At 64.3% G+C, this 219,898-nt stretch carries 238 protein-coding genes, 6 tRNA genes and 3 pseudogenes (1 of these 247 running past the window's edge); 113 read left to right on the forward strand and 134 right to left on the reverse strand.

What is annotated here, in order from left to right:
- The first annotated feature begins 102 nt into the window (after positions 1-102).
- Positions 103-429: a NifU family protein gene (locus SG26_RS05160; RefSeq protein ID WP_014041215.1), complete on the forward strand. Its 327-nt coding sequence runs from the start codon at positions 103-105 to the stop codon at positions 427-429.
- A 174-nt stretch (positions 430-603) separates the two neighbouring features.
- On the opposite strand, the gene SG26_RS05165 is transcribed toward SG26_RS05160, so the two are convergent.
- A complete protein-coding gene (locus SG26_RS05165; RefSeq protein ID WP_050037032.1) occupies positions 604-2,265 on the reverse strand; it encodes an aldehyde ferredoxin oxidoreductase family protein in 1,662 nt (553 codons plus the stop codon).
- A 210-nt stretch (positions 2,266-2,475) separates the two neighbouring features.
- On the opposite strand from SG26_RS05165, the gene SG26_RS21910 reads away from it, so the two are divergent.
- From SG26_RS21910 to SG26_RS05195, 7 genes are read left to right on the forward strand one after another with little or no spacing between them, the layout of a single operon-like run.
- Positions 2,476-3,069 (forward strand): hypothetical protein, encoded by a 594-nt coding sequence (locus SG26_RS21910; RefSeq protein ID WP_255355544.1) that lies wholly within the window; start codon positions 2,476-2,478, stop codon positions 3,067-3,069.
- Complete coding sequence (locus SG26_RS05170; protein ID WP_255355545.1) at positions 3,066-4,424, forward strand: ABC transporter substrate-binding protein; 1,359 nt, start codon at positions 3,066-3,068, stop codon at positions 4,422-4,424. The genes SG26_RS21910 and SG26_RS05170 overlap by 4 nt, the downstream gene beginning before the upstream one ends.
- A 3-nt stretch (positions 4,425-4,427) precedes the next feature.
- Positions 4,428-5,381, forward strand: a complete 954-nt coding sequence (locus SG26_RS05175) for an ABC transporter permease (protein WP_008308066.1) — start codon at positions 4,428-4,430, stop codon at positions 5,379-5,381.
- Positions 5,382-5,384: 3 nt separating this feature from the next.
- The gene (locus SG26_RS05180) at positions 5,385-6,422 is read left to right on the forward strand and encodes an ABC transporter permease (RefSeq protein WP_008308064.1); all 1,038 of its coding nucleotides are present in this window, start codon (positions 5,385-5,387) and stop codon (positions 6,420-6,422) included.
- Complete coding sequence (locus SG26_RS05185; protein WP_008308063.1) at positions 6,422-7,600, forward strand: ABC transporter ATP-binding protein; 1,179 nt, start codon at positions 6,422-6,424, stop codon at positions 7,598-7,600. Before SG26_RS05180 ends, SG26_RS05185 begins: the two co-directional genes overlap by 1 nt.
- A complete protein-coding gene (locus SG26_RS05190) occupies positions 7,593-8,909 on the forward strand; it encodes an ABC transporter ATP-binding protein (protein WP_044952024.1) in 1,317 nt (438 codons plus the stop codon). Before SG26_RS05185 ends, SG26_RS05190 begins: the two co-directional genes overlap by 8 nt.
- 42 nt (positions 8,910-8,951) lie before the next feature.
- Positions 8,952-9,482, forward strand: coding sequence for a hypothetical protein (locus tag SG26_RS05195; RefSeq protein ID WP_050037033.1), 531 nt, complete (start codon positions 8,952-8,954; stop codon positions 9,480-9,482).
- A gap of 33 nt (positions 9,483-9,515) precedes the next feature.
- Here the strand turns inward: SG26_RS05195 and SG26_RS05200 are convergent, their stop codons facing one another.
- Positions 9,516-10,559 (reverse strand): DUF4350 domain-containing protein, encoded by a 1,044-nt coding sequence (locus SG26_RS05200; RefSeq protein ID WP_050037034.1) that lies wholly within the window; start codon positions 10,557-10,559, stop codon positions 9,516-9,518.
- On the reverse strand, positions 10,552-11,511 hold the full coding sequence (locus SG26_RS05205) for a S49 family peptidase (protein ID WP_014041222.1): 960 nt from the start codon (positions 11,509-11,511) through the stop codon (positions 10,552-10,554). Before SG26_RS05205 ends, SG26_RS05200 begins: the two co-directional genes overlap by 8 nt.
- 127 nt (positions 11,512-11,638) lie before the next feature.
- Here SG26_RS05205 and SG26_RS05210 point away from each other — a divergent pair, with 127 nt between their 5' ends.
- From SG26_RS05210 to SG26_RS05225, 4 genes are all read left to right on the forward strand, one after another.
- On the forward strand, positions 11,639-12,523 hold the full coding sequence (locus tag SG26_RS05210) for an aldo/keto reductase (RefSeq protein ID WP_050037035.1): 885 nt from the start codon (positions 11,639-11,641) through the stop codon (positions 12,521-12,523).
- On the forward strand, positions 12,520-13,248 hold the full coding sequence (locus SG26_RS05215; protein WP_175055164.1) for a class I SAM-dependent methyltransferase: 729 nt from the start codon (positions 12,520-12,522) through the stop codon (positions 13,246-13,248). The genes SG26_RS05210 and SG26_RS05215 overlap by 4 nt, the downstream gene beginning before the upstream one ends.
- Before the next feature lie 441 nt (positions 13,249-13,689).
- Positions 13,690-14,016: a cupin domain-containing protein gene (locus tag SG26_RS05220; protein WP_014041225.1), complete on the forward strand. Its 327-nt coding sequence runs from the start codon at positions 13,690-13,692 to the stop codon at positions 14,014-14,016.
- A 78-nt stretch (positions 14,017-14,094) separates the two neighbouring features.
- On the forward strand, positions 14,095-14,889 hold the full coding sequence (locus SG26_RS05225; RefSeq protein ID WP_050037037.1) for an HpcH/HpaI aldolase/citrate lyase family protein: 795 nt from the start codon (positions 14,095-14,097) through the stop codon (positions 14,887-14,889).
- Between the two features lie 24 nt (positions 14,890-14,913).
- Here the strand turns inward: SG26_RS05225 and SG26_RS05230 are convergent, their stop codons facing one another.
- On the reverse strand, positions 14,914-15,933 hold the full coding sequence (locus SG26_RS05230; RefSeq protein WP_050037038.1) for a transcription initiation factor IIB family protein: 1,020 nt from the start codon (positions 15,931-15,933) through the stop codon (positions 14,914-14,916).
- 229 nt (positions 15,934-16,162) lie between these two features.
- A complete protein-coding gene (locus tag SG26_RS05235; RefSeq protein ID WP_050037039.1) occupies positions 16,163-16,948 on the reverse strand; it encodes a helix-turn-helix domain-containing protein in 786 nt (261 codons plus the stop codon).
- A 95-nt stretch (positions 16,949-17,043) separates the two neighbouring features.
- Here SG26_RS05235 and SG26_RS05240 point away from each other — a divergent pair, with 95 nt between their 5' ends.
- A complete protein-coding gene (locus tag SG26_RS05240) occupies positions 17,044-17,445 on the forward strand; it encodes a hypothetical protein (RefSeq protein ID WP_014041228.1) in 402 nt (133 codons plus the stop codon).
- Between the two features lie 64 nt (positions 17,446-17,509).
- Here the strand turns inward: SG26_RS05240 and SG26_RS05245 are convergent, their stop codons facing one another.
- A complete protein-coding gene (locus SG26_RS05245) occupies positions 17,510-18,472 on the reverse strand; it encodes a C-terminal binding protein (RefSeq protein WP_050037040.1) in 963 nt (320 codons plus the stop codon).
- A gap of 164 nt (positions 18,473-18,636) precedes the next feature.
- Here SG26_RS05245 and SG26_RS05250 point away from each other — a divergent pair, with 164 nt between their 5' ends.
- Entirely contained in the window at positions 18,637-18,909 is a 273-nt protein-coding gene (locus SG26_RS05250) for a ubiquitin-like small modifier protein 1 (RefSeq protein ID WP_014041230.1), read from the forward strand.
- 30 nt (positions 18,910-18,939) lie between these two features.
- On the opposite strand, the gene SG26_RS05255 is transcribed toward SG26_RS05250, so the two are convergent.
- The gene (locus SG26_RS05255; protein ID WP_014041231.1) at positions 18,940-19,341 is read right to left on the reverse strand and encodes a MoaD/ThiS family protein; all 402 of its coding nucleotides are present in this window, start codon (positions 19,339-19,341) and stop codon (positions 18,940-18,942) included.
- 91 nt (positions 19,342-19,432) lie between these two features.
- Between SG26_RS05255 and SG26_RS05260 the strand changes: the two genes are divergently transcribed.
- The 3 genes from SG26_RS05260 to SG26_RS05270 all read left to right on the forward strand — a co-directional run bounded on the left by SG26_RS05260 (position 19,433) and on the right by SG26_RS05270 (position 20,562).
- Positions 19,433-19,801: a hypothetical protein gene (locus SG26_RS05260; protein ID WP_014041232.1), complete on the forward strand. Its 369-nt coding sequence runs from the start codon at positions 19,433-19,435 to the stop codon at positions 19,799-19,801.
- Positions 19,802-19,928: 127 nt separating this feature from the next.
- Complete coding sequence (locus SG26_RS05265) at positions 19,929-20,183, forward strand: hypothetical protein (protein ID WP_014041233.1); 255 nt, start codon at positions 19,929-19,931, stop codon at positions 20,181-20,183.
- Between the two features lie 10 nt (positions 20,184-20,193).
- Positions 20,194-20,562: a hypothetical protein gene (locus SG26_RS05270; protein WP_014041234.1), complete on the forward strand. Its 369-nt coding sequence runs from the start codon at positions 20,194-20,196 to the stop codon at positions 20,560-20,562.
- Here the strand turns inward: SG26_RS05270 and SG26_RS05275 are convergent.
- Entirely contained in the window at positions 20,546-20,911 is a 366-nt protein-coding gene (locus tag SG26_RS05275) for a hypothetical protein (RefSeq protein ID WP_014041235.1), read from the reverse strand. The genes SG26_RS05270 and SG26_RS05275 overlap by 17 nt on opposite strands.
- Positions 20,912-20,947: 36 nt before the next feature.
- Positions 20,948-22,894 carry an aldehyde ferredoxin oxidoreductase family protein gene (locus SG26_RS05280; RefSeq protein ID WP_050037041.1) on the reverse strand — a complete coding sequence of 649 codons (1,947 nt, stop codon included), beginning with the start codon at positions 22,892-22,894 and terminating at the stop codon, positions 20,948-20,950.
- Positions 22,895-23,152: 258 nt separating this feature from the next.
- Here SG26_RS05280 and SG26_RS05285 point away from each other — a divergent pair, with 258 nt between their 5' ends.
- On the forward strand, positions 23,153-23,743 hold the full coding sequence (locus tag SG26_RS05285) for a 50S ribosomal protein L15e (RefSeq protein WP_008308034.1): 591 nt from the start codon (positions 23,153-23,155) through the stop codon (positions 23,741-23,743).
- A 276-nt stretch (positions 23,744-24,019) separates the two neighbouring features.
- Here the strand turns inward: SG26_RS05285 and SG26_RS05290 are convergent, their stop codons facing one another.
- The 4 genes from SG26_RS05290 to SG26_RS05305 form a co-directional block, all read right to left on the reverse strand.
- Complete coding sequence (locus tag SG26_RS05290) at positions 24,020-25,045, reverse strand: Brp/Blh family beta-carotene 15,15'-dioxygenase (protein WP_175055144.1); 1,026 nt, start codon at positions 25,043-25,045, stop codon at positions 24,020-24,022.
- Entirely contained in the window at positions 25,042-25,767 is a 726-nt protein-coding gene (locus SG26_RS05295) for a lycopene cyclase domain-containing protein (protein ID WP_050037043.1), read from the reverse strand. Before SG26_RS05295 ends, SG26_RS05290 begins: the two co-directional genes overlap by 4 nt.
- A 48-nt stretch (positions 25,768-25,815) precedes the next feature.
- On the reverse strand, positions 25,816-26,787 hold the full coding sequence (locus SG26_RS05300) for a phytoene/squalene synthase family protein (RefSeq protein WP_008308030.1): 972 nt from the start codon (positions 26,785-26,787) through the stop codon (positions 25,816-25,818).
- 256 nt (positions 26,788-27,043) lie between these two features.
- A complete protein-coding gene (locus tag SG26_RS05305) occupies positions 27,044-28,624 on the reverse strand; it encodes a bacterio-opsin activator domain-containing protein (protein WP_050037044.1) in 1,581 nt (526 codons plus the stop codon).
- A gap of 128 nt (positions 28,625-28,752) precedes the next feature.
- On the opposite strand from SG26_RS05305, the gene SG26_RS05310 reads away from it, so the two are divergent.
- From SG26_RS05310 to SG26_RS05325, 4 genes are all read left to right on the forward strand, one after another.
- The gene (locus SG26_RS05310) at positions 28,753-29,037 is read left to right on the forward strand and encodes a hypothetical protein (RefSeq protein WP_014041243.1); all 285 of its coding nucleotides are present in this window, start codon (positions 28,753-28,755) and stop codon (positions 29,035-29,037) included.
- Positions 29,038-29,103: 66 nt separating this feature from the next.
- The gene (locus SG26_RS05315) at positions 29,104-30,477 is read left to right on the forward strand and encodes a ribonuclease R family protein (protein ID WP_014041244.1); all 1,374 of its coding nucleotides are present in this window, start codon (positions 29,104-29,106) and stop codon (positions 30,475-30,477) included.
- A gap of 283 nt (positions 30,478-30,760) precedes the next feature.
- Complete coding sequence (locus SG26_RS05320; RefSeq protein ID WP_014041245.1) at positions 30,761-31,501, forward strand: ABC transporter ATP-binding protein; 741 nt, start codon at positions 30,761-30,763, stop codon at positions 31,499-31,501.
- Positions 31,498-33,108, forward strand: a complete 1,611-nt coding sequence (locus SG26_RS05325; RefSeq protein ID WP_050037045.1) for a hypothetical protein — start codon at positions 31,498-31,500, stop codon at positions 33,106-33,108. The genes SG26_RS05320 and SG26_RS05325 overlap by 4 nt, the downstream gene beginning before the upstream one ends.
- On the opposite strand, the gene SG26_RS05330 is transcribed toward SG26_RS05325, so the two are convergent.
- The gene (locus SG26_RS05330) at positions 33,105-33,707 is read right to left on the reverse strand and encodes a hypothetical protein (protein WP_050037046.1); all 603 of its coding nucleotides are present in this window, start codon (positions 33,705-33,707) and stop codon (positions 33,105-33,107) included. The genes SG26_RS05325 and SG26_RS05330 overlap by 4 nt on opposite strands.
- Before the next feature lie 70 nt (positions 33,708-33,777).
- Between SG26_RS05330 and SG26_RS05335 the strand changes: the two genes are divergently transcribed.
- The gene (locus tag SG26_RS05335) at positions 33,778-34,956 is read left to right on the forward strand and encodes an MBL fold metallo-hydrolase (RefSeq protein WP_050037047.1); all 1,179 of its coding nucleotides are present in this window, start codon (positions 33,778-33,780) and stop codon (positions 34,954-34,956) included.
- Between the two features lie 22 nt (positions 34,957-34,978).
- Here SG26_RS05335 and SG26_RS05340 read toward each other — a convergent pair whose 3' ends face one another.
- From SG26_RS05340 to SG26_RS05350, 3 genes are all read right to left on the reverse strand, one after another.
- The gene (locus SG26_RS05340) at positions 34,979-35,272 is read right to left on the reverse strand and encodes a DUF6432 family protein (protein ID WP_004958397.1); all 294 of its coding nucleotides are present in this window, start codon (positions 35,270-35,272) and stop codon (positions 34,979-34,981) included.
- 166 nt (positions 35,273-35,438) lie between these two features.
- Positions 35,439-36,119: a hypothetical protein gene (locus SG26_RS05345; protein ID WP_044952029.1), complete on the reverse strand. Its 681-nt coding sequence runs from the start codon at positions 36,117-36,119 to the stop codon at positions 35,439-35,441.
- A 455-nt stretch (positions 36,120-36,574) separates the two neighbouring features.
- Positions 36,575-37,879 carry a PKD domain-containing protein gene (locus SG26_RS05350; RefSeq protein WP_050037048.1) on the reverse strand — a complete coding sequence of 435 codons (1,305 nt, stop codon included), beginning with the start codon at positions 37,877-37,879 and terminating at the stop codon, positions 36,575-36,577.
- A 149-nt stretch (positions 37,880-38,028) separates the two neighbouring features.
- On the opposite strand from SG26_RS05350, the gene SG26_RS05355 reads away from it, so the two are divergent.
- Positions 38,029-38,886, forward strand: a complete 858-nt coding sequence (locus SG26_RS05355) for a hypothetical protein (RefSeq protein WP_014041251.1) — start codon at positions 38,029-38,031, stop codon at positions 38,884-38,886.
- A 38-nt stretch (positions 38,887-38,924) separates the two neighbouring features.
- Positions 38,925-39,317: a DUF5611 family protein gene (locus SG26_RS05360; RefSeq protein ID WP_008308010.1), complete on the forward strand. Its 393-nt coding sequence runs from the start codon at positions 38,925-38,927 to the stop codon at positions 39,315-39,317.
- A 407-nt stretch (positions 39,318-39,724) separates the two neighbouring features.
- Here the strand turns inward: SG26_RS05360 and SG26_RS05365 are convergent, their stop codons facing one another.
- The 3 genes from SG26_RS05365 to sepF all read right to left on the reverse strand — a co-directional run bounded on the left by SG26_RS05365 (position 39,725) and on the right by sepF (position 41,916).
- A complete protein-coding gene (locus tag SG26_RS05365) occupies positions 39,725-40,492 on the reverse strand; it encodes an ABC transporter permease (protein WP_014041252.1) in 768 nt (255 codons plus the stop codon).
- On the reverse strand, positions 40,489-41,433 hold the full coding sequence (locus tag SG26_RS05370; RefSeq protein WP_050037049.1) for an ABC transporter ATP-binding protein: 945 nt from the start codon (positions 41,431-41,433) through the stop codon (positions 40,489-40,491). Before SG26_RS05370 ends, SG26_RS05365 begins: the two co-directional genes overlap by 4 nt.
- Positions 41,434-41,556: 123 nt before the next feature.
- Complete coding sequence (gene sepF, locus SG26_RS05375; RefSeq protein ID WP_014041254.1) at positions 41,557-41,916, reverse strand: cell division protein SepF; 360 nt, start codon at positions 41,914-41,916, stop codon at positions 41,557-41,559.
- A gap of 143 nt (positions 41,917-42,059) precedes the next feature.
- On the opposite strand from sepF, the gene SG26_RS05380 reads away from it, so the two are divergent.
- Positions 42,060-42,479 (forward strand): hypothetical protein, encoded by a 420-nt coding sequence (locus tag SG26_RS05380; protein ID WP_014041255.1) that lies wholly within the window; start codon positions 42,060-42,062, stop codon positions 42,477-42,479.
- Between the two features lie 26 nt (positions 42,480-42,505).
- On the opposite strand, the gene SG26_RS05385 is transcribed toward SG26_RS05380, so the two are convergent.
- A complete protein-coding gene (locus SG26_RS05385) occupies positions 42,506-42,985 on the reverse strand; it encodes an RNA-binding protein (protein WP_004591044.1) in 480 nt (159 codons plus the stop codon).
- 95 nt (positions 42,986-43,080) lie between these two features.
- Here SG26_RS05385 and SG26_RS05390 point away from each other — a divergent pair, with 95 nt between their 5' ends.
- Positions 43,081-43,992 (forward strand): cobalamin-binding protein, encoded by a 912-nt coding sequence (locus SG26_RS05390; RefSeq protein WP_050037050.1) that lies wholly within the window; start codon positions 43,081-43,083, stop codon positions 43,990-43,992.
- A 24-nt stretch (positions 43,993-44,016) separates the two neighbouring features.
- On the opposite strand, the gene SG26_RS05395 is transcribed toward SG26_RS05390, so the two are convergent.
- From SG26_RS05395 to SG26_RS05420, 6 genes are all read right to left on the reverse strand, one after another.
- Positions 44,017-44,775: an alpha/beta fold hydrolase gene (locus SG26_RS05395; RefSeq protein ID WP_050037051.1), complete on the reverse strand. Its 759-nt coding sequence runs from the start codon at positions 44,773-44,775 to the stop codon at positions 44,017-44,019.
- Between the two features lie 67 nt (positions 44,776-44,842).
- Entirely contained in the window at positions 44,843-45,214 is a 372-nt protein-coding gene (locus tag SG26_RS05400) for a DUF5658 family protein (protein ID WP_050007092.1), read from the reverse strand.
- Positions 45,215-45,327: 113 nt separating this feature from the next.
- On the reverse strand, positions 45,328-46,143 hold the full coding sequence (locus SG26_RS05405; protein WP_014041259.1) for a molybdopterin-synthase adenylyltransferase MoeB: 816 nt from the start codon (positions 46,141-46,143) through the stop codon (positions 45,328-45,330).
- Positions 46,144-46,241: 98 nt separating this feature from the next.
- Positions 46,242-47,216, reverse strand: a complete 975-nt coding sequence (locus tag SG26_RS05410) for a methyl-accepting chemotaxis protein (RefSeq protein ID WP_014041260.1) — start codon at positions 47,214-47,216, stop codon at positions 46,242-46,244.
- A gap of 89 nt (positions 47,217-47,305) precedes the next feature.
- Positions 47,306-48,808: a carboxypeptidase M32 gene (locus tag SG26_RS05415; protein ID WP_050037052.1), complete on the reverse strand. Its 1,503-nt coding sequence runs from the start codon at positions 48,806-48,808 to the stop codon at positions 47,306-47,308.
- A gap of 98 nt (positions 48,809-48,906) precedes the next feature.
- Entirely contained in the window at positions 48,907-49,989 is a 1,083-nt protein-coding gene (locus tag SG26_RS05420) for a M20 family metallopeptidase (RefSeq protein WP_050037053.1), read from the reverse strand.
- A gap of 119 nt (positions 49,990-50,108) precedes the next feature.
- Here SG26_RS05420 and SG26_RS05425 point away from each other — a divergent pair, with 119 nt between their 5' ends.
- From SG26_RS05425 to SG26_RS05435, 3 genes are all read left to right on the forward strand, one after another.
- Positions 50,109-51,986, forward strand: coding sequence for a PINc/VapC family ATPase (locus SG26_RS05425; protein ID WP_050037054.1), 1,878 nt, complete (start codon positions 50,109-50,111; stop codon positions 51,984-51,986).
- Positions 51,987-52,084: 98 nt separating this feature from the next.
- Complete coding sequence (locus SG26_RS05430) at positions 52,085-52,906, forward strand: YqcI/YcgG family protein (RefSeq protein WP_050037055.1); 822 nt, start codon at positions 52,085-52,087, stop codon at positions 52,904-52,906.
- Position 52,907: 1 nt separating this feature from the next.
- The gene (locus tag SG26_RS05435; RefSeq protein ID WP_014041265.1) at positions 52,908-53,465 is read left to right on the forward strand and encodes a cysteine hydrolase family protein; all 558 of its coding nucleotides are present in this window, start codon (positions 52,908-52,910) and stop codon (positions 53,463-53,465) included.
- A gap of 48 nt (positions 53,466-53,513) precedes the next feature.
- Here SG26_RS05435 and SG26_RS05440 read toward each other — a convergent pair whose 3' ends face one another.
- Positions 53,514-53,777 carry a winged helix-turn-helix domain-containing protein gene (locus SG26_RS05440; protein WP_004514919.1) on the reverse strand — a complete coding sequence of 88 codons (264 nt, stop codon included), beginning with the start codon at positions 53,775-53,777 and terminating at the stop codon, positions 53,514-53,516.
- Positions 53,778-53,902: 125 nt separating this feature from the next.
- On the opposite strand from SG26_RS05440, the gene SG26_RS05445 reads away from it, so the two are divergent.
- Both SG26_RS05445 and SG26_RS05450 read left to right on the forward strand, forming a co-directional pair.
- The gene (locus SG26_RS05445) at positions 53,903-54,199 is read left to right on the forward strand and encodes a hypothetical protein (RefSeq protein ID WP_023843411.1); all 297 of its coding nucleotides are present in this window, start codon (positions 53,903-53,905) and stop codon (positions 54,197-54,199) included.
- A gap of 2 nt (positions 54,200-54,201) precedes the next feature.
- Positions 54,202-56,031, forward strand: coding sequence for a ribosome biogenesis/translation initiation ATPase RLI (locus tag SG26_RS05450; RefSeq protein ID WP_050037056.1), 1,830 nt, complete (start codon positions 54,202-54,204; stop codon positions 56,029-56,031).
- 277 nt (positions 56,032-56,308) lie between these two features.
- Here SG26_RS05450 and SG26_RS05455 read toward each other — a convergent pair whose 3' ends face one another.
- The gene (locus tag SG26_RS05455; RefSeq protein ID WP_050007097.1) at positions 56,309-56,524 is read right to left on the reverse strand and encodes a hypothetical protein; all 216 of its coding nucleotides are present in this window, start codon (positions 56,522-56,524) and stop codon (positions 56,309-56,311) included.
- A 68-nt stretch (positions 56,525-56,592) separates the two neighbouring features.
- On the reverse strand, positions 56,593-57,114 hold the full coding sequence (locus SG26_RS05460; protein WP_004514915.1) for an archaemetzincin family Zn-dependent metalloprotease: 522 nt from the start codon (positions 57,112-57,114) through the stop codon (positions 56,593-56,595).
- A 30-nt stretch (positions 57,115-57,144) separates the two neighbouring features.
- Between SG26_RS05460 and SG26_RS05465 the strand changes: the two genes are divergently transcribed.
- The 5 genes from SG26_RS05465 (at position 57,145) to SG26_RS05485 (ending at position 60,799) form a co-directional block, all read left to right on the forward strand.
- Positions 57,145-57,558, forward strand: coding sequence for a UPF0146 family protein (locus SG26_RS05465; protein WP_014041268.1), 414 nt, complete (start codon positions 57,145-57,147; stop codon positions 57,556-57,558).
- A gap of 19 nt (positions 57,559-57,577) precedes the next feature.
- The gene (locus SG26_RS05470; protein WP_050007095.1) at positions 57,578-58,450 is read left to right on the forward strand and encodes a TIGR01548 family HAD-type hydrolase; all 873 of its coding nucleotides are present in this window, start codon (positions 57,578-57,580) and stop codon (positions 58,448-58,450) included.
- A 78-nt stretch (positions 58,451-58,528) separates the two neighbouring features.
- Positions 58,529-58,918: a hypothetical protein gene (locus SG26_RS05475; protein WP_050037057.1), complete on the forward strand. Its 390-nt coding sequence runs from the start codon at positions 58,529-58,531 to the stop codon at positions 58,916-58,918.
- A gap of 129 nt (positions 58,919-59,047) precedes the next feature.
- A complete protein-coding gene (gene npdG / locus SG26_RS05480) occupies positions 59,048-59,716 on the forward strand; it encodes an NADPH-dependent F420 reductase (RefSeq protein WP_014041271.1) in 669 nt (222 codons plus the stop codon).
- Positions 59,717-60,046: 330 nt separating this feature from the next.
- On the forward strand, positions 60,047-60,799 hold the full coding sequence (locus SG26_RS05485; protein ID WP_050037058.1) for a response regulator: 753 nt from the start codon (positions 60,047-60,049) through the stop codon (positions 60,797-60,799).
- 48 nt (positions 60,800-60,847) lie between these two features.
- On the opposite strand, the gene SG26_RS05490 is transcribed toward SG26_RS05485, so the two are convergent.
- The gene (locus SG26_RS05490; protein WP_008307970.1) at positions 60,848-61,114 is read right to left on the reverse strand and encodes a co-chaperone YbbN; all 267 of its coding nucleotides are present in this window, start codon (positions 61,112-61,114) and stop codon (positions 60,848-60,850) included.
- Positions 61,115-61,229: 115 nt separating this feature from the next.
- On the opposite strand from SG26_RS05490, the gene SG26_RS05495 reads away from it, so the two are divergent.
- From SG26_RS05495 to SG26_RS05505, 3 genes are read left to right on the forward strand one after another with little or no spacing between them, the layout of a single operon-like run.
- Positions 61,230-61,391, forward strand: a complete 162-nt coding sequence (locus tag SG26_RS05495; RefSeq protein WP_004514908.1) for a preprotein translocase subunit Sec61beta — start codon at positions 61,230-61,232, stop codon at positions 61,389-61,391.
- Between the two features lie 44 nt (positions 61,392-61,435).
- Positions 61,436-61,810 carry a hypothetical protein gene (locus SG26_RS05500; protein WP_014041273.1) on the forward strand — a complete coding sequence of 125 codons (375 nt, stop codon included), beginning with the start codon at positions 61,436-61,438 and terminating at the stop codon, positions 61,808-61,810.
- Positions 61,807-63,207: a DUF402 domain-containing protein gene (locus tag SG26_RS05505; protein WP_050037059.1), complete on the forward strand. Its 1,401-nt coding sequence runs from the start codon at positions 61,807-61,809 to the stop codon at positions 63,205-63,207. The genes SG26_RS05500 and SG26_RS05505 overlap by 4 nt, the downstream gene beginning before the upstream one ends.
- Positions 63,208-63,236: 29 nt before the next feature.
- On the opposite strand, the pseudogene SG26_RS05510 reads toward SG26_RS05505, so the two are convergent.
- Together SG26_RS05510 and SG26_RS05515 are read right to left on the reverse strand one after the other, a co-directional pair.
- Positions 63,237-64,654: pseudogene (locus SG26_RS05510) on the reverse strand (LVIVD repeat-containing protein).
- 45 nt (positions 64,655-64,699) lie between these two features.
- The gene (locus SG26_RS05515) at positions 64,700-65,278 is read right to left on the reverse strand and encodes an LURP-one-related/scramblase family protein (protein WP_050037060.1); all 579 of its coding nucleotides are present in this window, start codon (positions 65,276-65,278) and stop codon (positions 64,700-64,702) included.
- Between the two features lie 134 nt (positions 65,279-65,412).
- On the opposite strand from SG26_RS05515, the gene uvrA reads away from it, so the two are divergent.
- Positions 65,413-68,394, forward strand: a complete 2,982-nt coding sequence (uvrA, locus tag SG26_RS05520; RefSeq protein ID WP_050037061.1) for an excinuclease ABC subunit UvrA — start codon at positions 65,413-65,415, stop codon at positions 68,392-68,394.
- Here uvrA and SG26_RS20700 read toward each other — a convergent pair.
- Both SG26_RS20700 and SG26_RS05530 read right to left on the reverse strand, forming a co-directional pair.
- Complete coding sequence (locus SG26_RS20700) at positions 68,391-68,972, reverse strand: DUF3368 domain-containing protein (RefSeq protein ID WP_064288737.1); 582 nt, start codon at positions 68,970-68,972, stop codon at positions 68,391-68,393. The genes uvrA and SG26_RS20700 overlap by 4 nt on opposite strands.
- Complete coding sequence (locus SG26_RS05530; protein WP_050007252.1) at positions 68,969-69,265, reverse strand: UPF0175 family protein; 297 nt, start codon at positions 69,263-69,265, stop codon at positions 68,969-68,971. The genes SG26_RS20700 and SG26_RS05530 overlap by 4 nt, the downstream gene beginning before the upstream one ends.
- 127 nt (positions 69,266-69,392) lie before the next feature.
- Between SG26_RS05530 and SG26_RS05535 the strand changes: the two genes are divergently transcribed.
- The 3 genes from SG26_RS05535 to SG26_RS05545 all read left to right on the forward strand — a co-directional run bounded on the left by SG26_RS05535 (position 69,393) and on the right by SG26_RS05545 (position 73,249).
- Positions 69,393-70,160, forward strand: coding sequence for a hypothetical protein (locus SG26_RS05535; protein WP_050037063.1), 768 nt, complete (start codon positions 69,393-69,395; stop codon positions 70,158-70,160).
- Between the two features lie 105 nt (positions 70,161-70,265).
- Positions 70,266-72,173 carry a prolyl oligopeptidase family serine peptidase gene (locus SG26_RS05540; RefSeq protein WP_050037064.1) on the forward strand — a complete coding sequence of 636 codons (1,908 nt, stop codon included), beginning with the start codon at positions 70,266-70,268 and terminating at the stop codon, positions 72,171-72,173.
- Between the two features lie 101 nt (positions 72,174-72,274).
- A complete protein-coding gene (locus SG26_RS05545) occupies positions 72,275-73,249 on the forward strand; it encodes a hypothetical protein (protein WP_050037065.1) in 975 nt (324 codons plus the stop codon).
- A 42-nt stretch (positions 73,250-73,291) separates the two neighbouring features.
- On the opposite strand, the gene SG26_RS05550 is transcribed toward SG26_RS05545, so the two are convergent.
- Positions 73,292-73,678, reverse strand: coding sequence for a hypothetical protein (locus SG26_RS05550; protein WP_050007253.1), 387 nt, complete (start codon positions 73,676-73,678; stop codon positions 73,292-73,294).
- A 199-nt stretch (positions 73,679-73,877) separates the two neighbouring features.
- Between SG26_RS05550 and SG26_RS05555 the strand changes: the two genes are divergently transcribed.
- Positions 73,878-74,960: a geranylgeranyl reductase family protein gene (locus SG26_RS05555; RefSeq protein ID WP_050037066.1), complete on the forward strand. Its 1,083-nt coding sequence runs from the start codon at positions 73,878-73,880 to the stop codon at positions 74,958-74,960.
- A 64-nt stretch (positions 74,961-75,024) separates the two neighbouring features.
- Positions 75,025-76,029, forward strand: a complete 1,005-nt coding sequence (locus tag SG26_RS05560; RefSeq protein WP_014041283.1) for an AI-2E family transporter — start codon at positions 75,025-75,027, stop codon at positions 76,027-76,029.
- Positions 76,030-76,049: 20 nt separating this feature from the next.
- On the opposite strand, the gene SG26_RS05565 is transcribed toward SG26_RS05560, so the two are convergent.
- The gene (locus SG26_RS05565; protein WP_014041284.1) at positions 76,050-76,850 is read right to left on the reverse strand and encodes a sulfurtransferase; all 801 of its coding nucleotides are present in this window, start codon (positions 76,848-76,850) and stop codon (positions 76,050-76,052) included.
- Positions 76,851-77,113: 263 nt separating this feature from the next.
- Here SG26_RS05565 and SG26_RS05570 point away from each other — a divergent pair, with 263 nt between their 5' ends.
- The 3 genes from SG26_RS05570 to SG26_RS05580 all read left to right on the forward strand — a co-directional run bounded on the left by SG26_RS05570 (position 77,114) and on the right by SG26_RS05580 (position 80,223).
- On the forward strand, positions 77,114-77,974 hold the full coding sequence (locus SG26_RS05570; protein WP_014041285.1) for a sulfurtransferase: 861 nt from the start codon (positions 77,114-77,116) through the stop codon (positions 77,972-77,974).
- Between the two features lie 294 nt (positions 77,975-78,268).
- A complete protein-coding gene (locus tag SG26_RS05575; protein WP_008307932.1) occupies positions 78,269-78,574 on the forward strand; it encodes a hypothetical protein in 306 nt (101 codons plus the stop codon).
- Positions 78,575-78,987: 413 nt separating this feature from the next.
- Complete coding sequence (locus tag SG26_RS05580; protein ID WP_050037067.1) at positions 78,988-80,223, forward strand: MBL fold metallo-hydrolase; 1,236 nt, start codon at positions 78,988-78,990, stop codon at positions 80,221-80,223.
- Positions 80,224-80,251: 28 nt separating this feature from the next.
- Here the strand turns inward: SG26_RS05580 and SG26_RS05585 are convergent, their stop codons facing one another.
- Positions 80,252-80,431, reverse strand: a complete 180-nt coding sequence (locus SG26_RS05585; RefSeq protein WP_050037068.1) for a ribbon-helix-helix protein, CopG family — start codon at positions 80,429-80,431, stop codon at positions 80,252-80,254.
- 154 nt (positions 80,432-80,585) lie between these two features.
- On the opposite strand from SG26_RS05585, the gene SG26_RS05590 reads away from it, so the two are divergent.
- Positions 80,586-81,818 carry a hypothetical protein gene (locus SG26_RS05590; RefSeq protein WP_050037069.1) on the forward strand — a complete coding sequence of 411 codons (1,233 nt, stop codon included), beginning with the start codon at positions 80,586-80,588 and terminating at the stop codon, positions 81,816-81,818.
- Positions 81,819-81,875: 57 nt separating this feature from the next.
- A complete protein-coding gene (locus tag SG26_RS05595) occupies positions 81,876-82,178 on the forward strand; it encodes a cupin domain-containing protein (protein ID WP_014041290.1) in 303 nt (100 codons plus the stop codon).
- Positions 82,179-82,183: 5 nt separating this feature from the next.
- Here the strand turns inward: SG26_RS05595 and SG26_RS05600 are convergent, their stop codons facing one another.
- The 3 genes from SG26_RS05600 to SG26_RS05610 all read right to left on the reverse strand — a co-directional run bounded on the left by SG26_RS05600 (position 82,184) and on the right by SG26_RS05610 (position 85,110).
- A complete protein-coding gene (locus SG26_RS05600) occupies positions 82,184-82,969 on the reverse strand; it encodes a hypothetical protein (protein ID WP_050037070.1) in 786 nt (261 codons plus the stop codon).
- A 39-nt stretch (positions 82,970-83,008) separates the two neighbouring features.
- Entirely contained in the window at positions 83,009-84,085 is a 1,077-nt protein-coding gene (locus SG26_RS05605; RefSeq protein ID WP_014041292.1) for a hemolysin family protein, read from the reverse strand.
- Between the two features lie 83 nt (positions 84,086-84,168).
- Positions 84,169-85,110 (reverse strand): oxidoreductase, encoded by a 942-nt coding sequence (locus tag SG26_RS05610; protein ID WP_050037071.1) that lies wholly within the window; start codon positions 85,108-85,110, stop codon positions 84,169-84,171.
- 85 nt (positions 85,111-85,195) lie between these two features.
- Here SG26_RS05610 and SG26_RS05615 point away from each other — a divergent pair, with 85 nt between their 5' ends.
- Positions 85,196-85,450 (forward strand): glutaredoxin family protein, encoded by a 255-nt coding sequence (locus tag SG26_RS05615; RefSeq protein ID WP_050007255.1) that lies wholly within the window; start codon positions 85,196-85,198, stop codon positions 85,448-85,450.
- Positions 85,451-85,556: 106 nt separating this feature from the next.
- Positions 85,557-85,853 carry a hypothetical protein gene (locus tag SG26_RS05620; RefSeq protein ID WP_050037072.1) on the forward strand — a complete coding sequence of 99 codons (297 nt, stop codon included), beginning with the start codon at positions 85,557-85,559 and terminating at the stop codon, positions 85,851-85,853.
- 84 nt (positions 85,854-85,937) lie between these two features.
- Here SG26_RS05620 and thiE read toward each other — a convergent pair whose 3' ends face one another.
- Genes thiE through SG26_RS05655 form a run of 7 tightly spaced genes read right to left on the reverse strand, consistent with a single transcriptional unit; the run spans position 85,938 to position 94,278 of the window.
- A complete protein-coding gene (gene thiE, locus SG26_RS05625) occupies positions 85,938-86,573 on the reverse strand; it encodes a thiamine phosphate synthase (protein ID WP_014041296.1) in 636 nt (211 codons plus the stop codon).
- Between the two features lie 42 nt (positions 86,574-86,615).
- Positions 86,616-87,677: a phosphate uptake regulator PhoU gene (locus SG26_RS05630; RefSeq protein ID WP_050037073.1), complete on the reverse strand. Its 1,062-nt coding sequence runs from the start codon at positions 87,675-87,677 to the stop codon at positions 86,616-86,618.
- Between the two features lie 2 nt (positions 87,678-87,679).
- Positions 87,680-88,357 carry a phosphate signaling complex protein PhoU gene (gene phoU / locus SG26_RS05635; protein ID WP_050037074.1) on the reverse strand — a complete coding sequence of 226 codons (678 nt, stop codon included), beginning with the start codon at positions 88,355-88,357 and terminating at the stop codon, positions 87,680-87,682.
- Positions 88,358-88,360: 3 nt separating this feature from the next.
- Positions 88,361-89,302, reverse strand: coding sequence for a phosphate ABC transporter ATP-binding protein PstB (gene pstB / locus SG26_RS05640; RefSeq protein ID WP_050037075.1), 942 nt, complete (start codon positions 89,300-89,302; stop codon positions 88,361-88,363).
- Positions 89,295-91,949, reverse strand: a complete 2,655-nt coding sequence (gene pstA, locus SG26_RS05645) for a phosphate ABC transporter permease PstA (protein WP_050037076.1) — start codon at positions 91,947-91,949, stop codon at positions 89,295-89,297. Before pstA ends, pstB begins: the two co-directional genes overlap by 8 nt.
- Positions 91,946-93,067, reverse strand: coding sequence for a phosphate ABC transporter permease subunit PstC (pstC, locus tag SG26_RS05650; protein WP_050037077.1), 1,122 nt, complete (start codon positions 93,065-93,067; stop codon positions 91,946-91,948). Before pstC ends, pstA begins: the two co-directional genes overlap by 4 nt.
- Positions 93,068-93,126: 59 nt before the next feature.
- A complete protein-coding gene (locus SG26_RS05655) occupies positions 93,127-94,278 on the reverse strand; it encodes a substrate-binding domain-containing protein (RefSeq protein WP_014041302.1) in 1,152 nt (383 codons plus the stop codon).
- Between the two features lie 330 nt (positions 94,279-94,608).
- Between SG26_RS05655 and SG26_RS05660 the strand changes: the two genes are divergently transcribed.
- Positions 94,609-95,613, forward strand: a complete 1,005-nt coding sequence (locus tag SG26_RS05660; RefSeq protein WP_050037078.1) for a phosphate uptake regulator PhoU — start codon at positions 94,609-94,611, stop codon at positions 95,611-95,613.
- A gap of 42 nt (positions 95,614-95,655) precedes the next feature.
- Here the strand turns inward: SG26_RS05660 and SG26_RS05665 are convergent, their stop codons facing one another.
- From SG26_RS05665 to SG26_RS05700, 8 genes and pseudogenes are all read right to left on the reverse strand, one after another.
- Positions 95,656-96,441, reverse strand: a complete 786-nt coding sequence (locus SG26_RS05665) for a hypothetical protein (RefSeq protein ID WP_014041304.1) — start codon at positions 96,439-96,441, stop codon at positions 95,656-95,658.
- Positions 96,442-96,784: 343 nt separating this feature from the next.
- Entirely contained in the window at positions 96,785-97,171 is a 387-nt protein-coding gene (locus tag SG26_RS05670; protein ID WP_050037079.1) for a rhodanese-like domain-containing protein, read from the reverse strand.
- Between the two features lie 38 nt (positions 97,172-97,209).
- Positions 97,210-97,752, reverse strand: coding sequence for an NUDIX hydrolase (locus tag SG26_RS05675; RefSeq protein WP_050037080.1), 543 nt, complete (start codon positions 97,750-97,752; stop codon positions 97,210-97,212).
- Positions 97,749-98,162 (reverse strand): hypothetical protein, encoded by a 414-nt coding sequence (locus tag SG26_RS05680; RefSeq protein WP_050037081.1) that lies wholly within the window; start codon positions 98,160-98,162, stop codon positions 97,749-97,751. The genes SG26_RS05675 and SG26_RS05680 overlap by 4 nt, the downstream gene beginning before the upstream one ends.
- Positions 98,162-98,575, reverse strand: a complete 414-nt coding sequence (locus SG26_RS05685; protein WP_050037082.1) for a DUF5809 family protein — start codon at positions 98,573-98,575, stop codon at positions 98,162-98,164. The genes SG26_RS05680 and SG26_RS05685 overlap by 1 nt, the downstream gene beginning before the upstream one ends.
- 23 nt (positions 98,576-98,598) lie before the next feature.
- Positions 98,599-99,053: pseudogene (locus SG26_RS05690) on the reverse strand (DUF5810 domain-containing protein).
- Between the two features lie 132 nt (positions 99,054-99,185).
- Positions 99,186-99,683, reverse strand: a complete 498-nt coding sequence (gene rimI / locus SG26_RS05695; protein ID WP_014041310.1) for a ribosomal protein S18-alanine N-acetyltransferase — start codon at positions 99,681-99,683, stop codon at positions 99,186-99,188.
- Positions 99,684-100,327: 644 nt separating this feature from the next.
- A complete protein-coding gene (locus SG26_RS05700; RefSeq protein ID WP_014041311.1) occupies positions 100,328-102,301 on the reverse strand; it encodes an aconitate hydratase in 1,974 nt (657 codons plus the stop codon).
- Between the two features lie 15 nt (positions 102,302-102,316).
- Between SG26_RS05700 and SG26_RS05705 the strand changes: the two genes are divergently transcribed.
- The 4 genes from SG26_RS05705 (at position 102,317) to SG26_RS05720 (ending at position 104,743) form a co-directional block, all read left to right on the forward strand.
- Complete coding sequence (locus SG26_RS05705) at positions 102,317-102,925, forward strand: deoxyuridine 5'-triphosphate nucleotidohydrolase (protein ID WP_079891625.1); 609 nt, start codon at positions 102,317-102,319, stop codon at positions 102,923-102,925.
- A gap of 222 nt (positions 102,926-103,147) precedes the next feature.
- On the forward strand, positions 103,148-103,807 hold the full coding sequence (locus SG26_RS05710) for a helix-turn-helix domain-containing protein (protein ID WP_005537411.1): 660 nt from the start codon (positions 103,148-103,150) through the stop codon (positions 103,805-103,807).
- A 223-nt stretch (positions 103,808-104,030) separates the two neighbouring features.
- A complete protein-coding gene (locus tag SG26_RS05715; protein WP_014041313.1) occupies positions 104,031-104,309 on the forward strand; it encodes a HalOD1 output domain-containing protein in 279 nt (92 codons plus the stop codon).
- A 50-nt stretch (positions 104,310-104,359) separates the two neighbouring features.
- The gene (locus tag SG26_RS05720) at positions 104,360-104,743 is read left to right on the forward strand and encodes a methylglyoxal synthase (RefSeq protein ID WP_050007260.1); all 384 of its coding nucleotides are present in this window, start codon (positions 104,360-104,362) and stop codon (positions 104,741-104,743) included.
- 35 nt (positions 104,744-104,778) lie between these two features.
- On the opposite strand, the gene queC is transcribed toward SG26_RS05720, so the two are convergent.
- The 4 genes from queC to SG26_RS05740 form a co-directional block, all read right to left on the reverse strand.
- Positions 104,779-105,477, reverse strand: a complete 699-nt coding sequence (queC, locus tag SG26_RS05725; protein ID WP_014041315.1) for a 7-cyano-7-deazaguanine synthase QueC — start codon at positions 105,475-105,477, stop codon at positions 104,779-104,781.
- A 24-nt stretch (positions 105,478-105,501) separates the two neighbouring features.
- A complete protein-coding gene (locus SG26_RS05730; RefSeq protein ID WP_050037083.1) occupies positions 105,502-106,284 on the reverse strand; it encodes a 7-carboxy-7-deazaguanine synthase QueE in 783 nt (260 codons plus the stop codon).
- On the reverse strand, positions 106,284-106,733 hold the full coding sequence (locus tag SG26_RS05735) for a 6-pyruvoyl tetrahydropterin synthase family protein (protein WP_050037084.1): 450 nt from the start codon (positions 106,731-106,733) through the stop codon (positions 106,284-106,286). The genes SG26_RS05730 and SG26_RS05735 overlap by 1 nt, the downstream gene beginning before the upstream one ends.
- A gap of 94 nt (positions 106,734-106,827) precedes the next feature.
- Positions 106,828-107,106: a hypothetical protein gene (locus SG26_RS05740; protein WP_014041318.1), complete on the reverse strand. Its 279-nt coding sequence runs from the start codon at positions 107,104-107,106 to the stop codon at positions 106,828-106,830.
- A gap of 134 nt (positions 107,107-107,240) precedes the next feature.
- Here SG26_RS05740 and SG26_RS05745 point away from each other — a divergent pair, with 134 nt between their 5' ends.
- Positions 107,241-107,930, forward strand: a complete 690-nt coding sequence (locus SG26_RS05745) for a hypothetical protein (protein ID WP_050038248.1) — start codon at positions 107,241-107,243, stop codon at positions 107,928-107,930.
- A 466-nt stretch (positions 107,931-108,396) separates the two neighbouring features.
- Here SG26_RS05745 and SG26_RS05750 read toward each other — a convergent pair whose 3' ends face one another.
- Both SG26_RS05750 and SG26_RS05755 read right to left on the reverse strand, forming a co-directional pair.
- Positions 108,397-109,725 carry a M28 family peptidase gene (locus tag SG26_RS05750; protein ID WP_050037085.1) on the reverse strand — a complete coding sequence of 443 codons (1,329 nt, stop codon included), beginning with the start codon at positions 109,723-109,725 and terminating at the stop codon, positions 108,397-108,399.
- 61 nt (positions 109,726-109,786) lie between these two features.
- A complete protein-coding gene (locus tag SG26_RS05755; RefSeq protein ID WP_014041321.1) occupies positions 109,787-110,119 on the reverse strand; it encodes a hypothetical protein in 333 nt (110 codons plus the stop codon).
- Positions 110,120-110,334: 215 nt separating this feature from the next.
- Between SG26_RS05755 and SG26_RS05760 the strand changes: the two genes are divergently transcribed.
- Positions 110,335-110,559, forward strand: coding sequence for a hypothetical protein (locus tag SG26_RS05760; protein WP_050007275.1), 225 nt, complete (start codon positions 110,335-110,337; stop codon positions 110,557-110,559).
- Positions 110,560-110,575: 16 nt separating this feature from the next.
- On the opposite strand, the gene SG26_RS05765 is transcribed toward SG26_RS05760, so the two are convergent.
- The 6 genes from SG26_RS05765 to SG26_RS22120 all read right to left on the reverse strand — a co-directional run bounded on the left by SG26_RS05765 (position 110,576) and on the right by SG26_RS22120 (position 115,195).
- The gene (locus SG26_RS05765) at positions 110,576-110,893 is read right to left on the reverse strand and encodes a 2Fe-2S iron-sulfur cluster-binding protein (RefSeq protein ID WP_014041323.1); all 318 of its coding nucleotides are present in this window, start codon (positions 110,891-110,893) and stop codon (positions 110,576-110,578) included.
- Between the two features lie 22 nt (positions 110,894-110,915).
- Positions 110,916-112,313: a selenium-binding family protein gene (locus tag SG26_RS05770; protein ID WP_050037086.1), complete on the reverse strand. Its 1,398-nt coding sequence runs from the start codon at positions 112,311-112,313 to the stop codon at positions 110,916-110,918.
- A 112-nt stretch (positions 112,314-112,425) separates the two neighbouring features.
- Positions 112,426-113,328, reverse strand: a complete 903-nt coding sequence (locus SG26_RS05775; RefSeq protein ID WP_050037087.1) for an NAD(P)-dependent oxidoreductase — start codon at positions 113,326-113,328, stop codon at positions 112,426-112,428.
- A gap of 43 nt (positions 113,329-113,371) precedes the next feature.
- Positions 113,372-114,256: an NAD(P)H-binding protein gene (locus SG26_RS05780; protein WP_050037088.1), complete on the reverse strand. Its 885-nt coding sequence runs from the start codon at positions 114,254-114,256 to the stop codon at positions 113,372-113,374.
- A 232-nt stretch (positions 114,257-114,488) separates the two neighbouring features.
- Positions 114,489-114,561: transfer RNA gene (locus tag SG26_RS05785), tRNA-Arg, on the reverse strand.
- 49 nt (positions 114,562-114,610) lie between these two features.
- Complete coding sequence (locus tag SG26_RS22120) at positions 114,611-115,195, reverse strand: 2Fe-2S iron-sulfur cluster-binding protein (RefSeq protein WP_014041327.1); 585 nt, start codon at positions 115,193-115,195, stop codon at positions 114,611-114,613.
- Positions 115,196-115,340: 145 nt separating this feature from the next.
- Here SG26_RS22120 and SG26_RS05795 point away from each other — a divergent pair, with 145 nt between their 5' ends.
- Entirely contained in the window at positions 115,341-115,790 is a 450-nt protein-coding gene (locus SG26_RS05795) for a type IV pilin (protein ID WP_050037089.1), read from the forward strand.
- An 18-nt stretch (positions 115,791-115,808) separates the two neighbouring features.
- Here SG26_RS05795 and gnd read toward each other — a convergent pair whose 3' ends face one another.
- Complete coding sequence (gene gnd / locus SG26_RS05800) at positions 115,809-116,732, reverse strand: phosphogluconate dehydrogenase (NAD(+)-dependent, decarboxylating) (RefSeq protein WP_225308129.1); 924 nt, start codon at positions 116,730-116,732, stop codon at positions 115,809-115,811.
- A 244-nt stretch (positions 116,733-116,976) separates the two neighbouring features.
- On the opposite strand from gnd, the gene SG26_RS05805 reads away from it, so the two are divergent.
- A complete protein-coding gene (locus tag SG26_RS05805; protein ID WP_050037091.1) occupies positions 116,977-118,074 on the forward strand; it encodes an aminopeptidase in 1,098 nt (365 codons plus the stop codon).
- Between the two features lie 290 nt (positions 118,075-118,364).
- On the opposite strand, the gene flaJ is transcribed toward SG26_RS05805, so the two are convergent.
- From flaJ to SG26_RS05895, 18 genes are all read right to left on the reverse strand, one after another.
- Positions 118,365-120,113 (reverse strand): archaellar assembly protein FlaJ, encoded by a 1,749-nt coding sequence (gene flaJ, locus SG26_RS05810; RefSeq protein WP_050037092.1) that lies wholly within the window; start codon positions 120,111-120,113, stop codon positions 118,365-118,367.
- A gap of 2 nt (positions 120,114-120,115) precedes the next feature.
- Positions 120,116-121,789 carry a type II/IV secretion system ATPase subunit gene (locus tag SG26_RS05815; RefSeq protein WP_008307847.1) on the reverse strand — a complete coding sequence of 558 codons (1,674 nt, stop codon included), beginning with the start codon at positions 121,787-121,789 and terminating at the stop codon, positions 120,116-120,118.
- 14 nt (positions 121,790-121,803) lie between these two features.
- Positions 121,804-122,565 (reverse strand): ATPase domain-containing protein, encoded by a 762-nt coding sequence (locus SG26_RS05820; protein ID WP_014041333.1) that lies wholly within the window; start codon positions 122,563-122,565, stop codon positions 121,804-121,806.
- Positions 122,562-123,014, reverse strand: a complete 453-nt coding sequence (locus SG26_RS05825) for a CARDB domain-containing protein (RefSeq protein WP_014041334.1) — start codon at positions 123,012-123,014, stop codon at positions 122,562-122,564. The genes SG26_RS05820 and SG26_RS05825 overlap by 4 nt, the downstream gene beginning before the upstream one ends.
- A 1-nt stretch (position 123,015) precedes the next feature.
- Positions 123,016-123,453: a flagellar protein F gene (locus tag SG26_RS05830; protein WP_014041335.1), complete on the reverse strand. Its 438-nt coding sequence runs from the start codon at positions 123,451-123,453 to the stop codon at positions 123,016-123,018.
- Complete coding sequence (locus SG26_RS05835) at positions 123,437-125,110, reverse strand: FlaD/FlaE family flagellar protein (RefSeq protein ID WP_050037093.1); 1,674 nt, start codon at positions 125,108-125,110, stop codon at positions 123,437-123,439. Before SG26_RS05835 ends, SG26_RS05830 begins: the two co-directional genes overlap by 17 nt.
- Before the next feature lie 242 nt (positions 125,111-125,352).
- Positions 125,353-125,874, reverse strand: a complete 522-nt coding sequence (locus SG26_RS05840; protein ID WP_014041337.1) for a chemotaxis protein CheD — start codon at positions 125,872-125,874, stop codon at positions 125,353-125,355.
- Positions 125,874-127,091: a chemotaxis protein CheC gene (locus SG26_RS05845; protein ID WP_014041338.1), complete on the reverse strand. Its 1,218-nt coding sequence runs from the start codon at positions 127,089-127,091 to the stop codon at positions 125,874-125,876. The genes SG26_RS05840 and SG26_RS05845 overlap by 1 nt, the downstream gene beginning before the upstream one ends.
- Positions 127,092-127,451, reverse strand: a complete 360-nt coding sequence (gene cheY, locus SG26_RS05850) for a chemotaxis protein CheY (RefSeq protein ID WP_004515265.1) — start codon at positions 127,449-127,451, stop codon at positions 127,092-127,094.
- Between the two features lie 86 nt (positions 127,452-127,537).
- Positions 127,538-129,565 carry a hypothetical protein gene (locus SG26_RS05855; RefSeq protein WP_050037094.1) on the reverse strand — a complete coding sequence of 676 codons (2,028 nt, stop codon included), beginning with the start codon at positions 129,563-129,565 and terminating at the stop codon, positions 127,538-127,540.
- Entirely contained in the window at positions 129,562-130,044 is a 483-nt protein-coding gene (locus SG26_RS05860; RefSeq protein WP_050037095.1) for a hypothetical protein, read from the reverse strand. The genes SG26_RS05855 and SG26_RS05860 overlap by 4 nt, the downstream gene beginning before the upstream one ends.
- Positions 130,045-130,173: 129 nt before the next feature.
- Positions 130,174-130,749: a hypothetical protein gene (locus tag SG26_RS05865; protein WP_014041342.1), complete on the reverse strand. Its 576-nt coding sequence runs from the start codon at positions 130,747-130,749 to the stop codon at positions 130,174-130,176.
- A 90-nt stretch (positions 130,750-130,839) separates the two neighbouring features.
- Positions 130,840-131,466, reverse strand: coding sequence for an archaellin/type IV pilin N-terminal domain-containing protein (locus SG26_RS05870; RefSeq protein ID WP_050037096.1), 627 nt, complete (start codon positions 131,464-131,466; stop codon positions 130,840-130,842).
- Positions 131,467-131,796: 330 nt separating this feature from the next.
- Entirely contained in the window at positions 131,797-132,417 is a 621-nt protein-coding gene (locus SG26_RS05875) for an archaellin/type IV pilin N-terminal domain-containing protein (RefSeq protein ID WP_050037097.1), read from the reverse strand.
- Between the two features lie 373 nt (positions 132,418-132,790).
- Complete coding sequence (locus SG26_RS05880) at positions 132,791-133,066, reverse strand: hypothetical protein (protein ID WP_008307830.1); 276 nt, start codon at positions 133,064-133,066, stop codon at positions 132,791-132,793.
- An 83-nt stretch (positions 133,067-133,149) separates the two neighbouring features.
- Positions 133,150-133,485, reverse strand: coding sequence for a helix-turn-helix domain-containing protein (locus SG26_RS05885; RefSeq protein WP_004515272.1), 336 nt, complete (start codon positions 133,483-133,485; stop codon positions 133,150-133,152).
- Between the two features lie 155 nt (positions 133,486-133,640).
- Entirely contained in the window at positions 133,641-134,366 is a 726-nt protein-coding gene (locus SG26_RS05890; protein WP_050037098.1) for an ATPase domain-containing protein, read from the reverse strand.
- An 88-nt stretch (positions 134,367-134,454) separates the two neighbouring features.
- Positions 134,455-134,889, reverse strand: coding sequence for a chemotaxis protein CheW (locus SG26_RS05895; RefSeq protein ID WP_008307828.1), 435 nt, complete (start codon positions 134,887-134,889; stop codon positions 134,455-134,457).
- A 170-nt stretch (positions 134,890-135,059) separates the two neighbouring features.
- Between SG26_RS05895 and cheB the strand changes: the two genes are divergently transcribed.
- From cheB to SG26_RS05935, 8 genes are all read left to right on the forward strand, one after another.
- On the forward strand, positions 135,060-136,169 hold the full coding sequence (gene cheB / locus SG26_RS05900; protein ID WP_050037099.1) for a chemotaxis-specific protein-glutamate methyltransferase CheB: 1,110 nt from the start codon (positions 135,060-135,062) through the stop codon (positions 136,167-136,169).
- Positions 136,170-136,171: 2 nt separating this feature from the next.
- Entirely contained in the window at positions 136,172-138,154 is a 1,983-nt protein-coding gene (gene cheA, locus SG26_RS05905; RefSeq protein ID WP_050037100.1) for a chemotaxis protein CheA, read from the forward strand.
- Positions 138,151-138,960 carry a protein-glutamate O-methyltransferase CheR gene (locus SG26_RS05910; protein WP_050037101.1) on the forward strand — a complete coding sequence of 270 codons (810 nt, stop codon included), beginning with the start codon at positions 138,151-138,153 and terminating at the stop codon, positions 138,958-138,960. The genes cheA and SG26_RS05910 overlap by 4 nt, the downstream gene beginning before the upstream one ends.
- 6 nt (positions 138,961-138,966) lie before the next feature.
- Positions 138,967-140,199: a HEAT repeat domain-containing protein gene (locus tag SG26_RS05915; protein WP_050037102.1), complete on the forward strand. Its 1,233-nt coding sequence runs from the start codon at positions 138,967-138,969 to the stop codon at positions 140,197-140,199.
- A gap of 59 nt (positions 140,200-140,258) precedes the next feature.
- A complete protein-coding gene (locus tag SG26_RS05920) occupies positions 140,259-141,122 on the forward strand; it encodes a CheF family chemotaxis protein (RefSeq protein ID WP_050037103.1) in 864 nt (287 codons plus the stop codon).
- 74 nt (positions 141,123-141,196) lie between these two features.
- Positions 141,197-141,586 carry a 30S ribosomal protein S6e gene (locus SG26_RS05925; protein ID WP_014041350.1) on the forward strand — a complete coding sequence of 130 codons (390 nt, stop codon included), beginning with the start codon at positions 141,197-141,199 and terminating at the stop codon, positions 141,584-141,586.
- 4 nt (positions 141,587-141,590) lie between these two features.
- A complete protein-coding gene (locus SG26_RS05930; protein ID WP_014041351.1) occupies positions 141,591-142,019 on the forward strand; it encodes a hypothetical protein in 429 nt (142 codons plus the stop codon).
- A gap of 100 nt (positions 142,020-142,119) precedes the next feature.
- Entirely contained in the window at positions 142,120-142,998 is an 879-nt protein-coding gene (locus SG26_RS05935; protein ID WP_014041352.1) for a CheF family chemotaxis protein, read from the forward strand.
- A 101-nt stretch (positions 142,999-143,099) separates the two neighbouring features.
- Here SG26_RS05935 and SG26_RS05940 read toward each other — a convergent pair whose 3' ends face one another.
- On the reverse strand, positions 143,100-143,522 hold the full coding sequence (locus tag SG26_RS05940; RefSeq protein ID WP_050007268.1) for a dCTP deaminase: 423 nt from the start codon (positions 143,520-143,522) through the stop codon (positions 143,100-143,102).
- Between the two features lie 117 nt (positions 143,523-143,639).
- Between SG26_RS05940 and SG26_RS05945 the strand changes: the two genes are divergently transcribed.
- Positions 143,640-144,071, forward strand: a complete 432-nt coding sequence (locus SG26_RS05945; protein ID WP_014041354.1) for a DUF5807 family protein — start codon at positions 143,640-143,642, stop codon at positions 144,069-144,071.
- A 9-nt stretch (positions 144,072-144,080) separates the two neighbouring features.
- On the opposite strand, the gene SG26_RS05950 is transcribed toward SG26_RS05945, so the two are convergent.
- The 3 genes from SG26_RS05950 to SG26_RS05960 all read right to left on the reverse strand — a co-directional run bounded on the left by SG26_RS05950 (position 144,081) and on the right by SG26_RS05960 (position 146,197).
- Positions 144,081-144,518 (reverse strand): hypothetical protein, encoded by a 438-nt coding sequence (locus SG26_RS05950; RefSeq protein ID WP_050037104.1) that lies wholly within the window; start codon positions 144,516-144,518, stop codon positions 144,081-144,083.
- Between the two features lie 79 nt (positions 144,519-144,597).
- Entirely contained in the window at positions 144,598-145,689 is a 1,092-nt protein-coding gene (locus tag SG26_RS05955; protein WP_050007269.1) for a DHH family phosphoesterase, read from the reverse strand.
- A gap of 43 nt (positions 145,690-145,732) precedes the next feature.
- On the reverse strand, positions 145,733-146,197 hold the full coding sequence (locus SG26_RS05960; RefSeq protein WP_014041357.1) for a universal stress protein: 465 nt from the start codon (positions 146,195-146,197) through the stop codon (positions 145,733-145,735).
- Positions 146,198-146,321: 124 nt separating this feature from the next.
- Between SG26_RS05960 and SG26_RS05965 the strand changes: the two genes are divergently transcribed.
- The gene (locus tag SG26_RS05965; RefSeq protein WP_008307802.1) at positions 146,322-146,762 is read left to right on the forward strand and encodes a universal stress protein; all 441 of its coding nucleotides are present in this window, start codon (positions 146,322-146,324) and stop codon (positions 146,760-146,762) included.
- Here SG26_RS05965 and SG26_RS05970 read toward each other — a convergent pair.
- Complete coding sequence (locus SG26_RS05970; RefSeq protein WP_050037105.1) at positions 146,759-147,280, reverse strand: GNAT family N-acetyltransferase; 522 nt, start codon at positions 147,278-147,280, stop codon at positions 146,759-146,761. The genes SG26_RS05965 and SG26_RS05970 overlap by 4 nt on opposite strands.
- Positions 147,277-147,648, reverse strand: a complete 372-nt coding sequence (locus SG26_RS05975) for a universal stress protein (RefSeq protein ID WP_050037106.1) — start codon at positions 147,646-147,648, stop codon at positions 147,277-147,279. Before SG26_RS05975 ends, SG26_RS05970 begins: the two co-directional genes overlap by 4 nt.
- 115 nt (positions 147,649-147,763) lie before the next feature.
- Here SG26_RS05975 and SG26_RS05980 point away from each other — a divergent pair.
- Positions 147,764-148,494, forward strand: a pseudogene (locus SG26_RS05980) (DUF5806 family protein).
- A gap of 11 nt (positions 148,495-148,505) precedes the next feature.
- Positions 148,506-148,931: a hypothetical protein gene (locus SG26_RS05985; protein WP_050037107.1), complete on the forward strand. Its 426-nt coding sequence runs from the start codon at positions 148,506-148,508 to the stop codon at positions 148,929-148,931.
- A 33-nt stretch (positions 148,932-148,964) separates the two neighbouring features.
- Here the strand turns inward: SG26_RS05985 and SG26_RS05990 are convergent, their stop codons facing one another.
- Positions 148,965-149,483, reverse strand: a complete 519-nt coding sequence (locus SG26_RS05990; protein WP_008307796.1) for a hypothetical protein — start codon at positions 149,481-149,483, stop codon at positions 148,965-148,967.
- Positions 149,484-149,569: 86 nt separating this feature from the next.
- Between SG26_RS05990 and SG26_RS05995 the strand changes: the two genes are divergently transcribed.
- The 5 genes from SG26_RS05995 to SG26_RS06015 all read left to right on the forward strand — a co-directional run bounded on the left by SG26_RS05995 (position 149,570) and on the right by SG26_RS06015 (position 156,461).
- Entirely contained in the window at positions 149,570-152,242 is a 2,673-nt protein-coding gene (locus SG26_RS05995; protein WP_050037108.1) for an ABC transporter ATP-binding protein, read from the forward strand.
- Between the two features lie 97 nt (positions 152,243-152,339).
- Positions 152,340-154,067, forward strand: a complete 1,728-nt coding sequence (locus SG26_RS06000; RefSeq protein ID WP_050037109.1) for an ABC transporter substrate-binding protein — start codon at positions 152,340-152,342, stop codon at positions 154,065-154,067.
- Positions 154,068-154,087: 20 nt separating this feature from the next.
- Positions 154,088-155,170 (forward strand): ABC transporter permease, encoded by a 1,083-nt coding sequence (locus tag SG26_RS06005; protein ID WP_014041363.1) that lies wholly within the window; start codon positions 154,088-154,090, stop codon positions 155,168-155,170.
- On the forward strand, positions 155,167-156,096 hold the full coding sequence (locus SG26_RS06010) for an ABC transporter permease (RefSeq protein WP_014041364.1): 930 nt from the start codon (positions 155,167-155,169) through the stop codon (positions 156,094-156,096). The genes SG26_RS06005 and SG26_RS06010 overlap by 4 nt, the downstream gene beginning before the upstream one ends.
- Entirely contained in the window at positions 156,096-156,461 is a 366-nt protein-coding gene (locus SG26_RS06015) for a hypothetical protein (RefSeq protein WP_050037110.1), read from the forward strand. The genes SG26_RS06010 and SG26_RS06015 overlap by 1 nt, the downstream gene beginning before the upstream one ends.
- Here SG26_RS06015 and SG26_RS06020 read toward each other — a convergent pair.
- On the reverse strand, positions 156,453-157,781 hold the full coding sequence (locus tag SG26_RS06020) for a dihydroorotase (RefSeq protein ID WP_050037111.1): 1,329 nt from the start codon (positions 157,779-157,781) through the stop codon (positions 156,453-156,455). The genes SG26_RS06015 and SG26_RS06020 overlap by 9 nt on opposite strands.
- 24 nt (positions 157,782-157,805) lie before the next feature.
- Positions 157,806-158,489, reverse strand: a complete 684-nt coding sequence (locus SG26_RS06025) for a lipoate--protein ligase family protein (protein ID WP_050037112.1) — start codon at positions 158,487-158,489, stop codon at positions 157,806-157,808.
- 223 nt (positions 158,490-158,712) lie between these two features.
- Here SG26_RS06025 and SG26_RS06030 point away from each other — a divergent pair, with 223 nt between their 5' ends.
- Complete coding sequence (locus SG26_RS06030) at positions 158,713-159,570, forward strand: hypothetical protein (RefSeq protein WP_050037113.1); 858 nt, start codon at positions 158,713-158,715, stop codon at positions 159,568-159,570.
- A gap of 102 nt (positions 159,571-159,672) precedes the next feature.
- On the opposite strand, the gene SG26_RS06035 is transcribed toward SG26_RS06030, so the two are convergent.
- Complete coding sequence (locus tag SG26_RS06035) at positions 159,673-160,245, reverse strand: cysteine hydrolase family protein (protein ID WP_050037114.1); 573 nt, start codon at positions 160,243-160,245, stop codon at positions 159,673-159,675.
- A 147-nt stretch (positions 160,246-160,392) separates the two neighbouring features.
- On the opposite strand from SG26_RS06035, the gene SG26_RS06040 reads away from it, so the two are divergent.
- From SG26_RS06040 to SG26_RS06060, 5 genes are all read left to right on the forward strand, one after another.
- Positions 160,393-161,850 (forward strand): Hvo_1808 family surface protein, encoded by a 1,458-nt coding sequence (locus SG26_RS06040; protein WP_050037115.1) that lies wholly within the window; start codon positions 160,393-160,395, stop codon positions 161,848-161,850.
- Complete coding sequence (locus SG26_RS06045) at positions 161,843-163,204, forward strand: Hvo_1808 family surface protein (RefSeq protein WP_050037116.1); 1,362 nt, start codon at positions 161,843-161,845, stop codon at positions 163,202-163,204. The genes SG26_RS06040 and SG26_RS06045 overlap by 8 nt, the downstream gene beginning before the upstream one ends.
- A gap of 52 nt (positions 163,205-163,256) precedes the next feature.
- Positions 163,257-164,420 (forward strand): nicotinate phosphoribosyltransferase, encoded by a 1,164-nt coding sequence (locus SG26_RS06050; RefSeq protein WP_014041372.1) that lies wholly within the window; start codon positions 163,257-163,259, stop codon positions 164,418-164,420.
- Positions 164,421-164,454: 34 nt separating this feature from the next.
- Entirely contained in the window at positions 164,455-164,739 is a 285-nt protein-coding gene (locus SG26_RS06055; protein WP_050037117.1) for a DUF6360 family protein, read from the forward strand.
- Between the two features lie 75 nt (positions 164,740-164,814).
- Complete coding sequence (locus SG26_RS06060; protein WP_014041373.1) at positions 164,815-165,114, forward strand: CPCC family cysteine-rich protein; 300 nt, start codon at positions 164,815-164,817, stop codon at positions 165,112-165,114.
- Between the two features lie 17 nt (positions 165,115-165,131).
- On the opposite strand, the gene SG26_RS06065 is transcribed toward SG26_RS06060, so the two are convergent.
- Together SG26_RS06065 and SG26_RS06070 are read right to left on the reverse strand one after the other, a co-directional pair.
- Positions 165,132-165,986, reverse strand: a complete 855-nt coding sequence (locus tag SG26_RS06065) for a ZIP family metal transporter (RefSeq protein WP_014041374.1) — start codon at positions 165,984-165,986, stop codon at positions 165,132-165,134.
- 179 nt (positions 165,987-166,165) lie between these two features.
- The gene (locus tag SG26_RS06070) at positions 166,166-167,302 is read right to left on the reverse strand and encodes a site-2 protease family protein (RefSeq protein WP_050037118.1); all 1,137 of its coding nucleotides are present in this window, start codon (positions 167,300-167,302) and stop codon (positions 166,166-166,168) included.
- Between the two features lie 96 nt (positions 167,303-167,398).
- Here SG26_RS06070 and SG26_RS06075 point away from each other — a divergent pair, with 96 nt between their 5' ends.
- Complete coding sequence (locus tag SG26_RS06075; RefSeq protein ID WP_050037119.1) at positions 167,399-168,145, forward strand: MBL fold metallo-hydrolase; 747 nt, start codon at positions 167,399-167,401, stop codon at positions 168,143-168,145.
- Between the two features lie 18 nt (positions 168,146-168,163).
- Here the strand turns inward: SG26_RS06075 and SG26_RS06080 are convergent, their stop codons facing one another.
- The 4 genes from SG26_RS06080 to SG26_RS06095 all read right to left on the reverse strand — a co-directional run bounded on the left by SG26_RS06080 (position 168,164) and on the right by SG26_RS06095 (position 173,481).
- Complete coding sequence (locus SG26_RS06080) at positions 168,164-169,459, reverse strand: NUDIX domain-containing protein (protein WP_050037120.1); 1,296 nt, start codon at positions 169,457-169,459, stop codon at positions 168,164-168,166.
- A gap of 78 nt (positions 169,460-169,537) precedes the next feature.
- Positions 169,538-170,641 (reverse strand): aminotransferase class V-fold PLP-dependent enzyme, encoded by a 1,104-nt coding sequence (locus SG26_RS06085; RefSeq protein WP_050037121.1) that lies wholly within the window; start codon positions 170,639-170,641, stop codon positions 169,538-169,540.
- A gap of 216 nt (positions 170,642-170,857) precedes the next feature.
- Positions 170,858-171,475, reverse strand: a complete 618-nt coding sequence (gene rdfA / locus SG26_RS06090) for a rod-determining factor RdfA (protein ID WP_008307760.1) — start codon at positions 171,473-171,475, stop codon at positions 170,858-170,860.
- Between the two features lie 44 nt (positions 171,476-171,519).
- Positions 171,520-173,481, reverse strand: coding sequence for an archaea-specific SMC-related protein (locus SG26_RS06095; RefSeq protein ID WP_050007466.1), 1,962 nt, complete (start codon positions 173,479-173,481; stop codon positions 171,520-171,522).
- A 309-nt stretch (positions 173,482-173,790) separates the two neighbouring features.
- On the opposite strand from SG26_RS06095, the gene SG26_RS06100 reads away from it, so the two are divergent.
- From SG26_RS06100 to crcB, 3 genes are read left to right on the forward strand one after another with little or no spacing between them, the layout of a single operon-like run.
- Entirely contained in the window at positions 173,791-174,138 is a 348-nt protein-coding gene (locus SG26_RS06100) for a hypothetical protein (protein ID WP_008307758.1), read from the forward strand.
- Positions 174,139-174,140: 2 nt separating this feature from the next.
- Positions 174,141-174,524 carry a CrcB family protein gene (locus SG26_RS06105; protein ID WP_023843421.1) on the forward strand — a complete coding sequence of 128 codons (384 nt, stop codon included), beginning with the start codon at positions 174,141-174,143 and terminating at the stop codon, positions 174,522-174,524.
- Positions 174,524-174,883 carry a fluoride efflux transporter CrcB gene (gene crcB / locus SG26_RS06110; protein ID WP_014041381.1) on the forward strand — a complete coding sequence of 120 codons (360 nt, stop codon included), beginning with the start codon at positions 174,524-174,526 and terminating at the stop codon, positions 174,881-174,883. The genes SG26_RS06105 and crcB overlap by 1 nt, the downstream gene beginning before the upstream one ends.
- Positions 174,884-174,897: 14 nt before the next feature.
- On the opposite strand, the gene SG26_RS06115 is transcribed toward crcB, so the two are convergent.
- The gene (locus tag SG26_RS06115) at positions 174,898-175,962 is read right to left on the reverse strand and encodes an ATP-binding protein (RefSeq protein ID WP_050037122.1); all 1,065 of its coding nucleotides are present in this window, start codon (positions 175,960-175,962) and stop codon (positions 174,898-174,900) included.
- 75 nt (positions 175,963-176,037) lie between these two features.
- On the opposite strand from SG26_RS06115, the gene SG26_RS06120 reads away from it, so the two are divergent.
- Positions 176,038-176,484, forward strand: a complete 447-nt coding sequence (locus tag SG26_RS06120) for a hypothetical protein (protein ID WP_008307753.1) — start codon at positions 176,038-176,040, stop codon at positions 176,482-176,484.
- Here the strand turns inward: SG26_RS06120 and SG26_RS06125 are convergent.
- The 3 genes from SG26_RS06125 to SG26_RS06135 all read right to left on the reverse strand — a co-directional run bounded on the left by SG26_RS06125 (position 176,481) and on the right by SG26_RS06135 (position 178,553).
- The gene (locus tag SG26_RS06125; protein ID WP_050007464.1) at positions 176,481-177,212 is read right to left on the reverse strand and encodes a protein-L-isoaspartate O-methyltransferase; all 732 of its coding nucleotides are present in this window, start codon (positions 177,210-177,212) and stop codon (positions 176,481-176,483) included. The two genes, SG26_RS06120 and SG26_RS06125, sit on opposite strands and share 4 nt — an antisense overlap.
- Before the next feature lie 62 nt (positions 177,213-177,274).
- Positions 177,275-177,898 (reverse strand): protein-L-isoaspartate(D-aspartate) O-methyltransferase, encoded by a 624-nt coding sequence (locus tag SG26_RS06130; protein ID WP_014041385.1) that lies wholly within the window; start codon positions 177,896-177,898, stop codon positions 177,275-177,277.
- Position 177,899: 1 nt separating this feature from the next.
- On the reverse strand, positions 177,900-178,553 hold the full coding sequence (locus SG26_RS06135; RefSeq protein ID WP_008307750.1) for an HVO_0476 family zinc finger protein: 654 nt from the start codon (positions 178,551-178,553) through the stop codon (positions 177,900-177,902).
- A gap of 110 nt (positions 178,554-178,663) precedes the next feature.
- On the opposite strand from SG26_RS06135, the gene SG26_RS06140 reads away from it, so the two are divergent.
- Positions 178,664-179,077, forward strand: a complete 414-nt coding sequence (locus tag SG26_RS06140) for a DUF1648 domain-containing protein (RefSeq protein ID WP_014041386.1) — start codon at positions 178,664-178,666, stop codon at positions 179,075-179,077.
- 67 nt (positions 179,078-179,144) lie between these two features.
- Here the strand turns inward: SG26_RS06140 and SG26_RS06145 are convergent, their stop codons facing one another.
- Entirely contained in the window at positions 179,145-180,098 is a 954-nt protein-coding gene (locus tag SG26_RS06145; protein ID WP_014041387.1) for an aminopeptidase, read from the reverse strand.
- A gap of 191 nt (positions 180,099-180,289) precedes the next feature.
- Between SG26_RS06145 and SG26_RS06150 the strand changes: the two genes are divergently transcribed.
- Positions 180,290-181,354, forward strand: coding sequence for a type II glyceraldehyde-3-phosphate dehydrogenase (locus SG26_RS06150; protein ID WP_008307747.1), 1,065 nt, complete (start codon positions 180,290-180,292; stop codon positions 181,352-181,354).
- Between the two features lie 3 nt (positions 181,355-181,357).
- On the opposite strand, the gene SG26_RS06155 is transcribed toward SG26_RS06150, so the two are convergent.
- Positions 181,358-181,849 carry a metallophosphoesterase gene (locus tag SG26_RS06155; protein ID WP_050037123.1) on the reverse strand — a complete coding sequence of 164 codons (492 nt, stop codon included), beginning with the start codon at positions 181,847-181,849 and terminating at the stop codon, positions 181,358-181,360.
- 111 nt (positions 181,850-181,960) lie between these two features.
- Here SG26_RS06155 and SG26_RS06160 point away from each other — a divergent pair, with 111 nt between their 5' ends.
- Positions 181,961-182,215, forward strand: coding sequence for a hypothetical protein (locus tag SG26_RS06160; RefSeq protein WP_050007461.1), 255 nt, complete (start codon positions 181,961-181,963; stop codon positions 182,213-182,215).
- 198 nt (positions 182,216-182,413) lie between these two features.
- On the opposite strand, the gene SG26_RS06165 is transcribed toward SG26_RS06160, so the two are convergent.
- From SG26_RS06165 to SG26_RS06175, 3 genes are all read right to left on the reverse strand, one after another.
- Complete coding sequence (locus SG26_RS06165) at positions 182,414-184,255, reverse strand: UvrD-helicase domain-containing protein (protein ID WP_014041390.1); 1,842 nt, start codon at positions 184,253-184,255, stop codon at positions 182,414-182,416.
- An 81-nt stretch (positions 184,256-184,336) separates the two neighbouring features.
- Positions 184,337-184,636, reverse strand: coding sequence for a hypothetical protein (locus tag SG26_RS06170; RefSeq protein ID WP_014041391.1), 300 nt, complete (start codon positions 184,634-184,636; stop codon positions 184,337-184,339).
- A gap of 28 nt (positions 184,637-184,664) precedes the next feature.
- Complete coding sequence (locus SG26_RS06175) at positions 184,665-185,015, reverse strand: helix-turn-helix domain-containing protein (RefSeq protein WP_004515333.1); 351 nt, start codon at positions 185,013-185,015, stop codon at positions 184,665-184,667.
- Positions 185,016-185,147: 132 nt separating this feature from the next.
- On the opposite strand from SG26_RS06175, the gene SG26_RS06180 reads away from it, so the two are divergent.
- Positions 185,148-185,642: a PadR family transcriptional regulator gene (locus tag SG26_RS06180; protein ID WP_050037124.1), complete on the forward strand. Its 495-nt coding sequence runs from the start codon at positions 185,148-185,150 to the stop codon at positions 185,640-185,642.
- Positions 185,643-185,918: 276 nt separating this feature from the next.
- Here the strand turns inward: SG26_RS06180 and SG26_RS06185 are convergent, their stop codons facing one another.
- Both SG26_RS06185 and SG26_RS06190 read right to left on the reverse strand, forming a co-directional pair.
- Positions 185,919-186,098 (reverse strand): HVO_0416 family zinc finger protein, encoded by a 180-nt coding sequence (locus SG26_RS06185; RefSeq protein WP_004515335.1) that lies wholly within the window; start codon positions 186,096-186,098, stop codon positions 185,919-185,921.
- Between the two features lie 197 nt (positions 186,099-186,295).
- The gene (locus tag SG26_RS06190) at positions 186,296-186,868 is read right to left on the reverse strand and encodes a YbhB/YbcL family Raf kinase inhibitor-like protein (protein ID WP_014041393.1); all 573 of its coding nucleotides are present in this window, start codon (positions 186,866-186,868) and stop codon (positions 186,296-186,298) included.
- A 175-nt stretch (positions 186,869-187,043) separates the two neighbouring features.
- On the opposite strand from SG26_RS06190, the gene SG26_RS06195 reads away from it, so the two are divergent.
- Positions 187,044-189,326 (forward strand): nitric-oxide reductase large subunit, encoded by a 2,283-nt coding sequence (locus tag SG26_RS06195; protein WP_014041394.1) that lies wholly within the window; start codon positions 187,044-187,046, stop codon positions 189,324-189,326.
- 82 nt (positions 189,327-189,408) lie between these two features.
- Here the strand turns inward: SG26_RS06195 and SG26_RS06200 are convergent, their stop codons facing one another.
- The 3 genes from SG26_RS06200 to SG26_RS06210 all read right to left on the reverse strand — a co-directional run bounded on the left by SG26_RS06200 (position 189,409) and on the right by SG26_RS06210 (position 192,873).
- Positions 189,409-191,169, reverse strand: coding sequence for an alpha/beta fold hydrolase (locus SG26_RS06200; RefSeq protein ID WP_014041395.1), 1,761 nt, complete (start codon positions 191,167-191,169; stop codon positions 189,409-189,411).
- A gap of 260 nt (positions 191,170-191,429) precedes the next feature.
- Positions 191,430-191,801: a hypothetical protein gene (locus tag SG26_RS06205; RefSeq protein WP_050007460.1), complete on the reverse strand. Its 372-nt coding sequence runs from the start codon at positions 191,799-191,801 to the stop codon at positions 191,430-191,432.
- An 82-nt stretch (positions 191,802-191,883) separates the two neighbouring features.
- The gene (locus SG26_RS06210; protein ID WP_050037125.1) at positions 191,884-192,873 is read right to left on the reverse strand and encodes a ring-cleaving dioxygenase; all 990 of its coding nucleotides are present in this window, start codon (positions 192,871-192,873) and stop codon (positions 191,884-191,886) included.
- 137 nt (positions 192,874-193,010) lie between these two features.
- Between SG26_RS06210 and SG26_RS06215 the strand changes: the two genes are divergently transcribed.
- The gene (locus tag SG26_RS06215; RefSeq protein ID WP_050007467.1) at positions 193,011-193,538 is read left to right on the forward strand and encodes a phosphopantetheine adenylyltransferase; all 528 of its coding nucleotides are present in this window, start codon (positions 193,011-193,013) and stop codon (positions 193,536-193,538) included.
- A gap of 41 nt (positions 193,539-193,579) precedes the next feature.
- Here SG26_RS06215 and SG26_RS06220 read toward each other — a convergent pair whose 3' ends face one another.
- From SG26_RS06220 to SG26_RS06235, 4 genes are read right to left on the reverse strand one after another with little or no spacing between them, the layout of a single operon-like run.
- Positions 193,580-194,392 (reverse strand): energy-coupling factor ABC transporter ATP-binding protein, encoded by an 813-nt coding sequence (locus SG26_RS06220; protein ID WP_050037126.1) that lies wholly within the window; start codon positions 194,390-194,392, stop codon positions 193,580-193,582.
- Positions 194,389-195,180: a cobalt ECF transporter T component CbiQ gene (gene cbiQ / locus SG26_RS06225; RefSeq protein ID WP_014041400.1), complete on the reverse strand. Its 792-nt coding sequence runs from the start codon at positions 195,178-195,180 to the stop codon at positions 194,389-194,391. The genes SG26_RS06220 and cbiQ overlap by 4 nt, the downstream gene beginning before the upstream one ends.
- Before the next feature lie 3 nt (positions 195,181-195,183).
- Positions 195,184-195,498 (reverse strand): PDGLE domain-containing protein, encoded by a 315-nt coding sequence (locus SG26_RS06230; RefSeq protein WP_014041401.1) that lies wholly within the window; start codon positions 195,496-195,498, stop codon positions 195,184-195,186.
- Positions 195,498-196,136, reverse strand: a complete 639-nt coding sequence (locus SG26_RS06235; protein ID WP_050037127.1) for an energy-coupling factor ABC transporter permease — start codon at positions 196,134-196,136, stop codon at positions 195,498-195,500. Before SG26_RS06235 ends, SG26_RS06230 begins: the two co-directional genes overlap by 1 nt.
- A gap of 120 nt (positions 196,137-196,256) precedes the next feature.
- Between SG26_RS06235 and nikR the strand changes: the two genes are divergently transcribed.
- Positions 196,257-196,667 (forward strand): nickel-responsive transcriptional regulator NikR, encoded by a 411-nt coding sequence (nikR, locus tag SG26_RS06240; protein ID WP_008307710.1) that lies wholly within the window; start codon positions 196,257-196,259, stop codon positions 196,665-196,667.
- 80 nt (positions 196,668-196,747) lie between these two features.
- Here the strand turns inward: nikR and SG26_RS06245 are convergent.
- Both SG26_RS06245 and SG26_RS06250 read right to left on the reverse strand, forming a co-directional pair.
- Positions 196,748-196,822 (reverse strand) — tRNA-Ile (locus tag SG26_RS06245).
- A gap of 182 nt (positions 196,823-197,004) precedes the next feature.
- Positions 197,005-197,077 (reverse strand) — tRNA-Asn (locus SG26_RS06250).
- Positions 197,078-197,172: 95 nt separating this feature from the next.
- On the opposite strand from SG26_RS06250, the gene cca reads away from it, so the two are divergent.
- Positions 197,173-198,609, forward strand: coding sequence for a CCA tRNA nucleotidyltransferase (gene cca, locus SG26_RS06255; RefSeq protein ID WP_050037128.1), 1,437 nt, complete (start codon positions 197,173-197,175; stop codon positions 198,607-198,609).
- Here the strand turns inward: cca and SG26_RS06260 are convergent.
- The 4 genes from SG26_RS06260 to SG26_RS06275 form a co-directional block, all read right to left on the reverse strand.
- A complete protein-coding gene (locus SG26_RS06260; protein WP_050037129.1) occupies positions 198,588-199,595 on the reverse strand; it encodes a histone deacetylase in 1,008 nt (335 codons plus the stop codon). The genes cca and SG26_RS06260 overlap by 22 nt on opposite strands.
- Positions 199,596-200,033, reverse strand: a complete 438-nt coding sequence (locus SG26_RS06265; RefSeq protein WP_005537260.1) for a histone — start codon at positions 200,031-200,033, stop codon at positions 199,596-199,598.
- A 55-nt stretch (positions 200,034-200,088) separates the two neighbouring features.
- Positions 200,089-201,555, reverse strand: coding sequence for a single-stranded DNA binding protein (locus SG26_RS06270; RefSeq protein WP_050037130.1), 1,467 nt, complete (start codon positions 201,553-201,555; stop codon positions 200,089-200,091).
- A 192-nt stretch (positions 201,556-201,747) separates the two neighbouring features.
- Entirely contained in the window at positions 201,748-202,095 is a 348-nt protein-coding gene (locus tag SG26_RS06275; protein WP_023843424.1) for a hypothetical protein, read from the reverse strand.
- A 258-nt stretch (positions 202,096-202,353) separates the two neighbouring features.
- Here SG26_RS06275 and SG26_RS06280 point away from each other — a divergent pair.
- The 3 genes from SG26_RS06280 to SG26_RS06290 all read left to right on the forward strand — a co-directional run bounded on the left by SG26_RS06280 (position 202,354) and on the right by SG26_RS06290 (position 203,857).
- A tRNA-Arg gene (locus SG26_RS06280) sits at positions 202,354-202,426 on the forward strand.
- Positions 202,427-202,584: 158 nt separating this feature from the next.
- Positions 202,585-203,193 carry a DUF309 domain-containing protein gene (locus SG26_RS06285; RefSeq protein ID WP_050037131.1) on the forward strand — a complete coding sequence of 203 codons (609 nt, stop codon included), beginning with the start codon at positions 202,585-202,587 and terminating at the stop codon, positions 203,191-203,193.
- 103 nt (positions 203,194-203,296) lie between these two features.
- Complete coding sequence (locus SG26_RS06290; RefSeq protein WP_079980843.1) at positions 203,297-203,857, forward strand: diadenylate cyclase; 561 nt, start codon at positions 203,297-203,299, stop codon at positions 203,855-203,857.
- 449 nt (positions 203,858-204,306) lie between these two features.
- Here SG26_RS06290 and azf read toward each other — a convergent pair whose 3' ends face one another.
- Complete coding sequence (azf, locus tag SG26_RS06295) at positions 204,307-205,080, reverse strand: NAD-dependent glucose-6-phosphate dehydrogenase Azf (protein WP_008307667.1); 774 nt, start codon at positions 205,078-205,080, stop codon at positions 204,307-204,309.
- A gap of 74 nt (positions 205,081-205,154) precedes the next feature.
- Here azf and SG26_RS06300 point away from each other — a divergent pair, with 74 nt between their 5' ends.
- From SG26_RS06300 to SG26_RS06315, 4 genes are all read left to right on the forward strand, one after another.
- Positions 205,155-205,502: a dihydroneopterin aldolase family protein gene (locus SG26_RS06300; protein ID WP_008307666.1), complete on the forward strand. Its 348-nt coding sequence runs from the start codon at positions 205,155-205,157 to the stop codon at positions 205,500-205,502.
- Positions 205,503-205,575: 73 nt separating this feature from the next.
- A complete protein-coding gene (locus SG26_RS06305) occupies positions 205,576-206,682 on the forward strand; it encodes a hypothetical protein (protein WP_050037132.1) in 1,107 nt (368 codons plus the stop codon).
- 105 nt (positions 206,683-206,787) lie between these two features.
- Positions 206,788-207,234: a DUF5790 family protein gene (locus SG26_RS06310; protein WP_014041411.1), complete on the forward strand. Its 447-nt coding sequence runs from the start codon at positions 206,788-206,790 to the stop codon at positions 207,232-207,234.
- A gap of 231 nt (positions 207,235-207,465) precedes the next feature.
- The gene (locus SG26_RS06315) at positions 207,466-208,353 is read left to right on the forward strand and encodes a DUF4399 domain-containing protein (RefSeq protein ID WP_050038250.1); all 888 of its coding nucleotides are present in this window, start codon (positions 207,466-207,468) and stop codon (positions 208,351-208,353) included.
- A gap of 27 nt (positions 208,354-208,380) precedes the next feature.
- Here SG26_RS06315 and SG26_RS06320 read toward each other — a convergent pair whose 3' ends face one another.
- Positions 208,381-208,905 (reverse strand): DUF6789 family protein, encoded by a 525-nt coding sequence (locus tag SG26_RS06320; protein WP_014041413.1) that lies wholly within the window; start codon positions 208,903-208,905, stop codon positions 208,381-208,383.
- Between the two features lie 144 nt (positions 208,906-209,049).
- On the opposite strand from SG26_RS06320, the gene coxB reads away from it, so the two are divergent.
- From coxB to SG26_RS06335, 3 genes are read left to right on the forward strand one after another with little or no spacing between them, the layout of a single operon-like run.
- Positions 209,050-209,802 carry a cytochrome c oxidase subunit II gene (coxB, locus tag SG26_RS06325; RefSeq protein WP_014041414.1) on the forward strand — a complete coding sequence of 251 codons (753 nt, stop codon included), beginning with the start codon at positions 209,050-209,052 and terminating at the stop codon, positions 209,800-209,802.
- On the forward strand, positions 209,799-212,369 hold the full coding sequence (locus SG26_RS06330; protein ID WP_050037133.1) for a cbb3-type cytochrome c oxidase subunit I: 2,571 nt from the start codon (positions 209,799-209,801) through the stop codon (positions 212,367-212,369). Before coxB ends, SG26_RS06330 begins: the two co-directional genes overlap by 4 nt.
- A gap of 4 nt (positions 212,370-212,373) precedes the next feature.
- On the forward strand, positions 212,374-212,640 hold the full coding sequence (locus SG26_RS06335; RefSeq protein ID WP_014041416.1) for a cytochrome C oxidase subunit IV family protein: 267 nt from the start codon (positions 212,374-212,376) through the stop codon (positions 212,638-212,640).
- A 20-nt stretch (positions 212,641-212,660) separates the two neighbouring features.
- On the opposite strand, the gene SG26_RS06340 is transcribed toward SG26_RS06335, so the two are convergent.
- Positions 212,661-213,101 (reverse strand): hypothetical protein, encoded by a 441-nt coding sequence (locus SG26_RS06340; protein WP_050037134.1) that lies wholly within the window; start codon positions 213,099-213,101, stop codon positions 212,661-212,663.
- Positions 213,102-213,280: 179 nt separating this feature from the next.
- Here SG26_RS06340 and SG26_RS06345 point away from each other — a divergent pair, with 179 nt between their 5' ends.
- Complete coding sequence (locus tag SG26_RS06345) at positions 213,281-213,712, forward strand: hypothetical protein (protein ID WP_225306785.1); 432 nt, start codon at positions 213,281-213,283, stop codon at positions 213,710-213,712.
- Between the two features lie 237 nt (positions 213,713-213,949).
- Here SG26_RS06345 and SG26_RS06350 read toward each other — a convergent pair whose 3' ends face one another.
- Positions 213,950-215,872 (reverse strand): ABC transporter ATP-binding protein, encoded by a 1,923-nt coding sequence (locus SG26_RS06350; protein ID WP_050037135.1) that lies wholly within the window; start codon positions 215,870-215,872, stop codon positions 213,950-213,952.
- Between the two features lie 39 nt (positions 215,873-215,911).
- On the reverse strand, positions 215,912-216,499 hold the full coding sequence (locus tag SG26_RS06355) for a DUF192 domain-containing protein (protein WP_050037136.1): 588 nt from the start codon (positions 216,497-216,499) through the stop codon (positions 215,912-215,914).
- Between the two features lie 97 nt (positions 216,500-216,596).
- On the opposite strand from SG26_RS06355, the gene SG26_RS06360 reads away from it, so the two are divergent.
- The 4 genes from SG26_RS06360 to SG26_RS06375 all read left to right on the forward strand — a co-directional run bounded on the left by SG26_RS06360 (position 216,597) and on the right by SG26_RS06375 (position 218,589).
- A tRNA-Val gene (locus SG26_RS06360) sits at positions 216,597-216,670 on the forward strand.
- Between the two features lie 635 nt (positions 216,671-217,305).
- Positions 217,306-217,379, forward strand: a tRNA-Phe gene (locus tag SG26_RS06365).
- Positions 217,380-217,677: 298 nt separating this feature from the next.
- The gene (locus SG26_RS06370; protein ID WP_079980845.1) at positions 217,678-218,247 is read left to right on the forward strand and encodes a hypothetical protein; all 570 of its coding nucleotides are present in this window, start codon (positions 217,678-217,680) and stop codon (positions 218,245-218,247) included.
- A gap of 96 nt (positions 218,248-218,343) precedes the next feature.
- Positions 218,344-218,589, forward strand: coding sequence for a hypothetical protein (locus tag SG26_RS06375; protein ID WP_014041423.1), 246 nt, complete (start codon positions 218,344-218,346; stop codon positions 218,587-218,589).
- 119 nt (positions 218,590-218,708) lie between these two features.
- On the opposite strand, the gene SG26_RS06380 is transcribed toward SG26_RS06375, so the two are convergent.
- Positions 218,709-219,263, reverse strand: coding sequence for a class I SAM-dependent methyltransferase (locus tag SG26_RS06380; protein ID WP_255355552.1), 555 nt, complete (start codon positions 219,261-219,263; stop codon positions 218,709-218,711).
- Positions 219,264-219,421: 158 nt separating this feature from the next.
- Positions 219,422-219,898: the 3' portion of an Hsp20/alpha crystallin family protein gene (locus tag SG26_RS06385; RefSeq protein ID WP_014041425.1), read on the reverse strand. Its footprint extends 48 nt past the window's final position; 477 of the gene's 525 nt are visible here — the last part of the coding sequence; its start codon lies beyond the right edge, outside the window — the gene reads right to left on this strand; its stop codon occupies positions 219,422-219,424.

Below are 219,898 nucleotides of genomic sequence, written 5' to 3' on the forward strand. Positions count from 1 at the left end.
TCGGCCTGCCAAGATTCTGGGTTTTGGCGGCCTAAAAGATGATATTTTAGGCCCCCCAAAAACACCAGTTTTATGATATGTTGGTGCGTAGGTAGAGCTGTCATGAGCGCAGAAGGACTCGAACGACAGACGCGTAACTACTTGAGCAACAACGTCCCGCAGATCCAGCAACACGGCGGCAACTTCGAGGTCCGCGAGGTCGACGAAAGCGCAGGCACAGCCACCGTCGCTATCGGCGGCGCGTGTTCGGGGTGTGGCATCGCTCCGATGACGATGAAGGCAATCGAACAGCGACTCCCCAAGAGCGTCGACGGGCTCGAAGACGTCGAAGTCGTCCGCTCTGGCGGACCGCGCGCCGCGGTCATGCCCTCGAAGACCGACGACATGGAGGAGATGGACGAGTACGAGGATTACAGCCCGCCGTTCTGAGCGCCCGCTCGTATCCGGATCGCAACTGTCGACATTTGCCCGGTACTGACCGGGACTGGGTTTTATTCACACCGGACAGCGTTCGCCGTCGAGGAGAGATCGGTTGACCGGTCGGGCTGCCGTCAGTGTGTGGACGGAGTCAGGTAGCTATCTGCGAGGATTCCGGGGCGAGAATTAGACCGGCAGCGTATTCTCGGGGACCGTGCCGTCGTCGGACCAGCCGCGTGCGTCGTAGTACTCGTCGAGCGCTGCTTCGAACGACGGGATTTCGTAGGGGAGCGCGTCGTCTGTCCGGTCGAAGCCGCGCTGGTTGTTGAAGTGGCGTTCGAGGGTCACGGTGCGAGCGCCAACGGACATCAGGTCCTCGAAGTCGGCATCGAAGAGCTGTTCGTAGCGCTCGGGAGTCATGAAGTCCCGCGAGAACTTGCAGACGACGCCGCTGTCGTTCAGCGCCATCAGGTTCTCCCGCTCGACCAGCACGTCGGCTTTCCCGAGCGTCCCCTCCGGAGCCACCGCCTGTTCGTCGGGGACGAGCGGGTACTCGACGGAGTAGAACGTCGCATACATGTGGTCCGCGCCGCGGTTGGCGACGGCGTAGGAGAGCCCCTGGCCGTGAAGGACACGGCCCTCGTGAGCCGAGAAGTCCATCCCCTTGACCGTCCAGTTCTCAACACCGAGGTCGTCGTAACAGCGGTCGATGCCCTCCGCGAGGGTGTCGCCGATTCCGTCGCGATGGGCGATTTTCTCGACAGTCTCGTGAATCAGGTCGGTGTCGCCGAAGGCGTCCTCACTGGCGAGATACGCGGCGACGGTGTTGCCGGCGGAGATGGCGTCCATCCCGAGGCGGTCACAGAGTTCGTTGGACTGCATCACGTCCACGATGTCGTCGACGCCGGAGTTCGACCCGAACGCCATCGCCACCTCGAACTCGGGGCCTTCGGTCTCGACGCCGCGCTCCTCGTCCCGCGTCGGGAGCTTGCAGGCGAACGCGCACGCTGAGCAGGTCCCCTTCTTGTACTTCTTCGATTCGACGGCGTCGCCGTTGATGCCCTCCACGCCCGCGAAGGACTGCTCGGAGAAGTAGTAGGACGGGAGCCCGTCGACCTCGTTGGCGAGGTCCATCACCGAGACGGTTCCCTGCCGTTTCATGATGTGGTCCGCTGTGGCGGCTTCCCGGTGAATGTCCGTCTGTATCGGCGGAACCTCGATGTCCGGTGGGGAGTCGCCCGCGAACGTGAGTCCCTTGACGTTTTTCGCGCCCATGACCGCGCCGAGGCCGCCGCGACCGAACGCCCGCTCCCCGCTCGTCATGATGGACGCGAACCGGACCCGGTTCTCGCCGGCCGGGCCGATAACGGCCGTCTGGTCGGCCTCGATACCGTGTTCGGCGTCGAGGTACTCCAGCGTCTCGGGAACGGTCGCGCCGGCGAGGTCGGGGACGGCCTCGAACTCGACGCCGTCGTCCCGAACGTGGAGGATGACGAGTTCGTCGCTCTCGCCGGTGAGTTCGACAGCGCTGTACCCGGTATCGGCGAAGTTCCTGGACATGAACCCGCCGGCGTTCGAGGAGAGCAGTCCGTCAGTCAGCGGCGAGACGCCGGTGCAGTTCATCCGGCCGGTGAAGCTCATCTGGGCGGCCTGCATCGGCCCCGTCGAGAACACCAGTCGGTTCTCCGATCCGAACGGGTCAACGTCGAACGGGATCCGCTCGTGGGCGAGCCGCGTCCCGACGCCGCGACCACCGAGGTACTGTTCGAGGATGCCGTCTATCTCCTCCGTGTTTCTCTCACCCGCTGACAGGTCGACTGTCAGCAGCGGCCCCGTTGAGTATATCATGATTGTTGCTTGACTATCCATGATCTTATCGATTGTGCCATGGGCGACTGTTCAACTGAAGCCGTTCCCACCTCCATCAGGAGGCACTAATAAACCCATAATCGGTGTAATAGCGTTTTACTGTGGTTTCGGCCGCAGTTCATGATATCATGTTTACACTATAAGTATGATCAACAATAACACATATCTTACCCTCCGAGGGATGTGTTCATGTCTCAAGATGCAGATGCCAGCGGAACGCCGACAGTATCGCGACGACGGATGCTTCAGACTACGGGTGCCGCCACACTGGCCGCACTCGCCGGCTGTAACACCGGTACCAACGACGGAGCCAGTAGCGGAGGCGGCGGTGGGGCTCCCGACCCGGTCCGTGAGCGCGTCGACGTCGATGTCGACGAGATTCAGGACGGGGGGACCCTCCGGTTCGGCCTCGGTGCCGGAATCGACTCCTTTGACCCGTCCTACAGCACCAATGCGCCGTCCGGGAACGTCCACGGCCTCGTCTACGAGAGTATCATCACACAGGACGCCGCAGGCACCGTCTATCCCTGGCTAGCGAAGTCCTGGGAACGGGTGGACGTACAGGAAGTCGAGGACGGAGCCTACGAACCGTACATGGTGTCGGCTGATACGGACGACGACGGGAACCTCGTCGACGACGACCAGATACTCATCCGGAATCAGGAGGCCGGTGAAGTTCTGACTGTCAACGAGGCCCCGACGCCGTCGAAGACGGTACCTACGGCATCAAGTACCAGGCCAAACTCCACGAGGGCGTCAAATTCCACAACGGCGAGGAGATGACCGCCGAGAACGTCGCCCGGTCCTACGAGGTCGTCGAGAACTCCTCGATTTCGGCCCAGACGTTCGACTCGTTCCTCTACGCCGAGGTTGTTGATGACTATACGGTCAACATCTACGGGCAAGAGCCCGATGCGGAAGCCGACAACCAGCTCCCGGTCGACGTGTACCCGATGGAGCACATCGAGGAGTACCCAGACACGGGCGCGGACCCGCGCAACGACCACACCCCCATCGGGACGGGACCGTACCAGTTCGAATCCTACGAGACCGAGGAACGCGCCGAGTTCAGTTCCTTCGACGACTACTGGCTCGACGACCTCGGCCTCGACGCGCTGGAGTGGTGGGACGGCCCGGACGGCTTCCCGACGAGTCCGGTCGTCGACGAAGTCGTGGTCGCCATCGTGCAGGACAACGCGACCCGTGCCGCGGCGCTCAACAACGGCGAGATCGACCTCACCTACGGGCTCAACACCGGCACGTACGGCGAGTACCGGAGTGCCGAGGACTTCCGGCTCAGCGTGACTAATGCCGGCGCGTACAACTTCCTCCAGTACCCCGTCACCCAGTCACCGTGGGACGACCCGCGCATCCGCCGGGGCGTCAATCAGCTGATTCCCCGTGCCCAGATCGCCGAGAACATCTACAACGGGTATCGGAATCCGGCCTACACGCCGCTACCTGAAATGGCCGCCAAAGCGGGGACGGTGGACTACGAGGCACTCACCGAGGAACTGCGCCCACAGACCGAGCAGAACACCGAGGCGGCGACCGAACTGCTGCAGGAGGCCGTCGACGACCTCGGCGTCGAGACGCCAATCGAGGCCACAATCGAGACGAACGCGACGGACGACCGCCTGCGCGAGGCCGAACTCATCGCGCAGGTGCTGAGCAACACGGAGTTTTTCGACATCAGCGTCGAGGACTTCGAGTTCACAACATTCATCCAGCGCATCCTCGGCTCCGAGTACTACCAGCAGGGCAACATCGTCCTCATCGGCCTCTCGGGGACGTTCAACCCCGGCAGTTTCTACGACGCCGTCAACTCCATCGACAACTTCGGCCAGTGCTGTAACTTCAACCGGATTGACACGCCGGAACTGGACGAAATCGCGACGGAGGCACGGTTCTCCGTCGAGGCCGTCGAAGACTCACAGTTCCGGGGCGAGCAGTACGACAAGGTGTGGCAGGGACTTATCGAGCAGGCCCCGAACAGCTACACTGTCTTCGGGACAAACGTGACGGCGCTGTCGACGGAGTACGTCGGCTACAACACGTACACGTTCTCCAGCAGCATCCTGCCCTACGGCCTCCACGCCCCAGAAGACCAGCAGGTCGCCTATCTGAACCGGGAGTAACCCATGGGCCTCAGACGCTTCATCGCAGTCCGGGTGCTCACGACCATCCCGATACTGTTCGGAGTCTCGGTGTTCACCTTCGCGATGGTCCACCTGACGCCAGGGGACCCGATCGACCAGTTAGTGGCGCTAAACCCCCAGATTTCGGCCGCCGAGGAGGCGGCGATACGCGCCAGATACGGGCTCGACGGCCCGGTGTGGCAGCAGTACTTCACCTGGATAACCAACGTCCTCCAGGGCGATTTCGGGACGGTCATCAACGTCGACCAGCCGGTCGGTCCGTACATTATGGACCGGTTACCACAGACTATCGCACTGGGCCTGTTCGGCTGGGTTATTGCCCTGCTCATCGCGATTCCGACCGGCATCTACGCCGCCGTGAACAAGGACACGCTGGGCGACGACCTCTCGCGGGTGTTCGCGCTGTCGGGCATCTCGCTGCCGAACTTCTGGCTCGGCCTGATGCTCATCCTCGTGTTCGCGCTCTGGCTCGACCTCTGGCCGGTGCTGGCTCCGAACAAACCGCTGTTCTCGCCGGCAATGCTGAAGTATCTCGTCCTCCCGGGCGTCACCATCGGGACGGCGTCGTCGGCCACGCTGATGCGGGTGATGCGGTCGTCGATGGCCGAGGAGATGAACAAGGAGTACGTCACGGCGGCCCGGGCGAAGGGGCTGCCCGAGCGGACGGTCGTGTTGAAACACGTCCTGCGGAACTCGCTCATCTCGGTGACCACTATCGCCGCGTTCCTGACGGCGAGTATCTTCGCCGGCGCTGTCGTCGTCGAATCGGTGTTCGCCTGGCCCGGTCTGGGGCGAGCCTTCGTCAAGGCGATCTCCGGCCGCGAAGTCGACCTCATCATGGCGATCACGCTGTTTACCGGTGTGACGATCATCCTGGCGAACCTGCTCGCAGACATTGTGTACGCGCTGTTAGACCCACGAATTCGCTACGACTGACCAATGAGTACTGAACGAGGACGCATACGCATAACGGGGTTCGACGCCGACCGCGTCGAGTCCCGCGAACCGCTATCCGACTGGACAGAGGAACGAGACACCGAAACCGAGAGTCGCTGGGAGCGCGCCTGGGGCGAGTTCCGTGACAACCGAAGCGCGATGCTCGGGCTCTATATTGTTGCCCTGATGGGAATCCTGGCTGTATTCGCACGCCCAGTGACAATCGCGGGCGTGACAGTCCAGCCCTTCTCGCTGGCCCCCTACGACCCGAGCGCGATTCTGTACGTGCAGGGTCTCGACGTGAGCGCGTACGAGGCCCCGTCGCTGGCCCATCCGTTCGGCACCGACGGCTCCGCCCGGGACGTGTTCTCCCGCGTGCTGTACGGCGGTCGGTTCAGCCTCTCGATTGGCTTCATCGTGGTCTCGATTACCGCCGCCATCGGGCTGGTGTACGGTGCCATTGCGGGCTACTACGGCGGCCGGATCGACGAAGTGATGATGCGGCTGCTCGACCTCATCTTCGCGTTCCCCGGCCTCCTGTTGGCGTTGATTATCGTCGCCGTGCTCGGCAAGGGGTACTGGGAGCTGGTGCTCGCGTTCACCGTGTTCGGCTGGGCCGGCTACGCCCGACTGATACGCGGTGAGATACTGAAGGTCAAGGAAAACGAGTACGTCATGGCCGCGAAGGCGCTGGGCGCGCGTGACCGTCGCGTCATCTTCAGACACGTCGTCCCCAACGCTATCGCGCCGCTGGTCGTTCAGGCCTCGCTCTCCATCGGGACGGTCGTCATCGGCGTGGCGGCGCTTGGCTTCCTCGGCCTCGGCCTCCCGCCCGGGTCCGCCGAGTGGGGGACGATGCTGGACGCAACCCGCGAGACCATCGTCCAGGGACCCGGCGGGACGATTCCCTGGTGGGTCACCGTGTTCCCCGGCGGCGCGATCTTCCTGTTCGTGATGTCGATGAACCTCATCGGTGACGGCATCAACGACGCGCTCAACGCGCAGGAAGGTACTGACGTAGCCACTGGAGGCGAGGTCTGATGTCACTGCTGGAAGTCGAAGACCTCACGGTGAACTTCTACACCGAGGAAGGCGTCGTCACCGCCGTCGACGACCTCTCCTTTCGCATCGACCGCGGCGAGAAGTTCGGCGTCGTCGGCGAGAGCGGCGCGGGCAAGAGCGTCACCGCGCTGTCAGTGATGCGCCTCATCGAGGAACCGGGCCGTATCGAGAGCGGGACGATCCGCTTTGACGGCCAGGACCTCATGGAACTGTCCGACTCAGCGGTGCGGGACGTGCGGGGCAACGACATCGCGATGATATTCCAGGACGCCCAGACCGCGCTGAACCCGGTGTACACCGTCGGTGAGCAGATTTCCGAGGCCATCCGGCACCACCTCGACTACAGCGACGCGGAGGCCCGGGACCGCACGATCCGGCTGCTCGACGACGTTGGCATCCCGGAGCCGGAAGCCAGATACGACGACTACCCCCACGAGTTCTCCGGCGGGATGCAACAGCGGGCCATCATCGCGATGGCGCTGTCCTGTGACCCCGAACTCCTCATCGCCGACGAGCCGACGACGGCGCTGGACGTGACCATCGAGGCGAAGATCCTGGACCGCCTCGACCGCCTCGCCGACGAATACGACACGGCCATTCAGCTCATCACCCACGACCTCGGCGTCATCGCGGAGATGTGCGACCGGGTGATGGTGATGTACGCCGGCCGCGCTGTCGAGAACGCCCCTGTCGAGGAGCTGTACTACGACCCGAAACACCCCTACACCGTCGGGCTGATGAGCGCCATCCCACGCATCGGCGACCGGCAGGACCGGCTCCAGACGATTCCCGGGACGATGCCGGACCTCGTTGAGGTCCCCTCTGGCTGTAGCTTCCACCCGCGCTGTCCCTTCGCCGAGGAAGCCTGTACGCGCAAACAGCCGCCGCTCGTCGACCCCGAAACCGGCGACGGTGTCGGTCTGTCCGACCGCTCGGCGGCCTGTCTGGCCTACACCGGGGACCTCGATAGCGAACTGGACTACGAAGTCGAAGTGAAAGGGGGCCGGGGGAGTCCGCCCGACGATACCCAGCCCGACCCCCGCGGCGGGCGCACGGACACGGAACCACTCCAGGCCGACTCCGACCCGGTCGGTCTCGACACCGACCTGTTAGACCGCGATGGCCCAGACGACTCGGGAGGGCAACAGGATGGCTAAGACGGCCGATAGCCCGATCCTGGAGGTCGAGAACCTCACGAAATACTACGAGTCTGGCGGGACCATCGTTGACACCCTGCTGGGCCGGAGTCAGGAGGTGAAAGCCCTGGACGGCGTCGACCTGGAACTCTACCCCGGTGAGACGCTAGGTATCGTCGGCGAGTCCGGCTGTGGCAAGACGACGCTCGCCCAGACGCTGCTGCGGCTCATCGAACCCACGGCCGGCTCAGTCCGCTACAAGGGCGAGGACTTGACGGGGGCTTCTGACGACCGCCTGCGGGCGCTCCGGAAGGACATCCAGTACATCTTCCAAGACCCTTTCGCCAGCCTCAATCCGCGGCTGACGGTCGGCGACATCGTCGGCGAACCGCTGGACATCCACGGGATCGCGGACGGCGAGGAGCGAACCGAGCGTGTCAAAGAGTTGCTTGAGACCGTCGGGCTGAGCCCGCGTCACACACACCGCTACCCCCACGAGTTCTCGGGCGGTCAGCGCCAGCGCATCGGTATCGCCCGCGCGCTCGCCGTCGACCCCGAGGTCATCGTCTGTGACGAACCCGTCTCGGCGCTGGACGTGAGCGTGCAGGCCCAGATTCTGAACCTGCTGGAGGACTTGCAGGACGAATTCGGCCTCTCCTACATCGTCATCGCCCACGACCTCTCTGTCGTCGAGCACATCTCCGACCGCGTGGGCGTCCTGTATCTCGGGGAGTTCGCCGAAGTCGGCCCGACCGAGGACGTGTTCCAGCCGCCGTATCACCCCTACGCCGAGGCGCTGCTGTCGGCCATTCCGGAGCCGGACCCCGGCTGGGAGGGGGACCGTATTTTCCTCTCCGGCGATGTTCCGTCGCCGCTGAACCCCCCGTCGGGCTGTCGGTTCCACACCCGCTGTCCGAAGGTCATCCAGCCCGAAGGCACCGACATGGCCCAGTCCGAGTGGCGGTCACTGATGGACCTGAAACAGCGGCTCCGCAAAGCCGACTCGCTTGAGGCCGTCACCGCCGTGCAAGAGGGCGTCGAGGACGAAGACCTGAGTCAGCTCTCGCGGTCCGCACTCGAAACCCGGGTCCGCGCCGAGTTCGGCCTCCCGGACACGGTCGGCGACCGGGAGGCCGAGGACGTGCTCGCGGCGGCGCTCGACCACCTGCACGACGAGGCCTTCGAGGACGCGCTGGCGGCGATGAACGACGCCTTCAGCTCCCCCTGCGAGCGAACCGACCCCGCGCTGTTCGACGTCGGTGACGACCACCGCATCGCCTGCCTGTTGCACGACGACGAGCGACCGGACACGCCGACGCGGACGGGGTAGCCCCGAGCAACGCTTTTGCGCACGCCAGTCCACAATCCGACAATGCGTCGCATCTACGACTCGGGGGCGCTCCACCGCGACGACGATGAGCCACAGGCACCCACTGAGCGCGGGGCACGGCCACAGGCCGCACGCAGTATCGACGGCGGGGCCTGGAGCGACCGTCTGGTACCGACGTGGCTCCGCTACCGCGCCGTCTCGGTCGACATCGAGGTGCCACAGCGGACGTATCCGGCGGGAACCGAGGTGGCGTTCGTCGTGACGATGCAGAACGCGCTTCCGGTGCCGATAACGCTACCGACGGACTCGCCGCGGCCGTGGACGTGGTACGTCGATGGAGTGCCCGAGGCGTCCCACGTCGATAGCGTGCCCAGCGAGGACGGTAGCCTCCAGTTCGACCGCGACGAACAAAAGCGGTTCAGGCGACAGTGGGACCGGATGTTCCGGGTCAGCGACGACGAGTGGGAGCCCGCACCGGCCGGGGAGTACACCATCGGCGCAGGGCTGAACGTGACCGACGCTGCCGAGCGTGGCCTGTACAGCGAGACGACAGTCAGCATCAGCGATCAGTAGAGACGCGAGCAATCGCGCACCGGGCGATGCGGATCAGGATCCGGGAGGGGTCGGTGCAGGTGTGGGAGTCGGCTCTGCTGGTGTTTCAGTCGGGGTTACAGCTTCCTCGTCCGTCCCGAAGCCGCCATCGAAGGTCTCACCGGCATCCGGGTCGGGTGCTTCACCGTCGAGCAGGAACGAAAGCAGGTTCCCGATGAACACCTCGTTGTCGGCGTCGTATATCTCGGAACTGCGTATGAACGTCGAGTCAGTGACGAACACCATGTTGTCGTTGCGGACGACTGTCGCGTACGTGCCGGTGCGACGCGTCTCCAGCGTCCGGGTGCCATCGGCAGCGGTGAACTTCGTCTCGGCATCGCCGTTTACCACCGCGTAGCCGGCGGTGTCGAAGGTGATCGTCTCGACACCGTTGGTCAGTTCGCCGTCGTCGCTTGGCGACGCATAGATGGCCTTGAAGTTGTTGTCGTTGGCCGAATCATCGACATTGTACAGCTGTTCGGCCCCCATCCGAACGCCGTAGCGCTCGGTGGCGTTGTTGGCGCCGAACGACACCGTCGTCGTCGACTGGGTGAAGCCGGTCGAGAGCCGGGTCTGTGTCGGTTCGGCGAGGACGACGACACGGCCACCGTCGTCCGTGTACTCCTGTAGCGCTTCGCGTTCTTCTTGCGAGTAGCTGCCGAGCGGCTGGACGATGAGCACACCGTCGTACTGGCCCAGTGAATCGGCGAACGAGGCGGTGTCGGACGTGCCGTACTCGACGGTGTGGCCCGCCTCGAACACCGCCTCGGTGATCGGTTCGAGTTCCGATTCGGACACCTGATTGCCGTGGCTCGTGTCGACGAGTATCCGCTTGTCACTCGCCTCGGAGTCGACCGATATCTCCCCTTCTTCGGGGTCGACAGGGGCATTGACGGCGTCGGGCTGGTACTGCGACGGAGACTGGCCGTCGATCGACTGGCCGTCCGGCGGGCCGGATGACCCCGGATTAACGACTGCGAGGAGGAACGTGCCGCCCAGTATCGCCACGAGAACGACGATAAACACGGCGAGCGGCTTGACGATACGGCCCTCAGTCATTGCGGATCACCGTTGCGTTGTTGTCCTCGGCGGGGATTCCCCAGACGGCGTAGTACTTCACCGGTTCCCGGAACATCGTCTCGCTGTCGTCGGGATGGACGAGATAGGTCACGTTGTTCGCGCCCTGCACGGTTTCAGCGCCGGCAGGGACGATGATGGCGTTGAATTGGGCACCGCCGCTTCCCAGATATGTCACGTCGTACCCGTCGCCCTCGATGTCGCCTGAGAGTGCGGCGGCCCGCTCGATGGCCAGTTCGGAGTCACCGATGCGGTCGGCGAAACCGTTCTGGGTTGCCTGTGCGCCGAGGTACGTGCCGCCGTTGGCGACTTCCTCGCGGGAGACGGTCAGTTGCTCGCCCCGGTGACGCATGACCGTCCCGACGAAGGAGCGCTGGAGCACCTCGATATCCTCTCGGAGGCCGTCCTTGCTTATCTGGGCCTTGTCCGGCCCCGAGCGGACGAACGTCTCGCCCTGCTGTTCGGCCTGCTCGATGAGGCTCAGCGGGGCCTGGACGATGACGCCGATACTCCCGACGTTCGAACTCGGCTTGACCACGATCTCGTCGGCCGGAGCGATGCCGTAATAGCCGCCCGAGGCGGCCGTGCCCTCGACGTAGGCGACGACGGGCATCTCGCTGGCGGTCCGGTTCACGGCGAGGTAGAACTCCTCGCTTGAGTCGACCGGCCCGCCGGGGCTGTCGACCCGGAGGACGACTGCCTCGATTGAGCCGTTGTTCCGTGCTTCGCGGAGGTCCTGCTTGACGGCGTTGACGTTAGCGTCGGTTGTGCCGCCGCGAAGGGTGACGACGGCGACGCTCGGATCGTCGTCGCCACCGCTTGGCACGCCGTTCCAGATGACCGGCGCGAATATCGCGGCGACGACGAGGGCGAGCGTGACTGCGATCACGTACGACGCCGTCATCGCCGAGAACAGTTGTTCTCTCCCAAACATCTATACATCCCGTTCGGACTGCGGGAGTAATAAACCCCGGTCGGCGTCCCCTGTTGCGGTCTGCCGCACTGGACAGGCTGAGAGAGCAGCGACCAACGGTTATTGGGCTCCGGGTCGTGCAACCGGTATGGAAACCCGAGCACTGGGCGACACTGGGCAGGAGAGCACGGTGCTGACGTTCGGCTCGATAGCACTCAACTGGCTCGAACAGGAAGGGGCGAACCAGCTGGTCGAACTCGTGCTGGACCACGGCGTCAACCACTTCGACGTCGCGCCGACCTACGGCGACGCGGAGCTGAAACTGGGGCCGAAGCTCCGCCAGCACCGCGAGGAGATTTTCCTGGGCTGCAAGACCCAGGAGCGCGGGTACGAGGACGCGGCCCGGAAAATCGACCGGTCGCTGGACCGCCTGGGCATCGACACTATCGACCTCTACCAGATTCACGGCCTGGAGTACGAGGACGAACTGGACACCATCACCGCCGACGACGGCGCGCTGGCGGCGATACGCGAGGCAAAAGCGGACGGGAAAATCAACCATATCGGGCTGACGAGCCACGGTAATCCCGAACTCATCCTCGACGCCATCGACCGCATCGACGACCTGGAGACGGTGATGTTCCCACTGAACCCCGTCGTCGCCGGGAAAGATGACGACGAGTACGACTACGAGGCCGTCCTGGACCGCTGCGAGGCGGAGGGCATCGGCACGCTGGGAATCAAGGCCTTCGCGAAGGGGTCGTGGCCGCCGACCGACGAACTGGCCGAGGCCGACCGCCCGTACGCGAACTGGTACGAGCCGGTCGACACGCCGGAAGTCATCCGTGAACGGTTCGACTTCGCCGCCGCCCAGGGGCTCGATACCGTCGTCAGCCCCGGCGACCCGAAGCTCGTGGCGATGGTGCTCGACGCCGCCAGCCGCTCGGAGGGAATGGACGGGGCCCGCCAGCGTGCGCTCGTCGAGGAAGCGCGCCACGACGACAGCCCGGTGCCCGAGCAACTGCACCACTGAGCGTGGACGGCGTTCCGGAGACGGTGACGGCCGCCCTCGCCGACCGGCAGGTCGAAGGCCAGGTCTGTCTTGAGGCGGGGGCCGGCGTCGGGAACACGACGGCCGGACTGCTGGCCGCGGGCGCGAAGCGGGTGTACGCGGTGACGAACGACGCCGATCACGCCGCGACGGTCCGCGAGCGCGTCGGCGACGGGAACGCCGACCGGCTTGTCGTCGTCGAGGCCGACCTCCGGGCGACGCCACTCGTGACGGATAGCGTCGACCTCGTCACCGCCCACGGACTCTGTAACGTCCTGCCACCGACTGCACTGGACGCCGTCGCGGCCGAACTGACGCGGGTCGCAAAACCCGGTGGCCACCTCGTTGTCGACGACTACGCGGTGCCGCCCGCCGATGCGTCTGTCAACCGACTGTTCGCGCTGGAAAACGCCGCTGCCAGAGCCGTCGACGGCCGGCCGGCGCTGACGTTCTACCCGCCCGCTGTGCTGGCCGCGGTGTTCGCCGACCACGGTTGGACTGTCGAGCGAAAGAAGACCTTGCTGGACCCGGTACCCTGGACCGAGGCGCATTTGGACGCCCACGCGGAGGTGGTGCGTGGGTACGCTGACGACCTTCCAGACGTAGTTGGGGGACCGCTGGCCGCGATGGCCGACGACATAGCTGCTGCTATCGGCTCCGAGCGAACCGGGACGATGTACAGTCTCGCGTTCCGGCTAGCGGAGTGATGAGTTGCTTGTATATTTCGTGACGAGAGTTCGAACAGCCAGAAAGCCCCGAGACGCTGGGCTACTGTGACTCGCTGCGCTCCTCACTACGTTGCGGTGCTTCCGTCGTCTCGTACGCCCAGCGTCTCGCCCCTTTCAGTCCCACCTGTGGCCGGTTGGTCAATCCAGGCTGGGTGGGACTGAAAGGGGCGGCTGGCTGAACGACGGCGGACGACGCAAGCACTGCAACGAACGTAGTGAGTGAAGCGCGCAGCGAGGTCGTTCGAGAGAGCTTTGCTCTCTCGTGATGACGAAAGACGCGACGCGTCTTTCGAACCACCCCCAAGTTCAGCCAGCCGGGGCTTTCTGGCTGTTAGATAATACACTCACTCAAGAAACGAAAAGAGACACAGATTTTCCTAGCAACCGAACGGCTAAGGAAGCGCCGGCCCACGGACAAATATGACGCTCAACCGCCTGTCCGAGTTCGACGCCGAACCGGAAGAGGGTGAAGTCATCGACGGGGAACTGGCAGTGACCGACGACGTGCTGGTGAAGGCGTTCGCGCTGGGGCCGGACGCGACAATCGACCCGCACGAACACGACGACGCGACGAACGTGTTCCACGTCGTCCGTGGCGAGGTGACGGTCCAGCAGGAGGATAGAGAGGAAGCCATCGCCGCGCCGGGGGTCGTGCTGAACGAGCGGGGGCAGGCCCACGGCGCGCACAATCACACCGATGGCGTCGTCGTGCTGACCGCGAGCCTCTGTCCCTTGCCGGGACAGTAAGGGGCTGCCGTCGGAATAACAGAACTGACCGGCCGTTTCCGCACCACGCTTATCGGTGTTGTAGTTCACTGACAAGACATGGCCGAACCACTGCCGACGAACGGACTCCGCAAAACGGTCGATAGCGGCGGCGTCGCGCTGGGCGTCCTCGACAACACATACAGCCCGACGCTGGTAGAGTTCTACGGGGACCTCGGCGTCGACTTCGTCTGGCTCGACTTCGAACACGGCGGGCCGGACCCGTGGGACGCGGCGACCGTCGAGAATCTGCTGCGGGCGGCCGACGGCACCGGGACGGAGCTACTGGTCCGCCTGCCGGATACGGCTCCGACGCTGGTGCGGAAGGCGCTGGACCTTGGGGTCAAGAACGTCTTCCTGCCGCGGGTCGAAACCGCCGACGAAGTCAGGGAAGCCGTCAAATCAGGGCGGTTCCGGTACGACGGCGACCCGGGCGACAGGGGACTGGCCGCGCCCCGAGCGCGTCGCTGGGGCCTGGGCGAGAACTACATCGAGGCCTCGGACGCGGAGACGCTGGTCGGAACCACAATCGAGACGAAGGCGGCGGTGGAGAACATCGACGCGATTCTGGACGTGCCCGATCTCGGCTTCGTGTTCATCGGCCCGTTCGACCTCTCGGTGTCGCTCGGTCATCCGGGCGAAATCGAGCATCCGGAGGTACAGGAGGCGGTGGAGACGGTCCGCTCGGCGGCGGTGGAAGCGGACGTCACCGTCGGCGGCCTCGGGTTCGGGATGGACGACGTGAACGAGAAGGCCCAGTCGGGGTACCAGATACTGCACGTCGGGAGTACGACCGGCGCGGTACAGAACGCTGTGCGCGGATGGCTGGACGATTTCGAAGGGGACCGAAGCTAGGAGAACAAAGGGATAGCGGCCGAATCAGGCGCTCGCACCGGATTCAGCGCCGCTCGTCGCGTCGACGGCGCTGTCGTCGAGTTCCGCTTCGGCTTCCAGCAGTTCGCGGTAGCGCTCGCGGATGGTCACAGTGCTGATGTCCGTGGCCTCGCTGACGGTCTCCTGGGTCATCTCCTCGCCGAGCAGCAGGCCGGCGGCGTAGATGGCCGCGGCGGCGAGGCCGACGGGGCTCTTGCCGCTGTGGACGTTCGCTTCCTTCCCCGCCTCGATGAGGGCGCGGGCCTGGCGTTCGAGGGCGTCGTCGGCGTCGAGTTCCGAGATGAACTTGCTGAGGTAGGTCGCGGGGTCCGGCGGGCCGACCTGCAGCGAGAGTTCGCGGTTGAGATAGCGGTACGCGCGGGTGAACTCCATCTCGTCGACGCGGCTGACGACGGCCATGTCGTCGAGCGTTTGCGGGAGGTTCGACTGTCTGATTGCGGCGTACAGCGCGGCAGTCGCCATCCCTTCGATGGAGCGACCGGGCAACATTCCCTCGTCGAGGGCACGGCGGTAGATGACGCTGGCCGTCTCGCGGGCGCTCTCGGGGACGCCGAGAGCGCTCCCCATCCGGTCGATCTCGCCCAGCGCCTGCTTGAGGTTGCGCTCGGCGTGGTCGCGGGTGCGGAACCGCTCGTCCCAGGTCCGCAGGCGCTGCATCTTCTCGCGCTGGCGCGTCGACAGAGAATTGCCGTAGGCGTCCTTGTTCTGCCAGCCGATGTTGGTCGAGAGGCCCTTGTCGTGTTTCATCTCCGTCGTCGGGGCACCGACGCGGCGCTTGTTGTCGCGCTCCTGGCTGTCGAAGGCGCGCCACTCCGGGCCGTGGTCGATCTCGTCCTCGTCGACGACGAGGCCGCAGGATTCACAGACCGTCTCGCCGCGACTGTCGTCGGTGACGAGGCTTCCGCCACAGTCCGGGCAGGCGTGGCCAGTGCTCGCCTCGGACTCGGCCTGTTCGTCCGCACTTTCATCGCGTTCGTCGGGGGAATAGATGCTGCGTGTCGTCATAGTGTGCCTCTGCGAGCGCGTGGGACGCCCGCGGTCGTACCCAATTATAGGGGTGCATCCCCCATGACGACTCGTTTGGCATATGCCGAAATCCCGATAAGCGATAGATAACTGTCACGTTCGCGCGCCACAGCGCACGACGCCCCTCCGCTGTCATCCTGTGCTGACCTGCGACGCGGCAGTATTCAGGTAGTGCAGTTCGGCCCGGTTCCGGATACGATATCGCCGTTTACACGCCCGAGCGGCCGATGCGGAGGCGTCCGCCCTCGGCGACATCTTCGTCGGCCTGAACTGGCCCCATCGACCGCGTGACGAACGACCGGACGATCCACGCTTCGGCCCGCTGGAGGCGGTACTGGAGCGTCGACCGCGACACGTCGAGCGTCTCGGCGAGTTCGGTGAGCGAAGTATCCCGGGGCGTCCGGTAGTAGCCGTGTTCGACGGCGGCCTCGACGGCGGCCTGTTGCTCCGGCGGGAGCTCCGCCAGCGTCACGGCCTCGTCGACCCAGTACGAGGGCGAGCTAAGCTGCCGGAACTCGACGGTGAGCCCCTCGCGGAGCTCGGATTCCATCTCCTCGAACAGTCCGTCGACGCCGGCGTCGCTGCACAGGAGCAGCCGCCACTCACACCGGCTCCCGCGGCGTTCGGTCTCGACGAGGACACCGCGGCCGACGTGGTCGATGGCCAGCCGCGGAATCGAGTGACAGTCACCGGCTTCGGACCGGTAGCTGTACACCGTCCGGACCCCGGGGTCCGACCCGATGACCTCGTACGTCCAGTCGGTCTTGCAGTTCCGCGTCCCGATGCACTCGGTACATTGGACTGGGTTGTCGTACACGTCGTCAAGCTGTTCGAGGGCGGTCTCCGGGCCGGCGACCCGTTCGAGCCGCCACATCCCGTCTCGTGTGACGTTACACGCGATAGTCCGGGAGTGCGTCTCCGGGTAGTCGATGAACACGTCCATCACAGGGTCGACGTTCCGCTCGTAGTCGATAGTGAAGATGAACTCTCGCATATACCTCCCGTTGCGTGCCAAGCCGTTTATACGCACTGTCTCATTCGGCGTATGCCAAACAAGCTGTAATTGGTACGGGAGGCCACCGATAGAGTATGTCGTGTCCTGTCTCCGCATCTACTGGCGAATCGTCCGGCGGACCGGCCGCCGGCGGCACGCCGGACGAGCCCTCATCGCGTATTCGCAGATATGAACTGCCGACGCACAACTGGCGACACACCGTCATCTACGGAGTCGTGTTCTGGGCGGTCGTGGCCGCTGCGTGGCTCGCCGTCCCGGCCGGCCACCCCTTCCAGTTGGGCGTCACGCTTTCGGGACTGTTTGCGGCCCCGCTGTTGCCGGTCGCGCTCTGCTGTGATTACCGGCAGGCCAGGCGCGTCGGCACATGTGACCCCGGGCTTCGCGCGTATCTCTCGAATCTCGTCAGAGATATCAAGACAGCAGTCACGGGTCAGAGCGCCCTCGGCGACCAGCGTCGGGAGTTCATCCGCTGCTGAGCGCGGTCACACCACTCGCCGACAACCGTTTCGACGGTCTTAGCGGTCAACCACGGCCGTATATTTACAGCCAGTCCGTCTCGGGGTCGATCCGGTTCGGTGGCGTCTCACCGGCCAGCGCGGCCTCGACGTTCGCGGCGACGGCGGCGTTGAGATCGTCGCGGGCTTCCTCGGAGTACCAGGCCGCGTGAGGCGTAACGATGCAGTTGTCAAGGCCGACCAGCGGGTGGTCCGCCGTCGGCGGTTCCTCGGCCAGCACGTCAAGGCCGGCGGCCGCAATCGTCCCGTCGTCCAGCGCCGCCCGAAGCGCTCCCTCGTCGACGAGGCCGCCGCGGCCGGTGTTGACGAGGACGGCGTGGTCGCGCATTGCCGCGAGCGCGTCAGCGTCTATCATCTCCGCCGTGCTCTCGGTCAACGGCGCGTGGAGGGAGACGTAGTCGGCCCGCTCGTACAGCGTCTCAAGCGTGACCTTCTCGACATCGGCTTCAGCCATCTCCTCGGCGTCGACGTACGGGTCGTAGGCGATGACGTCGATGTCGAACCCCCGCAGTTGGTCGCGCACTCGTCTCGCGATGGGGCCGAAGGAAACGAGACCGAGCGTCTGGTCGCGGACGCGGTGTACCGGTCGGGTCCGCTCCCAGCCCCACCCGCCGTCGCGAACGTCGCGGTCGTAGGCCGTGAGTGTCCGAACGCAGTCGAGCAGGAGCGTCACCGTGTGGGTCGCGACCTCATCCGTGCAGTACTCGGGGACGTTCGTGACGGCTACGCCGTTGTCCGCTGCCGCGGACACGTCGATGTTGTCGATACCGACGCCCGCTCGCGCGACGATCTGGAGGTCGTCCAGCGCGTCGAGCACCGCGGCGGTGACCGGCGTGTTCACGTCCACAACGAGCGCCGCTGCACCGGCGGCAGCGTCCCGGACCGCGTCCTCGTCGTCTGTCTCCGCGACAACGACATCGGCGTCGAGTGCCGCCCGCAGTCGGTCGACAGCTATCATCGGGTCATCGCTTGCGACCACACGTTCCATACGCGGAGTCATGGACTGGGACGCTAAAACGGGTCGAAGTCGTTCCCATCGAATAGGAATTCGAGGTCCATAATCGATTGAATACAACGAATAAATCAGTTGCTCGTTCGATTCACGCGGTCCGAGCGCTGTGATTTAAGCCACTCGACCGCCAACCCAGCGGTATGCAAATCGAGCTGCGGTTTTTCGCTAACTTCCGGGAAGCCGTCGGACAGAAGACGGTTCAGCGCGAGTACGAGAACGGCCTCCTGGCGGGTGACGTGCTCCGACAGCTCTCCGAGGAGTTCACCGAGATGGACCTGTTCGAGGACGGCGAACTGCGGGAGTACCTGACGATTCTCCGGAACGGAACGGATATTGCCCATCTCGACGGGCTAGAGACCGCGCTGGAGGACGGGGACGAACTCAGCGTGTTCCCGCCAGTCGCCGGGGGGTAGAACGGCCCGGCGGAGCAGGCGGGACTCGAATCAGCAGCAGAAGATGAACGGGAACATCAGCCCGACACGGTCGCCGGCTTCCAGTTCAGTGTCCAGTCCATCGAGGTGTTCGTTGAACTCGCCGTTGACCGCCACTCGCGCGTAGCATCTGGTCTGCTCGCCTTCGGGGTTTTTCGCCCAGTCGCCCGGCAAGTCCGCCATCTCCGGGGCCCAACCCTCGGTGGTGGCGTCGGCTTCGGTCTCCGCGATGAGCATATCGCCCACGTCGTACTCCTGAAAGAACGCGTCGAGGAAGTCACGTAGCGTGTTCCCTTCGAACGTGTATGACAGCGCCGGTTCGCCGACGACCCGGCGGACGTGGCCGGTACACCTGACCTCGACAGTGGTCAGGTCCGGTGCCGACGACTGTCGCTCTACTGTCTCACTGCTCATACGTGTGTTATGACCCGCCGACACAAATCAGTAGAGACGAACATGTTCGCCCATCGCTGGGGTTTATTGGCCGCGAACTCTGTGTGGCGATATGGACGACATCGAACTGGGGATTCCGGCCGGAATCGTCGACTCGCTACCGCCGGACAGCGAGGACACGAAACGCGACATGGAACAGGCCGTCGGTGGCTGGGAGCGGGAGCTCAACGCCGCGCTCAATACCGAAGAGCCGGCCAGCGCCGTCGTCGACCACATCGAGCAGTTCGAGAGCCGGTGGGAGGCCTACGACGAGTACGTTGTCGAACTTCGGGCATGGGGTCAGTCACCCATCTACGCGATGGCCTGGCGCGACCTCCACGCCGCCGTCATCGCCCAGATTTACGACCACGAGGACTTAGACGAGCGAATCAATCGCGAGCGCAACGCCCGCATCGTCGACGACGGTATCCGGCCGGGATAGAGTGTATCCGTCCGGGGTAGGCCGTCGCCGTCCGGGAGAGGTGGAGCCATCCGGGATAGCGCGGGTGTGGCAAACGAGCGCCGGACCGCCGATAAGTTTAGACGACCGCACCCGTAACGACCACGTAATGGAGCGTGAACGGAGTTTTCGCGGCATCTCGGCACGGGCTGCTATCGGCTATCTGGAGAACCTGGGCGGCGAGCAACGCGGCGACGCGACCGTCGAAGGTGACGGCTGGGCAGCAACGCTCTCCGAGGAAAAAGTCGCTATCGGGCCGAGCCTCCAGCTCAACGAGGTGACAATCCAGTTCGACGGCGAGCCGGAGACGCTGGAGCCGCTCATCGAGAAGTTCGCACAGAAAGCGATGCGGGCGGGCGGCTGACCGGGGCGCGATGGCCGACCCGTCGTACCCCATCGAGGGGCAGATTGTCCTGCTGGCCGGCACACAGGCCAGCGTGCCGCTCGACCAGCTCCCTGACCTGCTCGGACGGGTCCAGACGTATCTCCGGGCGAACCGTGCGAGCTACGACAGGAAGTACGAGCGCATCAGCGGCCCCAGAGAGGCCGATTACGTCTGCGCCGAGTCGGGCCGCTGGGACAGTATCGGTACAGAACTCGGGCTGAGCGACCGCGAGCGGGACGCGGTTCGGCGGGCTCACGCCGCCCAGTTCGAGCGCGACGGCCGGCGGCTGGACAGAAGCGAGGAGTTCGAGACGACGCTCGAAATCAGGGACGTGCTGGCGGTCAGCTCCGAACCGTAATCGTCTCCAGCACGCGCTGGGAGAAGTCCGTCTCCGAGAGATCGCCGTTTTCGAGGGCATCGATCCACTCGCTGTCGACTGACCATTCGCCGAGTTCGGTGTCTTCGAGGTCCGTCACCGTCGCCTCGATGTCGACCCCGGACCAGTCATCGGCGTGCAGGTCCCGGAAGACGTTGATGACGCGGCCGATTTCCCGGTGGGGAATAACGGCCGCCTCGTCGGCCGAAATCGACTCGTAGGTGAGCCGGTACGTCTCGCCCTCGTCGTCGAACTCGGTGACGTAAACGCCGTGGCTGGTCAGTCGGGACTCTACCTGGAATTCGAAGTCGTCGATATCTTCCTTGCGCATTAGAGAACTGAAGTGTGTTCGGCTGCCGGGGCTGTCTCAGTCGTCGCTCGGTGCCGCTGCGCCACCGGAGCTGACGCCGGTTCCGGGACCGATGTCGATGCCAAGTTCATCGAGTTTCTCGTCGGGAACGACACCGTTCTCCCAGTCACGCACCTCGTAGTACTCGTCTTTCATCTTCGAGAGTTCCGCGAGTTCGCCCTCGGAACCGCCCTGTGCCGGCATCGCGTGCTCGTCGCCCTCCACGAACCGGTTTGGCAGGTCGTCGTCGGACCCGTCGAAGCCCGCGAGGTTGTTGTAGTACCGTTCGAGGTTGTAGACGCGCTCGCCGGCCTCCATCAGTTCCTCCTCGCTCACGTCCAGCCCAGTCATGCCGTTGTACTGCAGGACGTACTCCTCGATGCCTTCGGCGAAGGCGTTGAACTTGCAGATGTCGAAGGAGTCGCTGATAGCGTGCAGGTCCTGGAAGGTGGCACACAGCTCGCCTTTGCCCTCCCACTCTCGCGGGTCGACCTTCTCCGGGATGCCGAGAATCTCAGCCGCCGGCGTGTAGCCGCGCAGGTGACACGCGCCGCGGTTCGAGGTCGCGTACCCGATTGCCATCCCCTTCATACAGCGCGGGTCGTAAGCCGCCATCGTCTGGCCCTTGACCGCCAGCGAGTTGGTGTGGGCATCGAACTCCTCTGCGAGGTGGTCCGGCCCCTCAGCGAGATGGTCCGCGAGTTCCGTCTCGCGGTGGGCGATCATCTCGATCATGTCGATCATCGTCTCGGCGTCGCCCCAGTCCAGGCCGTCGCCGAGCTCGTCGAACTTGCCCTCCTCGGTCATCTCCATCGCCATCGCCATGGTGTTGCCAACGTCGATGGTGTCGACGCCGACGTCGTTACACCGGTCGAGCATCACGGCGATCTTGTCGCGTTCGACGTGGCCGGAGTTCGGGCCGAGCGCCCACGCGGACTCGTACTCGTAGGACTCCGTGCGGACGTTCATCTCCTCGCCCTTGTGCATCGCCTGCACCTCGACTTCCTTCTTGCAGGCGACCGGACAGGAGTGACAGGTCGGCTCGTCGACCAGGATGTTCTCCCGGACGTTCTCGCCGGAGACGTTCTCCGAATCCATAATGCGCTCGCCGTCGCCTTCGGCGTCCGAGTACGAGCGCGTCGAAGAGTACTTCGCGTTCTTCGTCGGGAGGCCGTCCATCTCTTCGGTGAGGTTCATCAGGACGTTCGTGCCGTACATCGAGAGTCCGCCCTCGTTGGGTGCGGTCACGTCGGACTCCTGGATGACCTGCATCGCCTGCTTGTGACCCTCCTGGAACGTCTCCTGATCCTTCGGCTTGGGCATCCGGGTGCTGGACTTGACGACGACGGCTTTGAGGTTCTTGTTGCCCATCACGCAGCCGGTGCCGCCGCGGCCCGACGCGCGGTCGTCCTCGTTGATGATACAGGCGTACTTGACCTCGTTTTCACCGCCCTGTCCGATGGCCATCACCGAGAGGTTCTTGCCCAGCGAGCCGCCCTCGATCTCGCCTTCGAGGTCGTCGATGGTGTCGTGGACGCCCTGCCCCCAGAGGTGCGAGGCGTCGCGCAGTTCCACTTCGCCGTCTTCAACGAGCGCATACACCGGCTCGTCGGCCTGGCCCTCGAACAGCAGTCCGTCGAAGCCCGACCATTTCAGCCGCGCTCCGGACCAGCCGCCGTGGTGGGAATCAGTGACCGTCCCCGTCAGCGGCGATTTCGTACAGATGGCGATACGGCCGCTCATCGTCACCTGTGTCCCCGTCAGCGGCCCGTTCATGAACGCCAGCAGGTTGTCCGGACCCAGCGGGTCCACGTCCGGTCCCTGATCGAAGACGTACTTCACGCCGAGCCCGCGTGCACCGATGTACTTTTTCGCGTCTTCCTCGTCGATACCTTCGTAGGCTACGTCCCCGTCCCCGAGGTCGATTCGCGCCACATGGTCCTGAAAGCCACCAAGGTCTGTCATGGTAATACATGACCCTCCGGCTGGGAACAACTTAACGGTTTGTGTTGCTAAACCACAGATATCCGACGTTTTCAGCGGTCGCGTCCCTGCGTGAGCGGGTCACATCCGCGAGTCTGGTCCGAACCGTTTAAGACTCCGAACGGCAAACTCCGGGTAACTCGCTGGACGACGGGCACCAGCGGGCACCTGCGTGTGCAGGTCGGGATGTGAGTCGCGCCGAGCGCGACTTGAACCACGCAACGCCCGTGGTGAATACATATGGCACGAAGCGCATATTCGTACATTCGAGACGCCTGGAAGAACCCGGGCGACGGACAGCTCGCAGAACTACAGTGGCAGCGCCAGCAGGAGTGGCGCGACGAAGGGGCCGTCGAGCGCATCGAGCGCCCGACCCGCCTCGACAAGGCCCGCTCGCAGGGCTACAAGGCGAAACAGGGCGTCGTCGTCGCCCGCGTCTCCGTCCGCAAGGGCGGCGCACGCAAGCGCCGACACAAGGCCGGTCGCCGGTCCAAGCGCCAGGGCGTCACGCGCATCACCCGCCGGAAGGACATCCAGCGCGTCGCCGAGGAACGCGCCTCCCGCACCTTCCCGAACCTGCGCGTGCTCAACAGCTACTCCGTCGGTCAGGACGGCCGACAGAAGTGGCACGAAGTCATCCTCATCGACCCGAACCACCCGGCCATCCAGAACGACGACGACCTGTCGTGGATCTGTGCCGACGACCAGGCCGACCGCGTCTTCCGCGGTCTGACCGGTGCCGGCCGCCGCAACCGCGGCCTCAGCGGTAAGGGCAAAGGGAGCGAGAAGACCCGCCCGTCGCTGCGCAGCAACCGCGGCAAGGGCAAGTAACCCACCTTTTTCGGCCTCGGGTACGGAGGTGCACCACTCGGCGCAAAAACGTGGTCCTCGTGAGCGAAGCGAGCGAGGTGGTTCGAGACGGCATTGCCGTCTCGTCATGCCGGAAATCTTCGATTTCCGAGCAGCTCGAAAGACGAGCGAGCAACGCGAGTCTTTCGGTGGCGAAAAAGGCCGAACGCTCGCTCCGCTCGCGCGGATGTCCACCGTGATTTTCGACTTCAGTTCTTCCAGACATCCGGTCCTAGTGCCGTCTAGAGAGGGAGCCGACTACGCCCAGACACCCTGTTCGCGGTCCATGATACTAACGACCACGACGTGGGGGAGTGTGACGACGGCGATAAACACCAGATACAGCGCGACCCACTCCGGAACGGACCCCGGCGGGTTCGGAACCAGGAAGTACAGCCCGCCGAGCAGTGCCAGCGAGACGGCAGTCAGCGGGGCGGCGTCGCGGGCAAACCGCGCCAGGGCAGCTGTCGGGTCGCGGTTTTCGAGCGCGGCAGTGGCGTCGTCGTCGACCAGCAGGAGGCGGGCGACGTGGCGCAGCGAGTGCCACAGACAGAAGTACACGCCGATGGCGAGCACCGGCGGGACGAGGGCGAAGTACGCGAGCAGGCCCAGTGTCTCACCTGCGTCGAGCAGCCACGGCCGGCGGGCATCGGCGCGAGCGAACCCGACGGCCAGCGTCGCCACGACGAGCGCGCCGTAGGCGAGGGCGAGCGCGGTCCGCACGTCGGTCCGGAACGCCCAGCCGATAGCGGCCACGGCGTCGGGCGCGAACAGCGAGACGAGGTCCGTCGCGACGCGGCGGTACCACTCCGGGAACGCGAGCAGCGGGACTAGCATCGGCAGGCCGCCGCGGACGAGGACGGTTCCGATTCGTTGCGGAAGGGTTCGGAGGTGGTCGGCGTCGGCCAGCGCACGCAGCGCGTACAGGTCGCCCTGCCCCCAGTGGAACCACGTCACGGCGATGAAGAGGACGAACGCCGCCGCGGGCGCGAGGAACCAGGCGACGGCGTAGGTTCCGCCGACGACGCCGTAGAGCGCGAACACGCGGGCGATAGCCCGCCAGTCCGGGCGCTTGCCGCGGGTGCGTGCGACCGCGAGGTGGTCGACCGCACCGTGGGGGAGGCCGAGCAGAACGGCACTGACGACCAGCGGGGCGTACTGGAGCGCGGGCGGTATCGAGACCCCGGCGAGGAACGGAGCAACGACGGCGAGGCTGGCGATCCAGCCGGGGACCAGCGCGACCCGGTAGCGAACCGACGGCTCGACGGTGGTGCGGCGGCTCATTCCCATCTGTCCCGAAGCCAGATGTAGAGCACGACTCCCTGCACGACGAACAGCGTCGTCAGGAAGAAGAACACCGCCTCCTCGATGGGCAGGTCGAGCAGGGGAATCGTGTAGCCGGTCGTGTACTGTTTCGAGAGGGTCCAGACGCCGAGTCGGATGGCGACGCTGTCGATACCGCAGAGATAGGCCGCCGGAACCAGTGTCGCGCCGCCGACGGTCCGCCACTCCTTGGCGAGGAACTGCCAGCCGAAGGCCCACTGAATGGCGAGAATCGGCCCGCTCCAGACCAGCAGCGACCCGAGGTACAGTCCCGAGTCGGAGCGCAGGAGCACGAGGCCGGACAGAACGACGACGAGCGCAGCGGCGAGTCCAACGAGCCGCGTCCGCATCGGCGTGGCTAGCTGGCGCTCAGTGTCCACCCGAAACCGGGCCACCCACAGCCCGACCATCGCGGTCTGCAAGACGAAAAAGAGGTACTCGCCGAGGGGAATCGACCAGAACCGCACCAGTACGGCGCCGTCGCCGTACCACCAGACGCCGCGTCGAATGAGCGCGCCGTCCCACGGCGTCGTGTAGACGAGGGCCAGTCCTGCGAGGATTGCCGTCCCCGTGAGTACGTCCCGGCGGCTCCCGAGGCGGTAGGTGGCTGTCAGTGCCAATCCAGCCACGACCGGCACCACGAACAGGGCGTGGAACTGGAGATACGTGAGCGTGGGCAACATTAGTTCAGGTACAACAGGGAGTCAGAAACGATACCCGGTGCGTGGCTGTCATCCACGCCACGCGGGTTGCCCGTGGCCGTGGGCGTCCGTCGGCGTCTCGCCGGGGCCGCGCTCGGAGACAGCGCTCACGGTGTAGAACGTCGCTTCGGGGTCGCCGTTGCGCCGCCAGTGCCACCACGTACGGGCGAGCAACCACAGCCGGCGGCGGCGAGTGAGGTCCGGCGTCTCCGTCAGCACGTCGTAGCCACGGTCACGGATGAGTCGGTGGTGGTCAGCGTACAGGACCGCAGCCAGCAGCACGCCGAACTGGCAGTCCTCCGGGAGGTATCGGATACCGGCCACGCCCTCGCGGTACAGTTCGTCGGTCCGGGCCAGTTCCTCCTGCATCACGGCACGGAAGGCGTCGTCGACCTCGGCGTCGGCCAGTTGCTCCTCGGTGACGCCGTGGCGGTCGAGCGTCTCCTGTGGGAGGTACACCCGGCCGTAGTCGTGGATGTCCTCGCGGACGTCCCGCAGGAAGTTCGAGAGCTGGAACGCTTCGGCCAGCGCCGTCGCGTGGGGCAGGGCCTCCGCCTTCTGTGGCGGGTCCATCACCTCCGTCATCATGTGGCCGACAGCGACGGCGGAGCCGCCCATGTACTCACGGAGGTCCTCGAACGTCTCGTAGCGGGCCTGTGCGATGTCCATCTCCATCGCGTCGATGAAGACGTTGATCGTCTCCTCGGAGATGTCGTGACGCTCGGCCAGGTCCTGAAACGCCGCCATGACCGCCTCGTGGTCGGTCTCGGCCGGGTCGACGTTCCCGAGCGCGGCCTCGCGGATTACCTCCAGTTGCTCGTGCTGGACGGTCGGGGGCGGCCCATCCGTCTGGTCGACGACCTCGTCCGCGACCCGGAAAAAGGCGTACATGACGTAGGTCGGGTGGCGGATACGCTCCGGAAGCAGACGCGTCGCGAGGTGAAACGTCCGGCCGGTCTCCTGCTGTATCGATTTGCTGGTTTGGATGTTATCGGAGTGCATTGAAAGCTATCGGGCGGTCATTCGGCGGGCGATGCGTCGCGCGCTTGTCGGCAGGCTGTCCGTAATAGTTCGGTCGATCCGTGAGTGCACCGCTGTCACGGGGGACTGTGTCCCGTCGGTTCGCCGGAGACAAACAGGACACTGGTTCCGTATCACTACATGTATATACGGTTGTTATCGGTATAAGCGGACTACCAAACTGCTTCGGGAATCGTGCCAGGAGTCCGCCGCAGGCGTAGGGATTCGCAAGCACTGGTTACCAGTTTTCGAACACTTCTTCCAGTAGCTTTCGCTCACCCGCACGGAGGTGCTGGTGGAACGTCGACGGACAGATGTCCATCGACTCGGCCAGTTGCTCGCCGGAGACGTCGCGTGGCCAGTCGAAGAAGCCGCCGAGAAACCCCTTCCGGAGCGCCGTTAGCTGGCGGTTGGTCAACCGCTCTTCGACGTTTGCGATGAACGCCTGCCGGGAGACCGGCGGTTCGTCCCGTTCTCGCACGGAGAGCAGTTCCGTTTCCGGATACTGGCTGCGGACCTGCTCGACCACGCTTCGGGTCTCCATCGACGCCGGGAGCGTGACGGTGACTGTCGCCTTCCCCGGTTCGACCAGAATGTCGCCCGTCTGGGCCCCGCGGTCGGCGACGACCGAGACGACCGGCGGGTCCGAGACGGTGAATTCGAACAGCGCCGACGAGTCCGCCGTCGAGACGTGCGAGACGCCCGACACCTGCGGGTGGTCGGCGGCGACGGCACAGACAGCCGAGGGGTCGTCCGTCTCGACGAGGAAGAACATCACCGTCTCCTCGCCGTCGGGGACGCTCCCACCGTACTCCATCGAGCAGCCGAGTTCGCTCGCCACGTCGATGTAAAAAACGTCGGGGTCGGTGACCTGCAGTTCGAGTTCGGTGACGTTGTCGGCGGTCAACAGCCGGCTGGTCTCGCGGGCGTCGATGGCCGCCGCGGTCGCCCGCCCGATGGTCCCCAGTACGGCCTGTTCGCGAGGGTCGAACACGTCGTCGCTGTCGGCGTAGACGGTGAGGACGCCGTACAGCGACTCGCCGGAGACGAGCGGGACTGCCGCGACCGACGCGACGTCGGAGTCGGCGAGTCGGCTGTGTTGCTCGTCGATGTCACCGGTCACGACCTGCATCTCCTCGGTTCGGGCCGCCTCCGCAACCGGGTCGTCGGCGTTAAGCGGGATGGACAGCGTTGTCGGGTGGTCGGCGGAGAGTGCCGTCGACGACAGCGTCTCGTCGCGTAGATCCAGTTCGGACACCCAGGCGAACTGGTAGGAGTCGACCTCGGCCAGCCGGTCACAGACGGTCTGCTGGATGGCCTCGCGCGAGTCGACGGTCAGTACGTCGCCCATCACCGCTTTCAGCAGCCCGTCGACCCGGTCAACGAGTTGCTTGAGGTTCTGGCGCTCGGCCTTGAGCTCCTCGCTGCGGCGCTCGGCTGCCAGTTCAGCGAGCTTCCGCTGGGTGATATCGATGTGTGCGACGACTGCGCTCCCGGCCTCGTCGTCGGGCAGCGGTGCGACCCGCATCAGAAACCACTGCTTCTCCTCCGGGGAGTGACACGGGTACTCCATCGTGAACAGGTCCTGCTCACCGTCGATGACCGACTCGATGCCGCCGAGTGCCTGCCCGGCGTACTCGTCTGCGTCGACATCAGTTGTCGCGAAGTAGTTCGTCCCCTCCATCTCCCCATCCTCATCGCCCGCGAACTTCCGCCAGGCGCGGTTGGTAAACAGGATCGTCCCCTCGTCGTCGAGGACCGCGATGTTGATGGGTAGCGTGTCCAACGTCGAGTGAGCGAGTGTCTCTGGTGGCTTCATTCAGTGTCCCTGGCTCCGAATAGCCGATACCCTGTGTAGTGGCGGCGGGTGAATAAACGTGTGGCCCGGAACGGGGAACTGTTGCCTGTGCGGAAAGCTCTAAGCGCTGTCAGTCGCAACTGGTTCGTATGTTCGGGTCCCGGAGTTCCCGGGGGGAGTCAGTCACCTGCATCGCGTGTGGGGAGTCCGTCCCACGGTCCGAGGCCCGCGAGTACGACAAACACGGCGACCGGTGGGACCGCCGGAACAAGACGTTCGAGCACCTCTGTAAAGCCTGTTTTGCCGACCTGTGCCAGCAGCCGCGGGACGGCCTCGAAACGACGCTTGACGCCGCCGGGGCCGGCGAGACCGACCAAGAGACCTTCCTGAGACGGTTCCGAGAACTCTCCGAGGGCGACACGCACAGGGAATGAGACGCGGAAGTCACGGCCCAGTCCCACCCCGACAGCCCTAACTACGCCCTGTTCGTACCGGGTGACATGACTACAGAGGACGCGCAAGCGGCCGCCGGGACCGCCGAGGGGCAAGGCCCCGTCGAGATCGACCCGGAGATGGCCCGCCATCTGGAGAACAAGCGCGAGGAACTGTTCGAGAAGTTCGGCATCCCCGACGAGTTCCCGCCCGAGGTACTGGAGGAGGCCAAAGAGCGCACGCAGGGCGTCCAGGCCGAAATCGAGGACGAGGTCGACGAACGCGAAGACCTCCGGGAGATGACGACCTGGACGACCGACCCCATCGACGCCCAGGACTTCGACGACGCCATCTCCATCGAGGAGCGCGAGGACGAGATCGTCCTCTGGGTCCACATCGCCGACGTGACTCACTACGTCAACCCCGACACGAAGATGTGGGAGCAGGCCGTCGAGCGCGGGAACACCGTCTACCTCCCGGCCTACACCGTCCACATGCTGCCGCCCGTCCTCGCCGAGACCGTCTGTTCGCTGGTCCCCAACGAGGACCGCCTGGCCCACACCGTCGAGATGCACCTCGACAAGGAGAACCTCGGCTACGAGGAGATCAACATCTACAAGTCCGTCATCCGCTCGGACGCTCGCCTGACCTACACCGAGGCCGAGCGCCTGCTGGACGAGCCGGAGACCGCAGAAGACGTGCTAGAGGACCAGAGCGTCGACCTCGCGGAGAAGACCGAGCGCGTCTGGGAACTGGCCGACCGGATGCACGAGCAGCGCAAAGAAGAGGGCTCGCTCGTCCTCAACCCCGCCCGCGACCGCGCCCACACCATCATCGAGGAGTGTATGCTGAAGGCCAACAAGGCCGTCACGCACGAGCTGATGTGGAACCGCGGCGTCGAGGCGATGTACCGCGTCCACCCACAGCCGAGCCCCGACGAGTGGGACGAGGCGCTGGTCGAGATTCAGGAACTCGACGGCGTCTCCATCCCCGGCGACGCCTGGGACGACCCGCGAAAGGCCGTCAACGCCACGCTCGAACAGGCCCCCGGTCGCCAACTCGACAAGATTCAGTGGGCCGTGATGAAGGTCATGCCACGCGCGAAGTACATGAACGACCCCTTCGGCGGCCACCACGCCCTGAACTTCGAGATTTACGGCCACTTCACCTCGCCGATCCGCCGCCTGTCGGACCTCATCAACCACTGGATCGTCTACACCAACGACGTGCCCGAGGACCTCGTCGCGCTGTGTGACCGCGCCAGCGACCGCCAGAAGGACGCCGAGCAGTGCGAGCGCGAGTACAAGAACTTCCTGCAGGAGGTCGGTCTGGACCCGTCAGCGGTCAACAACCGCGGTATCGAAGTCGTCGAGAATCCTGATGACGATGGCGAGGATGAAGACGCTGAAGCCGATGCCGCCGACGCAGCCGTTGAAGAGTAACGGCTAGCTAAAGTATCGGGTTCTGTTGTGCATGGTTCTGCAGCTACGGCCGTCGGGAGCCAGAAAGCCCCGGCTGGGTGGGACTGAAAGGGGCCGTGCTATCGGCGAACTCCGACGACGCAAGCACGCGAAGCGCGCGCAGCGAGGCGCAGGAGCCGATAGCGCGGGGGCTTTCTGGCTGTTCAAATATCACCACAAAGCCGTAGCAGCACCAAACAACCATCCCAGAGAGTCGCACATAGCAACAGCAAGACCTTTTCACAGTCGGTACGGCACTGCCCGTATGTGCCCTCCAGCACCCGCAATCGTCACCGAGGGGTTGACGAAGCGCTACAGTGGGGTCTCGGCGATAGCGGACCTCGACCTCACGGTCCCGCGTGGGAGCGTCTTCGGCTTCCTCGGCCCCAACGGCGCGGGTAAGACCTCGACGATTCGCATCCTGACGACGTTGACGAACCCAACAAGCGGCACCGCGCGGGTCGCCGGTGAGTCGGTCGCCGACCGCGCAGCGGTGGTCGAACACATCGGCTTCCTGCCGGAGGAGCCGCCGCTGTACGACGAACTCACCGGCCGCGAGCAGCTGGAGTACGTCGCCGGCCTGCGCGGGCACGAGGACTGGGGCCGCGTGGAATCGCTGCTCGACCGGTTCGACCTCGACGAGGACGCCGACCGGCGCGTCGAGACGTACTCGAAGGGGATGAAACAGAAGCTCGGGCTGGTCCAGGCGCTGTTGCACGAGCCGGAGGTCCTCTTTCTGGACGAACCGACCTCAGGGCTGGACCCGCGGGCCGCCCGGACAGTGCGTGACACCATCAGCGAAGTCGCGGCCGCTGACACGACGGTCTTTCTCTCGACGCACATCCTGCCCGTCGTCGAGGAGTTGGCCGACACCGTCGGCGTCCTGTACGACGGCGACCTCGTCGCGGAGGGGTCTCCCGATGAACTGACCGACAGCGTCGAGTCCGGGAGCACGCTCGAAGACGTGTTCCTCGACGTGACCAGCGAGCACCCGGGAGAGCGATGAGACGGCCGAGCGGACGACGGACACGACTGATCGCGCGGACGGAACTGCGGCGTACCTGGCGCAAGCTCAAGGGGACAACACGCGGCGCACTCATATTCCTCGGCGGCGGGCTGGGCATCAGCATATACAGTCTCGCTATCGGCGCAGGGGCGTTCTTTTTCGGCGGTGCCCTGGCCGACAGCGACCCCCACACGGTCAGGCTTGCGACGACGGCGGGTATCGTCGGACTGCTCGGCCTCGTCGGCTTCTTCACGCTCCAGCACACGGTGAAATCGGCCGGCGAGCCCGACGCCGCCGACGGCCTGCTGACGACGGTCCCCTACGAGGACGCGGCGGCCGGGCTGCTCGCCGCCGAGGCCGGTCGCGTGTCGCTCGCGCTCGCCATCCCGATTGTGGCGCTGGTAGGCGGGCTTGCAGCCGGTGACGCCGGGGTACTCGTCGCTCTCGTGGTGCTCGTCGGATCGGTCGCGGTCGCCCTGCTGGGGACGGTCCTCGGCTTCAGCCTGGGGCTGGTGACAAAACTGGTGGCGAACCGCTCGGCCTTCGTCGCCAGTCACCGCGCGAGCGTCGGGGCTGCCGTCTCGCTCATCCTGCCACTTGGCTGGGTCGCGATGACGGCCGTTCCGACGGTACAGCTTCGCGTGCTCCAACTGGCGACCCAGTCACCGCTCTCGTGGCCTGCCGACGTAGTCCTGCTCGTGCTGGGGACCGGCGGCAATTCGGTCGCTGCCGTCGTCGCCACAGCGGGGATTTTCGGCGCGCTCCCGGTCGGCGCAGTCGCGTGTCTGTGGCTGGCCGGGCGGGCCTGGTATGCCGATCCGGTCCAGCCCGACCACGAGTTCGACGCCGACGAGCGAACGCTCTCGGACCGTCTGCTGGCGGGGCGGGTCCCAACCGCGACCCGCGTAGTCGCACAGAAGTCGTGGCTCAGAGCCAAGCGAGCCCCCGTCACCGTCCAGTTTGCGGTCATGCCGTTCTTCTTCTTGGTGTATCACCTCCAGATAGTCATTCTGGAGCGGGTAGTGCCGCCGACGCTCCCGCTCAGCGCCGGCCTCGCCAGCGCGGCGGCGTTCGGGGCCGCGTTTTCGCTCAATCCGCTCGGCGGCGAGGAAGGGGTACTGCCGCTGACGCTGACCGCTAACGTCTCCGGCCGAGCCTTCGTCGCCGGGCTCGTCCTTGCGGGCGCGCTCCCCGGCGTCGTGGTGACGACGCTACTGGTCGTCGGCCTCGGTATCGCGGCCGGGACACCGCCAGTCACGCTCGCCGTCGCACTCTCACTCGCACTCGTGGCAACCCTCGCCGCGCCGGCCATCGCCGTCGGCACCGGCGTCGTGTTCCCGAAGTTCGAATCCTCGTCGGTGCAGGGCCGCGAAGTGGTGGTCCCGAGCGGCTGGGCGTTCGGACTGTACTTCCTCGTTCTCGGCGTGGCCGTCGCGCCGGGGAGTCTGGCGTACCTGCTCGCCGTCCGAGACCTGTTCGCGCTACCGGTCGATGGCGCGCTCCTTCTCGGTGGGGGGCTGGTAGCGAGCGCCGCAATCGCCGTCGCTGGCGCTGTCGCCGGCTTCCTCTATGCCGCCAACCGCGTCGCGACCTACCGACTCGACTAGCAGATGGGCTTCGGGTCCAGTCCCATCGCCTCCAGCGTTTCCGCGTAGTCGTCGTACGCCGCTTCGATGGCTTCGGTCGCGGCCGCGGCTGCCGTCTCGCGCCCGGATTCCGAGAGGTGTTCGAGGGCGGCCTCGCCGCCGTCGAGTGCCGACGCCTGCCGCCGAATCTCGCGAAACGTATCGGCCCGCTGTTCGTCCGCCTCGTTGATGAAGAAGCTCACTACTTGCAAGTAGAACCGGTCGGCGACCAGCGGCGCGGCGACGAGGCCGGCCCCGACGCGCCGCGCAGTCCCACTGACGGTTTCGAGGTGATCAATGAACCCACCGGAGTTCCCAGCGTCTGCGTCGATACGATCCGCCCGCTCGGCCGCGGCCTCGGCGGCTGCCCCGAACTGCGTCGCCACGTCGCTATCAGTCTCGGCAGCCCACCGGTCGAGGATATCTGCGAGTCCTGACTCGCGGGTCGCCGCTGCTGTGAGCACTGCCTCCGTCTCCAGTGTCGCATCTGTTGCTGCGATAAGCATCTTGTCCGAGCCCAGTCTGCCCCGCTCCGTCTCAGTCTGGTCGCGGACGGCGTCGATAGTGGCTCCAGCGTCCATACGTCCGCTGGGCGCGGCAGGGGCTTGAAATCCCCGCCCGATTTATCCGCCGGGCAACGCTACAGTCGGTATGGCCGATGACTACCCTGACCCGCCGACGGACCCGCCGTCACTATCGGCAGCGGCGTTGCAGGCGGAACTGGACGCCGGCAAGTCGTTCCGGTTGCTCGACGTTCGCGACCGCGACGAGTACGAGCAGTGGCGGATTCGCGGCGAATCGGTGACGGCGACACAGCTCCCATTTACGAAGTTCCTTCAGGCGAAGGTGACCGGCGAAGTGGACGACATCGTCGGCGACGTGGCCGGCACCGGCCCGATAACGGTCGTCTGTGGCCGCGGCGAGGCCAGCGCCTTCGTCGCCGGCCTGCTGACCGAACACGGCATCGAGGCACAGAACCTCAGCGACGGCATGGAGGGGTGGGCGCGGCTCTACGAGGCCCGCGAGATCACCTGCGACGCCGCAACCGTCCTCCAGTACCGCCGGCCGTCGTCCGGCTGTCTCGGCTACATGGTCGTCAGCGATGGCTCGGCCGCTGTCGTCGACCCGCTCCGAGCGTTCACCGACCGGTACGTCGCCGACGCCGCCGACCACGACGCCTCGCTCACCCACGCTATCGACACGCACGTCCACGCCGACCACGTCAGCGGCGTCCGTCGTCTCGCCGCAGAGACCGGTGCCGAGCCGATCCTTTCCGAACGAGCGGTCGCCCGCGGTGTCGACGACGTGACCGCACTGGCCGCCGACGAAACGCTACGCGTCGGCTCGGCCACACTGGAGCCTCGTCCCCTACCCGGGCATACGACCGGCATGACCGGCTTCACCGTCGGCGACGTGCTCCTAGCCGGCGACAGCGTCTTCCTCGACAGCGTCGCCCGCCCAGACCTGGAAGCTGGCGCTGACGGAGCGAGGGATCTGGCCCGCGACCTCCACCGAACGCTGACCGAGCGACTCGCAACGCTACCCGGCGAAACAGTCGTCGCTCCGGGCCACTACAGCGAGTCGACAACGCCGGCTGACGACGGTACATTCACCGCTGCCCTGGGGACTCTCCGCGACCGGCTCCCGGGGTTCGCGATGGACCGCGAGGCGTTCGTGGAGTACGCCTGTGACGATATCCCGCCGCGCCCCGCCAACTTCGAGCGGATTATCGCCATCAATCTCGGAACGGAGACGGCCGACGACGACACCGCGTTCGAACTCGAACTCGGTCCGAACAACTGCGCGGCCGCGCCGTCGGACGCGGTGTGACACCGCCACGACACAACAGCGGCTACAACGGGAGTCGCTTGCGGATCTGATCCAGAATCGATTCGTCTTCGTCGGGCAACGACTCCCCCACCACGCCCTCGCCCGGGAGAATGACGGTTCGCTCGCCGTTGTCCTCGACCTCGATGAGGTCGTCCGCCTTGAGAGCCGCGAGCGCGTCCTCTATGCGGTCGATATTCTCCTCCGTCCGCGACCGAAGCTCGAAGACGGTCATCCCCTCATCACGGCGGTCAGCGAGCGCATCGAGCACCGCAACCTCTGTGTCGTCCCGGTCGCGATACTCCGGCTTCGCTCTCATATGTCCCTCTAAAACCGGCTGGGTCTAATCTTTGTCCCTCGTGAATCTAATCTGGGAACCTGATCCGACACGGTATAAACTGCTGAACCGGTAAGTCAGACCCCTGATCGGAGCGGTCGTCAGCGACAAACTCGCTGTGACTTATGATTCCGAACCGAGTGATTCGCTATCGTCCCTTTTCATGGTAAGCTGGCCCCTCTTCAGTGGTAGAGCCATACTTTGCCATGAAGACTCGGAGCGACCATTCGTCGGTATAGTACTTGTACGCCCAAATATATTTGATGTGAGTTGTTTCAAACACCCCGCCGTCTTCCGTAGTGAACGTCACATTGACCGTATCAGGAATGTACGTGTGGTCCCGGTCTGAATAACTATCATCGTCGTCATTGTAGTCTTCCACAATGACATAGTAGTTCCAGAGTGGGTCAAGCCGGTCATCTACAGTTTTAGTACGGTTCGTGGTGTCCCGCATCTGAATCGTCATGTGGTATGAATCATTTTCAGGGAAGGCTTCTGTCTCGGCAGACCGGTTATAATCAAGCTCGTGATATATCCGCTGCATATGCTCATCGAACCGCTCAAATTTCTCTGCCTTACTAAGTTCTTTCTCGCTGTTGGATTCAGTTTCTATTTTTGATTCCTCAGTAGCCACAAGCGTACTTTTGGCCTCCGTCGGCTCAGATGTTGTGGCTGGGGCCTCAGTAGCCCCCTGTGTGTGTTCTGGCGTCTGTATCGGCGTATCTGTCTGCTTGGCTGGTCCACTTCCACCTAGGAACGCGGAACAGCCGGCAGACATAATTAATAGAGCGATAGCAACACCGCTAAGAATTATTTTAGTATTAGTCATGGTTCTTGAATTTCATTGTTGGCGTCTTTTTCTTTGTTTTCTTTATCAACAAGTGGATGAGTCAGATCTTAATTCGGGACTAGCGTTGGCTCTGTTGCCGACCCGTTTCTGTCCACTCCTGTAAATAGCGCACCGCGCACAGCCCCACCACCAGCATTGAAAAATGCGGTTCCGCGAATGGGGGACAGCGAAGACAAGTCCACATAGGGAACATGCTTTGGATGCTGACAAACCCATCTCAGGACTAAGTACTTGACATCCATTGGGACTTGTCCGCATACGCATGGTACTTGCCCATATGATTACCGGAGCAGAGACTTGGAGCATAAGAGAAAGTGCAGTCGTCGCTAACAAGTATGAGACTTCTTTTCCAGCCCACTGTTTTCGCCACATTCTATTTAGAATTTATCTACTTAGTTTATAAACACTAGCTTTAGAGTTTAGAACAGAAGGCATTACCAGAAGCTCCACCCTCCGCCGCCGCCGTCATCATCGCTATCATCATCACCACCGCCACCAAACCAACCACCGTCATCATCGTTGTCATCGCCGCCGCTGTCATTGTCTCCACCACCAGTTAGTCCATCCAAGAAACCCCCATCATCGTCATCGCCATCACCTTCGCTACTGCTGCTGTCGCTATCGTCACTACTGCTGCTGTCATCACTGCTACTGCCACCGCCGTTATCGTAAGACCAATCATAGCCATCATCGTCATCACCACTCCCCCCATCTGGGTTTATCAAGTTGTTCGGTACGCTGGAGGCCGGTCGGGTACTACGACTGTCACTAGTACTTCTATCACCAGAACCGTCATCATTGGAGTCGTCAGGCTCTTCCGCAACGGAACTCCGCTCCTTTATATCGTCTTTTCGTTCATCGATAGTCTCCTTACTGAACGTGCCTCCGTAACCGTCCTCGGAGTACTTGTTCATGTTCTCTTCATCGATGATCTTAGTGAGTTCATTGTCAACGTACATCCACAAACCGTCCCGGCCGTCGGTGTCGACGATGGTGTCGCCGATAGTCATCGCGGCCGAAGTACAGCCCTTGTTCTGCCCGTCGACGTAGTAGCTTCCGCTACCACCCGGGCAATTACTGCCGCCGCCACCGTTGCCGGACGAGTCGGCGACACGAATCGTCCGGTTAGCGACGCCGCGCCGTCCGTCGGCATCGTAGGCGACCGCGCGGACGGACACAGAGCCGGAGTCGTTGAACGTGTGAGTAATGGTTGCGGTCCCGTTCTCGCCAGCGAGTCGCGTCTGGTTCTGTGCGGTGCCGTTGACGACCCACGCGAGCGTTCGGAGGTCGGCATCACCGGCAGTCGCGTTTGCAGTCAGATTCCGCTGGAGGCCAACGGGAACCGCAGACGGGGCCGACATCGAGACTGACGGCCCACCGGCGGCCACCACATCGACGTGGAGCGTGTCCGAGCGCGACGCGCCGTCATCATCAGTGACGGTGACAGTAACGTTGTACTGGCCGGTGTCGGCTGGTGAAAACGTCGTCTGGACGCAGGTCTGGCAGTCGGGCGTGCGCGTCGTGCCGTCCGGCGTTTCGATGGACCACTCGGTATCTTCGATTGTGCCGTCGGGGTCGCGCGAGCCGTTGGCGTCCAACTGGACCGACGTCTCTCGCTCGACGGACTGGTCCAGTCCGGCGTCGGCAAGCGGTGGCTGGTTCCCGGTCGCCACCGCTGTCCCGCCGAGAAGCGCCGAGAGGGCGAGGACCGACACCACGAGCGTCGTCATCCGCTGCATTGGCGTAACGTAGTACCGCTTCCAGTTATAAAATTTCACAAGCTGTGCTGAAATTAATGTAGCAGCGTCGCGAAACAGGGTAGCGTTCTGTCACGAGCGGTAGAGCCAACGGGCAGGGTTTAAGTACGCCACGGTGGGAAGTTCTGGCAATGGGTCTCAAATGTTCCGTCCTCGGGCACAAGTACGGTGAGACCACCGTCGAGCGCGAGCGCGAAGAGCAGGGTAGCGAAGTCGTCATCACCATCCAGGAACGGGAGACCTGTGAGCGGTGTGGAAATACGCGGATCGTCTCGGAGAACAAGGAGGTCACGGCAATCGAGACGCCGTCGGACATCGCCAGCGACCTCGTCGAAGACGAGTCCGAATCCGAAACGGCGGGGACCGAGTCACCGCCAGAAGACGAACCTGCTGATAGCGCGGCCGAACCCACAGACGAGGAATCGGAGCGCTCGGGTGGCTGGGATAGCGTCGACGACCCGGTCGAAGCACCGGACGACACAGGAATCGGCGACGAAAGCGTAGACGCCGGGGAACCGGTTGATCCGTCGGCTGACGACGCCGAGATTATCGACGATAGTGACGATGGCGAGGAAGAAAGCGGCGACGTGGAACTGGACGAGCCGACGACGACGGTCGACGTCCCGGACGCCGAAGGCGAGGAGCCGGTAACCGAAGACGAGACCGACCCGGAGAAAGACGACGGGCTCATTCTCGGCGAGGAAGAGGAATCGGAGTCGGCCGGCGACGACCGCCAGCCGGGCGAATGGCCCGATGAACCGGGGGACGACGGGGACGGCTGGTCGCCGGAGACGATGCCGGTCGATACCGGAACGGACGACGATTCGAGCGTCGAACCGACCAGCGACAGCGCCGTGACGGTTCCGGAAGGCGAGTTCGCCTGTCCGGAGTGTGGGTTCACCACCGAGGTGGAATCGACGTCGTTGCGCGCTGGGGACTTCTGTCCGGAGTGTCACAAAGGGTCACTTATCACCCGGGGCGAGGAGTGAACGCAAAGGGTAAGACAGCCCCTCGCAAAAACTCGCCCATGCGAGAGTACAAGATGCGACGGGGCGAGCATCTCGAAGACCGCGTCCCTGACATGGAAGCGTTCGTCGAGGAGTACTTCGGCGAAGTAACGGATACAGAAGAGTACGAAGGCAACGACCTGCTGGTCGTCGACGACCCCGACAACCCCGTGTTTGACCGGGTCGTCGCGGGCCGCGTCGAGTACGGCTCGAAGAAAGACAAGATCGCACTCCACATCGACGAGCGACCGGCAGAGGACGTCATCGCCGAGGGCAACGTCGATGCGGCCGAGGACGCCGTCGCTATCAAGAACGATTTCCTGGAGGAGGCGACCGACCGCGACGCGAAGGCACGACGCGACTCACTGAAGCGCTCGGTCGAGGACGACGCCGACGCCCCGGACAACGTCTAACGACGGTCGTCGGGCGCACGCAGTCCGCGAGTGCCGGCAGGCTGGTACTGCGTATCGGTTCGGCACGGCCCGCGTAGCCATCCGGAAATTCTTCGATATCGACACTGAGTACCGCCAGTATCACGCAGCGTCAGACGGGCGTCACATCTAAATACGCTTGTGGCATAGGTTCACATACGCCTCACCCGGAGGCGCGCACAAGTATCCGGGGCACGAGACACCCCTCGTGTTGCCACGGAGCCAGCTCCGGGGCAGCCTGTCATAGTTTGTCCGCCCGCCGGAGCGGACCCAATCCGGCATTCGAGCGCGGCCAGGTCAGTTACCGAGCCGGCATTCCCGTTTCATCGGCGCGATATCGACGACAAAATGCAGCCGTTGATCGGAAAGATTCGAGAGTCAGAACGGCGCTACTCGGCGAGCCCGTAACCGCGCTTGAACAGCACGTAGTCGATTGACAGCACGACCACGGTCGTCCCGGTCAGGACGGCCAGCGACGTGTTCGGATCGATTTCGGTGACGCCGATCATGCCGTAGCGAACGCCGTTGACCATGTACACCATGGGATTGAGAAGCGAGACGTTCCGCCAGAACGCCGGGAGGACTTCGAGCGAGTAGAACACCGCGCCGAAGAACACCAGCGGCCGGAGAATGAACTGGTTCATCACTGTCAGGTAGTCGAAGTCGCTCGCCCAGAGGCCGCCGATGACGCCGAGCCCGCCGAACAGTGTGGTAATCACCAGCAGGAACGAGACGAGATACACGGGGTTGGCGACGGGAACCGAGGTGAATATCAGGCCCACACCGACGATCAGCAGTGACGTGACGACCCCCCGGAGTGCGCTGGCCGAGACATAGGCGGCCACCATGCTCCGGTTCGACATCGGAGAAGTGAGAACAGCCTGGATGTAGTCATTCCAGCGCCCGTGGAAGATAGTGAAGGAGGCGTTCTCAAAACTGTCCGAAATGGCCCCGAGTACGACCAGTCCGGGCAGGACGAACTGGAGGTAGCTCACGCCCGCAATTTCCCCAATCCGGCTCCCCAGAATCACGCCGAACACGGAGAAATACAGCGCGTTCGTGATAATCGGCGGGAGGAAGGTGTTGTACGGCCGGCGGACGAACCGGAGGATTTCCCGCCGAACAAGTGTCAGGAACTGCGTCGCGTTCGCGTTCATGCGGACACCTCCGCGTACTCGCGGTCGTCGCGGGTCATGTCGACGAACACCTCTTCGAGCGACGCGCGGCGGATATCGAGCGAGGTCACGGTGTGACCCTGCGCTTCGAGGTCGCGCATGATCGCCGGCGCGGTCTGGCTCCCTCCCATCGCCGTGACAGCCAGACCCTCGTCAGTCAGTTCGACGTCGGTGATCCCCTCCACGTCGAGTCGCGGGGCCGTCCGCGGCATCTCGGCGAGTTCGAGGACGATAGTGTCAGTGCCGCGGGCCATCAGGTCGTCGGGGGTCGCCACCTCGACTTTCTGCCCGTCGTCCATGATCGCGACCCGGTCACAGAGGCGTTCAGCCTCCTCGATGTAGTGCGTCGTCAGCAGAATTGTCGTCCCGGCGTCGTTCATCCGGTTGATAATCTCCCAGAGGTCGTGCCGGAGCTGGACGTCGACGCCGGCCGTCGGCTCGTCGAGGATGAGCAGGTCGGGGTCGGAGACGAGCGCGCGCGCGAGGACGAACCGCCGTTTCATTCCGCCGGAGAGCCAGTCGAAGCGTGTGTCGCGCTTGTCCCAGATACCGACCGTCTTCAGCGCGTCTTCGGCGCGCTCCCGGGCCTCGGCCCGACCGATGCCGTGGTAGCCCGCCTTGTGTTCGAGCACCTCGATGATGGGGAAGAAACGGTCGACGTTGAACTCCTGTGGCGCGACGCCGATGCGGTCGCGGGCCTCCCGGTAGTCGTCCTCCACGTCGAAGCCGAACACCTCGGCGGTCCCCGCGTCTTTGTGGACGAGGCCGACCAGCGTGTTGATAAACGTCGTCTTGCCGGCTCCGTTCGGCCCGAGCAGCCCGAAGAACTCGCCCTGCTCGACTGTCAGTTCTAGGTCGTCGAGCGCCTGGACGTCGCCGTAGCGCTTCCCTAATCCACTGGCGCGTATCGCCGGTTCAGTCATTGCCGCCCTTAGCGTGGCGACACCGAAAAACGCATTGAAGCCCCCGAAAACCGGCAGTTAGACTGATACAAGCTGACAAGATCGACCGAACGGCGAGGTCCCGTTGGCCGGGCTGTCACAATCCTACTGACCGAGGCGTTCCCGGGAGATGCCGACGCCAGCCGGCGTGATGATGAGCTGGTCGTCGTCCTTCTGGACGATGTCGCCACCGACCTCGTTGGCGACCTGCTTGAGTTCGTCGCTGATGTGTTCCATCGTACGGTCCTGCGTGGAGTGGCGCGTGATGTCCGCGACGACCACGTCACCGTCGTAGACGGCGTCTTTGATGTCGATGACGTCCTGCTTGTCGCTGATACGGGCGATCCGAACCTGGCGTTCGAGTTCCGTCCCGGTCATCTCGAATTCGTTCGCGTTCAGTTCGACGTAATCCTCGGTGTTCCGAGAGGATCCAGACTCCCCGAGGATCTTGCTCATCAGTCCCATGTCACTCACGGCGTGCGCTACCCGTTTCAACTTTTCGTCCATCGAACGTGTCGCCACAGCACCCCTGATCGGCCGTGGTGGCGAGCAGGAACAGCGAGTCCCACACAAAACGTTATTCAGCGGCGGAGCAAACACCGACAGCGATGCGCCCGCCCTCCATCAGAACGACTCCCCGCACCGTCGCAGCCGTCGGTGGCGTCGTCTATGCCATCGGGGTGCTGTCGTGGCTGTTTGCAAGCGGCGTCCATTTCTCGTCGCAGGACCCGACGACACTCGCGTTCGGGGCCGGCTACGCCGCCGTTGGGATGGTCCTCACAGGTGCCGTCCCGCTGTATCTCTGTAGCCGCCTCTCGCTTGTTACGCCAGTCCTCGTGACGCTCTGGCTGCTTGGCAACACGGTGTCGCAGTGGTTCTACGGGACGCATCTCCACCCGTTGTCGTCGTATCTCACCGTCTGGCCACTGCTGCTCGGGGTGGCCGTGAGCGCTGGCGTGGCCGAAGCGGTTGCTAGAATCGGCATAGACCGTACCCTCGACCGGTTCGGGCTTCGGCCGCTGGTGTGACTGGAGTGCGATACCAGTGGACTGCGCTACACCGAGAACTCGAAGAGGTCGTCGCCGACGTGGTGCAGCGACTTGACGACTTTTCCGCTGTCGCCGACCATGTCGTCGCCGTCGGTCTGTGCGCGGCCGACAGCGAGAAACTTCCCGTGGGACTCCTCGTTGATGACGACCAGGTCGCCCTCGCTGATGTCGTCGTCGGCCTCGGTGATACCCGGCCGCATGATGTCAGCGCCGTCCGAGACAAAGGAGACGGCCCCGGCGTCCACGGTGACGATGTGTTTCTCCGGCGGGTACTGATTAGCTCCCTGAACGGTCAGGAACGGTTCGCCGTTCAGATAGAGGACGAGCGGGTCGCCATCGACGAGGACGACGTCCCAGTCGCTGTCGTCGAACTCGACCTTCTCGAAGCTGTCCGCGTCGAGTTCGACACCGAGGTTGTCCGACAGCGCCGTCGTGATGGTGTCGACCTCGTCCGAACGGAGGTGGTGTCGCGACTTGACTTCCATACCCGCGTCTCCTCGGCGACAGAGGGTAAGCGTAACGAACCGTGCGGACGGTGTGGCGGACGCAGGTTTTTGTCCGCGCGGGCTAAGGTCAGGGTATGCGAGTCGTCACGCTGCTGCCCTCGGCGACGGAAATCGTCTACGCGCTCGGCGTCGAGCCGGTCGGCGTCTCACACGAGTGCGACCATCCGCCGGCGGCCCGCGAGAAGCCGTCAGTCAATCGCTCGCGTGTCGACCCGACGGCCTCAAGCGGCGAGATCAACGAGCAGGTCGCGGCCGCCGAGGAGGACGGCGGCGTCTACGCCATCGACCGCGAGACGCTGGCAGAACTGGACCCCGACCTCATCGTCACCCAGGGCGTCTGTGACGTGTGTGCTGTCGACCACGTGGTGGTCGCTGAGGCTGTCGAGGAACTGGGACTGGACGCCGACGTGCTGACGCTGGACGTCCACAGCCTCGACGACCTGTTCGAGTCCATCCACCGGGTCGGTGCAGCCATCAAGCGCGACGAGCGCGCCGCCGAACTCGTCGCGGACCTCCGTGACCGCGTCGCAGCAGTGGAGACAACAGCGGCGCGGGCCGAGACGACGCCCCGCGTGGCGGTGCTCGACTGGCTCGACCCGGTGATGGTCGGCGGGCACTGGGTGCCAGAGATGGTCCGGAAAGCCGGCGGCACCTATGGAATGGAAGAGGCGGGCGCTCACTCCCGGCCCCGCGAGTGGGAGGAGGTCGTCGACTACGACCCCGAGGTGCTGGTGGCCGCGCCCTGTGGCTTCGACGTGGCACAGACCCGCGAGAACATCGCTGACCTGACCGAGCGGCCCGGCTTCGACGATTTGACTGCGGTCCGGGACGGCCGGGCGTACGTGATGGACGGCCACCACTACGTAAATCGGTCGGGGCCGCGCCTCGTGGACACGCTTGAGTTCCTGGCGGCGCTGTGTCACCCGGACCTGTTCGAGACGCCGCCACAAGATGTGGTTGTAGACCTGCCGGCGCTCCGGGCGTAAACTGTCAGGGTACCGAACGCGGCATCAGCGGTCGGGGAGGAACGAGCGAACCGCCGCGCCGACCTTTTCCGGGGCTCGCCAGACACCGACGTGGCCGACATCGGATAGTTCGACGAACGTGGCAGCACTCATCGCGTCGTCGATTGCCCGAATTCCGTCGCGGAGATACGCCGGACTCTCGGACCCAGCAAGGAGTAGCGTGGGTGCATCGACCGTGAGCGAGTCCGGGAGTTCGTAGGACCCGACGACCGCGCTCTCCCGGACGACCGTCTCGGCCAGCGGCGCACGCTCGGCGGTAGGCCACTGCGAGGGGTCGCCGCTGGTGCTCGTCTCGCGGAAGAACGCCTCGATGACGGCTTCACGGTCGCCCGCGTCGAGGTGGCCCCGGAGCCGTGGCGCGAGCGGTGCGCCGTCGCGGTGATCGCCGACCAGTATCGCCGGTTCGTACAGAATTAGCTGGGCGATATCGGTCTCTCTGGCGGCCACCAGCGCACAGAGCCCCCCGAAGGAGTGACCGAACAGCACTGGGTCACCCGGGAGCGAATCGATCAGTGCGACCACGTCGTCGACCTCGCGGGCGAGCGAGTGGTCGTCGGCGTCGCCGCTCTCGCCTCGGCCCCGCCGATCCACCGCGACGGGCGTGTAGCCGTCGGGTAACTGAGAGCGAAACCGGTCCCAGACCGCCGACGTGCCGGTCGTTCCATGCACCAGCACGACCGGTTGTCCGTCGCCAGGGCGGTCGTACGCGATGGCGGTCCCGTCGGGTGACGTGAGTGTCTCCATTGGGCCAGATACTCCGGGGGGACGGTGCGAAAGCGTTGTGAATCGACAGAACGGAGTCGTTCTCGCGTCACACTACCGCAGCGACCAGCCCGACGTAGGTATTCCCGAGAACGACGACGACACCGAGGGCCACGACCGAGAGAAACCAGGCCCGCCACAGCGGGACCCGCTCGACCACGTCGCGACACTCCAGCAGGACGACGCCGACGTAGAGGACGACGGCCATCTTCAAAGCGATTACGAGCAGCGGTTCGTGAATAAGGAGGGTCCGTATCCACGGGTTTGCTTCCAGCCCCGGCCCGGCAAACTGCGCGGCGAACAGCGTCGACAGCGCATCGCCGAAGCCCCAGACGAGCACCAGCGAGAACACGAGTTCGACGTAGCCGGGCATCTGGAGGCGAACCGAGAGGGGATGCGATGCGTGGTCAGGGCTGGACATGTGAGGGGATACCGATACTCGCGGTTGTCGGCGCATAAAGCTCGCTTCCACAGTATCAGCCATGAAAACTGGCGGCGAGTACAGGGCGAGCCGGTCAGTACAGAGCGAGTCGGTCAGTCCTCGGCGAGCGAACAGCGTCCCTCGTAGCTTGCGTCGGCGACGCTCGCGATGGCCGGGTCCTCGCCACACACCGGGCAGTCGGGGTTGGCGGCGACGGGGATTTCCTCGAAGGACATCTCGGCGGCGTCGTAGGCGACGAGTCGCCCCTCCAGCGTCTCGCCGTAGTCCATCGCGAGCTTGACGACCTCGGTCGCTTGCATGCACCCGATAGTGCCCGGCAGGACGCCGAGAACGCCCGCGGTCGCGCAGTCGGGAACGGTTCCCTCCGGCGGCGCTTCGGGGAACAGACAGCGGTAACACGGACTGTCGCCGGAGAACGTCGTTACCTGGCCCTCGAACTGGAAAATCGCGCCGTGGGTGAAGGGCGTCCCCGACAGCGTGCAGGCGTCGTTGACGAGGAACCGCGTGGCGAAGTTGTCGGAGGCGTCGACGACGATGTCGTAGTCGGCTACCAGGTCGGTCGCGTTCTCCCGCGCCAGCCGCAGGTCGTGGCGGTCGACGGTCACGTCGGGATTGAGGCCGGTGACGAACTCGGCGGCGCTGTCGACCTTCGGTCGGCCGACATCGTCGTCGCCGTGGATGACCTGCCGCTGGAGGTTCGACCGCTCGACCACGTCGTCGTCGACGATACCCAGCCGCCCGATGCCCGCAGCCGCGAGGTACTGGAGGACCGGTGCGCCGAGGCCGCCGGCCCCGACGACCAGCACGTCGGTGTCAAGCAGCGCGGCCTGGCCCTCCGGCCCCACGTCGTTCATGATGATATGCCGGGAGTACCGGTCAAGCTGTTCTGGATCCAGATCCGGTCGCATAGTGGCCGTACGCCACCCGGAGAAATAAACGACGGGTTCGTCGCGGGGGGCACGTTCGGGACGCAGAGCTGATCCGAACAGCCGGGACAGTTCGCCGCTCAGTTGTTGCGCTGGAGGTCCGCGACGAGATCGTCTATCGCCTGATTGATGTCGGTGAGAAGGTCGGTTTGCTCATCGGATTCCTCGGCGATGTCGGCCGTACCGTCGGCGATATCCTCGGCTGCGTCCGTGGACTGGTCGATCATGCTGGCCACTTCCTCGGTCGAGGCGGCCTGCTGGTCCGTCGCCGTAGCGACCTCCTCGATACCGTTGTTGACCTCGCGGACAGTGTCGTCGATCTCTTCGAGGATTTCGGTCGACTCCTCGACAGTGTCGATACCGTCGTCGATCTCTTCGTTGCTCTCTTCGAGGCTCTCGACGGCGTTCTCGGTGTCGTCCTGAATGCCGTCGATCATCTGCTCGATGGTCGTCGCCTGCTCCTGTGACTCCTCGGCGAGGCTCTTGACCTCGTTTGCGACGACGGCGAACCCTTCGCCCGCCTCACCGGCGCGAGCGGCCTCGATGGACGCGTTCAGCGCCAGCATGTTGGTCTGGTCGGCGATGTCGTTGATGACGTCGACGATCTCGTCGATCTCCTCGACGCTCTCCTGAATCGTCTTGACGTCCTCGGCGACGCTGTCGGCCGCCTGCTGGATGTTCTCCATCGCCTCGTGGACGTCGTCAGCGTTCCCCTGCCCGCGTTCGGCGAGTTCCTTTGCTTCGCGGGAGGCCGCGGACACCTCTTCGGACGACGAGGCGATCTGCTCGACCGACGCCGAGAGGTTCGACACCTCGTTTGCGATGTCTGTCAGTCCCTCGTACTGCTCGGCGGCCTGTTCGCGGATCTCGGCAGTTTCCTCCGCGATTCCGACCGACGTGCCCTCCAGCTCGGCCAGCATCGTCTGGATCTCGCTCGCTGCAGTGTGGCTGTAGCCGGCCTCCGTGTCGATATTCTCCGCGACGTCGTCCTGGATGTCCGTGTCGATCCCCGTCCCTGTTTGGTTCGTTACATTTTCCGTCGGTCTCTCAGCCATAGTAGTCGTCACAATGGGAGGGGAATATAAAACGAGTTGCCCAATAGTATCAGAGTCGATATCTGGAACGGGGTTCGTCGACCGTCGTGTCAGCAGTCGTACAGCGCACGGTACTTCTCGTCGGCGTAGTCAAGGAAGTGTTCGGCGGTGAAGGACTCGCCCGTCGCTTCTTCCACGAGGTCGTCAGTCCGATAGCGTGCGCCGTGCTGGTGGACGTTCTCGGTGAGCCAGTCGTGAATCGGGCCGAACTCGCCGGCGCGGACGTGGTCGTCGAAGCCGTCGATGTCCTGCCGAGCGTGGTGGTCCAGTTGCGCGGCCAGCACCGATCCGAGCGTGTAGGTGGGGAAGTACCCGAAGGCCCCGTTGGTCCAGTGGATGTCCTGCAGGCAGCCCTCGGCGTCGGTGTCGGGGCGGATACCGAGATACTCTTCCATCTTGTCGTTCCAGACCCCTGGCACGTCTTCGACGGCGAGGTCCCCACGGATGAGGTCTCGCTCGATTTCGAAGCGGACGATGATGTGCATGTGGTACGTTAGCTCGTCCGCCTCGACCCGGATGAGGTTGTCGTCGTACACCTCGTTGAACGCTTCGTAGAACTGCTGGGCGGTGGCGTCGGTCCCGAGATGGTCGTTGGCCGTCTCGATGAAGAAGTCCCAGAACGAACGCGAGCGGCCGACGTGGTTCTCCCAGAAGCGGGACTGTGACTCGTGAACGGAGAGGTCGCGATTGTCGCCCAGCGGCGTGCCGTACGCTTCCTGTGGCAGGCCGAGCGTGTACGTGGCGTGACCGAACTCGTGGATGGTCGAGCCGAGCGCGTCAAGCGGGTCCTCGGGGGTGAAGCGAGTGGTGACGCGAGCGTCGAACTGCGTCCCCATGGAGAACGGATGGGGAGCGGTGTCGAGGCGGCCGCGGTCCCAGTCGTAGCCAAGCGTGTCAAGCGCCGTCTCGACGAGGTCGTGCTGGGTGTCGTCGTCGTAGGTGCCCTCGAATGGGTCGGCAAGCGTCACGTCGCTGTCGGCGATGTCGTTGATGAGCGGGACGAGCGCGTCGCGGAGGTTCGTGAGTACTTCCTCGGCAGTGTCGATGCCGAGATACGGCTCGTACTCCTCGAACAGCACCTCGTAGGGGTCGCGGTCGGGGTCGATGGCGGCGGCGTACTCCCGGCGGAGTTCGACCAGTTCCTCCAGCGTGTCGGCGAAGGCGTCGAAGTCGTCCTCGGCCTTGGCTTCCTTCCAGACCGGCAGGGCGTTCGAGGACGCTTCGGAGAGGCGTTCGACAAGGTCTGCGGGGACCCTGGTGGCCCGCTCGTGGTCCCGCCGGACCTCCCGAACGACGGCCTCCTGTTCGGGGTCGAGGTCGGCGTCGTCGAGTTCGTCCAGCCAGTCGGCCAGATCGTCGTCGGTAAGCAGATCGTGATGGAGCGTCGAGATGGCGGAGGTCTGTTTCGCCCGGGCCGGCGTGCCGGCGTCGGGCATCATCACCTGCTGGTCCCAGTTGAGGACGCCGCCGGCGTCCTCGACGTAGTGGAGGCGGCGGACGTGATCCAGGAACTGCTCGTACGTGGACTCGCTGTCCTCGCTCGCTGTTGCCATACGGCGGCGTTAGGCCGGTGACCGTAAAGGCCCGACGCCGCCGGTAAGGGGTGCACTAGCTAACAGGACACATCAGGGCAGCGCGGAACAGCCGACAGTCACTCGGGCGGCCACGACTCGGCAACGTCCTCGTAGATGTCTCGACACCGCTCCAACACAGCCAGCGACACGCTCTCATCACCAGTGTGGGCCTCGCCGGGTTCGGCCGCGCCGACAATCACGCAGTCCGTCCCGGCCTGGGCGAGCCAGCCGGCGTCGGTCGCGTGCGGTTTGACGACGTGTTCAGGTGTCGCGTCCTGCGCGGCGGTAGCGGCGTCCAGCACCCGCTCCGCGAAGTCGGCGTCGCCACAGGCCATCGGCGGGAGGTCCTGGTCGACGCGCCAGGAGACGCCGTCGATAGCTTCGACCCGGTCCAGCGGCGCGCGCTCGCCCGGGACTGTCCGCTCGTCGACGGTGACCTCGCATCGCTCGGGAATGACGTTCCAGGCCGAGCCGCCATCTATTTCCGTGACGGCGACACTCCCGCTCATTTCGTGGCCCAGGACGGTCGTCTCGGGGAAGTCGAGGTCCCGGACCATGTCGACGGCGTCGGTCGCGCGGTAGATGGCGTTCGCGCCGGCTTCAGGTTCGCTGGCGTGAGCCGCCGCGCCCTCGGCGACGATAGTCGATCCCCGCCGGCCTTTGTGGGCGACGGCCACGTCCGTCGTTCCTGGTGCGGAGTAGCCGGTCGACCCCTCACCGACGACGGCGTAGTCGGGCGCGAAGCCGTCCTCAATGGCGGCCTGGCAGCCGATGCCGCCCTGTTCCTCGCCGACGAACGAAGCGAAAATCAGTTCGCTAGCGGGGTCGGCGTCCCGGAAGGCCAGCAACGCCGCGGCGACACACCCCTTCATGTCCGCTGCGCCCCGGCCGTAGAGACGGCCGTCGCGTTCCTCGACGACGTACTCGCCGTCGGCGTCGACCTGGGACTCGTCCGGCGGGACGACGTCGTGGTGGCCGACGAAGGCGAGCGAGTCGTCGGCCTGGCCCTTGCGGGCGATGACGTTCCCGTGGTCGTCGCGGGTGACTTGCGCATCGGTGTGGTCCCGGAGCCACGTCAGGATGTACTCCCCAGCAGCCGCTTCGTCGTCGTGACTGGGGATCGAAACGAGGGCACGAGTCAGCGACGGCAGCGTCTCCATACCGTGGGTCGTGTGCCGGAGCGGCAAAAATCCGGGGCAGGTGAGCCTGCCCGCGGACGGCAGGGACGGAGAGGGCACGGACTCCATACCCTTATCAACGGCAGTCTCCAACGGCCGATATGGAAATCGTACCGGACACGAGCGTGGTCATCGACGGCCGCGTGTCCGACCAAGTGAAGGCCGATGCCGACCCCGACACCGACGTCGACGGCATGGGCTTTGCCGGCGCGACGGTCGTCGTCCCCGAAGCCGTCGTCGGCGAACTCGAAGCACAGGCGAACGACGGCCGCGAGACGGGCTGGGAGGGCCTTGAAGAGCTCCAGACGCTCGTCGACCTGGCCGAGGGGGGTACTATCGACGTGGAGTACGTGGGCCGACGACCCGACGCCATCGAGAAGCGCGAGGCCGGCGAGGGGCAGATCGACGCGCTCATCCGGGACATCGCCGGTGACCGCGGTGCCACGCTCGTGACCAGCGACGACGTGCAGGCCCAGGTGGCCCGCGCGAAAGGGCTCGCAGTGGAGTTCGTCGAGCCGGTCAAGCGGACGGTCGACCGCCTGCAGATCGAGAACTTCTTCGACGAGGGGACGATGAGCGTCCACCTCAAGGTCGGCGTCCAGCCCTACGCCAAGAAGGGCTCTATCGGCGACATGCAGTACACGCCGATCCGCGACGACCCTGCAACCGAAAGTGAGCTACGGGAGTACGCCGCCGACATCGAGGAGAGCGCGCGCGCCTCGCCGGACGGCTTCCTCGAACTCGACGAGCCCGGGATGACGATCACCCAGTTCCGGGACTTCCGGATCGCCATCGCGCGGCCGCCCTTCGCCGACGCACTGGAAATCACGGCCGTCCGGCCCATCGTCAAGACCGAACTGGACGACTACGAGTACGCGGACCAGCTCCGTGACCGCTTCACCGAACACCAGCGCGGCGTCCTCATCTCCGGCTCACCCGGGGCCGGGAAATCGACGTTCGCCCAGGCGGTCGGGGAGTTCCTCGTCGACGCCGACTACGCGGTCAAGACGATGGAGAAGCCACGGGACCTCCAGGTCGGCCCGAACATCACACAGTACACCGAACTCGGCGGCTCCATGGAGAAGACCGCCGACTCGCTGCTGATGGTCCGGCCGGACTACACCATCTACGACGAGGTGCGCAAGACAGACGACTTCGAGGTGTTCGCGGACATGCGCCTGGCCGGCGTCGGCATGGTGGGCGTCGTCCACGCGACCCGCGCCATCGACGCGCTCCAGCGGCTCATCGGCCGCGTCGAACTGGGGCTCATCCCCCAGATCGTCGACACCGTCGTCTACATCGAAGCCGGGGAAGTCGACACGGTCTACGACGTGACGACCGAAGTCAAGGTCCCACAGGGGCTCATGGAGGAAGACCTCGCACGACCGGTCATCATGGTCAAGGACTTCGAGACCGGGCGGCCGGAGTTCGAGATCTACACCTTCAACAACCAGGTCGTCACGGTGCCGCTGGGCGACGACGAGGACGAGCAGGACTCCGGCGTCGACCGCCTCGCCAAGCAGGAGGTCGAACGCGAGATCCGGTCCATCGCCCGCGGCCACGTCGAGGTCGAACTCCGCGGTCCGAACACCGCCGTCGTCTGGGTCGAAGACGACGACATCTCGCAGGTCATCGGGAAGGGCGGCGGCCGCATCTCCGACGTGGAGAACCGCCTCGGCATCGACATCGACGTGCGGACCTTCGAGGAACGGCCGTCAGGTCCCTCCGGTGGCCCCCAGACCGAATCCGGCGGCAAGCAGGGCGAGATCGTCCAGCCGGAAGTCACCTCCCGGCACGTCATCGTCCCGTTGGACGGCCACGCCGGCGACACGGTCGAACTGCAGGCCGACGGTGAGTACCTCTTTACCGCGACGGTCTCCCGCAGCGGCGAGATTCAGGTCTCGCGCGGGTCGGGCATCGCCGAGGAACTAGAGCGAGCGATCGACCGCGGCAGCACGATTACCGTCGTGCCGTCGTAGGGTTCGGCGAGCAAGCCGGTCGTGCGGTTATCGCCGAGAAATGGGGCCGAGCCGGCGAAAACGACAGCTAAATTCCGGTGGAACACGACCGACTAGCCATGACCGACGCAGTCGTCGGGAACGTACAAGACCAAGAGACACTGGCTGCCCGCGTGGAGCGCGGGGTCGCGCCCGACTGGGTCGCCGACCACTGGCAGACGTTCCGCGAGGGGCTGACCGGCGAGCGGAACGGCTCCCCGTTCCCCTGTTTCTTCGGCGCGGAGTCGGTTCGGGACGGCGAGCCGCTGTACACAGCTGTCCCGTCGATGAGCGACCCGGACGCGCTGTTCGACCTCGGCCAGACGCTCCTGAAGTACCTTGACACCTACCAAGACCACAGCGAGCGGGCCTCGCTAGTGACCTTCTTCCGGCCACCCGAACGGCCACTGACAGAGGCCGAGTACCACGACCGACTCTGGCACATTCTTCAGTTCCTCCACGTCCACGACCCGGAGCCGTGGCCCGAGGATATTCCGACTGACCCGGACGACCCTCACTGGGAGTTCTGTTTCGGCGGCAAGCCGATGTTTCCGACCTGCCGCGCACCGTTCTACGACACGCGAAAGAGCCGCTACTGTCCGGTCGGGCTGGAAGTTACGTTCCAGCCCCGGGCGCTGTTCGAGGACCTGAACGTCACGGCCGACACCGAGGCCGGTCAGCACGCCCGCAATATCATCCAGGGACGGCTGGAGGAGTACGACGGCGTCTGTCCCCACGCCGACCTGGGCGACTGGGGCGTCGAGGGCGATCGGGAGTGGCCCCAGTACATGCTGTCGTCGGACGAGGACGCGTCGCCGGACGAGTGTCCGATAACCGTGACGCGCGAGCACCCGAAATCGAAGTGGCTCATCGGGACGCCCGCCCCGGAGCCGGCCGACTGAAATGGTCGCACTGCCCGAGACACCGGTGCTCGTGCTGGTGGATTTCCAGCAGGGGTTCGACGACCCGGCGTGGGGGACGCGGAGCAACCCCGACGCCGAGGCGAACGCGACACGCCTGCTTACCGAATGGCGAGAGCGTGGGCTTCCGGTCGTCCACGTCCGGCACAACTCGACGGAGCCGGACTCGCCGCTCCGGCACGGCGAACCGGGGTTCGCGTTCAAGCCGGAACTGGAGCCCGAACCGGGAGAAGCGACGTTTGAAAAGCGCGTCAACGGCGCGTTCGTCGACACCGGACTGGAGGCGTGGCTCCGCGAACGGGACCACGAGACGCTCGTTGTTTGTGGCCTGACGACTGACCACTGCGTGTCGACGACGACGCGGATGGCTGAAAACCGCGGGTTTGAGGTTGTCGTCCCGGGCGATGCGACGGCGACGTTCGACCGAACGCTCGACGGCGAACGCTTCGAGCCGTCGCTCGTTCACCGGACTGCGCTGGCGCAACTGCGCGGTGAGTTCGCGGAGATCGCGATGACGGACGACGTGGTCGCGTCGCTGTAACCAGCGGCTGCGTGAACGCGTCGCGAAACAGCCAAGCGAGAAGGCGTGTCAGTCCGAGACGGCGGCGTCCGCTTCCGCCGGTTGGTCGATAATCTCGTAGAGATTCTGTCGCGCGTCGGCGAAGTACACGTCTTCTTCGATGACACCGACTTCGTCGAGTCGTTCCAGAGCGTAGCGAACGGTCCGTGCCGAGAGCATCGACTCCTCGACGATGCCTTTCTGTGTCAGCGGGCCGTCGTACTCCAGAACCTTGTATACGAGCTTTGCGCTCGGCGGAAGGTCTGCGATGGCCTCCCCATCAGAGTCCGTCATTACCCGTAATCACAAGCGCCGGGCGCATAAAGATTGAGGAGTCCGTCTCGCCGCCGCACGCATTTGCGGCCGCGTCACAGTACTGAACCGCGCACCTTTTGGTTGCGGGTAGTGGAACGTGTGGTATGGCTACGGAAACGGCGGACGGAATGAGCTCCCATATGCGGGGGCTCACTGTCACGACGCTGACAGCCGTCGCTGGCATCGCCGCCGCGTTCGGTTCCAACGAGTTAGCGGCCACGCCGGACGCCCCGCAAGGGATACTTGTCCTCGCGGTCGCTATCGCAGCACAGTTCCCGATTCTGCGGGTGATCGGCATCGACACGGACGACCTCTCGGCGAAGGACGTGCTCTACATCGGCTTCATGACCTTCTCGCTGTGGTTCGTCTCGTGGGGCATTCTCCTCACGACGGGAGCGTAACGATGGCCGAAGACAGTATCGCCGTCGTCGACCTAGAGCGGTGTCAGCCCGACCGCTGTAACTACGAGTGCATGAACTACTGCCCGCCCAACCGCAGCGGGAAAGAGTGCATCGTCAAGCGGGAAGACGAGTACGAGGAGGACGAACCCTTCGAGGGCCAGCCCGACCAGGTCCGCATCTCCGAGGAGATCTGTCTGGGCGAGTCCTGCGGTATCTGCGTGAACAAGTGCCCGTTCGACGCCATCGAGATCATTAATCTCCCACAGGAGCTGACCGACGAGCCGGTCCACCGCTACGGGGAGAACGCCTTCGCGCTGTACGGGCTTCCGAGCCCCGCCGAAGGCCAGGTGACGGGGATTCTCGGCCCGAACGGCATCGGGAAGACCACCGCCGTCCGCATCCTCGCCGACGAGATGCAGCCCAACCTGGGCCGCTACGGCGAGGAGCCGAACTGGGACGAGATCCTCGACGAATACCGCGGGACTGCCCTGCAGGAGTACCTCGAACAGATGCGCGACGGCGACGTGAGCGTCGCCCGCAAGCCCCAGTACGTCGACCGGATTCCGGACCAGTTCGACGGCAAAGCCATCGAACTGCTGGACCAGACCGACGAACGCGGCGACCTCGATTATCTCATCGAACGGACAGGCATCGAGCCGGTCGTGGACAACCACATCGACGATCTCTCCGGCGGGGAGCTCCAGCGGGTCGCGCTGGTCGCCACGCTGGCGCGGGACGCCGATTTCTACTTCCTCGACGAGATCACGCCGTATCTGGACATCGGCCAGCGGATGACCGCCGCGCGGCTCATCCGGGAACTCGCCGAGGAGGAGGACCGCTCGATGCTCGTCGTCGAGCACGACCTCGCCATCCTGGACCTGCTCGCGGACAACATCAATGTCGCCTACGGGACCCCCGGCGCGTTCGGTATCATCACGCCGCCCAAATCGACGAAGAAGGGCATCAACGAGTACCTCTCGGGCTACCTCGAAAACGAGAACATGCGCATCCGCCAGACGGACATCGAGTTCGAGGAACACGCGCCACGGAGCGCCTCCACCGGCGACGTGGTCATCGAGTACCCCGAACTCCAGAAGAGCTACGGCAGCGGCGAGTTCTCGCTGGATGTCGAGGCCGGTACCATCCGCGAGAGCGAAGTGCTGGGCGTCGTCGGCCCGAACGGTATCGGGAAGTCGACGTTCGCGAAGATGCTCGCCGGCCGGCTCGAACCGACTGCGGGCGAAATCGACACCAGCCTCGACATCGCCTACAAGCCCCAGTATATCGAGATCGACCAGCCGATGCGCGTCGACGCCTTCCTCGCGTCGATCACGGACGACTTCGGGAGTTCCTACTGGAACACCGAAATCGCCCAGCCGCTCCAACTGGAGTCGGTGATGGAACAGCAGCTCACCGACCTCTCCGGCGGGGAGCGCCAGCGGGTCGCAATCGCGGCCTGCCTCTCGAAGGACGCCGACCTCTACCTGCTGGACGAGCCCTCGGCCCACCTGGACGTGGAACAGCGCGTCATGGCGACCTCCGCGATCCGTCGCTACGCCGAGAACCACGACGCGACGGCGATGGTCATCGACCACGACATCTACATGATCGACCTGCTGGCCGACCGCCTGCTCGTCTTCGACGGTGAACCGGCCCGGAACGGCCACGCCGCGCCGCCACAGGGCATGCGCGAGGGGATGAACGAGTTCCTCCAGAACCTCGACATCACCTTCCGCCGTGACGAACGGACCTCCCGCCCTCGCATCAACAAACCCGACTCGCAACTGGACCGCGAACAGAAGAACGCCGGCGAGTACTACTACGCGCCGTAGGCTCAGAGCGGGAGCGAGGCTGGCGAGAGCCAGACGGCGACTGTCTCGTCATCGGAAATCTACGGGTGAAGAGACCTCAGCCGGAGTCGTTTTTGCGAGAACAGCTGTGCTCAAGCGGTTTCGTCGACGGAGGTCGATACTCGACGGTCGCGCCTGCCGAACCGCGCTCGGCGTGGCTATTGACTCCACATGTCACCCCGGGAGTTAGCTGGTGAGACTACGTCTCAGGTAGTAGTACAGCCGCTACTCGCAAAGGAGACAGGAGTAGTCCGCGGCGTTACGCCGCAGGGTCATTGCCACCGTCCGTCTCGGACCCCGCAACCGCATCGTCGAGACCGTCAGCGACTTCGGCCGGGTCGAACTCCTCGTCCGGGTCGAGTTCGCGGTCGGTTTGCTCGTCTGTCTGGGGTTCAGTGACCGATTCGTCACCGGTGACCGTCACAAAGATGTCTCGCAGTTCCGCAACGCGCTCGGGGGACTGACTCTTGCTCATCGCGTATGTGTACAAGTACCACAGGAGTGTAGGCGCTATACCGAATCAGTTTGGTATCCGTTCGCAAACTACAGCACGTTTCGCTGGCAAGAGCCACACAGCGAGACTTCCTTCACGTCGACTTGTCGGACAGTGGGGGAGAAGTTCATCACGCAGCGCTTGTTGTCACAGTGCTCCAGCCCGAGGGTATGTCCGACCTCGTGGACGACCTCCTTGCGTACTCGCTGCGAGAAGATTTCGCCGGCCGAGCGGTTCGAGAACCCGCCATCGGAGGATGTCTGGAGCCGGTACGTGGAGATGACGCTGCCGGAGCCACCGAGATATGCGAGCCCAAAAACGTAGTTCCGGCGGCGGTAGAAGAGATCTTTCGGCGTGATAGCGATGTTTTTGCCGCCGGAGCCGACCCGGCGAGCCAGGTCGATGAACTCCTCTGCGCGGTACTGGTCGCGGTCCCCATCGTACGCGCCGGCGGGAATGGACTGTGGCTCGTGCATCGAGACTTCACAGTCGTAGACGGATCGAAGTCCGTCCGAGGCCTCGCGTTTGACCTGGGCCGAGACCTCGCCCACCGGCACGATGTCGACGTGCATGGGAACGCATATGCGCCCGCATCTCATAAATTGTACGACGTGACCGACACCACCGGCCCGCTTGTCGACCGACTGGCGTCTGTCGATTCCGTCGTCGAGGTCGGCATCGGAAACCACCCTGACGTAGCCGGGGCCCTGGCCGAGCGGGGCGTGGATGTGACCGCAACGGACATCGTCGAACGGGCGGTCCCCGAGGGCGTGCGGTTCGTTGTCGACGATATTCTTGACCCCGACGAGTCCGTCTATGCGGGGTGTGATATCGTGTTCGCCCGGAATTTACCGCCGGAGCTGCACCGACCGACGCTGGCCGTCGCCAACACCGTCGGGGCGGCATTCTGGTTCACGACGCTGGGCGGCGACCAGCCGACGGTCGCGGTCGAGCGAGAACAGCTCCCGGGCGGGGAGACGCTGTACCGGGCGAAAGATAGCAAGGCGCTTGAGTGAGGACCGCCTTCGCTCGCTCATGCAAATCGACGCGGTCGTCCTCGACATCGACGGCGTGCTGGTGGACGTGGCCGACTCCTATCGTCGGGCAATCGTCGAATCTATCGACCGGGTGTACGGTGACACGATCAAGAAGGCGGCGGTCCAGCAGTTCAAGGACGCCGGCGGGTTCAACAACGACTGGGAACTGACCTACGCAGCGGCGCTGTTCGTCCTCGCCGACCGCGAGTCCGCCGTCTCCGACCTGGCGGCGTTCACCGACGCCATCGCCGAGCGCGGCGGCGGCCTCGACGCGGCCGAGGCAGTGGTTCGTGACCTGCTGGACGAACCGGCCGAAGACCGAGTCTTCGACGCCTGGGACCGCGAACAGCTCCGGGACGTGTTCCAGACGCTGTATCTCGGCACTGACCTCTACCGGGACATCGAGGGCGGCGAGCCGCCGTTTGCCGCGCCCGGCTACATCCACGACGAGCCGCTGCTGGTCGACGACGAGACACTGTCGGCCCTGCAGGCCCGCTTCGCCGTCGGCGTCGTCACCGGCCGCCCGGCCGCCGAGGCCGACATCGCGCTGGAGCGCGTCGGTCTCGACCTGCCCACAGAGCACCGCTTCACCATGGATGACTGGGAGGAGGGCAAGCCCCACCCCGCCGCCCTGCGGACGCTCGCCGAGCGCTTCGACGCCGAGCGGGTCGCCTTCGTTGGAGATACCCTCGACGACGTGGCGACGGCGGTCAACGCCGACGAAGCCGACGACGACCGCGTGTACTACGGCATCGGCGTCCTGACCGGCGGGCTGACCGGCGACGCCGGCCGCCGGACGTTCGCCAACAACGGCGCGAGCGCCGTCGTCGAATCGGTCACCGACCTGCCGGAGCTTCTGGATGCGGCGTAGCCCGCGTCATCGGGTCACCGGCAGCGCCCCTCGACCGCAAACAGCAACGGTTTCACCGGCGGGACAGAGACCTCGGGTATGCGACGACTGCCGACGTTTGGCTGGGCATTCCTGGTGAGCATCTGGGCCGGGCTCGTCGGGGGCGCGGTCATCCACGAACCGTCGGTCGATTTGGTGCCGCTGTACGCCGTCACCTGCCAGTTAATCGGCCTCGTCGTGGCCTACTGGACGATGCGCGAACGCGACGACATCCTCGAATCCGTCCACCGGCCGGGCCGCGTCGGGATGTTCATCATCGTCCTCTTTTTCGTGATGGTCCCGCTCTCGACGATATTTGCTCTCTGGCTCGGGGCCACCTCGATCCCCGGCGTCGCGACACAGTGGCTCAGCTATCTGGTGGGCCTCGGGAGCGCGCTGTACGTCGCCTTCGCCGGCGGGTTCGACCGGGCCTGGGAGGAGTACACCTGATACTGTCGGCTGTACGTCTGTAAAGAATTTCGCCACACAGGGTAGCGAATATCGGACACTAGGGACAGCCAACAGTATGACCGAACCTGTCACACAACGTTTATTCAGTGGTCGGCCTACGCCGTAAGTATGGACATCGCGTTGCTTGGCGGTACTGGAGACATCGGCCAAGGTCTCGCCCTCCGCTGGGCTGACGACACCAACCACACGATCATCATCGGCTCCCGGAAAGCCCAGAAGGCGGCGAACAAAGCGGAGGAGTACGAGACAGAACTGGCCAGCCGCGGCCACGACGACGTGGCAATCGCTGGCCTGGGTAACGAGGACGCCGCCGCCCGCGCCGACGTCGTCGTCGCCGCCGTCCCCGCCTACCACCTCACGGACACCATCGACGCCGTCGCCGACGAACTCGACGACACCACGCTCGTGTCCCCCGCCGTCGGGATGCAACGCGACGAGGACGGCTTCCACTACAACCGCCCCGGTGCCGGCAGCGTCACGCAACTGGCCGCCAACGCCGCCCCCGACGACACCCCCGTCGTGGGTGCCTTCCACAACCTCGCAGCCGGCCGCCTCGCCAACCTCGACGCCGATCTGGACTGGGACACCATCGTCGTCGGCGACGACACCGACGCCAAGGACACCGTCTGTGAACTCGCCGAAGGCATCGAGGGGCTGCGTGCGCTGGACGGCGGCCCGCTCGCCAACGCCGCCGAAATCGAGGGACTGACGCCGTTGCTCATCAACGTCGCCCGCCACAACGACGGTCTGCACGACCTCGGCGTGCGGTTCCAATAGTACCTTTTTACGTCACCCCCTCTCCTCGCGCGCTCGCAGAGCGCGCTGTGGGGAGCGGGTTCGCAAAAATCTACGCTAAAAACGACCTTCTCGCTCCCGCTGGTCGCGAGAAGTGAAACCGCTCGCCGCTGGCGAGCGGTATGCTTTACTGCACTCACTCGGCCACCGCAACGACGGCGCTACTGCTACTCCTGTTCCAGCGGCAGCCCTGCCCTTCCCCGACGCCAGCGACGAGACGCTGGCGCGGCCCGCGGCTGGTCGCGCAGTTGATTATCAAATACCTCAAGATAGGCGTCAACTACTTGCGTACTCTATCCCTGATAGCAAAGAATGGAGATGGAAGACTCGCTCTCAATACTCCATGTCGACGATGACGCGGCGTTGGGAGCCCTCGTCGAAACGTATCTCGAACGAGAAGACAGCGGCCTTGACTGTACTGTCACGACGGAGACGAATCCCAAGAACGCTCTCACGATGATTCGGTCTTCGGAGACGAATTTCGACTGTGTCGTCAGCGATTACAGCATGCCGGAGATGAACGGCATCGACTTCCTCGAAGCCATCCGGGAGACCCACCAGAAACTGCCGGTGTTGCTGTTCTCCGGGGAGGAGACCGGCGACGTCGCCGCCGAGATCATCCAGGCCGGCGTCACCGACTACCTCAAGAAGTCCGTCGGGACGGACCAGTACACGTCGCTCATCCGCCGGGTCGAACACGCCGTCGACTCGGACGGCAGCTTCGAGACGGGCAGCGAAGTCAAACTCAGCGGTGTCGGCGTTATCGGCTCGGACGAACGCTTCGAGCGAGTCGACGAGACCTACGCCTCGTTTTACGGCTACGAGTCGGAGGAACTCGTCGGCAAGCACTGGTCGGAACTCCACCCGAGCAACGAGGTCCAGCACATCAGAACGCACGTCATCCCCGTCGTCCAACGCGGCGGGAAGTGGACCGGCCAGAGCAAAGGGCTGCGGGCCGACGAGACCACCTTCACCGAATCGAAGATGGTGACGGCACTCGACGGCGGCCGAATGCTCATCGCCGTCGACGAAATCGACGATTCGGGGCTGGCCGAACGGGAGTGAGCTAGCGGTCGCTATCGGCTGACGTGACGAACCGCAAAAACGACTGCGTTACGCCGAGGCCTGCTGCAGCGCGTCGTCGATGTCGTCGGCCTGCGTGACGCCGACGAAGCGCTCGACGATGCCGTCGTCGTTCTCGATGATGAGCGTCGGGAGGGAGCGCACCTGGTACTCGTTGGCAACGTCCTGTTCCTCGTCGACGTTGATCTTCTCGAACTCGACGTCCGTCCAGTCCTCCTCGAGGTCTTCGAGGATCGGGTCCTGCGTTTTGCAAGGGCCGCACCAGTCCGCGTAGAAGTCCTTCAGTGTAACCGTCATAGTACTCTGTTCGTGTTAGCCCGCGGTATCTGATAAGGGTTATCCATGTGTACCGGAGGCACGCAATCGCGGGCGACCCGAAAGGCTTAGTGTTGGTGATACACCACCCTGAAGTATGAGTGGCAGCGACGGCGGCGGACTGATGTCCAGTGCGGGACTGGTCCGATATTTCGACGCCGAAGACCAGAACACGATCCGTATCGACCCTCGAACAATCGTCGCGACCGGCGTCATGTTCGGGCTGTTGATGCTCGTGCTGAACGCGATGATCGTGTAGGCGATTCCGCACTGTTTTCCTCTCCCCGCCACTGACTCGCGGGTATGCACTTCACGCAACGCGAACAGCAGGCGCTCCGCGATGCTGGCGTTGAGCAAGCGACCATCGAAGCGGCCTCCGACGCGGTGGTCGAAGCCACCGACGACGCGGCCGGAGAACTGGAAGCCTTCTTCGACGGCCGCGAGACGGTGTACTCCGATATGGATATCGCTCACAGTTCCAGCGAGATTCAGGAACACACCGTCGAATACTGCGACCTGTTCACCCACGCCGACGATATCCGGGGATATCTGCGCTTCGACACTTGGGGCGTCCCGGTCGAGGGCGGACGCGTTCTGAGCGACGAGAAAGTAGAGCTCTCGCTGGGGCCGACAGTCCACGGACGGGTCCGCTTTGCCGCCGACGAGGACGCGCTATGACCGTCCGGGTCAGGGGCATCTACGCAACGGCGCTGACCCAGTTACTGCGCGAGGCGGACCACGAGGTCGTCCAGGCATCGGGTCCTATCGAGGACCGCTTCGACGGCGAGTTCGCCGACGAGCGGGCGGCGGTCACCGTGGTGACGACGGACGACCAGCAGGGCGTCGGCGTCGTGGGGGACCGCGACGTTGCCGAAACAGTCACCGACCGCCTGACTGAAATCGGTCGGGACACGCTCCGCTGGGACGACCCGACGCCCGAGGGCGCTATTTACGCCGGCACGGTAACGGAGACGCTGGGGAGCGGCGCTGTTGTCGACCTCGGCGACGGCGAGGGCTTTCTCCCGTACTCGTCCTCGGATGAACGCGTCGCGACGGGCGATACCCTCCGGGTGCAGGTCGTCGAGGCGAGCGCGCCGTGGACGAACGGCCGCCCCGTGCTGGACACCACCGTCGCGGTTCGCGGGTCGCTCCTCTCGCTCGTGCGCGGCGGGACCGCCAACAGGTCGGGGACCGGTGGCCCAGCGATGCTAGACGTCATCGCCGCGGAGCCCCGGGACGGCTGGGGCGTCTCGTGGGCGTCGGCGAGCGAGGACGCGAGCTTCGACGCGCTGGCCGAGGCCCTCGACGCCGCCAACGACCGCGCGGCGACCGTCGACGACGCGCTTGCGGGAGCCGACGCCCCCGAGGACTGCGCCCCCACCCGCTACGGCACGGGGCTGGCGACGACGTGGCTGTGGTTCGGCCGCGAGAGCCGGTTCGCGCTCGACGAGGTCCGCCGCGAAGTGACAGCAACCATGCCGGGCCACCACCGGGTGAAGGCGGGCGACCGCGCGGCCAGCGCCGCTGTGGACTACGTCGAAGCGCTGTGTGACGACCCCGAAACCGGCGAGACGGACTTCCCCTTCACCGTAACGACCCGGCAGTTCGGCCCGCAGGTCGGCGGGTCGCTGTCGCTGGGTCACGGCAAGCCCGACGGCCGACTCATCACGCTAGGCAATGGCGAGGTCCAGTCCGTCGATGACGACGGAACGGTGACCATCGAGCGCGAGATGAGTCCCGGCGGCACCTACGACGCACTGGGCGTCCCGAAGGAGGCCGGCGACATCGCTGAAACGAAGGTTAAGGAGGGGCGCTGGTGGTATCCGACGGTGTACCGCGACAGCGACGGCGAAAAGAAGGGTACCTACGTCAACGTCTGCACGCCCGTCGAGGTTTTCCCCGACACCGCCCGGTACGTGGACCTCCACGTCGACGTGGTGAAACACGCCGACGGCACCGTCGAGCGGGTCGACGACGACGAACTCGACGCGGCCGTCGAGCGGGGACACATCTCCGAACCGCTGGCCGAGCGCGCCCGGAGTGTCGCCGCCGCTGTCAAGAGCGCACTGGAGTGACGCAACGGGGCTCAATCAGGCGGGCGAGGTCAGTCTTGCCGGCGTCGGGCGCGCCAGGCTGCCAGCCCGACCGCTGCAACCGCCGACCCGACGCCGAAGCCGGGCCGCCGACCCCGAGGGAGGTGCCATCAGTGCTGTTAGCGCCGCCGCCCTCGTCGCCCGTGGCCGACGGGTCCGCTGTCGGCGTCCGTATCCGCGGGTCCGGGAACGTGTACAGTCCGGGCTGGACCTCCGTCCCCTGGCTCGCGTTCGTGCTTCCGGCGACGAAACAGCCGGCGGCCCGCTGTGCGGTCCAGAACGAGGTCGCTTCGGTGTCGCGCCACTCGAAGGCGAGTTCCGGAGCGGTCGGGTCCGTCAGGTCGTGGACACGGACGCCGCCGTTGTACCACGCGGAGTAACAGCGGTTGTCGGTCAGTTCGAAGTTGTGTGCCGTCGTGAGGATGCCCCCCGGCGACGGGTCCGAGGTCGGCGGCGGGTCGAGCGTGGACAGCAGTTCGGCGTCGGTCGGGTCGCTGATGTCGTACAGGTCGATGCCGCTGGGGCCGCCGCTGTCGTCGTCCGCGAGGTCCCATGATTCGCCGCCGACGCCCAGCAGCGACGCGTCCTCATTGACCGTCACGAAGTGGTCGTTGCCCGGCGGTTCGCTCCGCTCGGTCCCGGGGTCCTCGATGGCGGCGAGGTCTTCGGGGGAGCGCCCGCGGACCTTCGAGACGAGCGAGATGTCGCTCGGGTCGGATACGTCCACGACCCACGTCCCGCCGTCCCAGTACGCCAAGTAGGCCCGGTCGTCCTCCACCCAGACATCGTGCAGCGGCCAGAGACTCGTCGGCACGTCGGTCCAGGCGTCGCCGGCATCAAGCAGCGACCACTCGCCGACTTCCTCTTCGGCTTCGATATCGGCCACGAGCAAGGGGTTGCCGTCGCGGTCGTTCGCGGTCAGATAGGCGTAGCGGCCGTCAAAGTGACAGTTGTGGACCCGTGTGTCCAGTTCGAGGCCCGCGATTCGCTCCGGAGCCTGCCGGTCGCTCACGTCGAAGACGACGAAACCGTGAGCGCCGTCGGCGGGGTGAGCGGGACCGGCGGCCAGCAGCCGTGAGCCGCTGACAGCGAGGTCCTGTACACGCTGTATTGGCCCGTCATCGCTCTCGGCCAGCAGGTCGGTCCGTCGGCTGAGCAGTCGCGGACTGGTCGGCGTGACGAGGTCGACGAGCGCGATGCCGTCCCCCGTCGCGACGTAGGCCGTGTGTCCGTCGAGGCTGGTAACGACCTCGTACACCGTCTCCATCTCTAGCACGCCCAGCGGGTCCTCGCCAGTCGGGGTGTCGGAGGCCGCTGGCTCGGCTGTCCCATCTCCGGTCGGCATCGGATGGCCGCGGGTCGTCCCCGTAGCGAGGCCGACACCTGTGCCTGCGAGGGCGAGTCGTCGGAGGACCGTCCGGCGGCGCATAGCCGTCCATGCGGGAGCCAGGGCAAGAAGGATTCCGGTGAGGGGTCAGTTCCCCTGAATCGCGTCGATAACCATCGCCGCGGCAATGATCGGCTCCTTCGGAACCGTGCTGGCGTCGTCGATAGTAATCTCGTAGCGGTCTTTCAGCGAGAACTGCCCGTCGATGTTGCCGACGTGGTTGCCGTCCTGATCGCTGATCTCGTACTTGTGGGGAATCCAGCCGCCGAAGGGGACGACGTTGCGAGCGATGGTCACGAGCGCGCCCTGTGAGGTGATCTCGGCGATCTTCGCCTCGGTACTGGCGTCCCGAATCTTCCACGTATCTTGGAAGATGGAGTAGTCGTTGTCGAGGATGACGATGTCTTCGTCGGTCTTGGAATCGGTCAGGACGTAGTTGCCGGCCACGTCGATGATGCCGCCGGCCTTGACCTGGAACACCTCGTTGTCGTTTGCGTCGACGAACGGGAACTCCTCTTTCATCTTCATCATCTTCTGTTTCCCGCGGAGGACGACGTTCCCGGCGGCGTCCATGGCTTTGTACTTGTTGCGGACCAGACTCTGTTCGACTGTGTAGCTGTCGTCGGAGAGGTCGATCCCCTTGATGTCGTAGTCGCTCGTTCCCATACCAATCTCATATTCGATATTCGTGGTAAATCTTTCGACGTACTGATCAAAATAAAAACAGTCACGCGCCTGAAGTCGTCCGCCGAGGCCCGAACCGACAGGGTTTCCCCCCTGCCGGCCAAGTAAAATCCAAGATGAGCAAGGATATAATCGAGGTCCGGGGGGCCGAGGAACACAACCTCAAGGACGTCGACGTGGAGATCCCCCGCGAGGAACTGACAGTCGTCACCGGGCTGTCGGGGTCGGGCAAATCCTCGCTCGCATTCGAGACGGTGTACGCCGAGGGCCAGCGGCGCTACATCGAATCGCTCTCCGCCTACGCACGGAACTTCCTGGGGCAGATGGACAAGCCACAGGTCGAGAACGTCGAGGGCCTGTCACCGGCCATCTCTATCGACCAGAAGAACGCGGCCAACAACCCCCGCTCGACGGTCGGGACCGTCACTGAACTGCACGACTACCTCCGTTTGCTGTACGCTCGGGTCGGCACGCCACACTGTCCGGAGTGTGGCCGTGAAGTCGGTGAGCAGTCCGCACAGAACATGGTCTCGCGGATTCTGGAACTCCCCGAGGGGACCCGCGCCAAGCTGTGTGCGCCGGTCGTCCGCGACCAGAAGGGGGCCTTCGAGGACCTGTTCGACGACCTCGTGAGCGAGGGGTACAGCCGCGTCGAGGTCGACAGCGAGGAGTTCGACCTCACGATGGACCGCCCCGACCTGGACGAGAACTACGACCACACGGTGGACGTGGTCGTGGACCGCGTGAAGATATCGCCGGACGCCCGCTCGCGCATCACCGACTCCGTCGAGACGGCACTCGAAGAGGCCGACGGGACGCTGAAGGTCATCCTGCCGGACCCGCCCGAGGGCGCGGCGGAGGCGCTCGGCGGGTCGGATGCCAGGGCGACCGGCGACCTCGCCGACGGGGAGGAGGACGGCGACGGAACCGCCGCGGGCCGCCTCGTCGTCGAACTCTCCGAGGATCTGGCCTGTACCCACTGCGGCATCGACATCTCCGAAATCGAGACGCGGTCGTTCTCGTTCAACTCACCCCATGGAGCCTGCCCGGAGTGTGAGGGGCTGGGCGAGACCAAGGAGGTCAGCGAGGATCTGGTCATCACCGACCCATCGAAGCCGCTCAAGCACGTCTTCGAGCCCTGGAGCTACGACCGGACGTACTACTCACGGCAACTGGACAACGTCGCCGGGCACTTCGGCGTGGACCTTTCGACGCCGTTCGAGGAACTCGACGAATCCATCCAGCGGCAGTTCCTCTACGGGACCGACAGCCGTGTCCACTTCGAGTGGCGGACCAAGAACGGCACCCGAGAGAAGACCGAGCGCTTCGAGGGCGTCATCCCGAACCTGGAGCGGCGACACGTCGAGACGGACTCGGACCGCGCTCGCGAGCACATCGAGGAGTTCATGGCGACCACGACGTGCCCGGCCTGTGAAGGGACGCGGCTCAAAGCCGAATCGCGGGCGGTGCTCGTCGACGGCACCTCGATCACCGAGGTAAACGAGATGTCCATCAGCGACGCGCTGGCCCACTTCGAGGGGATGGAGGAGTACCTGTCCGCTCGGGACCGGAAAATCGCCGAGGAGATTCTGAAGGAGATTCGGGCCCGGCTTGGCTTCATGACCGAGGTGGGTCTGGACTACCTGACGCTGGACCGGGAGGCCTCGACGCTCTCTGGTGGTGAGAGCCAGCGCATCCGGCTGGCAACGCAGATCGGCAGCGGCCTCGTCGGCGTCCTCTACGTCCTTGACGAACCCTCCATCGGCCTCCACCAGCGGGACAACGACCGCCTGCTGAACACGCTGGAGGAACTGCGGGACCTCGGGAACACGCTGCTGGTCGTCGAACACGACACCGAGACGATGCGCCGGGCCGACCAGATAATCGACATGGGTCCCGGCCCGGGCAAGCGCGGCGGCGAGGTCGTCGTCAACGGCCCGATGGAGGAGGTCATCGACACCGAGGCGTCGGTGACCGGGGAGTACCTCTCGGGCGAGCGGACGATTCCGGTGCCCGACAGCCGCCGCGAGGCCGACGACGAACTCACGGTCCGGGGCGCTCGCCAGCACAATCTCGCGGACCTCGACGTGTCCATCCCGCTGGGGACCTTCACCGCCATCACAGGCGTCTCCGGCTCCGGGAAGTCGACGCTGATGCACGACGTGCTGTACAAAGGGCTGGTCCGTCGGATGAACGACACCGACGTGAACCCCGGCGAGCACGACGCCATCGACGGCCTCGACAACGTCGAGACGGTGCGGCTCATCGACCAGTCGCCCATCGGTCGCACCCCCCGGTCGAACCCAGCGACGTACACCAACGTCTTCGATCACATTCGCGAGCTGTTCGCCGAAACGAACCTGGCGAAACAGCGCGGCTACGAGAAAGGCCGGTTCTCGTTCAACGTCAAGGGCGGCCGCTGTGAGGGGTGTGGCGGCCAGGGGACGGTCACCATCGACATGAACTTCCTCTCTGACGTGACGGTCCCCTGCGAGGAGTGTGGCGGCGCGCGCTACAACGACGAGACGCTGGACGTGACCTACAAGGGCGCGACCATCGCCGACGTGCTGGAGATGACCGTCGAGGAGGCCTACGACTTCTTCGAGAGCCATTCGGGGATTCGCCGCCGGCTGGAGCTCCTGAAGGACGTGGGCCTGGATTACATGCGCCTCGGTCAGCCCTCGACCACCCTCTCGGGCGGGGAGGCCCAGCGGGTGAAACTCGCCGAGGAACTCGGCAAGAAGGATTCGGGCGAGACGCTGTACCTGCTTGACGAACCCACGACCGGGCTCCACCCCGAGGACGAGCGCAAGCTCATCGACGTGCTCCACCGGCTCACCGACGACGGCAACACGGTGGTCGTCATCGAGCACGAACTCGACCTGGTGAAAAACGCCGACCACATCATCGACCTCGGGCCGGAGGGCGGCGAGAACGGCGGCGAACTCGTCGCCGAGGGCACCCCGGAGGACGTGGCCCGGACCGACGCGTCCTACACCGGGCAGTACCTCCGTGACCTGCTGCCGAACGTCGACCTAGAGGGGCCGCGAGCAGACCGCGAGCTATCGGCCGAACAGCCGGCTGCGGACGACGACTAATCGGCCGCGTCGTCGATCAATCGCTCCGCTCGCCTCACGAGACTCGCACTGAGGCGGGCTCCGACTTCATCCATCGCATAGAGCGTCTCCTTTGCGGCGTCCGGATCAATATCCCCGGTTTCCACGGCACGGACGAGTACACCGATTGTCCCCGAAACTGGTAGCCATATTGACTTACAAGCATTCCGGAGCGGTTTGTCATCGGTGATGACGACACACTCGTCCGCAAGTCGAGCGCCGGTGAGCAGTGCAACATCGCCGTCGACGATCATTGGAACTTTTCTTTCGGTATCAATTACTGACCCAGGATCGTTCCCGAGTCGAGCTGCTGAATCGGAAACGAGTTCATCTTGATCTTCCTCTCCGGCCCAGGCGAGAATATTAGTTTGAACGATACTCCCTTCATCTATGCAGGTGTCGAGTGCTGATTTAGCAGGCTCTTTCGAGATCTCGAATTTTACCGCCCGAGGGACGGCCAATCCGCCACGCACGGAATCGAGTAAATCAATCGACCCGGTTTCAGCTAATGTAATAATAACGCTCGCATCAAGAAGTACGACCCGCCCGTTCCAGGTCATCGAAGTGCGTCTACGTCGTCGGCCAGATCGACCTCGTCGTAGTTCGACAGAACTCCGCGGTCGTTCGCTTCAGCCATCATCTCCGCGATGGTGAGCCCTGCCAACTCCGCCGCACCGCGCATCCCGACCGCTCCGTCCTGATAGCGCTGGAGGGCGACCCGAACGAGTTCCTCGCGAGCGCCTTGCCGGATCGCCTGTCGGATCGCGTCGCTCCGACTCTCTCCTTTCGCCTCAGCGAGACGCGCCACCAGATCGAGTTCCGTATCGCTCATTCGAGTAGTGACGTTCTCCATGCGAAATGCAACGTATTGCATCGTATTAAGCGTGCGGTCATACCTGAGAGTGATGCCGTGTTCCGGGATAAATCTCCGCACCCGCCACCAACGTTTTAGTCGACGGCGAAACCTGATATAGCCAGCTATGGCGCAGTCGACAGCGGACCGCATCGAGCGGAAACGGGGTATCGGTGGGCTGGCGAAGCAAGCGAACCCGGCCTTTGCCGTGGGCGCAGTCGCAGTCCCGCTCATTGCGTTTGCGGGGGCCGTCGCCAGCGGCAACATCCGGGCGCTAACCTACGTACATGTGATGGCTGGGGTGCTGTGGACCGGCATCGACCTGTTCATGGGGCTCGTGTTGGGGCCGGTGCTCGGCGGCCAGGAACCAGAGGCGCGGGCCGACTTCTTCGCCTCGTTCACGCCCAAGATGACGTTCCTGATGCCGTCGCTGGCGACGGTGACTATCAGCGGCGGCATCCTGCTGGCGCTCCGCCTCGGGAAGTTCCCCAACGCCGACCCGTGGTTGGCGCTGCTGACCGCCGCGACGCTGCTTCCGGTCGTCCTCCTCATCGGCTACCAGTTCGACGCGCTGACCGACCCGAAGACGCTGGGCGTCCTCGGCGTCGCCGTCGTTGGTTCCGGCGCGTATCTGGCGGCCACGCTGCCGGCCTTCGCGATGACCTCGTGGTGGATCGTCGCCACGCTCGGTATCGTGACGCTGCTGTCCGTGCAGGGCTTCGGGGTCATCCTGCCCGGCGAGGTCCGCATCTACCGGCAGGTCGTCTCAGAGAACCCGGACGTGGACCTGGTCTCCGAGATCGGGATGCGAAACGCCAGGCTCGGGGGCCTGCAGGGGCTGCTGCAACTGGCAATCGTGTTCGTGATGGTCGGCCTGCGCTGGTGGACGCCGTAGTCTGTGGGTACCGCCCATCGGGGGCGACAGGAACAGTCATCCTTACCACATACGCTCTCGTGTCGGCAGAACAACTACAATCTAGCCGGAGTTAGCACACGTCGTATGTCCGACCCTGAAAGCGGTGCGACGGACCCCGAAACGGTACTGGAGGAACTCGCCAGACTCCCGACGCTGGCCCATCCGACGGCGTCCCCCAACGGCGACGAAGTGGCCTTCTACTACGACGTGAGCGGGCGCAACGAGCTTCACGTCCTTGACGTCGAGAGCGGCACCCACGAGCAGTGGAGCGACGGCGAAGTTCCCCGGAACGCCCGCTGGCACGTCGAGTGGGGAGCCGACGGGGAGCGGGTGTTCTTCCACCTCGACGACGACGGCAACGAACAGAACGACGTGTACGCCATCGAGCGCGACGGGTCGGTCGAGGCAGTCGTCGAGATGGACGGGCAGGTGGTGATACAGGACGTCGGCAGGGACGGTGAGGCCCTGCTGGTCGGGTCGACACGCGACGGCCAGATGAACCTCTACAGCCACGACCTCGGGAGCGGCGAGACGGCGAAGCTGACCGATTACGACCGCGCGGTTCACACGGGCATCCTCTCACCCGACGGCTCGCAGCTGGCATACACGACCAACGAGACCGACGACTTCGACAACATGGACGTGTACGTCAGCGACGCTGACGGGGCAAACCCGAAGCCCCTCGAAATCGGTGTCACCGGCGCGGAAGCCGCCCCAGCCGACTGGGGACCCGACGGCGACCGCCTGCTGGTCGTGGACAACAGCGAGGACCTGTCCCGGAGCGGTGTCTACGACCTGGCGACGGACGAGGTAACGTGGTTCGGCGGCGAGTACGAGGAGGAGCCACAGGCGCTCCTGCCCGACGGCGAGCGGTTCTTGGCCGTTCGGACCCGCGAGGCCACGAAGGTGCCCGTCGTGTACGCCATCGAATCCGGCGAGGAGCGCGAACTCGACCTGCCAGAGGGCGTCGCCTCCTTCGGCATGATGGGCGGCGACCCGGTGCTTTCCGGGGACCGCCTGCTGGCGCTACACACGACGCCGACGCGCCGCCCCGAACTGCTCGCCTACGACCTCGACACCGACGAGACAGAGGCGCTGGTCGAAGCCGAGTACGGCCCGTTCTCACCTGACGACTTCGCCGACGCGGAGTACTTCACCATCGAGTCCGACGGCGTGCCAGAGACGCGGCAGGCCGCGGTCGAGCACGACCCCTACGACACGCTGGAGATCGGCTGTCTGCTGTACGATTCCGGCGAGCGGCCGTCGCCGCTCATCGTCAATCCTCACGGCGGCCCGCGCTGGGTGGACAGCAAATCCTTCGACCTCTACACGCAGTTCCTCGTCCACCGGGGCTTCTCGGTGTTGCAGGTGAACTACCGGGGCTCGACCGGCCACGGCCGCGAGTTTATCCGCGAACTGTACGACGACTGGGGCGGGGCCGAGCAGGGCGACGTGGCCTCGGCCGCCGAGCACGTCCTCGCGACGTGTGAGTGGGTAGACGAGGACCGCATCGTCGTCTTCGGCGGCTCCTACGGCGGCTACTCGGCGTACTGGCAAATGGTCCAGTACCCTGACCTGTACGACGCCGGCGTCGCCTGGATCGGCCTCACGGACCTCGAAGACCAGTACGAGAACACGATGCCACACTACCGGACTGAGCTCATGGAGAAGAACATGGGCACCCCGGCGGAGAACCCGGAGCTGTACGAGGAGCGGTCGCCCATCACCCACGCCGATAACCTCGACGCCCCGCTGTTCATCGTCCACGGCGTCAACGACCGTCGAGTCCCCGTCTCGCAGGCCCGCCTGTTCCGCGACGCGCTCGAAGTCGCCGGCTACACCGAGGGACCGGACGGCGATTTCGAGTATCGGGAACTCGGCGAGGAGGGCCACGCCTCCTCCGACATCGAGCAGAAAACGCGGCTGTTCCGCCTGCTCGATGGCTTCCTCGACCGCCGGATCGGGACCGAAACGGTCGCCGCCGACGACTAAGCTCGGCGGCTGCTTCGCCGCGCTGTACGTCTTCGCGTTGACGCGGTCGGTCAGTCGCTGACACCGCCAGTGTTCTTGGCTCGGGCGTCGTACAGTCGGCCATGCACACCGCCTACGCTGCGCTCGGTGACCGCGTCCTCGTCGGCGACGGCCACAGCGGCTGGGACGACTGCCTGCTCGGCCACGACGTCGAGTGCGTCGCTGCAGGAGCGGCGGAACCGGACCGTGCCTTCGTGGGCACCGTAGACGCTGGTCTCCAGCGGACGACCGATGGCGGAGCGACGTGGGAGTCGGCCCTTGACGCCGGGGACCGCGTGACGAGCGTCACAGTCAGCCCACACGATGCCGACGTGGTGTGGGCCGGAACGGAGCCGAGCGCGGTCTATCAGTCGACCGACGGTGGAGAGACGTGGACTGAGAAACCCGGGCTGACGGAACTGGACTCGGCTTCGCGGTGGTCGTTCCCGCCGCGGCCCGACACCCACCATGTCCGGTGGATCGCCCTCGCACCGGACGACCCGGAACAGGTGTACGCCGCCATCGAGGCCGGCGCGTTCGTCCGCAGTCCCGACGGCGGCGGGAGGTGGGTCAACCACCCCGAGGGCGCGCGGCGGGACAACCACACGCTGGCGACTCATCCCGATGCCCCGGACCGGGTGTACACCGCCGCCGGCGACGGCTTCGCGCTGTCGACGGACCGCGGGACGACGTGGACGCACCCACAGGAGGGGCTGGGCCATCGGTACGTGTGGGGGCTGGCCGTCCATCCTGACGATCCGGACTGCATCGTCGTCTCGGCCGCCAGCGGCCCCCGGTCGGCCCACAGCACCAGCGGCGAGAGCTACGTCTACCGGTGGGACGGCGACCGGTGGAGACAGTCGATGGACGGCCTGCCGGGACCGGAAGGGCTGGCCCGGCCGGTCCTCGCTGCCGACCCGGACGGCGGCTTCCTCGCGCTGACGAACCACGGCCTGTTCCAGTCAAAGCGCGGGGAGACGTGGACTCGGGAGGGTCCCGACGGCGTGGGCTGGCCGGTCGAGTACGACCAGGTCCCGAGCGGACTGGCCGTCGTGTGAGGGGCGGCCGAGCAAGTGGTCGGCATCAGAGTCCGTCCGCAGCTACGCCAGTCGGACCAAAACGGCACCGAGACCACTCGTCACGGCCGTCGCAACGGTCGCAAGCAGGAGAATCTTCGCCGCTTTTCGCCGGTCGGCGCGAACAGCCTCGCTTGCGTCGACGCGCCCGCTTTCCCCGCCCGACCCGGAGAGGTCGTAGCGGGCGAGTGCCCCGAAGGCGACGCAGAACCGGAAGTAATCCTGCAGCGCGCCGACGTACCCGCCGAAAACGAAGGGGACGGTCGCCCACAGCGACAGGTCGGGTATCGCGCCGAGGGTGGCGGCGAGGGCGATACCGATGGCGACTGCAAACGAAGCAATGGCCGACAGTCGGCGGGCACGGCGCTGGTTCGCCCCGATGTTGCAGACGCCGGGCTGGTACTCTGCCATGGGCGGTGACAGGGGCTACACCGACAAATACGCCCTGCTTCGGCTGGTGACGCGACGGCCGTTTCGGCGGTTGGCCGAGCAACAGGCCCATTCTCGGGTCCCTGCGACGGATAGCTAACCCAGCGGTCGTCCCGAAAACAGGTACAACAGTCCGTCTGAATCGAGAAGCTATTTGGTTCGTGACACCGAGAGAACGTGTATGCACGATGTTGTGGTGGTCGGCGCGGGTCCGGCTGGGTCCCGGTACGCGCGTCAGGCGGCGAGCCGGGGGCTCGACGTGGTGGTGTTCGAACAGGGGGAGATCGGCAAGCCGCTGGCCTGCTCGGGCCATGTGAGTACAGATATCTGGGAGTTCACCGAGGACGCCCGCGACGAACTGTTCCAAAACGAGATCTCCGGCGCGCGGTTCCACACCGGCGGCCCCGGGAGCCAAGACCACCCATTCTACAAGGATGAGGTCATCTCGAACGTCATCGACCGCGTCGGCCTGGACAAGCACCTCGCAGGGTTGGCCCGCGACGCCGGTGCGGACGTTCGAGAAGCACACTCCGTCGTCGGGGTCACCGAGGACAGGGACAGCGTTACCGTGGAGGTCCGCGGCGACGACGGCGTCGAGGCGCACCGAGCGAAAATGGTTGCCGGCTGTGACGGCCCGAAGAGCCGCGTCCGGCGGGAACTGGACCTGCCGGAGCCCGACGAACTGCTGCACGGCGTGCTCGGGTTCAGCGACGAGGTGGACCACACCGACTTCGTCGACGTTCACCTCACAGTCCCGCGCTTTTTCGCCTGGCGCATCCCGCGGGGCGAGGCCGGCGTCGAGTACGGGCTGGCTGTGCCGCCGGGCGACGACGCCCGCGGGCGCTTCGAGGAATTCGTCGACGGCTACGGCGTCGAAACCGACCACCGCTGTTCCGGACTTATCCCCATCGGCCCGCCGAAGCGGGTCACCGGCCGGCGGTCGTTCCTCGTCGGCGACGCCGCCGCCCAGACCAAACCCTTCACCGGCGGCGGTATCCGCTACGGCATGACCGCGGCCGACCACGCGGCCCGGGAAATCGACTCGGAGGACCCGGCGACGCTGGGCGAGTACGAGCGTGCGTGGCGCGACGACCTCCGGCAGGAAATCCGTCTGGGCCACGCGGTCCGGGCGGGCTACTCCGCGCCGGAGCCGATACAGAAAGCCGGGATGAAGGCCTTCGAGGGCGAGATCGGCGTCCACATGGACCGGCCGACGACGCTGTTCTCACGGGAGCAGTTGGCGGCGCTGTTCTCCCGGTCCTGACGGACCTGTTACTCGACTGGTGTGTGCAGATAACGTTTTTACCGACCAATATAAAAGGACGGGCGTGGTAACACGCCGACGAACCTACGTCCTCGCGGGCCTGCTCGTTCTCACCGGCTGTCTGACGACAGTCCTGCTCGCGCGAGTGCTATCGACGATATTCTTCGCAATCACAGTCGCATACGTCCTGTTCCCCGTCTCGAAGTGGCTCGGGCGCCACGGGCTCAACAAGCGACTGTCGGCGGCCGTGACGACTGGTATCGCCTTCGTCAGCGGCACACTCATCGTCGTCCCGCTCGGGGCCGTGCTGTATCTCCGCCGTCGTGACCTGTTTTCGTTCTTCCAGCAACTCCCACCGATGGTGACCATCGATGTCGGCGGGTTTAGCTACCCGGTCGAGATCGCGCCGACGTTGCTATCAGCGCGACGGATACTCACGGATTTCGCAGTCGACCTCGCGGCAGAATCGCCCGTCCTGGCGCTGAAAGCCGTCCTGTTTACGATTCTCGTCTACGCGATGCTGTGGCGGCCACAGGCGCCCAAAAAGGCCGCCTATCGGACGGTGCCGGCGTCGTATCACGAGGTCGTCAACCGACTCCATCAGCGACTCCGGGGGACGCTGTACGCGATTTACGTTCTCCAGGCGGCGACGGCGTTCGGGACCTTCGTCGTGGCGTGGGTCGTGTTCTGGCTGCTGGGCTATCAGGGCGCGTTCGCACTGGCGGTGGTCGCCGGCATCCTGCAGTTCGTCCCCGTCATCGGCCCCAGCGTCGTCGTCCTTACCATCGCTGTCGCGGACCTCATCAATGGAAACATCACCGGTGCGATACTGGTGACCGTGTTCGGCCTCGTCTTCGTCGGCTTCCTCCCCGACGCAGTCATCAGGCCGAAACTCGCCCGCTACACGACCGGCCTCCCGGCCAGCCTCTACTTCGTCGGGTTCACCGGCGGCGTGCTGACGCTGGGCGTCATCGGCTTTATCGCCGGGCCAGTCGTCATCGCGCTGTTGGTCGAACTGTCGTCGCTGTTGACGAACGAGCGGCAGGGAGACCAGCAGCAACTGAGCTGAGCCAGCAGTCGGTATAACAGTTAGTTCGTCTCCAGCGGCCGCCCCTGTGCCTCCCATTCGGTCAGGCTCCCTTCGTAGAAATCCACCTGCTCGAAGCCGAGATGCCGGAGAACGACGTACGTGTGGCTGATTCGCCGAGCGGTGTTACAGTAGAGGACGATACGTTTCTCGGGGACGATACCTGCACGTTCGAGAACAGATCGCGCTTCGTCTTGCGGAAGCAGTCCCCGCGTCTCGTCGTCGACGAGGGCCCGCCAGTCCAGCAGGACCGCACCCGGGATGTGGCCCTCGTCGTACTCCCCGTCCTCGCGTGTGTCGACCAGCACCGCGTCAGGGTCGTCCGCGGCGTCAGCGACCGCGTCCGGACCGACCAGCGGCGTCGCGTCGGGACGAGTCAGCTCGTAGTCGGTCGGCTCGACAGCCGGCGTCTCGCTCGACGTTTCCCGTTCGAGTTGCCAACTGGAGAAGTCGCCGTCGAGGAGATGGAGCCGGGCGGGGTCGTGGCCGAACAGTTCTGCGGTGACCAGAAACCGCGCGGCGAAGACGCCGTGGTGGTCGTCGTACGCGACGATGTCGCTCTCCGGGGAGACGCCGGCCTCCGAGAGCAACTGTGCCCAGTCGTCCTCGTCGGGGAGCATCCCTTCGCCAGCGTCGGCGTCGGACTCCGTGCCGTGTTCGTCTGCCCGGAACGAATCGAAGGGCACGCTCACCGCATTCGGGAGGTGGCCGAGGCCGTCGTATTCCCAGGCGTCGCGCACGTCGACGATTCGGATACCCTCGCCCTGGCTCGCCACCCACTCCGCAGAGACGAAATCAGTCATTGTCGTGGCGTTACCGCTCTGTCCGCTTGAAAACTCCCATCGCAGTCGGTCGAAGGTGGTTGCAAATATTGCTCGTTCTCACGGGAGAACAGAGCGAGCCGTCCCGGACATGGTACTCCATGGCCCTTATTCCCTCCACCGCTGGAACGCCGTCTTTCGGCACCTCCAAATAGGGGTAATATATGCCGCCAGGGTGGATGAGTGGCCGAACATGCCGAAAGTCGTGGTAATATATGTCTGGTAGACTTACGCTTCGACGCACTATGACTGACTACGCTAACGACGTGCTCGTCTCGGCCGACTGGGTCAGCGAGCATCTGGACGAGTTCCAGAGCGACGACCCCGCCCACCGACTGGTAGAGGTGGACGTCGACACGGAACTGTACGACGAGAGCCACGCACCCGGCGCAATCGGCTTCAACTGGGAGACGGACCTCCAGGACCAGACCACGCGGGACATCCTCGACAAGGACGACTTCGAGGACCTGCTCGGTGCCCACGGCATCAGCGAGGACTCGACGGTTGTGCTCTACGGTGACAACTCCAACTGGTTCGCCGCCTACACATACTGGCAGTTCAAGTACTACGGTCACGACGACGTGAAGCTCCTCGACGGCGGTCGCGAGTACTGGGTCGAGAACGACTACGAACTCACCGACGAAGTGCCCGAGTTCTCCGAAGTCGACTACGAGGCCGCCGGTCCGCGCGAGTCCATCCGCGCCTACCGAGAGGACGTCGAGAACGCCATCGAGCGTGAACTGCCGCTCGTCGACGTTCGCTCGCCCGAAGAGTTCTCCGGCGAAATCCTCGCACCCCCTGGACTCCAGGAGACCGCCCAGCGCGGCGGCCACGTACCCGGTGCCCAGAACATCTCCTGGGCGGCCGTCACCAACGACGACGGCACCTTCAAGGACTACGACGAGCTCGAAGAGCTCTACGCCGAGTACGGCATCGACGGCGACTCCACGACGGTCGCCTACTGCCGCATCGGTGAGCGCTCCTCCGTCGCTTGGTTCGCCCTGCACGAACTGCTGGGCTACGACGACACCATCAACTACGACGGCTCCTGGACCGAATGGGGCAATCTGGTTGGTGCGCCTATCGAGAAGGGCGAGGCTGAGTAAGCGACAGCGTACGAAGCCTCGAATCGAAGCGGCGACCGACGGGAGCCGCGGAGAAGGGCGAGGCCGACGACTGAGCGTAGCGAAGGAATCGGCCTCGTAGCGGAACGGCGACCACCGGGAGCCGTGAAGCAAGGCGAGGCTGAGTAAGCGACAGCGCAAAATCGGAGACCGACTTTCGAATTTTTGTAGCGTTGTTCGGAGCCGGTAGCGTCGCCGAGACGGTGGCGGCCGTTCCGAACGGCTATCTCCCGACGCCGAAATACAGCAGTGTGCCCAACCGTACATTCAAGTCAGATGCGGGTCGTACACCCGAATGTGGACCGAAAGGAACTCGAACGGGAACTCCGCGACGCCTTCGACGCCGACCCCGATATCGTCACGGTCGTGGCCAGACAGGCGCGGGACCTCTCGGAATCGGACCAGTTCGTGACCGACTTCGGGGCGGAGCTGACGGTGGGGGATGTCGTCGACAACCTCGCGGACGCGCCCGAGGACTATCAACTCGCCGAGCGGTGGAACTGGTGGCTGGGTGCGCTTGACCTCTCACACGGCGGCTACGCGCGGTTCAGCGTGCGACAGGACATCGACAAGACGTCCTGATCTGTCGCTGTCGGTGTTTCTGCGTGGATGGGAAAAACGGCGCGACGCCAGTCAGTGTACGCTAAGCCCGTGTGCCTCTCGTGCGTGTTCGAGGAGTTCCTCCGTCGTGTCGAACTCCTCACCGCAACTGCACGTGTGGTACGTCGTCGGGGGTTGCTGGCGTGTCGCCATGACAACTGAACAATGAGCCCCGAGTATAATAATTGTTTATGCTAGCGTGATAACACTGCCCAGCAGACGTGTTATCTTTACACAATACCACAACCGGAAAGACTCCCTTGACAGTTCATAGCCCCTAAGAACCCGGATATCGTCGTGTTCCGGTTCATAGATATTCCGCCTTCCCGGCGGTTGATGGCACGATTCGGTCAGAACCGACGAACGGAAACGGGCGCGACGCTTCCGTCGGTATAATGGATGTGCAGTTTCTCGGCGGGGCGGGTGAGATCGGCCGGAGCGCCGTCCTCATCGACGAGTCGCTGCTGCTGGATTTCGGAATGTTGACCGACTCACCGCCACGGTTTCCGGTGCGGACGCCGTCGCCGGACGCCGTCGTCGTCTCGCACGGCCACCTCGACCACGTCGGGACCATCCCGGCGCTGGTGTCGGGCGACGCGCGGCCGCCGATTCACTGGACGCCGCCGACGTACGAACTGGCGATGACGCTCGCGCGGGACACGCTCAAACTCCACGGTGGAACGGTCAACTGCCCGTTCACCGAGACAAACGTCAGACGGGTCACACAGGTGTCAGAGACCCACGGCTACCGCGAGTCGTTCGAGGCCGCCGGCTACGAAGTCACGTTCTACAACGCCGGCCACATCCCGGGGAGCGCACACGTCCTCGTCGACGATGGCGACACCCGACTGCTGTACACGGGTGATTTCCACACCGACGACCAGCGCCTCGTCTCGGGGACGACAGCACGCCCCGACGCGGACGCGATTATCTGTGAGAGCACCTACGCCGATGTCGACCACGAACCCAGGGAGACGGTCGAGGAGCGGTTCGTCGAGAGCGTCGAAACGACGCTCTGGGAAGGCGGGACCGTCGTCGTGCCTGCTTTCGCCATCGGCCGAACCCAGGAGATGCTGCTCATCTGTGAAGCCCACGATATCCCCTGTTACGTGGACGGGATGGGCAAACAGGTGACGAAGATGCTCGGGCAGTACCCCGAGTTCGTCCGCGATGCGGACGCGCTCCAGCGGGCGAAATCCCACGCCCGGTTCGTCACTGGGAAGGACGGCCAGCGAAAGCGCATTACCGACCAGAAGGCGGCCATCGTCACCACCAGCGGAATGCTTTCGGGCGGCCCGGCGATGACGTACATTCCGGAAATCCGCGGGAATCCGATGAACAAGATTACCATGACCGGGTATCAGGTCGAGGGGACGCCGGGACGGGACCTGCTAGAGACCGGCAGCGCCGAGATAGACGGTCGGATTATGCCGGTCAGCGCGCGCGTCGAGCAGTACGACTTTTCGGCACACGCCGACCGCGACGGGTTGTTTGCGTACCTCGACAGCTATCGTGACACGCCGGTGCTCGTGAACCACGGCGACCGCTGTGAGGCCTTTGCGACCACGCTCCGCGAGGACGGCTACGACGCGACAGCGCCCGAGCTAGGCGCGACCGTCGCCGTCCGGTAGACGGCCACACAGATGACCTCGGCCACGTTCAGTCACTCTCGTCTGCGTCTCCGGTGGCACGCTGCTTCAACCACTCGTCGAGCAGGTCGCGGATTGCGGCGTCCCGGTTGTCGCGGTGGTCGGCGAACGCTTTGTCGTCAATCGCGTCGAGCAACTCCTCGTCCAGTTCGACCTCAATCGATTCGAGGTCCAGAAACGCTTCGTCCATTGATTACGGGGAGTTGGACGGCCAGAGAAATATATCCTCGTCAGACAACCGTCGGTCAGTCGCGTGACAGCGGCCGCGAAGGCGGAGAGTTCCAGAAGGGTGTCAGGAGACCGCCATGCTTTGATTACGACTCGCGTCGTATCCACAGTCAGTGATGGGCTCGCTACAGTCTCTCATCGGCCCCCACCGGCTCGACGCGCTCGGCGCGTGGGCGGTAACGGGAATTCTCGTGGGTGGCGTCGGACGGTTCGCGGCCGGTGGCGAATTCGATTGGGCAGTGCTCACGGCACTCCTCGTGGCTATCGCGGTCACAGTTCCGTTCGCCACGCGGGACCTCGAAACGACGGTGCCCGCGGAGTTGCTCGGACTGGTCGCGGTGCCGGTACTCGTCCGGGCGTTCGGCGGCTTCCCGCAGGTCACGCCGTTCCTCGTGGTCGCCGGGGTCGCGCTGTTGCTGGCCGTCGTGCTCGATGCGGGCACCTCACTGACGATGACGCCGCGGTTCGCGACGGTGTTCGTCGTCATCGTGACGATGGCCGTCGCCGGCGTCTGGGCGGTCGGTATCTACGCGACCGACACGCTACTGGGAACCACGTTTCTCGATGGACAGACAGAGTTGATGTGGGATCTCGTCACTGCGGCGGGTGCCGGTGTCGTCGCCGGCGTCGTGTTCGAACTGTACTTCGAGCGGTCAGCACGCATCGCTCGACTGCGCGTCTCGGACCCGGATCCCCCGGAAGGTGACCAGTCGGAAGCGTCCCTTCCTGGAAACGGCACGCACCACCGCATCGCTGTCCGGACGCTACAGGCGCTCCTCGGTCTGATATCCGCATTCGCACTCGTTCGTGGCAACGTGACGCTGTTCGTCAACAGCGGCGGCCCACTGGCGATAACGTTCCTGCCGGCGCTGTTCCGCCGGGAGTACGGCTACGCGATGGACACCGGCCTCGTCCTGTGGATCACAGTGGCGTCGACGCTGCACGCGGCCGGCGCGTTCGAACTGTACGGAGCGTTTGGCTGGTACGACAGTCTGGCCCACGCCGTCTCGGCATCGCTCGTGGCCGGCGTGGGATACGCGGTCGCACGAGCAGTCGAACGCCACTCCGGTGCGGTTGCTTTCAACAGGAAGTTCCGCGCGACCTTCGTCGTTCTGTTCGTCCTCGCGGTGGGCGTCGGCTGGGAGATCCTGGAATTTGCCAGCGGCGGCATCGCGTCGATTATCGGCGGCGAGGCGGTCCTCGCCCAGTACGGGACGAGCGACATCGTGAACGACCTCGTGTTCAATACGGTCGGCGCACTCGTCGTCGCGGGCTGGAGCACCGCCCACTTCGAGGGTCTCGCGGCCCGACTCACCGGGCGGGTCGGGCGACTCACCAGCGGTGATTGAGTGCCTGACGTCCTCTGTTCCCGAAAGCGGCTCTACGGTGCAGACGGACCGAAACGTATGGAGCAGGCACATCTCGATTTCGACCGCTACTTCGAGGTCGCAATGGAGACCGACGAGGCACAGGCCGCGGAGATGACTGTCGAGCCGGGTCGGTCCGTCGGCGGCCCGGAAAACTATCACGAGCACAGCGACCAGTGGCTGTTCGTGGTCAGCGGTACCGGCGTCGTCACCATCGACGACGACGCCCACCGGGTCGACGCCAGCGACCTCGTCCGCATCGAGGCCGGCGAACGCCACGGTCTCGAAAACGACGGGGACGAGCCACTGGAGACGGTCAACTTCTACACGCCGCCGCGATAGCCGTCTCAGGACTCGGTGTCGTCGACCGGAGACAGTTCGTAGCAGGTGCCGTCCCGAAGGACGAAGGGCACGTCCGATGCGATAAGCGCGCGGGCTGCCTCACCAGTGATAGTCGCCGCCTCATCCGGCCGGAGGGCCGTGTCGAGCGCCTCAGCCTGCGCGTCGGCGAGCGACAGCGGTTCGAGCGTTACACACCGGGCGCTATCCGTCGCCTCGACTGCATACGTGACTTCGACGGGCTTGTCGCCGTGGACTGCAAGCGAGAACACGTAGTACGAGCCGTTGTGGACGTACACCGAGCTGTTCGGGTCGAAGCCGCCCACGTCGGAGTCGTAGCGATGCTCGCCCGAGTCTATCGCGTCGATGACAGCGCGTCGGTCGCTGTCGGGGAGGTCGTCGACCCGTACCGTCGACTCGTTTCCGGGGTCGTCGACTTCGCTCACGCTGTATTTGTTGATGTAGCCGCCGAATCCGGTCGTTCGCTCCGCGACTGCGTACGTCTCGCCGTCGAACGCGAAACAGCCGAACTCGTGAAACACATGCGCCCACTCGTGGGCTGTCACGTCTGCCGAGGGGTCACGGATGGCTGTTTTGAGTGCATCGGTCGTCTCGGAAAAGACACCGACAGTCGCCGTTTCGGGCACTGCTGCGGCGTCGATCGGTGACAACACTACCGGGGTTGGCGTCGCTGTCGCCGTGGCTTCTTCCGTCGAGGAGTCGTCGCCGAGTCCGGAACAGCCGGTCACGAGCGTACAGGCGATGGTTCCAAGAACGGTCCTGCGGGAGGGCACAGTCGCCGATTTCTGGGCGACCGGTAAATGCTTTCAGCGTCAGGCGACGCCGGCCTCCGCGTCCATCGGGTCCTGAATGTCGCCGACGACCTCTTCGAGCAGGTCCGTGACCGTCACCAGCCCGATGACTTCGCCGTCCTCAAGGACGAATGCGAGTTCCTGACGCTCGGCCTGGAACTGGTCGATAGCGTCGCTGACGGTTGTTTCCGGCGACATCGTCATCGGCGGTGAGGCGACGGCTTCGAGGTCGATGCCGTCCAGCAGACCGCCCGACCCGTCCTGCTCCTCGCGCTCGTCGACGAGCGCGGGGATGTAGACGATGCCGAGGAAGTCTTCGAGCGTCTCGCCGACGAGCGGGTAGCGGGTGTGGGGCGTCTCGGCGATCCGCTCGGCGTTGGTCGCGTCGTCGTCGGTGGGCGACAGCGCAACGATATCCCCCCGCGGAACCATCACCTCGCTGACTTCGCGGTCGCCGACGCGGAACGCGGAGAGAACCTCCTCGCGCCGCTCGTCGGGTACGTCGCCGCGGTCGAGGACGGAGCCGAGTTCGTTGCGTAGTTCGGCGCGGGACTCGATGCTCTCGACCTCGGCTTCGAGCCACGCGCCGGACATCTCGACGCCGAACAGTCCCAGCGTCCACTTGGCGACCCCGTCACCGACCGAAATAATCGGCGAGATTAGCTTGGCGAAGTAGTACAGCGGGGTCGCACCGTACCGGCAGACGAACTTCGCGCGCTCGACGCCGAGATACGTCGGCGTCTGCTCGCCGTGGGTCAGGTGGACGAGGTTGATGAGGAGGAACGCGATAGCGCCGCCGATGCCGACCCCGGCCAGTGCCGATGTCTCGAAGTACGGCTCGAAGATGGCCGCGAGCGCCGGTTCGGCGATGATACCGACGGCGATACTGGAGGCGGTAATGCCGACCTGACAGCTCGTCAGATAGATCTCCAGGTCGTCGGTCATCTCCCAGGCACGCCGGAGGCCGGGTTCGTCGAACTCGGACTCGTCGTACTGTCTGGCCCGCGTCAGTGCGAACTCGATGGCGACGAAAAAGCCGTTGGCGAGAATCAGGGCGATTCCTGCAAGCAGCCTGACCGCGACTTCGACTGGTTGCATGTGCCGGCGGGGTTCACGTTCCGGCGGTGAAAAAGTGGGGATTGCAGTCTCCACTCACGCCGCGGCAGCACCGTCGGCTGTTCTCAGACACTTTCGAAGTCGTACTCGACGCCAGTGAGGTCGGTCGAGACCGCCCAGAGCCGCTCGGCGGTCTCCTCGTCACGCGAGGTCTCGTTCGACTGCTGGAATTCTGGCGCGCCGCGCATATCGAACAGCCCGCCGGGACCGACGTACTCGCCGCCGATGACGTCGTCGGCGGTGGCGGCGTACAGCATCGGGAGCGCGCCCTGTTCGGCAGATTGCGCGAAAACGGCGTTGGCGACGCCCATGGCCGCGGTTCGCAGCGTCGACCCCATCTCCCGCGGCCCGCGGAACTGGAGGTCGGTGTCGGCGTAGCCGGGGTGGCAGGCGACGCTTATCACGTCGTCCCAGCCGTGGTTGCCCAGACGACGCTGGAGTTCGTAGGCGAAGAGGAGGTTTGCGAGCTTGCTCTGGCCGTAGGCTGACCACTTCCCGTAGGAGCGCTCGCGCTGGAGGTCGTCGAAGTCGATTTCGCCCATCTCGTGTGCACCGCTGGACTGCGTGACGATCCGGGATTCGCCGTCGGCGGCCCGGAGCAGGTCGAGCAGGTGTCCGGTCAGGGCGAAATGGCCCAGGTGGTTGACGCCGAACTGCGTCTCGAAGCCATCGGCCGTCTCGCTCCGGGGAATCGCCATGACACCGGCGTTGTTACAGAGAATGTCGACGGCGTCGTAGTCGTCCCGGAGGCCGTCGGCGAACGCCGCGACGTTCGACAGGTCGGCCAGGTCGCACTCCCGGATGTCGAGCGTCGCGTTCGGAACGGCTTCGCGAATTTCCGTGGCGGCCGATTCACCGCGTTCGACGCTCCGGCAGGCCATCACCACCGTTGCACCCCTGCGAGCGAACGCCTTCGAGCCTTCGAGTCCCAGTCCGCTGTTCGCACCAGTCACGACCACAGTTCGGTCCCTCAGCGGGGGCATATCTTCGATAGTCCAGCCTGTCATTGACGCAGATACGGGCGCGAGACACTGAAACCCATCGCCGGTGGGAGAGTGAGAGTCTTATGCCGTGGCCCCCGTGTTTCCAGTAATGAGCGACGTGCCGGTCACCGTCTACACGCGGGAGGACTGTCATCTCTGTGAAGAAGCCATCGAGACAATCGAGCGGGTCGCCGACGACGAGGGGGTCGCCATCGAACTGGACCTCATCGACGTCGACGAGGACCCCGACCTCCGCGACGAGTACGGCGAGCGCGTTCCATACGTCTTCGTCGACGGGTCGCCGGCGTTCAAGTACCACGTCGTCGAGGGAGAGTTGCGCGAGAAACTGCAGCAGTCGGCGTAACCGCAGGGCATCGGACCCACCAGAGCCGTTCGCTGTCGGGACTGGGTCGGCGCTATTGGGCAAGTACCAGTGCTGTTTATTATTTCTCGAGGAGAATACGTCGGCGATGCCCTCCAGTATCAGCGAGAGAATCTTTACTGAGCCGTCCGGACGCCCCATTACACTCGTCCACGCTGCCGGTGCACTCATCTTCGCCGGCCTGTATCTCTACGGCTGGGTCGTCGATGGCACCCCGGCTGCTTGGTTGCTCGCCATGGTAATCGGGACCGGATTAGCCGGCACTGCGGAAGCGCTTCCGAAGAGCCGACACCAAGCGGCCGGTATCCTCCGCTCCGTCGCGATTCTCGTGTTCCTCAGTCTCGTCGTTGCGTCCATCGTTGCACCCGAGTTCATCGTTGGCTGACCGCTGTACTGTGTCGGGAGTGTATCCTCCCCTTTCGCTGGGCCACTTCAGGAGTGTGCGCACAGTCTCCGACGGACGCCGGTGCTACTGACCGCGTTCGACCGCGTGTTTCAGCGCTTCAGCGGCCGCCGCCGGGTCGTCGGCCTGCGTAATTTCGGTGATAACAGCCACACCATCGGCCCCGGCTTCGACGACCTCGGTGGCGTTCTCGGTCGTGATTCCGCCGATACCGACGAAGGGAATGTCCACTGCGTCGGCGATGGCGGCGACGCGGTCGGTGCCGATGGCGTACTCGTCGTCGTCGATGTCGTCTTTCGATCCGGTGGCAAACACCGCGCCGACGCCGAGGTAGTCCGCGCCGGCGGCCGCGGCCGCTTCGGCGTCTGCGACAGTCGAAACGGAGCGGCCGATGAGCGCGTCCTCACCCAGAAGTTCCCGTGCAACGGGAACCGGAAGGTCGTCGTCGCCGAGGTGGACCCCGTCGGCGTCGAGGGCCTGTGCGATGTCCACGCGGTCGTTAACGACGAACGTGACGCCGGCCTCGCGGGTCAGCGCTCGCAGTTCCCGACCGAGTTCGTAGCGTTCGCGCGCGGTTCGGTCCTTCTCGCGGAGCTGGACGACGCCGACGCCGCCGTCAATCGCGTCCGCGACGATGTCGGCGGTTGTCCGGCCCGCCGAGAGCGACGCCTGCGTGACGAGGTACACGTCCCAGTCGACCATAGCGGGTCTCCGGACCGACGGGTCTTGTGTGCTGTGCGTTCGTCAGGACTCCGTTTCGGCTGTCGAACTCGGTGCGTTTGCCTCGTCAGTGCCGGCGTTGTCAGCCGTGAGCGCCCCGTCGCGGACGGCCATTCGGAGGCCGAACTCGGCGATGTTGCCGCCGTGTTCAGCCGTTCTGGAGAGACTATCGAGGGCGCGCGTGAGCCGGTAGTCGGCGTCGCCGGATTCGAACAGCTGTCGGTCGAGGTCGGTTATCCGCTGGCGGACGGCCCGGCGCGTGGCCAGCGTCTGTCGAGCGGTAGCGACGCAGGCGTCACCGATGATGACGCGGACAGCGTCTTCGACGACGGTTCGGACCTCCTGAGCGATACCTTCGAGGGCTGTGACGATGGTCCGCCCTGGCTGGCCGTCGAGCTGGTCGGCGACGGTCCCGATTCGCTCGGCGTGGTCGGCCACGCGTTCGAGTTCGTTGGCGGTCGCCCAGAGGCTGAACAGTTCGGGGCGAGTCAGCCCGAGCGCGTCGATCTCGTCGAGCCGTGCCAGTCCCCGCTCGAAGTAGCGGTCGATCATGGCGTGCAGCCGGTCGGCCTGCTCGTCTCGGTCGGCCCATCGGTCGCTGGTCGTCCCGGTCGTGAGCGCGGCCATCGCATCCCGGTGCATCGACAGGGCGACGAACTGGAGCTGGCGGACCGACTGCCTGACCGACACCTCGCCGGCGTCGAGCAACGTCTGGACCGTGACTTGTGTCTCGGTTTCCTCGGCGACGGTCACGCCGGTCAGGTTCCGAGTGACGCGTTCGATAGCCCGGAGTTGTTCGTCGGTGTAGCCATCAAGGACTTCGAGGACGACTGATTCGACGCCGGCGGCGTAGGCTGCCCGGAGTAACTGTTCTATCTCGGCCGGGTCGTCGGTCCCGGCTTCGAGTTCGACGCGGTTCCGCGCCGTCGTCTGGGACTCGGGGGTCTGAATCACCAGCAGGCCGTCGATGTGTGTGTGGAGGTTCACCGTCGTCCCGGCCGTGCAGTTCTCCGATTCGGCCCACTCTTTCGGCAGTGAAACGGTGTACGTGCCGCCACCGACGGTCTGTATCTTTCGTGTTTCCATGCTTAGTAGATGAGTTCCGAGTCGGTTTCGACCATATACAGCGTGCGTGCGGCGATGTTGACAGCGTGGTCGCCCACGCGTTCGAGGTCCCGCACGGTCAACAAGAGCCGAGAGACGTCGTCAAGGAGTTGTTCGACCGCCCAGCCGTCGTCACTGTCCGCCTCCCGTTCGATGAGGTCCCGTGCGACGGTCTCACTGGCCCGCTGACAGAGCGCATCGAGGGCGTCGTCGTCAGCCGCGATGGAACGACATTCGTCAATGTCTTCGCGTCTGTACGCGTCGATACTGCGCTCGACCATCTCGGTTGCCTCGCGGCCGATTGTGTCGACGTCGACTTCCGGGGCGAGACGGCGGTCGGCGGACTGCGCGTAGGCCGCGAGGTTCGTGGCGAGGTCCGCGACGCGTTCGAGGTCAGTGATTATCTTGAACGAGGCGGCGACAAAGCGGAGGTCGGTCGCGACCGGCTGCTGGAGGGCGAAGAGGTCGATACAGTCGGCTTCGAGTGCCAGATACAGGTCGTTTATTTCGTCGTCGCCATCGATGACCGACTGTGCCAGGTCCTCGTCGACGGACCGAAGCGCAGTGAGTGCGGCTTCGAGTCGCTCAACGACGAGGTCTCCCATCTCGACGACGTTCTCCCGGAGTTCGTCCAGTGCTTGCTGGTACGACTCTCGTGACATAGGTCACCCGAACTTGCCGGTGATGTAGTCCTCGACGCGCTGGCTCTCGGGGTTCTCGAAGATCTTGTCCGTGTCGTCGTACTCCACGAGTTCGCCGCCAGTGAGGAACACGGCGGTCTGGTCGGAGATGCGGGCCGCCTGCTGCATGTTGTGGGTGACGATGACGACCGTGTAGTCCTTCGACAGCTCCTCGACGAGGTCCTCGATTTTCGACGTGGCGATTGGGTCGAGCGCCGACGCCGGCTCGTCCATCAGGATGACCTCGGGGTCGACGGCCAGACAGCGGGCGATACAGAGCCGCTGTTGCTGGCCGCCCGAGAGGCCGAGGGCGTTGTCGTCGAGGCGGTCACTGACCTCGTCCCACAGGGCGGCCTGCTTCAGCGAGCGTTCGACGAGTTCACCCTCCTTTTCGGTGTCGTCACGCCCGAACAGGCGCGCGAGCAGGCCCTTGTTGATCTCGCCGTGCTTGCGCGGGCCGTAGGAGATGTTCTCCCGGATGGATTTCGGGAACGGGTTCGGCGACTGGAACACCATCCCGATACGTTTGCGGAGTTCGACGAGGTTGGCGTTGGGGTCGTAGATTTCGGTGCCCTCCAGTTCGACCGAACCATCAATGCGGGCGGCCTTGATGCGGTCGTTCATGCGGTTCAGACATCGTAGATACGTCGACTTGCCACAGCCTGACGGGCCGATGAGTGCCGTGACGCTGTTTTCCGGGATCTCCATCGAGACGTCTTTCAGCGCGTGGTCGTCGCCGTACCAGACGTCGAGGTTCTCGACGGAGATCTTCGCGTCGCCGTCGAACTCGTACTGCCGCCACTCCTCGCGGACCTGCTCCTCGCTCTCACCGGCCGTCGTTTCGGTGCTCGGCGAGGCGGCTGTGACCGTCTGCTCGCCGTTCGTTTGCGTGTCCGTGCTCGGCTCCGTGTTGATGCTATCACTCATAGTTGAGTTTCCTCCGGAAGTACGTCCGCGCCGTGATACCGACCGCGTAGAACGTCAGGACGACCATCAGCAGGATGAACGCGGTCGCCCATCCCATCTGCGGCGACCCCGACACTCCGGCCGCGATGACGGCCCACACCTGCGTCGGCAGTGACGCCGAGGCCGTCAGCAGGGCGTCGTTAGCGATGAACGGCGGCCCCGAGACGAAGCGGAAGCCGTCGATGACGGCGACGCTTTCTGTCGCGTTCAGCGTCGACCCCAGCACCAGAATGAGCGGGGCGGTCTCACCGGCGATGCGGCCGACGCCGAGGATAACGCCGGTGATGACGCCCGGCATCGCCGCCGGCAGGACGACGCTCTTGATCGTCTCCCACTGGGTCACACCCAGGGCCGCGCTGGCGTCCCGGTACTCGTCGGGAACGGCCTTGATCGATTCCCGCGAGGTGATGAGCACAAGCGGCAGGAGCATGAAACCAAGCACCAGCATTCCGGCCAGCAGCGACTCGTCGCCGCCCAGCCGCGGAATCAGGAACGCCGCCCCGAACAGGCCGAAGACGATACTCGGCGTGCTCCAGAGCGCGTTCGTCGCGATTTCGACGACCGCGGTGAACCGGCCCTGCTCGGCGTACTCGGTGAGGAACACCGCCGCACCGACCCCCAGCGGGACGGCGAACAGCGTCGCCCCGACGACCAGCCACACCGTGCCGACGATTGCGGGCATGATCCCGCCGGGTTCGGCCCCAAGCGGGATGTAGGCCTCCATCACCATCGGCCACGAGAGGCTCCCCTCGTTCGAGACAGCGACGCCGAGCACGGTGAACGAGACGCCGGTCGCGGCGACGTGCAGGCCGACCAGGGCGGTGAAGCCGGCCGCGCCGACGAGGCCGAGTCGCGTCTCCTCGGTCAGCAACCGGCGGGTGATCGTCTCCTCGCTGGACCGCTTTGCGACAGTCGTGAGCGTCGCCAGTACGAGCGAGGCGACGGCGGCCCCGAACGCGACCACGGGCACGAGGTTCACCGGGCCGACCCGCGGATTGATGCCGGCGACGGGCTGGAGCAACAGCGCGGCCAGCAACAGTCCGAGCCCGCCGAAGACCCCCAGCGTGAACAGCGGGGCCTCGCGTTGTGCGCTGTCCGCCAACGTCGGCCCGTCGCTGGTGAGCACGCCAACGAGCGGGGAGACGGCGAGGCCGCCCGCGGCGACTGCTCCGGCGACGACGGCAGCGAATCCGAGCGTCTCACCGAGGGAGAGACCGAACGGAGCCGGGCCGAGAATCAGGAAGAAGCCGATGAGGACGACCAGCACGAGAACCGCGGTCGGGACGGCCTGTCGGATCGACCCGGTCCGCTCGGACTGCGTCCCGACGTTTCGGAGCGAGCCGAACGAGCGGAAGAAGGTGACTGCGAGCAGCACCGCTGGTGCGAGCAGCAGTAGCGGCCCGACCGTCGTGTCGGGGGTCACTGCGAGTGCCGTATCGAGTGCCTGTCCCTGTCGGTTGACCTGGACAGTGTAGGCGTAGGAGTAGCGCAGCGGGGACCCGGTGACGAGTACACTCACGAACGTTGCGGCGAGCGCGCCGACCGCCGCCAGCGGGAGGACCCGAAACAGTTGTCGAGCGCCGTCGTTCCAGTCGTTTGTGCCCGCGGGTGTGCGAGCGAACTGGACGGCGGCGAGGAGGGCTGGCGTCAGGAGGACCAGGGCGGTCAGCGCACCGACCGAAAGTCCGTGGACGGCGTAGCCGACGCCCTTGAGCGTCACGAACACGACGATTGTCGCCATCACGGCCACCATCAGGAAGGCGTTGAGGTTGATGACGAGGAAGGCTCCGTACTCGCGGCCCCGAGCGCCGAACCCGGCCCGGCACTTGGCGGCCGACCAGGCTGACAGGAGCGTCCCGACGAGGAGGAACACGGGGATGACCGCGCCGCCGGTGAAGCCACCGGAGAGCGTCTGGGGGTTCCACTGCCAGCCGACGCCGATGGTGCCGGTCACGATTGTCAGCCCGAGCGCGCCGACCACGATGGCTGTCGGGAGCGTCGAACCGAGGTCCTCGCGGGGGAGAATCGCCAGCAGGAACAGCCCGACGCCGGCGACGACGGCCCCGACGAGCCACAGGAGTGAGCCGGCACCAGCAAGCGCACCGCCGGCGGCGGCTCCCATAGCAAGGCCGATTGCGCCGAGCGCACTGCCGGAGAGCAGCCCAGCACTCATGTTTGGCTCCGTGTCCACGAGTTCAAGCCGGGAGGAGACACCAGCGGCAGTGATCGCCAGCGCTTCGGCCAGCAACACGGTTCCAAGCAGCGTCGCCATCGTCACGGGAAGGACCGCGGCAAGCGCGGTCAGCGCAAGCGTCGAAACGACGAGGCCCAGCCCGATGCCGCGCACTCGCTGTGAGGTGACCGGGACGACGTTGGTGTAGGAGGCGAGGCCGGTGATCCCGACCGCGCCGACGACGACAGCAAGTAGCGTCCCGAGCGCCGTGGTGAGGGCACTGCCACTGGCACCGGGCGGGACCAGATTCACCAGCGTGATGAGTCCGAGCGTGAAGCCGACGACGCTCAGCGCGATCGCCGTATCGAGCCCCCGGTCGTAGCTGTTCGAATCCGCACTGACGAGTCGGTCCGTGGTCGCGTAGGCGTCACTCATTGTTGCCCCTTCAGTTTCCGCTGCATACGTCGCTCAATGTACTGCGAGACGATGCTCATCCCGGCGACGATGACGAACAGCATGACGCCGGCGACGAACAGCACGTCGACAGTGCTTTCGGAGGCGCTCCCGTACTGGGTCGCGATCAGGCTGGTCAGCGTCGCGTTGGCGTCGAACACGTCGAACAGCGGGTCGGCGAACTGGGTCCCCGAGGCCATGATCGCGGCGACGGCCATCGTCTCCCCGATGGCCCGGCCCAGGCCGAGGATGACGGCCGCGGAGATGCCCGAGAACGCCGCCGGGATAGAGATGCTCTTCATCGTCTGCCACTCGGTCGCGCCCATGGCGACGGAGCCGTCGCCCATCGACTGTGGGACGCTAGAGAGGGCGTCCTCGCCGACGGAGACGACCGTCGGCAGCGCCATCACGCCCACGACGATGCCAGCGATGAGGAAGCTCGCCCCGTCGTCGAGGAAGTTCGTCTGGATGAAGCCGTTCAGCACCTGGAAGCCGATGAACCCGTAGACGATGGAGGGGATGCCGGCCAGGATCTCGACGCCGGGCTTGATTATCTCCCGCAGGCGGTCGCTGGCGACCTCGGCGATAAACAGTGCGCCGAACAGGCCGAGCGGCCCCGCCACCGCGCCTGCGATGACGGTGACGACCACCGTCGCCCAGATCATCGGTATCAGCGAGTAAGCCCCGCTGAGCGGGTTCCAGAACGTCGAATCCGACGGCAGGACGGTTTCGAGCCAGAAGAACCAGCGGGCCTCCCCGCCCTGCTCCGGAATCAGTAGCAGTCCGGTCCCGTGTTCGAGAAACGCCGGCAGCGCGCTCGCGAACAGGAAGAACGTGATGAACGCGACGGTCAGCACGGTGAGGATCGTCGCGACCAGCGTGAGCAGGCGTGCAACCTCGGCCTGATAGGTGACCCAGCCGACCGCCGTGACGAACACGAACGCCAGTAGCATGGGCAACGCAAGAGCGGGCCGAAACAGGAAGACGAGAATCGTCGCCACCAGCGTCGTCGCTATCGTGACGACGGCGAGCGTCGACCCGTCAGCTCTGTCCCCGTTCGACACCGCCTCGCCCTCCGTCGTAGGTATGTCCTCTGTCATAGTATGGAAAATCGACCGACACGGCCGATAATCGTCAGATCGACTCGAACCGCGGTCGATTACACCTGATCGGGGAGCTTGGCGCGCTCTTCCTCGCGGCGGCGCGAGCCGAGCTTGAAGTAGTTGTTCGGCGCGACGAAGGTGTCCTGACCGAAGTCAGATAGGATCATGTTGATGACCGCGGCCTCTTTCTTCGAGGTGCCTTCCCATGTGTACATGTGGAGGTCGCGCGAGAGGGGGTAGGCCTTCGAGTCCAGGCCGTTCTGGTCGTCCTGGTAGCTGTAGGTCGTCCCTTCCCATTCCAGCGCGATGGGGGCCAGCCCGTCGGTGTCGATGAACGCCAGCGCGAGGTAGCTGATAGCGTTGTCGGCCTGTGCGATGGCCTGTGCGAGGCGCTGGTTCTGGCCGTAGCGGTTAGCAACAGAGGTGTCTTCTTCGGGGTTGCCGAAGACATTGGAGACGAACGACGTTCGCGTCCCGGAGCCCTTGACGCGGCCGAGCACCTGAATCTCGCGGTCCGGGCCGCCGAGTTCGCTCCAGTTGGTGATTTCGCCCTTGTAGAGGCCCTTGAGTTGATCACCGGTGACCTGTTCGACACCGGCGTCGGCGATCTCCTGGGAGACGACCAGCGGCTGGCCGTCCACGCCGACGACGTGGTCGACGAACTGTTCGTAGGAGTCACGGTCGGGGAGTTCGTCCTCGACGTTCCCGGAAGAGTTGCCGATGTCGTTCTGGCCGTTCATGACCTTCTCGACGCCGGTCCCGGAGTGGGAAAGACCGACCGTGAACTGGAACGGCGGGCCGTCCTCGCCGCCGGCCTCGAACCCGTAGAGCCCCGCCCAGTAGTCGGCGAGATTCTGGTCCGTGTCGATGTCGTACTCGCCGTGGGGCCAGTACTCGGTGTCGCTGGCCGGCCGGTTGGCGTTCCAGTAAGAGGCCGCCGTGTTCGCGATGGGGTACACCGTCGAGGAGCCGCCGGATTCGAGTGCGCTGGTACCGCCGGAGCTACCACCCTCGTCGGTGCTTTCGGTCGCTTCCATCTCCGTCGACACCGCTTCGGTGTCCGCACTCTCGCCGGCGCCCCCGTCCGACTCGGAGTCGCCGCTGCCGCTGGAACAGCCGGCGATTGCAGCAATGCTGGTCGCACCCGTCGTTGCGATGAATTTCCGCCGCGATACGAACTCTGACAGCCCGTCTGGATCGTGCGCCATCACCAGAGTCCAGTGAGACAGGTAATAAGTAACCTGCTAAGATAGCTATATCTATTGGGTTATTACTATATAGACATAGTATGTTAAACACCCGCAAATAGGCGGGCATATATCAGCAATCACGTCGCCATTGTGCCTTCAGCATCCCGAATACACCGTATATGAACGAGCGGTGAATATAGCTTTTTCAGCCGTTTGAATCACCGTTACCGGCGAATATCGTCGCCGGAGCGACGGTCATCCGGAGAATATGTCCCCAAATATTAGAGCTTGGATATAGTATATAGATATGAGTGGATTTATATCATCCCGTGAACGAGTGCCAGCCACATGGAGACACGCAAGGTCCAGGTGACAGGCGGGTCGACATACACCGTCTCCCTCCCCAAAGAGTGGGCGACAGAAAACGACGTGAGCGCGGGCAGCGTCGTCGAATTCCACGCCGAACGGGACCTGCTGTTGCTCGCTCCACAGCGGGACAACGGCCGCGTGGAGGGCACGCTTGACGTGGAGGGACTCGAAAACAGGCACGAACTCACGCGGGCGGTGATGACGATGTACGTCAGCGGCTTCGACATCATCCAGCTCGAAGCAACGCGGATAACGGCCGAACAGCGTCGGATCATCCGCGATGCGACCCAGGGACTGGTCGGTTTAGAGATGATCGAAGAGACGACTGACCGGGTTGTCCTGCAGGACCTGCTGGACTCCTCGGAGCTGTCGGTCCACAACGCGATCACACGAATGCGGCTGGTCTCGCTGACGATGCTCTCCGACGCTGTCGAGGCGCTCATCGAGGACGACGACGACCTCGCGGCGGACGTGATGCAACGCGACGACGACGTGGACCGCCTCTGGTACATGGTTTCGCGCGTGTTTCGCACCGTCCTCCGAAACCCGACGACAGCTGACGAGATCGGTTTCCCACGCGAGACCGTGTTCGATTTCCAGTCCAGCGCCCGCCAGCTAGAGCGTATCGCCGACCACGCGACCAAGGTCGCCAGCCTCTCCCAGGAAATCGGGGAAATAACTGGGGAAACCGCAGAACTGCTCGATCAGCTGGAAGCCGAGGCTATCGCCGTCCCCGAGACCGCGATGGACGCGCTGTTGACCGAGGACTCCGACGAGGCCGTCGAACTGGCAAACGAGGCCCGGAGCCAGATCCCCGACGTCGACGGAACCGCTCGCGAAGTCGACGGGCAGATCCGCGAGTTCGACCCACAGAGCGCACAGGTACTGGGCCTCATCGTCGACTCCCTGTCCCGGACCGCCGACTACGGCGGCAACATCGCCGAGAGCGCGCTCCAGAAGGCCGCACCACGACCGCAGTCCTGAGGGTCGTCATTACAGGGAACGACGGACAGCCGTTCTGTGATCTCAGCGTGTCGAAACCAGACAGTGACGGCGGTGCCGCCTGATCGTATCGAGGCACGCGAGGATGTCGGCGAGCGCCGGACACGTCGCCGAACAGTCGCCGTAGAGATACCGGACGAGACTGGTCCCGTCGATGCCCGAGATGGCAGCGGCCGACCGGCTGTGTAGCTGTCGCTGGCGGGCCGCTGCCGCCGTCTCGCAGTCGGCTTCGATTTCGGCGAGCTGGTCATCGATAGTGTCGAGTCGGGCTGGGTCGGTCGTTCGCCGTGCGTTCGCACCGAGTGCGGCCCCGCGGCGTTCACAGTCGTCGAGCGTCGCCCGCACCGACTGTAACGACTCCCGTTCGCGTTCGAGCGCCGGGAGCAACGTCTCGCGTTCGTCGCGTGCCCCCTCGCTCGCGGTCAGCAGCGCCTCGTACAATTGCGGGGGCAGGCGTGTTCCTGTCGCGATCTGCGTGCCGAGTTCCGGCCCGAACTCCATCGACATATTCGCCTCCAGCGAATCGTCGTACTCGGCCTCGAAGTGCGGTACAGCCATGACTGTCTCTCGGTAAGCTTCCCGGACGGCACGCAGACTCGTATCGGGTTTCAGCTGCCGGGCACTGAGCACCGACATCCCCCCGGCTGAGGTGTCGACGGTGCCTGCGGATTGTCCCGTCGGTTCGATGGACACGAGTCTGGTCCGAAAGCGCCTGAAGGCCGACAGTTCAGCCTCGATACAGTCGATCTCCCGCTGAACGACGGCGAGCGCCTGCTCGATCTGTGGCTGGCTCGTCTCAGTGTCAGACACGGAGTACTCGACCGAACCGTCAGCTGTCGTCGTATAGGTATTTTATATGTTCGCTATATAGTCGACAGTACCGCTACCGCTGAACGGCCAACGGGTAGTCCGGGACAGGCTCAGCAGGCCGCGCGACCACTCTTGTTCCAGTGGTTTCGGGAATAGCAGGACGCGAGGAGATCATACCGGGCACCCATGCTGTCAGATCGTCCGTTCGCGTCGTCGTCAACGGATGCACTTTTGCCACACGGGCAAGTACGGCTCAACGGTGGCGATGACGAGATGTTACCCCCGCTGAGCCCCTTGTGACGATGGACTTTTCCTGAGCCACCATTTCGACTCCAAACAGCGGCTAAAACGGTGCAGCAGGACCTTCGTCGGTGTCTCCGTCGGCAGTCGCACTGTCCGACATTGTCTCTCCGCCAGCGTTCTCGCGCTCCAGCGGTCCGTCCCAACCGTTCAGCCCGGGTTCGAAGCTTACCACGTCGCCATCGAACCCTTCGTACGACGCAATGAGTCGGGCGGCCTGCACGCTTGACTTTCCTTTCGGACACACTGTCACGACTTCGTCGTCACCGTCGAACCGTTCGACCTCGTCGACGAGCGACGGGAACGGGACGTTCTCGCTTCCGGGAATATGGCCCCGCTCGAACGCGCCGGGCGAGCGGATATCGACTACCCGGACCGCCTCCTCGTCGAGTTTCGACCGCAGCTCGTCGGTGTCGATTTCGCCGTCCATATCCAGCCGCTAGCGGGCGATACCTAAACCTTCACCGGCTACAGCAAGCCATCGGCCTGTGCCAGCAGGATACCTTCGATGGTCGCGTCGTTAGCCGGTTCGCGCCGGGCGACCTGCAACGCTTCGTCGATGGGCACAGTCGTCACCGAGAGGAACTCGTTGTCGTCGAGGTCCCGGTCGACGGGTTCGAGCCCCTCGGCGAAGACGATGCCACGGCGATGGCGGAGCACGCCGGTCGAACACGAGAACTCTTCGATAAGTGAAACGCCGGCGGCCTCGAAGCCGGTCTCCTCGCGGAGTTCACGCGCACCGGCGGCCGTGTAGGACTCGTCGTCCTCGACGATGCCAGCCGGGAGTTCGAGGCACTGCTCGCGGATGGTCGGGCGGTACTGGTCGACCATGACGAGTTCGTTACCAGTCGTGGCAACCACGACGGCCGCATCCGGCAGTTCGGCCCAGTAGTAGTCCTTCTCGGAGCCGTCGGGCTGGCGAACTCGGTCGTAACCGCCGGTGTACCAGCCGGTCTCGTACTCGCGTTCGCTCTCGACGATTGGCCACTCGTGGGCCGGTTCGCGGGTCATACGTCTTGTCGGACCGCGACGTGGTAAAACGTGCCGTTGTGCCTGACGACGACGCCGTCGTCGGTCACGGCCCCGTCGTACTGCTGGCTGAGTGCGTCGCGTTCGTCAAAGGGCGAGTGAGTGAACGCGCCCTTGAATCCGAGCGGCCCGCGCCAGTACGGTTCGGACTGCCCGGCGGCCGACGGGGAGGCGTCGGAAAGCGCCGCGCTCGTGTACGGGAACCGCCGCTCGGATTGGGTACTCCAGTTGAGCGCCGTGCCGTTGTCGACGCTGTACTCACCGTCGGTCGGCGTGGCGACAGTGTAGTAGGGGTCCCCGCTCTTGAGGAGGCCCGGCAGCGCACCCAGCGCCAGTAGCAGGATGACGACGGCGATGATGCCGAGTAGGGTGTTCCGCGTGACCGGGCGCATCAGACGACCTCGCGGTAGATGCGGCCGAAAGCCTGGCGGCGGAGCGTCCCGACGGCGGCCCGGAGTTCGTCCTGAAACGTCGCCGCGACGGCCTGCTCTGTGAACGGTGCGGCGTGCCAGACGACGTTGTCGACGTTCTCCGCGCCGACCAGCGTCACCTCGCAATCGGTGTCCGCGCGCCACTCCTCGAACTCCGTCATCGAACCGACCTGGACAGCGAGCGATTCCGCGAACAGCACGTCGCGGGCGGTCTCGACGACCTCGCTGGTGACACGTTCTTCGTAGGCCTCCGCGTCGAGGCCCATCGCCTTCACGACTTCCTTGACGACGACCTGCGCCGTCGGCCCGAACGCTTCGTAGCGCTCGCGGGCCTCGGCTGCCGATGCCGGCGCGAACTGCCCTGCAGTTTCCATACGTCCCCTTGCCGCCGGCGGGACTATTCGGTTTCGTCTCCGGACGCGGTCGCATCCGCAGCATCGGCGTCCGAACCGTCGTCCGCCGTACCGCCGTCGTCGCTGTCGCGCAACATCTCCCGTGTCAGGTCCCGAGCCTCGGCCAGCACCTCGCTGTCGTGGTCGCTCAGCGCGTTCGACCCCGGTGGCGGTCCGCGCCCTGGGGGAGGTCACCGTGGCCGTGATCGTGGTCGTGGCTGTGCCCGTCGCCGCTGCGGTCGACGGTGTCCTCGAATACCTGCGGGAACTCGGTCTCCTCGGCGTACTCGACGACCTCGGTGGACAGTTCGTCTTCGCCGAGTTGGCCCCAGTCAGGGACGCGCTCGTCGAGCCACGCCTCGTGGTCGTCGCCGCCGGTCATCGCCGTGAACGCGAGGTGGTTCGCCAGATGCACGTCGTCGGCTTGCGGGTCGTCACACACTGGACAGGCGTATCCCATCGGTGTCCGAACCGTGGATTCGGAGCCGTATATGTAGTCGGGGTCTCGGAGCGGTCGTCGTTTCAGACCGGCGTTCCCGCTCTTCGCCGGGACTGCACTGAGGAGACACAACAGCGGAGTAAGACAGAACGCCTACAGCAGACGGACCATCACGAGCGCGTCCTCGCCGTTGCTGTAGTAGTTCGGGATAGTCTTCCGGTGTTCGAACCCGAAGCGCCGGTAGAGCCGTCGCGCTCCCTCGTTGTCGGCTCGAACCTCCAGTTTTATTGAACCGGCACCCGTCTCGCCGATGACCTCCATCGCACGCCGCAACAGTGCGCTCGCAACGCCCTGTCGCCGGTACGCCGGCCGAACCGCGATGTCTTTGACATGACCAAGCGGGGTACCGTGGTTCGGCACCGTATCCGCGATGACATAGCCTGCGACAGCGGGCGGGTCGCCGTCGTCGTTGCCGGTTTCGGCGACGAGAAACCCCGCTTCGCCGAGATAGCTCTCCAGTGCAGAAAACGGCCATGGCTGTGGAAATGACGCCTGCTCGATACGGTGGATCTCGATGAGATCCGCGCGGACGGCGCGCCGAACCGCTGGCGTATCCGGCGTCTCCGGCCCGTCAGGAGCGACCGTTGTCACATGTGTACTTCGGTGTGGCCCTACATATGTGTTACCGCCGACCGAAGATACCCTGGTATCTGACTGTTTGTCGATAGGTGCTGATAGTTCATGCATCGATAGGGCCGAGACAGAGTTAGAACGCCGGAAGGTTCTTTAGTCTGACGAGTCTACGTGTAGTTGCACCCGTTTTGGGTGCCACCACCCCCACCCCCACCCCTCTTTCCGAACTTTTCCATCGCTGCCGAGTTGTACTAGATGTAGGTTCTGTCAGAGTCGACTGCACACGCCGGGGAAGCGACAGCAGTCACAGAAGGGCACGATGGGTCTGGCACTGTCGCGAGGCAGACTTCGTATATCGCCGTTGACCTAGGACAGACGTGGCACTAGGCCCGATTTCACTGCCGGAAAAGCCGCGGTCGGGGAGCAACCCACTGTCTCACGGCGCTTCGCGCCGTTTGCACAAACCGAGCGTCTTCGCTGTTCCGGCTTCACCGCTCACAAAAAACCGCGGTCGCAAGGCGACCGCGCTACGCTCGGAATCGCTCTGCTCGCGGGACCTGCGGTCCCGCTCCCAATACGAGGTTTCTGCGAAACCTCGCGTGTCTCACGGCGCGACGCGCCGTTCGACCCGTAAGAGACTCCTCACTATGTTCGGAGTCTCTCTAGTCGTCTGCAGGTGCAGCGCCGCCTTCGTCGTGCTGCTGTTTCGTGTGCGAGAGCTTGCCACCGGCGGCGAGGATCTCGCGTTCGCGCTCGGAGGCATCGAGCTGGCCGGTCGCTTCCCAGTCGTCGTTCACGCGGATGGTGAACTCCTCCTGACCGGAGCGGACGGCTTCGGCAGCGTCGTCGACGACCTCGATGTCGTCGCCTTCCTCGATCTTCTCGTAGGTCTCCTCGTCGATGGTGAGCGGGACGATACCGAAGTTGAACAGGTTCGCCTTGTGGATGCGGGCGAAGCTCTGTGCGAGGACGGTCTCGATACCCAGGTACATCGGGCACAGGGCCGCGTGTTCGCGCGAGGAGCCCTGGCCGTAGTTCTCGCCGGCGACGAGCACGCCGCCGTCGGCTTCGAGTGCGCGCTCCGCGAACGTGTCGTCGACGCGCGAGAGCGTGAACTCGGAGAGCTTCGGGACGTTCGACCGGTACATCAGGATGTCCTGCGTGGCCGGGATGATGTGATCCGTCGTGATGTTGTCCTCCATCTTGAGGAGGGCTTCACCGCCGACTTCGGTCTCCAGCGGGTCCTTCAGCGGCACGTCGCCGATGTTCGGGCCCTTGATGAGTTCGTCGTCAACGGCTTGGTCGGGCGCGATGAGATCCGATTCGGAGTTGCCGATGTACTGGTCGGGCATCTCCAGACCGGGGGCCTCGAGGTCGCCGAGTTCGTCGGCGAGGTCCCGCGGGTCGACGATTTCGCCCTTGATGGCCGCCGCGGTGGCGACTTCCGGCGAGCAGAGGTAGACGTTGTCGTCCTCGATACCGGAGCGACCCTCGAAGTTGCGGTTGAAGGTCCGCAGGGAGACGGAGTCGGAGGCCGGGACGTGACCGATGCCGATACAGGCACCACACGTCGCCTCGGAGAAGTTGACGCCAGCGGCCATCATCTCCGCGGTCCAGCCCTCGCGGGCCAGCATCTCGGAGGCCTGCTTGGAGCCGGGGGCGACGATCATCTCGGTCTTCTTGTCGATGTTGCGCCCTTCCAGCATCTTCGCGGCCGGGAGGATGTCCTCGTAAGCGCCGTTCGTACAGGAGCCGATCATGACCTGCTCGACGTCGACGCCCTCGACCTCGGAGACGGGCACGACGTTGTCGGGCATGGACGGCTCGGCGATGAGCGGTTCGAGGTCCGAGAGGTCGACGACGATCTCGTCGGCGTACTCGGCGTCCTCGTCGGGGCCGATGTCCTCGAAGACGTCCTCGCGGCCGAGGCGTTCGAGGTAGTCCTTGGTCTGGTCGTCCGTCGGGAAGATCGAGGAGGTGGCACCGAGTTCGGTCCCCATGTTGGTGATGGTGGTCCGCTCGGGGACGGTCAGCGTCTCGACGCCCGGGCCGGTGTATTCGAGCACCTTGCCGACGCCGCCCTTGACCGACAGTCGGCGGAGCAGCTCCAAGATGACGTCCTTGGCGGTGGCCCATTCGGGCAGCTCGCCTTCGAGGCGGACGTTGACGACTTCCGGCATCTCGATGTAGTACGCGCCGCCACCCATCGCGACGGCGACGTCGAGCCCACCGGATCCGATGGCGAGTTCGCCGAGACCGCCGGGGGTCGGCGTGTGGGAGTCGGACCCGAGCATCGTCTTGCCGGGTGCGGCGAAGTTCTCCTTGTGGACGTTGTGGCAGATACCGTTACCGGGGCGCGAGAAGTGGGCCCCGAACGTGCCTGCCGCAGAGCGGAGGAAGCGGTGGTCGTCGGTGTTCTTGAAGTCGAACTGGTAGGTCTGGTGGTCACAGTACTGGGCGGCCAGTTCCGTCTGGACCTCTTCGAGGCCCAGCGCTTCGAACTGCAGCCAGACGAGCGTCCCGGTCGTGTCCTGTGTCAGCACCTGATCGATCTCGATACCGATCTCTTCTCCGGGTGTTAGCTCCCCTTCGACGAGATGGTCGTCGAGAATTTTTTCCGTAAGCGTCTGTCCCATAACGTGCGTCAATGGATGGCGCGGCGGTATAAATCCCGCGTATTCCGTCGTATTTTTCATATAAAAACCCGCTCCGTCCGTCGCTCAGAAGCGAGTCAACCGACCGGAACGGCGGTCGGCCAGATCGGCAGGTCTTTCCACGACACTCGCACAGAATCGCGTATGTTCAAAAGCGGGCGGTTCGTCGCCGATTCCCTCGGCGACCTGAGAGAATCACAGGTACAACCGAACGGCGTCGACCTCACGCTCGGTGCGATCTACGAGCAGAGCGAGCCGGGACGCATCGAACGCGGCGGCAAGACCGTCGGCGACCGTCGGGAACTCGAACCCAGCGACGGGATCTATCAGCTCGACCGCGGCGGCTACATCGTCGAGTACGCCGACCGGGTCGTCATTCCGGATGGACACATCGGCTTTCTCCTCCCGCGGTCGTCGTTGCTCCGTAATTCGTGTATGCTCGATACGGCCGTCTGGGACGCCGGCTACGAGGGGCGAGGTGAGGGGTTACTGGAGGTCCACCATCCCATAGAACTCGAACAGGGCGCGCGGATCGCACAGCTCGTTCTCGCCGACGCCGCTCACGAGGGGACGTACGAGGGGTCGTATCAGGGTGAGAATCTCTGATGCGTGATCGCGGTCCGAAACACGTCTCATAGCCTGAGACATGGTAGGCCATGCTGTGAATTTAAGTGGATTTCCTGAGTGCTATCGATTGGTGCTTGAAGCAACTATACCTCGGTCCATACTGCCGTCAGCCTTCAGTACCCGGAAATTACACAAGCACCGTTTTCAGGTACGACAACTGTCTGACCGGGGTTTATCACCGTTGCTGCGTGACAGTGAGACATGATAGTAGAATTTCACATCGATGCCCCCCTCTTGCAGCGAACAGCTGAAACGCTGAGTAAAGCAGCGATACGGATACAGCGACTTCACTGCGAGAGTGGCGACTGCCGTGCCGTCGCCTGGATTGGCCCCGTCGAGCGGCCCGCCATCGAAGCGAATCTGGCCCAGGACGAGAGTATCACCGACTATGCCCACGTAGCGGCAGAAGGAGATGGTCACTGGTACACCCTGCATACAACTGACACGATAATCGATACGATCGGAGAAGCGTTGTTGAACGCGGACGGGTTCCTACTCGGTGCCGCACAGACCGGCGACGACTGGGTGTTTCGAGCCCGGTTCCCCGAGAAGAGTTCGGTGCTGTCGTTCCGTGACGTGCTCGTGTCCAGTGATATCAACATCGACATTCAGACCATCACCGACGACACGGAAGCCTCTCCCCAGTTCGGCGTGACGGATCCACAGCAAGAAGTACTGTTGCTCGCGCTCAACCGTGGCTACTTCACCGTCCCGCGAGAATCGTCCCTCTCGGACCTCGCCGCGGAGCTCGGGATCTCCAGTCAGGCCGCCTCGGAGCGACTCCGTCGCGGGACGCGAACGCTGGTACAGAACACGCTGGCGGCCCCTGAACGGCCGCTTGTCGGCTCACCGCCCGAGTAACCCACGGACGGCTTCCGGTTGGTGGAAAGCGAAGATGGTGGAACGCCGGCCCTCCGTGAGCAGCCGGTCTGGGGGCGACATATTGCCGAATAGCTGCGTGCTGTGTTGTCTGGGCTGACAGTGTGCGGATACGGGCCGTCTGATGCGTCATCGGCCCACCGGTTATTTCAGACAGTGAAATAGCTCGTCCGCTGTTATAAGAGACGGGAGCGTACACTGGAGTATGAGCTCGAACGAGGGGACCGTGTATATGCTGCGGAACCGGGCCACGGAGGGGTCCGACGACTGGGTCAGCCCCGAACCCGCAGGTGATGTTATTGCCGATGCGGTGATCGAAGCGACAGATCTAGATGCGGACGATATTGACGGACTGGATACGTACGTCGACATCGAGTCACTCCGTGCGGTCGTCACAGAGAGGACGACGGAGTCGCTCACGTTCGGTGTCGAAGGACACGACGTGACGATTACCGCTGACGGAGAGGTTTCTGTCGACAGTTGAGTCGGTGCTATGTCCAAATGACATAAGACGATGGCCCGAGAGCCCCAGATATGACCCGCGTCGCACTCATCGCACACGACGACGAGAAGCCCGAGATGATCGACCTGGCACAGAGTTACGAAGCCACGCTGTCGGAGTTCGACCTAGTCGGGACCGGTACGACGAGCAAGCGCATCATGGCAGAGACCGATCTCACCGTCGAACGAAAGGAGAGCGGGCCGATGGGAGGCGACACGCAGATCGGCGCTGAGGTCGCCGAGGGCCGGATGGACGGCATCGTCTTCCTCCGGGACCCGCTGACGGCACAGCCCCACGAGCCGGACATTTCGGCCCTCCTGCGTATCTGTGACGTCCACGACGTACCGCTGGCGACGACGCGGACCTCAGCGGAGTACATCCTCGAAGGGCTGGTTCGAGACGAAGCCGACGACTAGCCCGTCGGAGCGGGAGACAACCGCCTGCAATCTACTTACTCAGCGTACGTCGGCCGTTCCGCGTACTCGATGGGGTCACGTTCGCCGATTCGCTGGAACGCTTCGAGCCGGAAGGCACAGGCGTCACACGTCCCACAGGCCGGTTCGTCGTCCCGGTAGCAACTCCAGGTGTCCTCGTAGGGGACGCCGAGTTCGACGCCGCGCTCGGCGATGTCGGTCTTGGACCACTCGACGAAGGGTGCGACGAGGTCGATGTCGGTGTCGGGTTTCGTGCCGGCGTCGATAACGCTCTGAAAGGCGTCGAAGAAAGCGGGTCGGCAGTCCGGGTACCCCGAGAAGTCCTCGCTGTGTGCGCCGATGAAGACGGCCCCGCAGTCGTTAGCCTCGGCGTAGGAGACTGCCATCGACAGCAGATTGGCGTTGCGGAACGGGACGTACGAGGTCGGAATCTCGTCGCTGTCGGTGTCGGCGTCCGCCACGTCCATCGAATCGTCGGTCAGCGACGACGCGCCTATCTGGGTAAGGTGGCCGGTCTCGACGTGGAGGAAGTCCGCCGCGTCGACGTGGTCGGCCAGCGCGCTGGCGCAGTCGTACTCCCGGTCTTCGGTGTTTTGCCCGTAGCTGGTGTGCAGCAGGTACAGGTGGTCGTAGCCGCGTGTCTGTGCTTCGTAGGCCGCCGTGGCGCTGTCCATGCCGCCGGAGGCGAGCACGACAGCGCGGGTATCGTCGGTCATCGTTGTACGTGGTGTCGCAAGCAGTTACGTTCCCGGTGCGTCGTTCCAGAGGTCGACGTGGAGTCGCGGTGTGTACCGGTAGCCGAACTCCAGCGCGAGGTCCGCGACCGTTTCCCGGGTCGCTTCGAGTTGGTCGCGCGTCTGGCCTTCCGGCATCAGCAACACGTCGTCGTCACGAACGCAGGTAGACGCGGCGTCGCGGAGTCGCTCGACGAGGCGCTCGATTTCGGCCATGTCCTCGCGGCCCGTGACGACGAACTTGAGTTGCGTGTCGTAGGTTTCGACGAGTTCGGCCAGCGTCGGCACATCGAGCCGGCGCTCCTCGTGGCGGTCCGCCCACTCGCCGTCACCGTCGGGGTCGCGGTCGGCCGTCGGCGTGCTGGAGGCCAGTTTCGGGCTGACACTGGCGAGGTCGATAGGGGCGTCCGGGACGACGGTCCCGTTGGTCTCGACCGTCGTGTGATACCCCCGGTCGGCCAGCCGCGCCAGCAAGTCCTCGCTCGAATCGTGAATGAGCGGTTCGCCGCCGGTCAGGACGACGTGGTTGGCGTCGTACTCCTCGATAGCCGCGAGCACGTCGTCGACGGCGAACCAGTCATGGGTCGGCTCCCACGAGGTGTGATAGGAGTCACAGAACCAGCACCGCAGGTTACAGCCGCTGGTCCGGACGAACACGCTCGGGACGCCCGCCAGTCGGCCCTCGCCCTGAAGGGACTGGAACAGTTCGTTGATAGGGAGGTCGCCCGTCTCCGCGTCGGCGTCGGTCCCCTCGATATCGACCCCGGGCGCGTCGTTTGCGACCGGCATCAGCGGGTACAGAGTTCGCTGGTCTCCCGAACGGAGACAGCCACGTCCGACACCGTCTCCGGGAGGCGGTCGGCGAGTCGCTGCTCCAGTATCGTCGCCATGACTTCGGCTGTCGGCGGGTGGTCGAGGACGACCACAGCGTCGCCGTCGCCGCTGGCGTCGAAGGCCTCGACCAGTGGGTCGCCGGCCTCCAATAGGAAGCGGTGGTCCCACTCGTCGACCACGTCCGTGACCTCACCCTTGTCGACGACCCACCCCTCGTCGGTGAGTTCGCCGGTGACGCGGACAGTTATCTCGTAGTTGTGTCCGTGTGGGCGCGAACATTTCCCGTCGTGGTGTCGGAGTCGATGGCCCGCAGAGATCCGGATCGGCCGGTCACCGCCGACGACGAGTTCGCGTTCGCCCGCGTCGGCGAGCGTGTCCTCGGCCTTCGATAGTCGCTGAGACATACCACGGTATTATCATTCGGTGTCTTAACTCTCACGGGAGCTGGCCCACCAATGTCTCGATACTACGGAGCCAACAGTAGTTTGATGACCGGTATCAGCAGTCGTCGACGGCCGCAAGTCGTCGGTTCATCGCTCGTAGATACTCGGCGGCAGCATCGGGATGGTCGTTATCTAGCGCGGTGTTCACTTGCTCGCAGCCGTGCAACAACCGCGACCGCAGATCACACTCCGGCAGTTTGTTCCGGCTGACCGTCTCAGCCGTCGCAACTGTCTGTCGGGCCGTATCGAACTCCGCCGCGATAATCGCTGTTTCGCCCTCTTCAGCGAGTTGTGTCAGCACCGCATGGACGTCGCTGGGCAGGTCTCTGGGCACATCCGCGGTTAGTTATGCACAGTCATAACGCTCGTGTTAGTTGTACAGCGATGGGCGGCGGCCCGTATCGCGAACGACTATCGGCAGCGGACATCGGCGTAAGGGATAGGTCGCTGCAGCCCACAGAGTCGGGTGTGACACGACGTGCCGTCGAACGGGAGTTCGAACGTTACCTCTCGCAGTTCGTCGACGAGACGTACGCGGCCTTCGACGTGGCAGCCGTGCTACGCGGGTCAAACGGGAGCGGAAGCCGCGTTGCGGGCAAACTGCTGAACAACAGCCGCCCGCTGGAGCGCCACGTCGTCCGGCCGAAACTCCAGTCCTACCAGCAACAGATACTCGCCCAACTGGAGCCCGTACTGGATTACGCCGCCACTGACGCGGCGTTCGATACCTATGCTGACGAAGTGCTGGCCCGTGATATCTACTGGAACGCACTTCGAGACACCGTCCATGGCGACCGCCGGGACCGGATTCGAGAGAGCCTGCTGGCCCGCCAGCAGTCGTTCGGGGACGACCTCGCACCGCTTGTCGCCGCCGACAGCGACGACTTCTGGACGGCTGTCACCGACGCATATGATCAGGACAGGGCGACGGACATCGTCCAGACCCATTTCGAGTTCTCCGTCCCACTGCGGGAGAATCAGAACGCCTTCGCCTTCGAACTCACCATCGACCCCGGTGAGGTGCTGGGCGGTCTGGCACGAGCCCTCCCTACGCTCGACGTCGAGTTCACCGACGAGGCGTTGCGGTCGATGCGACGGGCTGAACAGCAGGTCATTCCGTCGGCGAAGGCTGACGTAGAACAGGCCTACGAGTCATAGACCGGCTCCGCCGCTGGGTGTCGCCTTGCATCGCGCTCGCTACTGACTGGTGTTCCTCAGAGGAATAGTCCGAAAGTGGACACGACGGCCGTCTTGGCACATGGACGGCCGTTGTGTCAGGTATTGGTGTTGGTGTTGACTGACGACGGCAGGGATGGTTTACTCACGTCGACTCGGCCTCGGACTCCGCGAGACCGATAAGCATGGGAGCTTGGCAGCGAACGCCGGTGACGGCGTTCACATACGGCTACAGTACGTAGACCAATCAACCTGCCATCGATTTCCAGGTACCCATATGGTAAATAACCTACGAAATATGTTACTTCTATACTGAGTAAATCATTATATCCAATCGTCAGCGACCAGAGAACCGGAACACTGGAGGAGGCGAAAATGCTAGAAATCTGGTAGTTCTTTCGCACAGGTGGCGGGAGTCGAACGCGGCAGTGAAGTGACTGGCGTCGCGTCAGTCGTCGAAGGGCCAGTCACCTGTAATCCGCATCCCTTCGGCGAGGTTCTGGGCTTCGAGCGCATCGGCTATCTCTGCGGGGTCTTTGTGAGCAGATCGCACTGAGTCGTCTGCAAGTGTCACGGCGAGTTCGGTCAGGAGGACGGCCTGCTCGCGGAACGTCCGGGGCTCCAGTTTGTCCAGCGTATCGGCGTGGGTGTGGCCCCAGCCACGCCCCTCACCGCCGGTTTCGCTGGTCACATGATAGCCGGGGACGCCCCGGCGTACGAACGGCCAGTGGTCGCTGTGGGGGCCTTGCTCCGGCGTGAGCGAGATTGGGTGATCGAAGCGGTCGGCCACGTCCTCGGCGGCGGCCGCGAGTGCGTCGAAGCCGTGGGTGTAACACTTCAGCGTGCGGCCCTGGACGACGCCGTCGAAGTTGAGCACGGCCGTCACGTCGTCGGGAGCAGTTTCGTCGGCGAGGCGGTTCGACCCCACGAGGCCGACCTCCTCGGCACCGAAGGCGACGAACTCCACGCGTGTCTCCAGTTCGTCTTCGCGGCCGGCCAGCGCGCGGGCGGCCTCGACGACCATCGCCGTTCCGGCCCCGTTGTCCATCGCCCCCTCCGCGATGTCGTGAGCGTCGACGTGGCTGGTCACCAGCAGTCGTTCGTCGGTGTCCGGTCCCAGTTCGGCGTGGACGTTCTGGCTCGTCGCGTCGGGCGTCCCGCAGTCGACGCTGACAGTGATATCGTCGCCCGCGTAGCGACGCGACAGTCGCGCGCCCGTCTCGCTGGCGACGCCGATAGCCGGAATCTCGCCGATAGGTGCGTCTGCTGTCCCGACGCTTCCGGTCGGCGGCAGGACGCCCTCGACGTGGTTGCGGTAAACGAATCCGACTGCGCCGGCCTCGACGGCGTGATAGTACTTTTCCCGGCGGTGGATGTACCGGTCGTACCAGTCGGGCACGTCAGAGCGGGCCATCACTATCTGGCCCTCGCAGTCGGCGTCTTCGAACTCCTCCGGGAGGCCGTGCCCAACGTCGACCAGTTCGCCGGTCACCTCGCCGGCCGGCGACCGCGGCAGGGCGATACACTCGTGGGCCTGTGTTGCGACCGGTGACCCGTCAACGTGGACGGCGCTGTCGCCCCGTTCCCAGCCCTGGATTGCGAACTCCGAGAGCCGAGCGTCGCGGGCGTACGCCGCCAGCGCGTCCCGAGTCGCTTCTGCGGCCGCCCGTTCGCCGTCGCTGCCTGCCATCCGGTTCCCGATGTCGACCAGCGTCTCCAAGTGATCCCAGCCGGCCGTGCTGGTGAACGTCTCGCCGATCCAGTCAGTGTCGTCCATACGTCCCGGTGGGGCCGTGCCGGGTTTGAAATTAGGGGTCGTCGGGCGGCCGACGAAGCAATTACGAAGGGGCGAGCGGGCCGTACCGGCTGGCGAACCCGTATCCCAGAACTGCGACTGCAGTGATGGCGAGTCCGAAGAAGAGCAGCGAGAAAAGGAGGTCGAGCGGCGTGACGGCTATGACCGGCCGGTCCAACAGGCGGTAGAACGCCGAAAGGAGCCCGCTACCGAGGACACTCGCGGCGAGAAACCCGCCGAAACTGGCGAGACCGACGGCGGAGGCGGCGGCGGTGCAGTACCGCTGGGACAGGTCGCGCCGCCTGGCGTCGGCGTACACCAGCGCGGTGACGGACGGCGACACGAACAGGGCGACAACAACCGGGAGGAAGGTCATATCTGGGAGATGGCTGGAGAGGATACATAAAATCGGCTCCCGATAGCTGGCCGGTCAGCGGTCCGGTGCGCCGTTGTCCGGGGCACGGCATCGATGACAGCGCCGTCGCGGACGTGCCGGCGGCCATGGAAGCCGAAACCGGCTGCACCGAACCGGAGGCAGGGTTCGGACCGTCGCGGGGTACGCTTTTGCCGATTCCGTCCGACTACCCGGGTATGTCCGCCACACTGCGCGAAGCGGTCGCCGAGCCGGTCCGGGACGCCGTGCCGTTCCTGGTCATCACCGTCCTGTGGGTCGTCGTGATGATCGTCCTCTATGGCCTGTTTCTCCTGACCAAGCCTGGCGACATCACCTACGACGCCTGGGTCCACGCGACAGTGTTCGTCATTCCAGCTATCGGGTTTCTGGGACAAATCCTCCAGCAAGCGCTGTCGGGCTGAGCGGAATCGGTGCCGGTCACTTCCAGGGGTTCGGCACCAGTTCGGCCTGTACCGTCGCGCCGACGGCGAGGTGCGCGTCGGTCGTCGGCTCGGCGACACAGAGCAGGACGTAGCCGTCCGCCAGATGCTGCTCTTTGAGCGCCCGCGGCGGGCGGTGATGGACCACGTCGCCGGACAGCAGGCGAGCGGTACAGGTCCCGCACGCTCCGGTTCGACAGCCGAACGGCAGCCCGATATCCGCGGCCTCCGCGGCGTCGAGTATCGTTTCGCCGTCTGGCACCGAAACCGTCTCCGTCCGGTCGCTGTCCCGCCAGTCCAGCAGGACCTCGGTCATCGGCCGCCCAGTCGCATCGTCCTCATTGCCACACGTCGCTGGTACAGTCGCCGTCGGGCCACCGGATCTCGTGAGCACGAGCAGGACCTTCGGGCAGGTCGCCGAAGTCCACGAGGAAGTCCCGGTCCAGCGACATCGTCCCCGTCCGCGGGTCCACGTCGGCTTTGAGCATCACCGACCCCTGCTCGGCCTCCTCGGGGAAGAACTGGTTGTCCCACGACGAAAACAGTGAGGTCGTCCAGTACAGCCGCTCGCCGTCGAGCGAGAGCTGGAGCATCTGCGGCCCGGCGACAATATCGCGACCCTGGACCTGCTCGATGTCGCCGAAGTAGCCGCCGATAGAGATGGAATCGGCTTTTCGGGGGTTCGACGGGTCCGAGATGTCGTACATCCACACCTCGCCGTGGAGCCAGTTCGACCCGAAGAGGTAGCGGTCGTCCATCGAGATGAGGATGTCCGTCACCAGTGCCGGGACCGGCATGTCCCACCCCTCGTGTTCGCGGTCGTCGAACTCGATGACCGGCTCGGCGTGATATTCGCCATCCGATTCATGGAAATGGATGATATTCGAGGATAGCGCCGCGCCGACGTAGCCGTGCGTGCTCTCGGGCGTGTGCAGGAAGCGGGCCTCTAGCGGAATCAGGCCGTCCTCGCCGAGGTCGATGGTCTGCTCGACGGTGCCGGCCTCCCAGTCCCAGAAGTTGAGCCGCTGGCCGTACTTGCCGTCCTCGACATCGTCCAGGTCGAAGCCGGGGTAGTACGTCTTCGGGGCCGCCCACTCCGTCGACAGCATCACGTTCTGGCGGGGCTGGTACCAGTAGTCGTAGTTCATCTCGATCTCGCCGGGCGGGTCCCATCGGCCCTGCACCTCGAAGTCGTCGTTCAGTTCCAGAAAGCCGCCAGGGAGGTCGCCGTCGGCATCGCCGAGCATGGAAATGAGAATCTCACCGTCGGGGATGCAGTGGACGGTGTGGGGCGCGGAGAGGTCGTGGTCGTACACCGCCTCCGGTTCGATGACTTTCGTCAGTTCGGGGTCGCGGCGCTCCTTCGTGTCGACGATGTGGATGCGCGAGGAGCGCTGGCCGGGAATGACGAGGTGTCGGCGCTCCAACCCCTCCATGTGGCACGACGACGAGCAGGCGTTCCACCCGAAGTGGTGGAGTTCGTCGCCCTTGTTCGGCATCTGGACCCGGTTGATGATTTCACTGTACGTGTCTGAGTCGGGGTCTACGTCGACGACGGCCAGGAAGTCCGGCGCGTCGACGTCCTGGCCGACGTGCAGCCCCATCACGTAGGCGGTCCGTTCGCGCTCGGCCTCCTCAATGGCCGCCTGCGGGGTGGCATAGCCCGGCCCCTCGTGGTCGTGATGCTCGTGATGGTCGTGTGTCTCGCTCTCTGACGGCTGTTCGGCGTCACTCATGCATGTTAGTTACATACACATTACATTTTAGCAACGTGTTCCGGATGAAACGGCCGCTACATGCGGCGTGGTAATGGCGGCGTCCGGATCGATGCGCGGGCCGCCGCTGACTTCACGCCAGTTGTCGCCAGCTCCAAGTCGGCTCCCAGTCGAGCAGCCGCTCGGCTTTCGTCGTGTCGATGAGCGTCGCATACGGGTTCTCGTCGTCGGCTGTCGGCCCCCAGTAGTCAGCATCGGGGTACAGTTCCGCCGCGAGTTCGGCGCTCGGCGTCTCGGCGCTCGTATCTGGTGCCGAGACCCAGACGCGTTCGTGGCCGTCGAACGACGCCGCGACGGCCCGCTCGACGAGCCGAACGGCGTCGGTGGTGTGGACGTACGCGTACAGCGTGTTCCGCTGGGTGTGGAAGTGCGGTGACGCCCGAGACCCGGTGAGTGTCCGGTCTGCCCCGACGAACGTCTCCCTGGCCAGGTCGTCGTCGACGACCCACGGAAGCCGAAGCGACGTGATAGTGTCCGGGGCGTCCGCACTCCGGCGAGCGAACCCGTCGGCGGTGATCTCCAGTGCCTGTTTCCCCATTGCATACGGGTTCGACGGCGTGAGGCGGTGGTCCTCGTCGATCGGAAGGTAGTCGACTGTGATGGGGTCCGGTTCGAACCCGCCGCCGATAGCGCTGAAACTCGACACTAGGGCAACCGTATCGACACCCAGTTCGCCGGCCGCCTCCAGCACATGATAGCTGGACATGACGTTGCTCTCGTAGGTCCGGTACCCCGGCGTGTGGTCGGGCGTGGGAATCATCCCGAGATGGACGACCGCGTCGGGGCCGGATTTTGCGAGTGCGCCGTAGACCTCGCCCGCATCGAGCAGGTCAGTCCTGACGTATGCGTCCGAATGGTCTTCCTCCCGTTTCCCACGGGAGAGGTTGACCGTTCGATACCCCGCTGCAGTCAGGTGTTCGAGGACGTGCTGGCCGACGCGGCCGTTGCCACCAGTAACGGCGACCGATTCGGGCATAGCTACGTCTGCACCGCACAGCCCCAAAACAGTCCCGCAGGGCCTACGATGCCCTCAGCGACCGCCGAACGGCGTCCTTGATCGGCGTCTGGTCAATCGGCACGACGTCCTGCAGGTCCATCTCCGGGTCAACCGTGACCGGGTTCCGCATACTCTCGGCCAGCGGCCGCGCGATGGCGTACTGTACGTCTGTCGTGAAGCGAAGCCAGTGCGAGGACAGGCCCGGCGTCATCACCGGCACGGCAATGATAAACACCCGCTTGCCCTTCTCCGCGGCGGTGAGTTTCAGCAGCGACTCGTAGGACCACACCGACGGCCCGCCGATGTCGTAGGTCTCGCCGCGGGTCTCGTCGGCACCGAGTAGCTCCACGAGGTAGCTGATTGCGTCGTCGACGCCGATGGGCTGACACGGCGTTCGGACCCACTTGGGGACGAGCATCAGCGGCAGGCGGTCGGTCAGGTCGTCGACGATCCGGAAGCTCGCACTTTCCGGGCCGATGATGACCGCCGCCCGGAGCACTGTCAGATCGAACGACCCTTCTGCGAGCACCGACTCGACTTCGCGCCGCGACGCCAGATGAGGCGAGAGGTTCTCCTCGTCACCGCTGATGCCGCTGAGATAGACGACCCTGTCGACCCCCGCAGCCGACGCCGAGTCGGCGAACCGGCGGGCGTAGCGACGGTCTAACTCGGCGAAGTTCTCGGACGTGAGCGAGTGGATGAGGTAGTACGCAACGTCGATATCGTCACAGAGGCCATCGAGGGAGTCTGGGTCGCCGAGATCGCCCTCGAACGGCTCGACGCCGTCGGGAAAGGATTCCTCGCTCGCGCTCCGGGAGAACGCCACCACCTCGTGGCCCGCTTCGGCCAGGGTATGAACCAGTCGCTGTCCGATGAATCCGGTCGCACCCATAACGAGCACACGCATGTGTTCGTACCTTGTGTCGGAACCTCAAGGACGTTGCGGCGATTGCCGTGCAGTCCTGCCGCTGTCTAGAGCTGTAGGACGAGACGTATCGGTCACAGTGTGGCCGCAAAATAGCGGGCGGCGAGGGATTTGAACCGAAGCCAGACGTGCTCGCTCCGCTGCGCGCGACTGGCAGGGTTCAAACCGCTCTTGTGTTGCTATTCGCTCGTCACATCCGTTCCTCGCAGAATAGCGGGCGGCGAGGGATTTGAACCCCCGACCATCTGGTCCGGAACCAGGCGTTCTGTCCGCTGAACTAGCCGCCCACGAAAAGTGCTATCAGGCTGTCCGTCTTAACGGTTATGAACCGCAGCGTCAGGGTGACTCGCCGGTTTCGAGGGTGAAGTCGCTGGTCGGGTACGCGACACAGGTCAGGCAGTACCCCTCTTCCATGTCGTCGTCCATCAGCGAATCGTTGTTGCTGTGGCGGATGTAGTCCTCGGCCGGGCCGTCCTCGATGTGGCCGGCACAGGAGATACACTGGCCCTCGCGGCAGGCGTAGGGGAGGTCCCAGCCCTCCTCTTCGCCGGCGTCGAGGAGCGGCTCGTTGTTGGCGACCTCGATCGTTTCACCCTCCTTGGCGAATTCGATCTCGTAGTACTCGACCTCGTCCTCGGCGATGTCGTCGGGGTCGAAGCCCTCGTCCTCCTCTTCGGCCTCCTCGCCTTCGCCGAGTTCGCCTTCGGCCTCACCAGCCGGAATCGCTGTGGCACCGCCACCACCGATAGAGCGGTTGTACGGCTCCGGAAAGTCCGTCTCGGGGACTGTCGCGGCCCGCTGCTCGAGGACCTCCTGGGAGATGTCTTCCGGTGCCTCCCAACCGGTCCCTTTGGCGTAGTGGAGCGCGACCACTATCAGGGTGAGCGTGGCCCCGGCGGCGAGTCCAACGAGTTCTACCATGTGTCCGGCTATGGAATACTGGTTTAATTAGCTGTTGTTTCACCCGCAGCCGCCCGCGAACGGCCCGGCCACCAGACGACTGTGTGCCCGGCGACGGGCGATTAATTTCCATATTGTTTAGTACTATCAATTAATGGAGTATGCCATGGGAGTAAAAGATTCGTGGAACGATCTCGGTACCGCTGGAAAGGTACTCGTCGGACTAGGCGTCGGCTTGGCTGTCCTGTTCATCCTGATTCCGATCATCATCATCGTCGCGGCGATAATTGCGTCCTTCGTGCTGGGCATGGGTAGCAGTGGCGGCGACGTAGCTGTGGCCCCGCAGGCCTCGTTCACGTTCGAGTACGAGGAGACGACAGACGGCGTCGTTGCCGTCGTGACACATGACGGTGGTGATACGATCAGTGCAGAGCAACTCACTATCGAAGTGGCGGACGGACGAACAGTGGGGTGGGACGATGACGACGGCGAGGTGACCGCCGGCGACCAGTCACGCGTTAGCGTCGAAGACGGAGCTGAAGTCAGCCTCGTTTGGCACGGGGACGACCAGACAACGGTGCTCGCAAAGGGTACCGCTCAGGCAAGCGAGTTCTGAAGCGATACGGTAGCACACTCACGTCCGACGTGGGACGTCGTGGCGACCGAAGCCGTATCTGAGGCGGCTGGCGAGGCGGCGCGAGAAGCGGCCGTCGTCGGCCCGCGAGCCGAACCGCTCGGCCAACGACTGGTAGATGAGCGGGACCGGCACCTCCTGTTCGAGCGCTTCTTGCACGGTCCACGTCCCAGTCGACCCGCCTTCGACGCGGTCGGCCACGTCGCCGAGGTCGTTGCCCTCCTCGCGGAACGCTTCCTCGCAGAGCTCCAGCAGCCACGAGCGGATGACGGCCCCGTTGTTCCAGGTGTTTGCGACCGATTCCAGATCGAGGTCGTACCGGCCGTTAGCCAGCAGTTCGAAGCCCTCGCCGTAGGTCTGCATCAGCGCGTACTCGACCCCGTTGTGAACCATCTTGACGTAGTGGCCCGACCCCGCCGGCCCCATCCGGTCGTGGCCGTCGGGGCCGGTCGCGACGGCGTCGAAGACGGGAACCAGTTCGTCGTAGGCCCACTGCGGGCCGCCGACCATCAGCGAGAAGCCCAGCTCCGCACCGGCGGGGCCGCCGGAGGTGCCACAGTCGAGGTAGGCCGCATCGGTCGACTCGGCACGGCGAACCGAGTCCTCGAAGTAGGAATTACCGCCGTCGACCACGATGTCGTCATCGTCCAGTGATGGGGCCAGTTCATCCAGCGCGGCGTCGACCGGGTCCCCGGCTGGGACCATCAGCCAGATTCGTTTCTCCGAGCCGAGTTTCGCCGCGAGGTCGGCGATGGACGATGCCGGCTGTGCACCGGCTTCAGCTGCGTCGGCGACGCTCTTCTCGTCGATATCGAAGACGACGACCTCGTGGCCGGCTTCGAGCACGCGGTCGACCACGATTCGGCCCATGCGTCCGAGTCCGATGACGCCAAGTTCCATACCGGGGAGTCGCTGACCGAACAGGTAGGGATTGCGGTTCGACAGAAAAGCGTGGCACGAACACCACCCGTGCCGTCGTCAGTCATGGTACCGCCCCAGCCGACCGTCTCGGAAGCGGTCGTGGGAGCCAGCAATTGCCACGAGTCCTGTCCCGTACTGCACCGGATACTCCGGCTCTGGAACGCAAAAAATCCACGGAATACAATCACATCGTCCGTTGTAATCCCGGGACCACCGCCGTTTTGTTCCGGCCACTCTTGGTGAGAATATGGACGACCGCATACGCGAACACGCCAGGATTCTCGTCGACTGGAGCGCTCGCATCGACGCGGGCGACGACGTGGTCGTGGCTGTCGAGGACGGCGCACACGATCTCGCAGTCGCCGTGGCCGAGCAGCTTGGCGACCGCGGCGCGAACCTCCTGTCGACGTACCAGTCGGACGAACTCACGCGGGCCTATCTGGGGGCCCACGACGGGTCATTCACCGAGAACCCCGAGTACGAACTGGCGCTGTACGAACGGGCCGACAGCGTGCTGTTCCTGAAAGGGTCGCGGAACACTACCGAGACGGCCGACGTGGACAGCGACCAGCGACAGGCGTACTCGACGGCGCGACAGGCAATCAGAGAGGCCCGGCTGGACACCGACTGGGTGTCGACCCAGCACCCGACGCGGGCGATGGCCCAGCAGGCCGGGATGGCCTACGCTGACTACAAAGACTTCGTCTACGACGCAACGCTCCGGGACTGGGAGGCGCTGGCGGAGGAGCAGGCCCAACTGAAGGATATCCTCGACGACGGCAAAGAGGTCCGAATCGTGGCCGACGGGACGGACATCACGCTGTACATCGACGGCCGTATCGCCGTCAACTCCGCCGCCAGCGTGGCCTACGACTCCCACAACCTCCCCTCCGGCGAGGTGTTCACCGCGCCCTACGACACCGCCGGCGTCGTCACCTTCGACGTGCCGATGACGATACAGGGCCGCCGGGTGAAAAACGTCGAGCTGACGTTCAAGGACGGCGTTGTCGTCGACTGGGCGGCCGAACAGGGCGAGGGTGTCATCGGCGAAATCATCGGGACCGACGGCGGTTCGCGCCAACTGGGCGAGCTCGGTATCGGGATGAACCGCGGCGTCGACCGCGTCACCGACAACATCCTCTTCGACGAGAAGATGGGCGGGACAGTCCACCTCGCGCTCGGGCGCGCGTACGACGCCTGCCTCCCTGAGGGCGAATCCGGCAACGACAGCGCCGTCCACGAGGACCTCATCACGACGATGGGCGAGGGGTCGCGGCTCGAAGTCGACGGCGAGACGATTCAGAAAGACGGCCTGTTCCGCTGGGAAGACGGCTTCGAAGGGTAGCTGTCGCGGGACTGCTGCGGCGTGCTTGCGGAGAGCCACTGTCGCGGTGCTGTGGGCCGGGAATAGATGTCATGATCCGTGGGCCGGGAGCGCCCTCCGTGGCGCGACCCGGGGAAGGGCAGGCCTGCCGAAGGCTGCGCTGCTGATGTACCGCGAGCGGAGCGAGCGGTTTCACTCCGAGCGCGGCCGCAGGCCGCGACTCGGAGGTCGTTTTTAGCGTAGATTTTTGCGAGGAGCCCTCCCACAGCGGCGCGAAGCGCCGCGAGGAAGGGCGACGAAGTAAAAAGGTACTAGATAGAGAGGAACTGCGACACCAGCCACTTCGTAAACGTCCCAGTAATTGCGCCGATCCACGAGAGCACCACGAAGTGCATGTAGGTGTTGGCGTTGTGGCCACCGTCAACGGTCCGGATCATCAACGATGACAGCATCGCGCCGAACATGATAATGATGATCAGCAGGAACTCGATGAGCGGGATGTTGTAGACGCTGGTATTGATGAGCGAGGCGGCGTCGAGTCGGCTCCCAGTGGACAGGTTGAGTGACATGTCGGCGAGGATGTTGACGACCTGCAGGCCGATGAAGAAGGCGAAGGTCGACGCGGCGGTCATCCCGTAGAGGAGGCCCACAAGCGTCGTTGCCGCCTGCTTGCGCTTCTGGCGGAGTTGTAGCACCTGATTCATGTTCTCGGAGATAAGCTCGCCCAGTTGCTTTGGCGATCCACCCATCTCGCGGCCGATGAGGTACATCTCGGAGAAGGTCTGGATGAGATAGGAGCGACAGTCGGCGGTAAAAAAGCGCCAGGCAGAGGTCGGCTCGATCCGCATGTTCAGTCGCTTGTAGAGATTATCGATGTTGGGCGAGAGTGCGCCGAAGTCCTTCTTGCGGAGGGTACGAAGCACCGCACCGGTCGTCGACTGCTTCGCGCCCTCGGTCGCCCCGAGCGCACGGATGAAGTTCGGGAACTCGGAGTCCCGGTCCTTGATGCGCTGTTCTTCCTGTCGGAAGGCGATGCCGGGGATGAGCATCGGCGTGATCGGCGCGGCGGCGTACAGCGGCAGCGGCACCTCGTCGAACATGAAAAAGAGGTCGTTCAGCGTGATCGGCGAGATGCCGAGCATCCCCCCAAGCGTGATGAACACGAGCAGCATCGACAGTCCCACGCCGGCGACCATCGATTTGTTGAGTTTGGACTCGATCGGCGACGGGTAGTCGACCGGGTGGAACCACACCGGGTCGTAGGGGGCCATCGAGCGGATGGCGAGGTAGAAGCCGGTCTGGACGAACACGAACATCACGATGACGGCGCTGACGGTCATCGTCGGGTTCGTTCCGGTCAGCACCGGCAGAACGACGGCGAACACCAGCGCGAACGTCATCGACAGAATCATCGAGAGGTAGAGGTCCTTCATGACTTCCAGGCTGTCGAGCGAGCTCTTGTACACCGTCGAGTAGTGCTGGATGATCTGCTCCTGTTCAGTCAGGAGGTAATCGTCGAGTCCCTGTCCGGCCCCGAGCGTGTACGCGAGGCGGTCGAAGAAGTCCGAAACTGCGCGGCTCGGGACCTGTTTGGCCCGGCGACGGCAGGCGTCGTCGAGACTCAGGTTCCAGGTGTCGACTAGCTGGACGATGCGGTGCATCTCCATCGCGAGTTCGCCGTACTCGTCTTCCTCGGCCAGCGTTCGGAACACTTCCATGCGGTCGATTTTCGTCGTCGCGAGCACGGTCATGTGCGTGATAAGCAGGTGAAACCGGTTGTTGAGTTCGCGCTTGCGCTGGCTCAGGAGGATCTTTGGGTAGAAAATCGCCGACGCCATCACCAGAAATCCAAGCAGGGGAATCGGTGCTCGGACCGCAAGGGGTTGATCCAGCAGTAAGGCGACGACCGTGGAAATAGCGAAAAAGGCGACGGCTGGCAGCAGGATGAGGAAGAGATACCGCTCCAGCGGGATCGTCATCTGGCGGTAGGACTCCACGAGCGACTGGATCGTCTCGGATATCGTCAGGTCGAGTCCGCTTTCGGCTTCGCCCTGTGCCATCGTTAGTCAGGCCTGGCGATGTTGAACGGAATCCCTTCGACGCCGTCACGCTGGAAGTCGGAGATGAAGTCGTTGACTTCGTGATACCCCAGAATACCCTCCTGGATGGCCCGCTCGATCATGTCAGCACGGAACTGGAGGTCGTCGTAGATGTCACGCGTGTCCTCGTACCCCAGGAGGGTCGCGATCTGCTCTTCGAGGACGAAGGAGTTGTTCATCCCCTGGAAGATGATTTCGTCCTCGACGGGGTCCCAGTTGAACACCTGCCGGGTGACGACACCGTCCATCTCCTTCGAGTACCCCTCGATCTCCTGAACGCTCGTCACGCGGCGCAGGACCTGATCGCCCTGCTTGACGCGGTTCTGGAACAGCGCCACGTCGGCCACGTCCATGAACGTCTCGGGGACGTTGATGGGTTCGCCGGTGAAGCGCTGAATCATCGAAACGATGTCGCTCGCGTGGAACGTCAGCATCACCGGGTGACCGGTCTGGGCGGCCTGGAACGCCATCCGCCCCTCTTCACCACGAACCTCCCCGACGATGATGTAGTCGGGGCGGGAACGCAGCGCGGCGGCGACCAGATCGAACATGTCGATGCTGGTTCCCTCGTCTTCGCCCTCACGGGTGAGGAGTTGCTGCCAAGTGTTGTGCGGGGGCAGCACCTCGGCGGTGTCCTCCGCGGTGTAGATCTTCGCGTCGTCGGGAATGAACGAGGTGATGGCGTTCAGCGTCGTCGTCTTCCCGGACGCCGTCTCCCCGACGACGAACACCGTCTGTTCGTTCTCCAGACAGAGCCAGAGATACGCGGCCAGTTGCGGCGACAGCGTCATCCACTTGGTAATCTGGAAGATGGAGAGCGGCACCTCGTCGCCCTGACGGATAGTGAGCGAGGGGCCTTTGAGGCTCACGTCGTCGGAGTAGATGAGGTTCAGACGTGACCCGTCCGGCAGCGTCGAGTCGACGATAGGGTCAGAGTCAGAGACGGGGTCGCCCATCCGTTCGCCCATGTTGCGGAGCCACTGGTCGAAGGCCTCCTCGCTCTGCCACTCGACGGTGGTTTCGAGCATGCCATAGACCCCGTGGTCGACGTGGCATTCGCTTCGGCCGATAACGTGAATGTCCTCGTTGGCCGGGTCGCGCATGACCGGTTCGAGCGGGCCGAGGCCGACGATATCGCGGTTCAGCCGGTAGAGGATGTTCTCGTAGGTCTCCTGTGTGACCTCGACGCTGTTCACGTCGGTCAAGTTCGACAGGCGTGTGAGGACGCCGCTGTCGCTGTCTTCGTCTCGGACTTTGGTGGTTTCCTGCAGGAGTTCCTCGATACGGTCGTCGAACTGGGCCTCGTTTTCGGGCGCGGGCTTGTTGACGCTGCGCTGGAGCAGGCGGTTCCGGACCTTCCCGAAGACGGCCCGCTCGTCCTCGTCCAGCTCCGGTTCGATGGCGTAGTACTTCATGTCCTGGCCAACGTCGCCGTAGATATGACAGAAGATGGGGCCGCCGACCGGGTAGAGCACGTTCGGCCGGTTCGTCTCGTACTCGTCGTCGGCCTCGTCGATGAGCATCGGGAACTCACCGGTGATCTGCTTGAACTTCTTCAGGTGGTCCCGCAGGTGGGGCCGCCGCGCTGCCATCTGTCGAAGTTCGTCCGACGGTTTCGCACGTCCGTGGTCTGTCATATCTTATATCACCTCTAGGCGACGCTGCGCGATTCGATGACGATGCCGGTTCCCGAACGGACCGAGAACCCGATGGTGTCACCAACCTGCTCGCCCATGCCGGCGAATCGGAGGACGTTGATCTGCCGGCGCACGTCGTTGCCAACCTCGATCATCTCCAGTTCGATGAACACGTCAGCGATGGCCCGGAACGGACCGATAGCCTCCTCGTCGAGCGTCGACGGGTCGACGGTGAGCATGATACACTTGCCCTGGGAGATGACGTCCCGGAAGTAGGAGATGACCTCCAGTGCGGCCTGTCGCTCCTCGTTTTGCCGAACGAGGGCTTCGAACTTGGGGTCGTTCCGGAGGATGGCGTCGAACGTGTCGATGACGACGACGTCGGCGTCCCACATCACTTCAGCCTCCATCAGCCGCTTGAGGAGTTCCTTCCGCTCGGACTGTTCGTCACCGCCGGTGAGCGCGTTCGACTCGCCGATGTCGGCGTGCAGGAACAGCACGTCCTCGTCGAGGATGTGGTCGACCATGTCATACGACAGCGAGTGCATCTGGTCGAGGAAGCTCCCGACGGTGAGTTCCGTCGAGAGGTAGGTCACTTCGTGGCCCTCCTCACAAAGGCCGTAGGTGAACCGCTGGCTCATGGCGGATTTGCCGGCCCCGTAGTCACCCTCGACGAGGATGATACTGCCGGGCGGGATACCGCCGCCCAGTTCCTTGTTCAGTCGGTCGTGATCGTCCAGTCCGAGCGAGAATAGGTCAGTACTTGCGATACTCATGTGTTGAACTCGAACACCTCCTCGTCGCCGTTGACAATCAGCTTGAGGCGGTGGTCGCCACCGTCAAGGTTGCCGTTGATGTCGATGCGAACGACTTCACCGGGCCGCCAGCTGTTACCGCCGTCCGGCTCCAGCGTCACCGTGTAGTCACTGGTGAAGGCCCCATCGACGAACACATCTATCTGCCCGGGGACTGGTGCTAACGTCTCTGAGCCGGTGTTTTTGACGTGAATCGTGATTGTGTTCGCGCCGTTATCATAGATGGTGTTGCTGCCGCTGTCGGAGATGATTTCGACGTCGGTCCGAACGTCGCTACTCACGTCCAGCCCCTGTTCCGAGACAGCGTTGCTCAGCTCGCCGATACTGCTCGTAAAGACGCCGGCCACGCTCGCGGCGATAGCCATCGACGCGATGAACAGGATCAGGTGAGAGACGGAAACGCTCGCCATGTTAGCTCACCACCATCGTTTCGGCGATGCCGTTCTCGGTGACGACTTTCACCCGGTCGGGTTGACTACTGAGTGAGGTGACGGTAATCTCTAACCGTTCCTGTGACGCCCAGATATCCGTCGAGGGGTCGGTGTCAACGGTCGTGTCATAGCCCGCCTGATAGTCGTTGTCGACCAGCAGGTCGGTTGCTTCGACCGACAGCGTCTCGGAGCCGGTGTTGTCGACGGTCACGACGAGATTCTCGCTGCCGCTCGCGTTCCATGTCGCCGAGACAAGCGAGATGTCGGTGTTTTGCTGGTCGAGCAGCTGGTCTCGCTGGTCCTCGCGAGCGTCGTTGACGCGCTCGAAGCTGTTCGCGGTCGCGGAGTAGAACATTCCGAAGCCGATGAACGCGGCCACGAAGATGACGGCTGCCGAGCCGCTAACGCTGAATCCCATCGGAACCACCTCCACCGACCAGTTTCGAGAGCGCAACGGCGTCAGCCCCGCTGTCACTGTCAAGCTGCGAGATGTAGTGCAGGCTCTCCGTGTGGTGGTCGATAGACAGCCCATCCCCGGTGTCGTTCACGTCGTTGAAGCCGCGGAGGTACTCCTTGAGCTGGTCCGCGACCGACTCGTCGATCCAGTCGATAGTCTCGTAGTAGTCGATAGCGCGAGCCGTCTCGCGGTAGCCCGAGTGCTGGACCAGGAACTCGAGCCACTCGACGATGATGAGGTCCGCCGCGAACCCTTCCGGCATCGTCGCCAGGTACGGTTTCCCGTCGTCGTCCGCGTCCGCATCCGAGCCGTCGTCTACCGTTGATTCATCGCCGCTGCCGGCGGCTGCCGTGTCCGTTTGCGTGGCGGTCGGCTCTGGCTCGGGCTCCGGTTCCGGCTCGGGCTCGGGCTCCGGTTCCACGGCTGGCTCGGGTTCCGGCTCTGGCTCCGGTTCCGGTTCGGCTTCCGTAGCCGCCTCGGCCTCGTCACTCCCGTCGTCCTCGATGACCTCGTCGAAGAGGTCGTCGTCTTCCAGCCCGCCCATATCGTCGTCCGAATCCTCCTCGCCCAGCATATCGTCCTCCTCGCCCAGCAGGTCGTTATCGCCTTCGCCGAGCAGGTCATCGTCGTCGTCCGCTTCTTCCTCGGGTTCCTCGCCCTCGGCCCACTCGGCGTCGCCGGACTCGTACTCGTCTTTGAGCTCTGCGAACGATTTGCCGCCGTCGCCGTCGTCGCTGTCCTCGTCCATACTCTCCCCGTCGTCCATGCTCATCCCATCGTCCATGCTCATCCCATCGTCCATGCTCATGTCGTCCTCCGTGTCGTCGAAGTCGTCGAACTCCTCGTCGAACGACCCGCCGTCGTCCTCGAAGTCGCCCATGTCGTCGCCACCGTCGTCGGGGAACATGTCGTCGACACCGCCGTCGTCCATCGACATGTCGCCGCCAGTGTCCTCCGTCAGGTCTTCGTCGAAAAAGCCCTCTGCGTCGGCGTTGGCGACGTCGTCGTCGATGTCCTCCTCTGTATCGTCGCTCCCGTCGTCGTCGAACAGGCCGAAAGAGCCGCCGCCTTCGCCCATGCCGCCCATACCGCCGTCGACGTCGTCGGCGAAGGGGTTGACGCCACGGGTGACCATCTCGTAGATATCGAGCAGCTTCCGGACGTTCTCCTCGGTCTCTTCGACGGACTCGGAGATGCTCTCGTTTTCTGTCCGAACCGTGTTGACCGTCGAAGAGAGGCTACCGACCTCGTTTTCCAGTTCGTCGAGACGGTGTTCCAGTTCGTCGGTGTCGGGTCCGCTCGCGTCTTCCATGTCGCCGAACTCGTCGTCACCGAACCCACCCATGTCGTCGCCACCGTCGTCGAGCCCACCCAGACCGCCGAGGTCGTCGCCGCCACCGCCGTCGTCAGCCATCAGACCGCCGCCGTCGGCCATCTCGCCGCCACCGCCGTCCTCGCTCGCATCCCCGCTCTCGTCGTCCGACAGGATCGAATCGAACATATTCTTGATGCTCATACCGACCAGCCCGCCGGTCAGCAAGACAAAGAGGGCGGGTGCCAGTCCAACCAGTTCCGGTGAGACGGCTGGAGCCAGCGGCACGAGAGCGAGACTACTCATCTCTTGTATCTCATGCTGTTTCTACTCTTGAATATTCCCCTTAGCGTATCATATTTGATAATAATATCCCATTTTCCCGGCTCAGATACAGTAAATTAACTATTCAAGTACTAGCCTATTACATTTCAGATTAATTTCGGACGGAAGATCGGGGGAACAGAGTGTGTCAGTGCGCCCCCGGCAGACGAACGGCAGTCACCCGTCTGACGTCCGGAGTCGAGCACGAGTCCTGCTCGCAGACGTCACAGCGTTATCGAATCCGTGTTCGCGCTTTTGACGATGAAATTGCCGGTGTCCGCTTCTAGTTTGACGGACCGGCCGTGGTCTCCGCCCAGGTCTTCGCCGACAACGGGAACGCCGTGTGCATCCAGCGTCTCGCGCACCTTCTTGGCGTTTCGCGAACCGATAGAGGAGCCGTTCTCGGAGAAGTCGAGCATATCGCTCCCGCCGGCGATTTTGGCCTCCATCGCCTCCGTCGACGCCCCGGCATCCGCCATGGCCTCGATGAGCACTTCGATGCCCGTGTCCGCGAACTTCGCATGGTTGCCGCCGTCGATATCAGCCGCCGACGGAAGCATGACGTGAACGAGCCCGGCCACCGTGTTACGGGTGTCGTATACCGCGATACCGATACAGGAGCCCAGCCCGCTCGTGGTCAGCACAGCCGGCTCTGTGGTCACCTTGTACTCCGCGATGCCGACTTTGATACGCTCGGGCGTACTTTGTTCGGGACTCTCTGTTTGGCTACCATCGTATACTTTCATTATTTGAATATCTGTTCGACGTCCGCGCCCGTCTCGGTCGCCCGCTCGACATCGAGGTCGTCGAGGGCGGCGCGTAACTCTTTCTCGTTGGGCAGGGCGTGAATCTCAGCCTGGAATTCGATGTCGTCGGTCCGCATCTGGGAGTCGATGATGAACGCGTGCTCCTGATACTGTCCGACCTGCGCCGCCAGCGGGTCCATAATCGCCCGCCCCATGTCGTGCACGACCCGCGGCGGCGTGTGCTCGACTGACGTCTGGAGGACGTTCGCCCAGCCGTCGACGAACCCGCTCGTCATGATGTTCCCCAGTTCCTCGATGGCGGCCTTGTGCTGGTCGGTTAGCTCGTCGCTGTCCATCTCGATGGGCATCATCGCCTCTGCGACGTTGATCGCGGAGACCTCGTCGAACAGCACCATGAGGTAGCCACTGGGCGTCCCGGTGAACTCGACGACCGTCCCGACGAACGTGTCCGTGCCGATCTGCTTTGGCACGTCCTCGATGGGGGCGAAACTGATCTGAGTCACCTCCGACTCGGTCGGGATGCCGGTCATCATCTCGACGTTGTCAGCGGCTTTCTGGGTGCCGCTAGTCGTCATCTCGTTGAACGTCTGGAGCTTGTCGATGGGGATGGCGTCGCCGTCCGTGTCGACGTGGTCCATCATCATCTCCGTGAGCGCTTCGTACTCAGGGAGCATGTAGATGTAGAAGTTCACCGACTCGTCGATCCATTCGATCTCCGATTTGAACACGAACACCTGCTGGTGGTCGCCGTTCTCGGGTGCATCGGGAAGCACGTCACCGCCGGACTCCTCGATGTACTCCGGCGGCGAGTGGTCGATGGTCGCACCGACGTAGTCGGCCCAACCGTCGATGAAACCGCTCATCATGATGTTGCCGATCTCCTCGATGCCACTCCTGGCCATCGCCTCGTCGTCGCTGCTACCGGGCATCATCTCCTCGGTGATCGTGCCGGCGCTGTCTACGTCGAAGGCAAGAACGGTATCGCCCTCCAGAACGCCATCGAAAGAGAACTGGACGCCGACGAAGTCACGGCCGGCCAGTTCCTCGCCGACATCTGCTCTGTCGAGCAGCGTTATCTTGGTTACGTCGACGACGGCATCGATGCCCGTCATCTGGCCCATCGACTGCGTGGCCTGTTCGGCCCCCTCGTGAGCGAGTTGGTTGAACGTACCGAGCGACTGAATATCGACGTTCATCTATGAGGGGACGACGTCCTCGATGGCCTCCATCACACTGGGTTTCTGGAACGGCTTGGTGATGTATCCGTCAGCCCCCGCTTTCACTGCCTCCTTCATTTTCTCTTCCTGGCCGACACTTGTACACATGATGACGTTCGCATCGGGATTGGAAGATTTGATCTCGTCCGTGGCCTCGATGCCATCCCGGATGGGCATCACGATGTCCATCATCACCAGGTCTGGCCCTTCTTCTTTGAACACTTCGACAGCTTCGACACCGTTCTCGACCTCCCCAACGATCTCGTGGTCTTCTTCGAGAATCTCGCGGAGGAGGTTACGCATAAACTCTGAATCGTCGGCGATCAGTACGTCTGGCATGCCTATCAAGCCTACATATCGTGATGAGTTAGATAAAGGTGTCCCGTAAATTATCGCGTGTGATATCGGTGGGTCCCGAAACCCAGTTACACCGCGGGGAGATGCGGTGTGAGAACGCGAATGAAATCGAGCGCGAAGGAGCCATACTGGAAGTACACGAGCCCCGAGAGGAGGAGGTACGCTGTCGTCAGCCCCGCCGGGAGCGCCAGACCCAGTGCGACCACTCTGGACGGGACGCGGTCGGGAACGAGTATGCGGCCCAGCACAGCCCCAGCACAGACACCAGCACCACCGAGATTGAGGAGTGCGTGGAACTGTACCGCTTCCCCGAGCGCCAGATCAAGTCCGGCAACGACGCCGAGTCCGATGAGGAGACCACCAATTGTACTCGCAGCGTACCCGCCGGCGAGCCACCGCTTCGCGTCGCTGACGGTTTCGTGGACCGCCGGAATCCGAACGACGCCGTACATGATCAGCGGGACCGTCGGCAGCAGATATCGAACAGTGAGCTGTGTGTGCAGTGGCAGGCGGCTCAGATAGACGAGCGTGAACACAGTTGCGAGGGTCGCAACGAGCATATCGGTCTGGGTTCGGGGGGAATAGTACGACGGACGGACATTCCACTGCCGCATCCGCTGAACAGCTGACCGGACTAGAACCACGGGGAGTGCCGCGACCGCGCCGAAAAGCGGGACGGCCTCGACCATCGTGAGTTCGATCGCCTCGTAGGAGTTCGGGGTGTAGTTGATCTGTGGCGCGGAGCCGCTCCGCAGGAAAATCTGTGACAGTCGCTCGGGCGTAGCCAGGACGTCGAGACCACGGCTGACCGCATCCGAAACGAACACCATCGCGGGGGCCGCAGGTCCCATGATCCGGTCGAACAGGCCGAGAATCGGTGTTATGATCGGCGTTCCGGTATCACTGTCCGCCCCTGTGGAATCACTGCCACCACTAGACCCGCCATCACTCCCGTCGGAACCCCCGCCAGTCCCACCGTCCGTTCCGGCACCCTCAGTGCCGCCAGTGCCGCTACCGCCACCGGTTCCGGCATCGCCGCCGGTCTCAGGTGTGAATTCGACGTTCGCACCCCCGACGGCGGAGAGCAACCGCGGCGGTTTGACCGGGTTACCAGAGATAAGGAAGTTCGTCACGAGCATCGGGAGCGAGCCGAGGAAGAGCGCGAGGGCGGCAACGGCCAGATGGAGAAGCGAGTTTCGCCTTGCAGTGACAAGGTCTACGAGAGCCAGCGTCACCACGAGGAAAAAGCCCTCGAAGGCGTGGGTCCAGGTTACCAGACCAGCGGCGATGTACGCGCCGGCACGAAAACCCAGCCCGAGCCGAAATTCGGCGTCCGCATACGCAACTCGGCTCCGAGCGAACAGATACACCGTCGTCAGTATCAATAGCCCTACTAGAACGTGCCGTTTCGGAAGCGAAGCCCAGAACCCGACAGACGAGGCGATACCGATTGCGACACCAGCCGCCAGGGCGACTGAGCGGTCGTGCCAGATTCCGACGAGGCGGTAGAGGACGACGCTGGTCGTCGCTGCTGCGAGCATCGTCGATATCTGGAACGCGGCTATTGGGAGCGAAGTGTCCGGGAGGGCTGTCGCTGTCAGCGCACCGATCAGAAACAGGACCGCAACCAGACCGCTACCGACCCACAGAGTTGTGCGCTTGGTGATACTGGTGTGGCGCTGTCCGAGCACGCTGACGTGAGCCACGAAGACGAGCGCAGTGCCCGACCAGAGTCCAAGGAGCAGTAGCCGGGGTGTAATGAGCACGGACAGCGCTTGCAACGCCCAGACCAGCGGGACAGCCAGAAGTATCTGGCCGTAGTTGCGTCCGTAAAGCCTGCCGCCGGCCTCGTGCAGACCCGGTTGCGCGCCGAGTGTCAGGGAGTACGGCGTCTCTACGATGTGGAGGTGCCCGTTCGAGACAGCGACGAGGGCGTTGGCAGTGGTGTACGTGTCGGTGACGAAAATCCCAACGCGCCAGTAGAGCCCGAACGTCACGAGCAGGCCGAGCCAGAGGGCATAGCCGTAGCGGTCACCGAAGATTGCCGTTCCGACCTGGCGACAGCGGCCAGTGAGCCGTTCGATGTCTCGAATCATTGCTCCACCTGCACTGTCACGTTTTCAGCAACGATTGTCTCAGCGGTTTCGAAGCTCTGGACCCGAAGCAGGACGGTTCCCCTGTACACGTCCCGCTCCAGTGACGACGGCGTGACCGCTCTGTCACCGGGTGCGAGCCGGTACGTCCCGGACTGACCGTCCGAAAGGACCTGTTCGTCTTCGAGGGAGATGTCGAGCGCAGGGACTGCGACCTGATACAGCAGTCTCGGACGCCCCGTCACGGAGTCGACGGACACGCTGGCATCGGGCACTCTGAGATACACGACGTTCGTGCCGAATCGGCCGTCCGTGAACCGTAATTCCGACGTCGGCAGTTGGACGGAACTGATAGTCGCCGACCCGTCACCGATAGTCGTCGGCTGTGGCCTGACAGCGTCGACGCCGACGAGTGGTCCCGTCACGACGAGCGTTACCAGAACGAACAGGGCAACGGCCGTCAGCGGATGGCGCGGGACCATTATCTACCCTACACACTGCCGTGACCGGATTTAAATCCCTCGTCGGTTGGGCAGGTTGCTGCCCCTGTTCATCGCGATAGCTGCTCGATTGCAGGTGGTCGTTGTGGAAATGACCTACAGCGGCCCGTCTCAGAGTTCGGCACCGTCGGCGGCCTCGACGGCTTCCAAGAGATCAGCGATAGAATCGTCCGGCGTCAGTTGCGTCGACCGGACGAGCTGTTTGATGACTGCCGGCGGATAGCGGACCGGCACGTTCGATTCCGACAGCAGAATACCCAGCACTTCTTCGACCGGTGTCGACCCGTCCATCTGGCGACCGTACCAGAGCATGAAGCTCTCGAAAACAGTGACAATGTCGTTGGAAGCGAGCTGCTGCTGGTCGACGTCGCCGTCGAACTTCGCGGTCACGTCGAAGCCGTATCTGGCGTTCGAGTCGGCCATCTGTTCGGCAAGCCACTCGTGGACGTTCGCATCGGAGAACTCGGGAGTCGACGGCTCCGGGTCCGGTGCAGGAGACGGCGGGGATTCAGACGCCGAATCCGATGAGACGTGGTTCCCGTAGGAGTCGTCAGTGCGGACGTCCGACGAAACGACGTAGCGGCCCTCGTCGATTTCAGTGACGTGCTCGTCGTCGGCGATATCGAGCTCTTCGGGCGAGAGTACCTTGCCCTCCTCTGGATTCGGTTCGTCTGACCGCCGAGCCATAGGTACTAGTGTGTGAGGCTATCGTATAACTCCGTCGCTGGTCAGGGTGGACGAAAAGAGAACTACGTCGAACCGAAAAGATAACCGAATTTAGAGGCTGACTGCGGAGTTACCAGACAGAGTCTCCGGGACGACCAGCCGAGCGGTCGTCGTGCCACCGGACTGGGTGTTCAGGCGAATCGTCGCCGTCTCACCCTCACCGAGGCCGTCACCGGTGCCGCTTCCGCGGATTAACTCGGCGCTGAATATGATCGTCGCGCGGTCAGACGGGTCGTTCAGGACCTGGCTCCCTGAAATCGAGTCGTCGTCGTCCTGCACATCAGAGACAGCGAAGGAGGACCCGTCGGAGGGTGGGGTGTCACCGTAGCCAGACGAAGTGAGGTCGTACGAGCCAGTAGAGTCGACCCACTGGGCGATCGTACTACCGATGTCGATGTTGCCCGCACCGGGTGCCTTCTTCACCGTCAGCTTGACCGTGTCGATCGTGCTGCTTGAAGAATCGATTTCTTCACCAACAGCGTTGACGAGCTGCAGTCGGTTCGTCACTTGGTCACTGCTCTGTTGTCCGGTCTCCTCGGCGCTGCTCTGGAGGAAGCCGGCCGTGTTGATCAGGACGCCCGCAGCGATTGCCGCCACCAGCACCATCGCGATGAACACGATCAGGGTGCCGATACCGACCTGCCCGCGGTCGTCGTCGTTCGTTAGTTCCGTTAGCATTGTTGATCCGGGTCTGTCTGACCCTATCCAACCGTTCTTTTCGTCAGTAATAATACCTCCTCTCAAATTATACGTCTTGATAACCAAGCCACTGATCGTCGTAAGCAACAGTCTCAGCGGCCGAAACAGATATTTGTCCGAGAATAGACGGAGCGCTGAATTCTATCTCTGAGAGCAGCAGTCAACAAAAACGTCTGTCCGTGTGAGGAATCCTAAATGACCGTTACGTGTCGGAGCCAGTAGTGTGCCGCAAGCTAACCGGTGGAAAGCATGCAGAAGGTAAAATAAGCTACGAATATATCAGCAATTGAAACTGAAAGATATGACGCCTTAGAGGCTGACTGCGGAGTTACCAGACAGAGTCTCCGGGACGACCAACCGAGCAGTCGTCGTGCCGCCGGACTGGGTGTTCAGTCGGATAGTTGCGGTCTCACCCTCTCCGAGGCCTTCGTTGTTATCACGAATCTCTTCCGCGCTGAATACAATGGTGGCGCGATCGGCTGGATCGTTCAGGACCTGACTCCCGGAAATCGAGCCGTCCTCGTCCTGCACATCAGTGACAGCGAAAGCGCCCGTCCCTGGGTTTGGATCACTCGCGTATCCAGACGAGGTGAGATCGTACGACCCAGTAGAGTCGACCCACTGGGCGATCGTACTACCGATATCGATGTTGCCCGCACCGGGTGCCTTCTTCACCGTCAGCTTGACCGTATTGATTGTGCTACTGTCTTGTTGAATCTCTTCACCGACAGCGTTGACGAGCTGCAGTCGGTTCGTCACTTGGTCACTGCTCTGTTGTCCGGTTTCCTCGGCGCTGCTCTGGAGGAAGCCAGCCGTGTTGATCAGGACGCCCGCAGCGATTGCCGCCACCAGCACCATCGCGATGAACACGATCAGGGTGCCGATACCGACCTGCCCGCGGTCGTCGTCGTTCGTTAGTTCCGTTAGCATTGTTAATCCGGGTCTGTCTGACCCTATGCAACCGTTCTTTTCGTCAGTAATAATACCTCCCCCCAAATTATACTACTTGATAATAGATCGCTGAGGGCCTGAGGAGTTGCTTCGACAGAAGAACACCTATAGTTAGGTCTGAAGAAGATAACTGAGCTACGTCGCATCTAAGAATCAGATTTAATTGCTTCTATAGGTCGGTATCAGCGATGGAAATAGCTGGTTGTCTTGTGTGTGGCCGAGAGGTATCGTGTTGCGTGCAAGCTGGTGCGGTCTAACGAAAATAGACGGTGAAACCGGAATCAGCAGAGAGAGGTCAGGCACAGAGAAATCCGCTCACAGGCAAGGCGGTCAGCTGATACGGCCGGGACACTCACTCGTACGTGACGAGACTGTACATCACGAACAGATAGCCGAACGTCGTCAACCCACTGTTGACTAGCAACAACGACCGTACGCCCTCGAAGTCGTTGATGAACGCGCTAATCATCGTCGCGGCCGCGCCCGCGATTGCAAGCGAAAATCCCACCGAGAGGTGAAGCATCGCCTGCCGGGATGTCTGGACGTACGCCCGCATGGCCATCCCAACCATTGTCAGTCCGGCCACGACGAACACCAGCGTCGATATGGCATAGAGAAGTTCTATCATCAGCACTGTACAGGGCTACAGCGAACCCGTTATTAAATCCACGCTCGAAAATATCTTTCGTGATAACGCCGACAAGAGGCGTTCTACCGCTCAGATAGAGTCCGCCACGCCTCGTCGAGTTTGTTAGTCACTTCCGACCGCTCTTCGATGTGGACAGTCAGTTCGTCGTCGAAATCGACCCGGACCTCGTCCACGTTCCGCCGATACACCTTGATACGTCGGCGGTCGTCAGAGAGGATGTTGTCGTGTAGTTCCAGGAGGTCGTGTTCGGTCAGTTCGTCGATGCGTCGGTAACACGTCGCGATGGGGATTCCGAGTTCGTCGCTGAGTTCCTGTGCGGAGACCGGTTCGTCCGTCGCGTCGAGGATTTCGGCACTGTATTTATTGCCAAGCGTCTGAAGAATCTCCCCTGAATCCATCGTTATCAAATAATAAATTCAGTCGATAATAAAGCTATCGCCTGTGATATCGACTGAAAGGAGACAAACACGCACTACAGGGGACTCGTGCGAAAACAGCGGCCTGTGCCGCTGTATCCATCGTTCTACCGAGTAATAATGGCTCTATTGTATCGCTAAATTGGTGATTCTTCCTCGCTCATCATCGAGAAGGCGCTGGCGTTCTGGTGGACGTCGATACCGCCGCGGTCGATCTCCATCGGATAGATGTCCGTCTCGATGTTTTGCTTTCGCATCTTGGCGACCCAGACGTATCTGTTCACACCGGTATCAGTCGGCGTCTGGATAAGGTAGATGTTGCCGTCGGTCAGATAGTTCTCCAGCCCGATCTCGGTGTCCGGGAAGACGGCCCCCTGTTCGTTGGTCATCAGCGTCGTGAGACCGCTGTCGCTGAGGATGTCGGTGAACTTCAGGAGATACGTCCGCTTCTCCTTCTCGTTTTCGAAGAACAGTTCGAACATGGCGAGTGAGTCAAGCACCAACCGGTCGTAGTCGCCGTCTTCGAGCTCATCCAGGAGAATATCCAGTGAGGACGTGAAGTCGTTCTCGCGCAGGAGTACCTGCTTGTCGTACACCTTGATGTCGCCGTTGTCGACGTGATCCTGCCAGTTTTCGAAGCCGATGGATTCGGCGGCCTCTCGGAGGTCCGACGCGTCTTCCTCGAAGGAGAGATAGATGCCCTTCTCGTCGTATTTTTCGACGCCGTTGTAGATGTACTGGAGACAGAGGATCGATTTTCCGGCACCGGGGTTACCGCTCACCAGTGTCGTTGAGTTCTTCACAATACCGCCGTTCAGAATGTCGTCGAGGCCCTCGATCCCCGTTTTGGTTTGCTCAATCATAGTTTCGGAAGGAACTGGAAGTTGATTAGATACTTCTCTGTCGGGAATGTTAAAAAGTCTTGCTGGTGTGTCGCTAAACAAACCGGAATCAGTCACCAGCGTGGACGATGGCGGGGTCCACCCAGATAACAAAACTGTCATCTCGCTTGATCACGCCCCGGATTGAGCCGGCGTCGTTCGCGGGGGACCGGTCGACCTGCTCCGGCGTGATCTGGACTACCTGATACACCTCGTCGACGAGCCAGCCGGCCGCACCCTGTTCCTCGACGATCTCCGGGTCGAAGACGATGATGCGCTTCTCTTCGCCCTCGTCCTCGATACCGAAAACGACCTTGGGGTCGACGATTGATGTCGTGCGCCCGCGAAGGTCCATGACGCCACGGACGTGCGGCGGGGCGTTCGGGACGGACGTGAGTTCGCCGATATCGACGATCTCAGTCACGTAGTCGATACTCACGCAGTACGTTTCCGAGCCGAGCTGGAACTCGAGTACCTGGCCGGTGGTGGCTGACTGTGCTGCCATTGCGGTTCTTATCCAAACTGTCGCGGACAGGGGCGCATAAAGGTGCCTGCTGGGCTATCAACTTTGATTACGTGGGCGGAGTATTTATTTCGGGGCCGGACGGGATTTGGAAGTAGGTATGAGGATGTCTCGTTCGCCGATGTCTCCTGTCCGACGGGAGCGTTGGTGATATGGCAGATGGTGTCCGCGCCGTGGTCGCAGACGACTCTCACTTCATGCGGAGTGTCATCTCTGATATCCTCAGTGATGGCGGTATCGACGTCGTCGCGCAGGCGCGTGACGGCGAGGAGGCAGTGTCAGCTGTTATCGAACACAAACCGGACGTCGTGACGATGGACGTCGAGATGCCAGTAATGAACGGCATCGAGGCGACGGAGCGCATCATGGCGGAGTCTCCGACACCGGTGTTGATGCTGTCGGCCCACACCGACGAAAACGCCGATGTGACGTTCGAGGCGCTCGATAAGGGTGCGGTCGACTTCTTCACCAAGCCCGGTGGCGAGGTATCGATGGAGATGTCACGCCTGAAAGACCAGTTGGTCGAGATGGTCAGCTCCGTCGCGGCGGTCGATGTCGGCGCGACACACAGCCACGGCGGGACAAGCAGCGATAGCGGAGCGGGCTCACCAACAACCGGCGGTTCAGCCACTGACCGGAGGACAACCGGAGGCTCGTCGAGTCAGACGACCTACGTTGCGAACCCGACGCTCGTCATCGGCTCTTCGACCGGCGGCCCGAAGATGGTGGAACAGGTAATGGAAAGTCTCCCCATCGAGGCCGACCTCCGGGTGCTCATCATCCAGCACATGCCGGAGGGGTTCACCGGCCGGTTCGCCGAGCGGATCAACACGCGAAGTGATTACGAGGTCCGGGAGGCCACAGACGGGGCGCGCATCGGCGGCGGCGAGGGACTCGTCGCTGCCGGCGACCGGCACATGGAGGTCAAGAACTACCGGAACGGCCGACTGCGTACGAAGCTGACACAGGACGAACCGGTCAACAGCGTCCGGCCGGCCGTCGACGTGACGATGCGAACGGCCGCGGAGACAATCGACGACCCGCTCGTCGGACTCATCCTCACTGGGATGGGCGAAGACGGCGCAGACGGGATTCGGCGGATCAAGCAAGCCGGTGGCAAGACCATCGCACAGGACGAGGCCACGTCCGCGGTGTACGGCATGCCAAAGCGCGCCGCCGAGACGGGCTGTGTGGACACTGTCTTGCCTATCGACGACATTGCGGACGGCATTATCGACACGATTACCACTGAGGTGACCTGACAATGGACGACCAGTATTTAGACGCATTCATCCGTGAAAGTGAAGAAGCGATTACCGAACTCAACAACTCGCTGCTCGAACTCGAGTCCGACCCCTCCAACACGGAGGCGATGGATTCGATCTTCCGGACAGCCCACACGCTGAAGGGGAACTTCGGAGCGATGGGTTTCGACAACGCAGCGAACCTCGCGCACGCGATGGAGGACCTGCTCGACGAGATGCGCCAGGGCGAGATGGAGGTCACGCCGGACCTGATGGATCTCGTCTTCGCCGGCGTCGACAAGATCGAGGTCATCGTCGGGGAGATCGAAGAGCACGGCGAATCGGGGACGGAGACCGACGAGATGGTCGAAGAGCTCCGCGCCGTCCTCGAAGAAGGGGCCGCCGCCGCGGGCGACACCGAAACGACAGACAACGGTGGCTCCTCGGACAGCGACGAGTCGCTCTCCGCGGATGCCAGCGTCAGCGATGCCGACATCGACGCCGACGCTGTCAACGAGCGAGTCCTGCAGGCCGAAATCAGCGTCGGGGAGTCTGACATGCTCGGCGTCGACTCGATGCTTGCCGTCGAGTCCATCGAGGGGCGGTTCGACATTCTCGATTCGAGTCCGAGCCGTGCCGATATCGAGGACGGCGAGTTCGAGGACACGTTCGTCCTGTATCTCGACGGCCCCGACGCGGCCACCGTCGACGCCGAACTGGGAACGACTGGGAAGGTCGACAGCTTCGACGTGACCGACGTGACCGACGCGCTAGCGACCGGGGACGCCGCCGCAGTCGCCGCTGCCGGGTCGGATGCTGAGCCGAGCGCGGACCCGGAGCCGGACAACGAGGAGGAACACAGCGTCGACGAGATCAAGTCCGTGCGCGTCGACGTGGACCAGCTCGACGACCTCCACGGGCTCGTCGAGCAACTGGTCACGAGCCGAATCAAGCTCCGGCGTGGTGTCGAGAAAGACGACCTCGACTCCACTGGCGAGACGCTGAACGAACTGGACAAGATCACGGCGAACCTCCAGAACACGGTGATGGATATGCGGCTCATCCCGCTGAAGAAGGTCGTCGGGAAGTTCCCGCGGCTCGTCCGGGACCTCGCGCGCGAACTCGACAAGGACATCGAGTTCGAGATCGAGGGCGAGGACATCGAACTCGACCGGACCATCCTCACCGAGATCTCGGACCCGCTGATGCACATCCTCCGGAACGCCGTCGACCACGGCATCGAGTCGCCCGAGGAGCGAGAACAGGCAGGCAAGGACCCGACGGGCCACATCACGCTCCGGGCCTCCCGCGAGCGCGACCACGTCATCATCGAAGTCGAAGACGACGGGGCCGGGCTCGACGTGAGTGGAATCAGGGAGAAGGCCGTCGAAAAGGGCGTCCGCTCGCCCGAGGAACTGGACGCGATGGACGACTCCGCGGTGTACGACCTCGTGTTCCACCCCGGCTTCTCGACGGCCGACGAAGTGACTGACACCAGCGGGCGCGGCGTCGGCATGGACGTCGTCCACGACACGGTCTCCCAGCTCGACGGGTCGGTCAGCGTCGACTCCGAACCGGGCGAGGGAACGACGGTCTCGCTGCGCCTGCCGGTGACGATGGCTATCGTCAAAGTGCTGTTCGTCAAGGTCGGCGGCGAGGAGTACGGCGTCCCGATCAAGAACGTCGACGAGATTACCGGAACAGAGGAGGCGAAGCAGGTCAACGGCCAGGAAGTCATCAAGCACAACGACGAGATCTACCCGGTCATCCACCTCGACGACACCTTCGACATCGAGGGCGAGACGGCAAACGGCGACGGGATGCTCGTCCGCATCCGCGAGTCCGAACGCCAGGTCGCGCTCCACTGTGACTCGGTCAACAGCCAGGAGGAGGTCGTCGTCAAGCCCCTGGAGGGTATCCTCTCGGGAACACCCGGCCTCTCGGGCACGGCCGTTCTCGGCGACGGGAACATCGTCCACATCCTCGACGTGGTGACGCTATGAACAAAGGTAGCGAGCGCACCTTCAACGACCTCGTGGAGTTCATCGGCGAGGAGATGGACTTCGAGTCGGGCTTTTACAACGACTCGTATCTCGACCGCCGCATCACCGCGCGGATGCGCCGGACCGACACCGAGGACTACCAGTCCTACCAGCGACTGCTGGAGCGCGACGACGGCGAGCGCGAGGAACTGCTCGATTCGCTGTCGATCAACGTCACCAGTTTCTTCCGGAACCCGGACGCCTGGGAGCGATTGCGGCCGGTCCTCCGGGACCTCACGGAGAACAACCGTCGCGTCAGGCTCTGGTCGGCCCCGAGTGCCGACGGCCGCGAGCCGTATTCGGCGGCGATGCTGGCACTCGACGACCCCGAGATCGACGCCCGGCGGGTCGAGATCACGGCGACGGACATCAACGCCGACATCCTCGAAGAAGCCCGAAAGGGTACCTACGCGACCTCCCAGACGACCGACATCGCAGACGAGCTGGAGCCGCTGGACGATTACACGAAGTACATCGAGCAGGACGGCAACACGTTTGAGGTCCGGGACCGGGTCAAAGAGATGGTCACGTTCGAGCAACACGACCTCATCCGGGGCGACCCCAAGCGCGATTTCGATCTGGTGTTCTGCCGGAACCTCCTCATCTACATCGACTCGGAGTTCAAGGTCCCCATCTTCGAGACGATCCGCGGGTCGCTCCGCGAGGGCGGATATCTCATGATCGGCATGACCGAGACGCTGCCCGCGGAGTGTCGGGACTCCTTCGAAGCGGTCGACAAACGACACCGCATCTACCGGCGTGTGTAGCGACCAATGAGCCTCTACGAACTGGAACGGGACGGCAAGGCACAGGAACTCATCCGCCTCCTCAGGGAAAGCGACAACGAGCGGGTCAAGACCCGCGCCGCGGAGCTACTGGGGAACTTCGACGACCATGACGACCGGCGCGACGTGGTCAACGCGCTCGTGGACGCGGCCCAGAGCGACAGCGACGCGATCACCGGCGCGGCTATCGACTCGCTGGACGAACTCGGCGACGACGCCATCACGCAACTCATCGGGGGAATGGCCGGCGTCGACCTCGAAGACGACGCCGCAGACTGGGTGAAGGCGAAGGCGTACATGCAGGTGCTTGACGCCGATGTGCCCGAACTCAGGATGGCGGCCGCGAACGGCCTCGGAAACTTAGACCAGGCCGACGCGGTCCCGAAGCTCGCAGAGCGCTTCGAGGACCCGGACCCACGAGTGCGGGCGCGAGCGGCCCGGTCAGCCGGGAAGATCGGCGACTCGCGGGCGACGAACCCGCTCGAAAACGTCCTGTCGGACCCCAAAGCCGCCGTCAGGCGCGAGGCAGCGGACGCGCTGGGGAACATCGGGAACCGGCAGGCGCTCCAAGCGCTGTTGCCGCTGTACGAGGACGACGACGAGCGGGTCCGGCGTATCGCCGTCGGCGCGTTCGGGAACTTCGGCAACGACCGGCCGGTGGACTACCTCATCGAAGCCCTCTCAGACGAGTCGGCCGCCGTGCGGCGGACGGCCGTCTACTCGCTGATCGAACTGCTGTCGAACGTCCCGACCGACCAGAGCCACGAGATCCGCGACACCGTCGTCGAGAAGCTCTCGAACACGGACGACCGGAGCGTCGTCGTGCCGCTGGTCGAAATTCTCGAAGAGAGCACGCAGTCGGCCCAGCGGCGCAACACCGCCTGGATGCTCGGCCGGGTCACCAGTCAGGAGGAGCGGGACCGCGTCATCGAATCGCTGGTCGACGCGCTCGGCGACGACGACCAGATGCTCCGGCAGTTCGCCGCGACCAGCCTCGCCGAACTCGGCGACGACGACAACATGGTCGAGCGGCGACTACTCAAAATTGTCCAGGACGACGGCGTCGACCCCAACGTTCGTGGCCAGGCCATCTTCACCCTCGGGAAAGTCGGCGGCGAGCGGTCCCGGAAGACGCTGGATAAGCTCATTGACGAAACCGAACACGACGTGGTCAGGAAGAAGGCGTTCTCGGCTATCTCGAAGCTCGGTGGCCGCGGATGAGTCAGCCGAGTGGATTAAGACGCGGCGGGGCGTACACCAGAGCGATAGCTGGCTAACCGATGAGCGACGGAGAACACGCACTGGTCGATACGAAGGGGAAGTTCGTCCAGGTCGTCTCGGACGGGCGCAAGCGAAACGACATCGAGTGGCTACCCGGTCGGATACTCCTCTCGAACAAGCGTCTCGTCCTCGCAACCAACGACGGCAAGCGGACCATCCCACTGTCGAAAGTCAGCAGCGTCACGGCCAGCCAGATGAACCAGCCCCTCGCACAGGTGGACAGCTACATCAAGGTGCAGGCCGGCCGGAACGTGACGCTCATCTCGGCGAAAAAGGCCGAGGAGTTCCAGGAGAAACTCTACAGCACGCTGCTCGACCAGACCGTCGTCCTCGTCAACCATCCCGCAGTCAAGGGTGGTGTCGTTCAGGACGGCGGCTGGGAGAAGGGGCGACTCAAACTCGACGGCGACTGCATCAATCTGGCCATCGCCAGCGGTACGTTCGTCGAACTTGACATCGACGACGTGGGGACCGTCGAGAGCAAGGAAAAGACGATTCGGGGCGACGAGCGACCGTTGCTGGAGGTCGAACACACCATCGAAGGGACCAGCGTCGAGACTCACATTTCGGGGACGCCACGTCACGTCTCGCTCATCGAGGGACTCGTCCGGCAAGGTGAGCAGCGCAACATCGCCGACGACGTGGACCTCTCGGATAAGGAGACGCAGGTGCTGATGGCGCTGTACTCCGGCATCTCGCCGTTCAAGATTCCGGACTTCGTCGATATGGAAATAGAGGAAGTCGAAGCCGTGTACGACCGGTTGATGGAAGCCGATATCCTCGAACCGGTCCGGACACGCCGGGAGGTCCAGCTTGAGGCCCGCGGCCGCTCAATCGCGAGCGATGCGATGGCTGACCAGTAACCGTGACGCTGAGACGGTGCGACCGGGACGGACGGTTCGACGCGTTTTTGAAGCGCGGTTGATTGAGAACAGGTATGGCAGAATTCACGGTCGCCGTCTCCGATCCGGAGGACGGCCACACCTACCAGATCGACGTCGACGGACAGGACGCAAACCGCTTCATCGGCCGCGAGCTCGGCGACGAGGTCGACGGCGGCGCTGTCGGCCTCGATGGCTACACGCTCGAACTGACCGGCGGGTCGGACACCTCGGGCCGACCGATGCGACCCGACGTTCGCGGCGTCATGACGAAAGAAATCATGTCCGACGGCGGCGTCGGCTTCAAACCGACCACCGACGGCGAGCGCAAGCGCATCACCGTCCGCGGCCGCGAGGTCAGCGACGACACGCGCCAGATCAACGCGAAGATCACGGCCCGCGGCAGCGACGACGTGGCCGAACTCCTCGGCGACGACGACGAGTAAGTCAGTGCCGGACCGCGTTCCCAGTGACCACGAAACCGTCGAGACGCATCGCGTTCCCGTCGAGTCGGTCGGCCGAACCGACCGACCCCGGGTCGTGCTCCCGGACGAACTCGATTTCGACGACGGCGACACCGTCCGCCTCGCGCTGGACGGCGACCGGTACCACGCCGTCGTCGAGACGAATCTCGACGGCGAGCCGGTGCTCTCACACGTCGCCGACAACCGCCGACTGGCCCGCGAACGGGACGGGACGAACCGCCTCGCGGAGTGGGTCGCCGACGGCGAAGTCTCGCTCGGCGGGTCAGCACATCTCGACGTGGTAACCGACGGAACCGAGTACGGCCTCCGAACGCCGGGCAAGCGCGTCGTCTATACGGCGACCGGCGGGCCGGACGCCTCGCTGTCAGATATTGCTCGAAACCTCGACAACTGACGCCGTTAGCCCCCGTTCTCCCGAATGAAGCCGATTTTTGCTGCTGATACTCGCGCGAAACGCTCAATATCAGTGCTGCTGTACATCGGGTAACGGACGAATGTCGGAATCAGTGATCGCGGATTTCGTCGGCAAATTCAACTCCGAAGTGGCCGGTCGGGGCGACCCTATCAGGGGTCGGATCGTCCTCTCGCAAAAGCGGCTGGTACTGGCCGCAAGCGAGGACGACAAGCTGACGATCCCGCTGGACTCGATTTTCGACATTGCCATCGGGCAGGTCCCGCCCGACCTGGGCGATTTCTTCGACTCGACGGTGACGATCGCCTTCGAACACAGGGGGAAGCGGCTCGTCGCAGCCATCGAGGCTGGCGACGAGAAGATCGAGAAGTTCGGGACAGTGCTGTTCAAGGCTGTCATCAACGGCACCGAAACGACGGTCAAAGAGCGCGCCCGCGTCGGTGGCCGCGTCACCGACGAGTCGTTCAAGACTGCGAAGCTCTTTCTCACACCCGGTAACGTCGAGTTCCGACGCAAGGACGGATCGTTCAACGTCGATCTCAAAACGGTGTCAGACTTCGACCGGAACACGCGGGAGATCAACGGCACGGGCCGGCCGGTGCTGACAGTCCGGCACATGAAAGACGGGACAGCCATGACGACGCTGGCCGCGATGGCTTCGAGTCGAAAGATGTCGATCCTCGGGCGCTATCTCCGCCGCGAGTACGCCGAGCTCATGGAGGAGCTCAAAAACGTCGAGCTCACCAAGGACAAGAAGGAGGTGCTGGTCGCCATGTACTCGACCGGCGACATGGACGGGATGCCGCTGGCGAGCATTCTCGGCAAGGACTCCTCACAGGTGTCGATGATTCTCCAGGACCTCGCCGAGGACGGCCTCGTTCAGGACGCGTCCGACGGGCCGACGCTCACGCCGACTGGCAAGGTCGTCGCCAGCCGCCATCTCGAAGACGTCAACGCCTGATACGGATTGTTGTAGATTATTTCCGGATAGTGCCGATCACGGGGTCGACACATACCGGTAAATCGCTACAACAATCCGTATGAGACGGATTGTCTACCCGTTTACTCCTCGGCCGCGACAATCGTACTGACTCTGGCATTCTCTTTGAGCTGTAGCCCCGCGCCGCCGACCGATAGCGGCACGCGCGGGAGCGCGTCGACGTGCAGTGTCGGGTGCGTCGCGCCGCGTTCGAGCAGTTCCGTCCGCGGCTGGAGCGTCACCGTCGCCGCGCCGGTCAGCGATTCGTTGTACTCGACGAGATACTGGCCGGCCCGCAGCGTCCACCACTCGTAGTCGTCGTCCGGATTCCGCTTCTCGCTCGAATGGGGTGTGACGCCGGCCGCGTCGAGTTCGCCGCCGCCGAAGTCGATCCGCCCCGGCTCGACGACCTCGTACACTTCGCCGACGGTGAGGTCGAACCCCGGGCTGTCGGTCTGGGTCGGTTCGTGGACGATATCCGTGACGTACTCGCCGAAGTCGGTCATGGACGACGATACCAGGCGAGTGAGCCTAAAAGTGAGGCTGGAAGGGGCGGCGACACAGCGCGTCTCGTTCCCGAGCGGAACGCGGCACTTTTGCCCGGCGAGTGACTCTCCCCCTGCATGACCAAACACACGGAGTTTCTGGCGGGCGAGCGGCCTGAAGACGTGCTCTTCTTCCTGCACGAGGACGCCGTCTCGAACCCCGGCGCGCTGGCCGAGTACGCAGACGAAGTCGAGGACGGCCACGTCCTCGTCCTGCCGGGCGACGACGGCCGCAGCGCGTTCCAGTCGGCGACGGGCATCGACCCGATGGGACTGGCTCAGCAGGCGATGGGAACCGAGGGCGACATCGACGACGACCTGACCGACGCGGTCTGTCCGATCGCCGAGGAGGAGCCGGAGAGCGACCACACGACCCGATTCGTCTTCGCCTTCGCCGAGGAACAGAACGAGGACGTAGGCGGGCTCTACGCCGAGGGAGACGTGGTCCACGCCTACGCAGTCTGTGCCTGTGGAGAACGGTACAGCGACAAGTGGGTCGTCGGGGAGTAGTCCCCGGGCCTACAGCAGGAACGGTTCGGCAAGTCTGACAAGCAGTGCCTTCGGCAGGCCCGTCACGGGGCCGCCATCGTGTGAGTACGACACCCCGACCTCATTGCGGGTGACGCCGTGCCGGAGGTGCTGGATGCCGTCAATCATGAACCAGCAGCCGAGAAGCGCCCCGGGGACGACGACCCACGTTAGGCCGGCGGCCGCGACCGTGTACGCCACGAAGCCGAACACGAGGAGCCCGAACACCATGTGGTCGGCGTAGTCGCCGACAGTGGCCTGGGCGGCGTCGGCGACGAGCCAGACACAGAAGGCGAGCGCCGCTGCGACCGCAGCATACCGTACCGAGCCGTCGAGGACGTACAGCGTCACGCCGACGGCAACGGCGCTTCCGAGTCGCCGTCGCACAGCTGTTTCGCGCGCGATTCGCGTGTGGAGGGACTCGGACATCACCCGGCAGTGACGGGGGAGAGATAAATCAACGTTGTGTCAGGGGGCGAGATACCGTTCAGTTCGTTCACGGGCCCGCCTATCGGTCGGTATCGACGCCTTCCGCTTCTTCCTCGGGCAGCCGTCGGAAGGCGTCTACGATAGCCTGTTTCGCCACGGCCCCTTGCGTCGTCCAGTGGTGGGCGTAGTCCATCATGTCGTCGTAGATGTCGGGCTTGCAGCCCGCCGCCTTCGGGTGGCCGCCGCCGTTGACCTGCTGGGCGACCTCGTGGGCGCGCTCGAAGTTATCCGTCCCACGAATCGAGGCGGAGCCGGCGGGCTTGACGATGACGGCGGCGTCAGCGCCCTGCTCGCGCAGCGCCTCGGCGACCTCGTTCTGTGAGCAGCGGCCGTAGGTGACGCCGACCGTCCACTCGCCGACGTCGCGGAGTTCGGCCCGCTCGACGGCCTTCTCGATGAGCGCCTCCTTCTCGACGCGCTTCTCGTCGAGGAACTCGTGGAACTCCGGCGAGAGGTCGGGGCCGTGGTCGCGAACCGCCTCGATGTACTCCTCGGGTTCGCTCCAGTACGAGAGGTCCGCGAGGTCGTCGCTTCGGGGGTCGTCGCGGATCCAGAGGTCGTGGTCGCGGGTGACGGCGGCGAGGTCGGCCCACTGCTCGTCGAAGTCGTAGTCGAGTTCCGACAGCGCCACGTCAGCGGTACACACTTCCTCACTATCTCCGACGGTGCGCTCGACGCCGGCCGCGTCCACGTCGGCGGCGAGGTCGTCGGGCCACTGGTGGTGGTCGAACCAGACGACGCGTTCGACGCGCTCGATCAGCGAATCGAGGGGCGCGATGTCGGATTCGCGGTCGGGACAGAGGTCACAGATGAAGACGGTCGCGTCGGGGTCGGCGTACTCGGCGGTCCATTCGAGCGCTTCGGTGAGTTCGTGTGGGCCGGCAGGCAGCAGTGCGCCTTCTCCGTGGGCCTCGCGAATCAGTGCGGTACAGGCCAGTCCGTCTGCGTCCGGGTCGGCGATAACAATGACACCGGCGTCGTCCAGCGTCTCGGCGGCTTCCGCTTCGGCTTGCTCTTCCTCGTAGGAATCCGGGATAAAGAACCCCTCGCCGGGGAGTACGGATTTGCGGCCGATAGAGAGACGGTCGTCGTCGATGAGCCAATCGTCCATGCCCCAGCAAGCGGGCGGGGCGTCAAGAAGCCGTCGGGTTCCGTTACACGTCCTCGCGCTCGGGGTTTGGCTCGCCTTCGAGCTGGCGGACCGTCAGCACCGGCATGGGGGCCTCCCGGATGAGTTCCTCGGCGACGCTTCCCAGCAGGAATCCATGTTCGCCGTGGCGGCCCCGAGTCCCGCTGACGATGACATCGGCGTCGTGTTCCGCCGCGTACTTGCAGATTTCGTCGGCCGGGTCACCCTCCCGGACGGCAGTGACGAGCTCCTCGTCTGCCTCGGCGTCGGCGGCCTCCAGAATGAACGAGAGGGCGCGGCCGCCAGTGGTCGCCAGCGCGCGCTCCAGCGCCTCGCGAACCTCTTCGGGAGTCGTCTCAACCTCGCCGGTGTCGACGACGTACAGCCCGTGGACAGTTGCGTCGAAGCGCGCTGCCAGGTCCAGCGCCGCTTCGACGGCCCGCTCTGCGCTGCCGGAGCCGTCCGTGGCGATGACCACCGTATCGAACATACACCACGCATCGAAGCCGCGACTAAATACACTGTTGGTCACGGCGAGGGACGCTCCGGATGACGCCACGGGGTCGGCACGAACCTCGGTGGATTTTTGCCGGCCGGGGCCGCACTGGCGAGTGATGGACATCGACCTCGTACTCGCGCCGGTCGACGGCAGCGACCAGTCGGAACGAGCGGCCGAGTACGCGATCGCCGTCGCGGAGCGGTACGACGCCGATCTCCACCTGCTGTTCGTCATCGACGAACGGCTCCACCAGGATATCGACAGCGGCGACGTGAGCGCAACCGCGATCGCCGAGGAGCATCGAGCGTTCACCGAGAGCATCCGGGAACGGTTCCGCGACGTCCACGACGGCACGTTCGAAACGTCGTCCGCGACCGCGTTCTCCGAGACACGACTGATGCAGACACCGGGGAGCGTCGTCCTCGACGTGGCGGAGGACGTCGACGCGGATTTCATCGTCGTCCCGCGCGAGGAGAGAAGCGAGGGCGAAGAGGCCGTCGGGCGCGCGGCGATCTACGTCATCGAGTACGCCAGCCAGCCGGTGCTCACCGTTTAGAGACGGATCGCCATCTCTATCTCGAAGCTCTCGGCGCTACTGATCTCGAAGCCGACCTTCTCGTACAGCGATATCGCCGGGTCGTTCCACCGCTCGACGGTGAGCCAGACGTGGTCGATACCCTCGGCCTGGCCGTGACCCAGCAGCGTCTCGACCAGCGCCGTCCCGATACCAGCGCCCTGGTAGGCCTGTAGCACGAAGATAGCGAGTTCGTGCTCGTCCTCGTTGTCCGGGACCAGCGTCGCGTGGCCGGCGACAGTGTCGTCGTGTTTGGCGACGACGTTGACACAGTCGCCGTCGAGGATCGTTTCGAGCCACTCGCGGATCGCTTCCTCTTTGACCGGCGGGATGCCTTGCGCACGGTCGGCGGGGTCGAAGTCGAGATACATCTCGACGAGGCTCTCCGTGTCGGCAACGTCGGCGGGGACGACGTCGATGGGACGGTCCTTGCGGTCGGTGATCGTCCGCGGCGGCTGTGGGAACTCTTCGGCGGGTTCGTCTGGGTACGTTCGAGTCATCGGATGAGAGTCACTGGCGTCTGTGCGTTCAGCAGGACGAACTCGACGATGGGGCCGAGCTGTATCTTCCCGAGCGGCGAGCGGCCGCCACCGCCGAGGACGATCCTATCGAACTCCTCGCTCTCGGCGATGTTCACCAGCTCGCTGCCCGGCGAGGTGCCTTCGACGTGGCGGATCGGCGGCTCGAGCCCGCTTTCGTCGATATACTCCTGTATCCGCTGCCGGACCGTTTCGAGGTCGGCGTCGATGTCGCCGTTTTCGAAGACAGCGACGGTCAGCTCGTCGCCTGTTTCCGATACGCGTTCGAGTGTCTCGGTCAGTGCCTGGTAGGACAGTTCGCTGCCCCCGACACCGAGCAGTATTTTCATAGTCGGGCCATGCATGGGAGCGGTAAAAAAGCCACCCGGCTGAACTGTCGGTTGGAGACAATGACAGCGGGGCGGCGGCGATACCCTTTTTCACCGCGGGCACGCATTCCCGGCTATGACTGAGGGCGCACCGCCGGACGAGACGGACGTCGAGGCGGCAGACGACGGTTCGGCCGGCCACCAGCCGGACGACCCGGCGGCCGCGGATGACGGGGCCGACGACGGCGAGACCACGGAAAGCGGCCCGCCGACTCGGCCACCGAGGGGACAGCACCGGCCGAGCCAACCAGCGGGACAGCGGTTTCTGAAGCCAGTGACGTCCCGTCCGACGTACAAAAGTACGACCGCTTCAAGAAAATCGAGGGCGGGACCTACGACCGCGCGAACGATTTCCTCCGGGACCGGACGTACATTACCGCCCGCGAGTGGGCCATCGCCCGCCTCTGTGCCGACTTCCGGACCGAAACGGGCGTCGAGATGACGAAGATCGGGGAGAACCTGCCCGAACTCGTCCCGTTCATGACGGACACGTACACGCCACAGGCGGTCAATCAGGCCCGCGCTGCCTTCGAGGACAAGGTCCGGAAGGCCGGGGCAACCTTCCTCTACGGCGCGATGTGTGACTTCTTCACCGCCGAGGATCTCGACGACGTGATGTACGAGGCCACCGAAGTCGCGAAGTTCCTCCTCGAAGTCGAGGGCGTCGACCTCGCCGTCGAGGACGAGATGGAGGCCGAAGACCGGATTTCCTCAGTGATGCGGGAGGTCCGCGAGCAGTCCGCGGCGCTGCGACACGACGAGGTGTGTTGTCCGGAGTGTGGGAATGAATTCCAGGTCGACGAGTAGACACGGCTGAGATGGACGACATCGGCCCCGACACACAGCCGTCGATGTCGGTCCACGAAGCGACACAGAAAGTGCTGCGGACTGATCTGACGATTGGCATCGGCGGGGCGGTGCTTGGCTACGCGGAGGCGGGGACAGCACTGGTCGACGTACTGGCGGTGGTTGTCGGGTTCGGACTCCTGACGGGGATCACGGTAGCTGTCGTCGAACACGACGCGGTCCCGGGCGTCTACCCGGAGGTCGCCGCACTGGCGGCGTTCATCGTGCTGTCCGGGGCTGTCGCCGGCCTCGTGACGCTTTCCGAGGCGTCGGTGACGCTCGTACTCGCGGCCGTTCTCTCGGGCTTCGGTATCGGTGTCATCGCCAACCGGGCACTCTACGGTCTCGTCTTCGACGTGCCGGCATACCGGCTGACCCGAGTCCGAGAGACCTCGTAGCTAAGCGGTCTGTGACCCGTCTGGAACCAGATTTCACTCGGGGAAGAACGGTTCAGGGTCCTCGTGGGTGACGGTGACAACCTCGTCGTCGGTGAGAGGTCGGATATGTGAGTACAGTCCGTGGTCGGCGGCGACCTGCGAGAGGTCCGCGCGGTCGGTCTTGTCGTAGTACAGCGGCACGAGCACGGCGAGGTCGTCGCCACATTCCAGCGCGACGAGCAGGAACACCATCCCGTCGTCGGTCGCCCGGAACACCTCGCTGCGCTCGACGGTGCGGTCTTCGAGTGCGTCGGCGACCCGCCGGAACTCGTCGCCGGGGACCACAACATCGAAACCGAGCCGCCGGGTCTCCGGCTCGTACTCGCCGGTCTGTTCAGCCATCGTTCGCGGCTCGCCGGTCAGTACCGCCACGTCTCCGGGGTGGAGTTCGATAGCCTCGCGCCCGTTGTCGCGGTACTGTGTCGCCGTGGCCGCCATGTCCTCGATGACCTGCTCCCAGTGACCGACGACACGGTCGAAGGGGTTAGACTCGGGGTCGACAGGGTCGTTCATACGTCGAGTGTGGCGGCGGCCGGGATAAATTGTTGGTGGGCCAGTGGCACAACAGTTTTACTGGTATTTTGAGAAGAAGGCGACAGATGCGCGACCTCTTAACATTATCTGACCTCCGAACCCAGTTCGAGACGGACCGCGGCACCGTCAAAGCCGTCGACGGCATCGACCTCACTGTCAGGGAGGGCGAAACCGTCGGTCTGGTTGGCGAGTCGGGATCAGGGAAATCCGTCACAGCGTTATCGGCAATGGACATCGTCGACGAGCCCGGACACATCGCCGGCGGGGAGATCCGGTTCGGCGCGCTTGAGACAGTCACACGGCTGTCTCGGCAGTATCCGAAGGCAGTACGGACGGCCGACAGCGACAGCGGTTTCATCACCATCGACGCGGCGACGGTCGACCGGAACCGTGTCCCCGACTCGGTTTCGACGACGGCTGACGACAGGACGCTCGCCGAGCAGTTCATTCGGAAAGCTCCGAAAAAGGCCCTTCCGGAGGGCGGCGACGCGCCCGTCACGATCACCGACGGCTACGTCGACCTGACGGCAGCCCCGGAGCGGGTGATGCGGGACATCCGCGGCGGCGATATGGGGATGATCTTCCAGGACCCGATGACATCGCTGAACCCCGCGATAACGGTCGGCGAGCAGGTCGCGGAGAGCCTGCGCCTCCACCGCTACGGGAGCAAGCGGAACGACTCGTGGTTCAACGCCGTCCGGGAGATTACGCCCTCGCTCAGCCGGGGCAGCGAGATGGACGAGGAGATCCGGTCGGACGTTATCTCGCTGCTGGAAGAGGTCGGAATCCCGGAGCCGGCCGACCGCGTCGACGAGTACCCCCACGAGTTCTCCGGCGGGATGCGCCAGCGCGTCCTCATCGCCATCGCGCTGGCGTGCCGCCCGAAGCTGCTCGTCGCCGACGAGCCGACGACGGCGCTCGACGTGACTATCCAGGCACAGATTCTGGACCTCATCGACGACCTCCAGGCGGACCTCGGGATGTCGGTCCTGTTCATCACGCACGACCTCGGCGTCGTCGCCGAGACCTGCGACCGCGTCGCCGTGATGTACGCCGGCGAAATCGTCGAGGAGGGGCCGGTCGAGGAGATATTCCAGAACCCGTCACATCCCTACACGTACACGCTGCTGGAATCGATACCGGGCGAGGGAACGGAGCGGCTGACTCCAATCGAAGGAAACGTTCCCAGCCTCATCGACATGCCCGAAGGGTGCCACTTCGCTGACCGCTGTCCGTGGGCCGAGCCCGAGTGTCGCGAGGGCGAGATTCCGTCTCTCCAGCACGGGCCGGACGACGTCACCCACCGCTCGAAATGTATCCTCGAATCGTTCGATACAGACGAATACGGTACTGGCGACGCCGGCGTCGCCGCGACGGAGACGACGCGAACGGACAGACAGCTCATGGAGGTCGACGGGCTGAAAAAACACTTCTCGCGGGCCGACGACCTGCTCGACAAGTACATCGGGCGCGAGCCGGAGTCGGTCAAGGCCGTCGACGGCGTCTCGATGGATATCTACGAGGGCGAGACGCTGGGGCTCGTCGGCGAGTCCGGCTGTGGGAAATCGACGACTGGCCGGACCATCCTCAGACTGCTAGAACCGACAGACGGGACCGTGGTCTTCGCCGGCCAAGACCTCGCGGACCTCGACAAGGATGGCCTGCGGGAAGTCCGTCGGGACCTGCAGATGATCTTCCAGGACCCGATGTCCAGCCTCGACCCGCGGATGACAGTCGGCCAGACGATCATGGAGCCGCTAAAGATCCACGACCTGCCGGAAGACACCGGTGACGGCTCACGCCGCGAACAGCGGGTCGACCGCGTGGCCGACCTCATGGAGGCGGTGGGGCTCGATCCGGACCAGTACGACCGCTACCCGCACGAACTGTCAGGCGGACAGCGCCAGCGGGTCGGCATCGCTCGCGCGCTCGCCGTCGACCCCGATTTCATCGTCTGTGACGAACCCGTTTCGGCGCTGGACGTGAGCGTCCAGGCACAGATAATCAACCTTCTGGAGGACCTCCAGCATGAGTTCGGCCTAACGTATCTGTTTATCGCCCACGACCTGAGCGTGGTTCGCCACATCTGTGACCGGGTCGCGGTGATGTATCTCGGTGAGGTGGTCGAAGTCGCCGACACGCCGGACCTGTTCGCGGACCCGAAACATCCCTACACGCGGGCACTCATGTCGGCGATCCCGGAACCGGACCCGACCGTGGAGGCCGACCGGATACTGCTGAAAGGCGACGTTCCGTCGCCGATCGACCCGCCGTCGGGCTGTCACTTCCGGACACGCTGTCCCGAAGTCATCCCGCCCGACATCGACATCGAACAGGAGACGTACCGCGAGGTAATGGACTACCGGCAACGGGTCGAGGACGAGGCCATCGCCATCGATGCAGTTCGGAAGCAGGCCCGAAAAACCGACAGTGCCACAGCGGCGACGGACGGTGGCGCGGACCTTACCGAGCCGCCGAGCGGCAGGGGGGAGGTACCGATGGCAGCGTTCAAACAGACGATGTTCGACCGGTTCTTCGAAACGAGCCTGACCGGAGAGAACCGCCGCGTCGTCGAAACGTCGATTGAGCATCTCGCGGACGAGGACTGGGACGCCGCCGCGTCGGCGCTACGGGATCGGTTCGAGAGCGTCTGTGAGACACAGCACCCCGAACTACAACCGGACTCCCATCCAGCAGCGTGTCACCTCTACGAACAGGAGGACGAAAGCAGTAACTGAATAATATTACTTGGCTGCACATAACTCTCAGGAGATATATAGCAGAATCATTGATCTATCCGGTACAATTATAATAGATCTGTTTGAACAAAGTTCCATGTCATCCGGTGATTCTCTGGACAGACGGAGCTTCCTTACCGCGGCCGGCAGTGCCGCGGCAGCCGCAACGCTCGCAGGTTGTTCCGGCGACGGCGGCGATGGTGGCGGAACCGAAGGTGGAGACGGTGGCGACGGCACTGGTAGCGACGGCGGGGACGGCGGAAGCGACCAGACGCTCGTGTACGCCCGCGGTGACCACCCGGAAAACTACGACCCACAGCAGTCGACCAGCGGCGAGGTGGCGAAGGTCACCAATCAGGTGTTTGACACCCTCATCCAGTTCGCGGCCGGGAGCGGCGGCCAACTCGAAGACGCGCTCGCGACCGACTACACTCTCGAGGGAACTACCGCGACGCTGACGCTTCGCGAAGGTGTAACCTTCCACAACGGCGAAGAGTTCACCGCGTCAGATTTCAAGGCAACCTGGCAGCGGTTCACCCAGAGCGACTACGAGTACTACCTCGGCGACGATACCCGGTCGGGGTACGGTCCGTTCACGCTCGGCGACTGGATCGAAAGCGTCGACGCGAGCCAGGACTACGAGCTGACAATCGAGCTTACACAGCAGTTCGCGCCGTTCCTTCGGAACCTCGCGATGTTCGCCTCGGCAGTCCTCTCGAAAGCCCAGATCGAATCGATGGGCGACAATCAGGCCGACCTCGGAAGCGAACCCGCGGGCACCGGGGCCTTCCAGTTCGATACGCTCGACAACCCGAACGAGCGCATCCGACTGCGGGCCAACAACGACTACTGGGGCGACGGCCCGAACGTCGGAACGGTCGTCTTCAAGACCATCACCGAAAACAGCACGCGAGTGCAGGACGTCATCAACGGGGCCTCACACATCACGGACAACCTCGACTCCTCCGGCTTCCAGCGCGCCGAGGAAAGCGGGACGGCGACGCTGTTGCGGAAGGACGGCATCAACCACGGCTACATGGCGATGAACATGGCGCGGTTCGAGCCGTTCCGGGACCGGCAGGTCCGCCAGGCCATCGCCCACGCCGTCAACACCGAGGCCATCGTCAACCAGATCTACCAGGGCTTTGCGACCCAGGCCTCCCAGCCGCTCCCACCGGACGTGCTCGGGCACAACGACGACCTCGATCCGTATCCGACGGACAAGGAGAAGGCCCAGTCGATGCTCGAAGAGGCGGGCTACGGCGACGGCTTCGAGTTCGAACTCGCGACGTTCTCGAACCCTCGCGGATACAACCCCAGCCCGGTCAACACGGCGAACCAGGTGAAGTCTGACCTGGAGGAAATCGGTCTGACGGTCAACATCAACCAGTTCTCCAACTTCGGGCCGTATCTGGACTACACGTCGGCCGGGAAACACGACGCGTGTTTCCTCGGCTGGTACACCGACAACGCCGACCCGGACAACTTCCTGTACGTCCTGCTGGACCCACAGGTCGAGATGGACGCCGTCCCCGACGGGCAGGACTGGGTCAGTTTCGACGCCGACGGGTACAACACCCTCAACGTGTCCGGCTGGGCCAACGCCGACTACATGGAACTGGTCCGGGAAGCCCAGAAGACCTACGCGGAGAGCGACCGCGAGACGATGTACGAAGAGGCCAGCCAGATAGCCTACGACGAGTCCCCGTGGGTGTTCATCGACTACGCCGAGACGCTCCGGGCGGTCAACGAGGCTGTCGTCGAAGACACCTACACGATCAGCTCCGTAGGTGGCCCGTATCTTAACACAGTCGAACTGCAGTAGCGCTTCAAGGGAACTTCCGAATGAACTGGACACAGTTTCTTTTCAGGCTGGCTGAGCCGGTGGTACCGCCACGGTTCGTCATCAAGCGACTGCTATTGCTCATCCCGGTGCTGTTCGGCGTCGCATCGGTCGTCTTCGCGATTCTCCACCTGGCCCCGGGTGACCCGGCTATCATTATCGCCGGCCAGCGAGCGTCGGCCGAACAGCTCGAACAAATACGCGTTGAACTGGGACTTCGGCGGCCGCTCTGGGAGCAGTACCTGACCTTCCTGTGGGACGCAGCACGGTTCGACTTCGGACAGTCCTACAGCATTAGCCGCGGGAACAGCGTCCGCTCGGTCATCTCCGACCGACTCCCGATCACGCTCGAACTCGCGATTTACGGCCAGGCAGCGGGTATCCTGCTCGGACTGCCGCTGGGCATCATCTCCGCGGTCAAGCAGGATTCGCTGACGGACCACGTCACCCGGATCGGAGCACTGACGGGTATTTCCGTCCCGATATTCTGGTCCGGTCCGCTGCTCATCCTGCTGTTCTCGACGTACCTTGACGTGTTCCCGACCAGCGGGCGTATCGCCTCAACGCTATTTCTGCCCGACACCTGGACACTGCTCGGCCGTGAGCTGCCCCTTACCGGGATGATAACAGTCGATACAATACTGCTCGGGAACACCGAGGCCTTCCTCTCGGCGGCGCATCACCTGTTCCTGCCGGCGGTGGTCATCGGCGTCTACTCGACGGCACTGATCTCGCGGATGATGCGCTCCTCGATGCTCGAAGTCATCCGGCAGGACTACATCCGGACCGCGCGGGCGAAGGGTCAGGGCGCGAAAATCACGCTGATGAAACACGGCTTCCGGAACGCGCTGATTCCGGTCGTCACCGTCATCGGTATCCAGTTCGGGACGCTGCTGGGCGGGGCAGTCCTGACCGAGACCGTGTTCGGTATCAACGGGATGGGGCTGACTATCGTCACCGCCATCGGCGTCTCGGACTACCCGGTCGTACAGGGAACGGTGCTCACCTTCGCCCTGCTGTTTACGCTCGTGAACCTCTTCGTCGACGTCACATACAGCTATCTCGACCCACGGATTCAACAATGAGTACGGACACCGAGACACGGGGCACGCTGGGACGCCTGCGGGCGTCCCCGTTCCTCGCCGACCTGCTGACGAACCGCCTCGCCGTCGTCGGGCTGACGATCATCCTCGGCATGGCCGCTGTCGCCATCTACGCCCGCGTGACCTACGACCTCGGCGCGCTTGCCAGCTCACAGCTCGGTACCGAGATCGCTGACCGCGCACCGCCCGGCTGGCTCGGTCCCGCGCCCGCGAATCAACAACTGTTCGGGACGGACGCGGCGGCCCGTGACATCTACAAGCGGAGCCTGTACGGCGCGTGGCTGGCCCTGAAGTTCGGGACGATTACCGTCGGTACATCGACTACCGTCGGTGTCGGCCTGGGTATTATTGCGGCGTACTACGGCGACGTGACCGACAACGTCATCATGCGAACGATGGACGTCCTACTGGCGTTCCCGCCGCTGTTGCTCGCACTTGCGCTGGTCGCCATCTTCCCGCGAGACCTTGGGCTCTGGCGGGCCGTGGTGGCGCTCGTGCTGGTGTACACGCCGCGGTTCGCTCGGGTCGTCCGCGGAGCCGCGCTCAAAGTGCTCGAAGACGAGTACGTCGACGCGACAGTTGCGCTCGGCGCGACCGACCCGCGGGTGCTCGTCCGGCACATCCTGCCGAACACGCTCGCGCCGATTACCGTCCAGTCGACGCTGAACTTCGGGCTCGCCATCATCGACCTCGCGGCCCTGTCCTTCCTCGGGTTCGGTGCACAGGCCGGGACGCCGTCGTGGGGCCTGATGCTCTCCCGAGGCGTCGAGAACGGCCTCCTGACTGGTGAGTGGTGGCTCTCCTTCTTCCCGGGGCTGTTCCTCGCTATCACCGTCCTCGGGTTCAATCTGCTCGGTGACGGGATGCGTGACGCGCTCGACCCGCGGATGCGTGACGCGATCGACTGATGGCCCAGAACGGTGACCCACCGCGGCTCCGGCAGTACGTCGCGGCCCGGGCGCGACTGGTGGGGAGCGGTCTGGTCGTCGGCCTCCTGCTTGGCGGCCTCGGAACGGCGGGCTGGACGCTCTACACCGGTGATGCACGGTCGAGTGAAGCGGCGGTGTTCGCCCTCGGCGCGCTCGTGTTCGGCTTCGGCCTGCTGGGCTGGTCGGGGTCGATACTCGCCGGCCGCGGCATCGAAGCCATGCAGGAACACATGGGCACGCGAAGCAATTGGACCGAGCGCGATTCGCGGCGGGCAATGGCCCGGCTCTGTGGCGGTGGCGGCGGAATAATGGTCGGGACCTCAGTCGTCGCGGCGTTACTCTAGCCGCTCGCTGTCCGGGCCGCGGACGTTCTCGCCCTGATGGTCGTAGAACACGTCTTCCTGCGGCGTTGCATCGTCAGCCAACGCGTCGCCGCGCTCGTAGACGACCGTCCCACGGACCATCGTCCATTCGGGGAACACCGCCTCACGGCCCTCGAACGGCGTCCAGTCGCATTTCGAGTGGAGCGCCGCACCGCTGATCTCACTCGTCTCGGTCGTGTCGACGAGCACGAGGTCGGCGTCCTTGCCGGCTTCGATGGCACCCTTCTGTGGGATGTCGAACACGTCGGCCGGGTTGCGTGCAGTGAGGTCCCGAACGCGCTCGTAGGTGAGCCCGCTGTCCGGGTCCCGGGCTTCGGCTAGTAGGAGCGGGAGGACAGTCTCGACGCCGGGAACACCCGACGGCGCGTCCCAGATGCTGGCGTCTTTCTCCTCGCGGGTGTGTGGCGCGTGGTCCGTCGCGATCATATCGACGGTGCCGTCCACGACGCGCTCGTAGAGCTTTTGACGGCGTTTTTCGCGGCGCAGAGGCGGATTCATTCGCCCGAACGTCCCCAGTTCCGAGAGGTCGCGCCGAGAGAGCAGCAAGTGATGGGGCGTCACTTCGGTCGTCATTCCGGCCTCGCTGGCGATGTCGACGCCCTCCGGCGTGGAGGTGTGAGCGATGTGAATGGTCGCGTCGTGCCCTTTCGCGACGGAACAGGCCCGCTCGACGGCCTTTTCTTCAGCTTTCGCGGTCCGGAACGCGCTCCAGGCGTCGGCGTCGTCGCGGGCCCTCGCGTCGTCGTTGAAGTAGTCGGCGTCCTCGGCGTGGACCGTGACCGGCACGTCGGTGTCAGCAGCGGCCTCCAGCGCGTCGGCGAACAGGTCGGCCTCGATACCCATGTCGCCGGTCGAATCCGCGAGGAACACCTCGCCGAGTGCGAACAGGCGACGGCGCAGGAGGACGTTCGGAATCCAGTCAGCCGTGACGCCCCCGTTGATACCCCAGTCGACGACCGAGTCGGCGGCGAACTCGGCTTTCTGGTCGAACGCCTCACCGTCGACGGTCGGCGGGTCGGTGTTTGGCTGGTCGACGACAGTCGTGACGCCGCCGGCCGCCGCCGACCGTGAGCCGCTCTCCCACGTCTCCTTGTGCGGGTAGCCGGGCTGGCGGAAGTGGACGTGTGCGTCAATCATTCCCGGGAAGAGGCGTTTGCCGGTCGCTTCGATGACGTGCTGGTCGGTCGCGTCGAGGTCGCGGCCGACTTCGACGATGGACTCGCCACGCACCCGGACGTCGCGCTGGTGGCCGTCCGGCAGCGTCGCGTTACGGATGAGCATACGCCCAGTCGGCCGGGCGCACCCCTAAGTCTCTCGGATAGCGCTCACCGACACGTCGGGGCCGTCAGCCAGCGACCGCTCCAGCGCCACGATAACCTGTTCGGGGTCGTCGGTTCCCCCAGCGTTGGCGACGCTCCCGACGCTCTGGGGGTCGAACGGGACATCGATTGCCTCGTAGATGGGAGCCAGCACCTCGGCGATAGCCTCGTGGTCCCGAACGACGACGATGCCGCCGACGACAGCGACGGACTGGCGGACGCGCTGTGCGAGCCCCGCGATTTTGCCATCGGCCTGCAGCGAGTGGCTCCCCGGACAGAAAGAGGCGTCCGGTTCGCCCGTCCGAGCGGTGACGCCGCAGTCGTCGAGCGCGCGCTTCACAGCGGCTTTGGCCCACTCGTAGCGGTCATCGATAGACCCTCGCGGGTCATCGGTCGGGACGGCAATGGAAAACGAGACAGTCGACCCGGTGTAGGCGACGGCGCGACCCCCCACGGCGCGCTCGATGACGGTGTAGCCCCGGTCGCGAGCGGCCCGGCGCGCTCGGTTGTAGCCGTCGCTGTTCGTGTCACGGCGGCCGAATGCGACCTGTCTGTGCGGTCGCCAGGCTCGCAGGGCTGGCTCGCGGTCCTCGGCGACCGTCTCGGCCATCTTGCGGGTCCGCTCGAAGTCAGTTTCCGGGTCAGCGGTGCGACCCCGTAGCAGACGCATAGCGGACCGTACGGCTCCTCGGGCTTAAAACGGTCCGCCGGTCAAGCAGATACCCCTCAGCGGTGGATAGCGAACAGGCGACACATGGCCGTCGCGGCGGGACGTGTCGCGCTCCCGCTGCCCCCGCCGCGGTCGTCGTCAGCGCACACGAACCGGTGGCCTCGGCATGGGTCTTGAACTCTCGGGCGACAGAGCCATACCGACACACGCCTAATCGCCGCCGATGGTCGTCACGATACCGCGAGGCGTACTCTTTCAGTATTACCGCTTTTCCCTGTACAACTCGCCGTTCGACGCCCACGACAAGGGGTGTGCCATCGACCTCTACCCAGACGGCGAGCGCGCGCCGTCGCCGGTCGCCGGCGAAGTGCTGGACACGAAGACGGTGCAGGCCCCGCCGAAGGCCTACGCCGCCGAACACGACCATCTCATCCTGATCGACACCGGCGACACTGTGGCTCGGCTGCTGCATGTCGACCCCGCCGTCGAACCCGGCGAGACGGTGGCCGTCGGCGACGACCTCGGGGAGCTGGTCCGGGCGGGCTTTTTCGCGCCGTGGGTCCCGAACCACATCCACCTCGGCTTCCGTGATCCCGACGCGAACCCCTACCGGGCGTCGGGGTCGCTGCCGGTCGACGTGGCTGTCGACGTGACGCCGCTTTCCTGGGACGGGACCGGCACCGTCGTCGCCGGCGGCGAAACGTGGGTCCGACTTGACGAACCTGCTCATCCGGCACCTGGTGAATCCTTCGTCGGCATCGCCAACGACGCCGACGGCGGCGATTCCGGAGTCCTCGACGGCGGGCTCCCACACTACTCCGGAGGCGGGCTGCTGGGCCGTGACGGAACCGACGCCGCAGCCCTTGCAGGCCAGCACGTCGGGACAGCGGACGGCCGCACGGTCACATGGGACGACCTGACCGTCCTGGCAAACGGCGAACCGATAACCGGCATCGCGTTGTTCTGTGGCCGCGAACGCTTCGGCGCGAAGCTCGTCGGTGAGACCATCGACCTCGCCGTCGGTGACGAGGTGCAGGTGACTATCGAGCAGGCCACGACCGGTGACGAGGCGTCTCTGTAACTACGATTTGTCGTACCGCTCGGGATGTGCGCGGAAGTCCAGGTCGTACTCGGGACCTTCCTTGACCTCGGCCATGTCGCCGCGAATGGGTCAGCCCCCATCTCAGGCGAAGGCGAGTTCGCCCCGGTCGGTCAGTTCGCCGAACAGCCAGTCGGCGTGTTCCAGCGCGTACTCGCAGTGGTCGTCCTCGATGTAGCCGACGGCGTCCTCGACGAGGATCGGGCGGTAGTCCCGCAGGCCGGCGCTAGAGGCGGTGTGGAGCACGCAGACGTTCGCGAGCGTGCCACAGATAGCCAGGTCCGTGACGCCGTGGGCGTCGAGCCACCCCTCCAGTTCCGTCTGGTAGAAGGCGTCGTAGGTGTGCTTGACCACGGTCAGGTCCTCGTCCTGCGGGTCGAGGTCCTCGACGAGTTCGGTCTCCCAGGAACCTTCGACGACGTGTTCGCCCCACCGGTCGAACTCGTCGTAGTAGTGAGTGTCCTCGAACTGGTCGGGTGGATGGACGTCGCGGGTGAACACGACTTTCGCGCCGGCCTCACGGGCGCGCTCGACGAGTTCGGCGCAGGGCTCGATAGCCGCTTCGCTGTCCGGTGCGTAGAGGCTTCCATCGGGGTGACAGAAGCCGTTCTGCATATCGACGACGACCAGAGCGGTCTGTGCTGGGTCGAGTTCCATGCGGGACCTTGGGAGGGCGCGACTACGAAAGTTACTCCCACGGTGAATTTCGGACGGCGGGAACAAACACGAGCAGTCTTTCTGACCGACGAACGTTCCCGCGATTAGCGTGTGACTTTTCACTGTGGTAACCCAGCGTAAAGGTAGATGCGCCGCCCTTTCGCCCTCGTCGTTCTCTGTGCCGTTGTGCTGTTACTGGCGGGCTGTCAGGCACCCAGTGCGTCGCCCGAGACGGAAACTGGTGGCGACGACCTGACGCCAAGTGAGCCCGCGACCGACTACGGGAGCAACGACTCCGCCCCGCCAGCGCCTGCGACGGACCGGCTGGGCTACGAGAATGGCTACTGGTACAACGAATCGCTGTCGATAACAACCGGGGACGGGCTGAACGAGACGGAGCGGGAAGCCGTCGTCGCCCGGACGATGGCCCGCGTCGAGCGGATTCGCGGGCTGGAGTTCGAGGAGACAGTGCCGGTCTCCGTCGTCTCGCGAGCCGAGTATCGAAACAACACGGGCGGCGGCGAAACCGGCGATTCGCTGCGTCGGTTCGACAACGCGAAGTTCGAGGCGCTGTTTTTCATCGGCGAGGACCGCGACTCCATCGCCGTCCAGAACAGCAACCGCGGGGAGAGCGTGCTTGGCTACTACAGCAGCCAGCGCGGTGAAATCGTCATCGTCAGCGATTCCGAGACGCCGACGATAAGCCGGGGGACGCTGGCCCACGAACTCGTCCACGCCCTGCAGGACCAGCACTTCGGCCTCGAAAGTGACGCGCGGACGCGGGATCAGGTGCAGGGTCGAAACGGAATGGTCGAAGGCGACGCCGTCGCCGTCACCCAGACCTACACCGACCGCTGTGGCGAGGAATGGCGCTGTATCGACAGGCCCGCCCAGAGCGGCGGTGGCGGCGGCGACCGCCACTTCGGCATCAACTTCATGCAGTATTTCCCCTACAGCGACGGTCCCGGCTTGATTGGAGCCCTCCGAGAACGCGGCGGCTGGAGTGCTGTCACCGACGCCTACGACGACTATCCCGACGGGGCCGCCGAAGTGACCTACCCCGAGCGCTACCCCGAATGGGAACCCGAGTCCGTCTCGCTGGCGGACCGGTCCAGCGACGACTGGGAGCGGGTCAAACCCTCGACTGACCGGGACCGGCCCGACTACGCCGTCGTCGGTCCCTCTGCCATCGCCGGGTCGATGGCGTACACCATCGCCGATGACTACAACGAGTCGAGCGTCGTCCGGACGCGTGACGTCATCAACTACGAGGACGGATCGCTGGACAGCGACGACCCGTACAACTACGACCTGCCCGCCACCGACGGCTGGCAGGGCGGCCGGATGCACATCTACGACAACGGCGACGAGACGGCCTACGTCTGGAAGACGACCTGGGACAGCGAGGCCGACGCCCGCGAGTTCGCTGACGCCTGGGAGGCGGTCATCGCCCACTGGGGCGGCACCAGAACCGCGGAGGGCCACTGGCTCATCGAGGGAGACAGCCCCTACACCGACGCTGTCACCGTCAGAGTCGACGGGGACACGGTCACCGTCGTGAACGCGCCGACAGCCGACGAACTCGACGAGGTTCACAATGCGTAAGGAACTGCTCGTCGCGGTGGCAGTCGTCTTGGCGGGCTGTACGGTCCCGTCCTTCGGCGGCAGCGACCACCCCGAGACACCGACCGGGGACGACGCCATCGGCTACGAGAACGGCTACTGGTACGACGACTCGGTGTCGGTGACGACCGACGACGGCTTGAACGAGACAGAACGGGAGGCCGTCGTCGCCCGGACGATGGCCCGCGTCGAGCAGGTCCGCGACCTGGAGTTCAAAGAGCCGGTTCCGGTTTCGGTCATCTCCCGGGCAGAGTACCAGAACCGGTCCGGGGGCAACGACAGCGGCGGCAGCAGTCGTCCACAGGACCCCTGGAACGACCAGGTGTGGGAAGCGCTCCTGCTCATCGGCGAGGACTCCGGCAGCAGCGACGAAATCGACGACACGCTCTCGACGACGGTTCAGGGCTACTACTCCCCGAGTCAGGACGAAATCGTCATCGTCAGCCCGACGGAGACGCCACAGATCGACCGACGGACACTCTCACACGAACTCGTTCACGCCCTGCAGGACCAGCACTTCGGGCTGAACGGCTCCGCGGAAACGCAGGACACGCAACTGTCACGGCAGGGCGTCACCGAGGGCGAGGCCAACTATGTTCGCATCCTCTACGAGCGACAGTGTGGTGACGGCTGGGGCTGTATCGCGCTCCCGGACCGGACCAGTGACGACGGCGGAAGCAGCGACGGAGACGACGCCAGCCAGCAGCCGAGCTACAACGAGGGGCTGTTCACCGTCCTCTACCAGCCGTACGTCACCGGGCCGCGGTTCGTCGACCAGGTGCGCTCTGACGGCGGCTGGGACGCCGTCGACGCCCTCCACGACGACTTCCCCGACAGCACCGAGCAGGTGCTCCACCCTGAGAAGTATCCCGACGAAGAGCCCGTGAGCGTCAGCGTCGCGGACCGCTCATCCGACGAGTGGAGCCGCTTCGACCACGATCCGGTCGGCGACACGGTCGGGGAAACATCGATCTACGCGATGATGTACCACAACGGCCAGACGGAGGGCGACCGCTACAGCTACGAGAGCGAGATGTCGGCGGGCTGGGGCGGTGATCTCGTCGTTCCCTACCGCAACGGCTCCGGCGGCTACGGCTACGTCTGGGAGATCCGCTGGGATACCGAGGAGGACGCCAGCGAGTTCGCACAGGCGTATCGGGCGGCACTGACCGAGGAACACGACGCCAGCCAGCCCCGGAGTAACGTCTACGTCGTCCCAGCGGACGACCAGTTCAACGACGCCTTCCGCGTCGTCCGGTCCGGCAAGACCGTCCGCATCGTCAACGGCCCGACAGTGAGCGATCTCGACGAGATTCACCAGCCAGCGGAGTCCTGAGGGCCAGTCGCCGACCGGACCGCTTTTTTCGCCACACTGAAAACACCGTGTTATGACCGAGGAGTTCGACGTCGTCTCGCCAGAGGCGATTCGCGAGGGGCGGGCGACCGACGCCTACTTCGACCGGACAATGGAGACGCTGGAACACGCCGGAAAGAACCCGGACGTGGTCGCCGAAGTGACGGCGAACCAGTTCGCGACGGGGCAGTGGAAGCTGCTGGCGGGGCTGAAAGACGCCGCCGAGTTGCTTGAAGGACGGAGCGTCGACGTTGACGCGCTCCCCGAAGGACAACTGTTCGACGGCGGCCCGGTAATGCGAATCGAGGGGCCGTACCGGGAGTTCTGTCGCCTGGAGACGGCGCTCCTTGGTTTTCTCTCGCATCCGACAGGCATCGCGACGCGGGCGCTAGAGGCCCGCTACGCCGCACCGGAGTCGACGGTGCTCTCCTTTGGCTCGCGTCACGTCCACCCGTCGATAGCGGCGATGATCGAGCGCTCGGCGCTGCTGGGCGGTCTCGACGGTATCTCGAACGTCGCTGCGGGCGAGGTCATCGACCGGGACGCTGGTGGGACGATGCCCCACGCGCTCATGATCTGTTTCGGCCGCGGTAATCAGGAACAGGCGTGGCAGGCGTTCGACGCCGCCGTCCCCGAGGAGACGCCCCGCATCGCGCTGACAGACACCTACAGCGACGAGGTCGACGAGGCGCTCCGCGCAGCGGAAGCCGTCGACGACCTCGCGGGCGTCCGACTGGATACGACTGGATCCCGCCGCGGGGACTTCCGCCACATCGTCCGGGAGGTTCGCTGGACGCTGGACGCCCACGGCCACGAGGACGTGGACCTGTTCCTCTCCGGCGGACTTACCCCGACGACGCTCCGGGAGCTACGGGACGTGGCCGACGGCTTCGGCGTCGGGGGCTACGTCGCCAACGCCGATCCGCTGGACTTCGCGCTGGATATCGTGGAACTGGACGGCGAGCCGGCGGCCAAGCGGGGGAAGCTCACCGGCACAAAATCGGTGTACCGTACCGCCGACGGCGGCCACCACATCGGCCTGGCCGACCGCGACGCGCCGGAGGACGCCGAATCGCTACTGGAACCACTGATTCGTGACGGAGACATCGTCAGGGAGTTCGACCTCGACGGGGCCATCGACCGCGCGGCGGCGGACGCCGAACGGGTCGACTACGAAGGCGCGACCGCAGCCGAGTAACGGGCGTTAAGTCTCCGGCCCGCGAACACGCGGTATGGTCGACCGCATCATGAAGGTCAACGCGTACACGACCTTCGACCTGCTCGACGGTGAGGTAGAGGGCCACGGCTTCGAGGAGGAGGCCCTGGCCGTGCTGAACGTGACCGCGCCGCGGAAGAACCCGGACCACGTCGAACTCCAGTTAGAGATGGACAACACCGACCTCGACGCGGTGAAACCACATGCGGACTCAGTGACGCTGTCGGCGGCCCAGGCACGCGAACTCGCCGCCGAACTGGAGGAGTACGCCAGGAAGGTCAAAGACGCGCAATCGGAGTAGTCTGTTCGTCTCAGCGATAATCATGCACCGCTACGGGTCGGTAATTCTATGGTGTGAAGACACATACCACGAAATATGTCAACCGAGACGCCCGGTAATCCAGCCGCACGGGAGCTGGGTTACTGCCCGTGCTGTGGCTACCAGACACTCCCCGAGGGGCGGCCCGGGTCGTACGAGATGTGTCCGGTGTGTCACTGGCTCGACGACCCAATCCAGTTCGGCGACGCGGAGTTCGTCAGCGATACGAACCATGTGTCGCTGACGGAAGCGCGCGAGAACTTCAGCGAACACGGGGCGTGTTCCCCCGACGAGGCCGGGGACTGCGAGGAGCCGACCGGCCTCGACCGCGACCCGAACTGGCCTTACGAGGAATAGCAGATACGAAACAGGACTCAAGCTGCGAGCGCGATATCTAGGTACAGCATGACGATGACGCCCGCCATCAGTCCGAGCGTCGCGACGCGCTCGTAGCCGCGCTGGTGGGTCTCGGGGATTATCTCGTCAGAAATCACGAACAGCATCGCGCCCGCCGCAAACCCCATCGCGTAGGGCAGGAGCGGTTCGACGGTCACGACGGCGACAGCGCCGAGCACCGCGAGCGGGATTTCCACGACGCCGGAACGAATCCCGGTGAAGACGGCGTAGAGCCGACGGTCCAGACCAGCGTTGATCGCTGCGACGGAGACGGCCAGCCCCTCGGGGATGTTCTGGATGCCGATGGCGAGCATCAGCGAGAGCGCGCCCCCGATCCGGAGCGGGTCGCCGGCGGCCGCGCCGAAGCCGACGCCGACGGCCAGCCCTTCCGGGATGTTGTGCAGCGTGATCGCGAGGATAAACAGGATGACGCCCGTCAGTTTGGATTCGTCAATCGAGAGGTCCTGGCTGGGGTTGGCGGCGTCCGACCGCCGGCTCCCGGTCAGGAGGTAGTGGGCGTGCGGGACGAGGCCGTCCGCGCGGTCGAGAAACAGCGCCCCCAGTGCGACACCGACGAGTGTCGGAATCGGGTTCCCGCCCGAGTACTCCTCGATGCCGGGGATGATGAGGCTCGTGAACGCGGCGGCCAGCATCACGCCGGCGGCGAACCCGAGCGCCGTGTCCAGCGCCCGCTCCGAGGGGTCACGCCAGACCAGCACGAGCGACGCGCCGAAGAGGTTCATCGTCGCGATGATGGTCCCACCTACGAGGCCGTTTATCAGCGGGTCGGTGCCGACGAGGTCGACGAACAGGTCGACGAACCCGGATTGCATTGTCGAGTAGTGGACGTCGCCCCCTCTTGGATGTACCGGCAGTCGGGAGGTGGCGTCTCAGGTTCTGGCGTCGTCTCCGTACAGAATCGGAAAACCCCCGGCTCGCCCAGGTTGTCCAGCCGGCTTCAGGTAGCGCCTTCTAGCTGGTAGGGACCATATTCGAGCGAGTAAACGCTGTGTTAGAACGGTTCCGGCGACCCAACGAGCCGCTGCATCTCCATCGCACTGGAGAAGTCCTCGCGGGAGACCACACGGGTCCCCTCGGGGCCGTCGACGAAGGCGGCGGTGGCTCTGGCGGTGTCGAGTTCGACGAGCACGTCGAAAGCGGCAGTTTCCGAGGCAAAGCGCGGCAGGTCGGTCTCCATCAGGTCGGCGACGGTGTCGGCCTCACGTTCGGCCTTCGAGAGTTCCCTGAAATCGCCGACGGTGACGACGCCGACCACGTCGCCGCCGCGCGTGACAGCGAACTCCGTCCGCCGGTCGGCGAACATCCGGTCGACGAGGTCCTCGATACTGGCGCTGGCCTCGATAGTCGCGTCGAGCGGGCTGGCCACGTCGTCGACGGTCAGCCCTTCCAGCAGGGCGGCCAGGGCAACCGTGCGGGATTCGCTCGACGCAGCACCGTAGACGAACAGCGCGAGCAGCAACAACAGCGGGCTGAACGAGAGGACGCCGACGACGGCGAACAGCACGGCGAACCCGGTCCCGATACGAGCGGCGATGCGAGTCGCCGTCGCGTAGGGCCGCGTTCGCGCGAGCAGCGCCCGGAGCACGCGGCCCCCGTCCATCGGGAACGCCGGCAGCATATTGAACACGGCGAGAAAGATATTCGTGACGGCCAGCCAGCCGATAACGAACAGCGTCACCTGCGCGCTCGCTGGCAGGGCAAACAGCGCGGCGTAGCAGGCGAGCCCGGTCAGAATACTCACGGCCGGGCCGGCCAGCGCGATGACGAGTTCCCGGTTCCACTCCTTGGGCATGGATTCGAGGCTGGCAAGGCCGCCGAGAATCCAGAGCGTGATCGACTCTACCCGGAGCCCGTAGCGCATCGCCGCCCAGGCGTGGCCCAGTTCGTGCAGTGCGACGCTGGCGAACAGACCCACCGCCGCGGCGGTGCCGATGAGCCACGGCGTCTGGCCCGCGGTCAGCACCGTGAGGTCGAGCGTCACGCCGGAGAGAGCGCTCACGATGCCGGCGTACACCGATATCTGAGCCCCGCTACCGATAATCCAGGCCAGCACCGGCAGGAAAATCAGCAGCGAGACGTTGACCCGTATCGGAATCCCCCAGACCGTCGTGATGTGGAAGTTTCGCACGGGCAAGCAAACGGACAGTGGCCGGGTATATCTTCTGATGGGGGCGACGCCAGCGAGTAGCGGCCTTATTCAGGGTGTAGCGTGTACGGACACCTAATGACAGTTCGACACGACGGGCTGATCGTCGACTGGCTGGGGTACGCGACGCTCCGGTTCGCCAGCGACGACACGGTGGTGTACGTCGACCCGGGCCGGTACGGCGTGCTCACCGGCGAATGGGAGCCCCACACGGACGGTATCGGCCACCCGCCAAGCAGCGACTACCGCGCGGAAGACGGCGACGTGGTGTGTGTGACCCACGTCCACCACTACGACCCAGACGGCATCGAGCGCGTCGCGAGCGAGGACGCGACTATCGTCGCCTACGAGGGTATCGACGAGCGCGTGGGCGACCGGGACCTCCCACCACTGTCCTCGCTGCCCTACGACGTGGTCGAGGTCGGAATGAAATCGCAGAAGACCGTCAAAGACGTACCGATCTGGTCGACGCCGGCGTACAACGAACCGGACGGGCCGCATACGCTCCCCGATGGAACGCCCTACCACCCGGAGGGCTTCGGCTGTGGGTTCATGATCGCCGTCGAGGGGACCAGAGCGTTCTATCCGGGCGATTCGGACGTACTGCCGGGGCATCGGACCCTTGAGGTATCGCTGCTGTGTCCGCCTATCGGCCCGCGGGCGACCATGGACCGCCACGAGGCCGCCTCGCTGGCCGCGACCATCGACCCGGACCTCGTGATGCCAGTCCACTACAACACCTTTTCCAACCTTGAAGCCGACTCCCGTGAGTTCGCTGCCGACGTAGCCGAAGCCGGCGTCCCGGTCGTGTTAGACGAGCAGTGAGCGGGCGAAAGATCGGCGTTAGCCACCGTCGGCCCACCCGCTCCGCTCCCGGTGGGCCTCGGCGATCTCCTCGATGTCGTCCGTCCCCAGAACGCCGCGTTCGGTGACGACCGTCACTGCCGATGCCGGCGTCAGGTCGAAGGTGGGGTTGGACACAGCGATGTCGGCGTCACCGTCGTACACCTCCTCTGGCTCCCGCTCTTCTCGGCCCCACGCAGCGCGTGGCGCGATCTTGTCCGTGGCACACACGGCGTAGCAGTCCACGGCCGCGGCGGCCGCCGACAGAGCTGCTGGGCAGGTTCCAACTTTGTTGACCACGCGGCCATCCGGAAGAACTCGGTCGGCCCCGACGACGAGCGTGTCGGCATTCCACACATCCAGTTCGTGACCGAACGCTGCGTCAGGAGTCAGCGTCACCGCGGCGCTGTCGGCGAACGTCTCCGCGACGGCGACGCCTTCACCGCCGGGCCGTGACTCGGCGACGAGCACGGCCGCTGGGGCAGCGGCGTCGACCACTGCACGGACTGTCCCGGAGCGAGACAGCGTCGCGAGGCGGTCACCGACGTGCTCGGCGGCGACGGCGGCGGCGACGCGGTCGGCGGTCACCGCGTGATTCAGCGTTTCGGTCGCCGCCCGCTCGACAGCCGCTGGCGATTCATCGGTCACGGCAGCCATCGCTCGGTTGAGACGGTTCGCGACGACGACCATCGAGGAGCGCGCTTCGCGGATTTCAGCGGCGAGGGCAGCGAGCATGTCCCAGCCGTCACCGTCCCGCTCGGCCGTCTCCAGGTCGTCAGACCGTCCGGCATCGGCCAGGGCGGCCTCGTCGCGCAGCACCTCCAGTGCCCGGAGCGACAGCCACGCCGAGCCGTGGGTCCGGTCCTCGCGTACTGTCGCCACTCGCGGGCGAACGCGGTCCCAGGAGGTCCACAGCCGCGGGACCGTCTCGCGGACCAGTATGTCGGGTGGGTGGACCCACGCAGTCTCGGTCGTCTCTTCGTTAGTCGCGACTGTGCGGGCCTCGCAGTCGAACAGGAACGGATGAACGACCCATCGAACGCCCCGGTCGTCGTCAGCGACCCGAAACGAGTCGCCCTGCCGGACGAGCGTCACCGCGTCGACCAGCCCGGTCTCCTCGTCGATTTCGGCCCGTGCGGCCGTCTCCGGGTCCCGATCTCGCCCGGCGTCGTCGGCGACGTGTCCCGCGACCCCGCTCCACTGGCCCTGATACGAGCCGACTGCATCGCTCCGGCGCAACAGCAACACCTCGCCATCGCTGCGTAGGAAGCACGTCACGACAGGGCGTGTCTCCATACGGGCGTGAACGGCTGGCCGGGGCAATAAAGTCCGGGCCAGTGAGAGCCACAGTCGAGGCGGGATGCGTTGAGAGAACTACAGCGCGTCGAGCAAGCGGTCGACATCGTCAGCCGTGTTGAACGCATGGACCGACGCCCGAAGCGCCTCGGGGTGGGAGAGTGACCTGATAATGACACCCTCGGCCGCGAGTCGCTCGACGGTCGCCTCGGGGTCGTCGGCAGTGAACGTCACGAGTCCCGACTCGTAGTCGCGGGGGCTCAACAGTCGGTCGTCGAGGCCGTCCTTAAGCCGGTCAGTCAGGCGTTCGACACGGGGCTGGATCGTATCGAATCCAACCCCCTCGACCGTCTCGATAGCGTTCGCGAGCGCAACGTACGGGACCGGCGAGGTGGTGCCGACCTCGAACCGGCGCGCACCCTCGTAGTATTCATATCCGTCCCCAGTGGGATTCTCGACGCTCCGGTAGCCGATGCGAGTCTGGCGCAGTCGGTCGTAGGCGTCGGGGTCGACGTAGAGGAACCCGCCGCCCCAGATACCAAGCAACCACTTGTGCCCCGCTGCGGCCACGAAATCCGCGCCCCACTCGGTCACGTCGACGGGGTGTTGCCCGACGGACTGGACGGCGTCGACGAGCACCTGTGCGCCGGCGTCGTGGACCACGTCGACGACGTCCCCGACCGGAAGTCTGGTCCCGTGTGTCCAAGTGAGCGAACTCAGCGCCACCAGTCTGGCGTCGGCCACGGCGTCTTTTACGTCAGCCATGTCGAGCCGACCACCCTCGGTTTCCAGTACGCGGACCTCGATATCGTGGGTGTCGGCCAGCCGGTCCCACGGGAGCGTTCCGGCGGGGTGTTCGAGGTCGGTCCGGACCACTACGTCGCCGGGCTGCCAGTCGATAGCCCCTGCAACCATGTTGACCCCATCGGCGGTACTGCGAGTGAACGCGACGTTGGCGGCCTCGGTTCCGATGTGGCCGGCGACGACCTCGCGGGCCGCCGCGATAGCGTCCCACGCAACCGTGTAAGGGCCGTCGCCGGCAGGTGCATCGAAGGCGTGGCGTTCGAGAAACGCCGTCGCAGCGTCGACTACGGGGCGCGGCGTCGGCCCGCTTGCCCCCGTGTTGAAGTACGTACACCGTTCGAGTGCCGGAATCGACGCTCGGAGCTCGGCTGGGTCCATGTCCGTTCCGATGGCCCCCGACGCCTTCAGCCCTATGTGAGCCAGTAGGCAGTTTCGCAGTCGGGGTTCCGGAACAGTAGTACGATTCTGGTTCTGCGACTACCCGTAGCTACCGTATATTTTACTTTGTTGTGTTTCACAAACTCTGTCGATCGTTTCGACGTTTTCGAATCGTTGAGTCTATCCCGACAGTCAGGGAAGACGTAGAGTGGTAACTCAGTCTTGCTGGCACTCACAACCGCCCTGCTCGAAGAACTCCGCGACGGCGTACTGGCTGCCACACGACTGGCACAGCACCTGCGCGTCCAGAAACACCTCGAAGTCCTCGATGTCAATGCGGCCCGTATCGCGTAGTTTCTCGATGCGCTGGTCGGTGACCGACAGCGTTCGGGTCAGTAGCCGCTGAATGCTCTCGAGGTCCTTTTCGATCTTCTCGTCGTCGGACAGTCCCTGGTACTCCGCGCCGCGCCACTCCTTCAGATACGACCGGATAGCCTGGTAGGTGATGAAATCGGTTTCGAGACCATCGACGTCGACGCCGTTGCGTTCGAGTCGATTGACGGTGTCGGTCCTGACACCTGTGCTGATGTCGTCACCGGTGAGGTTCTCGTAGGTCGATTCCACGTCGCTTTCGAGGGCACTCAGGCCCGCATCGACCAACTCGCGTTCGAGGAGGCGCTTGTTGAAAAACTCCGCGAGGTCACGGAGGCTCATGCGCTCTTCACCGTCGCCCGTCCAGCGGGCCTCCATCTCCGCACCGAGTCCATCGAGTTCGTACTCGTCGATGAGCCGAGCGACTTTGCTCGACGGCCGGCCGTCTGTCGTATTCGCCATCTGTTGTTCCCACGTACGGTAACCGGAACTAAAAGACTACGGGGTTAGATCGAGGTGATGCGGTTGAAGTCGTCGTCCAGCGCCTGCGCGTCCTCCGGCAAGAGGGCGACGACGAGATGCTCGGCGTAGTCGGCGAAGTACTCGACGAGTTCGGCGATCCGCGCCGAATCGATGGCCTCCAGCGAGTCGAGCAGCATGAACGGAACGCTCTCGTGGAGGTCGTGCACCAGATAGCCCGCGAGAGCGAAGATGAGCCCGGTCACTTCGCGCTCGCTCTCGCTAAGGTGCTCGATGGTGTCCTCGTAAGCCGCGCCGTTCTCGGTGGTCCGGACGATGTGGAGTTCGAACACCGTTCGGTCGACCTTCTGGCGCCCCTCGCGGACGGTCTGCTCGACGCGTTCGATCCAGATGCGTTCGAGGTTCTCGTACTCCAGAATGCCGAGGATAGCGTCCATGTGCTCGTTGAACTCGTCGACAGCGTTAGCCTCGATCTGGTCGATTTTCGTCCGCTTGTCGGTGAGTTCCTCAACGAGGGCGTCGCGTTCCTCGCGGAGGTCGTCGGCCCGCTTGACCATCTCCTCGATCTCTTCGATTTCGGCTGATACGTCGTCGAGGTCGGATTCCAGGCTGTCGATCTCGAACTCGAGCTGGTTTGCCTCCCGGTGTAGTGAGAGGATCTCGTCAAAGTCCTCGGATTCGAGGTTGTCGACCTCGTCTTCCAGCGACTCGACGTCGTCAGTCAGTTCCTCGCGTCGCTCCTTCAGCGAAGTGATCTGCTCCTCGCGGCGTTCGATCTCCGTTTCGGTCTCCTGTATCTTCCGCTCGACGTTCTCGCGACGGCGCTGCTTCTTTTCCGCCTCGCGCTGGTCGGTCTTGAGATCGTCGAGTTCCGACTTGATGTCGTTGAGGTCCTCGACCTTCCCCCGGCGGAGGTCCTGCAGGCGGTCGACGGTGTCTTCTATCTGCTCGCGGTCGACCGTCGAGCCACACGTCCAGCAGACGACGGATTCCTCGTCTTCGCCTTCGAGGAGTTGCTCCGTCACCGCGCCGTCGGAGCCTTCGGGCGCGTCTTCGAGTGACTGAATGACGTCGTAGTCTTCCTCTTCGAGCCGTTCCTCGTTGTACTGGATGAGGCTCTGAAGGTCGGAGATCTCGCTGTTCAGCCGCTGGCGCTGGTCGCGCAGGCTTGCGATCTCGTCTTCGAGGTGCTGCTGGTCGCCCATCGGCGTCTCCGGCAGTTCGTCCAGTTCGTCTTCGAGGTCGGACCGTTCGCGTTTCAGCGAGGAGATGCTCTCCTCCTGTGCCTCGATGTCCCGCCGGACGGATTCGAGGTCCGACCGCGTCGAGCGGAGTTCGTCGAGTTTCTCTTCGAGGACGTCCTGTTCCTGACGGCTCTCCTCGATGTCCCGGCTGCTGTTGTCGATCTCCTCCTCGCGCTCGGCCAGTTCCTCGCGCTTCTCCTCGATCTGCTCGCGGAGTTCGGTCCGGCGCTGTTCGAGGTCCGGAAGGTCGCGCTGGCGGGATTCAACCGTGGCGAGTTCGTCGTTGATGTCGCCTTTCTCCGCTTCCAGCTGTTCGACTTCCGAACGGATCGCGTCGATATCGACCGGCCGCATGATGATCTCGCGGAGATCGTCGCCACGAGCCACGGACCGGCGCGCCTCGTTGGTTTCGAGGAGGAACGCGAACAGGTCGGCGACCTCGGGGTCGTCGAGGTAGCCGTCGCCGTCAAACTGAACAGCATCCCCCGCCCGCGTGAGCGTCCGTTCGTACACCTCATCCCCATACGTGAGGGCAACGCTCCCCTCGTCGGCGTCGCCTTTCAGCGTGGCCTGCGTACTCCCCATTGCCGCCATAATAGACTGCAGAAACGACGTCCGGTTTGTGGCGTTCTTTCCCGTCAGCACCGTCACACCCGGTGGAATATCGACTGATGTCTCGTCGATCCCACCGATATTGGTGACATCAAAATGGGCGACACTAGATCCTTGCTTTGATTCTGGCATTGGTCTGCTGTAGTCGGAGCGGATATAAAAATAATTTCATTGCCGAAAACCAAATTACACACTTGGCGCCCCGAGTGCGGGCGGACACGCCAGACTCGACGGCGATGAGACACGGCAGACAGCGCACAGACTGACAGTCGATTCCGGAATAACACCTGTACCAATATTATTCCGATACAGAAGGATTGACGGGAGGGAGAGGAGGTTTTTCTCTCTTATACTACTGTTTTATTGTGGATAGCAATCTTAACCGCTTGTGAGTCTCTTCAGATGCCAACCTATAAGTCGGCGTGATCGGAAGCAGGTCGTATGACCCGTTACGAAACGCTGCTCGAGGTCGAACTGGACGAGTGGGACAGTGGGTACGGTGTCTTGCAGATCGTCGATCCGGATGACAGCGACACCGCCGAGTTACGGTTCTGCTACTTCAACGAAAACGGCAAGTTCACGAACCGGCCGCTAACGCTACGACCCGACGAAGAGACACTAGACCGGACGACGCGGATGGTGGAGAACCTCGGCTACGTCGCCCGAACGTTCGACCCGGCAGAGATCCGTGAACTCGTCGACGCGCTCGGCGAAGAACGGGTTATCGAACTCGCACAGCTCGTCGACACGCTCGGTGAAGCGCGGCTAGCGGAGATACTTGGGGAGTGAAGATGGCAGACACCCACCCACTGGTGACGGTCGAAACTATCGTCCTTGTGGGTCTGGGGGGCTTCGCCGGCTCGAACCTCCGGTACTTCGTCGGCCTCTTTGTTCCGGGGTTACAGGGGACACTGCTGGTCAACGTCTGCGGCAGTTTCGCGCTCGGCGTGCTCGTGTACGAAGGGCTGCAGGTCGGTGCGCTGGCCAGCGAGACGAAACTGGCCGCGTCGACCGGCTTCATCTCGTCGTTTACCACCTACAGCACGTTCGCAGTGGAGACGGTGTTAACGCCCGAGTGGGCTGTCGCGAACATCGTCGGCAGCTACGCTCTGGGGTTTGCCGGTGTCCTCGTCGGCCGTGAGGCCGTCCGGCTGTTCGCCGGAGGTGGCCGCTGATGGTCGCTATCGAGCCGGCGCATCTGGTCGGGACCGGCGGCGCTATCGGCGCGCTCTGTCGTCACTACCTGGCGGGGGCTGTCCAGCGAGAGACGTTCCCGCTCGGGACGCTCACGGTGAACGTCATCGGGAGCTTCGTCCTCGGACTGCTGACGTTTGCTGGCGTCACCGGCGATGCAGCGCTGCTGGTCGGTGTCGGCGCGTGTGGCTCGTTCACGACGTTTTCCTCGTTTTCGGTCGGGACGGTGCGGCTATGGGAGGACGGCTACGTGGCGCTGGCCGTACTCAACGCCGTCGCCAACCTCGCCTGTGCGCTGGCCGGGATCGGATTGGCCTGGGGCGTCGTACAGATCGTGTGATTCGTGCCGGACCATCAGATTTCAGAACCCCCTGTACGAGCTTCGTGCTCCCTGTCTGCTTTGAGATCGCTGGCTCGCGGCGTCTCGCCGCCGTGGGGCGTCCGCCGATCGCGGACCGTTACATGATGAACGGATTCAGTATCGTCGTCGACGACGAGCGCGTCGCCGGTCGTCTCTGGCAGTCGAGCCGTGAAATCGCCGTCGAGATACGTCGGCTGGGCCGCCTGTAGCGCGTCGATGTCTGCCGTACTCGTCAGTCGGTGGGCGACGAGCAGGTCCGTCTGTGAGACGGTCGTCGGTGGCACAGCGCTAGGTCGCTGTGTCGCGAGCACACAACTCACGCCGGGCTGGCGGCCCCGGGTGACGAACCGACGGAGCGGACGCCGGGCGACGCCGTCGGTGAACGCGTGGGCTTCGTCGACCAGCAGCCAGGGCAGTCGGTCCGTCCGGTCAGTCACCCGGGCATCGTACAGCGCGGTCGCGACAGCGGCGAGGACCGCACCGGCCGGTCGGGAAGCGAATTCCGACATATCGAGCACGGTCAGGCCGTCGCTGCACAGCGTCTCCACCTCGATACCCGAAGGCTCGAAGACGCCCCAGGACGCGGCGAGCGCGAGATGGTTCGTCGCCGCGCGGGCGGTGCTCGCCGCCACATCGGCATCGGCCACCCACGAACGCATCCCGCCAAGCGTCGCACGCTCGCTCGCCGCTCGCCACACGAGCGCGCCCGCGCCCCGTTCGGGGTCGAGGCCGAGCACCGTACACCACTGGCGCGGGTCGAGCGCGTCCGCGCGAACGCTGGGGTCGACCACCGTGGCAGACACGTCCGCGGCGCTAAGTGGCGTGAACGCCCCCATCGGGTCGACGACGACCGGCGCGACCCCCTCGGCAGCCAGCAGGCCCTCGGCGAGGACGCCGAGCGTGTATGTCTTCCCCGACCCGCGTTTGCCGACGACGAGACCGACGTGTGGCCGGTCGACATCGAGGTCGACCGCAGCGCCGCGGCTCCCGTCGCGGGCCCGATAGTGACCCAGCCGCGCCGTCGCCCCCGTCGCCCCCTCACGTCCGATAACGACCATGCCGGCGGTTGCTCCGCTCTGATATTTGAACGTTCGTCCGGGGATTCAAGTACGAACCCGGGGCCACCCCAGCACATGTCAGATTCGTTGTGGCGCGACGAACGTGCCATCGAGGGACTGCCGATCCGCCTGGTCATCGCGCTGGTGGTCGGCGTCGCCTGCCTCTCCGTGATGATGAGCACCATCTCCGGAATCGAGACGCTACAAGTAACCGAGGTCGATGTTGAACCACACCCCGAAGTGGCTAATCCGGGGACACAGGACGTAGTTGTCACTGTCGTCGACTCGAAGGGGTCGCCCGTCTCCGGCGCGACGGTGGTCGCGAAAAGCGGGACTGCAACGCTCTCGTCGGTCAAGACTGGCGAGACAGGGAGTGCAGGGAACGCGACCCTCTCACTGTCGCCGTCGCTCGGACCGAATCAACAGGACGGCACGGTCACGTTCGAGGTGAAACCACCAGCGGGGAGCAACTACGAGGACGCCCGCTCGAACACCGACCTGCTCGTCGTCGAGTCGCCCTAGCCGTCCCAGTCGATCCACTCCTGCTCCCAGCCGGCGCGGGACTGGGCCGCCCGCCGGGCGCGCTCGCGGTCTTCACGATGGGTCCGGTTGCGCTCGACGGTGTCGGCCTGCTCGCCCTCGACGAGCATCGGCTGGAACGCGACGGTGCCGTGTCGTTCGACCGAGCCGTCGGCCTCCACGACAGCGAGGGACTGTTCACCGGTTCCGAGCGGCATCACCAGTCGACCGTCATCGGTCAGTTGCTGGAGGAGCGCCCGCGGCGGGTCGATTGCGGCGGCTTCCAGAAGGATGCGGTCGTACGGCGCGTATTCGGGTAGCCCGGCAGCGCCGTCGCGGCGATCAACGAGGACGGCGTCGTAGCCTGCTTCTGCCAGGTTCTGCCGGGCTTCGATGACGAGCCGCCGCGTGATATCTATCGCGTGAACGTTGGCCGCACCGACGTGTTCTGCAAGCACCGCGGCCGTGTAGCCGACACCGGCACCGACCACGAGCACGTCGTCGTCTTCTTCGGGTGACAGGGTTTCGAGCACTCGACCGGCGGTACTGGGCGAGAGCACGCGCGTGCCGAGGCGCTCGAACGGGCGGTCGGAGTAGGCCTGTTGCTCGCCGACGAAGGCCTCCCGGGGGACGGCACGCATCGCTGCCGACAGCCACGCGCTCCGGACAACACCCTTGCTCTCGTGTTGCAGGCTGTCGACCATGTCGTCCCGCAGTACCGCTGGGTCCATACCAGTATATTCGACCAGAGCTATATCAATGGCGCGACAACGGCGGCGTCTGTCGAAAGACCCTACTGGAGCGGGACGAATCGAACGCCGCCGTGGTCCTCGCTATCGAGCGTGCCGTCGGCCTGTTTCTCCGCGCGGATGAGACGCTGTCGCCCGTCACCGATTGGAGCCAGCAAGAGACCACCGGTGCGGGTCTGGTCGACGAGCGGGGCGGGGAACTCCGGCGCGGCACATGTGAGATACGTCCGATCGTAGGGGGCGTGGTCGGGCCACCCCTCCTTGCCGTCGTCGGCGCGAACGGAAACGTCGCCGTAGCCGGTCGCTTCCAGCGTTTCCCGTGCTTCGTCGGCCAGCGATGCGTGGTACTCCACGCTGTAGACGTTCTCGGGGCCGACCAGTTCGGCGGTCACCGCGGCGTGGTACCCACACCCCGTACCGACCTCTAACACCTGATCCCCCGGGGACAGGTCCAGTAACTCGGACATGATTGCAACCATGTGCGGCGCAGAAACCGTCTGACCTGACCCGATCGGGAGCGGGCGGTCGGCGTAGGCGTCGTGTCGCTTGTCGTCCGGAACGAACCGGTGGCGGGGAACCGACGCTATCGCCGCGAGAACGGCCTCGTCGGAGACACGCTCGCGAAGGCGGTCGGCCAGCCGCGACCGTTTTCGGCCCCAGTCGGCCATCCTACCACGCCGACCACGCCGTGGTCGACTCGTCCCTGACGTACAGTCGGTTGATGTCTTTCGCGATACCCATGTCGCCGTCGTGGTCCATGTTCTCGTGGTCGTAGCCGTGTGCGTCGTCGCGGACGTGAATCCCCTCGACGGTGAATTCCTCCTCGCCGAACTCCTCGGTCTCGCCGACGACGAACTCGTAGTCGCCGGGGACGTGGAGCTTGAAGCTCTCGGTCTCGTCGTGAGTGCCGTCCTTTGGATGCATCGTGACGTTGACCGAGACGTTCCCGACCGCCCGCGACCAGATAGTCTCGACGTCCTCGGCGGCCGCCTCGTCCTCGCGGCCGTCCGCGGTCTCCAGACTGGTGATCCGCGCCGTCACAACTGCTTCTTCTGTCTCCAGCAGGAACTCCTCGCCGACGGACAGTTCTTCCTCTGCTGGGACGTCGACCTCGGCGGTAAAGGAGTCCCCGTCCTGTGAGACAACGACGCTTCGCTTCAGCGTCTCTTCCTCCGGCAATTGTTCCTTGTGGACGTGGTCGCAGTCCGTACAGCGAACCGTCACATGGCCGCCCGGCTTCAGCACCTCGTGAACCGTTTCCAGGTCCGGCGAACAGGCCGGACACGGGAGGGCGATGCGGTCGCCCGGTGTAGCGTCTGTCATATGCAGTCGTTGACTACGCTCCCGTAAATGGTCGTCGCCACGGCGCTGCTCGTGGTTCTCACTCGCACAGTCACGCCGACCTTCTTGAGCGGCGGGACGAAACAACGGGTATGGCGCGCCGACAGAGCCGTACTGACATCGCAAGCGGTGCCATCATCGCCCTGACAGCCCTGGCCGGCGTGGCGGTCTGGTCGCGCCTCCCCGCAGAGGTCGCGATTCACTTCTCCGCGTCGGGCACGCCCGATAACTACGTCTCGAAGCCGGTCGGTGTCGTTCTCATGCCGGCGCTGATGCTCGCAACACTCATTGTGCTGAAATTGGCGTTCCGTTACGACCCGCCGGACGTGCCGCGGGTGGCAGCCACCATCACCGTCGCAACGATGGCGTTCATGAGTGGGATACACGGGCTCGTGCTCGCGTGGAACCTCGGCTATTCGGTCCCGTTCGACATCGTCCTCGTCGGGTCGCTCGTCTGGACGGTTGTCATGGTCGCGTACGCGTTGAAAGCAGAATACGTAGACTGATAGCGGCGGTTGGCTGTCAGTCAGCGTCCGCTATTCACGGGTCTTTGTGGGAGTCCGTTCTCGCCGCTCACTCGACGCGAGGAAGTTCCACTTCCTCGCCGTCCGCATACACGGTCGGTTCCGTCAAAATCCCGTCCAGATGGATCGGCGCGTGCACGTCGCCGCCCATCGCGTGGTCGTCGCCGATAGCGATGTGGACCGTCCCGCCGGCCTTCTCGTCTAGGAGGACGGAGCCGACGAGTTCGGTCACGGCGACGTTCGTGCCGATGCCGAGCTCGGCGAGGTTGTAGGCGTCCCGGCCGACCTCCTCGGCAGCCTCCTCGACCTGTGCGCGGATATCGGGGTCGTCGATATCCGTGACGTAGCCGTCTTCGACCTCAAAGGTGAGACGCTTGCCGTCGAGTTTGCCGTGGGGACGCATCGTCCCGTCGACGACGAACGTGCCGTCGGCAGTCTCCGGAGCGAGGAACACCTCGCCGGCAGGGAGGTTCGACATCTCGCCAGCCTCGTGGACGATACCGGTGTCCATGTGCCACTCGCGCGCACCGATGCCGAACGTGATATCGGTCCCCTGGGGCGACGTGACTCGGATTTCATCGGCGTCCTCGACCTGCGCCAGCACGTCCTTGCAGTGCTGTTCGATGCGGTGGTAGTCGGCGTCTAATCCCATCAGAAACACGCCCTCGCTGATACCGGGCAAGGTTGCAACGCGAGCGCCGGCCTCATTGGCGTCGGTCCGGGCTTCTGTGTGGCTCAGGCTCTTGGTCGTCGGCGCGAGCACGACATCGGCAGTTTCCATCGCGCCAGCGACCGGCGCAGGCGGTTCCGAACCGTGTTGTTCGCCCGGCGGGTAGCGTACGAAAACGGCGTTATCGGTAATCTCCGCGGCGACGCGATACAGCGCCTCGCCGATTGATTTCCGCTGGTCGTCAGTAACGACGGCGCATGACTCGTCGGGCTGGAGGTTCAGGCACTGTTTGACAGCGGTCTCGGCGGGCGCGCGAAGCGACGAGTTGTCCATACAACTGATTGCGTACTCCGACTGAATAACTCTTGATGGACTGTCGGCGCAGGGCGTCGAAACGCGCTACGTCTCAGTGTTTTCAGAGGAATGTGGTCAAAGCTCACAATCGCCAGAGGTACAACTATGTGAGTTAATTTCTCCGTATATTAATCACAAAGAATATACTCTCCCCGGAGATATGGACGTGTATGCTCCACGTGGGCATCAACGGCTTCGGCACCATCGGGAAACGCGTCGCTGACGCGGTGCGTGTCCAGCCAGATATGACAGTTGCGGGCGTCGCAAAGCGCTCGCCGAACTTCGAGGCAACTATCGCAGACGACCGCGGCTACGACCTCTACGCCGCGGACGGCCGCGAACCGTTCGATGAAGCCGATCTCGCGACGGCCGGTACGGTCCATGACCTCATTGAAACGAGCGACGTGGTCGTCGACACCACGCCAAGTGGCGTCGGCGCGGCCAACGCGCCGCTGTACGCCGAGCACGATACGCCAGCCATCTTCCAGGGTGGGGAGGACGCCGATGTGGCAGACGTGAGCTTCAACGCTCGCGCCAACTACGAGAACGCAGTCGGGGCTGACACGGCCCGCGTCGTCTCCTGCAATACGACTGGACTTTCACGCCTTCTCGCGCCGCTCAAGGAATCATACGGCGTCGAGAAATCGCGCGTGACACTGGTCCGGCGCGGTGCCGACCCGGGCCAGACCGGTCGTGGCCCCATCAACGACACACTCCCCGACCCCGTCGAAATCCCCTCCCACCACGGTCCTGACGTCCAGACGATTTTTCCCGACCTCGACATCGACACGATGGGGATGAAGGTCCCGACAACGCAGATGCACACCCACAGCGTCAACGTCACGCTGGAAAGCGAACCAACGACAGAGGAAGTCACGTCGCTACTGACCGACGAATCGCGACTGTTCCTCATCCCGAAGACGCTGGGTATCGACGGTGCAGGGAAACTCAAAGAGTACACCCGTGATGCCGGTCGCCCGCGCGGTGACGTGTGGGAGAACTGTATCTGGGCCGAATCAATCACAGTCCAAGGGCGGGACCTCTACCTGTTTCAGGCGATTCACCAGGAAGCCGATGTCGTGCCGGAGAACATCGACGCCGTTCGCGCGCTCTCGGAGCGGACCGCAAGCGCCGAGAAGAGCATCCGACGGACCGACGAAGCCCTCGGTGTCGGGCGCGGCCTCGTCGAACACGACGGCAGTCCACAGCGCGTCGACAGTCACGCCGACGACTGATTCTCACCCCAGTTCGTGGAACTCGACTTCGCCGGTGTCCGTCGACAGCGTCGCAACCGAGAACGGCTCGGAGGCCGGCGGAATCGAGATGCCGCCGGGGTTGATTCGTTCCGTGCCCCCGCGCTCCTCGTAACCGCGTTCGTGCGTGTGCCCGTGGAAAACGTAGTCGTAGGTCCCACAGTCGACCAGCGCGTCGACGATCTCCCCGCTGGTCCCGTGATACACCGCGATGGTGTTTCCATCGATTCTCAGCTCGCCCATCTCGCCGAAGTACGTACCGAACTCCTCGACGGTAGACTGGACTGCCCACTCGCCGTCGTTGTTGCCACGAACGGCGTAAAACGACCAGTCGCCGTCGAACGGCGTCACCGAGAAGGGGGCGACGAAGTCGCCGCAGTGGACGACCGTCTCACAGTCCGCCTCCGAGAACGTCTCCACTGCGGCTTCGACCTGCGCGGCGTTGTCGTGCGTGTCCGAGACGATGCCGATCTGCATACCGACGACGTTCAGCCGGGAGCGACTTGAACGTGTGGCCCACGACACAGGTGGGACCGCCGTCGTCACACAGGCGCGACGTTTTTGTTTAGTCACCGCCTACGACGGCCGATGGCACGGGGACTCATCGGGACAATCGAGCTGATGGTCGCGGTCGTACTCGCCGCGCGGGTCACCCTTCTCGGCGTCGACAACCTCGCCCGCGGCCAGACGGCGATCGGTGCGGTCTTTCTCGGGTTAGCCGCCGCCTTACTGATTATCGAGTGGGTCGCTCCCTCTCCGACAGACATCCCCGGTGCAATCGCCGGGCGGGCGCGGAGTGCGCTCCCCGGCGGGAAGCCACCGAACAGTAGCGACGACGACTAACTCTCGTCGCGCCAGCGGTCCGAGGTGACTCTGTCCACCGCCGCCATGTGGTCGTGTTCCTCGACCGTTTCGGCCCGCGATTCCTCGGCCTTCTGGACGGGCTTTCCTCGAACACGCGCTCGAACGCCACGTCGAGCGCGACGAGACGAGGTACTACCTGGAAGGTGGAATCATCGACGAGGAAGGAAATCGGCGGCTTCAGTCGGCCGCGATGGTCTCGCTGGCGTCGTCGAGCAGTTGCTCGATGGAGCGGTCGCTTGGCTCGTTTTCCAGCAAGACGTCGATAGGGAGCGTCGGCGCGCCGTCGACGAGGTTCTCGAGCAGGACGAGTCGCTCGCGAGCCCGGGACATCCCGACGTAGAACACGCGCCGTTCGTTGTCGGTCAGCGTCGGGACGGGACTGGTATGTTTCGTGAACTCGTCCATTCCGGGTACCTCGATACCCTGCTGGTCGACAGTCGCGGCCATCTGCTCGACGACTTTCTCGGTGAGGTCGGTCGCGACGAACACATGATCGGCCTCGCGACCTTTGGCGGAGTGGATCGTCCCCACGCGGACCCGGTCGGCGTCCATCCCGGTGTAATCGCCGGTGAAGTACGCGTCGACGGTCCGCTCCTGGAAGTTGGTCACCTTCCGGAGCATGTCGCCCGCCGAGGCCGCGTCGGGGAGGAAGGGAACGTGGTCGTGGACGACGTCAGGGTCGATCTCGATATCGGCGATGTCTTCGTCCTCGTGGGACTCGTCGATCTCTTCGAGCGCGTCGAAGAGGTCGTCACGTTCGCCCGTGCCGAAGGCGGAGTCGACGAGCATATCGGCGAGCCGGCGCGCTTCCAGCACCGTGAGCGGTTCGTCGGCTTCGACGGCTTCGAGCCCGTTGACGTACTGGGTGAGCCGATCGGTCCACATCCGCTGGTCGGTGAGACAGGAGAAGGGGATCCCGTTGTCGATGAACTCGTCGATGAACTGGAACATCTGGTAGCGGGCCCGGAACAGCACCATCACCGTCTCATCGGACTGCTCGATGGTCCGCGTGACGTTCCGGGAGAGGTCGAACATCGAAGGGTTCTGGACCGCCTCGACGCGGCCGCCCTCCTTGCGCGGATTGAGGTCTTTCTCCTGACGTTTCTCGATGTGGCGGACCTCGCGGTTGACGACGTTCAGGATGCGCGAGGGGAGCCGGTAGGAGTTGGGCAGCACCTCGTCCTGGGTGACGACCTCTTCGAGCAGGAGGTCCGGGTCCGCGCCCTGCCAGGCGTAGACGACCTGGTCGTCGTCGCCAGCGATGAGCACCCGTTCCATGTGGGGTTTCCACTCGTCGTAGACGTCGTACTGCAACGTCGTGATGTCCTGAAACTCGTCGATGATGAGGTAGTCGACGTTGGGGAGCAGCGAGCGCTGGGCGACCCGTTCGAGCATGTCGGCGAAGCCCGTCAAGTCGTTTTCGCCCTTGTAGGTGCGCCAGCCGCGGATGGCGGCGGGCACGTCCACACGGTCGTCGTCGGTCGGCCACGTCGGCGTGTACTTGTTGCCGGTCTGGGCGTTGTCGTCGATCTCCGGCGGGAGTCGGACTTCCTCGTCGTCCCACTTGAAGGGCACGTCGTACCAGTCGGCCACGTCGCGGCGGGTCCGCTGGAGCCACTGGCTCGTCGCGATGATCTTGTTCCCGAGGGTGGTCGAGCGGGCCGAGCGACGGCGCGAGCCCTCGTACTCGTCCTCGTAGTCGATGCCGAACTCCTCGCAGAAGGCCTCCTTGTCGTCCTCGCCGACGACGTCGCCGCGGGAGAGGTTCAGCAGTTCGTACGCCTTCGCGTGCATCGTACAGACGTTCCCGCGAAGGGCACGAGGGGACAGGCCGAGTCGGTCCGCGAGTCGCTCACGGATCTCGGCGGCCGCCGCACGCGTGTACGAGACAACCAGTACGTCACGGAAATCGACGTCGTCGTCTTCCAGCAGTTCGTCGACGCGGTCGAGCAGCGCCGTCGTCTTCCCGCTACCGGGCCCACCGAACAGGCGGACAACCTCGGTGGTCGAATCAGTCATTGAACATGTAGTGGGACCGCGGCCAAATAAACAACGTGCTTTACGGGGACGACAACTAACAGGCGCACCCGAACGGATTTCTCATCGGTACAGCGACACGTACAGCATCGCGAACCCGATGATGAACGGAATCGTCTCCGCCATCTGGAAGAACACGCGAACGATGGCACCGGTCTCGCCGGCGCTCAGTTGCGTGATGACACTGGATATAGCGACACCCATACTGATGAACGCAAAGCCAACGAACGCATACTGTAGTCGTTCTGACGGGCGTTTCCGGTAGGCCTGGAAGCTAATCAGGGTGATCCCGAGCGTCAGCCCGAACACCACCATCCGCATCAGGATGAGCACGCCGCGTGCGATAGCCACGCCGGTCGTCATGCAGTCACGCCTCCGCTGGAGAGTGAATTCATTCCGGGTTCAGCTCGTCCCAGAGCTGACTGAACCGGTCCGGGAGGTTCTCCTCCCGATAGATGCGCACTTTGTACTCCTCGTCTTCGAGCGAAATGACCGTCGACTCGAAGTTGGACTCGTACACCTTGTAGTGGTTTCCGTCCTCGGCGACGAGCGTTCGGTCGGTGACGAGGTCGTACTCGTCGAGCAGTTCGATACGTCGATACACCGTCGGCAGCGAGAGGTCGCACTCCTCCGCGAGTTCCTTCGCCGACTGCGGTTCACGACTGATTGCGGCGAGCACACGGCGCGCGTGCTGGTCACCGATTGTATCGAGAATCTCCTCGATGCTCTGTTCCTCAGCCACTACACCAAGATTCGCGTCATATTATATAAGCGTTTTCGAGCACTGTGGTGGTTTCACGTTCAGAAAACACTGCCCCGTTTATATGATGATAGCCCCTGTAGCTCCCACTGCGGATTGCGTTCAGGTGAGACGATGTCCGGAGACAACCTCCGTCGCGTGACGACGGGCAAGATGCAGGGCCAGAACGCCGATGAGCGAGTGACCCCTCTCGGCGATACAGAGCGCCCGGAATCGCATGACCCACCCAGTCGTGACGCCATCACGGAGTCGTTGGACCCGGTCATTGACGACGTCGTCGACGGCGAGACCGCGGTCGATGACGGCCTGGTCACACAGAGTTTGGAAGAGATCCTACTGGCGATGATCGCAGTCGCCGATGGTGGCACCCACGGGACCGGACTGATGGAGGAACTGGAAGCCCAGTTCGGTGCCGAACTGAGTCCGGGGACAGTGTACCCCCGGCTACACGAGTTAGAAGCGGATGGCACGCTCCAAATGCACGAACTCGTCCAGACGAAACAGTACGGAATCGCGGACGATGCGGCTGCGAAAGAGCAGATCGCAACGTCCGCGTCCCAACATCTCGCGCTCGGGCTGTTCCTCCACGCGTCGCTCGATGCGCTGTAACCACCACAAACCGGTCAGTCTGCCGATACACGACCCCCCAATCGTCGGCTACGAACCGGTCGGCTCGCCGACACACCACCCCCCAACCGTCGGCTGGCCACACAAAGACTCCCCACTTCCTTTCTGCGCAACGTGATACAGTCCCGACTGCCTGAGCTGTTGCTGTCCAGACACGAGACGTAGCGAAGCTCGTCCCGACAGAGAGCGAACTGTCGGTTCTACGGGTCAGTACCACCGCTACCGGATGAAGGCGGAAGGGATGAAAAGGGAGTATCCTTACCGTACCGGTGTCCAGCCACACACCGAGCACTGTGCCGCTGTCGACTCGTGAAGACCGCCGCAATCAGGGCACTGCTTCTTGTTATAGCTCTCTTCCCAACCGCTCTGGTCCACGTCGTGGCCACGCTGGGAGAGGAACTCGTCGAACATATCGTCACTACTCGGTGCGGACGCCATACATGCTATGGTATATCACATCAGTATATAGGTTTAATGGTATTGTGAAACATTGCCATAAGTAACGACGCACCACGCGCGACGAGACGGTCAGTCACAGCGAGCCGTGCCACTCAGGAGCCGTACAACCAGAAGACAACATCAGATGAGCAGTCGTTCAGACGGTGCGCTGGCCCGGTTGTCTCCGATACCACCCGTTAGCTGTCGGTCGCAACCGGGTGGGTGTAATCAACAGTGATGCGGGCGCTTGCGATGAGCGCGTTCGCGATGGCCTCTGACGCCTGTTCCTGCTCTGTCCCACCCTCGATGGAAAGCATTTCGTCGAGAGCGAACACCTGAAACCGGTGTTCGTACGGCTGGCCGGCCGGCGGACACGGCGGTTCGTACCCCGGCTCGTTGGGGGGCTGTGTTCCCTGTCGAGCGCCGCCGAGCGCGTCGAGGGTCGGCTCGCGAGGGAGGCCGGCCGGAATCCGGTCCGTCTCTGGCGGGACGTTCCACAGCGTCCAGAACACCGGCTGGCTAAACACGCCGCCGTCGTACTCGGCTGTGACAGCGAGCGCTGCCGTCGGCTCCGGGACGCGCTCGATGACGAACGGTGGCGAAACGCCATCGCCGTCACAGGTGAACCGGGCCGGAAGCTCGTCCCCGGAACTGAACGCGGGGCTCGACACTTCGAAAGCCGGTGTCGTGTCGTCCGACTGCCCGGTACAGCCCGCGCTCCCGACCAGTGCTGACGCCCCGAGCGTCTGGAGGAGGTGGCGACGGCGCATACCAGAGTGGGAGGGACAGGTCGTAATCTGCCTTGTGATACCCCGCCACGTACCACACCAAATCCGGTGAAGGGACATCACTGGTCCCTATCAGGGCGAACATGTTCCCGCCCGTCGCCAGCGACTGAGAACGTCTTACCCCCTTCTTATTTTGGGATACTGGAGTTCCAACCACATGGAACTCAAACGCAAAACGATCGCGAAGGTGATCGCCGCCGCGTTCGTCTTCAACCTCGTCGTCATGGGGGCTGGCGCGTGGATCGCGTATCAGGAAGCGCCACCCATCCCGGAGCAGGTTGTCGGACCCGACGGCGAGACGCTTGTCACGGGTGAGGACATCCGCGACGGGAAGAAGGCGTTCCAGAAGAACGGGCTGATGAACCACGGGTCGATTCTCGGGAACGGCGCGTACTACGGCGCGGACTACACCGCCGACTCGCTGGAGTTGAAAACCCAGCACATGCGGACGTACTACGCCGAGGAGCGCTACGGGACCGAGTACGACTCGCTGTCGACGGCCGAACAGGCTGCCGTCGATGACGACGTGAAACAGGACCTCAGTGGGGAGTACGAGGGCGGGAACATCGAGTACTCCGCCGCAGAGCTGTACGCCCACGAGCAGGTCCGTCAGGAGTACGTCGAGCGGTACCACGAGGGCAGCCACGAACGGGGCGTCCCTGAGGGGATGATCGACTCCGAAGCCGACGCCCGACAGTTCGCCGACTTCGCCATGTGGACGGCGTGGTTCTCCCACACCGACCGACCTGGCGGCGAACACTCCTACACGAACGACTGGCCCTACGAGCCGGCCGCCGGTAACGACGCGACCGGCGCGGCGATGACCTGGAGCGTCATCGCAATGGTCCTGCTCGTCGCCGCCGCCGGTGGCGGCATCTGGCTGTACCAGTCCGTCAGCCTCCCGGAACCGTCCGCCGGCGACCTCTCGGTTCCCGAGCCGGGCGACGTGAGCATCTTCCCCAGCCAGCGGGCCGCCCTGCGGTTCATCCCGGTCGCCGCCGGGCTGTTCCTCGCGCAGGTGTTACTCGGTGGATTACTCGCCCACTTCTACATCGAACGGGCAGGGTTCTTCGGCATCGAGGAAATCTTCGGTGTCCATATCCTCCAGATTCTGCCGTTTGCGATGGCGAAGACCTGGCACATCGACCTGGGCATTCTCTGGATCGCCGCGACGTGGCTCGGTGCCGGGCTGTTCCTGCCGCCGCTGTTGACCGGCCACGAGCCCAAACGCCAGTCGACGTACATCAACGTGCTGCTCGGAGCCATCGTCGTCGTCACCGTCGGCGGCCTCGGCGGCATCTGGCTCGGGTCGCACGGCTACTTCGGCGACCTCTGGTGGCTGTTCGGCAACGAAGGGCTAGAGTACCTCGAAGTCGGGAAGGTCTGGCAGGTCGGACTGCTCGTCGGCTTCGGCCTGTGGGCCGTCCTCTCGATTCGGGGCCTGAAACCGCTGCTAGACCGAGAGCCGGTGTTCGGCCTCGCCCACATGATTCTGTACGCCGGCGGCTCGATTGCACTGCTGTTTACCGCCGGGTTCTTCTTCACCCCGGAGACCAACATCGCCGTCACGGAGTTCTGGCGCTGGTGGGTCGTCCACATGTGGGTCGAAGGGGCCTTCGAGTTCTTCATCGTCGCCATCATCGGGCTGACGCTGGTGTCGATGAACCTGCTCAGCCGCCGCAGCGCCGAGAAGGCGGTCATGCTCCAGGCGCTGCTGGTGATGAGTACGGGCGTCATCGGCGTCTCCCACCACTACTGGTGGGTCGGCATGCCCGACATGTGGGTCCCCATCGGGAGCGTATTCTCGACGCTTGAGCTGCTCCCGCTGGTGTTCATCCTCTACGAGGCGCTGGGCCAGTACCGGGCGATGTCGGAAACCGGTGGGTTCCCCTACAAGCTCCCGTTCATGTTCATCATCGCCAGCGGGGTCTGGAACTTCGTCGGTGCCGGCGTGCTCGGGTTCTTCATCAACCTCCCGCTCATCAACTACTACGAGCACGGCACCTACCTCACGGTCGGCCACGCCCACGCCGCGATGTTCGGGGCGTTCGGCTTCCTCGCGCTGGGGATGGTCACCTACATGCTCCAGCTCGCCATCAAGCCCGGCCGCTGGGACGGCTCCTGGCTCCGGGCGGCGTTCTGGTGCTGGAACGTCGGCCTCGCACTGATGGTGTTCGTCTCTGTCCTGCCCGTGGGCTTCCTCCAGCTGGAGGCGGCGTTCACCGGGAGCTACGCCGCGGCCCGGAGCGTGGCGTTCTACAACCAGCCGCTCGTCCAGACGCTGTTCTGGGCGCGGCTCCCTGGTGACACGCTCATCATCCTCGGGACGGCCATCTACGCGGCCGACCTGATCCGCAAGCGGTTCGTCCTCCGGCGGTCCGAGGACGACCCCACGGTCGAGGACATGGCCGTCGCGGAGGGCGTCATGAGCGACGACTGAGTTACCGCCGGGTTTCGGCTGTGGTCATCACGGCCGGAACACGGCTCGCCGACAGCAACGAGAAGAGAGTGAACCGTCGGATCTAGACGGGGAACTGCGTCGCCGTCCCGGCGACGATGACCCACGTCACGAGGACGGCGTTGATCGTCGCGCCGACCCAGACCCGACCCGTCTTCCTGAAGAAGTAGGTGCTGACGAAAGCCACGATGCTGAGCAGGGCGACGAACTGCAGCGCCAGGATTGTCAGCAGCGGGTGGCCAAGCGGCAGGGGCTGGCCAGTCAGCAGTGGGATGTACTGAACCGCCAGCAGTACGACGAACCCACCGACGACGATGAGCCAGTTCGTCGCCATCGCGCGGCGGAGCGACCGGGACTCGCCCTCGGGACGGAGCTGACCGTGCAGGAGCGCACCGAGGACGACGAAGAAGGCAAACAGCGGCAAGAGATACGAGAAGCTGATCCGGAACTGCGCCGGGGACAGGAGTTTGATGGCGAACACCCAGATGCGGAAGTCCGTCTGGAACAGGAACGCCACGACGGCTTCCAGCAGATACAGCACACCGACGGTAACGACACCGGCCAGGACCGAGACGCCGACTGTCCGCGCGCCGTCGCCCGTATCGAGGCCGTAGCTCGCCAGCGACACCGAGGGGTCGTCCGCGTTAGTCGTGTAGTGCCACACCGCGAACAGCACCGCGGTGATGACCGCGTTCCCCAGCGCCCAGACGATCACGCCGTTGTTGATCTGCTGTGGGAACAGCCAACTGAGGCCGATAATCGCCGGTGCAACGTCTTGCAACGGGAAGTACGTCACAATCGGAATCGCGGCGGCGAGCAGCGACGCCCCGTAGCGTTTCGCGCCGGTCATCCCCTTCCCGTCGGGGTACTCCCGTCGGAGCCTGTCGGTCGGTGCCCGGTCGATGAGCAGGCCGCCGACCGGGAACAGCGACAGCACGCCGCCGATGAGGGCAACAAAGGTCCCGAGCGATTTCCAGTACCAGACCTGGTTGCTCGGGTCCATCTCGTCTTCGCCTTCGAGCGTTAGCTGGAGCCACTCGATGGACGCGCCGATGGCTGCGGTCGAGAAGTGGTCGCCGGGGTGAGTGGTTGCCGGGGTGTACAGTTGCCGTGCGGTCCCGTCCTCGACACTGCCGTAGGTACGCCCCTCCTCGACGGCGCTGTCCGTGCCGAACACCGTCTGGAGTTTGTCGCTCTGCTCAACGTCGGACGCACTCGCCGTCCCCCACATCAACGGGGCGAACTCGTCGTACTCGCTGAACACGACGGCGAGGTTCCGTGGGAACGAGTCAGTACCTTCGGGGGCACGGTTCGACCCAGTCGATGACCCCTCGATGACCATCGACTCGTACCCGTCCGGATGGGCCGCGGCCGCCGTGATGACAGTCCAGCCACCCATCGAGTGGCCTTCGAGCCCGATGTTTTCGTTATCGACGTAGTCCAGCGACCGGAGATATTCGAGGCTGTCGGGGCCACCGTAGCCGTTTTTGAACGCTGGCGGGTCCGAGTAGCCGTGGCCGGTCTGGTCGATAGCGAGAACCACGAAACCTCGCCTTGCGTACTCGATAGCGAACGGCGACTGCGTCTCCTTCGAGTTGATGTAGCCGTGGACGGCTAACACCCCCGGCTGTGGGGAAGCGCTGCTCGCCTCCTCAGGGATGTACAGCGTCCCGCTCATCATCGTCCCGTTGGTCCCGGAGAACTTCACGTCGCGAACCTCGACGGAACCGGCGTCTGTTTGTACTGTCCATGCGAGCCCGCTCCCGCTGAATATCAGGAGTAGCGACACTGCAGCGACGAACCACAGTCGTCTATCATCGTTCATGATAATACCACGGACGCAGGTGAGACACTCAGTGAATTAAACTTACTGTAAACTCCAAGCCAACGGTAAAGAATTGGGAACGGCGCTGAAAACGGTATTCTAACCCGTTGAAATGGGTGGCAGGTTCCACCCACGTACTGGGCAGTGCTCCGATTCCCACTTCATTACCAATTATTCGGCGTTATCAATAAACCGGTTTATCGGGCATCTACGGTCACAAATAGCCACTTCAGTTTCAATTACTCGCCCCATGGACGAGGTTACGCGCCGCCGAGTTCGTTGGTCCAGAGGTGTTCGATGTCAGCTTCGAGATCAGCCGTATCGAGCGCTTCGACGCCTGACAGGTGCTCGCGGGCGTCCGTGAGATGCTGCTGGACCGCGGCCACGTCGTCAACCGACTTCGCGGCACAGAGCGACACCCGTGCTCGGTTGATTTCCAGCCGCTCCCCGAGCGCCTGCGTCACCGGGATGTCGTGCTCGTCGCCGAGCTGTGCCATGCGGTCTAGCACGCTCGTCGGGACTTCCAGCTGGGCCGCGAGCTCCCGGGACGGCAGATCGACCGTGATATCGGTCGTCTCACACTCGCTCTCACCCCACGGCGCGATAACGTACTCCTGCCCCTCTGTGGACATATAACGTGGGACAGTCCGGACACTCATATTTACTCACAGGCTAACAGGAAGAATGAGGCGTATACCGGTCGGTTCGTCGGTGTTAGTCGTCGGCTTCGGCGGCCGCTGGCCGGGGAATCGTCACGTCCGTGAGCCCCGCTTCGATTTCCTCGCGTCGGCCCTCGAACTTCCCGGGCAGCACCAGCCGGCCACCGAGGTCATCAAGCGGTTCGTCGCTGTCGTACCCGGGGCCGCTCGTGGCGAGTTCGAACAGCACGCCGCCGAACTCCCGGAAGTAGACCGACCGGAACCAGTGGCGGTCGATCTGTGATGTGGGGCGCAGTCCCGCACCGCGAACGGCCTCACGCATCGACTGCTGGTCCTCGTCGGTTGGCGTCTGGAAGGCGACGTGGTGGACCGTGCCGTGGCCCTGCCGGCCGCCCTCGATAGTCGGCAACACGTCGACGTACTTCCCGACAGACCCCGTCGCGGCGTAGCGGGTCCGCTCGTCGCCGGGCGTATCGCCCTGTGCCTGCTCGGTGCCGACTTCCTCGAAGCCCATCTTCTGGAGCAGGTCCTCCGTCGGTTCGGGGTCAGCGAGCCAGAGCGTCACCGAGTGGAAGCCACGGATGGCGGCGTCTTCGGGAACGAACTCCGTCCACGGCTCGGTCGGGTCGTCGTCGGGAATCCCGACTTCGACCAGTTCGACCGGGAGCCCGTCCGGGTCGCGAAACGGGAGGACGGTCTCGCCGAACCGCTCGACACGGTCGTCGTAGTCGACGCCGTACTCGTCGAAGCGGTCCTCCCAGTAGTCGAGGCTTCCCTCGGGAACGCGGAACGCGGTGCGTGAGACCTGTCCAGAGCCGACCTTCCCCTGTGCGTGGTCCTCCCACGGGAAGAACGTCATGCTCGTCCCGGGGTTCCCCGCGGCGTCGGCGAAGAAGAAGTGGTACGTACTGGGGTCGTCCTGGTTGATCGAGCGCTTGACGAGCCTGAGCCCGAGCGTTTCGACCCAAAAGTCCATGTTCTGCTGGGGATCGCTCGCGATGCATGTGACGTGATGGATGCCCGGAGTAGGGGTGGCTTCGGTCATTGGGAGCAATACGTGCCGGAACTACTTGAGTGACTGCTGACGTGAGTGTTACCGGGGTACAGTCGGTAGAAGCTGTTGGCACTGGCGAGTCATGCGACGGACAGCAGTTATATATGACACTGGTGGGACATTCGCGTATGGCAGACGCGGACCGGACAGCGATTCTCGGCGGGACCTTCACACCGATTCACAACGGCCACCGGGCGCTCCTACACAAGGCGTTCCAGACCGCAAGCCACGACGGACGTGGCGATGGCCACGTCATCGTCGGTCTGACGAGTTCCGAACTGGCTACAGAGACGCGTAGCGACCCGGGACACGCGGAGCAGTTGGGTGCGTACGACGACCGCCATGCCGCGCTCGATGCCGAGTTGGGCCAGTTAGGCGAGTCATACACCGCCACTTACGAGATTCTCCAATTAGAGGACACGCAAGGACCAGCCGCGACGCGGGCCGACGTGGATGCGCTCGTCGCCTCGCCGGAGGCGAAGGCACAGCGCCGCGCCTACGAACTCAATCAGCAGCGGCGGGACGCGGGGCTCCACCCGCTGGAGATCCACACGCCGCCGTTTGTCGTCGCCGAAGACGGCACGCGGATCAGCAGCACCCGGATTCGGAACGGCGAAATCGACGTACACGGCCGCCTGCTCGACGCGTCAGAGTGAGGGTGGTGTGAAAAGCGCCAGTTTCTCTGCGCGTCAGACCGTCACTCCATGGTATCCGGACCGTCCGCGTCCAGCCGTTCGGCGGCCCCCGCGACGGTCAGTGGCACGTCGTCCGTCCGGCCCTCGAACAGTCTGACGACTTGTGGCGGGCGCAGGTCACAGTCCCGCAACAGGTCAGTATCAGTCAGGATACGGCGGGTGGGCCCCCTCGCGGCAATCGTGCCGGTATCGTCGAGCAACAGGACCCGGCCCGCGACGTGCGGGACGAGTTCGGTGTCCGGCGTCGAGACGACGAGCGTGACGCCCTCGGCCGCGAGTTCGTCCAGCAGGTCGAGAATCGTCTCCCGGTTCGCGGCGTCGACGTTGCTCACCGGTTCATCGAGCAACAGTACGTCCGGTTCGACGGTGAGCGCGCTGGCGAGAGCAGCCCGGCGCTGTTCACCGCCGCTGAGCCGGAACGGCGGCTTCGACAGGAGGCCGTCGAGGTCGAGCCGGGCCGCGACTCGCTCGACGCGGCGGTCAACCTCCGCGCGCTCGCAGTCGAGTTGCGCCGGCCCGTAGGCGAGGTCTTCGCGAACGGTCGGGTTGAACAGGTAGTCCGCAGGGTTCTGCGTGAGGACGCTCAGACGGCTGCGGACGGTGTCGGCGTCGGTCGTCTCCCCGAAGTACCGGACCCGCCCGCCATCGGGGTCGACCAGCCCGCCCAGCAGTTCCAGCAGCGTCGACTTGCCAGCCCCGTTCGGGCCGAGCAGCGCTACGCGGTCGCCGCGCTCGATGGACACATCGACGCCGTCGACGGCCAGCGTTTCATCGGGGTATGCGTACCGGAGGTCAGTCGCCTCGATAGCAGTCACGCGACCACCACCACGACGGCGAGCGCGACGACCAGTCCGAAGGCGAGGTCGGCCCGCCCGAGCGGTTCCCGGGGCTGTGCCGGCGTCGAGCCAGTCCCGCCACGAGCGCGAGCGGCCCGCTGGACCCGCTCGCCGCGTTCCAGACTGCGGACGAGAAACGAGCCCACGAAGTTCCCCGAGTCGCGCCAGTTCCGGCGGAGGCTCGGCTCGGCGATGGTTCGACTCCGGCGAGCCCGGACCATGCGTTCGAGTTCGGCGAAAAAGAGGAGCAGATAGCGGTACGTGATTCCGAGCAGCGAGACGGCAATCGACGGGACCCGGAGCCGGCGAAACGCCGCCAAGAGGTCGGCGAAGCGGGTGGTCAACAGCAGCACGGACAGGAAGCCGACACACGCGGTTACGCGGACGGCGAACGTAAGCACGTAGTCGACGCCAGCGGCCGAGAGCGGGAGCGAGCCAAGCGAGGGACCACCCATCAGGATGGCCTGTGGCGCGACGACGACGAACGCGAACGCCGGCGGGCCGGTCAGCCGCCCCAAGAAAGTACGGATAGGTATCCGAGAAATGGCCGCAAGCACCGAAGCGAGGAGCGCGAGCGCGCTGACGACTGCCAGTGTCCGCTGTGTCACGGTAAGGGCGACGAGCGTCGCGACGCCGACGAGCTTGACCGTCGGCGTGACGGCCTGGAGAAACCCGTCCCGGTCCGGCAGGTCCTCAGCGAGCAGGAACCACTGGGCGCTGGCCGCGATGGCCGCAACGGTCCGGTCGAGCAGGTCTCTGCCGGACATCAGCTACTGCCGCTGGTCGGTATCCGCCCCGAGCAGGCGACCGATGCCGGCACCGAGGAGGAGCGTCAGCGCCGTCCCGACGACGGCCGACACGAACGTTCCGGTTGCACCACCGAGACCGGGGACGCCGTAGTCCGGGAACAGCGCGGTACCGACGGCGGTGGCGTGTTCCGTCGCATCGGTCGCCTCGGCGGCGTTTTCGAGCGGTTCGGCGTAGCCGACCTGACCGGCCGCCCATCCGAACACCGGCGCGAGCAATGTCAGGACCAGCAGCGCGGCGAGGGCACGAGGTAGCCAGTCGGGAAGATCCCGGGCCATCACGCACTCACCTCCGGGGCGGCGTTCGGTCGCAGGTCGGGGCGAGCGCGGGCCAGATAGCGGTAGACCGAGGCGGTGATGGCCCCTTCAATCAGGCCCAACGCGAGGTGCCCGACGCCCATTATCGACAGCGTCGTCAGCAACTGGTACTGGAACGCAGAGGAAAGGCCCAGCTGAAGGGCGGCGGTCAGCGCGCCGGCCGTAATTCCTAGCCACCCCGCGACGAAGGCCGCGCGGAACTCGCCGTAGGGAACGAGCAGGCGATAGATGGCGTAGCCGACGTACACCTCGACGACAGCCATGTTGAACACGTTCGCGCCAAGCACCACGAGCCCGCCGTCACCGAAGACGAGCGCCTGAATCGTGACGACAGTCGCGACACAGAGCGCGCCCAGGTGCGGACCGAGGAGAATCGCCGCGAACGCGCCCCCGACGAAGTGGGCGCTGGTGCCCCCGGGAATTGGCCAGTCGAGCATCTGTGCGGCGAAGATACTCGCTGCGACGACACCGAGCAGCGGCGCGCGCGCATCGGAAATCTCACCGTTGACACGCTTGGCAGCGACGCTCAGAACGACGACCGCAAGCGCACCGAACAGCAACGCAAGCGGTAGATCGATATATCCGTCGGGAATGTGCATGCTACCCGGGTCTGGCCCCGGCGCAGTAATAATACTTTTTCATCGGGCAGTATTACTGCCGACGAGTGAGTATTACCGAAGCCCGGATATCCATATGCGAGCCCCTCTCTATCGACACACATGAGTGAGGACCTCGACCGGATCAGCCTGACACTCCCCTCGTCGATGGTCGACCGACTCGACGGTATCGTCGACGACTGGGAGTACGCGAGCCGGTCGGAAGCCATTCGTGACTCGCTACGTGACTTCTTTGCGACCTACGAGTGGGAGTCCGGTGACGAAAAACACCACCACGGGACCATCGTCATCGTCCACGACCACCACGTCTCGGGCATCGCAGACGAGCTTCAGACGGTCCAACACGAGATGGCCGACATCATCACCTCCGTCCAGCACATTCATCTCTCCCACGACACCTGCATGGAGACCCTGGTCGTCGAGGGCGCGGGCGGCAATATCACGGAGCTAGCCAACCGTCTCCGGGCGATTGGTGGTGTCCAACAGGTCAAGGTCGTCGTCGTGGACGAGTGAGTTGTAGGCGTGTGAGTCGCCTTCCCCTCGAAAATATGAGACTCCGACCGCATTGCAGACCGTTCTGCCAGTGGTGGACATGGGCCCTGCCGGATTTGAACCAGCGCTCAATCGGTTATGAGCCGATCGCTTTAACCAGACTAAGCTAAGGGCCCTTCAGAATGGTGTTGATGAGTCCGCATCTTTAGCCTGTCGGGTTGGAGTGGTGGGGTTCGGAGAGACAGGTGGGTCGATACAGAGAGTTTCGTGCATCGGCTGCATATCTCACCGTCCAGCGGCCCTGAAAGCCGACAGTGACGGAGTCGCAGCGCTCGTCGATTTGTGAGTGAAAGAACGACGCCACCGCCAGGGCTCGAACCTGGGACAACCTGGGTAACAACCAGGTGCTCTACCAACTGAGCTACGGCGGCGCGAACGCATCCAATCATTGCCAGAGTTGGTAATTAGGGCTTTCGTTTCCAGTCGGCATCGACACGCTTTCACGCACTTGTGCGCAAGCGGCGGTATGAGCGATGAGTTCGACGCCGTCGTCGAGGAGATGCGAGCACGGGCCTCGCCAACCGACGACGAGCGAGCGCAGTTACAGCGGGTCGCCGACGCGGTGATGGCCGACGCCGAGGCGGCCGTCGCCGACCTGCCGGTCGCTGCGGAGGTAGTGCAAGTCGGATCGACGGCCCGCGGAACGTGGACCGCCGGCGACCGAGACGTGGACGTGTTCGTCTGTTTTCCACCGTCACTCGACCGCGAAGCGCTGGAGGAATACGGGCTGACGGTCGGGCACGAAGTCCTCCCCGATGGGCGCGAGGAGTACGCCGAACACCCCTACGTCGTCGGCGAGCGCGAGGGGTACGCCGTGGATCTGGTGCCCTGCTACGCGGTCGAGGACGCCACCGAGATCCAGTCCGCGGTCGACCGGACACCGTTTCACACCAGATATCTGCAGGAGCGACTGGACGACGACGGCGCGGGCGAGGTGCGGGTGGCAAAGCAGTTCCTGAAGGGTATCGGTGTCTACGGGAGCGACCTCCGAACACGCGGGTTCTCGGGCTATCTGACGGAGCTGCTGGTACTCGAGTACGGCGGCTTCCGGGCGTTCGTCGAGGCAGTCGCGGACTGGTACCCGCCGGTTCGGCTGGACCCCGAGGACCACGGGAGCGAGACGTTCGACGACCCGCTGGTCGTCATCGACCCGACGGACCCGGAGCGCAACGTCGCGGCGGTGCTGTCCGCCACGAACGTCGCCAGGCTCCAGCACTACGCCCGGGACCTGCTCGCCGAACCACGGGCCTCGCTGTTCACCGAGGACGACCCTGAGCCGTTCGCAGCACCAGACATCGAAGCCGCTGTGTCACAGCGGGAAACAACGCCGATGGCGCTCCGCTTCGTCGCCCCGGACGTGGTCGACGACCAGCTCTGGCCCCAGCTCCGGAAATCCCTCGATGGGCTCTGCAGCGAACTCGACCGACTGGGGTTCGAGGTCCTGCGGTCGGCCGCGTTCGTCGAGGACGGCAGCGGAGACGACGGGGGCCGAGCCGTCGACAGTGCGAGAGCTACCGCCGGCGGCGACAGCGGATCACCAGCACAGCGGGACGCCGTCCTGCTGCTCGAATTTGCCGTCGCCGAGCGGCCGGCCGTCGAGCGCCACGAAGGGCCGCCGGTCCACGTCCGCGAGCACGCGAGCGGGTTCTTCGAGAAGTACGACGACGACCCCGAGGTGGCCGGCCCCTTCATCGACGGCGACCGCTACGTCGTCGAGCGGCCACGCGCGATCACCACAGCTACCGGGTTCCTGTTGAGCGATGCTGTCTTCGACGTGGGGCTGGGGCCACGGATCGAGTCGGCACTGGAGGACGGCTACGAGGTACTGGTCGGCACAGAGATTACAGCGCTTGCCGACGGTTTCGGCGTCGATCTGGCGGACTACTTCGAGCCGAAGCCCTGATCGGCGAGGTCATCGAGAACGTCGCGGGCGTCGTCGCTGACGTCGTCGTCCGGTTCCATCGGCTGGTAGCCGTCAAAGACTTCGTGAACGGTCGTAACCGAGTCTGAGAGGGTATCAAGTCCGTACCCGCCCTCGAGGATGATTCCAAGCGCCGCGTCACAGGCGTCTGTGAGCGAGCGCATGCGGTCCGTCATTGCGCCGTACCCTTCCGTCGAGACGCGCATCCGTGAAATCGGGTCGTGTTCGTGCGCGTCGAAGCCGGCGCTGATGAGCAACAGGTCGGGGTCGTAGTCCTCGATGGCCGGCGCGATGCACTCGTCGATCGCGGCGAGGTAGTCGGCGGTGTCAGCGCCGGGCTTGTACTTGACGTTGAGGTTCGTGCCGTCGGCGTTCCCCGTGCCGGTCTCCTCAATGTCGCCAGTGCCGGGGTAGAGGCCGTCCTCGTGTATCGAGGCGTAGAACACGTCGGAACGGTCGTAGAAGATGTCCTGTGTACCGTTCCCGTGGTGGACGTCCCAGTCGAAGATGGCGACGCGCTCGGCATCGGCTTCGAGGGCCGCCTGTGCCGCGACGGCCGCGTTGTTGATGAAACAGAAGCCCATGGCGTCGTCGCCCACAGCGTGATGGCCGGGCGGTCGGCCCAGAGAGAACGGTGTGTCGCGGCCGGCGTTGCCGTCAAGCGCGGCTTCCGCCGCCCAGACAGCGAGGCCTGCCGACGCGAGCGCGGCGTCCCACGTCTCCTCGACCGCGACGGTGTCGGCGTCCCAGTTCCCGCCGCCGTCGTCACAGAACTCGCGGAACTCCTCGATGTAGTCGGTGTCGTGGACCTCGCGCACGAGGTCGATGTCGGCGTCGTCGGCGGTGACGTACTCGACACCGTGGTTCTCCTTGAGCGCGCGCCGTATCGCTCGAAGTCTGTCGGGACTCTCCGGATGTCGCGGCCCGGTGTCGTGGTCCAGACAGACCTCGCGGTAGCCGAAGTTCATTCAGTAGTACTGTTCGAGTTCGAAGTACGTTTCGACGTCAGCTGCCTTGATCGTCCGACGGTCAGCGTGACGAGCCAACGTGGCGGCCGCGGCGGCCGTGTCGTCGGCGTACGTTTCGAGGAGCGACGCGAGGGCGACGCGGGCGTCCATTGCGACGCGGTAGTCGTCGTCGATGTCGAGCCGTGCGATGCGGTCGACCGGCGCGACGGGGAGTTCAAGGCCGTCCTTCTCCGGGACCTGCTCGATGCCGAAATCGGCCGGCATCAGCGTCTTTCGGCCGTCCGTGGTGGCCTCGGTGGCTGCTGTGACGGCAAGCGAAGCGCCGTGGTCCTGTATTCGACGAGCCAGTTCCTCCGCAGCGTCGGCACTCACCCGGAGCCCGTCCGCGTTCCGCCGAATGACCGCATCCACCGGTGCGAACGGTAGCTCGACACTCATACCCAAACCCGGGAGTGTTGCGGTCTTAAGAGTTTCCGTAGCGTCGCTCGGCGACTCAGAACACGTCCTCAGCGTGAAGCCGGTCGTCGCGGAGTTCGCCACGGACCGTTATCTCCTGCCCTAACTGCACGCGCTCGCCGGTTTCGACGCTCATCGTCTGCTCGCCGTCGTCCAGCACCACGGGGTCGCCGGTCTGGACGACGGTGCCGGTGAACTCCACCTGCTGGCCGGCGCTCTGTGCGCCACCGTCCGGCGACGTGTCGCCGGTACCAGCACTGACTGCGGCCGCCCCGTCGCCGCTGTTGTCGGTATCAGCGTCGTCCGCACCGTCACCGAAGGAGGACAGGCCAGCGTGTTCGGCGTCGGTCGTCTCGGCGCTGGCTCCCCCACCTGCGCCACCAGTCGCCAGATCCGCGCCGTCGTCGAGCACGACGACCGTAGAGTTCCAGCTCGCCGAGGCCTCCTTGTCGTCCTGCCAGCCGTCCTGGATTTCGACATCCGCCGCGAGCACTTCGTCGCCCGGCGCGATGTCCTTGTCCGCCTTGTCGCCCCACAGCGCCACGCGGATGTCGCCCGTCGCGTCCTGGATGCGGACATTTCGGACCTGTCCCTCGCTGCCGTCGTCGCGGTCGAACGTCCGCTTGGGGTCGGCCGAGCGCACGACGCCAGCAATATCGGCTGTCTCTTCGAGTTCGACCTCCGCGATTGGGTCAGCGTCGGGCTCAAAGGCCACGTCGTCATCCACTTCGTCGACGGCCCCTTGGTCGCCGACGTGGAGTTCCAGCGAGCCGTCCCGCTCCCGGACGTAGCCATCGATTATCTCCACGGCCGCCCCCGCATCGAGTTCCTCGGCGCGGTCGGCTCGGTCGTCCCACAGCGTCACCCGGATACGCCCCGTCTCATCGCCGAGCGTGAGGTTCGAGACACGGCCCTCGCTGCCGTCATCCCGGTCGAACGTCCGGATGGTGTCGGTATCAAGCACGAGCCCGCGCAGCGTCACGTCGGACTGGCCCATCGTCAGCGCGTCGATGGACGAGCCAGCGCCCGGCTCCACGTCGATTGTGGCGTCGTCGTCCGGCTCCGCCTTGTCGACGGACACCTCCAGCCCGTTGTAGCCGTCCTTCGGCCGACCCTTCACCCGGAGTACGTCGCCGACCTCCAGTTGCCCCTCGTCGATGTCGACGGCCTGGCCGTCCCAGAAGGCGAGCCTGAGGCTGCCGCTCTCGTCGGCCGCCTCGACGTTGATGACCCGGCCGTCCTCGTCCTCGTCGTCGCGTTCGAAGGTCTTCAGGTCGCCGATGGCCATCACCTTGGCGAGGAACTTCACCTCGTCCATCCCGGGTTCGATATCGGCGATGGCGTTGACCTCGTTCTCGTTGAGCTCGTGGGCCAACAGCATCGCGGCCGTCTCCTCGTCGGCGAGCCCGCCCATCTGCTCGACCTTCTCCTCGACGGCCTCGCGGAACTCCTCCTCGGGGACGTCCGTCTCTAGGTCCTCGTAAATGTCCTCTATCGCACCCATCTATCTATGGGACGCTGGGCTGGGGCGCGCTTAAGCGTTGTCGTTGGGCGAGCGAACGGCCGCTGTCGGTCGATTTCGGTGGTCTCCCGTCCATTACTCGATGGTGGTCATGCGATGGGGTATAAACCCTCGTCCGCTGGCCCGGCAGCGGGCACTGTTATGCCACCACGTTGAGAGAGTCGTGGGCAGCCGTTAGCGTGTCGCTGTTGTTACGGGGCTCTGGCCGTCGCCGGTGTCGTGAGACACAGACACCGTGCCGGGGAGCCCGTTCTCAAACGTCGCCGTCGCCCGGTAGTCGATCTCCATAATGGCTTGCGTACACACATCGCCAGCGTCCGGTTTATCCTTCGTCCCAACACTGATGCGAAGTTCATCGGCACTCGAATCGTACGTGACGTCTGTTAGGTCGGCCGTTTTGCACCCATCAGATCCCCAGATAGTGCCTTCGACGACGACTTGATCGCCGTCGAAAGCCACCGTTGCCGAACTTGTCTGTGACCCGGACTGTCGCTGGGTGACGCTGAATGTTGTCTCGTTCACACTCGGGGTTTCACTCGCGCCCTCTGTGGATGTTTCCCCGCTACCGGGCGCCCCACCAAAGCAGCCAGCGAGCGCTATCGAGCAACCGAGACCACCGTATCGTAGGAGTTGTCGCCGCTTCATATTCACCCGAATGTAGGCCAGTTGAAAGATGCTCCCGGTCGCTCAAATCAGCGTTGTAGCGAAGTGTGCCTACTCGTCGCGTGACGGCACGCGAACCGTCACCCTTTTTAGGTGCACCACCCTCTCTGGAAATGAGTCCGGATAGGGTAGTGGACTATCCTCTTGGCTTGCGGAGCCAGGGACCGGAGTTCAAATCTCCGTCCGGACGTTCATTCCATTCACGACCGGACGTGCTCCACGCTCGCGTGGAACTCCGTCCGGACGTTTCTACCGACGCAAACCGCCGAGCGACGGTAATAGGGTCTCGCTGTCGAAACTTTGCACAGATGGCGATGTGGTTTTCCGACCGCGAATACAACCCACCGTGTGCGCGACCATCTCCGTGCCGGCATCGCAGTGTACAACGAAGGTCGCTACCACGCCGCACACGACGCGTGGGAGGCGTACTGGCTGGACCTCGACGAAGGTGACGACGAGCGGTTTCTGCACGGTCTCATCCAGTTCACCGCGGTCGTCCACCACGCTAGCGAGGAGAACTGGTCGGGCGCGCAGGGACTGGCCGAGAGCGCGGTGGAGTACCTCGACGGCCTGCCCGACCCGTACCGCGGGGTGGCACTATACAGGGTCCGGTCGTTCCTCGCGGCGACGGCGGCGGACCCACACCACGCAGCGGCGGACCCGCCAGTGGTGACCCACGACGGCGAAGCGATTGGCTACGACACGCTTGATTTCGACGCTACCGCCATCGCTGCCGAAGTGCTGGCGGAGGCTGGCCGGTACGACGAGGAAGTCATCGACGACGCTGTTGACCGCGCGCGAGATGAACTCGACGGCGACGGCGGCTCGCAGTTCGTCGGAATGGTGTTCTCGTTCGTGCGCGAGCGCGACCAGCGCCCCGTCGTCTACCAGCGGCTCCGGGACCACGTCGAACTGGAACAGCAGAAAGACGACGACGTGCGGGGGCTGTTCGAGTAGCTCGGGCCGCTTGACTGGCTGGTTACCCATTTAATCAACACAACGGATTTTCCGGAAATCCGCACCGACTATGCCCGTGGCGGCCCAACCGACAGACGACCGAATGAGCGACTCGATTGAACGTCCGAGTCCCACAGACGCGGAGAGAGAGGCCGCCCCGGAGAGTGCTGTTCTCGACCGAATCAGGGGCTGTGTCGAGGACGTGAGTCTGGCGTTCGACCGGTGGGACGACGCTCACGTACGGGGGCCGGGGCTGTACGTCGTCATCGAGCGCGACCCGACGACGGCGTTTTCCGACCCGATGGGGTCGAACCGGTGGCCGGTCGAGGACTGCCCGAGCGTGTTCGACCAGTCCGGGGCGCTGTTCGAGGCGGCCCGGTCGGTTGCGGTTGCGTGTGACGGCGCAGTTGTCGTCCGCAGTGACGGCACAGTCAGACCATCGATGGTTCGGCTCACGCAGTTGACTGAAGCGGAGGCGGAAACTGTCGACCAGCTCCCGTATGCTGACTGGATGGGGACACGACACATGAGTGCGCTGGAGACCTCCACTCGGGACGCCGTGTTTGCAGTGGTGACGCTGAGCGAGGAGAACGGGCGGGTCACTGTCTTTCGAGACGGGACCTACGAGGACCGGCAGCGCGGCGTGCTCGGCGAGAAGTGGTAGCGGTCCGTGGTGTGCCCGCCACGGCTCCGGTTCGGCGACCTGAGCTTCGATACGGGCGTTTTTGCTGGGTTCGTGTCCCAACCCACGCACTTATGTCAACACTCCGAATAGATGGAGACATGCAGTCCCGCCTTATCCGTGCGTGGAGTCGTGCCAAGAACGCTGCCGCTTTCGCTGCCGTCGGTGCTGGAATCGGTGGGCTGTTCAGTAAAAGTGCGGCGAGTAGTGGTGCCGCGCTCGGCGCACTCGTCGGCGCCACGATCGGCGAGAAGCGAGCGTCGGCCCCATCTCGGAGAAGATAACAGACGAAGCGAGTGGATCGTTTCTTCGGACGAATAGAACCGGACTGGTGTCCGACAGAGCGACTGGACGATTCGAACCAGCCTGTTGCTCGGAGACGCTACCGTATCGGCGCAGGCGGCAAAAGCTCACTGACGCCGGTAACAGCGCTACGGTTCCGGTTCGGCGACGCGTTCTTCGCCGTCGAAGTGCGCGGAGTTGTCCTGTGGGTCGTAGCCAAGTACCTCTTTCGCGCGCTCGATGGAGTAGTACTTGCGGTCGTTGTCGGAGATCCCGTAGACGATTTCGTACTCGTAGTCGGCCTGGAGCGCGCAGTCGTGGATGTGAGCACAGTCCCGGTAGGAGAGCCACATCGCCTGCCCGCGCTCGTAGTCTATCGGCGGGTGGCCCCGCGTGAGGTTGCCGATACGGATGTTGCAGACGGAGAGCCCGTACTGGTCGTGGTAGTAGCGGCCCAGCACCTCGCCGGTGGCTTTCGAGACGCCGTAGAGGTTGCCGGGGCGGGGAAGTTCCGTCCCGTCGAGGCGGTACTGGTCGTCCGGGCGGTACATCTCGGGCGTGCGCTCGTCCGTTTCGAAGGAGCCGACGGCGTGGTTCGAGGACGCGAAGACGAACTTCTCGACGCCCTCGTCGACAGCGGCCTCGTACATCTTCTGGGTGCCGTCGATGTTGTTTTCGAGGACGGAGTCCCAGGGGGCTTCGGGCCGGGGGTCGCCGGCCAGGTGGATGACGGCGCTGACGCCGTCCATCGCCGCGGCCACGTCGCCCTCGCTGGACACGTCCCCGACGAGGTACTCGTGGTCGGGCTCCTCGGCGGGTGGGCTGTGGAACATGAGTTTCCACTCGTAGGCGTCCTCGAGGCCTTCGAGGATGGCCGCCCCGACAGCGCCGCCAGCGCCGGTGAGCAGAACCGGGTCGTCCATTCGTATGAGACGATACGTCGCACGCAATAGGTAGCTTGCGGTTCGCTTTTGTGTCGCCCAGCCGGACCGAGCGTATGGAACCCACAGCTCCGCAGGAGGCGTGTTTCGAAGCGGGCGTCAAGTTCGGGTCGTTGTATCACCAGTTTGCCGGCACCCCGATCAGCCCGGCCAGCGCCGACTCGCTTGCGGCGGCGATGGAGGAAGCCATCGAGAACCAGCCGTTCTGTGAGGCGGTCACCGTCAGCGTCCGAACAGAGGCGCTGGAAGACGCTATCGCCGAGGGCGGGGCGGACTACACCGAACTTACTGGGCGGTTCATCGACGTCGAGATGCGCATCGAATACGAGGGCGTCACGGTCGAGACAAGCATGGCGATGGAGGACGGCTACCCGCTGATGCAGGTCGACGCAGTGCAGGAGTGAATGGCCGGACGGGAGCCTGAATCACTGTCACAGGCCCGAAAATTTTACCAGAGCGGGCTGTGAGGCTTCCGATATGGCCCTCCACGCAGTCGACGATATCGACGACGCAATCGACGCGACGAAGTCGTTTCTATTCCCGTTCGAGAAGGGGACGTGGCTCCGAATGGCGTTCGTCGTGTTCTTCATCGGTGGCGGTGGTGTCGGACTGAACAACGTCCAGTCGTTCAGCAACTTCGGCGATTTCGGCGGGAACGGCGGACCCGGCGGTCCCAGCGGCCCGGGAAGCGAGTTTCAGCTGGCCGCGCCGCTTGAAACTGTGATGTCCGTGCCCGGGAACCTCGCCTTGCAAGTCTCCGAGCCCGGCGTCCCGTCCGGCGCACCGGACGAACTACTCGCCGGGGCTGGGCTCCTTGTGCTCGCCGTCATCGGCCTGTTCATCCTGCTGGCATTCGCGTACGGCATCCTGAGTAACTTCATGGAGTTCGTGTTGACCCAGGCGCTCATCGACCGCGAGATACACGTCCGCCGATACTTCAGCGACCACGTCGGGAACGGAATACGGCTGTTCCTGTTCCGGCTTGTCCTCGGGGTTATCTGGCTCGGCGTCGCGCTCGTGATCGGTGCGGCCGTGTTCTTCCTGGCGCTCGGTGGCGAAGCCGCAAACGTCGGTACGTCGAGCGCCCTCGCGCTATCGGGACTGTTCATCGCCGTTTTCGCGGTGCTCGCGATAAGCTACGGTATCGTCTTCGGCTTCACCACGGTGTTTGTCGTCCCGCTGATGACGGCGGACGACGACGGCGTCCTCTCCGGGTGGTCGCGGCTCTGGGGGTCGATGAAAGGCCACCCCAAGCAGTACCTCGCCTACCTGTTTTTCTCCATCGTCCTCCAGATCGGTGTCGGTATCGTCAGCGCGATTCTCGGCATCATCGCATTTATCGTCGTTCTGATCCCGTTCGGGCTCGTTGCGTTTGCGCTGTATCTCGCGCTCCAGAATTCCGTCGGCGTGGTCCTGGCCGGGGTTGTCGGGCTGCTGGGGCTGCTGGTCCTGCTCGTTATCGGTGCGCTCATACAGGTCCCGCTGACGACGTTCCTGCGGTACTACGCGATGCTCGTGCTGGGTGACATCGACGCAGACATGGACCCGATTCCCGAGGTGCGCTCGGACATCCGGGCCGAGTAGCCACAACGGCTTTTCGGTTTCAGGAATTGCCGACCGGTCACATCCTGCGGTTTCACTTTCACTTTCAGGCGGGCTTTTAATCCCTCACCGCCCCAACGTCTCCGTATGAGTCAGTCAAGTCTGGACGACGACGAACTGTTCGGAGAGGCGGCCAACGAAATGCGCACGGACGTCGAGGAGTCGCTCGCGGAGGCTCGCGACGCGCTCCCCGAGGCCGATTCGGTCTGGGACGTGGAGGCCGACAACACGCTCGGCGTTCTGAACTCGCTCAAAACGGCACTCGACGTGGGCGACGCCGAGGACCACCTCCGCGACGCGAAGAAGTGGTACACGATGGGCGAACGCGCGGACGCCTTCGAGGACGCCGACGACCTCGCCGAGGAAATCGAAACCATCGCCGACCTCATCGACGACGTCGACGACGCCCGCGAGCAGATCGGTGACCTCACCGCGACGATCCCACAGCTCCGAAGCACGCTCGAAGAGTTCGAGGGTGAAGACGGGGCGGACGCGGAGGCGGACGGCGACGCCGATGCGGAAGCCGAAGCCTGAGCGCAAGCTAGCCACGTTCCGGCGAATGCTCACCGCGTTCTCCGCCGGTCACCAGCGCATCGCTCGCGTCGTCCAGCGACTTTTGTCCCGCAAGTCCCGGTTTCGGTGAAATTGACTGCAGAAACAGGTCCGGCCGGTGCCTGGCAACCGGTGTGACATTCTATCCAAAGCCGTATTTACGGCCGGTCGAGCGCTTAAGTGTTCGTGGAGCAACAGTTCCGGCCACGCGATATGGACGACAGACTCACACGCCGAACGTTCGTCTGTGGCGTCTCGACTGCTGTAGCGACCGGTCTCGCGGGCTGTAGCGAGGACCAGTCGGGCGGCGGCGCGGTGACACCGACCCGGACAGACGGAACCGATAGCATGGCAACGGAGCCAGCGAACGGCGGGGACACCGACACCACAGAAGCGGAGACCGGGGCGTATCGGAACGGCGTCGGACAGAACGCCAGCGTCTCCGTTGCGGTCCCAAACGATACTGCGGCCCTTACCAGTCCGTCCGTACAGTGGCGGGCAACCGCCGACGGCGTTACCATCGAAGAAGCCGGGGAAGTGACCAGCGGGGCCGGGCACTACCACATCATCGTTGACGCCGACCCTGTAACGCCGGGCGAGACAATTCCGACGGACGACGCCCACATCCACTACGGGACCGGGCAGAAAGACGGCGTGCTGGAACTAGACCCCGGCGAGCACACGCTCCACCTCCAACTGGGGGACGGCGCACACACGGCGATGGCACTGACCGACAGCGTCGACGTGACCGTCAGCGACGAGGCCAGCCTCAGTGTCGAGACGAGCGTCGACGGGAGCGTCGTTGACTGGGAGGCCAGTGTCGAGAACTACACCATCGGACCCACCAGCGACGGTATCACGTCGAATACGGGCCATCTGCACGCGATCGTCAACACCGATCCGGTGCCGACCGGCGAGGTCATCCCAAACGATGCGCGACACGTCCACTACGGCGATGGCTCGACGAGCGGGAGCCTCGACCTCGCCGAGCAACTGGGCGATGCATACGAGGCCGGCGAGCACACAGTTCACTTCCAGATCGCGTCCGCAACACACCGTGCGACGACGCTCACCGCGTCGGAGACAGTGACGACGGAGTAGCTCGCAATCTCAGACAGGTCTTCGGCCTCAGACGATAGAGTCCGGGCGCGTCGAGAAGTAGTTGAACACCGCGCCGAGACCGATGCCGTAGACGACGTGAGCGATGAGCGTCAGCACCGCGTACAGCACCAGCGTGAGTCCGGACTGGTCGGTGTAGAAGGCGAGCACGAACCCGGTCCACATCGCGCCGCCGAAGAACGCGCCGCTGACGGGATCGGACTGGCCCGGGAGGTACGCTTTCAGCGAAGCGAACAGCAGCGGCCACGGGAACATCCCGCCGCCGAGGAAGATGAAGAAGCCGAACAGTACCTCCGGGACGTAGCCGGTCAGGCCCACGAGTTCGGTGAGGATTGCGAAGTCGTCGAGACTGAACGCGCCCAGTGACTGGGCGATGAGGAAGACGACGGACATCATCGCGGTCCCGACCAGCCCGCCGGCAGCACCGACGACACCGTCGGCGAGAATCCCGGCGAGGCTATCGAACTCCTCGACCTCTGTGAGGCCGTCGTCGTTGATAGGCGGGTCCTCGACGCCGGGTGACGTGTCTTCCATGGTGTGTTGTAACATGGCAGTAGATAAAAAAGTTCCCGCACACGTTAGGCCAGCGAAGGACATATGTCAGAAATCTGTCCGCAATACCTATTACAAGGTGGGAAGAATCATGAAGAAATGGCGGCATCCTTGATAACATACGCCATGGTTGTGTTCCCCTTGCACGGTGGCGACGTCAGGGCACCCAGTGCGGTGTTCGACCAGATCTTCGAGGTGTTCCTGCTGCTGGGAACAGCCGTCGGGGTGGTCGTCGTGGCGTACACGATGTACCACGCGCTCAAGTACCGCGACGACGGGGGCGGAACGGACCCGTACGCCGACAAGGTCGAACGGCCCGAAATGGGGGAGATGCCGACCGGCGGCGCGGGCGGCCGGAAGGTGTTCTACTCGTTCAGCATCAGCGCCATCATCGTCGTCTCGCTCATCGCCTGGACGTACTCGCAGCTGCTGTACATCGAACAGGGTCCCGATCTGGCTCAAGAGGAGGCGCTGGAGATCGACGTAGAGGGATACCGGTTCGGCTGGGACTTCGTGTATCCGAACGGGCACACGACCAACACGCTCTACGTGCCACAGGACCGGGTGGTCAGGTTACAGGTGACCTCGACGGACGTGTTCCACAACTTCGGGATACCGGAGTTGCGAGTCAAGACCGACGCCGTCCCGGGCCAGTACACGTCGGCCTGGTTCACGGCCAACGAGACGGGGACCTACGCCGCCAAGTGCTACGAGCTGTGTGGCAGCGGCCACTCGCTGATGACGACGGATGTGGTTGTGATGCCACAGGACGAGTACGAGGAGTGGTACGCGGAGACGAACGGGACGGCGGCGAGCGGCAACGAGACGGACCAGCGAATCGCGACTGAGGCGACCGCCCTCGGAGGTGCGCCCGCATGAGCCACGACCACGAACACGGATTGCCGCCCAAGTCGTCGGTCAGCCGGTGGTTCCTCACGACCAACCACAAGGACATCGGCGTGCTGTATCTCATCACCGCGCTGTTTTTCCTGATTTTCGGCGGCGTCCTCGCCCTGCTGTTCCGCCTCGAACTGATTTCCTCAGGCGCTGACTTGCTGGGGTCAATGGGGTACAACCAGGCAGTGTCGACCCACGGCCTCCTGATGGTGTTCTGGTTCATTTCGCCGTTTGCCTTCGGCTTTGCGAACTACCTCGTCCCGCTACAGATCGGCGCGGACGACCTCGCCTTCCCGCGGTTGAACGCGCTGTCGTACTGGCTGTACCTGTTCTCTGGCATCCTGATGGGCGTCTCCTTCTTCCAGGGGACCACCTTCGCGGGCGGGTGGACGATGTACGCCCCGCTGAACACGCCGGCGTACATCCCCGGCGAGGGACTGGGGGCGACCTCGGTCGTGCTGGCACTCATCATGTTCACCGCCGCGGTGACGCTGGGGTCGGTGAACTTCCTGACGACGATGTACCGGATGCGCGCCGAGGGGCTCCGGATGCGGGACATCCCCATCTTCTCGCTGTCGATCAACCTCACTGTCTGGATGATGCTGTTCGCCTTCGCGGCGCTGCTGGCGGCGCTGATGATACTCGCCTCCGACCACGTCCTCGGAACGACCTACTTCCAGTACTCTATCGACGGGACGACGATGGCGACCGACGCGGACAACCCGGGTGCGTCGCTGCTGTGGGCGCACCTGTTCTGGTTCTTCGGCCATCCGGAGGTGTACATCGTCTTCTTCCCGGCGCTGGGCGTGATGGCCGAGTGCTTCCAGACCTTTACCGGCCGGCGGCTGGTCGGCCGCAAGTGGTTCATCATCTCGATGGTGCTGGTGGCGCTCCAGAGCTTCGTCGTCTGGATGCACCACATGTTCCTGACCGGCATCAACCTCCCAATCAAGACCATCTTCATGGCGACGACCATCGGCATCTCGCTACCCTTCGACCTGATGGTGTTCTCGCTCATCTACACGATGGCGAAAGGTCGGGTCCGGTTCACGACGCCGTTCCTGTTCTCGCTGGGCGCGCTCATCCTGTTCATCATCGGCGGCATCACCGGCGTCTTCCTCGGCGCAATCGTGCTGGACTACCAGTTCCGCGGGACGTACTGGGTCGTCGCGCATTTCCACTACGTGATGGTCGCGGGCGCGACGGCGCTGTTCGGCGGCCTCTACTACTGGTATCCCAAGATAACGGGGAAGATGTACAACGAGACGCTGGGGAAGATACAGTTCGGCGTCTACTTCCTCGGGTTCAATCTGCTGTACTTCCCGATGTTCATCGCCTGGGAGACGCCGCGGCGAGTGTTCGTCTACCCCGATGGCCTGCAGATCTGGCACACGATGGCCACTGTCGGCGGGTTCATTCTCGGCGCGAGCTTCCTCCTCATGTTCTACAACCTCTTTGTGAGCCTCTGGCGCGGGGAGGATGTCGGGCCGAACCCCTGGGAGTACGCCACCTCCGCCGAGTGGGCCGCCGCCTCGCCGCCGCCGCTCGAAAACTTCCCCGGTGTACCGAGCTACGCCACCGGGAAACTGGAGTTCCTCGACGAGGAGACGGTCGCCGAGCGGACCGAAAGCATGCCCGGAGCCGCGGCCCACGGCCACGCGGCGACCGACGGCGGGACCGCGACGGACGGCGGCGCGGTGACAGCGAGGGCCGCGGCGACGGCCACTTCGGTGGAGCCGGCCCACGAGGTCGGCGGCGAGGAACACGCCAGCCACGCCAGCTTCTGGCCGTTCCTCGTCAGCCTCGGCGGGTTCATCGCCTTTCTCGGGCTCTCGGGCGTGCGGACGGGGAGCGTGTTCTACCTGTCGATGGCGGCCATCGGCGGGGTGGCGACGTTCGGGTCGCTTGTCGGCATGACCCGCGAGCCGTTCCACGCGCCGGAGATGGCCATCGCCGAGCGGTGGCCTTTCGAGCGCGTCGAGAAGATGAAACTCGGGATGTGGACGTTCCTCGCCAGCGACATCGTCCTGTTCGGGGCCTTCATCGGCTCCTACGCCTTCGTCCGGGTCGCGTACGGCTGGACGGCCTGGCACCACGACCTCATCCCGGCCGAACATGTGACGATGCCCGGCCTCATCAACACGTACCTGTTGCTCACGTCGAGTTTCCTCGTCGTGCTCGCGATGGTCGCCGCAGAGCGCGAGAGCAAGCGTGGGACCGTCGCCGCGCTCGTCGGGACGTTCGCGCTCGGAGTCGGCTTCCTCGTCAACAAGGGACTGGAGTGGCAGCACCTGTTCCACATCAGCACAGAGGCGTTCCCGAACGGCTGGAACCTCTCGACGAACATCGCGTCGTCGACGTTCTACCTGACGACGGGGCTACACGGGGCCCACGTCATCATCGGGCTCATCATCTGTGCGTACATGACCGTCCGGGCCTGGAACGGGGCCTACCAGGGCGACGACAGGGCCATCGAGTACTTCGGCCTGTACTGGCACTTCGTCGACATCGTCTGGCTGTTCCTGTTCCCCCTCTTCTACATCCTCTAGAACAATGGACTGGAAAGGCTACACCGTCATATACGTCGTGTTGTTCGTGTTCGCGACCGCGCAGGCCGTCGTCGAGTTCGCCGGCCTCGTCGACAGCGCCTACTGGGCCGCCTTCGCGCTCATCATGGTGCTGTCGGTGATCAAGGCCGTCGGCGTCGCCGCGTACTACCAGCACCTGCGCTGGGAACCACGGGCCGTCACGTACCTCGTCCTCGGCGGGACTGTCGCCGCGCTCGCGCTGACCGGCGCAGCGGCGTACTCGATACTGTGACCGGCCAAGCAACCTGAAAGTCAGGCCACCAACTGGAAGCCAATGGCGATGAGGAAGAGCACGCCGGCGACGGTCGCGGACTCGGCGACGGCCAGCGAACGGGGATGCCCTCGTCGCGTCGCCGACAGGTAGACGCCAAACAGCAGGTAGCCACAGAGACCCGCCCCGCCGACGACAGCGACCGCCAGCCCGGCTATCGACTGGGTCTCGACGGGGCCGGAGATGGACGCGACGACACCGATGAGGAGCCCGACGACCAGCACCGCGAACGCGGCGACCCAGACCATCGGCTGGTCGGCATACGTCTCGAAGCGACTCTCGCGGTCACTGGTTGGAGACCGGCCGCTCGTTGACGACCCCGGGCTGTAGTGATACCAGCCGCGCCCGCGGACCATCCATGCGACCACCGCCATCACCAACACGCCCATTAGTGCCGTGCTAGCGAGGTACGTGGTTGACATGTGATAGCATTACAACACAATGCGTAATAATCGTTTGTGCCCGGCCGACGAGAAACCGGTGTTCTCGTCGCTGTTGTCGTCGGCAACCGCTGCTAACGGACAGATGTTGCTATTTGGCCAGCGGACGGTGTCTATCCTTTCACAGAAAGTCTATGCGTGTCTAAGAACAACTTGAATCTGTGCAATTCGCCCCGTTCGCCGGTGAACAGCCGTTTATGGGTGCTGCTTTCGCGCTTTCGGTCGCCATCATCCTTGGAAATCTGATCGCACTGGGCTACTGGGCCCGTGCGGAGGCCAGCGCACGTAACGGCTCAACTCTCTGGACGTTCCTGTTTCTGTATACGGGTTTTGGCCTGGTCTACTATGTCTGGGTCCGCTACGTCCGAAACGACTGGGAGCCGCGCACGGAGCCAGCCGACCGGCGTGAACGGGTGGTCACTGCCTACTCGCTGGCCGTCCTTCTGGCGTTCGTGGTCGGCGCGTTCGTCACACCGCCAGACCCGATGATGCAAGTTCTGGCTCTCCCGCCGCTGTTTGTGGTCTCGTTCGTCGTTTCGTATCTGTTTGTCACGCGAGGGTCGGTCGGCGATAGCGGCGGAACTGCTGCCTAAGCTGTGAGAGTGTGCTGTAGCCCATCGTATGGCCCAGCTGGCACTGTCAAGCTAAAGTGACAGGATAGAGGTTGAGTCTGGGAGGATACACCCTTCAGCGACCGGCTGTTTCAGCCCATTTTAGGTCTGGAGAAGCGGCTGTTAACAGAGCCAAACGGCTCAGACATGGCGTCCTCACCGCTTCAGTCGTCGGCAACTGCTGATAACTGACGGTTCGAACATTGCGTTCTCACCGTTTCAGTCATCAGCATCCGTCCGCGCCCGTCGCTGAATCGCACGCTCGACGAACTCTTCGGGGAGTTCGTCGATTTCGCCGGCCTGAACCGCCCAGAGGTTGGCGTAGAGGCCGTCCGCGGCGAGCAGGTCGTCGTGACTCCCCCGTTCGACGATACGGCCGTCCTCGACGACGAGAATCGTGTCGGCGTCTTTCACCGTCGAGAGACGGTGGGCGATGGCGAACGTGGTCCGGTCGGCGGTCAGGTCGTCAAGCGACCGCTGGATGAGCATCTCCGTCTCCGTGTCCACGTCGCTGGTCGCCTCGTCGAGGATGAGAATTTCGGGATCTTTCAGAATCGCCCGGGCGATAGCGATGCGCTGGCGCTGGCCGCCCGAGAGCTTGACGCCGCGCTCGCCGACCATCGTGTCGTAGCCGTCCGGGAGATTGCGGACGAACTGGTCGGCTTCGGCGGCTTTCGCAGCGGCGACGATTTCCTCGTCGGTCGCGTCGAACGTCCCGTAGGCGATGTTCTCGCGGACGGTGCCGTAGAACAGGAACGTCTCCTGACTGACGTAGCCGATGGCGCGACGGATGCTCTGAATCTGGACGTCCTGAACGTTCTGGTCGTCGATGCGGACCGTGCCGGAATCCACGTCGTACATCCGGAGCAGGAGCTTCAGGACGGTGGATTTCCCCGCACCGGTCGGGCCGACGAGGGCGACCGTCTCGCCGCCGTCAGCCTCGAAAGAGATGTCCGAGAGCACCGACTCGTCGTCGCTGTCGTAGCTGAAGGACACGTCGTCGTACTCGACCCGTCCCTCGGTCACGTCGAGCGGCGGCGCGTCCGCGGCCTCTTCCAGGCGGCCGGGGGTGTCCATCAGCCCGAACACGCGCTCGGCGGAGGCGTAGGCCCGCTGGTACATGTTGATAATCTGTCCGAATTGGGCCATCGGCCAGACGAAGCGCTGGGTGTAGATGATGAACGCGACGAACTGCCCGCGGGAGAGACTCGCCGTGAGCGGCCCCGGAGCCTGACCGGTCACCATCAGCCCGCCGACGATGAAGGTGACGACGAAGCCGATGCCAGAGACCAGCCGGAGGCCAGGGAAGAACGTGATTCGCGTCTCGATGGCGTCCCAGTTGGCGTCCAGATAGTCTTCGGAGGTGTCCTCGACCCGGTCGGCCTCGTAGGGCTCGGTGTTGGCGGTCTTGATTATCTGGATGCCGCTGAGGTTGTTTTCCAGTCTGGAGTTGAGCTTGCCGACCGTCGACCGCACCTCGGCGTACTTGGGCTGGATGACGTCGATGAATCGCTTCGTGAACACGGCGATAATCGGGACCGGCAACAGCGCGACCAGCGCCAGCTGCCAGTTCATGTAGAACAGGTACGTGGCGATGCCGACGACCATGATTATCATCCGGGAGGCGGAGTTGAGGCCGTCGTTGAGGAACTTCTCCAGCCGGTTCACGTCGTTCGACAACACCGACATCATCTCGCCGGTCTGCTTGTCGGCAAAGAAGTCCATGTTCAGCCGCTGCATCGTCTCGTAAGTGTCCGTCCGGACGGCGTGCTGGACGTGCTGGGCGAACTTGTTCCAGCCCCAGTTCCGACTCCAGTGGAAGACGGCCCCGATACCGAACGACGCGGCGATGATGCCGGCCGTGAGCCATAGCTGTGGGCCTTGCCCGCTGGGAATCCATGCATCGGGAACCAGAAAGAGCCCGTATTCGACCTCCTGCAGAAAGATAGCGTCGATAGCCAGCGCCAAAAGAATCGGCGGCAGCAGGTCCAACATCCGAGCCACGATAGAACTGCAGAGGCCGACGACGAACGCTCCCCACTGTCCTCGGCCGTAGCCGGTGAACAGTCGAAGCATCGGCTGGTCGACGCGTTCCCTGGCGTCTTCGAACACGTCGTCGTCCGAACCCGCGTCGAAATCCATTGTCGAATCCAAGGGTTGAGCCCGCAAAAGGCCGTCGGGCTACGTGGCTTCGGGCGGCAGGTCGACCCGGTCGCCGACCGCAACGCCGGTCCGGTTTGTCCACCCGCGGTTCACTTCGAGGACGTACTTGCCCCGCCCCGCGTAGCCTGTCAGGCCGTTCTCGGAGGTCCCCTCCGGCGGGAGCGCCGCGTGGTGGATGGTCGTGATAGTGCCGTTGGCGTCGATGAAGATGATGTCAAGCGGGAACGACATGTTCCGCATGACGTAGGTGTGCTGGCCCGCCTCGTCGTGGACGAACAGCATTCCTTCGTTGGGCCCAAGCGACTCGGTGTTGCTCAGGCCGACGTACCGCTGATCGAACGTCTGTGCGATGCGAACCTCGACCGTGCCCAGCGGTTCCCCAGCCTCTTGTTCACGGGCCGCGATGGTCGTCTCCGGCATCGAAGTATCCGTCGAAGGCTGTGTCGCGGTCGGTGTCGCCGCGTCCGAGGCTTCCCGAACCGTCACTGTGCCCTCCTCGTACTCGCCGGTCCCGAGTACCTCGATCCAGAGGCCAGTCTGGAGAACGACGGCAGCCGCGACGAGGAGGCCGACGAGTCCGAGAACAATCACAGCGGGGCGCTGCATACCCCGTGTGAGGGGCAGGCCGTGGGTAATACTGTCGGTGCCCACTGTCGACCGAGAGAGAAAGCGTTATTCCTGCCGATGGAAAACGGTGGCATACGGGTCCGTGGTCTAGTTGGTTATGACGTGGCCTTTACAAGGCCGAGGCCGGTGGTTCGAATCCGCCCGGACCCATCCTGCGACGAACGGACGTGAGGGGCGGATGGTCCCTGTGGATTCGATTCCTGCCAGTCGCGCGCAACGCAGTGAGCACGTCTGGCTTCGGTTCGAATCCGCCCGGACCCACTGAACTTCTCGCGGCGCTCACCTCCGAGCGCCGCATGTGTGATTCGGCCGGGCGGTTCGAATCAGGGAACGAAGCAGCGCGGAGTGACCGTGGTTCGAATCCGCCGGGAGAGCACTGCTCTCCCGAGCCCTCGTTCGCTTCGCTCACGAGGACGCCCGGACCCATCCTGCGACGAACGGACGTGAGGAGCGGATGGTCCCTGTGGATTCGATTCCTGCCAGTCGCGCACGATATCATGACCCAGGTACCAGAGCGTCTATCTCGATTGATAGTCGCCCGTAATCCATATATCCGGAGTGGTGGTAGTGCGTGGCATGATAGATGGCTCGACGTGTCCGGCCTGCAGCGGGCACGTCTCGACGACTAACGGCACCGAATACGAATGCGACGACTGTGGCGAGACGTTCGACAGCGCGGACCTGTTCCTCCCGTAATCGGCGGTCGAACCGCCCGGCCGACCCCACAGAACCTGCGCCCGCTTTCGAAATGCTTTTTTCTACCCTCGTCATCGCTTGGAGTGCACGCCGCCTTAGCTCAGACTGGGAGAGCACTCGACTGAAGATCGAGCTGTCCCCGGTTCAAATCCGGGAGGCGGCATTTCTCTGAACCTACCCGCTGAGCGAAGCGAGCGTAGTAGATTCCGTTAGTGCGACTCGAATGGATTTGAACGAGGCCGGAAAGGCGCAGCGGAGCGAGTATTTCTGGCCGTAGTCCATCAGGCGGGGGACAGCATTTACCTGCGAACAGCGGAATCGACTCCTCTTCGATTCATCTGGTATGTGGTTCACCGAACCGCCCGATGACGATCGAGCAGTTGAACGGCGCGGGCGAAACCGCGTCGCCCCGGTCGGGAGACACGGTCGCCGGAACAGGTAATTCCGTAGCGACGAGTGGCATGGGTATGACAGAGGAGCCAGCACACGAGCAGATGGAGCGCCATGCGACCCTGACAGACGAACTCGCGGCCCTCAGTGTGGAGCGGGACGCCGTCGCGGCGGCAGTGCAGGACCGGCTTGCCGACGCGGTTTCGGAGGCGATAGCAGAAGCGGGCGCGAACGTCGGGAATCTCGGGCAGTCCAAAGACGGTAAGCGGTTCCGGTTCGAGGCGCGACTCGACCGGGCGGCGCTGGTGGCGGCGGTGACGGAAGCGCTGCCGGACGGATTCGTCGTCTCCCACGTCAACGAGGACGGGACGCTGAGCGTGGACTGGACCGGCGACAGCACCACGCCGTCGAAGCGTGAACATGGGGCCATCCTGAAGGCAATTATCGCAGAGGAAACAGAGACGGACAGCGACGGCTTCATTGAGTCTGTACCCAGCCGAGACCGCGTTCTGGCGCGGGCAGTGGAACTGGGCGTCGACGAGGGTGACGCGGCAGACCGCCTCAGTCGGCTGGCGACGCTGGATGTTGTCGATATCACCGACGAGGGGGTCTACCCCGACGAGAACTTCTCGCGGTACTAGCGCTTGGAACCGCCCGACAGCGGGCGTCGGTACGCAGGTAGACCGAGTGGCGCAACCGACGTTTATTACTTAGCCCGGCCAGAAATGTCACACAGAATGGCAGTACTATCGACAGAAGACGAGGGGAAGTTCCTCATGGACGCACAGGGAGAGCAGATCGGCATCGTGACCGAGGTCGACCCGAAGGGACAGGTCGCGTACGTCGAACCGGATCCGGACCTCACCGAGGCCTGGGTGCAGGGGCTCGGGTTCGGTGACGCCGACGAGGACGATATCGAGGTCGCCGCCGACGCCATCGGAACGATCACTGACAGCGAACTGCGCGTGACTGTCGACCTGTAGTCACGCTCCGGATTCGGGACGCTCGCCCACCACGAGCGTCCACCACTTGACGAACTGCGTCCGTTCGTAGAGGTCGAGCAGCCGCGCCGACGCGTCCGACTCGGAGATGCTCGCGAGCATCAACGGCGATCCGAGCGTCCGTTTCTCGGCGACTTCGAACGATTCGGATACGAGGTCGGTGACGGCGGTCTCCGAGAGGTGGCCGTAGATGTCGGTGTCTTCCTCCAGCAGCCCCAGCCGGAACGCGGCACCCTTGGTGAGCTTGCGGTACAGCCCGGCGTCCCTTCGAGCAGAGCGATACGGCCCGCAGGGCGGAGGACGCGGGCGGCTTCGCGAATGATTTCCGGACGGTCCGCGGGCGGGACGTGGTGGAGGAACCGGCGGCCGATGAGAGCGTCGAAGGAATCGTCGGCGAACGGGAGCGCTCGGGCGTCACCAGCCAGCGCTGGCTTGCGGACGGTTTCAACGTTCGACGGCCAGCCTTCCAGTCCGACATCGGCGCGGGGATGCATATGCTGGCCGAACGCGAGTTCGAGCGTCCGGCCGGGCGGGAGCTGTTCGGCTAGTAGCTCGTCGTGTCGCTCGTAGATTCGGTGCAACAGCGGGTGTTTCCGGACGTTCCGCGGCCGCTCGACGATTGCGCCGTCCTGAACGTCCCAGGTCGCGTCGGACATATTACGGCCTCACAGCACGGAGACCCCGGCGGTCGCACGAAACTATAGAGGCGATAAGAGAGCAGCAGTAGCTGACTAATACCGGGATAGCAGGTTGTTAAGGGCGTTCTCACTGGGACAGTCGTGTAACGTCGGCAGACAACAGCCGAAAAGCGAGTCTATTTGATTTCGATCCGGTTCGAGTCGTCGGCGTCGTCCGCGCGCGGCAGCGTTATTTCGAGAACGCCGTTGTGGTAGGTGGCGGTGATGTCGTCGTCCACGACCGGTTCGGGAACAGTGACCCGTTCGGCGACCCGTCGGCTGTGGCGGCGAGCGCCGTCGCTGGTCTCTTCAGCGACCGTGCTCTCGCCCTGGATGCTGAGGACGCCGTCCTCGAAGCGGACGACGAGGTCGTCGCGCTCGAAGCCCGGGAGGTCGACCATCACGGCGTATCCGTCGTCGGTCTCGTCGACGTGGAGGTTCGTGTCGATACCGGGCCGGCGGTGGCCGCTCCGGCGTACGTCCGTGGACGGTCGGTCGGTACGGCGTTCCGGACTGTCGTCCATCCGGTGTCTCGAATCGTCACCCATCCGGCGGCCCAAACTGTCGTCTGTCCAGCGACTCTGGCTGTCGTCCATCATCGACCGTCGCGTCTG

Source organism: Haloarcula sp. CBA1115, from assembly GCF_000827835.1.
In the GTDB taxonomy this organism is placed as follows: Archaea; Halobacteriota; Halobacteria; order Halobacteriales; family Haloarculaceae; genus Haloarcula; species Haloarcula hispanica.

Bases quoted from the DNA above. Each gene is read 5' to 3' on its own strand.
- SG26_RS05160 (WP_014041215.1), top strand. From the start codon at position 103: ATGAGCGCAGAAGGACTCGAACGACAGACGCGTAACTACTTGAGCAAC.
- SG26_RS05165 (WP_050037032.1), bottom strand. From the start codon at position 2,265: ATGATATACTCAACGGGGCCGCTGCTGACAGTCGACCTGTCAGCGGGT.
- SG26_RS21910 (WP_255355544.1), top strand. From the start codon at position 2,476: ATGTCTCAAGATGCAGATGCCAGCGGAACGCCGACAGTATCGCGACGA.
- SG26_RS05170 (WP_255355545.1), top strand. From the start codon at position 3,066: ATGACCGCCGAGAACGTCGCCCGGTCCTACGAGGTCGTCGAGAACTCC.
- SG26_RS05175 (WP_008308066.1), top strand. From the start codon at position 4,428: ATGGGCCTCAGACGCTTCATCGCAGTCCGGGTGCTCACGACCATCCCG.
- SG26_RS05180 (WP_008308064.1), top strand. From the start codon at position 5,385: ATGAGTACTGAACGAGGACGCATACGCATAACGGGGTTCGACGCCGAC.
- SG26_RS05185 (WP_008308063.1), top strand. From the start codon at position 6,422: ATGTCACTGCTGGAAGTCGAAGACCTCACGGTGAACTTCTACACCGAG.
- SG26_RS05190 (WP_044952024.1), top strand. From the start codon at position 7,593: ATGGCTAAGACGGCCGATAGCCCGATCCTGGAGGTCGAGAACCTCACG.
- SG26_RS05195 (WP_050037033.1), top strand. From the start codon at position 8,952: ATGCGTCGCATCTACGACTCGGGGGCGCTCCACCGCGACGACGATGAG.
- SG26_RS05200 (WP_050037034.1), bottom strand. From the start codon at position 10,559: ATGACTGAGGGCCGTATCGTCAAGCCGCTCGCCGTGTTTATCGTCGTT.
- SG26_RS05205 (WP_014041222.1), bottom strand. From the start codon at position 11,511: ATGTTTGGGAGAGAACAACTGTTCTCGGCGATGACGGCGTCGTACGTG.
- SG26_RS05210 (WP_050037035.1), top strand. From the start codon at position 11,639: ATGGAAACCCGAGCACTGGGCGACACTGGGCAGGAGAGCACGGTGCTG.
- SG26_RS05220 (WP_014041225.1), top strand. From the start codon at position 13,690: ATGACGCTCAACCGCCTGTCCGAGTTCGACGCCGAACCGGAAGAGGGT.
- SG26_RS05225 (WP_050037037.1), top strand. From the start codon at position 14,095: ATGGCCGAACCACTGCCGACGAACGGACTCCGCAAAACGGTCGATAGC.
- SG26_RS05230 (WP_050037038.1), bottom strand. From the start codon at position 15,933: ATGACGACACGCAGCATCTATTCCCCCGACGAACGCGATGAAAGTGCG.
- SG26_RS05235 (WP_050037039.1), bottom strand. From the start codon at position 16,948: ATGCGAGAGTTCATCTTCACTATCGACTACGAGCGGAACGTCGACCCT.
- SG26_RS05240 (WP_014041228.1), top strand. From the start codon at position 17,044: ATGTCGTGTCCTGTCTCCGCATCTACTGGCGAATCGTCCGGCGGACCG.
- SG26_RS05245 (WP_050037040.1), bottom strand. From the start codon at position 18,472: ATGGAACGTGTGGTCGCAAGCGATGACCCGATGATAGCTGTCGACCGA.
- SG26_RS05250 (WP_014041230.1), top strand. From the start codon at position 18,637: ATGCAAATCGAGCTGCGGTTTTTCGCTAACTTCCGGGAAGCCGTCGGA.
- SG26_RS05255 (WP_014041231.1), bottom strand. From the start codon at position 19,341: ATGAGCAGTGAGACAGTAGAGCGACAGTCGTCGGCACCGGACCTGACC.
- SG26_RS05260 (WP_014041232.1), top strand. From the start codon at position 19,433: ATGGACGACATCGAACTGGGGATTCCGGCCGGAATCGTCGACTCGCTA.
- SG26_RS05265 (WP_014041233.1), top strand. From the start codon at position 19,929: ATGGAGCGTGAACGGAGTTTTCGCGGCATCTCGGCACGGGCTGCTATC.
- SG26_RS05270 (WP_014041234.1), top strand. From the start codon at position 20,194: ATGGCCGACCCGTCGTACCCCATCGAGGGGCAGATTGTCCTGCTGGCC.
- SG26_RS05275 (WP_014041235.1), bottom strand. From the start codon at position 20,911: ATGCGCAAGGAAGATATCGACGACTTCGAATTCCAGGTAGAGTCCCGA.
- SG26_RS05280 (WP_050037041.1), bottom strand. From the start codon at position 22,894: ATGACAGACCTTGGTGGCTTTCAGGACCATGTGGCGCGAATCGACCTC.
- SG26_RS05285 (WP_008308034.1), top strand. From the start codon at position 23,153: ATGGCACGAAGCGCATATTCGTACATTCGAGACGCCTGGAAGAACCCG.
- SG26_RS05290 (WP_175055144.1), bottom strand. From the start codon at position 25,045: ATGAGCCGCCGCACCACCGTCGAGCCGTCGGTTCGCTACCGGGTCGCG.
- SG26_RS05295 (WP_050037043.1), bottom strand. From the start codon at position 25,767: ATGTTGCCCACGCTCACGTATCTCCAGTTCCACGCCCTGTTCGTGGTG.
- SG26_RS05300 (WP_008308030.1), bottom strand. From the start codon at position 26,787: ATGCACTCCGATAACATCCAAACCAGCAAATCGATACAGCAGGAGACC.
- SG26_RS05305 (WP_050037044.1), bottom strand. From the start codon at position 28,624: ATGAAGCCACCAGAGACACTCGCTCACTCGACGTTGGACACGCTACCC.
- SG26_RS05310 (WP_014041243.1), top strand. From the start codon at position 28,753: ATGTTCGGGTCCCGGAGTTCCCGGGGGGAGTCAGTCACCTGCATCGCG.
- SG26_RS05315 (WP_014041244.1), top strand. From the start codon at position 29,104: ATGACTACAGAGGACGCGCAAGCGGCCGCCGGGACCGCCGAGGGGCAA.
- SG26_RS05320 (WP_014041245.1), top strand. From the start codon at position 30,761: ATGTGCCCTCCAGCACCCGCAATCGTCACCGAGGGGTTGACGAAGCGC.
- SG26_RS05325 (WP_050037045.1), top strand. From the start codon at position 31,498: ATGAGACGGCCGAGCGGACGACGGACACGACTGATCGCGCGGACGGAA.
- SG26_RS05330 (WP_050037046.1), bottom strand. From the start codon at position 33,707: ATGGACGCTGGAGCCACTATCGACGCCGTCCGCGACCAGACTGAGACG.
- SG26_RS05335 (WP_050037047.1), top strand. From the start codon at position 33,778: ATGGCCGATGACTACCCTGACCCGCCGACGGACCCGCCGTCACTATCG.
- SG26_RS05340 (WP_004958397.1), bottom strand. From the start codon at position 35,272: ATGAGAGCGAAGCCGGAGTATCGCGACCGGGACGACACAGAGGTTGCG.
- SG26_RS05345 (WP_044952029.1), bottom strand. From the start codon at position 36,119: ATGACTAATACTAAAATAATTCTTAGCGGTGTTGCTATCGCTCTATTA.
- SG26_RS05350 (WP_050037048.1), bottom strand. From the start codon at position 37,879: ATGCAGCGGATGACGACGCTCGTGGTGTCGGTCCTCGCCCTCTCGGCG.
- SG26_RS05355 (WP_014041251.1), top strand. From the start codon at position 38,029: ATGGGTCTCAAATGTTCCGTCCTCGGGCACAAGTACGGTGAGACCACC.
- SG26_RS05360 (WP_008308010.1), top strand. From the start codon at position 38,925: ATGCGAGAGTACAAGATGCGACGGGGCGAGCATCTCGAAGACCGCGTC.
- SG26_RS05365 (WP_014041252.1), bottom strand. From the start codon at position 40,492: ATGAACGCGAACGCGACGCAGTTCCTGACACTTGTTCGGCGGGAAATC.
- SG26_RS05370 (WP_050037049.1), bottom strand. From the start codon at position 41,433: ATGACTGAACCGGCGATACGCGCCAGTGGATTAGGGAAGCGCTACGGC.
- sepF (WP_014041254.1), bottom strand. From the start codon at position 41,916: ATGGGACTGATGAGCAAGATCCTCGGGGAGTCTGGATCCTCTCGGAAC.
- SG26_RS05380 (WP_014041255.1), top strand. From the start codon at position 42,060: ATGCGCCCGCCCTCCATCAGAACGACTCCCCGCACCGTCGCAGCCGTC.
- SG26_RS05385 (WP_004591044.1), bottom strand. From the start codon at position 42,985: ATGGAAGTCAAGTCGCGACACCACCTCCGTTCGGACGAGGTCGACACC.
- SG26_RS05390 (WP_050037050.1), top strand. From the start codon at position 43,081: ATGCGAGTCGTCACGCTGCTGCCCTCGGCGACGGAAATCGTCTACGCG.
- SG26_RS05395 (WP_050037051.1), bottom strand. From the start codon at position 44,775: ATGGAGACACTCACGTCACCCGACGGGACCGCCATCGCGTACGACCGC.
- SG26_RS05400 (WP_050007092.1), bottom strand. From the start codon at position 45,214: ATGTCCAGCCCTGACCACGCATCGCATCCCCTCTCGGTTCGCCTCCAG.
- SG26_RS05405 (WP_014041259.1), bottom strand. From the start codon at position 46,143: ATGCGACCGGATCTGGATCCAGAACAGCTTGACCGGTACTCCCGGCAT.
- SG26_RS05410 (WP_014041260.1), bottom strand. From the start codon at position 47,216: ATGGCTGAGAGACCGACGGAAAATGTAACGAACCAAACAGGGACGGGG.
- SG26_RS05415 (WP_050037052.1), bottom strand. From the start codon at position 48,808: ATGGCAACAGCGAGCGAGGACAGCGAGTCCACGTACGAGCAGTTCCTG.
- SG26_RS05420 (WP_050037053.1), bottom strand. From the start codon at position 49,989: ATGGAGACGCTGCCGTCGCTGACTCGTGCCCTCGTTTCGATCCCCAGT.
- SG26_RS05425 (WP_050037054.1), top strand. From the start codon at position 50,109: ATGGAAATCGTACCGGACACGAGCGTGGTCATCGACGGCCGCGTGTCC.
- SG26_RS05430 (WP_050037055.1), top strand. From the start codon at position 52,085: ATGACCGACGCAGTCGTCGGGAACGTACAAGACCAAGAGACACTGGCT.
- SG26_RS05435 (WP_014041265.1), top strand. From the start codon at position 52,908: ATGGTCGCACTGCCCGAGACACCGGTGCTCGTGCTGGTGGATTTCCAG.
- SG26_RS05440 (WP_004514919.1), bottom strand. From the start codon at position 53,777: ATGACGGACTCTGATGGGGAGGCCATCGCAGACCTTCCGCCGAGCGCA.
- SG26_RS05445 (WP_023843411.1), top strand. From the start codon at position 53,903: ATGGCTACGGAAACGGCGGACGGAATGAGCTCCCATATGCGGGGGCTC.
- SG26_RS05450 (WP_050037056.1), top strand. From the start codon at position 54,202: ATGGCCGAAGACAGTATCGCCGTCGTCGACCTAGAGCGGTGTCAGCCC.
- SG26_RS05455 (WP_050007097.1), bottom strand. From the start codon at position 56,524: ATGAGCAAGAGTCAGTCCCCCGAGCGCGTTGCGGAACTGCGAGACATC.
- SG26_RS05460 (WP_004514915.1), bottom strand. From the start codon at position 57,114: ATGCACGTCGACATCGTGCCGGTGGGCGAGGTCTCGGCCCAGGTCAAA.
- SG26_RS05470 (WP_050007095.1), top strand. From the start codon at position 57,578: ATGCAAATCGACGCGGTCGTCCTCGACATCGACGGCGTGCTGGTGGAC.
- SG26_RS05475 (WP_050037057.1), top strand. From the start codon at position 58,529: ATGCGACGACTGCCGACGTTTGGCTGGGCATTCCTGGTGAGCATCTGG.
- npdG (WP_014041271.1), top strand. From the start codon at position 59,048: ATGGACATCGCGTTGCTTGGCGGTACTGGAGACATCGGCCAAGGTCTC.
- SG26_RS05485 (WP_050037058.1), top strand. From the start codon at position 60,047: ATGGAGATGGAAGACTCGCTCTCAATACTCCATGTCGACGATGACGCG.
- SG26_RS05490 (WP_008307970.1), bottom strand. From the start codon at position 61,114: ATGACGGTTACACTGAAGGACTTCTACGCGGACTGGTGCGGCCCTTGC.
- SG26_RS05495 (WP_004514908.1), top strand. From the start codon at position 61,230: ATGAGTGGCAGCGACGGCGGCGGACTGATGTCCAGTGCGGGACTGGTC.
- SG26_RS05500 (WP_014041273.1), top strand. From the start codon at position 61,436: ATGCACTTCACGCAACGCGAACAGCAGGCGCTCCGCGATGCTGGCGTT.
- SG26_RS05505 (WP_050037059.1), top strand. From the start codon at position 61,807: ATGACCGTCCGGGTCAGGGGCATCTACGCAACGGCGCTGACCCAGTTA.
- SG26_RS05515 (WP_050037060.1), bottom strand. From the start codon at position 65,278: ATGGGAACGAGCGACTACGACATCAAGGGGATCGACCTCTCCGACGAC.
- uvrA (WP_050037061.1), top strand. From the start codon at position 65,413: ATGAGCAAGGATATAATCGAGGTCCGGGGGGCCGAGGAACACAACCTC.
- SG26_RS20700 (WP_064288737.1), bottom strand. From the start codon at position 68,972: ATGACCTGGAACGGGCGGGTCGTACTTCTTGATGCGAGCGTTATTATT.
- SG26_RS05530 (WP_050007252.1), bottom strand. From the start codon at position 69,265: ATGGAGAACGTCACTACTCGAATGAGCGATACGGAACTCGATCTGGTG.
- SG26_RS05535 (WP_050037063.1), top strand. From the start codon at position 69,393: ATGGCGCAGTCGACAGCGGACCGCATCGAGCGGAAACGGGGTATCGGT.
- SG26_RS05540 (WP_050037064.1), top strand. From the start codon at position 70,266: ATGTCCGACCCTGAAAGCGGTGCGACGGACCCCGAAACGGTACTGGAG.
- SG26_RS05545 (WP_050037065.1), top strand. From the start codon at position 72,275: ATGCACACCGCCTACGCTGCGCTCGGTGACCGCGTCCTCGTCGGCGAC.
- SG26_RS05550 (WP_050007253.1), bottom strand. From the start codon at position 73,678: ATGGCAGAGTACCAGCCCGGCGTCTGCAACATCGGGGCGAACCAGCGC.
- SG26_RS05555 (WP_050037066.1), top strand. From the start codon at position 73,878: ATGCACGATGTTGTGGTGGTCGGCGCGGGTCCGGCTGGGTCCCGGTAC.
- SG26_RS05565 (WP_014041284.1), bottom strand. From the start codon at position 76,850: ATGACTGATTTCGTCTCTGCGGAGTGGGTGGCGAGCCAGGGCGAGGGT.
- SG26_RS05570 (WP_014041285.1), top strand. From the start codon at position 77,114: ATGACTGACTACGCTAACGACGTGCTCGTCTCGGCCGACTGGGTCAGC.
- SG26_RS05575 (WP_008307932.1), top strand. From the start codon at position 78,269: ATGCGGGTCGTACACCCGAATGTGGACCGAAAGGAACTCGAACGGGAA.
- SG26_RS05580 (WP_050037067.1), top strand. From the start codon at position 78,988: ATGGATGTGCAGTTTCTCGGCGGGGCGGGTGAGATCGGCCGGAGCGCC.
- SG26_RS05585 (WP_050037068.1), bottom strand. From the start codon at position 80,431: ATGGACGAAGCGTTTCTGGACCTCGAATCGATTGAGGTCGAACTGGAC.
- SG26_RS05590 (WP_050037069.1), top strand. From the start codon at position 80,586: ATGGGCTCGCTACAGTCTCTCATCGGCCCCCACCGGCTCGACGCGCTC.
- SG26_RS05595 (WP_014041290.1), top strand. From the start codon at position 81,876: ATGGAGCAGGCACATCTCGATTTCGACCGCTACTTCGAGGTCGCAATG.
- SG26_RS05605 (WP_014041292.1), bottom strand. From the start codon at position 84,085: ATGCAACCAGTCGAAGTCGCGGTCAGGCTGCTTGCAGGAATCGCCCTG.
- SG26_RS05610 (WP_050037071.1), bottom strand. From the start codon at position 85,110: ATGACAGGCTGGACTATCGAAGATATGCCCCCGCTGAGGGACCGAACT.
- SG26_RS05615 (WP_050007255.1), top strand. From the start codon at position 85,196: ATGAGCGACGTGCCGGTCACCGTCTACACGCGGGAGGACTGTCATCTC.
- SG26_RS05620 (WP_050037072.1), top strand. From the start codon at position 85,557: ATGCCCTCCAGTATCAGCGAGAGAATCTTTACTGAGCCGTCCGGACGC.
- thiE (WP_014041296.1), bottom strand. From the start codon at position 86,573: ATGGTCGACTGGGACGTGTACCTCGTCACGCAGGCGTCGCTCTCGGCG.
- SG26_RS05630 (WP_050037073.1), bottom strand. From the start codon at position 87,677: ATGGAAACACGAAAGATACAGACCGTCGGTGGCGGCACGTACACCGTT.
- phoU (WP_050037074.1), bottom strand. From the start codon at position 88,357: ATGTCACGAGAGTCGTACCAGCAAGCACTGGACGAACTCCGGGAGAAC.
- pstB (WP_050037075.1), bottom strand. From the start codon at position 89,302: ATGAGTGATAGCATCAACACGGAGCCGAGCACGGACACGCAAACGAAC.
- pstA (WP_050037076.1), bottom strand. From the start codon at position 91,949: ATGAGTGACGCCTACGCGACCACGGACCGACTCGTCAGTGCGGATTCG.
- pstC (WP_050037077.1), bottom strand. From the start codon at position 93,067: ATGACAGAGGACATACCTACGACGGAGGGCGAGGCGGTGTCGAACGGG.
- SG26_RS05655 (WP_014041302.1), bottom strand. From the start codon at position 94,278: ATGGCGCACGATCCAGACGGGCTGTCAGAGTTCGTATCGCGGCGGAAA.
- SG26_RS05660 (WP_050037078.1), top strand. From the start codon at position 94,609: ATGGAGACACGCAAGGTCCAGGTGACAGGCGGGTCGACATACACCGTC.
- SG26_RS05670 (WP_050037079.1), bottom strand. From the start codon at position 97,171: ATGGACGGCGAAATCGACACCGACGAGCTGCGGTCGAAACTCGACGAG.
- SG26_RS05675 (WP_050037080.1), bottom strand. From the start codon at position 97,752: ATGACCCGCGAACCGGCCCACGAGTGGCCAATCGTCGAGAGCGAACGC.
- SG26_RS05680 (WP_050037081.1), bottom strand. From the start codon at position 98,162: ATGCGCCCGGTCACGCGGAACACCCTACTCGGCATCATCGCCGTCGTC.
- SG26_RS05685 (WP_050037082.1), bottom strand. From the start codon at position 98,575: ATGGAAACTGCAGGGCAGTTCGCGCCGGCATCGGCAGCCGAGGCCCGC.
- SG26_RS05700 (WP_014041311.1), bottom strand. From the start codon at position 102,301: ATGGGACAGACGCTTACGGAAAAAATTCTCGACGACCATCTCGTCGAA.
- SG26_RS05705 (WP_079891625.1), top strand. From the start codon at position 102,317: ATGGCGCGGCGGTATAAATCCCGCGTATTCCGTCGTATTTTTCATATA.
- SG26_RS05710 (WP_005537411.1), top strand. From the start codon at position 103,148: ATGATAGTAGAATTTCACATCGATGCCCCCCTCTTGCAGCGAACAGCT.
- SG26_RS05715 (WP_014041313.1), top strand. From the start codon at position 104,031: ATGAGCTCGAACGAGGGGACCGTGTATATGCTGCGGAACCGGGCCACG.
- SG26_RS05720 (WP_050007260.1), top strand. From the start codon at position 104,360: ATGACCCGCGTCGCACTCATCGCACACGACGACGAGAAGCCCGAGATG.
- queC (WP_014041315.1), bottom strand. From the start codon at position 105,477: ATGACCGACGATACCCGCGCTGTCGTGCTCGCCTCCGGCGGCATGGAC.
- SG26_RS05730 (WP_050037083.1), bottom strand. From the start codon at position 106,284: ATGCCGGTCGCAAACGACGCGCCCGGGGTCGATATCGAGGGGACCGAC.
- SG26_RS05735 (WP_050037084.1), bottom strand. From the start codon at position 106,733: ATGTCTCAGCGACTATCGAAGGCCGAGGACACGCTCGCCGACGCGGGC.
- SG26_RS05750 (WP_050037085.1), bottom strand. From the start codon at position 109,725: ATGGACGACACTGACTGGATCGGCGAGACGTTCACCAGCACGGCCGGC.
- SG26_RS05755 (WP_014041321.1), bottom strand. From the start codon at position 110,119: ATGACCTTCCTCCCGGTTGTTGTCGCCCTGTTCGTGTCGCCGTCCGTC.
- SG26_RS05760 (WP_050007275.1), top strand. From the start codon at position 110,335: ATGTCCGCCACACTGCGCGAAGCGGTCGCCGAGCCGGTCCGGGACGCC.
- SG26_RS05765 (WP_014041323.1), bottom strand. From the start codon at position 110,893: ATGACCGAGGTCCTGCTGGACTGGCGGGACAGCGACCGGACGGAGACG.
- SG26_RS05770 (WP_050037086.1), bottom strand. From the start codon at position 112,313: ATGAGTGACGCCGAACAGCCGTCAGAGAGCGAGACACACGACCATCAC.
- SG26_RS05775 (WP_050037087.1), bottom strand. From the start codon at position 113,328: ATGCCCGAATCGGTCGCCGTTACTGGTGGCAACGGCCGCGTCGGCCAG.
- SG26_RS05780 (WP_050037088.1), bottom strand. From the start codon at position 114,256: ATGCGTGTGCTCGTTATGGGTGCGACCGGATTCATCGGACAGCGACTG.
- SG26_RS22120 (WP_014041327.1), bottom strand. From the start codon at position 115,195: ATGGTAGAACTCGTTGGACTCGCCGCCGGGGCCACGCTCACCCTGATA.
- SG26_RS05795 (WP_050037089.1), top strand. From the start codon at position 115,341: ATGGGAGTAAAAGATTCGTGGAACGATCTCGGTACCGCTGGAAAGGTA.
- SG26_RS05805 (WP_050037091.1), top strand. From the start codon at position 116,977: ATGGACGACCGCATACGCGAACACGCCAGGATTCTCGTCGACTGGAGC.
- flaJ (WP_050037092.1), bottom strand. From the start codon at position 120,113: ATGGCACAGGGCGAAGCCGAAAGCGGACTCGACCTGACGATATCCGAG.
- SG26_RS05815 (WP_008307847.1), bottom strand. From the start codon at position 121,789: ATGACAGACCACGGACGTGCGAAACCGTCGGACGAACTTCGACAGATG.
- SG26_RS05820 (WP_014041333.1), bottom strand. From the start codon at position 122,565: ATGAGTATCGCAAGTACTGACCTATTCTCGCTCGGACTGGACGATCAC.
- SG26_RS05825 (WP_014041334.1), bottom strand. From the start codon at position 123,014: ATGGCGAGCGTTTCCGTCTCTCACCTGATCCTGTTCATCGCGTCGATG.
- SG26_RS05830 (WP_014041335.1), bottom strand. From the start codon at position 123,453: ATGGGATTCAGCGTTAGCGGCTCGGCAGCCGTCATCTTCGTGGCCGCG.
- SG26_RS05835 (WP_050037093.1), bottom strand. From the start codon at position 125,110: ATGAGTAGTCTCGCTCTCGTGCCGCTGGCTCCAGCCGTCTCACCGGAA.
- SG26_RS05840 (WP_014041337.1), bottom strand. From the start codon at position 125,874: ATGAAAGTATACGATGGTAGCCAAACAGAGAGTCCCGAACAAAGTACG.
- SG26_RS05845 (WP_014041338.1), bottom strand. From the start codon at position 127,091: ATGAACGTCGATATTCAGTCGCTCGGTACGTTCAACCAACTCGCTCAC.
- cheY (WP_004515265.1), bottom strand. From the start codon at position 127,451: ATGCCAGACGTACTGATCGCCGACGATTCAGAGTTTATGCGTAACCTC.
- SG26_RS05855 (WP_050037094.1), bottom strand. From the start codon at position 129,565: ATGATTCGAGACATCGAACGGCTCACTGGCCGCTGTCGCCAGGTCGGA.
- SG26_RS05860 (WP_050037095.1), bottom strand. From the start codon at position 130,044: ATGGTCCCGCGCCATCCGCTGACGGCCGTTGCCCTGTTCGTTCTGGTA.
- SG26_RS05865 (WP_014041342.1), bottom strand. From the start codon at position 130,749: ATGGCTCGGCGGTCAGACGAACCGAATCCAGAGGAGGGCAAGGTACTC.
- SG26_RS05870 (WP_050037096.1), bottom strand. From the start codon at position 131,466: ATGCTAACGGAACTAACGAACGACGACGACCGCGGGCAGGTCGGTATC.
- SG26_RS05875 (WP_050037097.1), bottom strand. From the start codon at position 132,417: ATGCTAACGGAACTAACGAACGACGACGACCGCGGGCAGGTCGGTATC.
- SG26_RS05880 (WP_008307830.1), bottom strand. From the start codon at position 133,066: ATGATAGAACTTCTCTATGCCATATCGACGCTGGTGTTCGTCGTGGCC.
- SG26_RS05885 (WP_004515272.1), bottom strand. From the start codon at position 133,485: ATGGATTCAGGGGAGATTCTTCAGACGCTTGGCAATAAATACAGTGCC.
- SG26_RS05890 (WP_050037098.1), bottom strand. From the start codon at position 134,366: ATGATTGAGCAAACCAAAACGGGGATCGAGGGCCTCGACGACATTCTG.
- SG26_RS05895 (WP_008307828.1), bottom strand. From the start codon at position 134,889: ATGGCAGCACAGTCAGCCACCACCGGCCAGGTACTCGAGTTCCAGCTC.
- cheB (WP_050037099.1), top strand. From the start codon at position 135,060: ATGGCAGATGGTGTCCGCGCCGTGGTCGCAGACGACTCTCACTTCATG.
- cheA (WP_050037100.1), top strand. From the start codon at position 136,172: ATGGACGACCAGTATTTAGACGCATTCATCCGTGAAAGTGAAGAAGCG.
- SG26_RS05910 (WP_050037101.1), top strand. From the start codon at position 138,151: ATGAACAAAGGTAGCGAGCGCACCTTCAACGACCTCGTGGAGTTCATC.
- SG26_RS05915 (WP_050037102.1), top strand. From the start codon at position 138,967: ATGAGCCTCTACGAACTGGAACGGGACGGCAAGGCACAGGAACTCATC.
- SG26_RS05920 (WP_050037103.1), top strand. From the start codon at position 140,259: ATGAGCGACGGAGAACACGCACTGGTCGATACGAAGGGGAAGTTCGTC.
- SG26_RS05925 (WP_014041350.1), top strand. From the start codon at position 141,197: ATGGCAGAATTCACGGTCGCCGTCTCCGATCCGGAGGACGGCCACACC.
- SG26_RS05935 (WP_014041352.1), top strand. From the start codon at position 142,120: ATGTCGGAATCAGTGATCGCGGATTTCGTCGGCAAATTCAACTCCGAA.
- SG26_RS05940 (WP_050007268.1), bottom strand. From the start codon at position 143,522: ATGACCGACTTCGGCGAGTACGTCACGGATATCGTCCACGAACCGACC.
- SG26_RS05945 (WP_014041354.1), top strand. From the start codon at position 143,640: ATGACCAAACACACGGAGTTTCTGGCGGGCGAGCGGCCTGAAGACGTG.
- SG26_RS05950 (WP_050037104.1), bottom strand. From the start codon at position 144,518: ATGTCCGAGTCCCTCCACACGCGAATCGCGCGCGAAACAGCTGTGCGA.
- SG26_RS05955 (WP_050007269.1), bottom strand. From the start codon at position 145,689: ATGGACGATTGGCTCATCGACGACGACCGTCTCTCTATCGGCCGCAAA.
- SG26_RS05960 (WP_014041357.1), bottom strand. From the start codon at position 146,197: ATGTTCGATACGGTGGTCATCGCCACGGACGGCTCCGGCAGCGCAGAG.
- SG26_RS05965 (WP_008307802.1), top strand. From the start codon at position 146,322: ATGGACATCGACCTCGTACTCGCGCCGGTCGACGGCAGCGACCAGTCG.
- SG26_RS05970 (WP_050037105.1), bottom strand. From the start codon at position 147,280: ATGACTCGAACGTACCCAGACGAACCCGCCGAAGAGTTCCCACAGCCG.
- SG26_RS05975 (WP_050037106.1), bottom strand. From the start codon at position 147,648: ATGAAAATACTGCTCGGTGTCGGGGGCAGCGAACTGTCCTACCAGGCA.
- SG26_RS05985 (WP_050037107.1), top strand. From the start codon at position 148,506: ATGGACGACATCGGCCCCGACACACAGCCGTCGATGTCGGTCCACGAA.
- SG26_RS05990 (WP_008307796.1), bottom strand. From the start codon at position 149,483: ATGAACGACCCTGTCGACCCCGAGTCTAACCCCTTCGACCGTGTCGTC.
- SG26_RS05995 (WP_050037108.1), top strand. From the start codon at position 149,570: ATGCGCGACCTCTTAACATTATCTGACCTCCGAACCCAGTTCGAGACG.
- SG26_RS06000 (WP_050037109.1), top strand. From the start codon at position 152,340: ATGTCATCCGGTGATTCTCTGGACAGACGGAGCTTCCTTACCGCGGCC.
- SG26_RS06005 (WP_014041363.1), top strand. From the start codon at position 154,088: ATGAACTGGACACAGTTTCTTTTCAGGCTGGCTGAGCCGGTGGTACCG.
- SG26_RS06010 (WP_014041364.1), top strand. From the start codon at position 155,167: ATGAGTACGGACACCGAGACACGGGGCACGCTGGGACGCCTGCGGGCG.
- SG26_RS06015 (WP_050037110.1), top strand. From the start codon at position 156,096: ATGGCCCAGAACGGTGACCCACCGCGGCTCCGGCAGTACGTCGCGGCC.
- SG26_RS06020 (WP_050037111.1), bottom strand. From the start codon at position 157,781: ATGCTCATCCGTAACGCGACGCTGCCGGACGGCCACCAGCGCGACGTC.
- SG26_RS06025 (WP_050037112.1), bottom strand. From the start codon at position 158,489: ATGCGTCTGCTACGGGGTCGCACCGCTGACCCGGAAACTGACTTCGAG.
- SG26_RS06030 (WP_050037113.1), top strand. From the start codon at position 158,713: ATGGTCGTCACGATACCGCGAGGCGTACTCTTTCAGTATTACCGCTTT.
- SG26_RS06035 (WP_050037114.1), bottom strand. From the start codon at position 160,245: ATGGAACTCGACCCAGCACAGACCGCTCTGGTCGTCGTCGATATGCAG.
- SG26_RS06040 (WP_050037115.1), top strand. From the start codon at position 160,393: ATGCGCCGCCCTTTCGCCCTCGTCGTTCTCTGTGCCGTTGTGCTGTTA.
- SG26_RS06045 (WP_050037116.1), top strand. From the start codon at position 161,843: ATGCGTAAGGAACTGCTCGTCGCGGTGGCAGTCGTCTTGGCGGGCTGT.
- SG26_RS06050 (WP_014041372.1), top strand. From the start codon at position 163,257: ATGACCGAGGAGTTCGACGTCGTCTCGCCAGAGGCGATTCGCGAGGGG.
- SG26_RS06055 (WP_050037117.1), top strand. From the start codon at position 164,455: ATGGTCGACCGCATCATGAAGGTCAACGCGTACACGACCTTCGACCTG.
- SG26_RS06060 (WP_014041373.1), top strand. From the start codon at position 164,815: ATGTCAACCGAGACGCCCGGTAATCCAGCCGCACGGGAGCTGGGTTAC.
- SG26_RS06065 (WP_014041374.1), bottom strand. From the start codon at position 165,986: ATGCAATCCGGGTTCGTCGACCTGTTCGTCGACCTCGTCGGCACCGAC.
- SG26_RS06075 (WP_050037119.1), top strand. From the start codon at position 167,399: ATGACAGTTCGACACGACGGGCTGATCGTCGACTGGCTGGGGTACGCG.
- SG26_RS06080 (WP_050037120.1), bottom strand. From the start codon at position 169,459: ATGGAGACACGCCCTGTCGTGACGTGCTTCCTACGCAGCGATGGCGAG.
- SG26_RS06085 (WP_050037121.1), bottom strand. From the start codon at position 170,641: ATGGACCCAGCCGAGCTCCGAGCGTCGATTCCGGCACTCGAACGGTGT.
- rdfA (WP_008307760.1), bottom strand. From the start codon at position 171,475: ATGGCGAATACGACAGACGGCCGGCCGTCGAGCAAAGTCGCTCGGCTC.
- SG26_RS06095 (WP_050007466.1), bottom strand. From the start codon at position 173,481: ATGCCAGAATCAAAGCAAGGATCTAGTGTCGCCCATTTTGATGTCACC.
- SG26_RS06100 (WP_008307758.1), top strand. From the start codon at position 173,791: ATGACCCGTTACGAAACGCTGCTCGAGGTCGAACTGGACGAGTGGGAC.
- SG26_RS06105 (WP_023843421.1), top strand. From the start codon at position 174,141: ATGGCAGACACCCACCCACTGGTGACGGTCGAAACTATCGTCCTTGTG.
- crcB (WP_014041381.1), top strand. From the start codon at position 174,524: ATGGTCGCTATCGAGCCGGCGCATCTGGTCGGGACCGGCGGCGCTATC.
- SG26_RS06115 (WP_050037122.1), bottom strand. From the start codon at position 175,962: ATGGTCGTTATCGGACGTGAGGGGGCGACGGGGGCGACGGCGCGGCTG.
- SG26_RS06120 (WP_008307753.1), top strand. From the start codon at position 176,038: ATGTCAGATTCGTTGTGGCGCGACGAACGTGCCATCGAGGGACTGCCG.
- SG26_RS06125 (WP_050007464.1), bottom strand. From the start codon at position 177,212: ATGGACCCAGCGGTACTGCGGGACGACATGGTCGACAGCCTGCAACAC.
- SG26_RS06130 (WP_014041385.1), bottom strand. From the start codon at position 177,898: ATGGCCGACTGGGGCCGAAAACGGTCGCGGCTGGCCGACCGCCTTCGC.
- SG26_RS06135 (WP_008307750.1), bottom strand. From the start codon at position 178,553: ATGACAGACGCTACACCGGGCGACCGCATCGCCCTCCCGTGTCCGGCC.
- SG26_RS06140 (WP_014041386.1), top strand. From the start codon at position 178,664: ATGGCGCGCCGACAGAGCCGTACTGACATCGCAAGCGGTGCCATCATC.
- SG26_RS06145 (WP_014041387.1), bottom strand. From the start codon at position 180,098: ATGGACAACTCGTCGCTTCGCGCGCCCGCCGAGACCGCTGTCAAACAG.
- SG26_RS06150 (WP_008307747.1), top strand. From the start codon at position 180,290: ATGCTCCACGTGGGCATCAACGGCTTCGGCACCATCGGGAAACGCGTC.
- SG26_RS06155 (WP_050037123.1), bottom strand. From the start codon at position 181,849: ATGCAGATCGGCATCGTCTCGGACACGCACGACAACGCCGCGCAGGTC.
- SG26_RS06160 (WP_050007461.1), top strand. From the start codon at position 181,961: ATGGCACGGGGACTCATCGGGACAATCGAGCTGATGGTCGCGGTCGTA.
- SG26_RS06165 (WP_014041390.1), bottom strand. From the start codon at position 184,255: ATGACTGATTCGACCACCGAGGTTGTCCGCCTGTTCGGTGGGCCCGGT.
- SG26_RS06170 (WP_014041391.1), bottom strand. From the start codon at position 184,636: ATGACGACCGGCGTGGCTATCGCACGCGGCGTGCTCATCCTGATGCGG.
- SG26_RS06180 (WP_050037124.1), top strand. From the start codon at position 185,148: ATGTCCGGAGACAACCTCCGTCGCGTGACGACGGGCAAGATGCAGGGC.
- SG26_RS06185 (WP_004515335.1), bottom strand. From the start codon at position 186,098: ATGGCGTCCGCACCGAGTAGTGACGATATGTTCGACGAGTTCCTCTCC.
- SG26_RS06190 (WP_014041393.1), bottom strand. From the start codon at position 186,868: ATGCGCCGTCGCCACCTCCTCCAGACGCTCGGGGCGTCAGCACTGGTC.
- SG26_RS06195 (WP_014041394.1), top strand. From the start codon at position 187,044: ATGGAACTCAAACGCAAAACGATCGCGAAGGTGATCGCCGCCGCGTTC.
- SG26_RS06200 (WP_014041395.1), bottom strand. From the start codon at position 191,169: ATGAACGATGATAGACGACTGTGGTTCGTCGCTGCAGTGTCGCTACTC.
- SG26_RS06205 (WP_050007460.1), bottom strand. From the start codon at position 191,801: ATGTCCACAGAGGGGCAGGAGTACGTTATCGCGCCGTGGGGTGAGAGC.
- SG26_RS06210 (WP_050037125.1), bottom strand. From the start codon at position 192,873: ATGACCGAAGCCACCCCTACTCCGGGCATCCATCACGTCACATGCATC.
- SG26_RS06215 (WP_050007467.1), top strand. From the start codon at position 193,011: ATGGCAGACGCGGACCGGACAGCGATTCTCGGCGGGACCTTCACACCG.
- cbiQ (WP_014041400.1), bottom strand. From the start codon at position 195,180: ATGTCCGGCAGAGACCTGCTCGACCGGACCGTTGCGGCCATCGCGGCC.
- SG26_RS06230 (WP_014041401.1), bottom strand. From the start codon at position 195,498: ATGGCCCGGGATCTTCCCGACTGGCTACCTCGTGCCCTCGCCGCGCTG.
- SG26_RS06235 (WP_050037127.1), bottom strand. From the start codon at position 196,136: ATGCACATTCCCGACGGATATATCGATCTACCGCTTGCGTTGCTGTTC.
- nikR (WP_008307710.1), top strand. From the start codon at position 196,257: ATGAGTGAGGACCTCGACCGGATCAGCCTGACACTCCCCTCGTCGATG.
- cca (WP_050037128.1), top strand. From the start codon at position 197,173: ATGAGCGATGAGTTCGACGCCGTCGTCGAGGAGATGCGAGCACGGGCC.
- SG26_RS06260 (WP_050037129.1), bottom strand. From the start codon at position 199,595: ATGAACTTCGGCTACCGCGAGGTCTGTCTGGACCACGACACCGGGCCG.
- SG26_RS06265 (WP_005537260.1), bottom strand. From the start codon at position 200,033: ATGAGTGTCGAGCTACCGTTCGCACCGGTGGATGCGGTCATTCGGCGG.
- SG26_RS06270 (WP_050037130.1), bottom strand. From the start codon at position 201,555: ATGGGTGCGATAGAGGACATTTACGAGGACCTAGAGACGGACGTCCCC.
- SG26_RS06290 (WP_079980843.1), top strand. From the start codon at position 203,297: ATGAGCGACTCGATTGAACGTCCGAGTCCCACAGACGCGGAGAGAGAG.
- azf (WP_008307667.1), bottom strand. From the start codon at position 205,080: ATGGACGACCCGGTTCTGCTCACCGGCGCTGGCGGCGCTGTCGGGGCG.
- SG26_RS06300 (WP_008307666.1), top strand. From the start codon at position 205,155: ATGGAACCCACAGCTCCGCAGGAGGCGTGTTTCGAAGCGGGCGTCAAG.
- SG26_RS06305 (WP_050037132.1), top strand. From the start codon at position 205,576: ATGGCCCTCCACGCAGTCGACGATATCGACGACGCAATCGACGCGACG.
- SG26_RS06310 (WP_014041411.1), top strand. From the start codon at position 206,788: ATGAGTCAGTCAAGTCTGGACGACGACGAACTGTTCGGAGAGGCGGCC.
- SG26_RS06315 (WP_050038250.1), top strand. From the start codon at position 207,466: ATGGACGACAGACTCACACGCCGAACGTTCGTCTGTGGCGTCTCGACT.
- SG26_RS06320 (WP_014041413.1), bottom strand. From the start codon at position 208,905: ATGGAAGACACGTCACCCGGCGTCGAGGACCCGCCTATCAACGACGAC.
- coxB (WP_014041414.1), top strand. From the start codon at position 209,050: ATGGTTGTGTTCCCCTTGCACGGTGGCGACGTCAGGGCACCCAGTGCG.
- SG26_RS06330 (WP_050037133.1), top strand. From the start codon at position 209,799: ATGAGCCACGACCACGAACACGGATTGCCGCCCAAGTCGTCGGTCAGC.
- SG26_RS06335 (WP_014041416.1), top strand. From the start codon at position 212,374: ATGGACTGGAAAGGCTACACCGTCATATACGTCGTGTTGTTCGTGTTC.
- SG26_RS06340 (WP_050037134.1), bottom strand. From the start codon at position 213,101: ATGTCAACCACGTACCTCGCTAGCACGGCACTAATGGGCGTGTTGGTG.
- SG26_RS06350 (WP_050037135.1), bottom strand. From the start codon at position 215,872: ATGGATTTCGACGCGGGTTCGGACGACGACGTGTTCGAAGACGCCAGG.
- SG26_RS06355 (WP_050037136.1), bottom strand. From the start codon at position 216,499: ATGCAGCGCCCCGCTGTGATTGTTCTCGGACTCGTCGGCCTCCTCGTC.
- SG26_RS06370 (WP_079980845.1), top strand. From the start codon at position 217,678: ATGGGTATGACAGAGGAGCCAGCACACGAGCAGATGGAGCGCCATGCG.
- SG26_RS06375 (WP_014041423.1), top strand. From the start codon at position 218,344: ATGGCAGTACTATCGACAGAAGACGAGGGGAAGTTCCTCATGGACGCA.
- SG26_RS06380 (WP_255355552.1), bottom strand. From the start codon at position 219,263: ATGTCCGACGCGACCTGGGACGTTCAGGACGGCGCAATCGTCGAGCGG.